Source organism: Streptomyces sp. ADI95-16 (assembly GCF_003721495.1).
Lineage (GTDB): Bacteria > Actinomycetota > Actinomycetes > Streptomycetales > Streptomycetaceae > Streptomyces > Streptomyces goshikiensis.
The window spans coordinates 6,148,749-6,379,434 of sequence record NZ_CP033581.1; the positions used below are offsets into that span (position 1 = coordinate 6,148,749).

Sequence of the window (230,686 nt, forward strand, 5' to 3'; positions counted from 1 at the left end):
ACGCCCCGCTGCCTTACCGCGCTTGGAGCCGTCGGCGACCTTCTCGAAGACGCCGCGAAGATTGTCCATCGAGCCGACCCCGGTGTCGATGCGCGGCAGCCCACCGCGTACGGGCGATCAGTAGCCCCAGCGCTGACCCACGCTGTCGTCGCGACGGCACTGGATGGCCCGCCCGTTGGCGTCGCGCCCGGACGTACCGATGTCGGCCTTCCGGCAGATCTGCCCGGCCTTGTAGCAGTTGCCCGCGTTGGACCGCGGATAACAGTCGGTGCTCGCCTTGGTGGGCTCGGCGGCAGGCGCCGGGGTGCGGCTGCGCGTGGGAGCCGGCGGAGCGGGCGCGGCCTTGGTGGCGGGCGCGACGCTCCGCGCCGGGACCGACGGCGTCGGCGTCGGCCTCGCCGTGGTGGGGCTGACGCCAGGTCTCGCACTGCTGGGCATCGCCGAAGGCCCGCTGCCAGCGCCAACCGCGGCACTGGCACTGGCACTCGGAGTGGCACTGGCACTGGTACTCGGACTGACACTGACACTGGCACTCGGACTGGCACTCGGAGTACCGGCGGGCGCGGCCGGATCACACGCGGCGAGCGCCAAGACGGCGGCGACGACGGTGAGGGCGCCCCGGTAGCCCCGTATCAGGGTCTTCGTCTGGCTGCCGAACGACACGGTCATCGGGAACTCCTGGGTGGTGAAGGCGCCTTGAACGGCGAAGATACCCAGAAGGTTGAAGCTCGTACCAGTATGCGGAAGGCCCGAAAACAAAACGGTGGGGCCGAGTCCCACCCGGCCCCACCGCCACCGCCGCTCCGGACTAGATGTCGCGAATCCATGCGTGATCCCTACGCCGGTCCACGCTCAGAACGAGTCATCACGCTCCAGGATGAGGCCGGCCGAAGCGCCCTTCAGGTCGACGCCGCCATTGAGGTGCATGTGGTGCCCGTCGCGCAGGCCCGGCTCGGAAAGGGCCACGAGCCGCTCCGCGAGGAGGCGAAGCCCCTCGGTATTGGCCCTGATCGAGATCTCACCCGGTGAGCTCTGCACCATGATCCGAGGTTCGTCCATGACCTCGCGCCAAACCGGACCCACTTGCCTGCCCGCACGCGTTCCGGAGGCCGCATACGAGCACTGCGTCTCACCTGGTTAGGGAGGACGTTGCGGACCCGCGGTCGGGCGCGAGCACGGAGGGCCGCCGACGGGGTCTGCCGCGGAGGCGGAGACACCGAAGACGGCCCGCAGGCGGCTCAAGAGGCGGGACGCACCCAGATGTCGCGGAACTTACACCGCAGCGCCGTGACCTCAGCTGACGAATCCTCAACCGCCCGGACCGGTCGGGAGTGGCCGGCGATGGTCGTCGCCGGCCACTCTGGGCCACCTCGGACGGCCCAGTGGCGGCGCGGGCGCACTCCGCCCGCTAGACGTTGTGAGCCCCCTACATCTGCTTTGTAAGCTCGCCTGGTTCGCCCAGAACCCCAAGATCTGAGGGTCAGCTCACGCCGAGGTCAGCCCACCACATCTGTGGAGAGCCTTCGACGCATGACGACGTTGCCGTCACCTGCTGCCGTCATGTTGGCTTGCGGCGAGCGGGCCCCGCTGCACCCGAATGCTTGTGTAGCGGCTGCAGCCATCGAGTGAAGGCGGAGTGGCGCCCACAACTTAGACGAAGTAGCCCCCCAACGGTCGAGCTCCAGATACGATCAAAGTTGGTTAGCACACCAGCCCGTAATGCGCTGCCAGGGGGTCGTATGAGTTCCACCGCCACGCGTTTGACGTCCTTCGCACTGATCGCGGCAATCGAACAAGATCTCAGGAATTCGATTCTGTCTGCTGTGGATGAGAGCGACGACGCCCTGGAATTGCTTAAGGCCGAAAGGTACGAAAAGACACAACAACGGCGGTCGCGAGACGTTCCGAGCTCCGCATCCCCCACAGTCTCCTCGCTAGTCACCTATCTAGACTTTGCAGATTCTTATGAAGTATTGAAGGGACTCAAGAGTCGCCTCCCCGACGAACTTCAGCGGTCGCTGACCCTGTTCGCTCCCTATCTGGGTAGGATCACCCAGATCCGCAATCGTGTGGCCCATACGCGTCCGATGGAAATTGACGACTTGGCCACGGTGCACGACGTCGCAAAAGACATCTGCGCGGAATCACGGGACGGCTGGCCGGTCGTCTGCGAAACCCTCCGACGTCTGGAGCAAGATCCGGCATACGTACTCGGCTTGACAATTAGTCTGGTATCAGATCCCGATGAGGCGCCGCTGCATAACCTCCCGGCTCCCGAGTTTGACGAAACCGGTTTCTTTGGACGCCGTAAAGAAGTAGATCGAATCAAGAAAGCGATCAAGGGGGCTTACCCAGTCGTTTCAATCCTTGGCGATGGCGGAATCGGCAAGACTTCAGTCGCCCTAAAGGCGGCCTACGAGCTACTAGACGACCCGAATAATAAATTCGATGCGTTGGTGTGGGTTACCGCCAAGGCCACCATTCTGACGGTCAATGAGATTCAGCGCATCAGTGGGGCGATTGAAAGCTCCTTGGGTCTCTTCGCCTCCGCCGCGGAGCAACTCGGAGGAGAGCGAGCAGGGAAGTCAGACGACCCGATCGACGAGGTCCTGTCTTATCTGGAACATTTTCGAGTTCTCTTGATCCTTGATAACTTGGAGACTGTCCTGGATCAGCGCCTGCGCGAGTTTCTGCTAGACCTCCCCATGGGTAGCAAGGTCATCATTACCAGCCGGATTGGCCTTGGAATTGAGAATCCAGTTTCACTGGACCCTTTGTCGGACGACGACTCCGCGCGACTGCTGCGAGCGGTAGCCCGTGTGCGTGATGTAAAGACGCTCCAAGGGCTTCCTGCGCCAGCTGTTCATCAGATGGTCAAGTCCATGAAAGGTCATCCGGCTTATATTCGATGGTTCGTCGCAGGTGTACAGGCCGGAAAGCGCCCCGAAGAGCTTCTGCATAACAACGACCTCGTTCTCGACTTTTGCATGTCGAACGTCTATGAGTACCTATCGGATGAGGCAAAATCTGTTCTACGCTCGATGCAGGTGTTGCCGGGCCGGCGCAGTCAAGCAGAATTGGCATTTTTCAACGACTACTCTGCCAATGCGATTCAGTCCAGCCTGCTTGAACTAATGACAACCAACTTCGTGCAGATGCAGGGCGCTTCTGCCGGTCACACTTCCGAGACGACGTATGAACTTACAGATTTCGGTAAGCAGTATCTCGATAAGCGACACACAGTAAAGTCTCTCGAGCGACAGCTGTTCGAGAATCGGAGCAAGCAACTAACGGCCTTGGGGGTCACACTTCAAGCTGAGAGTACCGCCTCTCCGTATGAGCCCAAGACGATTGATATCCGAGGGTCAGGAGATTTTAGCGTTGCCCGCCTGTTGCGTGAAGCCCTGCGCCATTACGAGCGCGGGCAGTTTGACTCAGCGTTGCTGAGTTGTCGAGAAGGTCAGCGATTGGCGCCCGGATACCATGAGTCCTGGCGGATCGAGGCGTTCATCCAAACTGCGCGAAGGGATACTCTATCTGCCCGTGCAGCGTATGAACGCGCCCATGAATTGGAGCCAAATTCGGCAACCCTAAATTACCTATACGGTTCGTTCCTTGTGGACGAGGGGATGGATCTCGACCTCGGGCTCAACTTGCTACAGAAGGCTGCGCACGCAGACCAAGTTCCTCCCGCCGTCATCATTCAAATCGTGTGGGCACATGTCCAACTGCAGGACTACGATTCTGCTATCGCCAGCGCGTCGCACGCTCTCACGCTCAGGCCGACCAATGCAGACGGTTCGGTGGCGCTAGTTATGGGCCTCCGGGCAGCATTTTATGCCGCTGAGAGAAGTTTGGGAAATGCTCAAGTTGGCAAGGCTGTTGAAAGTCTGGAAGCGGCCGTGGAGCTTGCGGAGAGCGGCAATGTCGAGATGCTTCTAGGTGAATCCTCAGACCGCCTTATGCAGCTTAGTGAGCTCAGCGCTGACCTCAGCGAAAAAATCGACGAAGAATACATGGCATCCAGCTGCGAAAACTTCACAGTCCGCTTAAAGGATCGAATCCGTTCGATTGATCCGAATTTGCTCAACAGGCGAGTTGGGACGCTCAAGACCTTGATCCAAGATCGGGCGTTCGGGTTTACCCACTCCTGGGGTAGGGACTATTTTTTCCATCTGTACGACTTGCAGAACGAGGAAGAGTGGGGCTATTTGGCTCCGGGGTGTTGCGTCGCTTTTACCCCCGATGAGATAAACCCGCGCGGCCCAAGGGCAGTTGACCTGCGCTGGCTGGGGTGAGTGACCCTATGGGTGAATGCATTTGAGACGCCTGTGGCGGTGCGCCTATGGACGTCCAAAAACAGAACGGTCGTAGTCACTCGGAGTCCGAAGGGCACGCAAGGCGGCTTGTGACTTGTGAAGCCCTGCCGAGTCAGACGGTCGTGGGCAGCCAAGGCTTGGCCAGGCACAGGGAGTGCCACCATGAAGCTCTGCTCGGACTAAAGCAAGAGGCGCTGACGATCTCGACCTCGGGCCACAGCCTTCGGGCCGTAGCGTACGCGCGGCGCTCCTCGTACGGCTTGCTGGCCAAGAGGACGGACTTAACATCGGCGCCCCACTCCTCCAGGTGTGCTTTGGTGAAGCCCACGTTCTCGCGGGTATTCGTCGCACGAGGCTCTATGAGGAGGGCGGCCGGAGGAACGCGGAGTTCGAGGGCGCGTTCGCGGTAGCGCACCGCCTCACTGCGGGGCATAAGGGTCTACGTCGTGCGACTGGTGTCGCCCGTGAAGACGATCAGGGGCGCTATATCGCGGCGGTATAGGTCGACGGTGGTGTCTGCGACGCCGCAGTTGTGGCTGCTCAGCCCCACGGCCACAGAGTATGGGCGGACTTCGTCATGCATCTGGTGGAAATCCCATGCCTCGGAAATGCTGTCCCGGGGTTCACCTCGCACCTGTACGCACCTCATGCCCAAGATCCAGGCGCGAGCACGAAGGGCCGTCGACGGGGTCTTCCGCGGGGGCGGAGACGCCGGCGACGGCCCAGAGGCGGCCCAGGAGGACGAGGAACCGTCCTGATCTGCGGCTTACTTAAATGTCGCGGAAGATTTCGATCTGGGCGCCTACCGAGTTGAGGCGTTCTGCCAGTTCCTCGTAGCCGCGGTTGATGACGTAGACGTTGCGCAGCACCGAGGTGCCCTCCGCCGCCATCATCGCGAGGAGGACGACCACCGCCGGGCGCAGGGCCGGGGGGCACATCATTTCCGCCGCGCGCCAGCGGGTCGGGCCCTCGACCAGGACGCGGTGCGGGTCCAGGAGCTGGAGGCGGCCGCCGAGGCGGTTGAGGTCCGTCAGGTAGATGGCGCGGTTGTCGTACACCCAGTCGTGGATCAGGGTCTGGCCCTGGGCCGTGGCCGCGATCGCCGCGAAGAAGGGGACGTTGTCGATGTTCAGCCCGGGGAACGGCATCGGGTGGATCTTGTCGATCGGGGCTTCGAGCTTCGACGGGCGGACCGTGAGGTCGACCAGGCGGGTGCGGCCGTTGTCGGCCACGTACTCCGCCGAGCGGTCGTGGTCGAGGCCCATCTCCTCCAGGACTGCGAGCTCGATCTCCATGAACTCGATCGGGACCCGGCGGATCGTGAGCTCCGACTCCGTGACGACCGCGGCGGCCACCAGGCTCATCGCCTCGACCGGGTCCTCGGAGGGGGAGTAGTCCACGTCCACGTCGATGTTCGGGATGCCGTGGACCGTCAGGGTGGTCGTGCCGATGCCGTCCACGCGCACGCCGAGCGCTTCGAGGAAGAAGCACAGGTCCTGGACCATGTAGTTGGAGGACGCGTTGCGGATGACGGTCGCGCCGTCGTGCCGGGCGGCGGCCAGCAGCGCGTTCTCGGTGACCGTGTCCCCGCGCTCGGTCAGCACGATCGGCCGGTCGGGGGAGACCCCGGTCAGGACCTTGGCGTGGTAGATGCCCTCGGTCGCGGTGATGTCCAGGCCGAAGCGGCGCAGGGCGATCATGTGAGGCTCGATGGTGCGGGTGCCGAGGTCGCAGCCGCCGGCGTACGGCAGGCGGAACTGGTCCATCCGGTGCAGCAGCGGGCCCAGGAACATGATGATGCTCCGGGTCCGGCGGGCCGCCTCGGCGTCCATGGCGTCCATGTCGAGGCTGGCCGGCGGGACGATCTCCAGGTCGACGCCGTCGTTGATCCAGCGGGTGCGGACGCCGATGGAGTTCAGGACTTCGAGGAGGCGGTAGACCTCCTCGATGCGGGCGACCCGGCGCAGGACCGTACGGCCCTTGTTCAGCAGGGACGCGCACAGCAGCGCCACACAGGCGTTCTTGCTCGTCTTGACGTCGATGGCGCCGGACAGGCGGCGGCCGCCGACGACCCGCAGGTGCATCGGTCCGGCGTAGCCCAGAGAGACGATCTCGCTGTCGAGCGCTTCGCCGATTCGGGCGATCATCTCAAGGCTGATGTTCTGGTTGCCGCGCTCGATCCGGTTCACCGCGCTCTGGCTGGTGCCGAGCGCGTCCGCGAGCTGACTCTGTGTCCAGCCCCGGTGCTGACGTGCGTCACGGATGAGCTTGCCGATGCGTACGAGGTAGTCGTCTGCCATGGGTGCACCGTATCTCAGATATGAGATGACGCCTGCGTCGGGTGTGGCAAATGGGTGTTACCGACCGTCAGGCGCCATCCCGGGCCGAGCCGCCGCGTCCGTCAGTGCTGCCGCGCGCACCCGCACGCGCGGTGCCGTCCGCCGTGCACCGCGCTGTACGAGGCCGGGCGCGGCCCCGCCGCCCCGCGGGCCACCCGGCCCGCGGCCGCCCGCCCCGCCGTCGAGTCCGCGTCGTGCACCACGCGGCCGCCGACCAGGGTCATCCGTACGCCCGTTCCGCTGATGTCGGCCACCGGACAGCGGGTCACATCCCGGTCCAGCAGCACCAGGTCGGCCGCCTTGCCCGCTTCCACCGTGCCCGTCAGGGCCTCCTGGCGCAGCTGCCACGCCGTCCCGGCCGTGTGCATCCTCAGCACCGAGTCCCGGCTCAGCCCCTCCAGCTCCCGGTACAGCTCGTCCGCGCCGAACGCGCCCTGCCGGTCGATCGCCGTCCGCAGCTGGTTCCACACCTGGAGCGCGTCCACCGGCCAGTCGGAGCCGCCCGTCAGCCGCGCGCCCGCCTTCTCCAGGCTGCGTGCGGGATACATCCACCGGTGCCGCTCCGGGCCGATGTACGGGAGCAGCGCCTCCATCGTCCAGGTGTCCCGCGCCGCCCACTGGAGCTGCATGCAGGCGGCGACGCCGAGCTGGGCGAAGCGCCGCAGGTCCGCCGGGTCCACGATCTGCAAGTGGGCGATGGCGTTGCGCGGGTCCCGCTGCCCGGTCACCCGCCGGGCGTACGCGTACCCGTCCAAAGCGGTCCGTACCGCCCGGTCTCCGAGTCCGTGCGCGTGCATCTGCCAGCCGGCCTTGTTGAACGCCGCGCTCAGCCTGCCGTAGTCGGCCGCCGAGGTGTACAGCTCGCCCCGGTTCGCGGTCGGTCTGCCGTTGCCGTCCAGGTACGGCTTCAGCAGCGCGGCCGTCTGGGCGGGGTACTCGATGACCCCGTCCAGGAACACCTTGACCATCCCGAACCGCAGGCCCCGCACGCCGTCGAACTCCCGCCGCAGCCCGCGCGCGTACGCCAGCGCGGCCGCCGGGTCGCGGGTCTGCTCCACATCGAGCCGGATCGCCGGGACGATCCGCTGCGGCAGCTTCCCCGCCGCCGACAGGTCCCGGTAGAGCTCCAGCTCGTGCCGTCCGACCAGGGCGTCCATCATCGTGGTGACCCCGGACGCGGCCGCCAGCTCCAGCACCTTCGCGCAGGCGGCGACGAGTTCGGCGCGCGAGGGCTCCGGAACGTGCCGCTTCAGCAGGTCCTGAGCGTCGTCCTTGAGCACGCCCGTCGGCTGCCCGGCCGCGTCCTTGACTATCTTGCCGCCGACCGGGTCGGGCGTGGCCGCCGTGATGCCCGCGATCTCCAGGGCCCGACGGTTCGCCCACAGGTTGTGCCCGTCGCCGCCGACCAGCGCGATCGGCCGACGCGTCGGCAGCGCGTCCAGCATCGTGTGGTGGGGCACCGTCCCGGTCGGCAGGAGGCCGACCGGATTCCAGTCCTCCACCACCAGCCAGCCGTCGGGCTCGGCGCCCGCGCCCCCGGTGTCGGCGAGGAACCCGGTGAGGATCTCCCGGAGTTCCGCCTGGGTGGTCTCCGCCCCTTCCAGCGAGGGCCGCAGCGACCGGTCCCCGGCGCCCAGCGGGTGCACGTGGCCGTCGTGGACACCGCTCATCACGGTGTTCCCGCGCGCGTCGACCACCTCGGTGTCCCGGCCGACGTACCGGCGCAGCGCCGCGTCGCTCCCGGTGGCCAGGATCTTTCCGTCGCGCCCGACCGCGACCGCCGTGACCGGGGCCCGGCCCGGGAGTCCGGTGAACACCCGGGCGCCCCGGAACACCAGCGCGGCCGAGCCGCGCCCGCCGCCGGTGCCGGTGCCGGTGCCGGGGGAGTCGGCGGGCGCCGCCGCCGCGGGGCCCGCCCCCAGCAGGCCCGCCGCACCGGCGGCCCCGGCCGCAGCGAGAAGTCCCCGCCGGGACAGGGAGAACGGAGAAGAAGAAGAGGTCATGGCCACTCCAAACGTCGGTGTGGCCAGGACACTGTGTGATTAACCCCTTAACCAGAACCCGCCGCCGACGACGGAATCCGTAGGATGTGCCGCGTGTCCGGACCGACGATCGCCGACATCGCACGCGCCGCGGAGGTGTCCACCGCGACGGTCTCGCACGCGCTCAACGGCACCGGCCGGCTCGCCGAGTCCACCCGCCGCCGGGTCCGGGAGGTCGCGACCGCCCTCGGGTACGGGTCGTACCGCACTCCCCGCACCCGCACCCGCACGCTGGGCCTGGCCGTCACCACCTTCGCCGGCTCCGCCTGGAACTTCGTGGCGGTCTCCTACTTCTCCCAGTGGCTCACCGCCGCCACCTCCGCCGCGCACGCCCGCGGCTACGCGCTGACCACCCTGCCGGCCGACCGCGGGGCCGGCACCCCCTGGCACACCCTCTCCGTCGACGGAATGCTGCTGCTCGACAGCCCGAAGGGCGATCCGGTGCTGCGCGCGCTGCGCGCCCGCGGCATCCCCGTCGTCTTCGACGGCCGGCCCGCCGACCCGCGCCCCGGGGACATCTGGGTGGACAACGACCACGCCGCGACCACCCGCGAGGTGCTCGACCACCTCGCCGGCTCCGGTGCCCGGCGCATCGCCCTGCACGGCGGCTTCGGGGACGAGCACTACACGTACGCCGTGACGCGGGCGTACGAGGAGTGGTGCGCCGAACGGGGCCGGCCGCCGCTGCTGATCCCCTTCGCACCGGACGACGCCCCCGGCCACGCCTTCGACCGGGCCTTCGGCGGGCGCGCCGCCGACGCCGTGTACTGCCTCTACGACCCGGGCGCCCGCCAGGCCCTCGCCGCCGCGGCGCGGCACGGCCTGCGGGTTCCGGAGGAACTGCTCCTGGTCTGCGCGAGCGAGGACCCGGCCTACGCCCTGGGCGATCCGGCGGTGAGCACGGTGACGCTGCGGCCCGCGGTGATCGGGGAGAGCGCCGTCGCAGCCCTGGTCGCCCTGCTGGAATCCCCGCGGGGCGCGCCGCCCGGCGAGCTCACCGTCCCGGCCGGACTGACGGTGCGGGCGTCCTCCGGCGGCCTCTTCGGGCGTCGCCCGTGACGCCGCTGTCCCCGGTCAGCGACGGGCGGCAGTGCGCCGGGGCGGCGTGATGCGTATCGCCTTCCCGGCGGGAGCGTTCTCTATGTCGTCCAGCTGGGCGGTGACGGTGTCGCGCAGCTCGTCGTAGTCGTCGAAGGAGTAGTCGTTGAACAGGGTGTAGCCCGTCCACATCAGGTTCGCGCACACCCGGGCCGGCACCCGGCCGGTCCGGGCGCCCATGCCGACCAGCGCCACCGACTCGATGCTGCCGGGCGCCTCGGCGTTCTGCCGGTGGACCGCCTGGAACGCGGCGGCGCACGCCAGCGCCACGTTCAGGGTCTCGCTCACGTTCTCCGAGGAGGTCTCCATCGTCGGCGTGGAGATCAGGAACTTCGGCCTCACCGCCCCGGACGGAACGCACACCGCGCTTCCCACCGGGAGCCGGCCCGCGAACCGGTCGCGTATCGCGCGCTGTACGCGCAGCTGGATGCCCGCCCCGAGGTACCGCTTGACGGCGGCGTCGACCCCGCCGTCCATCAGGCCCCGGGAGTTGGTCGGGCTGACCCAGGCGTCGACGTCCTCGTCGAGGATGGAGCCCTCGCGGATCTCGATCCCGGGGGTGTCGGCGAACGCCGCCCGCCAGGCCCGCACCACCTCGGTGTCGATGTCGGTCAGCACCACCGCGAGCGGCGCCCGCGCCTGGTTCACGCTCATGATCCACTCCACTCCAGAGACGACCCTGCCCATCCCTGACGACGCTACCGGGCCCCACTGACAACGCGGTTGGCGAGGAAGTCTCACCCAGGGGCACTGTCCTGACCCGGTGTTAGCCTCCGGTCCCTCGTCCCACCGACACCACGTGACCAAGGGGAGTTCCCGCACCATGAGCGATGCCACCACGCCGGCCGTACCCGACCCGCATGAGCCGCATGACCCGCTGGCCCTCGCCGACCTGTTCAAGGGCGGCGGCGAACCGTGGCTCCCGCTGCTGCGGCCGGTCATCGAGGCGCAGCCGGACGCCGCCGCGTACATAGGCCCCGGTCGCGGCCCCGAGGTCGTCCCCGTCCGCGAGCTGACCTTCCAGGCGCTCAAGCCCCACCCTCCGCACAAGTGGAAGGTCGTCGTCTTCGGCCAGAACCCCTACCCGCGGCCGGAGAGCGCCACGGGCATCGCCATGTTCGACAACACCTTCCACGACTGGAAGGACAGCCAGTTCGGCAGGGTCGTCAGCATCCGCTGCATCATCAAGGCGGCGGCGATGTGGAAGTACGGCATACCCAAGAAGACCCCGATAGCCGACATCCGCGCGCTCCTGAAGGACCGGGACGCCGTCCAGCCGCCGGAATGGTTCCAGGCGATGCTCACGCAGGGCGTGCTGCTGATGAACGCGGCCCTCACCGCCAGCAGCGTCGCGGCCCGGGGAGCCGAGGGGCACACCGCGTTCTGGCGGCCGGTCGCCGAGCGGATCGTCGAGGAGGTCCTCAAGGCCAAGCAGGACGCCGACGAGGAGGACCGCGGGGTCGTCTTCGCCTGGTGGGGGGCGCACGCGCGCGGCCTGAAGAAGGTCGTCCTCGACCTCCAGGAGAAGTACCCGGACGTCGAGGTCCGCCACCTCGAGCACCCGAACCCCGCCGCGCAGGGCGACGTCTTCTGCGACGGCGACCACTTCGCCGTGGTCAACGACGCGCTCGCCTCGCTGGGGGCCGACGGGATCGACTGGCTGCCGAGCAAGGGGTGGAACGAGCGCGCGGCGCGGGACGGCGCGGCGGACGGCGCCGTCGCCGCGCGCATGGGGGCGTTCATCGCGTCCACCATGGAGCTGCACCAGCTCTATCTGGAGCGCCTCGCGAGCGTCAAGGACGAGGGGCTCGTCCTCCCCGAGATCACCGGCGTGTTCGACACCCCGCTGATGGACTTCCGCGAGGCGGTCGCCCCGGTCGCGGCGCTGCTGCCCGGTCTCGACCGGCACGTCGCCCTGGCGCACGAGTTCGGTGCGCGGCGGGCGCGGGCCGACGGGGCCCCGGGCGGCCTCGGCGCCGACGCGATCGCCGCGCTCCACCTCTACACCTGCGAGTCCGGGTTCTACCGGGAGGTCAACGCGGTCCTGCGCTCCCCGGACCGGTCCAGGACCGTCCCGTACCTCCCCTACCTGCGGCTGCTCTTCTCGGCGGTGTCCGGACTGCCCGCCCGTACGGAGCCGCTGTGGCGCGGGGTGTCGCTGGACCTGCGCGCCCAGTACCCGCTCGGCCGGACCGTGACCTGGTGGGGCGTGTCCTCCTGCACCTCCGAGCCGGGCGTGGCGCGGGGCTTCCTCGGCGGCCGCGGCAAGCGGACGCTCTTCGAGGTGACCCCGCTCCGGGCCGTGGGCATCCGCCGCTTCTCGGCGTTCACGGACGAGGAGGAGTTCATCCTGCTGCCCGGCACTCAGCTCAAGGTGGCGGAGGTCACGACCGGGCGCGGCGGCCTGTGCACCGTGAAGCTGACCGAGGTGGAGGACCGCCCCCTCGTGTCCTGACGGGGGCACCCGGAATCCGCCCGTGGCCCTTGCGTCCGGCGCCCCCCGTGCGATCACCCGCGTGGCCGGGTTCACTGGGGTTCACGGGAGCAGGGCCATGCCGTGCATGACCCAGGCGCGGCCATGCACTAGAGTTATCTCGACATCGAGATATCTGCCGAAGGCGTACCGCAGCCGCCCCTGCTGGTAAGGATTGCCTAACTTAGCCTTACCTTAGCGGATTGGCCACAGGGCGTGGCGGCAGGATTGCGGTTATACGCGCGAATTTCATGCATGAAGGAGACTGTCGTGTCGGCGAACAGCTTCGACGCCCGCAGCACGCTGCAGGTGGGCGACGAGTCGTACGAGATCTTCCGGCTGGACAAGGTTGAGGGCGCTGCCCGCCTTCCCTACAGCCTGAAGGTGCTGCTGGAGAACCTGCTCCGTACCGAGGACGGCGCGAACATCACCGCCGACCACATCCGGTCGCTCGGGAACTGGGACTCGCAGGCCCAGCCCAGCGAGGAGATCCAGTTCACGCCGGCTCGCGTGATCATGCAGGACTTCACCGGCGTCCCCTGCGTCGTGGACCTCGCCACCATGCGCGAGGCCGTGAAGGCCCTCGGCGGCGACCCGGCGAAGATCAACCCGCTCTCGCCCGCCGAGATGGTCATCGACCACTCGGTCATCGCCGACAAGTTCGGCACGAAGGACGCCTTCGCGCAGAACGTCGAGCTGGAGTACGGCCGCAACAAGGAGCGCTACCAGTTCCTGCGCTGGGGCCAGACCGCCTTCGACGACTTCAAGGTCGTCCCCCCGGGCACCGGCATCGTCCACCAGGTCAACATCGAGCACCTGGCCCGCACGGTCATGGTCCGAAACGGCCAGGCGTACCCCGACACCCTCGTCGGCACCGACTCGCACACCACCATGGTCAACGGCCTCGGCGTGCTGGGCTGGGGCGTCGGCGGCATCGAGGCCGAGGCCGCGATGCTCGGCCAGCCGGTCTCCATGCTGATCCCGCGCGTCGTGGGCTTCAAGCTGACCGGCGAGCTGCCCACCGGCACCACCGCCACCGACCTCGTGCTGACGATCACCGAGATGCTGCGCAAGCACGGCGTCGTCGGCAAGTTCGTCGAGTTCTACGGTGAGGGCGTCGCCGCCACCTCCCTCGCGAACCGCGCCACCATCGGCAACATGTCGCCGGAGTTCGGCTCGACCGCCGCGATGTTCCCGATCGACGACGAGACCCTGAAGTACCTGCGCCTGACGGGCCGCGACGCCCAGCAGGTCGCGCTCGTCGAGGCGTACGCCAAGGAGCAGGGCCTGTGGCTGGACCCGGCCGCCGAGCCCGACTTCTCCGAGAAGCTGGAGCTCGACCTCTCCACGGTCGTCCCCTCCATCGCCGGCCCGAAGCGCCCGCAGGACCGCATCGTCCTCGCGAACGCCGCCGAGCAGTTCGCCGCGGACGTGCGCAACTACGTCAGCGATGACGAGGAGGCCGGCAAGGAGTCCTTCCCGGCGTCCGACGCCCCGGCGTCCTCCAACGGTGTGCCCACCAAGCCCACCCCGGTGACCCTGGCCGACGGCACCTCCTTCGAGATCGACCACGGCGCCGTCACCGTCGCCGCGATCACCTCCTGCACCAACACCTCGAACCCCTACGTCATGGTCGCCGCGGCGCTCGTGGCCAAGAAGGCGACCGAGAAGGGCCTGACCCGCAAGCCCTGGGTCAAGACCACCCTGGCCCCGGGCTCGAAGGTCGTCACCGACTACTTCGACAAGGCCGGCCTGACCCCGTACCTCGACAAGATGGGCTTCAACCTCGTCGGGTACGGCTGCACCACCTGCATCGGCAACTCCGGTCCGCTGGACGAGGAGATCTCGAAGGCGATCAACGAGGCCGACCTCGCGGTCACCTCGGTGCTCTCGGGCAACCGCAACTTCGAGGGCCGCATCAACCCCGACGTCAAGATGAACTACCTGGCCTCCCCGCCGCTGGTCGTCGCGTACGCCATCGCGGGCTCCATGAAGGTGGACATCACCAAGGACGCCATCGGCACCGACACCGAGGGCAAGCCGGTCTTCCTCGCGGACATCTGGCCCTCCGAGGCCGAGGTCAACGACGTCGTGGCGAACGCCATCGGCGAGGACATGTTCAGCAAGTCCTACCAGGACGTCTTCGCGGGCGACGCCCAGTGGCAGGCGCTCTCGATCCCGACCGGCAACACGTTCGAGTGGGACCCGCAGTCCACCTACGTGCGCAAGCCCCCTTACTTCGAGGGCATGACCATGGAGACCACCCCGGTCTCCGACATCGCCGGCGCCCGCGTGCTGGCGAAGCTGGGCGACTCGGTCACCACCGACCACATCTCCCCGGCCGGTGCGATCAAGGCCGACACCCCGGCCGGCAAGTACCTCACGGAGCACGGCGTCGAGCGCCGCGACTTCAACTCGTACGGTTCCCGCCGCGGCAACCACGAGGTCATGATCCGCGGTACGTTCGCCAACATCCGCCTGCGCAACCAGATCGCGCCGGGCACCGAGGGCGGCTTCACCCGCGACTTCACCGTCGCGGACGCGCCGGTCGCCTTCATCTACGACGCCTCGCAGAACTACCAGGCCGCCGGCATCCCGCTGGTCATCCTGGCGGGCAAGGAGTACGGCTCGGGCTCGTCCCGCGACTGGGCCGCCAAGGGCACCGCGCTGCTCGGCGTCAAGGCCGTCATCGCCGAGTCCTACGAGCGCATCCACCGCTCCAACCTGATCGGCATGGGCGTCCTGCCCCTGCAGTTCCCCGAGGGCGCCTCGGCCGCCTCGCTCGGCCTGACGGGCGAGGAGACCTTCGCCTTCACCGGTGTGGAGGAGCTGAACAACGGCACCACCCCCCGTACGGTCAAGGTCACCACCGACACCGGCGTGGAGTTCGACGCGGTCGTCCGCATCGACACCCCCGGTGAGGCGGACTACTACCGCAACGGCGGCATCATGCAGTACGTGCTCCGCAACCTCATCCGAGGCTAAGGGCGCGCCAGGCGGAGCCGAATCATTCGGCTCCGCCCCGCTTTTCGGCACCATAGGGCCGTACCCCCAACAAGGGGGTACGGCCCTTCCGCTTATCCGGACCAGTGCTTATCGGCCAGGCAGGTGACGGTGAGGTCTCAACTCGGAAAAGCCGGGGCAGATACTTGTGCACGATCTTGCTCACCCGAGCGGAAGTGGACTATACCTGTGGCCGTCCGGACCGCCGCGACACCAGCGGTCCCGGACCGGGGGACGGCGGGGACCTGCGGTGATGCCCGCATGCACGGCAACTGCCGGGTATGTCCTGCCTCCTTCACACTCCTGACGAAGGCGAGGACTTGAGCATGGGATCCACCTCCGCCCACGGCGAGACCGGCACCGGCACCGGCAGCGGTGACGGGCCCGGCCGCCGCGATCTGATCAAGCGCTCCGCGGCACTCGGCCTGATTTCCGTCCCGACCATGAGCTTCCTGACCGCGTGCGCCTCCGGCGGCGACGCTCCCAAGGCGGCCGGCGCCAAGGCGGCCGTCACCAAGGAGAACCCCTTCGGCCTGGCCAAGGGCACCAAGCTGGACGTCGTCGTCTTCAAAGGAGGCTTCGGCGACGACTACGCCAAGGCCTGGGAGGCCGCCTTCGACAAGAAGTGGGGCACCAGCAGCACCCACCTCGGCACCCCGGAGATCACCGGAAAGCTCCAGACGCGCTTCAACGGCGGCAACCCGCCGGACGTCGTCGACGACTCCGGCGCCCAGAAGATCAAGCTGGACGTGCTCGCCAGGAGCAGCCAGCTCGCCGACCTCACCCCGGTGCTCGACGCCCCCTCGCTCGACGACCCGAACAAGAAGGTCCGGGACCTGCTCATCCCCGGCACCGTCGAGCAGGGCATGCAGGGCGGCAAGTGCGTCTCGCTCAACTACGTCTACACCGTGTTCGGCTTCTGGTACTCCGGCAAGCTCTTCAAGGAGAAGGGCTGGACCCCGCCGAAGACCTGGGACGAGTTCCTCGACGTCTGTACGAAGGCCAAGGACGCCGGCATCGGCGGTCTCGCCCACCAGGGCAAGTTCCCGTACTACATCAACGTCGTCATCATGGACCTGATCGCCAAGAAGGGCGGTCTGGACGCCATGAAGGCCATCGACAACCTGGAGCCCAACGCCTTCGAGGGCAGCGCGGTCGCGCTCGCCGCCGTCGAGGCGCTCTACGAGGTCGTCGAGAAGGGCCTGCTGATGCCGGGCACCAACGGCCTGACCCACACCGAGTCCCAGACGGCCTGGAACCAGTACAAGGCGGCCTTCATCCCCTCCGGCTCCTGGCTGGAGAACGAGCAGATCAAGCAGACCCCGGACGACTTCGACATGCGGTTCCTGCCGATGCCGCTGCTCCCGGACAGCGCCCTGCCCTTCGAGGCCATCCGGGCCGGCGCCGGCGAGCCGTTCATCGTCCCGGAGCAGGCCGCCAACAAGCCTGGCGGCCTGGAGTTCATCCGTTCGATGCTGTCCCGCGAATGGTCGACCATCTTCGCCCAGCAGGCCAACTCGCTCACCGTGGTCAAGGACGGCGTCGACCCCGGGGTGAAGCTCCGGCCCGGCACCCAGTCGGCGGTGGCCGCCCTGAAGGAGGCCGGTGCGAACACCTTCAACTACCTGTACCCCGACTGGTACAGCGAGATGGACAGCGCCATCCAGGACGCGTCCAATGAGCTCATGGCCAAGCGGATCCAGCCCAAGGAGTGGATCAAGCGGGCCCAGGCCGCGGTGAACAAGGCGGCCCAGGACCCGAACGCCAAGAACAACCGTCGCAGCTGACGCCACCAGGGACGGACACCATGAGCCACGTAGCCCAGGGCAGGGGGCGGGGCGGCTTCATCGCCGGCTTCCTCTTCGCGCCCCTCGCGCTGTACCTGACCTTCGTCATCTGGCCGTACGTGCAGACGTTCGGTTACTCCTTCACCAACTGGACCGGCCAGTCACCGACCTTCGACTTCGTCGGACTGGACAACTACGCGGCCCTGATGAAGGACGAGGTCTTCCGCGGCGCCCTGTGGCACAACCTGCTGCTCCTGGTGTTCGTCCCGACCGTCACCATCCTGCTCGCCCTCTTCTTCGCCTTCATGGTGAACGCGGGCGGGCGGGGCGGCGCCGGCGGGGTGCGGGGCGTGCGCGGCTCGGCCTTCTACAAGATCGTCTACTTCTTCCCGCAGGTCCTCTCCCTCGCCATCCTCGCGGTCCTCTTCGGAGCCGTGTACCGCAGCGACGGGGGCGGCCTCCTCAACGGGATCCTCACCCGGGCGGGCCTGGTAGACCCGCGGGCACCCGTCGAATGGCTCAACGAGCCCAGGTTCGTGCTCTGGTGCCTGCTGCTGGTGGTCGTCTGGCACGGGGTCGGCTTCTACCTCGTCCTCTTCTCCGCCGCCATGCAGTCCATCCCCAAGGACATCTACGAGGCGGCCCTGCTCGACGGCGCGGGGCGCGCGCAGACCTTCTTCAAGGTCACGCTGCCGCTGCTGTGGGACTCCGTGCAGACCTCCGCGGTCTACCTGGGCATCGCCGCGATGGACATGTTCGTCCTGGTCTCGACGATGACCTCGGGCCAGTTCGGCGGCGGCCCCGACCACCACAGCGAGGTCATGGCGACGGTGCTGATGCGCAACTTCCTGTACTTCGGCAAGAGCGGCTACGCCTGCGCCATGGGCGTCGTCATGCTCGCCCTGACCATGATCCTTTCCCTCGTCACGCTGCGCGCCACCCGCCGCGAGCGCATCGAGTTCTGAGCGGGAGAACCCATGACCACAGTCATCAAGGCACCGGGCGAGGCGGCAGCCGAGCGCTCCGGTGCCGGCCGGCCGGAAGGCGGCGGCAAGCGCGGCTCCGACGGCATGGTCCTCAACGTCTTCTCCCACGGCTTCCTCGCCGTCTGGGCCGTACTCATCATCCTGCCCCTGGTCTGGCTGGCCCTCGGCTCCTTCAAGACCGACGCGCAGATCGGCGGCTCGGCGCTGAGCTGGCCCGGGAACTGGCACCTCGACGCGTTCGGCCGGGCCTGGGACAAGGGCATCGGCGACTACTTCGCCCACACGCTCATCGTGATGGTGTTCTCGGTCCCGCTGACCATGCTGCTCGGCTCGATGGCGGCGTACGTGCTGGCCCGCTACCCCTTCGCGGGCAACCGGTTCATCTACTACTTCTTCGTCAGCGGGGCGATGTTCCCCGTCTTCCTGGCGCTGGTCCCGCTGTTCTTCATGGTCAAGCGGTTCGACATGCTGAACACCTACCAGGGCCTGATCCTGGTGTACGTCGCCTACTCGATGCCGTTCACCGTCTTCTTCATGCACTCCTTCTTCCGGACGCTGCCGACCGCGGTCCACGAGGCGGCGGTGATCGACGGGGCCTCCCACACCCGGATCTTCTTCCAGGTGATGGTGCCGATGGCCAAGCCCGGCCTGATCAGCGTCGGGATATTCAACATCCTCGGCCAGTGGAACCAGTACATCCTGCCGTCGGTCCTGATGCAGCCGCAGACGGGCTCCGATCCGGAGCGCTACCTGCTCACCCAGGGCCTGATCCAGCTCCAGCAGCAGCAGGGCTACGCCACCGACCTGCCGGTCCTCTTCGCCGGCGTGACCATCGCGATGATCCCGATGCTGGTGGTGTACCTCTCCTTCCAGCGCCAGATCCAGGCCGGCCTCACCTCCGCCACCCTCAAGTAGCGCTCCGCGCCCGCCGCCGGGGGACGACCGTCCCCCGGCGGCGGGCGCGCTCACCGGCGCCGCGAGCTCACAGCCAGGTGCCGAAGCGGCGGATGTACCAGGTCTTCACGAACTGCGTGAGCGTGCAGTACGCGAGGAGTACGCCGATCAGCCAAGGGAAGTAGCTCGCCGGCAGGGCCACGAAGCCCAGCGAGGGAGCCAGCGGGGAGAACGGCAGGTACAGCCCGGTCAGCACCGCCAGGACCGTCATCACCATCACCGGCCAGGAGGCGCGGGACTGGATGAAGGGGATCTTCCGGGTACGGATCATGTGGACGATCAGGGTCTGCGAGAGCAGGCCCTCGATGAACCAGCCGGACTGGAAGAGCGACTGGCTCGCCTCGCTGTTCGCACCGAAGACGTTCCACATGATCAGGAACATCGAGATGTCGAAGACCGAGCTGACCGGGCCGATGGTGACCATGAACCGGCCGATGCCCTTGGCGTCCCAGTTACGGGGCCTGCGCAGGTACTCCTCGTCCATCCGGTCCCACGGCGTCGCCAGCTGGGAGATGTCGTACACCAGGTTCTGCACCAGCAGCATGATCGCGAGCATCGGCTGGAACGGGATGAACGCGCTCGCCACCAGCACCGAGAAGACGTTGCCGAAGTTCGACGACGCCGTCATCTTGATGTACTTGATCGTGTTGCCGAAGGTGGTCCGGCCCTGGACCACGCCCTGCTCCAGGACGGTCAGGTCCTTCTCCAGCAGGATGATGTCCGCCGACTCCTTCGCGATGTCCACGGCGGTGTCCACCGAGATGCCGACATCGGCGTCGCGCAGCGCGGCGGCGTCGTTGATGCCGTCGCCGAGGAAGCCGACGGTGTGCCCCTCCGCCTGGAGGACCCGGACGATCCGGGCCTTCTGGACCGGGTTGACCTTGGCGAAGACCGTCGTACGGGCGGCCAGCCGGCGCAGCGCCGGGTCGTCGAGGACGTCGATCTCGGTGCCGTTGACCACGTGGCCGACGTCGATGCCGACGTCCGCGCACACCCGGGCGGCGACCAGTTCATTGTCCCCGGTGACCACCTTCACCGCGATGCCCTTGTCGGCCAGGCCCCGCAGGGCCCGGGCGGCGTCGGCCTTCGGCGGGTCGAGGAAGGCGAGGAAGCCGACCAGGGTGAGCCCGCCCTCGTCCGCCACGGAGTAGGTGTCGCGCGGCGCGGTGACCGTCCGGGTGGCGACGGCCAGCACCCGCAGGCCCCGCCGGTTGTTGTCCTCGGCGATCCGGGTGACGTGCCACCGCAGCCGCTCGGTCAGCTCCACCCGCTCGCCGCGGTCCCTCATGTGGGTGCACAGGGCGAGGACTTCCTCCACCGCGCCCTTGGTGATCATGACGTGTTCGGGCCGGCCTCCCGCGCCTGCCGCGCTCCTGCGGTCCAGGACCACGGACATCCGGCGCCGGGCGAAGTCGAAGGGGATCTCGTCGACCATCGAGAACCGTGCGTCGACGACAACCTCCTCGGCCTCGTCCACGCGGTCGAGGACCGCCTGGTCCATCAGGTTCCGCAGACCGGTCTGGAAGTGCGCGTTCAGGTACCCGTACTCCAGGACCTCGCCGTCGTCGTCGCCGTGCACGTCGAGGTAGCGGTCCAGGACGATCCGGTCCTCGGTGAGGGTCCCGGTCTTGTCCGTGCAGAGCACGTCCATCGCGCCCAGGTTCTGGATCGCGTTGAGCCGCTTGACGACCACCTTGTGCCGGGACATGGCGATCGCGCCGCGCGCCAGGTTGGCGGAGACCACCATCGGCAGCATCTCGGGGGTCAGGCCCACGGCGACGGCGACGCCGAACAGGAAGGCCTCGTTCCAGTCGCCCTTGGTGAACCCGTTGATCATGAAGACGACGGGGACCATGACCAGCATGAAGCGGATCAGCAGGAAGCTGACCCGGCGCACGCCGGTGTCGAAGTTGGTCTGCGGGCGCTCACCGACGAGCGAGCCGGCCATCGAACCGAAGTAGGTGTCGGAGCCGGTGGCGACGACGACTCCGGTGGCGGTCCCGGAGGTCACCGAGGTGCCCATCAGGACCAGGTTGTCGGCCTCGACCGGGTCCGTGGTCCCGTGCTGGCCGAGGTCCTCCGTACGGGTGTCCGCCTTGGCGACCGGCAACGACTCGCCGGACAGCGCGGCCTGGCTGACCATCAGGTCCTTGGCGGTCAGGATCCGCAGGTCGGCGGGGATCAGGTCACCCGCGGCCAGTTTGACCAGGTCGCCCGGGACGACCCGGTCCATCGCGACCTCGACGGTGGCCGGAGCCGAGCCGCCGCCGGACCGGCGCCGCACCGAGCAGGTGGTGGTGACGAGCCGCTTCAGGGCGTCGGCCGCGCGGCCCGAGCGGAACTCCTGCCAGAAGCGCAGCAGCCCGCTGACCCCCACCATCACGGAGAGGATCACGACGCCGGGGTCGGAGGGGTCCTGCCACCACATGACGGCGGCGAGGAAGACCAGGACGGCGATGAAGGGGTTCCCGTACGCCTTCGCCAGCTGGGTCCACCAGCGCGGGGCGCGCTCGTGGGCGACGGTGTTCGCGCCGTGCCGCTCCAGGCGCAGCGTGGCCTCGGCGTGGCTCAGGCCGTCGGGGGTGACGGCCAGTTCCCGCAGGACCTCGGAGCCGGGTGCCGCGCTGTACCCGGCGAGCCGTTCGGCGGCGAGGCGGGTGCGGGACTCCAGCTCGGCGGCCTTGCGCTCGCGGCGGATCCGGCCCGGCGGTGCGAGTTTCGTCGGGGTGCGAGGGGTGAGCATGGTCATGACGAATACCTCCCTCCACGGTGTCCGGGCAGCACGGAGCCGCGCGGTCACGTGGAGTGGTCATGGGTCGGCGCGAAAGCGGGCACGCGGTGGCCGCGGGGTGCGCCGGTGGGCATGGGGACGCACGTCCCGTCACAAGGTGCGCGACATGCGGAAGGAGTGGAAAAATGCACGGAGACAGCGGTGATCCGCGGCCGTGCGTACAGAGGTCAGCCGGTCAGCGCGGAGTACGGGCGCGGATCAGTGAACGAGAGCGCTGCAAAGACTTCGATCGGGACTCATCCCGAACACCTCCTTGCGTAGCGCCGTCAGAACAGGGCGCGGTCCGGCCGGAAAGGCCGCAGAGGACCGGCGCCTCAGCGACCGTAGCACGATCCAGGAGGTCCTTCTCTCCTCCTATGACCGATAGAGGCCGATTAGTGCTGCGTCAGCCTCTTGACGTGTGGAGGCCCAACGGCTCGACTTAAGGTTCACAAGTTGGAGAGACGCCGGGGTCTCGGAGCACCAAGCCGCGACGGCCGGCCGGGGGGCGACGGTCAGCCGTCGCTAATGGGCAGGAGTGGATGAGTCGTGCAGACTCCCGGATCGCAGTCCTCGCTGCATCGTGCGAATCTCGAACGGGTCGTACGAGCCGTGCGGCTCGCCGGGTCGCTGACCCAGGCGGAGATCGCCCGCGCCACCGGACTGTCGGCGGCCACGGTCTCCAACATCGTCCGCGAGCTGAAGGAAGCCGGGACCGTCGAGGTCACCGACACCTCGGCCGGCGGGCGCCGGGCGCGCAGCGTCTCGCTCAGCGGGGACGCGGGCATCGTGATCGGCGTGGACTTCGGCCACACCCATCTGCGGGTGGCCGTCGGGAACCTCGCCCACCAGGTCCTCGCGGAGGAGTCCGAGCCGCTCGACGTGGACGCCTCCTGGGTGGACGGCTTCGACCGGGCGGAAGCCCTGGTCGGCCGGCTGATCCGGGGCATAGGGGTGGGCCGGGAGAAGGTCATCGGGGTCGGCCTCGGCGTCCCCGGCCCGATCGACGTCGAGTCCGGAACCCTGGGCTCGACCGCGATCCTGCCGGGCTGGGCCGGGATCAACCCCCGCCAGGAACTCTCGCAGCGCCTCGGCGTGCCCGTCTACGTCGACAACGACGCGAACCTCGGCGCGCTCGGCGAACTCGTCTGGGGGAGCGGCCGGGGGGTCAAGGACCTCGCGTACATCAAGGTGGCCAGCGGTGTCGGCGCGGGCCTGGTGATCAACGGCCAGATCTACCGGGGACCGGGCGGCACCGCCGGGGAGATCGGGCACATCACGCTGGACGAGTCGGGTCCGGTCTGCCGCTGCGGCAACCGCGGCTGCCTGGAGACCTTCGCCGCCGCGCGTTACGTCCTGCCGCTCCTCCAGGGCAGTCACGGGCCGGAGTTGACGATGGAGCGGGTGGTCGAGCTGGCCCGCGAGGGGGACCCCGGATGCCGCCGGGTCATCGCGGACGTGGGCCGTCACGTCGGCAGCGGAGTGGCCAGCCTCTGCAACCTCTTGAACCCGAGCCGGGTGGTGCTGGGCGGCTCGCTGGCGGAGGCCGGTGAACTCGTCCTGGCCCCCATCCGTGAATCCGTGGGGAGGTACGCGATCCCGAGCGCGGCCCGTCAGTTGTCGGTGCTGACGGGGTCTTTGGGCAGCCGCGCGGAGGTACTCGGAGCACTGGCCCTCGTACTCAGCGAAATGGGCGATTCGACGCTTTTGGCGGAAAATAGCAGTGGGGTGCGAGCTCCTGCCGTCATGTCTTCAGTTAGATAACGGATGGCACCGTTGTCATCTCGTTAAGGATTCACTCCTTGACGACAAACTTGCGGCCGGGGTTGACTCACATCCACCTCGGCCGCAACGTTGCGGCCTCGTCAGGGAGGTTCAAGTAATGAACACGCGTATGCGTAGAGCCGCCGTAGCCGTCGCCGCTGGTGCCATGGCCGTCTCGCTTGCCGCTTGTGGCAGTGCGAAGGAGTCCGGCAGCGGCTCCAAGGAGTCCGGTGCCGCCAAGGGTGACGCGATCAAGGTCGGCCTCCTTCTTCCGGAGAACCAGACCGCGCGGTACGAGAAGTTCGACAAGCCGCTGATCGAGAAGAAGGTCGCCGACCTCACCGGCGGCAAGGCAGAGGTGATCTACGCCAACGCCAAGCAGGACGCGACCACGCAGAACTCCCAGGTCGACACGATGATCACCAACAAGGTGAACGTCCTCATCGTGGACGCGGTCGACTCCAAGGCCATCGCGGGCGCGGTCAAGAGGGCCAAGGACGCCGGCATCCCGGTCGTGGCCTACGACCGCCTGGCCGAGGGCCCGATCGACGCCTACACCTCCTTCGACAACGAAGAGGTCGGCAAGGTCCAGGGCAAGGCGCTCGTGGAGGCGCTGGGCGAGAAGGCCAAGGACGGCCAGATCGTCATGATGAACGGCTCGGTCACCGACCCGAACGCCAAGCTCTTCAAGTCCGGTGCGCACTCCGTCCTCGACGGCAAGGTGAACGTCGGCAAGGAGTACGACACGGTCGAGTGGAAGCCGGAGAACGCCAACACCAACATGGCAGGTGCCCTCTCCGCGCTCGGCAAGGACAAGGTCATCGGCGTCTACTCCGCCAACGACGGCATGGCGGGCGGCATCATCACCGCCCTCAAGGCCGCCGGCGTGACCCCTCTGCCGCCGGTCACCGGCCAGGACGCCGAACTCGCCGGTGTGCAGCGCATCGTCGCGGGCGAGCAGTTCATGAGCGTCTACAAGCCGTACGCCCCGGAGGCCACCGCCGCGGCCGAGATGGCCGTCGCCCTCGCCAAGGGCGAGAAGATCGACGACATCATCAACCAGAAGGTCGACAGCCCGACCGCCAAGGGCGTTCCGTCCGTGCTGATCCCGGTCGTCTCCCTGACCAAGGCCAACATCAAGGACACCGTCGTCAAGGACGGCGTCTACAAGGTCGAAGAGATCTGCACCGACAAGTACGCGGCCGCCTGCGCCACCCTCGGCCTGAAGTAAGGCCCCCGAAGCAGGGCCCTCCCCTCGGTGAGGTGCCCCCGCGCCTGCCCGGCGCCCCGCCCTTTCTTCCCCGCCACCCGCGGGGCGCCGGGCAGAAACGATTCCCCTGCTTCTCCCGCTTGCTCCGTCAAGCCCCGCTCTTCCCCCCATTCGCCCCGCTCCTGCTCTTTTGCACGACATCCCCGCCGGTCAGGCGGCGAAGGAGATGGTTCATGTGTCCGCTGCGCCCGTGCTGGCGTTGCGAGGGGTCTCGAAGCGGTTCGGCGCCGTTCAGGCCCTGACCGACGTAGAACTCGAGGTCCACTCCGGTGAGGTGGTCGCCCTGGTCGGCGACAACGGCGCCGGCAAGTCCACGCTGGTCAAGACGATCGCCGGCGTGCACCCCATCGATGACGGCGTCATCGAGTGGCAGGGCCGCCCGGTCTCGATCACCAAGCCCCACGACGCCCAGAACCTGGGCATCGCGACGGTCTACCAGGACCTCGCGCTGTGCGACAACATCGACGTCGTCGGCAACCTCTTCCTCGGCCGCGAGCTCAAGCGCCGCGGTGTCCTCGACGAGGTGGAGATGGAGCGCCGCGCCCGCGAGCTCCTGACCACCCTGTCCATCCGGATCCCTAGCGTCCGGATCCCGATCGCCTCGCTCTCGGGCGGTCAGCGCCAGACCGTGGCGATCGCCCGCTCGATGCTCGGCGAGCCGCAGCTCGTCATCCTCGACGAGCCCACCGCCGCCCTCGGCGTCGAGCAGACCGCACAGGTGCTCGACCTCGTGGAGCGGCTGCGGGAGCGCGGCCACGCCGTCATCCTCATCAGCCACAACATGGCCGATGTGAAGGCCGTCGCCGACAAGGTGGCGGTCCTGCGGCTGGGCCGCAACAACGGCGTCTTCACCGTCGCCGACACCTCGCAGGAAGAGATCATCTCCGCCATCACCGGTGCCACGGAAAACGCCGTGACCCGCCGGGCGGCCCGTACCGGGGAGGCCCACAAGTGAGCACCCACATCGACCCGGTCAACCCGGCCGCCGCCCACGACGCGATCCCGGCCGTGGACCCGCGCCTGCTCGTGCGCGAGCAGGGTTTCTCCGGCTACCTGCACGAGTTCGGCCGCAAGATGAAGGCCGGTGACCTGGGCTCCATACCGGTCGTCATCGGTCTGGTCATCATCTGGAGCATCTTCCAGGGGCTGAACTCGAACTTCCTCTCCCCGGAGAACCTCACCAACATCGCGATCACGATGGTCGCCACCGGCATGATCGCCGTCGGCATCATCTTCGTGCTGCTGCTCGGCGAGATCGACCTCTCGGTCGGCTCGGTCAGCGGCGTCTCCGGCGCGATCGTCGCCGTCCTCGCCGTCACCCACGGCGTGAACGAGTGGCTGGCCATCCTCGCGGCCGTCGCGGGCGGCGCCCTGATCGGCGCCATCCACGGCTTCTTCTTCGCCCGGATCGGCGCCCCGGCCTTCGCCGTCACCCTGTCGGGCCTGCTGTTCTGGTCCGGCGCGATGCTGCAGATCCTCGGCAGCAACGGCACGATCAACATCGACTCCGACGGTGTGGTCGGCAAGCTCACCACGTACTACTTCTCGGACGTGGCGGCCGGCTACGGCCTCGCGGCCGTCGCGGTGGTGGCGTACTTCCTCGCCTCCTTCTACGACAGCAAGCGCCGCCAGTCGGCGGGCGTCCCCTCCCGCCCCCTCGGCGAGATCCTGCTGCGCACCGGCCTGCTCGCGCTGTTCACCTTCGGTCCCGCCGCGGTGTTCAACCAGTACAAGGGCCTGCCGCTCGCGGTCGTGCTGTTCGTGGTGGTGCTGGTCGGCACCGACTTCGTCCTGCGCCGTACGTCCTTCGGCCGGAACGTCTTCGCCCTCGGCGGCAGCGTCGAGGCCTCGCGCCGCGCCGGCATCAACGTCACCGGGATCCGGATCGCGGTCTTCTCGATCTCCGGCACCTTCGCCGCCATCGGCGGGCTCTTCTGGGCCTCCAAGATCGCGGCGGCCAACCAGAGCGCCGGCGCCGGCGACCTGCTGATGAACGTGATCGCGGCGGCCGTGATCGGCGGCACCAGCCTCTTCGGCGGCCGGGGCCGGACCTGGAACGCCCTCCTCGGCGTCATGGTCATCACCTCGATCCAGTACGGTCTGGCTCTGGAGGGAATCGCGACGCCGATCCAGTACATGATCACCGGTGCGGTGCTGCTGGCCACCGTGGTGATCGACTCGGTCACGCGCAAGACCCAGAAGACGGCCGGACGCGCCTGACGGCGCCCCGGCACGGTAAGACCGGTCACAGTGCCCGGCGCCACTTCGTGTGGCGCCGGGCACCTGTGCGTACATATGTGCGCACAGCTGTGCGGGTATACGCCCGTTTGTGATGTGTGACCACGCGGCGGCGTGTACATGTATGACAAAGGTGTGACCCGTCAGGGACCGCCCGATGACCGCCGCCGCAGGCGGAACATTAGACTCGACAGACCAGCAAGCAACTGCAAGGAGGCACGGGTGCTGCTGACCCGCATCAAGGGACCGCGCGATCTGGACCGGCTCAGCCAGGAGGAGCTCACTCAGCTCGCCGCCGAGATCAGGTCCTTCCTCGTCGACGCCGTCTCCAAGACCGGCGGGCACCTGGGCCCCAACCTCGGGGTGGTCGAGCTGACGATCGCCCTGCACCGGGTCTTCGACTCGCCGAAGGACAAGGTCCTCTTCGACACCGGCCACCAGGCCTACGTCCACAAGCTCCTCACCGGCCGTCAGGACTTCGGCGACCTGCGCTCCAAGGGCGGCCTCTCGGGCTACCCCTCGCGCGCCGAGTCCGAGCACGACGTGATCGAGAACTCCCACGCCTCCACCGTGCTGGGCTGGGCCGACGGCCTGGCCAAGGCCAACGAGGTACTGGGCCGCGAGGACCACCACGTCGCCGCCGTCATCGGCGACGGCGCGCTCACCGGCGGCATGGCCTGGGAGGCGCTGAACAACATCGCCGCCGCCAAGGACCGCCCCCTGGTGATCGTCGTCAACGACAACGAGCGCTCGTACGGCCCCACCATCGGCGGCCTCGCGAACCACCTGGCGACCCTGCGCACCACCGACGGCTACGAGCGGTTCCTGGCCCGGGGCAAGGAGATCCTGGAGCGCACCCCGGTCGTGGGCAAGCCGCTCTTCGAGACCCTGCACGGCGCCAAGAAGGGCCTCAAGGACTTCATCGCCCCGCAGGGCATGTTCGAGGACCTCGGCCTGAAGTACATCGGCCCCATCGACGGGCACGACATGGAGGCCCTGGAGTCCGCGCTCCAGCGCGCCAAGCGCTTCAGCGGCCCGGTCATCGTGCACTGCCTCACCCAGAAGGGCCGCGGCTACACGCACGCCGAGCAGGACGAGGCGGACCGCTTCCACGGCATCGGCCCGATCCACCCGGACACCGGCCTGCCGGTCAAGACCGCCGCCGCCAGCTGGACCTCCGTCTTCGCGGACGAGATGGTCAAGCTCGGCAACGAGCGCTCCGACATCGTCGGCATCACCGCGGCCATGCTCCAGCCCGTCGGCCTCAAGAAGTTCGCGGACGCCTTCCCGGACCGCATCTTCGACGTCGGCATCGCCGAGCAGCACGCCGCCACCTCGGCGGCCGGCCTGGCCACCGGCGGCGTCCACCCGGTCTTCGCCGTGTACGCGACCTTCCTCAACCGCGCGTTCGACCAGGTCCTGATGGACGTCGCCCTGCACAAGTGCGGGGTCACCTTCGTCCTGGACCGGGCCGGTGTCACCGGTGACGACGGCGCCTCGCACAACGGCATGTGGGACATGTCGATCATGCAGGTCGTCCCCGGCCTGCGGCTCGCCGCCCCGCGCGACGCCGAGCAGCTGCGCGCGCAGCTGCGCGAGGCCGTCCAGGTCAAGGACGCCCCCACCGTCGTGCGCTACTCCAAGGGCGTCGTCGGCCCGGCCGTGCCGGCCGTCGGCCGGATCGGCGGCATGGACGTACTGCGGGCCCCGGCCCCCGAGGTCACCCGTCCGGACGTACTGCTCGTCTCCGTCGGCGCGCTCGCCCCGATGTGCCTGGAGATCGCCGACCTGCTCGACAAGCAGGGCATCTCCACGACCGTGGTCGACCCCCGCTGGGTCAAGCCCGTGGACGAGGCCCTGGCCCCGCTCGCGGACCGCCACCGGGTCGTCGTCACCGTCGAGGACAACGGCCGTACCGGCGGCGTCGGCGCGGCCGTCTCGCAGGCCCTGCGCGACGCCGGGGTCGACGTACCGCTGCGCGACTTCGGCATTCCGCAGCGCTTCCTCGACCACGCCTCCCGCAAGGAGGTCATGGCCGAGATCGGCCTGACCGCGCCGGACATCGCCCGGCAGGTCACGGGCCTGGTCGCCAAGCTGGACGGCCGCTACGAGAGCGAGCCGGCCGCCACCGTCGACTAGGACGGCTCGCCGCAGGCCGCTCCGGCCGCACGGCGACCCTCCGTATAACGCCGCGCGGTTGCGGGTAACGGGCCGGGAGATCACTCTGGAGGAGTGGGCCTCCCGGCCCGTTCGTGTGCGTCGTCACCCGTCGGAGGTGCGTCGGTGAGCAAGGATATGAACAGTCCCTTCCGCACCAAGACGGTGGAGCAGTCCATCCGGGACACGGAGGAGCCGGAACACGCCCTCCGGAAGTCGCTCTCCGCCTGGGACCTGACGGTCTTCGGCGTCGGTGTCATCATCGGTACCGGCATCTTCGTCCTCACGGGCATCGCGGCGCGGAACAACGCCGGACCCGCCACCTCCCTGGCCTTCGTGGCGGCGGGCATCGTCTGCGCCCTTGCGGCGCTCTGCTACGCCGAGTTCGCGTCCACCGTCCCGGTGGCGGGCTCGGCGTACACCTTCGCGTACGCCTCGATCGGTGAGCTGCCCGCCTGGATCATCGGCTGGGACCTGGTGCTCGAATTCGCGCTCGGCACCGCCGTCGTCGCGGTCGGCTGGTCCGGGTACGTGCGCCACCTCATGCACACCAACCTGGGCTGGGACCTGCCCACCACCCTGGCCGGGCCCGATGCGGGAGGCACCTTCGACCTGCTGGCCTTCCTGCTGGTCCTGGTGCTGACGGCGATCCTGGTCGTGGGGACGAAGCTCTCGGCCCGGATCACCGCGATCGTGGTCGCCATCAAGGTCACCGTGGTGCTGCTGGTCATCATCGCCGGCCTGTTCTTCATCAAGGCCGACAACTACTCCCCGTTCATCCCGCCGGCCGAGCCGCAGACCACCGGGGGCGGCTGGAAGGCACCCCTGGTCCAGCTGATGTTCGGGTACGAGCCCACCAACTTCGGTGTCATGGGCATCTTCACCGCGGCCTCCCTCGTCTTCTTCGCCTTCATCGGCTTCGACGTCGTGGCCACCGCGGCCGAGGAGACCAAGAACCCCCAGCGGGACATGCCGCGCGGCATCCTCGGCTCGCTGATCGTCTGCACCGTGCTGTACGTCGCCGTGACGCTGGTGGTCACCGGCATGCAGAAGTACTCGGAGATGTCGGCCACCGCCCCGCTCGCCGAGGCATTCAAATCCGTGAACCAGCCGTTCTTCGCCGGTGCCATCAGCCTCGGGGCGTCCGTCGGCCTGATCACCGTGTGCATGATCCTGCTGCTCGGCCAGACCCGCGTGTTCTTCGCGATGAGCCGTGACGGACTGCTGCCGCGCGTCTTCTCCGTCACCCACCCCAAGTACCGCACGCCCTACCGGGCCACCCTGCTGCTCGGCGGGATCATCGCCGTCGTCGCGGGCTTCACCAGCCTGGAGAAGCTCGCGGAACTGGTGAACATCGGCACCCTGTTCGCCTTCGTGGTGGTCGCCCTCGGCGTGATGGTCCTGCGCAAGACCCGCCCCGACCTGCACCGGTCCTTCCGCACCCCGTGGGTGCCGGTGGTTCCGATCCTGTCGATCGCGGCCTCGTTCTGGCTGATGCTCAACCTGCCGGCCGAGACCTGGCTCCGGTTCGGCATCTGGATGGTCATCGGCTTCATCGTCTACTTCGCGTACGGGCGCCGCAGCAGCCGCCTCGGCAAGGCCGGCGCGGACGCCGAGTACTAGCGGCGCAGCGGACGCGGCCTCCCCCGTCAGCCGGTGGCGGGGGAGGTCTTCGCGCTCGCCGGGATCTTCTGGTCGGTGCGCAGCGCCTCCCACAACGCTCCCGCCTGGGGCTCCGCGACGATCACCCGGTTCGGGTCCACCTTGTCGTAGGCCACCGGCATCATGACGGTCTCCATCGTCGCCGGGTCCACGCCCTTCATGCTCCGCGCGAAGTCGGACAGCGCGGTGAGCGAGGCCAGGTCGGAGTCGGTGGTCAGCGACTTGGTGCCGGCGTCGGCGAGCTTGTACAGCCTCGCCGGGTTGCCGAGGGCGTCCTGCTTCTTCACCTCGGCCAGCATCGCCAGCATGAACCGCTGCTGGAGGCCTATCCGTCCGAGGTCGCTGCCGTCCCCGTAGCCGTAGCGCGTACGGACGAAGCGGAGCGAGTCGGTGCCGTTCAGCCGGTGGGTGCCCGCGTCCAGCTTGAGGCCGCCCTTCGCGCCGCTCATCGGCTTGTCCAGGGTGACGGTGACCCCGCCGAGCGCGTCCACCAGGCCCTTGAACCCGGCGAAGTCGACCTCGACGAAGTGGTCCACGCGGATCCCGGACAGCTGCTCCACGGTCTTGACCACGCAGGCGGGACCGGCCAGCGAGTACACGGAGTTGAACATGACCCGATTGGCGGTCGGCACCGTCTCGCCGTCCTCGTCCTTGCACTCGGGCCGGGTGATCAGGGTGTCGCGCGGGATGCTCACCGCGGTCGCCCTGGACCGGCCCTCGGGTATGTGCACGAGCATCGCCGTGTCGGAGCGGGCGCCGCTGACATCGCCGTGGTCGAGGTCCGCGTTGGCCCCGGCGCGCGAGTCCGAGCCGAGCACCAGGATGTTCTGGGCGTTGGCGACCACCTTCGGCGGCCGGTTGTCGACCCCGATCGCCTGGTCCAGGTCGACGCTGTCGATATTGCCGCTGAGGTGGCTGTACGCCCACCAGCCGGCCCCGCCGAACGCCAGGAGCAGGACCAGGGAGCCCAGCAGGATGCCGCGCCGTACGCGCTGCCCGCGGGTCCGGCGGCGCTCGGGCGCCGCCCCGGCGGGGCGGCCGGGGGCGGGGGGCTGGTCCGTCGTCGTGGCGTCCTGGCTCATCCTGCTGCGGGTCCTCACCTGTGGTGCCGACGGGGGGCGTTGCGTGGCGCTGACCGTGCACTATAGACAGTTGTTAATACTGGTGTACGACCCGAGGCCCACCTTTGTCAGCGAATTCTTCGAACTAGAATCCGCATGACGTGGTGGACAGGGCCGCGACGAGTGCGGGAGGACGAGCTGATGAGGATCAGGCCGGGGGGTGCGGCGCGGCGCGAGGCGGCCCGGGGCACCGGAGAAACCGCCGGTGACCAGGCAGGACCGGCCCCGCGCAGGGCGAAGTCCACGGTCGACGGGCGCTGGCTGATGCTCGGGCACGACGGCCGGCTGACGGCGTACGCCCGTACCCCGGACGGTCTGCTGCGCTGGACCGAGTCCAGCCCGGGCGGCCCGCGGTGGGAGGGGCCGGTGTTCTTCCCCGCGCCTTCGATCACGAGCCTGGCCGTCGGCCAAGGGGCTGACGGTTTCGCGCACTTCGTCGGCCGGCGCACCGTACGCAAGAACGGCGCCGACGTCGTCGACGTCGCGCACGCGATCCAGTACCAGAGCGGCAGGCCGCTGAGCGAGTGGCATTCGCTGGGCAACCCGCGCCGGGACCCGGCGACGGGCACGCGGGTCGGCACCCCGGTCGTCGCGGTCGCCCCGGGCGGCTCGACGTACGTGTTCATGGAGAACGCCTCCGGTTCCCTGGCCGTGCGCCGGGAGTCCGCGGCGGGCAAGTGGCAGCCCTGGCAGGGCATCAAGGGCGAGGGCGTCCGGGACGGCATCGCCCCCGTGGCGCTGGAGTCCGGTCTGGTCGAGGTGCTGTCCCCGGCCGAGGGCGCCGCGCTGTACTGCCACCAGCCGAAGGCGGACACCGACCTGGTGAGCGGGGAGGACGTTCCGGTGGCCCCTGCCGGGCACAGCCTGGCCGGACTGGAGACGGCGCCGGGCAGGGTCACGTACTACTGGACCGACGCGGCGACCCACGGCGTGCTCGCGCACCGCGCCGGCCGGGTGATCCCGCTCGGGGGCAGCGCCTCCGAGGGCCGGATCGCCGTCCTGCGGGCCGTGGTCGACGGGCTCGACCACACGGTGACGGCCCACCGGGCCACCGACGGCCAGGTCGTCGTGGGCATCTGCGTCACCGAGGACGAGAGCGCCGGCATGCACTGGTCCCCGACGGGCGAGCGCAGCACGGCCGCACCCGCCCTCGCCCTCGACCACCAGGGCCGGGTGGTCGTCGCCTTCCTCGACGCCGAGGGCGGCCTGCGCATCGCCCGCCAGACGGGCCGGGGCGGCTTCGCACTGGCCCCGGCCGTCCGGGTCTGACCCCGGGCGCTCCCACGGCCCCCGAAGGGCGGCGGGCGGGCAGCGGAAAGGCCCCGCACACCAGGTGTGCGGGGCCTTTCGCCGTCTTCTCCGGCCCCTGTGGGGCCGCTCCGGCGACTAGGCCGGGACGCTCGCCACGCCCGGGGCGAGGAACTTCTTGCCGTTCACGCGCTCCGAGACGCCCTCGCGGTCCAGGTACGGCGTGATGCCGCCCAGGTGGAAGGGCCAGCCGGCGCCGGTGATGAGGCAGAGGTCGATGTCCTGGGCCTCGGCCACGACACCCTCCTCCAGCATCAGGCCGATCTCCTGCGCCACCGCGTCCAGGACGCGGTCGCGGACCTGCTCCTCCGTCAGGACGGAGTCGCCCTGGACGAGGAGGGCGGCGACCTCGGGGTCCAGCTCCGGCTTGCCGGAATCGTAGACGTAGAAGCCGCGCTTGCCGGCCTTGACCACGGCGGCCAGGTTCGGCGAGACGGTGAAGCGCTCCGGGAAGGAGCGGTTCAGGGTCTCGGAGACGTGCAGACCGATCGCGGGTCCGACGAGCTCCAGGAGCACCAGCGGGGACATCGGCAGGCCGAGCGGCTCGATGGCCTTCTCCGCCGTGACGACCGGGGTGCCCTCGTCGATGACGTTCTGGATCTCGCCCATGAAGCGGGTCAGGATGCGGTTCACGACGAACGCCGGGGCGTCCTTGGTGAGGACCGCGGTCTTCTTCAGCTTCCTGGCGACACCGAAGGCCGTGGCCAGCGAGGCGTCGTCGGTCTGCTCACCGCGGACGATCTCCAGCAGGGGGAGGATCGCGACCGGGTTGAAGAAGTGGAAGCCGACCACGCGCTCCGGGTGCTGGAGCTTCGAGGCCATCTCCGACACCGACAGCGAGGAGGTGTTGGTGGCGAGGATCGCGTGCGCCGGGGCGACCGCCTCGACCTCCGCGAACACCTTCTGCTTGACGGACATCTCCTCGAACACGGCCTCGATGATGAAGTCCGCGTCCGCGAAGCCCTCGGCCTTGTCGAGCACACCCGTCACCAGGGCGGTCAGGCGGTTGGCCTTGTCCTGGTTGATGCGGCCCTTGCCGAGCAGCTTCTGGATCTCGGCGTGGACGTAGCCCACGCCCTTGTCCACGCGCTCCTGGTCGATGTCGGTGAGGACCACCGGCACCTCCAGGCGGCGCAGGAAGAGCAGCGCCAGCTGGGAGGCCATCAGGCCCGCGCCGACGACGCCGACCTTGGTGACCGGACGGGCCAGGGACTTGTCCGGGGCACCGGCCGGGCGCTTGGCGCGCTTCTGCACCAGGTTGAAGGCGTAGATGCCCGAGCGCAGTTCGCCGCCCATGATGAGGTCCGCGAGCGCGGTGTCCTCGGCGTCGAAGCCGGCCTGGAGGTCGCCGTCCTTGGCCGCGGCGATGATGTCCAGCGCGCGGTAGGCGGCCGGGGCGGCGCCGTGCACCTTGGAGTCCGCGATGGCGCGGCCCTTGGCGACGGCCGCGTCCCAGGCCTCGCCGCGCTCGACCTCGGCGCGGACGACCTCGGTGGTGCCGTTCAGGACGTTGGCGGTCCACAGGAGCGACTGCTCCAGGAAGTCCGCGCCCTCGAACAGCGCGTCGGCGATGCCGAGCTCGAAGACCTGCTTGCCCTTCAGCTGCCGGTTCTGGTTCAGCGAGTTCTCGATGATCACCGAGATCGCGCGCTCCGCGCCGATCAGGTTCGGCAGCAGGGCGCAGCCGCCCCAGCCCGGAACCAGGCCGAGGAAGACCTCGGGCAGCGAGAAGGCCGGGATGGCCTTCGAGACGGTGCGGTAGGTGCAGTGCAGACCGACCTCGACACCGCCGCCCATCGCCGCGCCGTTGTAGTACGCGAAGGTGGGGACGGACAGCGCGGCCAGGCGCTTGAAGACGTCGTGGCCGCCCTTGCCGATGGCGAGCGCCTCGTCGTGCTTCTTCAGCAGCTCGACGCCCTTGAGGTCGGCGCCGACCGCGAAGATGAACGGCTTGCCGGTGATGCCCGCGCCGACGATGGAGCCCGCGAGGGCCTCCTGCTCGACCTGGTCGATCGCCGCGTTCAGGTTGGCGAGGGACTGCGGGCCGAAGGTGGTCGGCTTGGTGTGGTCGAAGCCGTTGTCCAGCGTGACGAGCGCGAAGCGCCCGGCGCCGAAGGGCAGGTCCAGGTGGCGGACGTGCGCGGCGGTGACGACCTCGTCCGGGAACAGCTCGGCCGCGCCCTTCAGGAGCTCAGCGGTGGTGCTCACTTGGAGTCTCCCTCGGCGTTGAAGTTCGGGTTCTCCCAGATGACCGTGGCGCCCATGCCGAAGCCGACGCACATGGTGGTCAGGCCGTAGCGGACGTGCGGCTGCTCCTCGAACTGGCGGGCCAGCTGCGTCATCAGACGGACGCCGGAGGAGGCGAGCGGGTGGCCGAAGGCGATGGCGCCGCCGTACTGGTTCACCCGGGCGTCGTCATCGGCGATGCCGTAGTGCTCCAGGAAGGCGAGGACCTGGACCGCGAAGGCCTCGTTGATCTCGAACAGGCCGATGTCCTCGATGGACAGGCCGGCCTGGGCGAGGGCCTTCTCGGTGGCCGGGATCGGGCCGTAGCCCATGACCTCCGGCTCGACACCCGCGAAGGAGTACGAGACGAGGCGCATCTTGACCGGGAGGTTGTTCTCGCGGGCGAAGTCCTCGGAGGCGATGATCGCGGCGGTCGCACCGTCGTTGAGACCGGCGGCGTTGCCCGCGGTGACCTTGCCGTGGGTACGGAACGGGGTCTTCAGGCCGGCCAGGTTCTCCAGCGTGGTGCCCGGGCGCATCGGCTCGTCGGAGGTGACCAGGCCCCAGCCGGTCTCGCCGACGGCCTCGTTGGTGTTGCGCACCGAGATCGGGACCAGGTCCTGCTGGATCTTGCCGTCGGCGTACGCCTTGGCGGCCTTCTCCTGCGAGCGCACCGCGTACTCGTCGGTGCGGAGCTTGGTGATCGTCGGGTACCGGTCGTGCAGGTTCTCGGCGGTCATGCCCATGAACAGGGCGGACTCGTCGACCAGCTTCTCGGAGACGAAGCGCGGGTTCGGGTCGACGCCCTCGCCCATGGGGTGGCGGCCCATGTGCTCGACACCGCCGGCGAGGGCGACGTCGTACGCACCGAAGGCCACACCGCCCGCGACGGCGGTCACGGCGGTCAGCGCGCCGGCGCACATGCGGTCGATGGAGTAGCCGGGTACGGACTGCGGGAGGCCCGCGAGGATGCCGGCCGTGCGGCCCAGCGTGAGGCCCTGGTCGCCGATCTGCGTGGTCGCGGCGATGGCGACCTCGTCGATCTTCTTGGGGTCCAGGTCCGGGTTGCGGCGCAGCAGCTCCCGGATCGCCTTCACGACGAGGTCGTCGGCGCGGGTCTCGTGGTAGATGCCCTTCGGGCCCGCCTTGCCGAACGGGGTGCGGACGCCGTCGACGAAGACGACGTCCCTGACGGTACGAGGCACGTTGGCTCTCCTCCAGGTGCGGGTGTGCACTGCTGCGCGGGGGCGCGTTCGGCCGGTGTGGCTGAGCGCCCGCTCACCTGGCCCATGCTACTTGCGGGTAACCAATGTGCACACCCCCTCCCCGAGGAGCGGCGAACGTCACACCCCCGTGGGCGTACGCGGCGGCGCGGAGGTGAAGGATGCGGCCAGGGGGGCCGAGAGGTGGACGGTCTCCGCGATGAAGGCGCGGCGGTGGACGCCGAGGTGGCGCAGGGCCGGGCCGTGGTCGACGGCGACCAGGGCGGCCGCCCCGGCCAGCAGGATCCGCCACCCGCCCGCCACCGCGCGGCGCGCCGGGGCCGGGAGCCCCGCGAAGCCCTCGCGCAGCCGCCGGCAGTGGAACGGAACATGCCGTTCCTCGTCCGCCAGGATCCGCCCCGCCACCTCCGAGGCCAGCGGATCGGCGGCCCCGTCCCGCACCGCCCGGTAGTAGCGCAGGGCCACCACCTCCGCGACCATCAGCACCAGCAGCTCCATCCGCAGCCCCAGCAGCCTGCGCAGCCGCACGAACACCGCGTCGCTCCAGTGCCCCGACAAGGTCCCCGCGCCCCCGGCCGCCAGTAGCAGCGCCAGCGTCCGCGCGTGGTTCTGCTCCTCGGCGACGAAGAGCCGGACCGCCTCGGCGTACACCGGATCCCCGGCCCGCTCCGCCTTCCCGATCAGCGCGGAGCCGTCCCCGTCCTCACCCACCTGGAACTTCCGCAGGCTCCGGACGAGCGCCGGGTCCAGCGTCGCGCCCAGGCTCCAGAGGGGATCGCCCACGGCGGCGCGGCGCTCCCGCTCGGCCTCGAACTCCCGTACCCACGTCTCGTACCTCCAATTGATCATGTTCAAAAACTAACGAGGTTTGAGCATGTTCAAAAGGCGCTCGGGCGGGCTGTAGCGGAACCGGGACAGTCCCCGGCGAGGCGCGGACGCGAAGAGCCCCCGGCCGTGATCGGACGGGGGCTCTTCGGGCGGAAAGGGGTGCGTCAGGCGGTCACGGCCAGGGCCTCGACCAGCGCCGGGGTCACCTGCTCGATCTGCCACGGGCGGGCGCCGTAGCCCGCCAGGGCCTCGGTCACCGCGCCCGCGTCGAGCCGCTGCGGGGGCTCCCAGCACAGCCGGCGGACCGTGTCCGGGGTGATCAGGTTCTCCTGCGGCAGGTTCAGCCCCTCGGCCAGCGCGGAGACGGCCGTGCGGGCCGCCGCCAGCCGGGCCGCGGCCGCCGGGTCCTTGTCCGCCCAGGAACGCGGCGGCGGGGGACCGGCCGGGGTCGCCCCCGGCTGCGGCAGGGCGTTCTCGGGCAGGGCCTTCGCCCGCTCGACGGCCGCCATCCACTGCTCCAGCTGGCGCCGCCCCATCCGCTGCCCGTATCCGGGCAGGGCTGACAGGGCCTGCGCGTTCAGCGGCATCGCCAGTGCGGCCTCGACGATCGCGGCGTCACCCAGCACCTTGCCCGGTGATACGTCACGCCGCTGCGCGATCCGGTCCCGGGACTCCCACAGCTCCCGTACGACCGCCATCTGACGGCGCCGGCGCACCTTGTGCATGCCGGAGGTGCGGCGCCAGGGGTCCTTGCGCGGCGGGGCGGGCGGGGCGGCGGCGATGGCGTCGAACTCCTGGCGGGCCCATTCCAGCTTGCCCTGCCGGTCCAGCTCCTCCTCCAGCGCGTCGCGCAGGTCCACCAGGAGCTCCACGTCCAGGGCGGCGTAGCGCAGCCAGGGCTCGGGGAGCGGCCGGGTCGACCAGTCGACGGCGGAGTGGCCCTTCTCCAGTACGTAGCCCAGCACGCCCTCGACCATCGCGCCGAGGCCGACGCGGGGGAAGCCCGCGAGGCGGCCGGCGAGCTCGGTGTCGAACAGGGAGGTGGGCTCCATGCCTATTTCGCGCAGGCACGGCAGGTCCTGGGTGGCGGCGTGCAGGATCCACTCGGTGCCGGTCAGGGCTTCGCCCAGCGAGGAGAGGTCGGGGCAGCCCACCGGGTCGATGAGCGCGGAACCCGCGCCCTCGCGCCGGAGCTGCACCAGGTAGGCGCGCTGGCCGTAGCGGTATCCGGAGGCCCGTTCGGCGTCGACGGCGACGGGCCCGGTGCCCGCGGCGAAGGCCGCGACCACCTCGGCGAGCGCCTCGGCGTCGGCGACGACCGGGGGGATCCCCTCACGGGGTTCGAGCAGGGGAACGGGCAGCCCATCGGACGAAACCTTGTCGTCCGGGGGGCCGCCCCCGGTGGTGGTGCGCAGGTCTGCTGCGGTCTCTTGGGCGTCGGTCACCGGTCAAGGGTATCCGTGGATACGGGGCGCCCGTCGCCGGAACGTTCCGGCGACGGGCGCGAGATGGAAGTGCGGACGTTTCCCCGAGTTCCCCGGACGTTCTCCGAGGGGGCTCGGGCGGGGGTCAGTGGATGATCCCCGTCCGCAGGGCGACGGCGACCATTCCGGCCCGGTCGCCGGTGCCCAGCTTGCGGGCGATCCGGGCGAGGTGGGACTTGACGGTCAGGGCGGACAGGCCCATCGAGACGCCGATGGCCTTGTTGGACTGGCCCTCCGCGACGAGGCGCAGGACCTCGACCTCGCGGCCGGAGAGCTCCCGGTAGCCGCCCGGGTGGCTCGGGGCACCCGGGGGGCGGCGGTGCATACGGGCGGCGGCGGCGCCGATGGGGGCGGCGCCGGGCCGGGTGGGGAGCCCGATGTTGGTCCGCGTGCCGGTGACGACGTAGCCCTTCACTCCGCCCGCGAGGGCGTTGCGTACGGCGCCGATGTCATCGGCGGCGGAGAGGGCCAGGCCGTTCGGCCAGCCCGCCGCCCGGGTCTCGGAGAGCAGGGTGAGACCGGAACCGTCGGGCAGGTGCACGTCGGCCACGCAGATGTCGCGCGGGCTGCCGACGCGGGGGCGGGCCTCCGCGATGGACGACGCCTCGATCACGTCACGTACTCCGAGGGCCCACAGATGGCGGGTCACGGTGGAACGGACGCGCGGGTCGGCCACGACGACCATGGCCGTCGGCTTGTTCGGGCGGTAGGCGACCAGGCTTGCGGGCTGCTCGAGAAGAACGGACACCTAGGCCTCCTGGGGGAGTGGCGGGACGGCCGGCTGGGGGAAGGAAGCCGGTGCGAACCGTGCGGATGGTCACTGACTCCTTCGGCACGTCACCCGCCCGGCTTTAGGGAATGATCACGATTTGGTGAGTAACAATTCGGGCAATTCGGACGCACGATCGATCATCGGGTGATCAGAAGCCGCCCCGGAAGCCGCGATCTGACACCCGGATGGGGGCCGGATCGGTCGTGACGTGCACGAAGGCGCGCGGGGCACCGCCCGTACGGGTGGCTGTCCGCGGGTGTCGCCGCGGCCGCTCGTACGGGTGGCGGCCGCTCCCACCCCTCTTACGGGTGGTGCGGGCCGCGGCTCTTACGGGTGGTGCGGGCCGCGGCGCTGCGGCAGCGTGACCACGCCCGTGCCCGCGTCCGTCGGCCCCGCCGGCGGCAGTCCCGCGATCTGGCACAGCAGCTCGCACCACGCCGACAGGTGCGCGGAGGTGTCCGGGACCCCGCCCGCCCCCTCGCGCGGCGTCCACGAGGCCCTGATCTCGATCTGGGTGGCCGGCCGGCGCTCCGCCAGCCCGCCGAAGTAGTGCGAGCTCGCCATGGTCACGGTCCCGCTCGGTTCCCCGTACCCGAGCCCGCGCGCGTCCAGCGCCCCGGTCAGCCAGGACCAGCACACCTCGGGGAGCAGCGGGTCCGCGGCCATCTCCGGCTCCAGCTCCGCCCGTACGAGCGTCACCAGCCGGAAGGTGCCCTGCCAGGCGTCGTGCCCGGCCGGGTTGTGGAGCAGGATGAGCCGGCCGTCGGCGAGATCGTCCTCACCGTCCACGACCGTGGCCTCCAGGGCGTACGCGTGCGGGGCGAGTCTCTGGGGCGGTTTGGTGGCGTCGACCTCGATCCCCGGGCGCAGCCGCGCCTTCCTCAAGCCGTCGACCGCCCGCCGGAACGGGAGCGGGACGGAGCTCTCCTCCGCGCTGTCCATACCGTCAGCGCCATCTGAAAATCGTCCCTGAGCCGCAGCCATGCGGGGAAGACTAGGCGGTATGTGCGGCCGTACGGCGCAGGGACACCCGCGCCGGGCCGGGCACTTCTTCATACGTGCGAAGATTTGGCGCGTGAGCGCCAACGACCGCCCCCAGGGCACGCCGAGTCAGACGTACGATTCCGCCTTCCTGAAGGCGTGCCGCCGCGAGCCGGTCCCGCACACCCCGGTGTGGTTCATGCGGCAGGCCGGGCGCTCCCTCCCCGAGTACCGCAAGCTGCGCGAGGGCACGCAGATGCTGGAATCCTGCATGCGGCCCGACCTGGTCACGGAGATCACGCTGCAGCCCGTGCGCCGCCACGACGTGGACGCGGCGATCTTCTTCTCCGACATCGTGGTCCCGCTGAAGGCCATCGGCGTCGACCTGGACATCAAGCCGGGCATCGGCCCGGTCGTCGCCCAGCCGATCCGCAGCCGCGCGGACCTCGCACAGCTGCGCGACCTCACCCCGGAGGACGTCTCGTACGTCACCGAGGCGATCGGCATGCTCACGGGTGAACTGGGCGCCACGCCGTTGATCGGATTCGCGGGCGCGCCCTTCACCCTCGCGAGCTACCTGGTCGAGGGCGGCCCCTCGAAGAACCACGAGCACACCAAGGCCCTGATGTACGGGGACCCGGAGCTGTGGGCCGACCTCCTCGACCGCCTCGCGGAGATCACCTCCGCCTTCCTGAAGGTCCAGATCGAGGCCGGCGCCTCCGCCGTCCAGCTCTTCGACTCCTGGGTCGGCGCGCTCGCCCCGGCGGACTACCGCCGCTCGGTGATGCCCGCGTCCGCGAAGGTCCTGGAGTCCGTCGCCTCCTACGGCGTCCCGCGGATCCACTTCGGCGTGGGCACGGGCGAGCTGCTCGGCCTGATGGGCGAGGCCGGCGCGGACGTCATGGGCGTCGACTACCGGGTCTCGCTGGACGAGGCCGTCCGCCGCGTCGGCCCCGGCAAGGCGCTCCAGGGCAACCTCGACCCCGCCGTGCTCTTCTCCACCCCGGAGGCCGTCGAGGCCAAGACGGACGAGGTCCTCGCGGCCGCCGCCGGCCTGGAGGGCCACGTCTTCAACCTGGGCCACGGCGTGCTCCCCACCACGGACCCCGACGCCCTGACCCGCCTGGTGGACTACATCCACACCCGCACGGCCCGCTGAGCCCACGGGCCGCGCACCCGTTCGCCGGGTGCGCGGCCACCACGGCGCGGCCGGCCGGTCACTTCCGCCAGAACAAGTGGTGCGTCACCCCGCTCGGGCTGGGAACGACCTCCAGGTGGAACCGGTCGCGCAGCTCGTCGGGGGACTCCCACAGCCGTAGCCCGGAGCCGAGCTCCACCGGCGAGACCGCCACGTGCAGGGTGTCGACGAGGTCGGCGTCGAGGAACTGCCGGACGGTGCTCACCCCGCCGCCGAGCCGGACGTCCTTGCCCCGGGCCGCCTCCCGGGCCCGCGCGAGGACCGTGGCCGGGTCGGCGTCGACGAAGTGGAAGGTCGTGTCGGAGAGCGTGAAGGAAGGGCGTTCGTGGTGGGTCAGCACGAACACCGGGGTGTGGAACGGCGGCTCGTCACCCCACCAGCCCTGCCACTCGTGGTCCTTCCAGGGCCCGCGCTGGGGCCCGAACTTGTTGCGGCCCATGATCTCGGCGCCGATGTTGCGGGCGTAGTCCCGCGTGAGGTAGTCGTCCAGGCCCCGGCTGCCGCCGGGGGCGGTGCGCATGGGCCAGCTCGCCGTGGCGCCGGCCCAGGCGAACAGCCGCTCGGGCTCGACGTGACCGAAGGGCCGTTCGAGGGTCTGGTCCTCCCCGGCGCCGATGCCGTCACTGGAGACGTTGAAGTTCTGGACTCGCAGTAGCTGGGCCACGCCGTTCCTCCTGTGGTGGGTGACAACGGTGGTGAGACTCTCCCGGCCGCGGAAACTCATCGGAAGCTACCGCTCGCGGGGACCGGACGCGCGGCATGGGCGCAGGGCGCGGGGGGTGGCGCCCGGGGCCGGTCGCCGTTGCGGTTCTGCCGGGGGCGGCACAGCCTGGAGTCAGGCAGCGGCTACGGAAGGACGGACCGCAGGATGGACGGGAGCCGGAGCACGGGGACGCCGAAGGACCGGAGACCGGGCGCGTCGGGCATGTCGGGGACCTCGGGGAACCCCTTCGTGAGCCTGATCCCCTGGGTGGTGTTCGCCGTCGTCGACCACGCCGCGCCCTCGCCGCAGTGGGCGGCGCTGAGCGCCGCCGCCACCGCCGTGATCATCGCCTGGCCGTCGATCGCGGCCCGCTCCCCGCGCCTGCTGGACCTCGCGGCGATCGTGCTGTTCGTCGCCCTGGCGATCGCGGCGTTCCTGGTCGGGCCGGACGGGCGGTGATCGCCCAGTACGGCAGGACCATCGTGACCGGCGCGCTCGCGCTGATCGTGTTCGCGACCTTGCCCTTCAGACCGTTCACGGAGCAGTACGCCCGTCTCAGCGTGCCCCGCGAGATGTGGGACACCCCGCGCTTCAAGCACGTCAACCGTGTCCTGTCGGCCGGGTGGGGCGCGGTGTTCGCGCTCATGACCGTCTGCCACCTGATCGCGGCCAGTCAGCCGGACGACCGGCGGCTGTCGACCATCTTCAACTGGCTGCTGCCCATCGCCGCGATCCTCGTCATGATCAGGGTCACCGAACGCTTCCGGTCCGCCGCCCGCGAACGCGTCGCCGCCGCGCCCGCCGACGCGGGGGCGCCCCAGCGACCGCAGCGGTGAGGCGTGGCTACGCTCCCGCCGAGCGGACCGCGGTGACCGTCTTGCGGGCCGCCACCAGGACCGGGTCCCAGACCGGGGAGAAGGGCGGGGCGTAGCCGAGGTCCAGGGAGACGACCTGGTCCACCGTCATGCCGGCGGTGAGGGCGACCGCCGCGACGTCGACCCGCTTCGCGGAGCCCGCGCCGCCGACGATCTGGACGCCCAGCAGCCGGCCCGTGCGGCGCTCCGCCAGCATCTTGACCGTCATCTCCGTCGCGCCCGGGTAGTAGCCCGCCGTGTTGGTGGAGGTGATGGTGGCCGTCACGAAGCGCAGGCCCGCCGCCAGGGCGTCCCGCTCGCGCAGGCCCGTACGCGCGATCTCCAGGTCGCAGACCTTGCTCACCGCCGTCCCGACGACGCCCGGGAACGTCGCGTAGCCGCCGCCGACGCCCGCGCCGATGACCTGGCCGTGCTTGTTGGCGTGGGTGCCCAGCGGGATGTGCCGGGTGCGGCCGGAGACCAGGTCCATGACCTCCACGCAGTCGCCGCCCGACCAGATGTACTCGTGGCCCCGGACCCGCATCGACAGGTCGGTGAGGATGCCGCCGGACTCGCCGAGCGGCAGCCCCGCCGCGCGGGCGAGCGCCGTACGGGGCTCCACGCCGATGCCGAGGACGACGACGTCCGCCGGGTACTCCTCGCCCGAAGCCGTGGCCACCGCGACGGCGCGCCCCTCCTCGTCCGTGAGGACCTTCGTCACCTCGGCGCCCGCCACCGTACGGATGCCCATGCGGTTCATGGCGTCGTGCACCAGCGCGCCCATGTCCGGGTCCAGCGTGGCCATCGGCTGCGCGCCGCGGTGCAGCACGGTGACCTCGTAGCCCCGCGAGACGAGCGCCTCCGCCATCTCGACGCCGATGTAACCGGCGCCCACCACGACCGCGCGGCGGATCTCCCCGCGCTCCAGGGTGTCCATCAGGCGCCGCCCGTCGTCCAGGGTCTGTACGCCGTGCACCCCGTGCGCCCCGATCCCCGGCAGCCGGGGGCGGACCGGGCGGGCACCGGTGGCCAGCACGAGCCGGTCGTAGCCCGTCCAGGACTCGGCGCCCGAGCCGAGGTCCCGGGCGCGGACTCGCTGCCCGGCGACATCGAGTTCGACGACCTCCGTACGCGTGCGCAGGTCGATGCCCCGGGCCCGGTGTTCGTCCGGGGTGCGGGCGATCAGGGCGTCCGGCCCGGCCACCTGCCCGCCGATCCAGTACGGGATCCCGCACGCGGAGTACGAGGTGAAGTGCCCCCGCTCGAACGCGACGATCTCCAGCTCCGCCGGGCCCTTCATCCGCCGGGCCTGTGACGCGGCGGACATCCCCGCCGCGTCACCGCCCACCACCACCAGTCGTTCCGCCGCCATCGTCCGCCCCGTCCCGCGCCGCGCCGTCCCGCTTCGTCCGGGGAACACGCTACGGGGCTCCGGCCGTTCGGTCCCCCCGGGTCAGTTCTCCGTGTCCGGATCCGGGTTCGGCTTCGGGTCCGGGCCCGGGCCCGGCCTCGGGCCGGGGGCCGGCGCGTCCGGGGCCCGGCGCGCCGCCGGGACGGCCGGGACCCACTTCGGGACCAGGCCCGCCTTCGGCTTCGCCGGACGGTACCGCCGGTAGATCCGCACGCCCGCCACCACCAGCGCGGCCGTCACCGCGAACGGCAGCACCGCGGCCACCGCCAGGCCCAGCTTCCGCACCAGGTCCGCGAAGACGTTCCAGCCGCCGCGCAGGGCGTCCATGAACGTCGGCTCCTTCTCCTTCTCCGGCGCCGCCCGCTCCACCGGCGGCTCCGAGACCTCCACCGTGATCGTGCCCATCGAGGTCTGGTCCTTCAGCGCCGTCTGCTGCGCCAGCAGCGACTCCAGGTCCGACTGGCGCTTGCTCAGCTCGCTCTCCAGCATCACCACGTCGCCGAGCGCCGAGGCCTTGTCCATCATCTCCCGCACCCGGACCACACTGGCCTGCTGCGACTTGACCCGGCTGTCGACGTCCGCGACCTTCTCGGTGACGTCCTGCGCCTCGACCTTCCGGTTCAGCAGTTTCCCGCTGCCCTCCATCGCGCCGAGCACCGAATCGAAGCGCTCGCCGGGCACCCGCAGGGTCAGCGTCGAGGTCATCCGGCCGTCCGCGCCGCGTTTGGTGGACTCGTTGCCGACGTACCCGCCCGCGCCCTCGGTGGCCGTACGCGCCGCGGCCAGCGCCTTCTGCGCGTCCGGCGTCTCGATGCCCAGCGTCGCCGTCCGGATGACGTGCGGCCGGACCGCCGCCGGCTGCTGCCCGTCCTTGGGGGCCGCGGGCGCCGCCGCCCCGGCCCCGGCCTTGCCCTGGGCGGGGGCGGCCGCGCCCTCCTGCGGCTTCGCGACCGCCTCGCCCACCGCCGCCTTGTCGGCGGAGGAGCCGCTCCCGTCCGCCGAGCAGCCGGTGACCGCCAGCGCCCCGGCCAGGGAGAGGGCGGCCAGGGCCGCCGCCGAACGATGTCTGTACGCGCCGCGTCGCCGCTGCTGGATCACTGGAACCCCCCGGAGGATCGGCTGATGTCGCCGGTGTGACGTTCAGGGTCACGCCGCGGGTTTCGCTTCCGCGGTCCCGAGCCGGTCCCGATGCGGTCACGGTCCGGCCTCGGTGATCGGTCTGAGACGATGTGTCCATGCACGAAGCGGACACGCGTACGGACAGGCGTACGGACACGCCGGCCCGGCCGGCCCACCCCGGCCACGTCGTCGTGATCGGCGGCGGTATCGCCGGCCTCGCTGCGGCCCACCGGCTGCTCGCCGACGGCGCCCGGGTCACCCTGCTGGAGGCCGGCCCCCGGCTCGGCGGCAAACTGCGCTCCGGTGAACTCGCCGGTGCCCCCGTCGACCTCGGCGCCGAATCCGTGCTCGCCCGCCGCCCCGAAGCCGTGGCGCTCGCCCGGGCCGTCGGCCTCGGCGAGGCCCTCCAGCCGCCCGCCACCGCCACCGCCCACCTGTGGACCCGGGGCGCGCTGCGGCCCATGCCGCGCGGCCATGTCATGGGCGTCCCCGGCGACTTGGCGCCGCTCGCCGCCTCCGGGGTGCTCTCCGCCGAGGGCCTGGCCCGGATCGAGGCCGAGCGCGCGCTGCCGCCCGCCGAGATCGGCGAGGACATCGCCGTCGGCGCGTACGTCGCCGACCGGCTCGGCCGCGAGGTCGTCGACCGGCTCGTCGAACCGCTGCTCGGCGGCGTCTACGCGGGCAACGCCTACCGGATCTCCATGCGGGCCGCCGTGCCCCAGCTCTTCGAGGCCGCCCGCACCCACCCGCTGCTCGGCGACGGCGTACGGGACATCCAGCGCCGCGCCGCGGAGCAGCCCCGGGCGGCCGGCCCCGTGTTCGCCGGCATCGACGGCGGCATCGGACGCCTCCCGCTCGCCGTGGCGCGGGCCTGCCGCGAGGCCGGGGCGCGGATCAGCACCGGGACCCCGGTGCGCGAGGTCTTCCGTACCACCGCGGGCTGGCGGGTCGTCGCCGACGGCGGCGAGGTCATCGACGCCGACGCCGTGGTCCTCGCCACCCCGGCCGGGCCCGCCGCCCGGCTGCTGGACGCGCTCGCCCCGGCCGCCGCCGCCGAGCTGCGCACCGTCGAGTACGCCTCGATGGCCCTGGTCACGATGGCCTTCCGGCGCTCCGAGCTGCCCGCCGCGATCGCCGGGGGCGGGGCCAGCGGATTCCTCGTACCGCCCGTGGACGGCCGTACGATCAAGGCGTCCACCTTCTCCAGCAACAAGTGGGCCTGGGCGGGCGCCGACCCCGAGCTGTTCCTGCTGCGCACCTCGGTGGGCCGGCACGGCGACGAGGCGGACCTCGGCCGGGACGACGCCGATCTGGTGGAGGTCTCCCTGCGGGACCTCGGCGAGGCCGTCGGCCTGGCGGCCCGGCCGGTGGCCTCCACCGTCACCCGCTGGGACGGCGGGCTGCCCCAGTATCCGGTGGGCCACCTGGCCCGCGTGGACCGGATCCGGGCCGCCGTCGCGGCCCTGCCGGGCCTCGCCGTGTGCGGCGCCCTCTACGACGGCGTGGGCATCCCCGCCTGCGTGGCGAGTGCCACCCGGGCCGCCGACGTGGTGATGGCCACGTTGGGCGCCCCGTTGGGCACCCCTGGCGCCGACCACTGATCAGCACACGGGACAATGGACACATGACTGCACCAGAGAAGATTCCCAACGCGGGGAAGAAGGCGAAGGACCTCAACGAGGTCATCCGCTACACCCTGTGGTCCGTCTTCAAGCTGAAGGACGTCCTGCCGCAGGACCGCGCCGGTTTCGCCGACGAGGTCCAGGAGCTGTTCGACCAGCTGGCCGCCAAGGACATCACCGTCCGCGGCACCTATGACGTCTCCGGCCTGCGCGCCGACGCGGACATCATGATCTGGTGGCACGCCGAGACCTCGGACGAGCTGCAGACCGCCTACAACCTGTTCCGCCGCACCCGGCTCGGCCGCGCGCTGGAGCCGGTGTGGTCGAACATGGCCCTGCACCGCCCGGCCGAGTTCAACAAGTCGCACATCCCGGCCTTCCTGGCCGACGAGGTCGAGCGCGACTACGTCAGCGTCTACCCGTTCGTGCGCTCGTACGACTGGTACCTGCTGCCCGACGAGGACCGTCGCCGGATGCTCGCCGACCACGGCAAGATGGCCCGCGGCTACCCGGACGTGCGTGCCAACACCGTCGCGTCCTTCTCGCTGGGCGACTACGAGTGGATCCTGGCCTTCGAGGCCGACGAGCTGTACCGCATCGTCGACCTGATGCGTCACCTGCGTGCCTCCGAGGCCCGTATGCACGTCCGCGAAGAGGTGCCCTTCTACACCGGGCGCCGCAAGTCCGTCGCCGATCTGGTGGACGGGCTCGCCTGAGACCTCCCCTGGGGGGAAGGACCGGAAGACCGCTCTCGTGACTGAGGAGGGGCTTTCGGTGGATCGGGAGGCCTTGCCCCCGAAACGACGCAGCCGGAGATCCCGCCCGGAAGTTCAGACGACTGGCGGCAGCGGCACCCTGCGGGTGCCCGCTGCCCGGTCGTCCAGCGACACCGGTGCGGGCTCCGGATGCGGCGCACACGTGACACTCCCCTTCGGGGTGTCACCGGTCAGGATGTACCGCTCCACGTGCCGGTCCACGCAGTCGTTGCGTCCGCCGGCCACTCCGTGGGCGCCGGCACCGGCCTCCGTGACCAGCGCGGCCGCTCCGCCGAGCCGCCGCCTCAGCTCCAGCGCACCCGGGTACGGGGTCGCGCCGTCCCGTTCCGCCGCGACGATCAGCGTCGGCGGCAGGGGCGTCGCCCGCGGGCCCACGTCGACCGGGCGCTGCCGCAGCCGCTCCGCCACCGGCCAGTACGCGCACGGCAGGTTCAGGAAGGCGTTCGCCCAGGTCTCCAGGGGCGCCCGGCGGGCCAGTTCGGTGTGGTCGCGGTCCCAGGTCTCCCAGTCGGCGGGCCAGGGGGCGTCGTTGCACAGCACCGCCGTGTACAGCGCCGTCGCGTTCTCGGCCTCGGCCGCCGCGCGCGCCGCCGCCACCGGGTCCGGGTCGGGCCCGGCCAGGGCGGCCAGCGGGGCCGGATCGCCGTCCAGGAAGGCGCTCAGGGCCGCCGCCAGCTCCGGCCAGACCTCGTCGTAGTACGCGGCCCGGAGGGCGGCCGCCCGCAGCTCGCCGGTGCCGGCCACCCCGCCCGCCGGAGTGCGGGCCACCGCCGCCCGGACGCGCTCGTGACTGGCCCGCACGGCGGCCGGGGTGGCACCGAGGCGGTACGTGGCGTGGTGCCGGGCCGCCCAGGCGCGGAAGTCGTACCAGCGGCGCTCGAACCCCGCCGCCTGGGCGAGGTTGTCGCGGTACCAGACGTGCCGCGGGTCCGGGTCGACCGCCGAGTCGAAGACCATCCGGCGCACGTGGCCCGGGTAGAGCGTGGCGTACACCGCTCCGAGGTAGGTGCCGTAGGAGGCGCCCATGAAGGTCAGCTCCCGCTCGCCGAGCGCGGCGCGCAGCACGTGCAGGTCCCGGGCGTTGTTGAGGGTCGTGTAGTACGGGAGGGCCGCGCCGCCCCGTCGCGCGCAGCCGCGGGCGTAGGCCAGGGCGGCGGCGACGCGCTCCCTCTTGTACGCGGCCGAGGGGTCCGCCGGGACCTGGGTGGGGGCCTTGGGGCGGGCCGCCGGGTCCTGGCAGGACAGCGGGGCGGAGCGGCCGACGCCGCGCGGGGCGTAGCCGACGAGGTCGTAGGCGGCGGCGACGCGGCGCCAGGCGGGGCGGTCGGCGAGCAGCGGGAAGTACATGCCGGAGGCGCCCGGCCCGCCGGGGTTGAAGACGAGGGAGCCCTGGCGGGCGGCGCGGCCCTCGCGGGTGGCGGTGACCCGGCTGACGGCGAGGGAGATCTGCGGTCCGTCGGGCCGGGCGTAGTCGAGCGGGACGCGCAGGGCGGCGCACCGGACGGGGGCGGACAGCCCCTCGGCGGCGGGACAGGTCCGGAAGTCGAGCGCCCGGTGACCGGCCGCGACGCGGCGGGCGACGCGTTCGGCCCCGGCGTTCTCGGCCGCGACCGCGGTGGCGGGGGCGGTGGTGGCTGGCGGCTGGGCCGCCGGGGCCGCCGGGGCCGGGGAGGCCGGTGGGGCGAGGGTGAGGGTCAGGGCGAAGGCGAGGGCCGCCCCGGCGAAGGCGGGGCGTACGAGCGGCATCCGCATGGCGGCCCCTTCATCTCATCGGCTGGTCCGATGAGATTCCGGGGCCGCCTCCCGGCCAAGGAGCACCGCCGGGTGTCGTCCGTGATTGCCCCCGTTGCCGTAGCGCGGACGGGTCAGGAGCTGCTGGAGCAGCTGGAGCTGGACGATCCGCAGCTCGAACCGCCGCTGGAGCAGCTGCTGGAGGAGGACCCGCAGCCGGACGACCCCGAAGACCCGCAGCCGGAGCCCGACGAGCCACAGCCGGATCCGGAACTCCCGCCACAGCCGGAGCTCCCGCCGCAGCCGCTGGAGCCGCCGCCGGACCCGCCGTCGACGCTCGCGCACCACACGACCGGCAGCGCGTCGGCGGAGGACGACCCCCACGAGGAGTGGGAGTCGTGGGAACCGGCGGAGCGGGAGCGGTGCTGCCCGGCCTGGGCCGCCGCCAGCCGGGTGCCGCGAGCGGCCGGCACCAGCTGCTCGCGCAGGTACGGGTCACGCAGCCCCCGCAGCCCGAACAGGGCCGTCTGCACGTGCGGGGTCTGGTCCGTCAGATGGGTGGACCGCATCGCGCGCAGCGCCGTCCGCCCCGCCGGGGTGATCCGCCGCTTGGCCCGCGCGGCGGCGGCGACGCCCACGACGAGCCCGCCGATCAGCACGGGGAACACCTTGACGAGGAACGGCAGGTGGAACCCGGGCTCCAGCGCGAACCCGACGAAGGTCAGCACCAGCGAGACCGGCAGCAGGGCCCCGCACAGCGCGGCCTGGGCCAGACCCCAGCGCCGCCACCGCCGCGCGGCGCCGGGCGGGCTGATCAGCCCGCGCTCGGCGAGCGCGTCCCCGATCTCCTGGATCGCGGGGTCGGTCATGGCCGCGTACCGCACCTGGTAGAGCCAGCCGGACGGGGCGTTCGCGTACGCCTGGAGGACGGCGCGCTCGGCGACGTCCACGGCCCGCGCCCCGGGCCGTACCTGCACGATGCCCGGGCCGCCGACCACCATCCGCTGGTCGCCCAGCAGCGAGACGAGCGCGGCGTCGACGACGGCGCCGGGGCCGCCCGCCATGAAGGCGGCCTCGGACAGGTCGAGCGGTGGGTGCGCGGGGCCGCCCGGCGCGGGCCGGGAGCGGCGCAGGCCGCGCAGCAGCAGCACCGTGGAGGTGATGACGGCGATCCAGACCGCCCAGGCGAGGAGGTTCATGCCGCTCTCCCCACGAGGGCCCGGGCCCAGCGCACGATCCGGCGGGGCGGGCGCGTCCCGGCCCGCTCCTGCCACCAGGCGGTGAGCCGGCGCCGGTCGGCGGGGTCCGCCGGCAGCTCCCGGATCAGCAGGTGCTCGGCGAAGTCCAGCGCGTCGCGGCGGTATCCGCCGGTCATGGGGCGGTTGCGGGCGTACGCGAGGAACGCCTCGCGGTACGCCTTCTCGCCGCCCAGGATGCCGGGGAGCTCCGGCGCCACCTTGGCCACGACCCCGGCCCGCTTGGCGGCCAGCGACCGAGACTGCACCCGGATCCGCTGCCGGTCGAAGCCCTCGGGCACCGGCGTCCCCGCCACCAGCGCGGACAGCAGCGCGGCCTGCGCCAGCCCGACCCGGGTCCGCGCGGCGTCCGGCGCGGCGTCCGTCGAGGCGTCCGGCACGGGGTCCGCTGCGGAATCCCGGGAAGGGGCGCGGAGGGAGGCGGAGGGACGGGACCGCGCGGGGTCCAGCACGCCGCGGATCGCCTCCAGCTCCCCGGCGAGCTCGCCCTCCGGGGGGAAGTCGTCGTCCCGCTCCAGCAGCACGCCCGGCGGGTCCACCCGCCGCCGCAGCTGCGCGAGTACGTCCAGCACCACGCCCGGCACGGGGTGCGCGTGGGTGTCGTGCCACACGCCGTCCCGCTCGAACCCGCCCGCGACGTGCACGTACGCCAGCGCCTCCAGCGGGATCGCGTCCAGTACGGCGGCCGGGTCCTCGCCCCGGTTCACCCGGTTCGTGTGCAGGTTCGCCACGTCGATCAGCAGCCGCACCCCGGTGCGCTCGACCAGCTCCGACAGGAACTGGCCCTCCGTCATCTCCTCCCCGGGCCACGAGATCAGCGCGGCGATGTTCTCCAGCGCCAGCGGCACCGGCAGCGCGTCCTGCGCGATCCGCACGTTCTCGCACAGCACGTCCAGCGCGTCCCGGGTCCGCGGCACCGGCAGCAAGTGCCCCGCCTCCAAGGCCGGCGCGGGCGTCGTGGTCCGTACGAACGCGATGTGCTCGGTGACCAGCGGCGCCCCCAGCGCCACCGCCCGCTCGCCGAGCGCGGCCAGCTTCTCCGGGTCGGGCCGGTGCGCGCCGCCGAGACCCAGCGAGACGCCGTGCGGTACGACCCGGACACCGCGCTCGCGCAGCCGCAGCAGCGAAGCCGGCAGATGGCCCGGGCAGATGTTCTCGGCCACGACCTCGACCCAGTCCAGCCCCGGCAGCCGCTCCACGGCGTCCGCGATCTCCGGCCGCCAGCCGATGCCCACCCCCAGGTGTGCCATGGGCTTCATGTCCCCTCGCCCCCCTCATCGGTCCGTGTGCCCATGTCATCGCCACGGCCGGGGCGCGCCAACCACCGCGGCCGGACGTTCAGAGGAACATTTGAGGTTCCGGCGGTCCCGCCCTCACAGCCGGGCCCGCAGCGCCGGATGGTCCGAGACCACCGTGGCGCTGCCGGGCGCGATCTCCGTGAAACCGGCGTCCCGTACGACCGGCAGACCGCTCCCGCTCAGCCGCGCCCACCGCTCGCGCGGGGCCGTCCGTACGGCCAGCCGGAAACCGCAATCCCGCCAGGCGGTCCGCTCCGCGCCGGTCAGCTCCCACCACGCCAGCTGGGCCGCGTGCCCGGCCTGGGCCATCGCCTTGCCTGCGGACATCTCCAGATCCGGGTTCAGCCACAGCACCGCGATCCCGTCCGGCGCCGGAGCGACCGGCTCCGGGTCGTCGAGGTCGGTCCCCGAGACCTGGAGCTTGGCCAGTTCCTTCGGCCACCCGTCGAGCGGGACCGGGGGGAACACCCGTACCTCCGCCGCGTCACCGTGCACCGTGACACCCGGCAGGGTCTCGGCCTTGCGCCACTCCCCGCCGCGCGCCCGCCGGACCACCTTGCGGATCCGCGCGTCCTGCCAGTCGCGGACCGCCCCGGCCCATTCGCCCTCGCCGAGCGCCCGCTCGTCGCTCAGCAGCACCAGCACCGCGCGGGCCGCCGTCTCCAGCGCGTCGGTACGGGCCGGGGGTTCGGCCTTCTCGATCCGCACGACCAGGGGGAGCACGAACTGCGGTGCCTCGTCGCGGGCGATCCGCTCCGGCCGGAACGGACTGTCCGCGCCGACGGCGGGTACCGGGGTGCTGTCGTCGTCGTGATGCGTGTCCGGGCTGCTCATCGCGCTGTTCATCCCCTGCTCATGCCGCTGTTCATCCTCGCAAAGGATGCCAGCCTCCCCCTTCAGGATGATGCCGAGGGGGCTCGGGCCGGGCGAGGATCGAACCCATGAAGAGTGATCTTTTCGCGTCCGAGCACCTCGCCCAGCCGTCCGCCGCCCCGGGCATGACCCTGCAGAACGCCAAGTCCGTGAAGTACACCGTCAACGGTGAAATGCTGGCCCGTCAGGGCTCGATGGTCGCCTTCCGCGGCAACCTCCAGTTCGAGCGCAAGGGCCAGGGCATAGGCGGCATGCTCAAGCGCGCCGTCACCGGTGAGGGCCTGGCGCTGATGTCCGTACGCGGCCAGGGCGACGCGTGGTTCGCGCACCAGGCCGGCAACTGCTTCATCATCGACTTCGAGCCCGGCGACGCCCTGACCATCAACGGCCGCAACGTGCTCTGCTTCGACCCGACCCTGTCCTACGAGATAAAGATGGTGAAGGGCGCCGGCATGACCGGCGGGGGCCTCTTCAACAGCGTCTTCACCGGCACCGGCAAGCTCGCCGTGGTCTGCGACGGCCACCCGATCATCATCCCGGTCACCGCCCAGAACCCGGTCTACGTGGACACGGACGCGGTCGTCGGCTGGAGCGCCCAGCTGGAGACGGGCCTGCACCGCTCCCAGTCCGTCGGCTCGATGATCCGCGGCGGCTCGGGCGAGGCCGTCCAGCTGATGCTGCGCGGCGAGGGCTTCGTCATCGTCCGCCCGAGCGAGCTGACGGAAACCCCGGCCGCGCACTGAACCGGACCCCACCGAAGACGACGGCCGTGCGACGGGACGCCATGCGACTGGACGCCGTGGGACGCCGCTACGGCGTCCGGGGGCCCTGGGTGCTGCGCGGGGTCTCGCTGGAGCTGCCGCCCGGCGCGCTCATCCGCGTCGAAGGACGCAACGGCGGCGGCAAGTCCACGCTGCTGCGGCTCGTGGCCGGCATCGACACCCCGACCGAGGGAAGCATCACCGGCCGCCCGCGCCGCACCGCGTACGTGCCCGAGCGCTTCCCGGCCGTCCTGCCGCTCACCGCGGAGGCCTACCTCGGCCACCTGGGCCGGGTCCACGGGCTGGCGCGCGCCGAGGCCGCGCGCCGGGCGGCGCAGTGGCTGGAGCGGTTCGGCGCGGCCGGGCACGCCCGCACCCCGCTGGCCGAACTGTCCAAGGGGACCAGCCAGAAGGTGGCCGTCGCCCAGGCCCTGCTGGCCGGGCCGGGGCTGCTCGTCCTCGACGAGGCGTGGACCGGGCTCGACGTGCCCGCGCGCGCCGAGCTGGACCGGGCCGTGGCCGAGCGGACCGCCGCCGGGGGCACGGTGCTGTTCGTGGACCACGACCCGGCGCGGCTCGCCGGGGCGCCCGACCGGCACTACCGGGTCGAGGGGGGCGCGTTGGAACCCGTACGGCAGGACGCCGGGCCCGGGCCGCGCGTGCGGATCGAGGCCGCCGGACCGCCCGGCGCCGTCCCGCCTCCCGGCCTGGCGGCCGAGCCCCTGCCCGCCGGGGGGTTCCGGCTGACCGTGCCCGCCGGCCGGTCCGACGCGGTGCTGCGCGAACTGCTCACCGCACGCCCTTCCTGGCACATCCGGAACGTGAGTGACCTGCCGTGACCGCTCTGCTGCGCTATCACGGCGCGCTGTTGCTGCGCTCGCAGCGCTGGCTCGCGCCGGTGCTGCTGTACGCCGCCTTCCTGGCCGTCGGGTTCCGCCCCGGGGATCCCGTACCGGACTCGCTGGGCTACTCGGCCGCCGCGCTGGTCCCGGTGACGGCCTGGCTGGTGCGGATCTGCCTCTCGGTCGAACCCGACGCGGCGCGGGACTGCGCGGCCGCCGCGGCGGGCCCGGTACGGGTGCACGCGGCGGCCCTGCTCACCGGGCTGGGCTGGGGCGCCGGCGCGGGGGGCCTCGGCGCCGTCGCGGTGCTGCTGCTCGGCGGCCGCGAGGGGTCGCAGCTCCCGGCCGCCGCCCTGGCAGGGGCCGCGTCGGTGCTGGTGTGCGCGCTGACGGGCGCGGCCGTGGGCGCGCTGTGCGGGCGGCCGCTGCTGAAGGCCCCCGGGTACGCGGTCGCGGCGGCGGGCCTCGGCAGTCTGCTGGCCCTGGTCACGGCGGGCTCACCGGCCCGGGTGGCGGTCAGCGCACTGGTGGGCGGCTCGGTGGCGCTCCCGCTGGGAGCGCTGGCGGGCGCGGCGGCGCTGGCCTGCGCGGCGGGCGCGGCCGCCTGCCTGGTCGCCGCGCGGCGGGGGTGAGTACGCTCGGGGGCATGGACCAGGCCGAGCCGACCGAGTCGTACTGCCCCGCGCCGGCGGCGCCCGCCCGTGTCGTGGCGGGACCGCCGTACGCGGACTGCCTGGAGTGCGGCGAGCCCACCGAGTACGGGGTCCGGACCGCCGGCGTGGTGCTGTGCCCGGTCTGCGAGTGGCAGGATGCCCAGCGCACCGCCTGCTCCGGCTAGGGCCGAAAGGCCGGCCCTAGGTACCCATGAGCTCGGAGACCTTCACGAAGCGGTAGCCGCGCTTGCGCAGTTCCGGGACGATCGTGCGGATGGCCTCCTCGGTGACGGGCGCCGCGCTGCGGGTGCAGTGCATGACCACCAACGAGCCCGGCTTCACCCCGGCCAGGACCTGCTCGGCCACCGCGTCCGGGTCCTTCGCGAAGGCGTCCCCGCTGACCACGTCCCACTGCACCGCCGTGACCTTGGCCGTGGACAAGGCCCGCAGGGCCTGGTCGTCGTAGCAGCCGCCGGGGAAGCGGAAGTACGGGACGGTGTTGACCGCGCCCGCCTTGCGGAAGGCGTCGAAGGCCCGGTCCACGTCGGCTCGGGCGGCGGCGCCGTCGAGCGTGGGGAGCCCGTAGCAGGGGGACTTGAAGGCGTGGTGGCTGTACGAGTGGTTGGCGATCTCGAAGTTCGGGTCGGTGCCGATGGATTTGGCCTGGTCCGGGTACTCCTCGGCCCAGCGGCCCGTCATGAAGACCGTCGAGGGCACCTTGAGCGCCCGTAGCGTGTCGATCAGCCGGGGGTTGTCGAAGTGCTCCCCGCCCGCCGCGCGCGGTCCCTGATCGGAGGTCATGTCCGCGTCGAAGGTCAGGGCGACGGTCTTCTCGGTCTTCTGCCTGGCCCGCTCGAAGACGGGGGTCAGACCGCCCGGGCCGGGGGCCAGCGTCGGGGCCTTGCCGGGGGCGCCGGCCCGCGGGAGCGCGGAGGCCGGTCCGGCGGCGGGGGCGGGGGCGGAGGCCTGGGCCGACGCGGAGGCGGACGCGGAGGCCGAGGGGGTGGCGGACGCGCCGAGCCGGGCCTGGCCGGCGCCGCCGTTCGAGGGACCGGCGCCGCCCCCGCAGCCGGCGAGGACGGCGCCGAGGGCGCCACTGAGGACGGCCGCGGCCGCCGCTTTGCGCAGGGAAGAGGTCACCTACGCAAAATATATGACTATGTGGCAATCAGACGGGCACGGCACTCCTCCACGTCGAACCGGGCCTCCGGGTACCGCGGACCGATGAGCTCCAGATGCTCCCGCAGCAGGGTGGCGACGGCCCAGTCGCGGTACCACTTGCGGTCCGCGGGGACGACGAACCACGGCGCGGCGTCCGTGGAGCACCGCTCCAGCGCCAGTTCGTAGGCCTCCTGGTACGCGGGCCACAGCGCCCGCTCGTCGATGTCGGACGGGGCGAACTTCCAGTGCTTGGACGGGTCGTCCAGCCTTCGCAGGAGCCGCTCGCGCTGCTTCTCGTAGCTGATGTGGAGGAAGACCTTCACCACGGTCACCCCGTCCCGCGCGAGGGACTCCTCGAACCGGTTGATCTGCGCGTAGCGGTGGTTCACCTCGCTGCGGGACACCAGTTCGCGGACCCGGGCGATCAGCACGTCCTCGTAGTGCGAGCGGTCGAAGACGCCGATCTCGCCCGGCTTCGGGAGGGCGCGGGCGATCCGCCACAGGAAGGGGTGCGACCGCTCCTCGTCCGTGGGCGCCTTGAAGGCCCTGATCCGGCAGCCCGCGGGGTTGAGCGGGCCGGTCACGCGCTTGACCGTGCCGCCCTTGCCGCTGGTGTCCATGCCCTGGAGGACGAGGAGCACCCGGCGGCGGTCGCCCGCGGTGCTCGCGGCGAAGAGCCGCTCCTGGAGGGAGGCGAGGGGCTCCGCCATCCGGGCGATCGCTTCGAGCCCGGCCGCCTTGCGGGCGGGGCCGGCGGGGGTCCCGGCGGGGTCGAAGCGGCGCAGGTCCAGCCGCTCGCCCGCCGGTACGCGCAACAGCTCGCGCAGCGGCGGGTGCGGAGCCTTGTCACGGTGCTTCCCGCCGTGCTTCCCGCCGCGCCCCTTGCCGTGCTTCCCGCCGTGCTTCTCGCCCTCGTCCTTGGCCACCGCAGCCCCCATCCGGGTCGGTTCCCTCCGATCCTGCTACGGATCGGACGGCGCCGCGACGGGAGCTCAGTGCCAGGGACCGGTGACCGCGAAGGTGGTGCCGGGGGAGTAGGCGTTGACGTACATCGTCCGCCGGTCGGGGGAGAAGGTGACCCCCGCGAACTCGCCCCACGCGGGGGCCCCGGGCGCGCCGATGTCGTCGGCGTTGCGGGCGACCGGGTAGACCTCGCCGTCCCGGGTCACGCCGAACACGTACTGCGCCCCGCCGCCGTCCTCGCACACCATCAGGCCGCCGTCGGGGGCCAGGCAGATGTTGTCGGGGGAGTCCCCGGGCAGTTGGACGTCGGTGGCCGGGCCGAAGAGCACGTCCAGCCGGACCGTGCCGCGCCGCGGGTCGTGGAACCACACCTGCCCGTGGTGGTCGGCGCCCGCGCCCTCGCCGCCGCGGGCGTAACTGGAGACGAAGTGGACGCCGCCGTCGCCCCAGTAGCAGCCCTCCAGCTTCTGGGCGTGGGTGATCCCGCCCGGGCCGAAGTCCTGGAAGCGGATGGGGGTCCCGGCGGCCGAGGGGTCGGGTACGGGGACCCACTCCACCGGGAACTCCGCCCCGGGCTCGGCCACCACGGACAGGTCCGGCACCCCGGGGACGCGCAGGGCCTCCAGCGCGCCGCCGGCCCGGAGCGAGCCGGGACCGCCCAGCGGGCGGGCCGGGAGGAACCGGTAGAACAGGCCGAAGGGCTTGACGAAGGCGTCCTCGGTCTCGTAGACGACCCCGCGGTACGGATCGACGGCGACGGCCTCGTGAGCGAACCGGCCCATCGCGGTGAGGGGGACGGCGCCGCAGCGGTACGGGTCGGCGGGGTCCACCTCGAAGACGTACCCGTGGTCCTCGGCGTACCCGGCGTCGCCGCCCGCCCGGTCCTCGGTCTCCTCGCAGCTGAGCCAGGTGTTCCAGGGGGTGCGGCCCCCCGCGCAGTTGACGGCGGTCCCGGCGAGGGCGACGCGCTCGGCGGTGACCCGGCCGGTGGCGTCCAGTTCGAGGAGGGTGCAGCCGCCGAGGGCCCGGGGGTCGTACGTCAGCCCCTCGACGGCGGGTACCCGCAGGGGGGCGGTGACCCGGTTCTCGTGGTTGCGGACGAGGCGGACGCCGTGGCCGGGCGCGCGGAAGGCGGCCATGCCGTCGCAGTTGGCGGGGACGGCGCCCTCACCGGAGCGCAGCGGGGCGCCGGCCCGGGAGAGCACCCGGTACGAGAACCCCGCGGGCAGATCGAGCAGCCGGTCCGGGTCGGGCAGCAGCGGCCCGTACCCCCGGGTGACCGGCGTGGCGCCGGCCGTTCCGGTGAACAGCGCGCCGAGCGCCCCGCCGAACGTGATGCCGGCGGCGGCGAGCAGGCTGCGTCGGGTCACGGACATCGGCAACTCCCAGCACTGGCGCAGGACGTGTGACCGGGCCGTGGTACCACGTGTCCCCGCCCCCGCGCCCCCGACGCGGTCGCACCTGCCGCGCCGTCACCCCACCGGGTGGCGGCGGGGCCGTGATCCGCCCGGGCCCGGCCTGATCCGCCCGGGCCCGGCCCCGGGCCCACGGCCGGGACGGGAGCCCGGGCCGTGGCGGGGCCGGCGGCCGGCCGGGATCAGATCAGCTCGGCGGAGAGCGTGATCGTCGTACCCGTCAGGGCCTGGCTGACCGGGCAGTTCTTCTTGGCGTCCTCGGCGGCGGCGGCGAAGCCCTCGGCGTCCAGGCCGGGGACCTCGGCGCGCACCGTCAGGTGGATGCCGGTGATGCCCTCACCGGGCTGGAAGGTGACGTCGGCCTTGGTCTCCACCCGGGTGGGAGGGGTGCCGGCGCCGTCCAGGCCGTGCGAGAGGGCCATCGAGTAGCAGCTGGAGTGCGCGGCGGCGATCAGCTCTTCCGGGCTGGTCTTGCCGTTGGCGGCCTCGGCGCGCGAGGGCCAGGAGACGTCGAACGAGCCCTGGCCGGAGGAGTCGAGGGTGACGACGCCGGAGCCCTTGAGGAGGTTGCCCTCCCAGTTGGTGTGGGCGGTACGCGTGGTGGCCATGGTGGATCCCTTCGCAGAAGTGGCAACGGCCGGGCCGCCCGTACCGGAACCCTGCGGATCCGTACGGGCGATCGGCCCGGCGTCCCCAAACCTACTGGGACACCAGCGGCTTCGCGTCGCGTGCCAGCGCGGTGAGCCGCGATATGGCGCGGAAGTACTTCTTGCGGTAGCCGCCGTTCAGCATCTCTTCACTGAACAGCCGGTCGAAGGGGACCCCCGACGCCAGTACCGGCACCTCGCGGTCGTACAGCCGGTCCGCCAGGACGACCAGCCGCAGCGCCGTCGACTGGTCCGGGACGGGGCCGACGTCCGTCAGGCAGACGGCGGATATCCCGTCCGTCAGGGCCCCGTAGCGGCTCGGGTGCACCTGGGCCAGGTGCTCCAGCAGGCCGGGGAAGTCGTCCAGGCTCGCGCCCGGGGTCGCGTACGCGGCCTTGGCGACCTGCTCGTCCGAGAACGGGGCCGGGGCCTCGGGCAGGCCTCGGTGGCGGTAGTCCTGGCCGTCGATGCGCAGCGGCCGGAAGTGCGCCGACAGCCCCTGGATCTCGCGGAGGAAGTCGGCGGCGGCGAAGCGGCCCTCACCGAGCTTGCCGGGCAGCGTGTTGGAGGTCGCGGCGAGCGCCACGCCCTGCTCGACCAGCCGGCTCAGCAGCGAGGACACCAGCACGGTGTCGCCCGGGTCGTCCAGCTCGAACTCGTCGATGCACAGCAGCCGGTGCTCGCCCAGGGTCCGCACGGTCTGCTGGAAGCCGAGCGCGCCGACCAGGTTGGTCAGCTCCACGAAGGTGCCGAAGGCCTTCAGCGCGGGCTCCGCCGGGGTGGCGTGCCACAGGGAGGCCAGCAGGTGGGTCTTGCCGACGCCGTAGCCGCCGTCGAGGTACACCCCGCGCGGGCCGGCCGCCGGGGCCGCGGGCTTGCGGCCGAACCAGCGCCGCTTGCCGGAGCCGCTCGCGTGCGCCCCGCCCAGACCGGCCGCGAAGCCGCTCAGCACGGTGACGGCCTCGGCCTGGCTCGGCTGGGTGGGGTCCGGGTCGTACGTGTCGAAGCGCACCGAGTCGAAACGCGGCGGCGGCACCATCTCGGCGACCAGGCGCTCGGCGGGCACGTGCGGCGCGCGGGCGCACAGGGCGAGCGGGCCCGCTTCGGTTATCGGCGGCTGCCCACCGGCGGGACCAGAGGTCGAGAGAGAGGTTGACACAGCCCTTAACTCTACGGGGCGTGTCAGACTGCACCGATGCGACGCCTGTTCCCTGTGACCGATCAGACATCGGCGACCCAGCCCCCCGCGCCCCAGGGCGACCGGGAGTGGTCGCTGGACGAGCTCGCGGAGGCCTACGCGTACCCCCCGCTCGCCGAGGACGCCCACTGGCTGCGGGCGAACATGGTCTCCACCCTCGACGGGGCCGCCCAGCACGAGGGGCGCTCCCAGCCCATCTCCGGCGAGAGCGACATGCGCATCTTCGGAACCCTGCGGGCCCTGGCCGATGTGGTGGTCGTCGGTGCGGAAACGGTTCGCCAGGAGGGCTACCGCCCGGCCCGGGCCCGGGCGGACTTCGCGGCCCGCCGCGAGGCCGCCGGCCAGGGCCCCGCCCCCGCCATCGCGGTGATCACCGCCAGCATGGACCTGGACTTCTCGCTGCCGCTGTACACCAGCCCGCTCGTACCCACCCTGGTGCTCACCGGCTCCGCCGCCCCCTCCGACCGGGTGGCCGCCGCCACCGCGGCCGGGGCCGAGGTGGTCGTCGCCGGTGACGGGGCCGCCGTGGATCCCGCCCGGGCCGTACGGGAACTCGCGCTGCGGGGCATGCGGCGCCAGCTCACCGAGGGCGGGCCCCGGCTGCTGGGCCAGTTCGTGGCCGCCGACGCGCTCGACGAGCTGTGCCTGACGATCTCCCCGATGCTCACGGCGGGGGACGCCCAGCGCATCTCCGGGGGCCCCTCCGTCGCCGTTCCGCACCGGCTGGCGGCCGCCTCCGTACTGGAAGAGGCCGGGTTCCTCTTCACGAGCTACCGTCGGATCTGAGAAGCGGCGGAATTCACCGTTCCGCTTAGCTTCCACTGGGCACATATACCTGCGCGGCTCCGTGTGACAGCGGGGCAGGATGGTTTCCGCAGGGGCCGGCCGACCGGCCTCGGCCCATGAAGGAGAGGGCGTCCGTGTTCACGAGCGTATTGATGATCGAGCAGCCGCTCACCCCGGTCGACGTGGACTTCGTCACCACCCTCCACGGAGACGACCAGGTCTCCTTCGTCGTCCTCATGCGGCCCCGGGGCGACCAGGACCGACTGCTGCGCGCCATCGACGACGTGGCGCTCGGCGAACTGCCCGAGGCCCTCCACGAGCGCGACGAACCGGAGGGCGAGGCCGCCCGCGGCCCCGCTGAGCAGGCCCTGGAGCACTCCCTGGCCGCCCTGCGCAGGAAGGGCGCCACGGCCGTCGGGCAGATCATCGAGCAGCACCCCCTCGACAGACTCAAGACCGTCGTCGAGGAGACGGGCGCCGACGAAGTGATCGTTCTGACCGCCCCGCACTTCGTGGAGGAGTTCTTCCACCGGGACTGGGCCTCCCGGGCGCGGCACAAGGTCGGCGTTCCGGTGCTCAAGCTCTTCGCCCACAACGAATAGGCTGACGTCCGACACCCCCACCCGGGTGCCGAGCAAGACCGCGACACTTTTCCGACGTACCGACCCGCACCTGGGGGAGAACCCGTATGACGCCGCCCGGCCTGCCGACCGCCATGGAACGACCGCACTTCATCGGCATCGGCGGCGCCGGTATGTCCGGCATCGCGAAGATCCTCGCCCAGCGCGGCGCCGAGGTCGCCGGCAGTGACGCCCGTGACTCCGAGACCGCCCAGGCGCTGCGTGCCCACGGCGCCACGGTCCACATCGGCCACGCCGCCGCTCACCTCGCCGCCGACTCCACCTGCGTGGTCGTCTCCAGCGCCATCCGCTCCGACAACCCGGAGCTGGCCCGCGCCGCCGAGCTCGGCATCCCCGTGGTGCACCGCTCCGACGCCCTCGCGGGCCTGATGGACGGCCTGCGTCCGATCGCCGTCGCCGGTACGCACGGCAAGACCACCACCACCTCGATGCTGGCGGTGTCCCTCTCGGCCCTGGGCCTGGACCCCTCGTACGCCATCGGCGGCGACCTGGACGCCCCCGGCTCCAACGCCCACCACGGCGAGGGCGACATCTTCGTGGCCGAGGCGGACGAGAGCGACCGCAGCTTCCACAAGTACACCCCGCAGGTCGCGATCATCCTGAACGCGGAGCTCGACCACCACGCGAACTACGCGTCGATGGAGGAGATCTACGAGTCGTTCGAGACCTTCGTCGCCAAGGTCGTCCCCGGCGGCACCCTGGTCGTCGCCCACGGTCAGGCGGGCGCCGCCGAGATCGCCGCCCGGGTCGCCGGGAACGAGGGGCTGCGCGTCGTCACGTACGGCGAGGAAGAGGCCGCCGACGTCCGGATCACGAAGATCACCCCGCGCGGTCTCACCAGCGAGGTCACCGTGGTCATCGACGGCCGGATGCTCACCTTCACCGTCTCGGTCCCCGGCCGCCACTACGCGCACAACGCCGTCGCCGCCCTCGCGGCCGGTGTCGCGCTCGGCATCCCGGCGCACAACCTGGCCTCCGCCCTCGGCAAGTACACCGGGGTCAAGCGCCGCCTCCAGCTCAAGGGCGAGGCGGCCGGCGTACAGGTCATCGACTCCTACGCGCACCACCCGACCGAGATGAGCGCCGACCTGGAGGCCATCCGCGGCGCCGCCGGGGACTCCCGCATCCTGGTCGTCTTCCAGCCGCACCTGTTCTCCCGCACCCAGGAACTCGGCAAGGAGATGGGCCAGGCCCTCGCCCTCGCCGACTCGGCACTGGTCCTGGACATCTACCCGGCCCGCGAGGACCCGATCCCCGGGATCACCAGCGAGATCATCATCGCCTCGGCGCGCGCCGCCGGCGCCGACGTGACCGCCGAGCACGAGAAGGACGCCGTCGCCGACGTGATCGCGGGAATGGCGAAGCCGGGCGATCTCGTTCTCACCATGGGCGCGGGCGACGTCACGGACCTCGGTCCGCAGATCCTCGCCCGCCTGTCGAGCTGACGGCCAGAGGGAGCGGGAGAGTCATGTCGTACGAGGTTCAGAAGACGGACGAGCAGTGGCAGGCGGAGCTGACCCCGTCCGAGTACCAGGTGCTGCGCCTCGCGGGCACCGAGCCGGCCTTCCGCGGTGAGTACACGGACACCAAGCAGGAGGGCGTCTACTCCTGCCGCGGCTGCGGGTCCGAGCTGTTCCGCTCCACGGAGAAGTTCGAGTCGCACTGCGGCTGGCCGTCCTTCTTCGACCCGAAGGACACCGACGCGGTGGAGCTGATCGCGGACACCTCGCACGGCATGGTCCGTACCGAGGTCCGCTGCGCGAAGTGCGGCTCCCACCTCGGTCACGTGTTCGAGGGCGAGGGCTACCCGACCCCCACCGACCAGCGCTACTGCATCAACTCCATCTCGCTGCGGCTCACCCCCACCGAGGGCTGACCCGGCCGCCGTCCCGCCCGAGCCCGGCCCGGCCGGCCCGGGGGCCTCACCGAGGCCCCCGGCCCCGGATCAGGCCGAGCTCGGCGAACATCGCACGGCACCAGGACAGGGCCGTGTCGAGGTCGCCCCACTGGAGCTCCCCGGGATCCAGGTACGGGAACACGTACGGGTCCCTGACCTCGCCGGGCAGGTCCCCGGGCCGGCAGGTGTACGGGGGCCTGCCGTAGCTCGCCGCCTTGAACGCGGCGGCGGTCGCGGCGTCCTGCCCGTCCCACACGGCGAGCCACAGCCGGCGCAGCATCGCCGGATGGGCCACGGCGAAGATCAGCCGCCCCACGTCCAGCGGCTCGCCCGGTGTGATCACCCGGGCCACCCCCGAGTACACCGCGTCCTCCCCGGCCCGGGCCGTGAACCCGGACCAGATCTCCACCCCGTGCCCGGCCTCGATCAGCGCCGCGCACAGGGCGGCCAGCGCCAGGCCCCGGTTGCGGACCGAGCCGTGGGGCGTCTCGTGGGAGTACGCCGCCGGGATCAGGAACGTGACCACCTTGCCCCGCCGCGACACCCGCCGGGGCACCGAGTCCACCATGCACTCCGGCTCCCCGGCCAGGTAGGCGCCGATGTCCACCTCGCTGCCGGTGACGTCCCACACCGGCTCCAGCGACATCACCGGCGCCCCCAGCCCCGCCCGCTCGCGCAGCGCGCCGACCGTGATCCGCTGCTCCTGGAGCGGCAGGTGCCAGCCGTCGACGGCGAGGCGCAGCGCCTCCTCCCAGGTCGCCCCCGCCCACTCGGCCGTGCCGTGGCGCCCGTCGCCGTCCGGGATGCTCTCCGGGGCCCGGGCCGCATCGAGGAACTCCTGCCAGGACAGCATGGGCGCCAGCACCCGCTCCGTCATCCGAAGGACTCCGGCCGCGCGTCCTGCGGCTCCCGCTGCCGCTCCCGCCCCGGTGCGTCCAGCCCCAGCGCCGAGCGGTGGGCCGCCGACAGCCCGCGCGTCACCCGCCACTCCAGCACCTGCGCCACCGTCGCGCCCGCTTCGAGCAGCCGGGCGCCGTCGATGCCGGCCCGCGGCGAGAACGTCAGCGGCAGCCGCTTCTCGGCGGCCACCGCGCGCAGCCGCCGCACCTCCTTCAGCAGCGCCCGGGCCTCCTCCCGCCTGGAAGGGGCGCCCGCCAGCACCAGCCGGTACTCCAGCCGCTGGTCGATCGGCACGTCGATCACGACGAAGCGGTCCAGCGTGGCCGCGTCCAGCGCCTGCCGCCCCACGTACTGGTGGTCGCCGCCGTGACCGTAGGTGTTGCCCGTGGCGACCAGCCGGAAGTCCTCGTGCGCGGTCACCATCCCGTCGGCGAACGCGCAGGTGCGCAGTGCCAGCGCCTGGTTGAGCTCGCCGAGCAGCCCCGGATGGCCGTTGTCCAGCTCGTCCAGCAGCATCAGGCCACCGTGCTCGAACGCCCGCCGGAACGGGGTGTCGTGGTAGTGCCCGTGCGCGTCGAAGTACCCGAACACCTTGCTCATCGGGGTGGTCGGCCCCAGCGACAGGGCCTGGAGCTCCAGCCCCAGCGCGTCCGCCGCGTGCTTGGCCAGCATCGACTTGCCGGTGCCCGCCGGCCCGACGAGGAGCACGTGGCACCGCGCGTGCAGGGCGGTCAGCAGCTCCGGCAGCGCCCGGTGGGTCGCGGCCCGCACCCGGACCGCCCGCCGCCCCGGCAGCGACACCTCGATCACGGCCGGAGTGGCCTCGGCGTACGCCTTCGCCACCTCCTCGCGCACGGCCCGCAGCAGCTCCGGCCGGGCGGCCAGCAGCGCCTCCTGCGCCGCGTCCGAGGCGAGGGCGTGGACCAGGCCCTCGTGCTCCGCGAGCCGCGCGGCCAGCTCGGCGCCGACGGCCTCGGCCGCGGCCCGCTCCAGCCCGCGCCTCCGCGCCTCCTCCACGGCGGCCCGCGCCGCCCGCGCGGCCTGCCCGCCGGTGTGCTCCGCCACCTCCCGTACGAGCCGGGCCCGTTCCCCGTCGAGGGCGGCGGCCACCGCCCGCGAGAGCGCCGCCCGCTCCCAGCCGGCGAACACGTCCTGGGCCACCCGGCCCGCCAGCCTCTCCACCTCGGATCGCACCTTGGCCCGCATCGCGGACTCCCCCCTGAATCGCGGCGACGTCCGCCATTCATGCCCACGGAGCGGCCCCGTCACCCCCACCGTCACCCACCGGGGTCGCGCCGTCGAGGCGGCCCGTCAGCGCCCGGTGCGGTGTCCGGTGCGGCGACCGGCCCCGGAAGCGGGGAGAGTTCGGGCCACCTCGGCGGCGGGGGCTTCCGTTTTCCAGCTGTACGGCGCAGTGTCACGCGGGCAATGCCGACCGGTACCCCGCGACCGCTGTCCTTGGGTCGCCCCTCGACACCCCCTCACCCCGCAGAGGTCGACACCCATGGCAGAACTCAATCGCCGCAGGTTCCTGCAGATCGCGGGCGGCACCGCCGCCGTCGCGATGCTCAACGAGAGCATCGCGCGCGCGGCCGCCATTCCGGCGCAGGGCAGCACCGGGACGATCCAGGACATCGAGCACATCGTCGTCCTGATGCAGGAGAACCGTTCGTTCGACCAGTACTTCGGCGCGATGAAGGGCGTCCGGGGCTTCGGAGACCCGCGCCCGGTCCTCCAGGACAACGGCAAGTCCGTCTTCCACCAGTCCAACGGGACGAAGGACGTCCTCCCCTTCAATCCACAGGTCAACGACCTGGGCATGAAGTTCCTGGCGGGCCTGAACCACGACTGGGCCGGCGGCCACGCGGCCTACAACAACGGCAAGTACGACAAGTGGGTCCCGGCCAAGACGGCCACCACCATGGCGTACATGACGCGGAACGACATCCCGTTCCACTACGCGCTCGCCGACGCCTTCACGATCTGCGACGCCTACCACTGCTCCTTCATCGGAGCCACCGACCCGAACCGCTACTACATGTGGACGGGCCACACGGGCAACGACGGCACCGGCGGCGGCCCGGTCCTCGGCAACCAGGAGGCCGGCTACGGCTGGAAGACCTACCCGGAGCGCCTGGAGGCGGCCGGGGTCTCCTGGAAGATCTACCAGGACATCGGCGACGGCCTGGACGCGGCCGGCTCGTGGGGCTGGATCAGCGACGCCTTCCGCGGCAACTACGGCGACAACTCGCTGCTGTACTTCAACAACTACCGCAATGCCCAGCCGGGCAGCGCGCTGTACGAGAAGGCCCGGACGGGCACCAACGCCAAGGCGGGCGAGGGCTACTTCGACAAGCTCCGCGCGGACGTGGTGAACGGCACGCTGCCCCAGGTGTCGTGGATCGCGGCCCCCGAGGCGTTCAGCGAGCACCCGAACTGGCCGACGAACTTCGGCGCCTGGTACATATCGCAGGTCCTGGACGCGCTGACCGCGAACCCGGCGGTGTGGGCGAAGACGGCCTTCTTCATCACCTACGACGAGAACGACGGCTTCTTCGACCACGTGGTGCCGCCGTACCCGCCGGCGTCCGCCGCGTGGGGCCTGTCGACGGCCGACGTCACGAAGGACCTCTACGCCGGGGGCGGCGGCTACGCGGCCGGCCCGTACGGCCTCGGCCCGCGCGTCCCGATGATCGTGGTCTCCCCGTGGAGCAAGGGCGGCTACGTCTGCTCCGAGACGTTCGACCACACCTCGGTGATCCGCTTCATGGAGAAGCGCTTCGGCGTGCGGGAGCCCAACATCTCGCCGTGGCGCCGCGCGGTCTGCGGCGACCTGACCTCGGCGTTCGACTTCCAGCGGGCGGACGCGTCGCCCGCGGCCCTCCCGTCCACCGCGGGCTACGTCCCGCCGGACCACAACACCCACCCGTCCTACGTCCCGACCCCGCCGGCGACGGGCACCCTGCCCAGGCAGGAGGCGGGCTCCAAGCGGACGCGCGCGCTGGGCTACGCGCCGTACGCGGACGGCAAGGCCACGCCCTCCACCGGCCAGTTCACCCTGACCTTCTCCTCCGGCCCGGCCCTCGGCGCCCACTTCCACAGCACCTCGGGCAACCGTACGGACGGCCCCTGGCCCTACACGGTCGAGGCGGGCAAGACCCTCTCGGACACCTGGAGCACCAGCGCCTCCACCGGCAACCAGATCAACCTCACGGTGTGGGGCCCGAACGGCTTCCTGCGGACCTGGAAGGGCCCGGCGAAGAAGGCCGGCCCAGAGGTCACCGCCCGCCACGACGCGGCCACCGGCAACCTGACCCTGACGCTGACCAACTCCGGCTCGGCGGCGGTCAACCTGACGGTGTCCAACGCCTACGGCGGCGCCGCCAAGACCCTCCGCCTCGCGGCGGGCGGCACGGCCACGTACACGGCGGACCTGCGCGGGACGGGCCGCTGGTACGACGTCAAGGTCGTCTCCGACACGGACACCACCTTCCTCCGCCGCTTCGCGGGCCACGTGGAAACGGGCGCCCCGGGCATCTCCGACCCGGCGATCAAGACCGTCTGATCGCACTCCCAGGGGTGAAGAGCCCCGGGTTCCGCGCCCGCGAGGTTAACGCTTGCATTAACCTCGCGGGCGCGGCCCAATGGGAAGTGATCCTCGTCGCTGAGGTCGCGACGTGGTTCGAGACGCTGACCGAGTCGGACTGGGACAGCGCCGAACAGGTGGAAGACGCGGTGGAAGCCCTCGCGATGTTCGGGCCGACGCTCGGACGGCCGCTGGTGGACCGCATCAAGGGGTCGGACCAGCACCACATGAAGGAGCTGAGACCCGGCTCCTCGGGTGGCAGCGAGATCAGGATCCTGTTCGCGTTCGACCCGATCCGTCGTGCCGTGCTGCTCGTGGCGGGGGACAAGGCGGGAAACTGGCAGGGCTGGTACGAAGCGAACATCCCGCTCGCGGAGAAGCGCTACCAGGCCCATATCGCCGAGCTGGAGACCAGGGAGTACGAATGAGCGCCGTCGGCTGGGAGGAAGTCAAGCGCCAGGTGTATGAGCGCCGCGCGGCGGCCGGACTGCCGGTGCGGTCGGCCGCCGAGAAGCGGGCCGCCATGGACCGGCTGGTCGCCGAGGTCCGGGCGTACCGGCTCGCGGAGATCCGGCAGCAGCAGGCGCTGACGCAGAAGGACGTGGCCGAGACGATGGGCGTCTCCGCCCCTCGGGTGTCGGCGATCGAGAACGGTGAGACCGACCGCACCGAGGTGGCCACCCTGCGCTCGTACGTCGAGGCCCTCGGAGGGCGGCTCCGGGTCGTGGCGGACTTCGGCGACGCCGAGTACACGGTGGCCTGAAGGAGGCCGGGGCGGCCGGCCGGCACGGGCCGGTGTGACGTACGGCGTCGGTTCGCTCCGCTCCCGTCACGACGGGGCGGCGCCTGCGCCAACTGGGGCTCCGTGCCGCACTACTTGGACCCGCTGGAGTTCTCGTCCGCCTTCCTCGACGAGGCGTCGGTGGCCGTCGTCGCGGAGGCCGAGGCGCCCCTCGGGGGCGGGTACGAAAAAACCCCCGGGTCGCGAGGGGACCTCGCGACCCGGGGGATCAGGGTGAGTGACGGGACTTGAACCCGCGGCCACCTGGACCACAACCAGGTGCTCTACCAACTGAGCTACACCCACCACGAAGGGCGGCGTACCGCCCGTTCGATGTGCATGCACAGCATAGCTGATCAGAGGGGTGCTCCTGCCACGCGTTATCCGGCGGAGCGGCTCGCGGCCAGGGTGGCGGCGAGGCGTCCGGCGACCCCGTCCGCGCGGCGGGCGGCGTGCGCGACGGCAGCCGTCGCCAGCGCCTTGACCACCGGGTGCGGCCGGGTCCCGTCGCCCGCCAGCTCCGGCTGGAACAGCGTGGCCAGGAAGAACGGGTGCCCCGGCAGCTCCGCCATCCGGACCTGCCCGTCCTCGTCGTGCCCCGACAGCCGCAGCCCCCGCGCGGTGAGCGCGGGCAGGTGCCGGGGCGCCGGGCCGTAGTCGCAGTGGTAGCGCTCCATGGACCGTTCGGCGCCGAGCGCCGACTCGGCGAGCGATCCGGGCTCGGCCCGTACCAGCCCCTCGTGCCCGACGAGGGAACAGGCGAGCGGCGCGATCAGCGGGTCCTCCGCCCCGGGGTCGTTCTCCGCGTGCGCGGCCCCCGTCAGCCCGCACACGCCGCGGGCGTACTCCAGCAGGGCGTGCTGGAAGCCGCCGCAGGTGCCGAGGAAGGGGATGCCCTCCTCCCGCGCCACCCGGATCGCGGCGAGCGCCCCCGCCTCGCTGGCGTACGGGCTGCCGGGCAGCACCCACACCGCGTCGAACCCGGCCAGCGCGCCGGCGGCGGCCTCGGCCGTCGCCTGCGCGGTCGGGATCCAGTACGCGTCCAGGACCAGCCCGTCGCGGGAGGCGAGGGCGTCGAGGAGCAGCGGGATCCGGGTGTGGGACTTCACGTGCGGCGAGCGGTCGCCGACGAGGGCGATACGGGCGATACGCGAGGTAAGGGAGGTAAGGGAGGGTGTGGTGGTCATGTGGATCATCCTGGGGGCGGAGTCCACTTCAGCACCAACGATTGTTCCTGGATGATCCATAAGCAGATCTGATCGCGCCGCCCTCAGTGTTTCAGGGCGGCCTTCGTCGCCACGATGATCAGGCCGAGCACGAGGTTGACGACCCCCTCCGCCGCCAGCTGGCGGCGGGTGGCCCCGGCACGGGAAGCGCCCAGGCACGCCCACAGGACCTGCTGCGCCACCGCCACCCCCATCGCCAGCCACGCCGTCCCCGCGTAGTCCAGCCCCAGCAGCCCGCTACAGGCCACCGCCACCGCCGGCAGCAAGGCGGCCTCGAAGATCGGCCACTCGTGCAGCGCCACCCGCCGGATCTCCCGCCCGCTCCACGGCTGCCCGACCAGCCGTTCCCCCGCCAGTTGCGCGTAGACGTGCGTCGCCCAGAACACCACGCCCGTGACCAGCAGCAGCAGGATCAGCTGGAGCCTCGGATACGCGCCCACCGTACTGGCGGTGGCCACCACCGAGGTGGCGAGCAGGGAGCCGTACACGGCTCCGGCGGAGTCGGTCCTGACGCGGCGCCGGGGCGGGTCGCTGGGAGTGCTCACCGCTTCACGATAGGGACGCGGGCACCCGCCGGGGCCCCGGCGCGCCCGGGCTCGCGCCGGTGGCACGCTGACGCCATGGATCCGCACCTGCTCCGCACCTTCGTCACCGTCGCCCGCCTCTCCTCCTTCTCCGGCGCCGCCCGCGAGCTCGGCTACACCCAGTCCGCCGTCTCGCAGCACATCGCCGCGCTGGAGGGCGACCTGCGCACCGAGCTGCTCACCCGGCGGCCCGTGGAGCCGACCCCGGCCGGGGCGCGGCTGCTGGAGCACGCCGGGCCGCTGTTGCTGCGGCTCGACGCGGCCCGGGCCGACGTGCTGCGGCTGGCCGCCGCGCCGCCCGGGCGGATCACGCTCGCCGCGTCCCCGCTCGCCGTCGGCCCCGGGCTGCTCGCGGCGCTGCCCGCCACCGGCGTCACCCTGCGGGTGCTGCCGCCGGCCGAGGTGCCCGCCGCCGTCGCCACCGGGGACTGCGACCTCGGGCTCGTCGACGGCCCGGCCGCGCCGAGCGATCCGCTGCGGCTGCCCGACGTGGCCCCGCTGGTGGTGGCGGGCGTGGCGGAGGAGGAGCTGGCCGTACTGCTGCCCGCCGGGCATCCGCTGGCCGGGCGGGACGCCGTCCGGCTGGAGGACCTGGCCGACGCGCGCTGGCTCGACGCCCCCGGGGTGGCGCCGCTGCCGCACGCGGTCCGCACCGCGCCCGCCCTGCGCTACGAGGGCACCGACCTTCGGACCCTGTGCGCCCTCGCCGCCGCCGGCCACGGCCTGGCCCTGCTGCCGGGCCGGGTGGCGCGGACGGCGGGCGCGGGCGTCGCCGTACCCCTGCTCTCGCCGCGCCTGGTGCACCGTACGGAACTGCTCGCGCCCGCGACTTTGTCCGGCGCGGCCGCTGCGCTGGCCGTACGCCTCGGGGCAGGATCCCCGTATGGACCATGAACCCGCCCGGCCCGCCGCGCCCACAGGGACTTCCGAGCCCGAACCGTTCACCACCGCCGACTACGCCGCCCGGATGGCGGCCGCCGCCGAAGCCGCCGCCGACGCGGGGCTGGCGGGGCTGCTGATCGCCCCCGGGCCGGACCTCGCCCACCTCACCGGCTACCGCCCGACCGCCGAGACCGAGCGGCTCACCCTGCTCGTCCTGGCCGCCGGGCGGGACCCGGTGCTCGTGGTGCCGGCGCTGGAGGCCCCCGACGCCGCGAAGGCCCCGGGCGCCGGGGCGCTGGCCCTGCGCGACTGGACCGACGGAAAGAGCCCGTACGCGGTGACCGCCCCGCTGCTGGAGGCGGCCGGCCGCTTCGGGGTCAGCGACAACACCTGGTCACTGCACCTGCTCTCGCTCCAGCGGGAGTTGCCCACCACCTCGTACGTCCCGCTCACCGACGCCCTGCCGATGCTGCGCGCCGTCAAGGACGAGCGGGAGCTGGCCCGGCTCGCGGCGGCCGGAGCCGCCGCCGACGCGGCGTACGCGCAGATCCTGCACCTTCCGTTCGCCGACCGCCGGGAGAGCGACGTCGCCGCCGACCTGGCCGGGCTGCTGCGCGTACACGGCCATTCCCAGGTCGACTTCACGGTCGTCGGCTCCGGCCCCAACGGCGCCAACCCGCACCACGAGGCCGGGGACCGGGTCATCCGGCGCGGCGACATGGTGGTGCTCGACTTCGGCGGCCTGAAGGACGGCTACGGCTCCGACATCTCCCGCACCGTCCACGTCGGCGAACCCGACGCCGAGGAGCAGCGCGTCCACGACATCGTCCGCGAGGCCCAGCAGGCGGGGGTGGCGGCCGTCCGGCCGGGCGTCTCCTGCCAGGAGGTCGACCGGGCGGCCCGCGCGGTGATCACCGAGTTCGGCTACGGCGACCGCTTCATCCACCGCACCGGGCACGGCATCGGCGTCACCACCCACGAGCCGCCGTACATGGTGGAGGGCGAGGAGCGGCCGATGGTGCCCGGGATGTGCTTCTCCGTGGAGCCGGGCATCTACCTGCCCGGACGGTTCGGGGTCCGCATCGAGGACATCGTCACGGTGACCGCCGACGGCGGGCTGCGCCTGAACAACGCCCCGCGCGAACTGGCCCTCGTCGACTAGGGCCTGTCGGTTCGCGGGCTCAGGCGCCCGCGATGAGCAGGCGGTAGCCGTAGTCCACGCTCTCCTGCGCCAGCAGGCCGGCGTGGCGGCGCCGCCACTCGCCGGACTCCAGGTCGGCGCGGAGCCGGGCGATCCCCGGCTCCACGGCGGCCGGTCCGAGCGTCGCGAGGGTGGAGCTCGCGGCCCGGACGACCGGGTCGAGGCAGGACTCGGGGCGGCGCCAGTGGGCGACCTGGAAGCCGTCCGTCACCTGGGACGGCTCCACGGCCGTCACCTCCCGGTCGGCGGGCTCGTAGGAGCCCGCCCCGGCACCGACGTTGACGACGGTCCGGGCGTCCCCGAGGGCCCCGTCGATCAGCGCGGCCAGCCGGGGATCGGGGCACCGGACCTTCCGGTAGCCGATCCCGATGCGGTCGTAGACGGCCGGCGATCCGCCGGCGGCAGTGGATTGCACCGGCCCAGCCCATCAGCCGAGGAAGCCGGGGGCAAGACCGTTCGCCTCCGGCCGAGCGGCGCGGGGGTCAGGGCCCGAGGACCACCGCCGACTCGCCCGGTACGTGGATCCGCCCGTTCGGGCCGGGGTGTTCGAGGGGTTCCCAGGAGGCCAGGACCCGGACCCCGTTGCGGCCGAGCGCGATGGTTGCGGGCTCGGCGGACAGGTTGACCACGATACGAAGGTCCCCGCGCCGGAAGGTCAGCCAGCGGCGTGCCTCGTCGAAGGCCACCCGGACCGCCGCGAGGTCCGGGTCGCGCAGATCGGGGTGGGTGCGGCGGAGCGCGACGAGGGTGCGGTACCAGGCCAGCAGACGGGCGTGCGGCTCCTGCCCGGGCTCGTCCCAGTCCAGCCGGGAGCGGTCCCGGGTGGCGGGGTCCTGCGGGTCCGGGATCTCCTCCGCCTTCCAGCCGTGCGCGGCGAACTCCCTTCGCCGGCCGGTGCGCACCGCCTCGGCGAGCTCCGGATCGGGGTGGTCGGTGAAGTACTGCCACGGCGTGCCGGCGCCCCACTCCTCGCCCATGAACAGCATCGGCACGAACGGCCCGGTCAGCGCCACCGTGGCGGCGCAGGCCAGCAGCCCGGGGGAGAGCGAGGCGGAGAGCCGGTCGCCCAGCGCCCGGTTGCCGATCTGGTCGTGGGTCTGGGTGTAGCCGACGAAGCGGTGCGCGGGCGTCCGGCGGCGGTCGACGGGGCGGCCGTGACTGCGGCCCCGGAAGGAGGACCAGGTCCCGTCGTGGAAGAAGGCCCGGGTCAGGGTCTTGGTGAGGGCGGCGAGCGGGGCCTCGGCGAAGTCGGCGTAGTAGGCCTGGGACTCGCCGGTCAGCGCGCAGTGCAGGGCGTGGTGGAAGTCGTCGTTCCACTGCGCGTGCAGGCCCGGCCCGCCGGCGGCGCGCGGGGTGGTGGTGCGCGGGTCGCAGCGGTCCGACTCGGCGATCAGGAACAGCGGCCGGCCGGTCTCCGCCGCCAGCTCGTCCACGGCCGCCGCGAGCTCTTCCAGGAAGGTCAGCGCCCGCCCGTCGGCCAGCGCGTGTACGGCGTCCAGCCGGAGCCCGTCGATCCGGTAGTCCCGCAGCCAGGCCAGGGCGCTGTCCAGGAAGTACGCCCGCACCTCGTCGGAGCCGGGCGCGTCCAGGTTCACCGCCGCGCCCCAGGGGGTGTGGTGGGCATCGGTGAAGTAGGGGCCGAAGGCCGGGAGGTGGTTGCCGGAGGGGCCGAGGTGGTTGTGGACCACGTCCAGCACCACCCCCAGCCCGGCGGTGTGCGCCGCGTCCACGAACCGGGCCAGGCCCGCCGGGCCGCCGTACGGCTCGTGCACCGCCCAGGGCGCGATCCCGTCGTAGCCCCAGCCGTGCCGGCCGGGGAACGGGCAGACCGGCATCAGCTCCACGTGGGTGACGCCGAGCGCGGTCAGGTGCGGGAGGCGGGCGGCGGCCGCGTCGAAGGTGCCCTCGGGGGTGAAGGTGCCGATGTGGAGCTCGTACAGGACGGCGTCCTGGAGCGGGACCCGCGGCGGCTCGGCCGTCGGGCGGAGCGCGTCGAGGTCCACCACCGCGCTGAGTCCGTCGGGGCCGTCGGGCAGCCGCCGCCCGCGCGGGTCGGGCCGTACGGGGCCCGCGCCGGCGGGGGCGTCCCCGTCGCCCCGGGTTCCGAGGACGAATCCGTACCGGTCCCCGTCGGCGGCCGGGGCCTCCACGGTCCACCAGCCCTCGCGGCCTGGGCCCGCCGGGTCGGGCGCCATCTCGTACGCGGCGCCGTTCAGCCGCAGCGCGACCCGGTCTGTCAGCGGTGCCCACACCTCGAATTGCACGGACGGTCCCCTCGTCGGCGGCGGTGCCCAGCCTGTGTCTCGCGCCCATCATCGCGGGACCGGCGGGCCCGTTCTGGACACTCCGGCCCTGACGGGCCGACAATCACCCTGTGACGTCGAGTTTCGAGATTCCCGCCTTCCCCGCCCCGCGGCTGTCCGATGCGGAGCGCGACCGGGCGCTGAGCCAGCTCAGGGAGGGCGCGGCCCTCGGCAAACTGTCGCACGACACGTTCATGCGGCGCATGGAACTCGCGCTGGTCGCCCGCCGATATGAGGAACTCGCCGTGCTCACGGCCGACCTCGAAGCCCGGCGGGGTTCGGACAGCCCGTGGAGCCGGCGGCTCTTCGGCTGGGTCGGGCGGGCCTCCGCGGTGTCCGTCGGGGTCCGTCGGGCCTGGGCCGCCGAGCGGCTGCCCAAGCTGCTGTTCCCGCATCCGGGCGCCGGGCCGCTGCGGATCGGCCGCGACCCGGGCAACGGGCTGCGGCTCACGCACGAGACGGTCTCGCGGGTGCACGCGGAGCTGAGCCTGCGCGACGGCATGTGGGTGCTCAAGGACCTCGGCTCCACCAACGGCACCACCGTCAACGGGCGCCGGGTGACCGGCTCGGCCGTGGTCCGGGACGGGGACCAGATCGGCTTCGGGCGGGTCACGTACCTGCTGTCCGCCGGCTGAGGCCCGCCGGGTGCCCGGACGGCGGGCCTGCCCGAGCGCCGGTACGGGTGGGACGCGGCGGGCTCGCCGCGCTCGCGGGCCCAGCCGCCCTCGTGGGCTCAGCCGCCCTCAGGGGCCGGGCGTCACCGCCGCGAGCCGTTCGTACGCCGCCAGTACGGTCCGGGACTGGTGCTCCACCTGGGTGGCGACCGGCACCCAGCGGGCCTGGAAGCGGGCCGCGAACTCCTCGCACCAGCCGGTGACCAGGCGGTCCAGCGCGGGCGCCGCCGGATGGTGCCCGGCGCGCAGGACGCGGAGCAGCATCGCCGCGGCGCGCAGCGACAGGCGGCGCCCGAAGGCGTCGATGCTGCCGATGTGCGCGGTGGTGGCCTCGGCGGGGGCGCCGGGGCCCGTCCACTCGGCGGCGACCAGCGGGATCAGGGCCAGTGTCCAGTCCACGGCCCGCAGCAGCGGCGCGGCGGCCGCGCCGTCGTCCCGGAACGCGCCCGGGACCCCGCCCCGTACGGCGGCCACCCGCGCGGCGTCCTCGGTGAGGCGCGCGGCCAGCATCCGCAGGGCCCCGCGCGGGTCGGGGTGCGGGGCCGGGTCGTCCACCAGGTCGGAGGCCCACATGGGGACTTCGACGATCGCGGTGGTGCCGGCGTAGCGGTGCGCGTGGTACCAGGTGCTGAGCCGGGTGTCCTCGGGGTGGAGGGCTGCGGCGGTGTCGGTCACGGGCTCGGGCATGACGAAGATCCCCGGGCCGGGGGAGGGCCAGCCGGCCGCGTCGGACGCGGAGGTCTCCACCGGGATGCGCAGCTCGGCGGCGGATTTGCCGAAGGGCTCGGCGAGGCCCGGTATGTCACGGGTGAGCTGGACCCAGGAGCCGCCGAGGTCGGTGCCGTGGAGGGAGACCTGGAGGACGGGGCGCAGCTCGTCGATGACGGCGGTCAGGGCGCGGGTCTCGGGCGGCAGCCGGTCCGGGGGCAGTAAGGACGGGGCCCACTCGGGCTGTTCGGGGCCGGGCGGCCGGAAGAAGTTCCGGTGGTAGTCGAGCAGGGAGTACGGGAGGGGCGTGCGGTGCAGGGCGGCGCCGTCGGGGTCCGCGCAGAGCAGGAAGTGCCAGCCGCAGCCGGCGCGGGGCGCGGGGTCGCGGATGACGCGGCGGGCGAGGTCGAGGGCGGTGGCGCCGCCGACGGGCTCGTTGGCGTGGGCGCCGGCGACGACGAGCACGTGCCGGGACGCTCGCGCGGGCCGGACGGAGAGCAGCCAGAGCGGGGCCCCGCCCCGGGAGGTCCCGGCCTGCCGCAGCCGGACGAGACCGGGCTCGGCCTCGGCGAGGGCGCGGGCGGCGAGGGCCAGTTCGCGCGGGGTGGGGTAGCGCATGTCAGGGATGAGGGTCACAAGTGATGCCATGCCCGCCGCACATGTCCCCTACTGCTCCGCACGCCCCGCCATTTCCGAAGAAACCCCTGGCCAAAGCCTGTCCCGCCGGGGCCGAGTGGTGGCCGCCGGTCCCGGGTCGGCCCGGCCCGGGCGGGACGCGCCTGCGGCGGCGGGGCCCACGCCTGGCCGGGCTCCCCGGCAGGGGCTCAGCCTTTGCCGAGCCCCCCGCAAGGCCCGGCCGCGCCGGGCGGGGCCGGGGTGCCTTCGGGCCGGCCGGTGTCGAGGGCCCGGTCGGGCGCGTCGGCCGGGGGTGCGGCCGACGCGCCGCCGGGGGTGTCAGTCGGTGCGGAGGAGGGCCAGGGCCGGGGTGAGGTGGAGGAGGGCGGTGAGGGGGGCTTCGGTCTCGTACGTGGTTTTGCGGCCGAGGGGGGTCCAGCGGCCCGGCGGGAGGGGGAGCACCGTGTCGCGCCAGCCGCCCGCCACGGCGAGCCGGTGCGAGAGCCGGGTGGCCACCGCGACGAGCCCCGGCCCCCGGGCGAAGGCCACGCAGTGCTCCGCCGCCGGGCCGCGCGCCGCGAGCGGGGCGTAGCCGGTGAACAGTTCCGGCCGGTCCCGCCGCAGCCGCAGCAGCCCCGCGGTCAGCGCGAGCTTCTCCTCCGCCGGGCCCCGCGGCGCCGCTCCCGCGTCGAGGCGGGCCAGCGCCTCCCGGGGGAAGCGGGCCGGGCGCCGGTTGTCCGGGTCGACCAGGGCCCGGTACTCGGTTTCGGCGCCCTGGTAGACCTCCGGGACCCCCGGCATGGCCAGGTGCAGCAGCGTCATCCCGAGCAGGTTGGCCCGGGCGGCCGCCGCGAACTGCGCGGGCTCCGCCCCGGGGTGGCGGGTCAGCGCCTCGATGCCCGCCTCGTACGCCTCGTCCGGGTCGGTCCAGCTGGTCCGCAGCCCCGCCTCGCGGGCCGCCTTCAGCAGGGCGGCGGCCAGCCGGTCCGCCCGGTCCGGGGCCTCCCCGAGGCCCAGCGCGCTCTGCCGGGCCACCCAGGCGAGCTGCGGGTCCGCCCCGGCCGGCGCCGGTTCGTCCATCAGCCCGGGCAGCTGCGACAGCACCGCGATCCGGGCCCGGACGTCCGCGCTGCGCTTGGTGTCGTGCGTGGACAGCACCGTCCCGGAGGCGGGCCAGTCCCGCTCCAGCTCCGCGCAGTACGCGTGGAACTCCCGCGCCGGCACCGCCGGGTCCCCCGGCTCCCCGCCCACCTCCGTGGCCGACAGCAGCGGGGCGTACCGGTAGAACGCCCGGTCCTCCAGGGATTTCGCCCGCAGGGCCGCCGAGGTCTGGGCGAAGCGCGCCGCGAAGGCCCGGTCCCGCAGCAGGAGGTCCCGTACGTTCGCCACCGCTTCCGCGCCGGCCCGCCCGGCCGCCTCCGCCAGGGCCCGCGGCGCGGGTCCCGGCCCGCCCGGATACGGCCGGTAGACGGGATAGGCGATCAGCAACTCACGCACCGCGTCGCCGAGTTCCGGCCCGGCCAGCCGCTCCAGGGTCGCCAGCTCGGCGGCGAGAGCGACGGTCAGGACCTCCCGCGCGCTGGCCGCCGCCGTCTCCTCCCAGCCGGGCAGGCCGGTGCACTCCCCGTACCGGTCGGCGAGTGCGCGGACGCCCGCCGGGTCGGCGAACAGGCCGTCCACCCGGTGCAGCGCGTCGTAGCCGGTGGTGCCCGCCACGGCCCACCCGGAGGGCAGCCGCTCCGGGCGGGCCAGGATCTTCTCCACCACCACCCAGCAGCCGTCCCCGACGGCCGTCCGCAGCCGCCGCAGGTACTCCTCGGGATCCGCCAGCCCGTCCACGTGGTCGATCCGCAGTCCCTCGGCCACCCCGTCCCGGACCAGCTCCACCACCTTGGCGTGGGTGGCCGCGAACACCCCGGGGTCCTCCACCCGTACCCCGATCAGATCCGAAATGGTGAAGAAGCGGCGGTAGTTGAGTCCCGCCCGGGCCTCCCGCCACCCCGCCGGCCGGTACCACTGCGCGGCCAGCAGCTCCGGCATCGGCAGGCCGGCCGTCCCCGCCCGCAGCGGGAACTCGTGCTCGCCGTGGCGCAGCAGTTCCCCGTCGGCGGCGAACTCGCCGGGGCCGGGGGGACCGGCCAGCACCGGCAGCAGCAGCTGGCCGCCGTTCGCCTCCCAGTCGATGTCGAACCAGCGGGCGTACGGGGAGTGCGGCCCCTCGCGCAGCACCTCCCACAGCGGCCGGTTCAGGCGCAGCGGCCGCGGTACGGCCATGTGGTTCGGGACGATGTCGAGGACGAGGCCCAGCCCGTGTCCCCGGGCGGTCGTCGCCAGGGCCCGCAGCCCCGGCTCGCCGCCGAGCTCCACCCGAACCCGGGTGTGATCGGTGACGTCGTACCCATGGGTGGAGCCGGGCACCGCCTCCAGTACGGGCGAGAGGTGGAGGTGGGAGACGCCGAGCGAGGCGAGGTGGGGTACCGCCGCCTCGGCCGCCGAGAACGGGAACTCGGGGCACAGCTGGAGGCGGTACGTCGAGGTGGGTGACGCCGGGGTGACGGCTGCCGGAACAACGGATTCCGACCGGGGGCGCGCGTACGGCTGGCTCATGAGAACGTACGTACCCACCCAGCCGCATTCCGTGCCATCCCCCCATGCATCCGGGTGATCGCGCCCCCGGGGCAGCGGACCGCCGGCCCCGCTGACGGGGCCGGCGGCGGCGTCGCGGGGTCGCCTACGCCGGGCGCTGGAGCACCACCAGACACCGCCCCGTCAGTGGCACCCGGTCCCCGGCCGCGAACTGCGGCCCGGTGCCGGGCGGCAGTACCTCCCTGCGCGCCGTGTCCACCACCATCCGCCACTGCGCCCCGTGCCCGGCCGGGACCGTGAAGTCCTGCGGATCGGGCCCCGCGTTGAACATCAGCAGGAACGAGTCGTCGGTGATCCGCTCACCGCGGCTGCCCGGCTCGGAGATCGCCTCGCCGTTGAGGAACACCGCCAGCGCCCGCGCGTGCTGCGCCTGCCAGTCCCGGGCCCGCATCTCCTCGCCGTGCGGGGTGAACCAGGCGATGTCGGAGAGCTCGTCGTGCGTGCCCTCCACCGGCCGGCCGTGGAAGAACCGGCGCCGCCGGAACACCGGGTGGTCGCGCCGCAGCCACACCATCTGCCGGGTGAACTCCAGCAGTGCCGGAGCCGGTTTGCCCGGCTCCGGCCAGGTCACCCAGGACAGCTCGTTGTCCTGGCAGTAGGCGTTGTTGTTGCCGCCCTGCGTCCGGGCGAACTCGTCGCCGTGGCTGAGCATCGGCACGCCCTGCGACAGCATCAGCGTCGCCATGAAGTTGCGCATCTGGCGCTCGCGCAGCTCCACGACCTCCGGATCCTCCGTCGGCCCCTCGACCCCGCAGTTCCACGACCGGTTGTGGGTCTCGCCGTCCCGGTTGCCCTCGCGGTTGGCCTCGTTGTGCTTCTCGTCGTACGCGACCAGGTCGTGCAGGGTGAAACCGTCGTGGCAGGTCGTGAAGTTGATGGAGGCCAGCGGCCGCCGCCCGTCGTCCTGGTAGAGGTCCGAGGAGCCGGTCAGCCGTCCCGCGAACTCCGCGAGGGTGCGCGGCTGCCCGCGCCACAGGTCCCGCACGGTGTCCCGGTACTTGCCGTTCCACTCGGTCCACAGCGGCGGGAAGTTGCCCACCTGGTAGCCGCCCTCGCCCAGGTCCCAGGGCTCCGCGATCAGCTTCACCTGGCTGACCACCGGGTCCTGCTGCACCAGGTCGAAGAACGAGGACAGCCGGTCCACCTCGTGGAACTGCCGGGCGAGGGTCGCCGCGAGGTCGAAGCGGAAGCCGTCCACATGCATCTCGGTGACCCAGTACCGCAGCGAGTCCATGATCAGCTGGAGCACGTGCGGGGACCGCATCAGGAGCGAGTTCCCGGTCCCCGTGGTGTCCATGTAGTGCCGCGGATCCTCCGCCAGCCGGTAGTACGAGGCGTTGTCGAGCCCCCGGAAGGACAGCGTCGGCCCCAGGTGGTTGCCCTCGGCCGTGTGGTTGTAGACCACGTCCAGGATCACCTCGATCCCGGCCTCGTGCAGCGCCCGCACCGCCGATTTGAACTCCAGCACCTGCTGGCCCCGGTCGCCCGAGGCGTAGCCGTTGTGCGGGGCGAAGAAGCCGATGGTGTTGTAGCCCCAGTAGTTGCTCAGCCCGTCGTCCACGAGACGGTGGTCGTTGACCGACTGGTGCACCGGCATCAGCTCCAGCGCCGTCACCCCGAGCTTGGTGAGGTGCCCGATGACCGCCGGGTGCGCGAGCGCCCCGTACGTACCGCGCAGCTCCTCCGGCAGATCCGGATGGCGCATGGTCAGGCCCTTGACGTGGGCCTCGTACAGCACCGTGTGGTGGTACTCGTGGCGCGGCGGGCGGTCGTTGGCCCAGTCGAAGTACGGGTTCACGACCACCGAACTCATCGTGTGCGGCGCCGAGTCCAGGTCGTTGCGGGAGTCGGGCCGCCCGAAGTGGTACCCGTACACCTGCTCTCCCCAGTCGACACTGCCCGCGATGGCCCGCGCGTACGGGTCGAGCAGCAGTTTCGCCGCGTTGCACCGCAGCCCGCGCTCGGGCTCGTACGGTCCGTGCACGCGGAAACCGTAGCGCTGGCCCGGCATCACGCCGGGCAGATACGCGTGCCGGACGAAGGCGTCCGTCTCGCGCAGCTCGACGGCGGTCTCCGACCCGTCGTCGTGCAGAAGACACAGCTCAATGCGTCGGGCAGCCTCGGAGTAGACCGCGAAGTTTGTCCCGGCGCCGTCGTACGTGGCACCGAGTGGATACGCCTGTCCCGGCCAGACCTGCATGGATAACGACTCTTCCCCTCTGCGACGGGCTTGATCGGGCGTGGACCACGTCACTGCCAGATCTTCCCCGAAAGAGGGCCTCCAAGCGGGGACTTGGGATGCTCCCACCGGGTGACCCGGAGAGCTGATAGGCGGGTCAGCGGACTATGCGGGCATCGGATAATGGGTCAACGGGCAATCGGCGTAGGGTCCGTCGGGCTGCGTGGGGCCGCGCGCGCGGAGTACCCTTCCGTGATCACTGGAGACGGGCGTCCAGAAGCAGAAGGCGGTGCACGGGTGAGCTCGGGAGGTCTGGAGCTGCCCCCTGGTGACAGCGGTCACGAGGGCGGCCCGGCTGATGCCGCAGGCGGGGCGGCGGGCGGCGGGCCCGCCGGGGTGCCGGCCGGGGCGGTGTCACTGGCCCCCTCGGCCGCCGGGGACGTGCGCACCGGGGCCGAGCTGGACTGGGGCGCGGACGCGTGGAGCGAGGTCCGGACCAGGGCCCAGCGCGCGGGCCGCGCCTACATCTGGCTGAACCTCGTCGAGCAGCGGCTGCGGGCGGTCGTCGGCGCGGTGCTGCGTCCCGTCTACGCGCCGGCGCACGGCCAGGACGACTGGGTGGTCGCGGCCGCCGGGCCCGCCGGGCAGGAGTGGGTGCAGCGCGCCGTGGCGGTCCGCGAGGTCAGCCGGCGCAAGGGCTACCTGCTGGACCCCGCCGACGACAACGTGCTGAGCTTCCTCACGCTGCCGCAGCTGCGGGAGCTGATGGTCCAGCACTGGCCCTGCTTCGAGCCGTACTTCGACGACCGGCGCGAGATCGAGCTGGCCCTGGACGAGCTGGAGGTCACCCGGAACGTGGTCTCCCGCAACCGGGCCCTGTCGCGGGCGGTGCTGGAGCAGGCCGAGCGGGCCTCGGCGCGGCTGCTGGAGGTGCTCGGCGGCGGCGCGGGCGGCCCGGCGGCCGACCGGCTTCCGATCGACGCCGTGGAGGACCTGGTGGGCGACCGGTACGCGGACGTCGTCTCGGTCCACCCCGACCGGGTGCGGCTCCAGCGGCAGCTGCCCGCCGAGGACCTGTTCGGGGGCGCGCGGCGGCTGGACGCCATCGGCATAGGCCTCAACCTGCTGGTGCAGAACTTCTCGGGACGAAGACTCGTCCGGCTCACGGAGGCGGGCTGCCGGGTGCGGCTGCTGTTCCTGAACCCGGCGAGCAGCGCGGTCAAGCGGCGCGAGCGGGAGCTGGGGCTGCGCAAGGGCGAGCTGAGCCGCTCGGTGGAGATGAACATCCTGCACGTGCGCAGGGTGCGGGCGGGGCTGAAGGACCCCTCGCGGTTCGACATCCACGTCTTCGACGAGACCCCGCGGTTCACCGCCTACCTGGTGGAGGGGGAGTCCTCGGGCATCGCGGTGGTCCAGTCGTACCTGCGGCGGGCGCGGGGCATGGAGGCCCCGGTGCTGGTGCTGCGCGGGGGCGGCCGGGGCGCGGCGAAGGACGCGGACCACGGACTTTTCCCGACATACCGGGAGGAATTCGAATCCATGTGGGAGGACTCCCGCCCGGTGTCGTGACTGTCAGTGCCCCGTGTCAGGCTGAAAGTCGTTGACCGGATGGATGTACGGGGGAGGGGCGCGTCATGGCGGCGTGGCACGGGGGAGCACTGGTCGGATTCGACCTGGAGACGACCGGGACGGAGCCGGGGGAGTCGCGGATCGTGACGGCCGCGGTGGTCGAGGTGCGGGGCGGCGAGGTCCGCGAGCGGCGCGGCTGGCTCGCGGATCCGGGGATACCGATCCCGGAACAGGCCTCGGCGATCCACGGGATCAGCACGGCGCGGGCCGTCGCCGAGGGCCGCCCGGTGCGGGAGGTCGCGGAGGAGGTGGCGGCCGCCCTGGTGGAGCACTGGCGGCGGGGCGCGGTGGTCGTCGCCTACAACGCGGCCTTCGACCTGACGCTGCTGTCGGCGGAGCTGGCGCGGCACGGGCTGCCGTCGCTCTCCGACCGGCTGGGCGGAGCGCGGACGGGGCCGGTGGCGGACCCGCTGACCATCGACCGGGCGGTGGACCGCTACCGGCGCGGGAAGCGCACGCTGGAGGCGGTGTGCGGGGTGTACGGGGTCACCCTGGACGACGCGCACGACGCGGGGGCGGACGCGCTGGCCGCGGTCCAGGTGGCCCGGGCGATAGCCGACCGCCACCCCGAGGTGGCCGGCCTCACCCCGGCGGACCTCCACGACCGGCAGGGCACCTGGCACGCCCGCTGGGCCCGCGACTTCCAGTCCTACCTGCGCCGCCAGGGCAGCCCGGACGCGGTGATCGACACGGCCTGGCCCCTGCGCGGCCTCATACCCTCCCAGGCCCGGGCCGACGGGGCGTAGGGCCTGTCCTTCGGATCATGCCGGGCTCGCGGGGTCTGGCACGCACGCTCGCCGCGTTGTCGTCGGTCGCCAACGCTCCGCGTTGACTCCCTCCTCCGCCTTGCGATCGCACGCACCAGGCCCCGCTCCCTGATCCGGCCCGATCCGAAAGACAGGCCCTAGTGACCTGAGTCGGAGGTTTCTCGTTGGTTCGGTATGAGTCGTCCTGGTCCGAAGATTCCGCCGTTGTCGGTGACCGATGCCCAGCGTGTTGTGCTGGAGGGCTGGTTACGTCGTCGTTCGACGGCCCAGGCTCTGGCTCAGCGGTCGCGGATCGTGCTGGAGTGCTCAGACGGCCGCTCGATCATGGAGGTGTCCCGTCGGCTGCGGATCGCTCCGGATACGGTCCGCACCTGGCGGCGGCGTTTCCTGGAGCACGGCTTGGACGGTCTGTGCGACGAGCCCCGGCCGGGTGTACCGCGGAAGATCACCGATGCCGATGTGGAGCGAGTGATCGTCAAGACCCTCGAGGAAACGCCGAAGAACGCCACCCACTGGTCCACCCGCTCGATGGCCGCGGCGACGGGGATGTCACAGTCGAGCATTTCACGGATCTGGCGGGCCTTCGCGCTGGCCCCGCACCGGTCGCAGACGTTCAAGCTGTCCACGGACCCGCTGTTCATCGACAAGGTCCGCGATGTCATCGGTCTTTATCTCGACCCGCCTGAGAAGGCCCTGGTTCTCTGCGTGGACGAGAAGTCGCAGATCCAGGCCTTGGACCGGTCCCAGCCGGTCCTGCCGATGATGCCCGGTGTTCCAGAGCGCCGCAGCCACGACTACATCCGGGCCGGCACCACCACCCTCTTCGCAGCCCTCGAAGTCGCGACCGGCAAGGTGATCGGATCACTGCACCGACGGCACCGGGCCGTCGAGTTCAAGAAGTTTCTGGCCAAGCTCGACAAGGAAGTCCCGGCCGGTCTCCAGGTCCATCTGATCCTGGACAACTACGCGACCCACAAGACGCCGGACGTGAAGAAGTGGCTGCTGGCGCACCCGCGCTTTCACCTGCACTTCACGCCCACGAGCGCGTCCTGGCTGAACCTGGTCGAGCGGTGGTTCGCCGAGCTCACCCAGAAGAAACTCAAGCGTGGAGTCCACCGCTCCGTCCAGGCACTCGAACGCGACATCCGGGCCTGGCTGACCGACTGGAACGACCAACCCAAGCCCTTCGTCTGGACGAAGACCGCCGACGAGATCCTCGACAAAGTCGCCGCCTACTGCCAACGAATCTCTGACTCAGGTCACTAGGCCTGCGGTTGCAGGGTTCGGGGGTCGGCCGGGCGGGGCACGAAGACCGGGGAGTCCGACTGGTAGAAGAGGTCGATGTCGGCCTCCTCGCCGCCGACGATCAGGGTGTCCCAGGCGCCGCTCTCCCGCAGGGTGCGCAGGGTGGCCGGGGCGATCGCGGTGAGGTGGGCGCGGAGTTCCTCGTCCGAGGGCAGGCCCGGCAGCCGGGAGCCCAGCCGGTCGCGGATCTCCGTCATCCGGTCCAGCAGCACCTCCAGGTCGCTCCCGTCCGCGGCGTCGGCGCCCGCTTGCGCGCCGCGCGCGATGATGTCCTTGATGGCGCGGGTGGTGCCCTGGTCGTCGGTGGTCACCATGGCGTTCCAGGCCCGGCTCTTGTGCCGGTACTGGAGCATGGACATGGCCGCCTCGTGCCGGATGAAGTCGGCATCGCGCAGCGGCTTGCCCTGCCAGGCGCGGCTGAGCGAGCGGGCCAGTGAAGTGGCCGAGGCGAGGCCGCTGTTGAGTCCACGGCCCGGCCAGAAGTGGATGGCGTTGGCCGCGTCCCCCAGCAGGAAGCCGTAGGTGCCGGGGGTGGTCGCGGTCGGCCGGTGCAACTGCGCGGTGAACCGCGGGCGCTGCACCATGTCGAGGCGGAACGAGGTGATCGCCGACAGGTCGTCCTCGGCCACGCCGAAGAGGTTCAGGCCCTGCCGGATCTCCTTCCACAGCGGCGAACCGCGCAGCAGGGCGGGAAGGAAGAGAGTGCCGTGCGTGGGGCAGCGGAACTCGTTGTCCTCCTCCTGCCGGCTCATCAGGCAGGGCCGGGCGGCGATGCACTCCTCGAAGACGTGGCGGACCGGGTCGATGCCGATGACGTTCTTGGCCTCCTCCCGGGTGAGCCGCATGTTCAGGAAACCCTCGCCGCGCAGCGAGTTGAGGAGGAATCGGTTCTGCGACACGGTGAGCAGCACGCTCATCGGGTCCGGCAGCCTCGACTTGACCCGCAGGCCGAGCACGACGTCCTGAAGGTGCTCGCCGTCGAGGGAGTAGATCGAGGCGTCGGCCGCGCCGAAGCGGTCGGCGTAGTGCTCGCGGGTACGGGAGCGGCCGCCCTCGCAGACCACCAGGACGTGCTCCTGGGCGAGCCGGTCCCGCTGCTCCGTCACGTCGAACCGCTCGGGGACCAGGCGGATCGCCGGCCTGTGGTTCGCCAGGTCCAGCAGGCGGTCCTCGATGTGGGCGATCCGGATGTTGCGGGGCGGCCGGCCGTCGACCGAGTCGGGGCCGACGGGCCACATCTCGGAGTAGGCGGTGTCGTCGTCGAACAGCGCGCCGAGGACCTCCTCGGACAGGGCGAGGTACTGCCGGCTCTGAACGGTCACCACCTGCTGGCGGCGGAAGTTGCCCTGGGTCTCGTCCTTCCAGACGACCGCGGAGCCCTTCCTGGTCCAGCGTCCGTCGTAGAGGGTGACGGCCGTCCGGCCGGGCAGCATCTCGTCGAGGGCCAGCGCGAAGGCGAGGCCCACCGGGCCGCCGCCGGTGATGGTGACCCGCAGCGTGCCGGGGTCCGTGGTGCTCGCCCGGGGGACGGCCATGAGGGAGAGGTCCATGACCGTCTCCATGCAGTCCTGCGCCTCATAGAGAAACGTTTCGTCACCGATCCGGACGCAGTCGTTCGGACGCAGCACGTGCCGGGTGACGCGCTGGTCGTTGACGAACGTGCCGTTGCGGCTGTCCCGGTCGTAGAGGACGAACCCGGGGTCCTCCGTGACGATCTCGGCGTGCAGCCGGGAGGCGCTGGGGCTCACGATCACGACGCCGTTGTCGCTCTTGCGCCCGAAGCTGAGGGGCTCGCTGCCCAGGACCACGCTCTGTCCGGTGAACGGACCCGTGCGCCCGACGATGACCGATGGCACTGCACACCCCTTGAAAATGACGCCGCGATACCTCGTACGACTTCCTCGTACGACTGCAACACGTCATCGAGAAGGTGTTCGGTTCAACCATTTCTGAGAATCTTTCGAGTACCGCTGAACCCGGGGCCCGGTCCGTACGTGATGTTCTCGTCGGCCGGCGACAAGAGGAGACCGCCCCCATGCACAGCGAGGAAAACGAGACCGTGACGGAGACCGCGCTCGCGGCCACCAGCGAGGTAACCAGTGCGGTGACCAGTGCGGTGACCAGGGTGGATACCGCCACCACCGTGGCCGCGCCGGGCGGGGAGGGCGGGGAACGGCTCGTCGCGGGCCGCTACCGGCTGCTGTCGCGGCTCGGCGAAGGCGGGATGGGCACCGTGTGGCGGGCCCGCGACGAGACCCTGCACCGGGAGGTCGCCGTCAAGGAGGTACGGGCCCCGGCCGGACTGGGGGCCGGTGACATCGCGCGCATGTACAGCCGCCTGGAGCGGGAGGCGTGGGCGGCCGCCCGCATACCCGACCGCAATGTGGTCACCGTCCATGACGTGGTCACGGAGGACGAACGGCCCTGGATCGTGATGGAACTGGTCCGGGGGCGGTCACTGGCCGATCTGCTGCGGGCCGAAGGGCCGCTCACCCCGCGGCACGCCGCGCACATCGGCGCCGAAGTGCTGAGCGCGCTGCGCGCCGCGCACGCCGTCGGTGTGGAGCACCGGGACGTGAAGCCGGCGAACGTGCTGATCGCGCAGGACGGCCGGGTGGTGCTCAGCGACTTCGGGATCGCGATGGTCGAGGGCAGCACCGCCCTGACGATGACCGGCGAGGTGGTCGGTTCCCCCGAGTACCTGCCGCCGGAGCGGGCGCTGGGCCGCCCCTCGGGCCCCGAGTCCGACCTGTGGTCCCTCGGCGTGATGCTTTACGCGGCCGTGGAGGGGATCTCCCCGTTCCGGCAGGGCACCGCGCTGAGCACCCTGCGGGCCGTCGTGGACGAGGAACCGCCGGAGCCGACCCGGGCCGGCCCACTCGCGCCGGTCATCGCCGGGCTGCTCCGCAAGGAGCCGGCGCAGCGGACCCCGGCCGCCGAAGTGGCGGAGGCCCTGCGGGACATCGCGCACGAACCGGACGCCACGACGGCAGCCTCCCGTGTCCTCCCGACCCCCACCCCGCAGCCCGCTACGGCCACGGCCCCCGTCACTGTCCCCGTACCCGTCCCCGTCCCGGAGGAAGCGTCGACCACGGCAGCGGTCACCTCGGAAGCGGCGCCCGCAGCGGAGGCGCCCGCAGCGGAGGCGCCCACGGCAGCGGCCACCACGGCAGCAGCACCCACGGCAGCGGCGCCCGCCGTGCCCACGGCCGTCGCGCCCGCGGCCGCCGTCCCGGGCCGCAAGAGCCGTACGGCGGTCGTGGTCGCCGCCGGGGCGGCCGCCTGCGTACTGATCGCCGGCGGGCTCGCCTACGCACTCACCGGCAACGACGAGGACGCCTCGCCCGGTTCGGGCGTACGGGTGACGGTGGCGGGCACGAACACGACCTACACCGGGAGCTGCCCGACCCCCGAGGGCCGGGCGCCCGCGTTCACCGCGACCTTCACCGCGCCCGAGCCGACCCTGATCTCCTACCGCTGGGTGTCGGGAGACGGCTCCGTGGTGGATCCCCACTGGCGCACCTTGTCGATCGGGGACAAGACCAACCCCACGGGGCACGACACCGTGCGCCTGACGACCTACACGAAGGCGGGCACCCTGACCACCGGGATGGCCGTGGAACTCCAGAGCCCCACCCGCACCCTCTCCAACCCGGTCCCCTTCTCGATCACCTGCACCCGCTGAAGCCCCCCACCCGGCCGGTCACAGCCGGCCGGCGTCGGTGCGCAGGGACTCCACGGCCCGGGACAGGCTGGACGCGGCGTGCCCCGCACGGACCTGGTCGTCGAAGAGCCGGAGCAGCGGCGCCAGCAGGTCCGTCGGCAGCCCCTGCGCCTCCGTGGCGGCGAGGATGTTCCGCAGCCCCACCGCGTTGATCTCCAGGTTGGAGGTGGTGGTGCCGTATTCCCGGTCGTCGATCTCCCGCGCGAAGGCCGGGAGCGCGTCGGCGGCCGCCGTCAGCCACCGGACCAGCGGGCGGGTCAGCTCCGCCGCGCCGATCCCGGCCGTGCCGGCCAGCGCCACCGCCTGGAAGAACCCGGAGAACATCCCGTACATGCCGCTCAGCAGGGCGGTGTCGTACACGGAGGAGAGCTCGGCGGCCGGACCGACGAGGCTGCCCTCGCCGATCGCGTCGAGGACCGTGCGGTAGGTCCCGAACGCCGCTTCGTCGCCGCTGTACAGGACGAACGCGGCGGAGGTGCCGATGGTCTGCGGCACCGCGTAGACCGCGCCGTCGAGGTAGGCGGCCCGCTGATCGGCCACCCAGGCGCCGAGGGCGCGCGCGGCCGACGGCGTTCCGGTGGTCAGGTTGACGACCGTACGCCCCTTCAGTTCCCCGGCCGCCGGCAACAGCAGCTCGCGGACCGTGTCGTAGTCCAGTACCGCGACGACGACGAGTTCTCCCGCCGCCACGGCATCGGCGGGCGTGGCCGCGAGGGATGCCCCACGGGCCACGAGGCCGTCGGCCCTGCCCGCGGATCGGTTCCAGACCGTCGTGGGATGGCCCTCCTTCAGGAAGGTCTCGGCCAGCGCCCGGCCGAGGTTGCCCAGGCCGATGACGCTGACCGGAACCCTGTGCGTCGCGGTGGTTTCGCTCATGACTGATCTCTCCTCGCGTCGGTGGTGCCGTCGAACAGGCCCCACCCTGCGCGTCGGTGCTGCCGTTCGGCTGTCGCTCCACTGCCGGTCCGCTGCCGGTCGCCGGTCGGCTGCCCACGGGCCGCCGACCCAGGACCTAGGCTGATCGGCATGCGCGTGGGGGTTCTGGGGCCGCTGATGGTGTGGACGGGCGACGGCGAGCCGGTGACCGTGACCGGAGCGCGGGCGCGCAGGCTGCTCGCCCGGCTGCTCGTCGAACCGGGCCGCCCCGTCTCCGTCGACCGGCTGGTGGACGCGCTGTGGAGCGGACCCGACGCCGCGATGCCCCGCCACCCGTACGCGAGCCTCCAGGGGCAGGTCTCCCGGCTGCGCGCCGCTCTCCGCCGCGCCGCGCCGTCGGACGGCCGCGGGCCGCTGCTCCACGACGCGAGCGGATACCGCCTGGAGTTCGCGCCGGGGGAACTCGAACTCGACGCGCGGCGGTTCGCCGAGCTGGTCGCCCGGGCCCGTGAGCGGGAGGCGGGCCCGGCTCCCCGCGCCCGTGCCGAACTGCTGGGCGAGGCCCTTTCCCTGTGGCGCGGTGAGGCGTACGCGGGCCACACCGACGACCCGGCCGCCGGTGCCGCGGCCGCTCGACTGGAGGAAGAACGCCTCTCCGTGCGCGAGGAGTTGCTCGGCCTGCGGGTGTCCCTGGGCGAGCAGCACGCCGTCCTCGGCGAGATCGACCAGCTCGTCGCGGCCCATCCGCTGCGCGAGCGACTGCGCGCGGTCCAGCTGCGGGCGCTGTACCGGGCCGGCCGCCAGACGGAGGCGCTGGAGAGCTACGAGGTCCTGCGCGGCAGACTCGCCCGGGACCTCGGGCTGGACCCCGGACGGGAGCTGACGGAGCTGCGGCAGGCGATCCTGCGGCAGGACGCCGACCTTGAGCCCCCGGCTGAGCCCCCGGCCCGGCGGGCGGACCCCGATGGTGTGGCGGCGGCAACCGGGTCCGTCCCGCCGGCCTCGCCGGTCGATACCGAGGGCGGGGCGGGCGGACGGCTGCCCCAGCCGCTCACCCGCCTCGTCGGGCGCGGCGCGGACCTCGCCGCCGTCCGCGCCCTGTCGGCCCACTCCCGGCTGGTCACCCTCACCGGACCCGGCGGCGTGGGCAAGACCCGGCTGGCGCTCGAATGCGCCGGCCGGGCGTCCGCCCGCCACCGGGACGGAGCGTGGCTGGTCGAGCTCGCACCGCTCCCCGCGGGAGCTCCGGCCGATGCCGTGGCCGGGGCGGTACTGCGGACCCTGGGCGTGCGCAGGCCCGACGGTGAACAGCCCGACGCGGTACGGCTGCTCGTCGGCGCTCTCCGGGAGCGGAGCCTCCTGCTCCTGCTCGACAACTGCGAGCACCTGTCCGACGCCGTGGCCGAGGTGCTGGAAGCCGTACTTCCGCAGGCGCCCGGGCTGTCCGTGCTGGCCACCGGCCAGGAGCCGCTCGCCCTGGCGGGGGAGGCGGTGCACCCGCTGGCGCCCCTCGCGCCCGCCGATGCCGTCGCCCTGTTCACGGCCCGCGCCGCCCTCCCGCCGCACGACACGGCCACCGACGCGGACACGGCGGCGGTCCGGGCCCTGTGCGCCCGGCTCGACGGGCTCCCCCTCGCCCTGGAACTGGCCGCCGCCCGCGCGCGGGCCCTGGGCGTGCACGGCCTGCTCGCCGGACTCGACGACCGGTTCGCCCTCCTGTCGCGGGGGCTGCGCGGAGTGCCCCCGCGGCAGCGGACGTTGCGCGCGGTGATCGACTGGAGCTGGGCGCTGCTCGGCGGCGCGGAGGAGGCGGTACTGCGCCGGTTGTCCGTACACGGCGGTGACGCCTCCGTGGAGGCCGCGCGCGTCGTGTGCGCGGGCGGGGGCGCGGCCGCCGGTACGGCCGCGGGCGGGGGCGCGGCCGCCGAACTGAGCCCGGACGTGCCTGAACACCGCGTGCCGCTGCTGCTGGACCGCCTCGTGGAGCGCTCGCTCGTGGTCCTGGTCGACCGGCCGGAGGGTGGCCGCCGCTACCGGCTGCTGGAATCCGTCAAGGACTACGCCCGGGAGCGGCTGCGCGAGGCCGGTGAGGAGGCCGACACCCGCGCCCGGCACGGTACGTACTACCGGGAACTCGCGCTACGGGCCGAGCCGTTGCTGCGCGGCCCCCACCAACGGCTCTGGCTCGCCCGGCTCGACGCCGCCGAGGCGGAGCTGTACCCGGCGGCCGAGGAAGCGCTGGCGCACGGCCGGGTGGTACCGGCCCTGCGCGCGGCACGGGCCCTGGCCCGGTACTGGCTGCTGCGCGGCAGGCCCGCGGAGGGCGGCCGCCTGCTCGACGCCTGCCTCGCGGCGGAGCGCGACCGGCTCGCGCCTCCCGCCGGGCCGGGCGGTGATCCGTACGCGGGGGAGCGGGTCACCGCCGTGGCACTGGCGACGGCCTGGCGGGCCGGTCTGAGCGTGTGGGAAGGCGCACCGGCGGCCGCCGGGGGACCGCTGCGGAGCGCGGCCGCCGCCCTCGACGCGCGGGAGGTGGCGGACCACGACCCGCTGGGCCACGCCCACGCCCTGTGGTTCCTGGCCGCCGCGCAGATGGGCGCGGGAGACGTACCCACGGGCGAGGAACTCGCCGACCGGGCGCTGCTCGCGGCCGAGGGGCTCGGCGACGCCTGGGGGACCGCCGCCGCGCTGAGCGTGCGCGCCCGGCACGCCCTCGCCCACGGCGACCTGGCCGCGGTACGCCGCGACGCGGAGCGGGGCGCGCGGCTGTTCCGCCGACTCGGCGACCAGTGGGGCCTGTCGCAGACCTTCTTCCCCCGCGCCGCGCTGCACGAGATCGCGGGCGAGTATCGGGAGGCGGCCCGGCTGCACGAGGAGGGGCTGGCCATCGCCCAGGAGCTCGGGCTGCGGAGCGAGGCCGGGAAGCGGCTGTGCGCACTGGGCCGGCTGGCCTTCCTGGAGGGCGCGTACGAGGAGAGCCGGCAGCGGCATGCGGAAGCCCTGCGGCTCGCCGCGGAACAGGGCCACCGGGCCGGGGAGGCCGACGCCCGGATCGGACTCGGCATGGTCGCCCGGCGCACCGGTGACCTCGCCGCCGCCGAGGAGCACATGCGGGCGGTACTGACCTGGTTCCGGGACTCCGGCTACGCACCGGGTACGACGCTCGCCCTCGCCGAACTCGGCTTCACGGCCGAACTGCGGGGGGACGCGGACCGTGCCCGGGCCCTGCACGCCGAAGGACTGGCGGCCGCGCGGGCGCTGGGTGACGTACGTGCCGTGGCGCTGGCCCTGGAGGGGCTGGCGGGCGCCGCGGCGGCGGGCGGCGAACCCGAGCGGGCGGCCGGGCTGCTCGGCGCCGCCCGGACGGCCCGTGCTTCGGCCGGTGCCCCGCTGCCGCCCGCCGAACGGCACGACGTGGACCGCACCTGGTCGGCCTGCCGCTCCGCCCTGGGCCCCGCGGCGGCCGACGCCGCGTTCGCCCACGGCGCGACACACCCGACCGAGGCCGAACCGGCTCATGGGCCGGCGGTGAGTTGCGCCGCTTCCTGGTCGAAGTAGGCGTTCAGGTACCGGTCGGCGTCGAGGAGCAGGGCCCGGCCCGGGGTCCGGGCCGGGTTCATGGGTGACCTTGGTACTCCGCCGTCAGAAGGCGTGCCAGCGGATTTCCGGGTCGCCGTCGCGGAGGGAGGCCACCCGGCGGCGGAATTCGGTCAGGGCCTTCGGGTTCGTCGGGGCGTGCTGGGCGACCCAGGCGCAGCTGGCCGTCTCGCGGGCGCCGCGCAGGACCGCGCAGCCGTCCCAGCCGCGCACGTCCCAGCCGTACGCCCGGGTGAACGCCTCGTACGCCGCTGCGGGCAGCCCGTAGCGGTCGCGCGACAGGGCCATCACCACCAGGTCGTGCTCGCGCAGGTCGCACGAGACGGTCTCCAGGTCGACCAGGACCGGTCCGTCCGGGCCCACGTGGACGTTGCGGGGGAGGGCGTCGCCGTGGATCGCGCCCGGGGCGAGGTGCGGGGTGAGGCCGGCCACCTCGCCGGCGTAGGCGTCGCGCCGGGCCCGCAGGTAGGCGGCGTCCGCCGGGTCGACGGCATCGCCGGCCAGCCGCAGCCAGCGCTCGACCCCGCCCAGCAGGTCCCGCGCCGGGAGGGCGAACGGCGGGGCGGGCAGGGCGTGGAGGTGCCGCAGCAGCGCCGCCAGATCCTCCGGGCCCGCCGGGCGGACCGCGTCCGGGAGCCGGTGCCACACGGTCAGCGGGTGCCCGTCCACCAGCCGGGCCGCCGGCTCGGCGGCGCGGACGGCGGGAACCCCGGCGTCCGCGAGCCAGGCCGCCACCGCGAGTTCCCGCTCGGCGCGCTCCAGCAGCGCCGCTTCCCGGCCCACCTTGACCACCAGGTCGCCGGCCGCGAAGACGGCGTTCTCGCCGAGGGCCAGCAGCTCGGCCGGCTCCCCGCGTCCCAGACCCGCCGCCGTCAGTACGTCCCTGGCCCGCGCCTCGTCCATGCCGTGTCTCCGCCGCCCGTCCGGATCTTCGTGAATCCGTCAAGTCTCGCATCCCGGTGCGCCGCGGAATTGCATTGCACGAGACGTCTCGTCTCGTTAGCTTGGAGTCATGACCTCAGCCAAGCCCGCGCACATCGCCATGTTCTCCATCGCCGCCCACGGGCACGTGAACCCGAGCATCGAGGTGATCCGGGAACTCGTCGCCCGCGGCCACCGCGTCAGCTACGCCATCCCCGCCTCCTTCGCCGAGAAGATCGCGGAGACCGGGGCCACCCCGGTGATCTGGCACTCCACCCTCCCCACCGAGGAGGAGCCGGAGGCCTGGGGCACCGAGCTCATCGACAACATCGAGCCCTTCCTGAACGACGCCGTCCAGGCACTGCCCGGGCTCGCCGCCGCGTTCGAGGGCGACGAACCGGACCTGGTCCTCCACGACGTCACCTCCTATCCGGCGCGCGTCCTCGCCCACCGCTGGGGCGTCCCCGCCGTCTCCCTCTCCCCGAACCTCGTCGCCTGGACCGGTTACGAGGAGGAGGTCGCCGCGCCGATGACGGCCGGACTCCGAGCCAGCGAGCGCGGCCGCGCGTACTACGCCCGCTTCCGCGCCTGGCTCGACGAGAACGGCATCGCCGAGGACAGCGACCGGTTCGTCGGCCGGCCGCGCCGCGGCATCGTCCTCATCCCGCGCGCCCTCCAGCCGCACGCCGACCGGGTGGACCCCTGCGTGTACACGTTCGTCGGCGCCTGCCAGGGCGACCGCGCGGCCGAGGGCACCTGGCACCGCCCGGCCGCCGCCGAAGGGAAGAAGGTGCTGCTGGTCTCCCTAGGCTCCGCCTTCACCAAGCAGCCCGCCTTCTACCGCGCCTGCGCCGAGGCCTTCGGGGACCTGCCCGACTGGCACGTGGTCCTCCAGATCGGCGCGTTCACCGACGAGGCCGACCTCGGGTCGGTCCCCGCCAACGTCGAGGTCCACCGCTGGGTTCCGCAGCTGGACGTCCTGCGCCAGGCCGATGCCTTCATCACCCACGCCGGCGCCGGCGGCAGCCAGGAAGGCCTGGCCACCGCCACCCCGATGGTCGCCGTCCCGCAGGCCGTGGACCAGTTCGGCAACGCCGACGCGCTCCAGGCCCTGGGCGTCGCCCGGCACGTCCCGATGGAGGAGGCCCGCGCGTCCACCCTCCGGGAGGCCGTCCTCGCCCTGGTGGCCGATCCCGCCGTGGCCGCCCGCCTCGAAGACGTCCGGGCGGAGACGGCCGCCGAGGGCGGTACGCGCCGGGCCGCCGACCTCATCGAGGCCGAACTGGCGGCGTCGTCAGTGGTCCGTCCTATCGTTCGGTCATGACCACCAAGAAATTCGCCGCGCTGCTGCGGGGCATCAACGTCGGCGGGGCCAGGAAGGTCCCGATGGCCGAGCTGCGCCAGGTCCTGGAGGGCCTCGGGCACGGGGACGTCCAGACCTACCTGCAGAGCGGCAACGCCGTCTTCAGCACGGCGCGGACCGACCCCGACCCCACGGCCCTCGCCCGGGAGCTGGAGGCCGCCATCGAGGCCCACTTCGGGTTCACGGTGCCCTGCCTCGTCGTGGACGGCGCCTACCTGCGCGCGGTCGCCGACGCCTGTCCCTTCCCGGCGGCCGAGCTGGAGGGCAAGCAGCTCCACGCCACCTTCTTCTCCGAGCAGCCGGGGGCGGAGCGGTTCGCGGGGATCGACGGGCCCTCGTACCTCCCGGAGGAGTACCGGGTCGGCGACCGCGTCGTCTACCTCTACGCCCCGAACGGCCTGGGCCGCTCCAAACTGGGCGAGGTCCTGGCCCGGCCCGCCGTGGTCAGGGGCATCGACGTGACGAGCCGCAACTGGAACACGGTCGTCAAGCTCATCGAACTGACGGGCTGACGGGCTGACGGGCTGACGGGGCGGCGGGCCGGCGGCCGGCGGGGCGGCGGGCGGACGCGCCGGCTAGCGCCAGTTGATGTCGGCCAGGCCCTCCAGCGGAGCCCGGTCCTCCACGGCCTCCGGCACCACCAGCGTGTCCGCCTGGACCAGCGCCGCGGGGAACTTCAGGCCCGTCCGCTTCTGGACCTCGCCCACCTTCACCTGGAACACCCGGAACTCGTCCAGCTCCAGGATCTCGGCCAGCACCAGGTTCTGGGTCAGCAGGAACGCCTTCGCCTTCAGGGTGCCCTTCTCGGAGTAGACGAGCACCTTCCAGAACTCGCGCGGCAGCCGCGCACCCCGGAAGAGCCGGTCGTCCTCGTGGAACACCGGACCGCCGAACACGCTGATCCGCAGGCCCTCGACCTCGACCTCCTCGAAGAGGGCGTTCTCCAGCTCGCCCCAGATGCCGGCCTTCGCGCTCTGGTTGAAGTCGTCCATCTGCGGAGTGATGTTGGTGTAGAAGAACGAGTCCGTGTTGGCCCGGTCCGCCTCGGGCAGCGGGCCCCAGATCAGGTCGGCGCGGCGCGCGATGTGACCCCGGTCGAGCCGGTTGCCCTTGTACATCTCGTTGCCGACCTGGGCGTCCGCCGGCAGCCGCGGGTCCTTCTTGAACTCGATCCCGCTGCGGTCGATCTTCTTGATGGCGCCGCCGTCGATGTTCCAGGCCACCCAGAACGCGAACCGCCGCGTCCCGCTCAGGGCCAGCGAGAAGTGGGTGTACGGGATGACCTCCGTCCCGTCGAGCCGCACCGCGTCCGCCTTGAGCGACGGGCTCAGCCGCGGGGTCGCCACCGGCACCGCGAGGAAGCCCGGGTCGTACCCGGTCACCGCCTCCAGCGACTCGGGGGCCGGCGGCTGGAGGGTGATCTTCAGCTCCTCGAAGACCGCCCGGGGGAAGCAGGCCAGCGCCCGCTCCTCCGGGTCGACGTCGCTCTCGCCGCCGAAGTGCAGCCCGGCCAGCACCTCGCTCGGCCTGCCGCCCCGCGTCTTGAACAGCCACGCCGCCCCCGAGTCGCCGGGCGCGCTGATCTCCCCGTCGTCCGCCGGCTTGTTGGGATCCGGGCCTATCTCGAAGCACTCGATCTCCCGCGTTCCGACCGGCGGCCCGTAGTCGATGCTGACCCGGGCGAAGGGGCGGCTGACCACGCCGTGCGTGACACCCGTCGTACGGCCGCTCTTGACGACCTTGTCGTCGATCTGCGGCTCGCCCAGCTGCGTCGGCGTGACGCCGAGGTCGAGGACGGACGTGTCGAACTCGCGGTCCGTGATGCTGGAGACGGCGCAGTCCCCGGCCAGCCCGAGGTGGGAACGCTTCAGGGTGCCCAGCCGGTTCAGGGCGGTGCGGCTGTCGTCGGCCTTGCCGGGCTGTACGACGTCGTCGCCCAGCTCGCCCTTGCGGCCGTTCAGGACGTGCCAGTTGCTCAGCAGACAGCTCGAACCGTCGTTCTTGTCGAAGACGACGCAGCCGATCGTGCCGGCGGACACCTTGACGTTGCCGACGCTGACACCGGGACGGACCGGGTCCACCCGCTTCTGCCGGTCCGGCGTCTCCGCCTCGGCGACCAGCAGGAAATGCGGCTTGTAGCTGCGCTGGACCACATCGGTCGGCACCTTCACGCCGCCGCCTATGTCGATGAGCGCGGGGATGGGGGTGCTCATCAGTGCGTCCACGCCCTCCGGCCGGACCTTCTTGTCGACCGTGAACTGCAGGGCCAGTTCCTTGCCGCGCTTGCCCTTCGTCTCCTTGTAGCCGATGCCGATCGACGAGACGTTCGGGTCGGCGAGATAGCCCGACCCCTGGGCGCGGATGAACTGTTTGAGCGAGTCCATGAGCTTGTCCTGGCCGCCCGCGGAGGCGGCGGCCGGGGATGTGGCGGCCGGGGATGTGGCGGCACTGCGCTTCTTGGCAGCCATCGAAGGCTCCCTTCGGGCAAAAGAGGTTCTCGCGTGAGAAGCCCGCCCGTGGATGCCGCCCCCGCGGTCGCCCCGTCGACGCGAGCAGGCTGGGGCTCCCCGCTCCGTGCGTGTGTTTCCAGCCTACGAGCGAACCCGCGCCGCTGCCTCCGGGGCCGGGAGTGGTGGACGGCTGAACCATCCGGCCGCCGAACTCGCAATCCGCCATGACCCGACGGCGGCCCGGGGGCGCGGATGTGCCAGGCTCAGGCCATGCGTTACATCATCATCGGCGCCGGAGCGATCGGCGCGACCATCGGCGGGCGGCTCGCGGAATCGGGCCGGGAGGTCGTGCTCGTCGCGCGCGGCGCTCACGCGGAGGCCCTGCGCGCGGACGGGCTGCGGCTCACGACGGTGTCCGGGGAACGGGTGCACCGGCTGCCGGTCGTCACCGCCCCGGCCGAGCTGGGCGAACTGCGCCCGGACGACGTGCTGCTGCTGGCCGTGAAGACCCAGGACGCGATCGCCGCGCTCGACGCGTGGGGCGACACGGAGGTCGCGGGCGGCGGCACCGCCGCGCAGCGGCTGCCGGTGCTGTGCGCGCAGAACGGGGTGGAGAGCGAACGGCTCGCCCTGCGGCGCTTCGCGCGGGTGTACGGGGTGTGCGTCTGGCTGCCGTCCACGTTCCTGGAACCGGGCGTGGTCTCGGCGCTGTGCGCTCCGCTGACGGGGATCCTGCACCTGGGCCGGGCCGCCGGCGGCAGCGACGCGACCGCCCGGCGGATCGCCGCCGACCTGGAGGGGGCCGGGTTCGAGGCGCCGGTCGTCGAGGACGTGATGCGGTGGAAGTACGCGAAGCTGCTGGGCAACCTCGGCAACGCGATCCAGGCGACGACCGGCCCGGAACCGGACCCGGCGAAGGGCACGCTGCTGCTCCGCGCGGTCCGCGAGGCGAAGGCCGCCTTCGACGCCGCCGGCATCGGGTACGTCTCGGAGGCGGAAGCGGCCGCCGCGCGCGACGGCAAGGTCGAGCAGCCCGCCGGGGTCCGGGGCGGCTCGTCCTGGCAGTCGCTGCGGCGGGGCACGGGCTCGATCGAGGCGGACTACCTCAACGGTGAGATCGCCCTGCTGGGCCGGCTGCACGGGGTGGCGACCCCGGTGAACGACACGCTGCGCCACGCGGCGAACATCTTCGCCCGCGAGGGCCTCCCGCCGGGCGCGATGTCGGTCACGGACCTGACGGCCCTGGCCGACGAGGCCGCCGCCCGCGCGTAGCCGGCCCCGTCGCGGGGCCGGCCCCCGCGGGGAGCCGACGCCGCGACGGGGCCCCGGCGCGCAGCCGAACTCCGCGTGGAGCCGGCCCCCGCGTGGAGCCGGCCCCTGCGCGTAGCCGACGCCGCGCGCAGCCGGACCCCGCCTGGAGTCGGCCCCGCCTGGAGCCGGCCGGGGCGTGGTCGGCCCCCGTACGAACGGGCGGTGGCCCCGGGTGTCAGGCCGTCAGGGCCGGGGCGTGCGCCCGGGCGGCTGCGGCCGCGTCGAAGCGGCGCAGCAGCAGCCGGGCCAGCTCCGGGGCCGCGCCCAGGACATCGGCCACGACGTCCGCGCCGCCGGCCGCCGCGCCGTCCGCGATACGGTCCGGCAGCCGCCCCGGGGCGATGACGTACGGGGCCACGGCGATCCGGCGGACCCCCTGGGCGCGCAGCGCCCGTACGGCTTCCTCCGTACGGGGAAGGGCGGCGGAGGCGAACGCGGGCCGCACGGCGCACCAACCGGTGTGCCGCCACTCCCGCGCGATTTCAGCGATCACCGCGATCGCCTCCGGGTCGGTGGAACCGGCGGACGCGAGCACCACACCGGTGGTGGCGCGGTCCGACGGGCCGAGGCCGGCTTCGGACAGCCGGCGCTCCAGGGCCGAGACGAGCAGCGGGGACGGCCCGAGGACCTCCGCCACCCGCACCGCGAGGCCCGGGAGCCGGACGGTCGCCTCGGACAGCGCCGCCGGGACGTCGGCCTTCGCGTGGAAGGCCCGGGTCAGCAGCAGCGGCTGGGCGACGACCTCGCGGACCCCGTCGGCGTACAGGGCGGCCAGCACCCGGTCCACGCGCGGGGCGTTGAAGTCCAAGTACGCCGTCTCCACGCGCAGTCCGGGCCGCAGCGCCCGCACCCGCCGGGTGAGGGCGTGCACGGTCGCCGCGTGCCGCGGGTCGCGGCTGCCGTGGGCGATGACCAGCAGTGCGGGGGACACCCGGATCAGCTCTTCACCAGCAGGCCGCGGCTGCGCAGCACCCACCGCTCGACCGGGCTGAAGATCAGCAGGTCGATCGCGATGCCGACGACCAGGATCAGGATGATCGCGAGGAACACGCCCGGCAGGTCGATGTTGTTGCGGCCGTTCTCCAGCAGCTGGCCCAAGCCCAGTCCCAGGTCCGGCGAGGACGCGATGATCTCCGCCGCCATCAGGGAGCGCCAGGAGAAGGCCCAGCCCTGCTTCAGGCCGGCCAGGTACCCGGGCAGCGCGGCGGGCATCACCACGTGCCGGGCGCCGCGCAGCCCGGTGGCGCCCAGGGTGCGGCCGGCCCGCAGGAACAGCGGGGGCACCTGGTCGATGCCGGAGACGAGGCCGTTGGCGATCGACGGCACCGCGCCGAGCAGGATCACCGTGTACATCATGGCGTCGTTGAGGCCGAACCAGAGCACCGCCGGCGGCACCCAGGCGACCGAGGGGAGCGATTGCAGGCCCTGGAGGATCGGGCCGATGGCGGCGCGGACGAACTTCACCCGGGCGACGAGCAGTCCGAGCGGCGTGCCGATGGCCAGGGCGAGCAGGAAGCCGAGCAGACCGCGCGAGACGCTGGTCCAGATGACCTCCAGCAGGGTGCCCGCCAGCCACATGTCGGCGAGGCTGTCCCAGACCGCGGTCAGGGCGGGCAGCTTCGTCTCGTCGGTGACCTTCGCCGCGACGAGGACCTGCCACACCAGCAGCACCAGGCCGACGGCGAGGAACGGCGGGAGGACCTTCTTGACGAGGACCTCGCGGACCGGGGTGCGGTGGGTCTGGACCGCGTCGAGCGCGTCGAGGCCCGCCTCCAGGCCCGCCAGGTCGTCGCGCGTGGTCTCGACGGCCCCGGCCTTCGTGGTGGTGTCAGTGCTGGCCATGGCGGCGGATCTCCCCACGCAGGTGTTCGGTGATCTCAAGGGAAAGCTCCGCGACGTCCGCGTCCTCGATGCGGCGCGGCTGCGGGATGTCCACGGTCCACTCCTTCGCGACGCGGCCGGGCCGTGAGGAGAGCAGGACCACGCGCTGCGCGAGGCGCACGGCCTCGCGCACGTTGTGCGTGACGAACAGGACGGACAGCCCCGTCTCCGCCCAGATCCGGGTGAGTTCCCCGTGCAGGACGTCCCGGGTGATGGCGTCGAGGGCCGCGAACGGCTCGTCCATCAGCAGGAGCCGGCTGTCCTGGGCGAGTGCCCGGGCCAGGGCCACGCGCTGGCGCATGCCGCCGGACAGCTCGTGCACGCGCTTGCCGTACGCGCCGCCGAGCCGGACCAGCTCCAGCAGCCGCTCGGCCTCCGGCTTGCGGTCGGCCTTGGCCACCCCGCGCAGCCGCAGGGCGAGTTCGATGTTCTTGCCCGCGGTGAGCCACGGGAACAGGGCGTGCTCCTGGAACATCAGCGCCGGACGGCCGCCGGGGGTCTCGACGGACCCCGCGGACGGCTTGTCCAGACCCGCGACCAGGTTCAGCAGCGTGGACTTCCCACACCCCGAGGCGCCCAGGATGGTGACGAACTCGCCGGGAGCGACATCGAGGCTGATGTCGTCCAGGACGAGCTGCGATCCGGCCGGGCCGGAGAAGGACTTCGAGACGTGCCCGATGCGGGCGGCGTGCGTGCGCTCCGCGACGGAGCCCTCGGCAGCCTTGGCAAGCGTGGTGGCCATGGTCGTCACCTCCTGGGTCTGCGGGGTTGCGGGATTACTTGGCGCCGAGCCCGGCGTCGGAGACCTCGGGCTTGCCCGCGGCCTTGAGCACCTTGTTGAGGAGCTTCAGGTCGTAGATGCCGTCCAGTTCGGGCTGTGCGATGAGCTTGGCCTTGACCGCCCACTCGGACTCGGTCTTCAGCGTGGTGGCCAGCGGGTCGTCGGTGACGAGGATGGACTTCCACGCCGGGTCGATGATCTTGGCGTCGAGGGGCTTGCCGCTGTCGGCCGCCAGCTTGGCGTTGGCGGAGGCCTTCGCCTTGTCCGGGTTGGCGTTGATCCACTCGTTGGTCTTCACCGTGCCCGTCAGCACGGCCTCGACCACGTCCGGGTGCTCCTTCAGGAACTTCTGCGACACGATGACGTTCGTGATCACGAACTTCTTGTCGGGCCACAGGTCGGTCTCGTCGAGGAGGACGGAACCGCCCTCGGAGACGAGCTTGGAGGCCGTGGGCTCCGGCACCCAGGCGCCGTCGATCGAACCCTGCTTGAAGGCGTCCGGGGTGACCTTGTTGTCCGTACGGACGACGGAGACGTCACCCTTGCCGGACTCCGGGTCGACCGACCAGCCCTTCTCGGAGATCCAGTTGAGGAAGGCGACGTCCTGCGTGTTCCCCTTCTGCGGGGTGGCGATCTTCTTGCCCTTGAGGTCGTCCAGGGTCTTGATCTTGTCCGGGTTCACGACCAGCTTGACGCCGCCCGAGGCGGAGCCGGAGATGATGCGCAGGTTGGAACCCTTGGACTTCACGTAGCCGTTGATCGACGGCGAGGGGCCGATGAAGCCGATGTCGAGAGAGCCGCCGTTGAGGGCCTCGATCTCGGACGGGCCGGCGTTGAAGGACTGCGGCTTGATCTTGGTGCCGGCCAGTTCCTTCTCGATCAGGCCCTCCTGGAGGCCGACCAGGGCCGTCGCGTGCGTCAGGTTCGGGAAGTACCCGATCCGGACCTCGGTGGCGGAGAGCTTCTTGCCGTCGGCGGCCGGGGCGGCGGACGCCTTCGCGTCGTCCTTCTTCTCGGCGTCGGAACCGTAGCCGCAAGAGGCGAGCGCGCCGATCAGCAGGGGCAGGGCGGCCGCGGCGACCACGCTGCGGCGGAGGGTGTTACGGGTGGGACGGATGGCAGGCACGGGAGGACTTCCTCTCGGGGCGTGGTCTCACGACACACGTCTTCGTCTGTGGAGCGGGGGTGGGTACGGCTCGTGGAGGGTGAGGGCGCGCATGCGGTGCGCGTACGTCAGAGCGCACATCGGGCAACCCCGCCCTGGCCGCTGCCGAGGCAGCCGCTGCCCACGCGGCCGCCCTCCTTCGCGAAGGTGGAGTAGATGTCGGCGGGCATGGGTCAGAAGTCCCACCCTTCTTCGTCGGCCTGGACGGTCGTGCGGGCCTGGGAGGCGAAGGACTCGCCCGCCATGCCCGCCGCCAGGGTGGTGCCGTCGGCCGGGTCGATCAGCAGGAAGGACCCGGTGCGGCGCGAGTCGGCGTACGCGTCGAGCGCCAGCGGTTCGGCGGTACGGACGACCACGCGGCCGATGTCGTTGGCCACCAGCTGTCCCGGTTCCGGGTGCTGGGACAGGTCGTCGAGGGTCAGCCGCGAGGGGATCTCCTTGACGATCGCCTTGACCGTGCGCGTCGTGTGCTTGAGCAGCACCCGGGCGCCGACGGCCAGCGGCTGGTCCGCCACGTGGCAGACCGTCGCGACGACGTCCTGCGTGGTGGCCGGCGGGTTCGAGGACGGCGCGATCAGGTCACCGCGCGAGATGTCGATGTCGTCCGCCAGACGCAGCGTCACCGACTGCGGGGCCCAGGCGATGTCGACGCCCTCGCCGAGTGCGTCGATCCCCTCGATCACCGAGGTACGGCCCGAGGGCAGCACGGTCACGGCCTCGCCGACGCGCAGCACGCCGGAGGCGATCTGGCCCGCGTAGCCGCGGTAGTCGGGGTGCTCGGCGGTCTGCGGGCGGATCACGTACTGCACCGGGAAACGCGCCGGGCAGGCCGTCAGGTCGTGGCTGACCGGGACGGTCTCCAGGTGCTCCAGCACGGTCGGGCCGCCGTACCAGTCCATGTGCGCGGAGGGCTCCACCACGTTGTCCCCGGCCAGCGCCGAGATCGGGATCGCGGTGATCTCGGGGACGCCCAGGTCCGAGGCGTACGCCGTGAACTCCTCGGCGATCGCCGCGAAGACCTTCTCCTCGTAGCCCACCAGGTCCATCTTGTTGACGGCCAGGACCACGTGCGGCACCCGCAGCAGGGCGGCGACCGCCGCGTGCCGGCGGGTCTGCTCGATCACGCCGTTGCGGGCGTCGACCAGCACCACGGCCAGATCGGCGGTGGAGGCGCCGGTGACCATGTTCCGGGTGTACTGCACGTGCCCCGGGGTGTCCGCGAGGATGAACCGGCGGCGCGCGGTGGCGAAGTAGCGGTACGCGACGTCGATGGTGATGCCCTGCTCCCGCTCGGCCCGCAGGCCGTCGGTCAGCAGCGCGAGGTCGGGGGCGTCCTGGCCGCGCTGGGCGGAGACGGCCTCGACGGCCTCCAGCTGGTCGGTCAGGACCGACTTGGAGTCGTGCAGCAGGCGCCCCACCAGGGTGGACTTGCCGTCGTCGACGGAACCGGCGGTCGCGAAGCGCAGCAGTGTGGTCACTGAAGGGTCGACGAAGCCGGCGACCTGATCGGTGGTGGATGTCATGGCTAGAAGTACCCCTCGCGCTTGCGGTCTTCCATCGCGGCCTCGGACATCTTGTCGTCGGCGCGGGTCGCGCCCCGCTCGGTGAGCCGGGAGGCGGCGATCTCGGTGATCACGGCGTCCAGCGTGGTGGCGTCGGAGTCGACGGCGCCGGTGCAGGACATGTCACCGACGGTGCGGTAGCGGATGAGACGCGTCTGGGTCGCCTCGCCCTCCTTCGGGCCGCCCCACTCGCCGGCCGTCAGCCACATGCCGCTGCGCTGGAAGACCTCGCGCTCGTGGGCGAAGTAGATCTCCGGCAGTTCGATGCCCTCGCGGGCGATGTACTGCCACACGTCCAGCTCGGTCCAGTTGGAGAGCGGGAAGACGCGTACGTGCTCGCCGGGCGCGTGGCGGCCGTTGTAGAGCTGCCACAGCTCGGGGCGCTGGCGGCGCGGGTCCCACTGGGAGAACTCGTCGCGCAGGGAGAAGACGCGCTCCTTGGCGCGGGCCTTCTCCTCGTCGCGGCGGCCGCCGCCGAAGACGGCGTCGAACTTCAGTTCCTGGATCGCCTCGGTGAGCGGGACGGTCTGCAGCGGGTTGCGGACGCCGTCCGGACGCTCGCGGAGCTTTCCGGCGTCGATGTACTCCTGGACGGAGGCCACGTGCAGACGCAGGCCGTGCTTCGCGACGGCCCGGTCGCGGTAGTCGAGGACCTCGGGGAAGTTGTGCCCGGTGTCGACGTGCAGCAGCGCGAACGGCACCGGAGCCGGCGCGAACGCCTTCAGCGCCAGGTGCAGCATGACGATGGAGTCCTTGCCGCCCGAGAACAGGATCACCGGCTTCTCGAACTCGCCCGCCACCTCGCGGAAGATGTGCACGGCCTCCGATTCGAGGGCGTCGAGGTGCGACAGCGCGTACGGCGCGTCCGTCCCCTCGTGGACGTGTGCGACGGTGGCGGTCATGCCAGGCCCCTCTCGGTGAGCAGCGCGTGCAGGGCCGAAGCCGACTCCCGCACGGTCTGCGTGTGCGACTCGATCCGCAGGTCCGGGGAGCCCGGAGCCTCGTACGGGTCGTCGACGCCGGTCAGACCGGAGATCTCGCCGGCCGCCTGCTTCGCGTACAGGCCCTTCACATCGCGCTCCGAGCACACCTCGACCGGGGTGGCCACGTGGACCTCCAGGTACGCGGTGCCCACGGCGGCGTGCCGCCCCCGGACGGCCTCGCGGCTGTCCGCGAACGGCGCGATCACCGGCACCAGCGCCTTGACCCCGTTGCTCGCGAGGAGTTCGGCGACGAAACCGATCCGCTGCACGTTGGTGTGCCGGTCCTCCCGGCTGAAGCCCAGCCCGGCGGAGAGGAACTCGCGGATCTCGTCACCGTCGAGGACCTCCACGCGGTGGCCCTCGTCGCGCAGCCGCTCGGCCAGAGCGTAGGCGATGGTGGTCTTGCCCGCGCTCGGCAGCCCGGTCAGCCACACGGTGGCGCCCTGGTCGCTCACGCTCATCTGCTTCTTCTCCGTCGGTTCCGTGTGGTTGGTCATCAGCCGTGCAGTCCGCACTCGGTCTTGCCCAGCCCGGCCCAGCGGCCCGCCCGGGCGTCCTCGCCCCGCGCCACGCGGCGGGTGCAGGGAGCGCAGCCGACGGAGGCGTACCCGTCCATCAGCAGCGGGTTGGTGAGCACGCCGTGCTCGGCGACGTACGCGTCCACGTCGTCCTGGGTCCAGCGGGCGATCGGCGAGACCTTGACCTTCCGGCGCTTCTCGTCCCAGCCGACCACCGGGGTGTTCGCCCGGGTCGGGGACTCGTCGCGGCGCAGGCCCGTCGCCCACGCCCGGTACCCGGCCAGGCCCTCTTCGAGGGGCTTGACCTTGCGCAGCGCGCAGCACAGGTCGGGGTCGCGGTCGTGCAGCCTCGGGCCGTACTCGGCGTCCTGCTCGGCGACGCTCAGGCGCGGGGTGAGGGTGATGACGTTGACGTCCATCACGGCCTCGACCGCGTCCCGGGTGCCGATGGTCTCCTCGAAGTGGTAGCCGGTGTCGAGGAACACCACGTCCACGCCCGGGAAGACCCGGGACGCCAGGTGGGCGACCACCGCGTCCTCCATCGAGGAGGTCACGCAGAACTCCTTGCCGAAGGTCTCGGCCGCCCAGGTGAGGATCTCCGGCGCGGAGGCGTCCTCCAGGTCCCGGCCCGCCCGCTCGGCCAGTTCCCTCAGCCCCCGGGCCTCCTGAACCGTCGTCATATCTCTTCCCCTCCGGCGGCGGTGGGCCGAACGCCCCGGGACAGCAGCCCGAGGTACTTCAGCTGGAAGGCCCGGTTGCAGGCCCGGCACTCCCAGGCGCCGTGACCCGTCTCGTTCGGGAACAGGTCCTCGTCGCCGCAGTACGGGCAGTAGAACGGGGCCGCGCGCTCGCTCACGACAGGTCCTCGTCCTTCGCACGGGTCACCCACGCGGCGAAGCGCTCGCCGTCCTCGCGCTGCTCCTGGAAGCGCGTGACGACCCGCTCGACGTAGTCGGGCAGACCGGCCGAGGTGACCTTGAGGCCGCGGACCTTGCGGCCGAAACCGGCCTCCAGGCCGAGGGCGCCGCCCAGGTGGACCTGGTAGCCCTCCACCTGGTTGCCGTCGTCGTCCAGGACCAGCTGCCCCTTGAGACCGATGTCCGCCACCTGGATGCGGGCGCAGGCGTTCGGGCAGCCGTTGATGTTGATGGTGAGCGGCTCGGCGAACTCCGGCAGGCGGCGCTCCAGCTCGTCGATCAGCGAGGCGCCGCGCGCCTTCGTCTCGACGATCGCCAGCTTGCAGAACTCGATGCCGGTGCAGGCCATCGTGCCGCGGCGGAACGGGGACGGCTTGACCCGGAGGTCCAGCGCCTCCAGGGCCGCGACGACGGAGTCGACCCGGTCGGCCTCGATGTCGAGGACGATCATCTTCTGCTCGGCGGTGGTGCGCAGCCGGCCGGAGCCGTGCTGGGCGGCCACGTCCGCGATCTTGGTGAGGGTGGCGCCGTCGACGCGGCCGACGCGGGGTGCGAAGCCAACGTAGAAGCGGCCGTCCTGCTGCTGGTGGACGCCGACGTGGTCGCGCCACTGGCCGGAGGGCTGCGCGGGCGCGGGGCCGTCGGTCAGCTTCCGCTTCAGGTACTCGTCCTCCAGGACCCGGCGGAACTTGGCCGGGCCCCAGTCGGCGACGAGGAACTTCAGGCGGGCGCGGTTGCGCAGCCGGCGGTAGCCGTAGTCGCGGAAGATCGAGATGACGCCCTCGTAGACGTCCGGGACCTCGTCGAGCGAGACCCAAGTGCCCAGGCGCACGCCGAGCTTGGGGTTGGTGGAGAGGCCGCCGCCGACCCAGACGTCGAAGCCGGGGCCGTGCTCGGGGTGCTCCACGCCGACGAAGGCGATGTCGTTGATCTCGTGCGCCACGTCGAGCAGCGGCGAGCCGGAGACCGCGGACTTGAACTTGCGGGGCAGGTTGGAGAAGTCCTTGTTGCCGACGATGCGGCGGTAGATCTCGTCGATGGCGGGAGTGCCGTCGATGATCTCGTCCTGGGCGATGCCGGCGACCGGCGAGCCGAGGATGACGCGGGGCGTGTCACCGCAGGCCTCGGTCGTGGACAGGCCGACGGCCTCCAGGCGGCGCCAGATCTCGGGGACGTCCTCGATCCGGATCCAGTGGTACTGCACGTTCTGGCGGTCGGTGAGGTCCGCCGTGCCGCGCGCGAACTCCTCGGAGATCTCGCCGATGACGCGCAGCTGCTCGGTGGTCAGCCGGCCGCCGTCGATGCGGACGCGCAGCATGAAGTACTTGTCGTCCAGCTCCTCCGGCTCCAGGATCGCGGTCTTGCCGCCGTCGATCCCGGGCTTGCGCTGGGTGTAGAGGCCCCACCAGCGCATGCGGCCGCGCAGGTCGTTGGGGTCGATCGAGTCGAAGCCCGCCTTGGAGTAGATCGTCTCAATGCGTGTCCGCACGTTGAGACCGTCGTCGTCCCTCTTGAACTGCTCGTTGCCGTTGAGGGGGGTGTGGTGTCCGACGGCCCACTGACCCTCACCGCGGTGACGGCCGGTCTTGCGGCGCGCGGCAGCGGCTGCGGGCGCGGCTGCTGCGGGCGATTCGGGGGTGGCGGCCATGGCGGTACGTCCTTCTTCGGCGGCTCGGGGCGGGGCGGGGGGAGCGGCGGCGAGTGCCCCCGTGAGTGGTCCTGCCGCTGAGCAGGTGCGGCGGATCGCCACCCGATGCCGGTGTTTCCGGTGTTCAGGGCGGTCTTCGGCCTTCGGGGGACTTGCGGGTACTTCGGAGACCGGCGCGTCCGCGGCAGCGGGGACGACGGCGGATGTGCGGCGGTGGCTGGTTCCGTCAGCTCGCCGGACAGATGGCGCTGGACATGCGGCCGAGGTCGACGTGCCGCCGACTCACCAAGGCAATTCCAGCTCCAGTCATGGCGGAAGCGTGTCATGTGCCGATTGGAGGAGTCCACTACTGTCCATGATGCGGACGTACTCGTCTCGTATCGCGGGACAGCGTGACGGGGGTCACGTGGTGAAGCGGCACAATCCGGCCGCCCGGGGCCCGTTCACGCTACCCGGTGCGGCGTTGCGGGGCGGCGGAGGCGGGCGCGGAGGCGGTTCCGCTCCCCGGGCCGACCGGGCGGAACGGCGGCGAGCCGGTGATCCCCTCGGCCTGGGGGCCGTCCCTGCGCAGCCGCTCCAGTACGTCGTCCGGCGGGTGGGAGTCCTCGGGAGCTCCCGACGCGAGGGCGGGCGGACGGGTCTGGTCGACCCCCGGGATCACCCCGGTCGTGTATTCGAGCGGAAGCTTCGGCTCCGCCACCCGCACGACCGCCCGCCACGTGCCGTGCGGCCAGTCCAGCTCGGCCAGGGCCACCGGCCAGTCCGCCCGGTCCTTGCCCCGCAGGACCATCGCGAACAGCCGGGAGTCCCGGGCCAGCCCGCTGAACGTCCCCTCGAAGGTCACGGCGATTCCGGAGGGAGGGGAGGCGGGATCGGTGTCCTGCCGGGTGGACCGCGTGACCACCACGGCCCCGGAGCGCACGTCGGTCGGGGTGGGGGGACGCGGCTCGGTCTGCTGCGGCTGCGGGTCCCGCGAGATGAAGGCCACCACGATGCCCGCGACGGCCGCCACCAGGGCCGCGAGGAGGCCCTGCCAGCGGTACGAGCTCGACAGCCACCGGGTCACGCGGCGGGAGGAGGAGTCCGGGGTCCCGGGCGCCGGGCCGCCGGGCGGATCGCCCCGGCCGCCCGGATCGCCCCGGATCGCCCCGGCCGCCCGGGTCAGGGGTGCCGGCCGGGCCTGTGGGGGGTGTGGTGCTCATACGCCTCGCCTCGCTCGACGGACGTCCAGCATGCGGACTCCGGGCCCGCCCCGTCCCGCAGCCACGCCGCACGCGCACCACCGGCCGCACGCGCACCACCGGCCGTCGGCGCGGCCGGCCGTGCGCGCCGCCTCACGCCCCCGGCCAGGGGCCCGGGGTCGGGGCGTCCTCCTTCTGCTCCGTCTCCGTCCGGAAGACCTTGAAGCCGCGCCGCAGGTAGTTGTCCATCGCCGTCGGACCGTCCTGGCTGCACGTGTGGAGCCAGACCCGGCGGGTCGGCTCCAGCTCCGGCCAGCGGGACGCCAGGTCCCACGCCCGGGCGACCCCCGCCGTCAGCAGGTGGCCCCCGATGCGGCGGCCGCGGAAGTCGGGGAGGAGGCCGAAGTACATGATCTCCACCACGCCGTCCGGCTGCGGGTCGAGCTCCACGTAGCCCGCCGGGGTGCCTCGGTCGTAGGCGACCCACGTCTCCACGCCCGGCCGCCCCAGCGTCTCCACCCACTGCGCGCGGGTCAGCGCCAGCCGGTCCGTCCAGTGGATGTCCCCGCCCACCGAGGCGTACAGGAAGCGGCTGAACTCGGGCGAGGGGACCTCGGCCCGGGCGATGTGGATCTCCGGCCCCGGCACGGCGGCCGGGACCAGGCCCCGCGCGGAGGTCATTTCCAGGGACCAGGTGGTCAGGGTGATGGCGCTCATGCAGGTCAGGGAATCACGTCCGGTCCGGCCCGGCCCAGGCGGGCCCTGATCACCGCCGGTGCCGTGGAGTGCGGCAGCAGCCCGGCCGGATCCCGTGGGCGGATCACCTCCACCTCCACGTCCTCCGCGAAGCGGTACGGGCGGTGGGTCAGCACCCCGGCGAGGTGGCGCCGGACCCGGGACAGCTCCGCCCGGACCGTCACCGTACGGGTGGGGTCCCCGAACAGCTCCGCCGCCAGTTCCGCCGCCGAGCGCCCGCGCGGGGCCTCCGCCAGCAGGAACAGCAGCTCCGCGTGGCGCGGGCTCAGCTCCTGCGACCAGCTGCCCGCGGCCCCGTACACCGTCACCGCCCAGGACCGGGGCCGGCTGAAGTCCAGGACGACGCGGCCCGCCGGCGCGTCCGTACGGGACTCCGCGACCCGCAGCAGCCAGCCGCCGGGCAGCGCCTCCACCCCGCAGTCCCCGAGCTGCGGCACCCACGCCCGGCCCGGGCCGAACCGCTTCGGCAGCGGGTAGCGCTCCTGCGGCGCCAGCCCCGTCACCGCCGCCGTCCAGCCGAGCCCGTCCACCACCAGGGCCCGCCCCGGCAGCCGGGCCAGCAGCGGGGCCGCCACCGCCCGCAGCCGCTCCAGCGACTCCAGGTGCCGCACCCGCAGCTCCCGCTCCGCGAGCCGGGCCACCGAGCTCACCCACGCCAGCGTCGCCGGGTGCATCGTGGCCAGCGGCCCGCTGACGTCCACCACCCCCAGCAGCCGGCCGTCGCGCGGATCCCGCAACGGGGCCCCCGCGCAGGTCCAGTCGTGGTGGCTGGAGACGAAGTGCTCCGCCGAGAACACCTGCACCGGCCGCCGCGCCACCAGGGCGGTCCCCACCCCGTTGGTGCCGACCACCGCCTCGTTCCAGTCGGCGCCCACCCCGAAACCGAGCCGGTCCGCCTTGCGCAGGATCGAGGCGTGCCCCTCCCGCCACAGCAGCCGCCCGTCCGCGTCGGCGACGACCATGATGTGCAGCGCCCCGTCCAGCGCGGGCAGCAGCCCCTCGCGCAGCACCGGCAGTACCTCCCGCAGCGGCGAGACCCGTCGCCGCTCCTCCGTCTCGGCGGCGGACAGCATCCGCGAGCGCGCGTCCCGGTCCGGATGCACCCCGCCGGCCAGCATCCGGCGCCAGGATTCCGCGATCTCCGGGCGCGGCGCTGCCGGGGGGCGGTTCCCGGCCAGCGCGGCGGCCCGCACCCCCTTGAGCAGACGCGCGGCTTCCCGAGCGTCCATGGCCGAGATGCGCGCCACGTCGATCCCGCTGACCGCGGTGTCGCCCACCGGAGCCTCCCCGTGTGAAACGCTCCCCCGGCCCGCGCGGCGGGGGTCCCGACTCGAAGGGTTGCAACGGTACGCAACTCTCGCGGGCCCCCGCCCACCCGACCGACACTGTCCGGACGTCGTGAGCGGCGTGACGGCTCCTTCCTCGGGGCCGGGCGGATCAGGGGTGGTGCCGAGTCGGCGCGGCGCCGCCCCCGATCCCCGGTGAACGGGCCCGGATCCCGGCCGGAGCGGTTTGGGGACCACTCCTCGGCCCGCGATCCGCGCCCGTCAGCCCGCGCTCCGTGCGCGTCAGCCCGCGATCCGCGCCCGTTCCACCACCGCACCCAGGTCCAGGCTGTGCGGCAGCGTCCCGAACGCCGAACCCCAGTCGTGGCCCAGCCGGGACGCGCAGAACGCGTCCGCGACCTCCGGCGGCGCCCAGCGGACCAGCAGCGATCCCTGGAGCACGAGGGCGATGCGCTCCACCACCCGGCGGGCCCTGGCCTGAATCCCCTCCAGGTCGGCGAGATCCGTCAGCAGGTCCTTGATGGCCGAATCCAGCCGGTGGTCCGCCCCCCGCGCCAGCCCGACCTCCTGGAGGAACGCGTTCAGGGCCAGCGGCTCGCGCTGGAGCGCCCGCAGGACGTCCAGCGCCTGTACGTTGCCCGAGCCCTCCCAGATCGAGTTCAGCGGGGACTCCCGCAGGAGTCTGGGCATCCCCGACTCCTCGACGTAGCCGTTCCCGCCCAGACACTCCAGGGCCTCGGCGACCATCGGCGTACACCGTTTGGTCACCCAGTACTTCGCGGCGGGCACCGCGATGCGCAGGAAGGCCCGCTCCTGGTCCGTATCCGCGTCGTAGGCCGCCGCGAGCCGCAGCGTCAGCACCGTCGCCGCCTCCGACTCCAGCGCGAGGTCGGCCAGCACGTTGCGCATCAGCGGCTGCTCGATGAGCCGTGCTCCGAAAGCAGAGCGGTGCTCCGCGTGGTGGACGGCCTGCGTCAGCGCCTGCCGCATCTGCGCGGCCGATCCGATGGCACAGTCCAGCCGGGTCGCCGCGACCATCTCGATGATGGTCCTCACCCCCCGGCCCTCCTCACCCACCCGGCGCGCCCAGGTCCGGTCGAACTCCACCTCCGCCGACGCGTTCGACCGGTTGCCCAGCTTGTCCTTCAGCCGCTGGAGCGCGAACGCGTTGCGGGAGCCGTCCGGCAGCACCCGCGGCACCAGGAAGCAGGTCAGCCCGCCCGGGGCCTGCGCCAGCACCAGGAACCCGTCGCACATCGGCGCCGAACAGAACCACTTGTGCCCGGTCAGCAGGTACTCCCCGGCGGCGTCCAGCGCCGTCGCCGTCGTCGTGTTCGCCCGGACGTCGCTGCCGCCCTGCTTCTCCGTCATCCCCATGCCGAACAGCACGCCGGCCTTCGCGGCCGGCGGCCGCAGCTCCCGCTCGTACAGGGGAGAGGTCAGCAGCGGCTCCCAGACGGAGGCCAGCTCCGGATCCACCCGCAGCGCCGGCACCGCCGCGTGCGTCATCGAGACCGGGCAGCCGTGCCCCGCCTCGGCCTGGGACCAGACGAAGAACCCCGCCGCGCGGCGCAGATGCCCGGCGGGGCGCCCCCACGCGTTGGTGAGGCCCGCGCCGACGGCCTTGCCGAGGAGCCGGTGCCAGGCCGGGTGGAAGTCCACCTCGTCGATCCGGTTGCCGTAGCGGTCGTGGGTGACCAGTCTCGGCGGGTTCTCGTTCGCCTGCCGGGCCCATTCCTGGGCCTGCGCCGAACCCGCGGCGCGCCCGAGGACGGTGAGGTCGTCCCGCACCTCTTCGAGGAGTCCGGGGGGCGCGTCGGACAGGTGCCTCTCCAGGGCCTCGGTGAGGACCCGGTCGCCGCCGAAGACGTCGTACGCCACCAGGGGCGGAGCCTGGTTGCCGACTGTGTGGGTGGTGGCTGCCATGCGGATACCGTAAGGACGTGCAGCCAGCAAAAGAAACACCCGAGCGGATCCCAGGGCGGCTCCACCGGGCACGCGCCCTCTACCGCAACGTATCCAAGCGCAAAATGGCCTGGCTGCTGCTGAAAGACACCGTCAATTCGTGCATCGAATACCGGATCCTCGGGCTGGCGGCCGAGGCGGCGTTCTTCACGCTGCTGTCGCTGCCGCCGCTGTTCCTCGGCCTCCTCGGTCTGCTCGGGTACGTGGACGGCTGGACCGGTGGCACCTTCGTGGCCAGCATCGAGGAGAACATCCTGGGCGCGGTCGGCACCGTGCTCTCCGACCGGGGCGTCAACGACATCGCGAAACCGATGCTGGACGACGTCACCAGCCGCGGCCGCCCCGACCTGATCTCCCTCGGATTCGCCTTCGCCCTGTGGTCCGGCTCGCGCGCCGTCAACGTCTTCATCGACACCATCACCGTCATGTACGGGCTCGACGGGCAGCGCGGGATCGTCAAGACCCGGCTGCTGTCCTTCCTGCTGTACGTGATCGCTCTGGTCATCGGGGCGATCGTGCTGCCGCTGATGGTGGCCGGGCCGGACGCGGTGGTGCGGCTGGTGCCCTGGAGCACCGAGGTGATCGCGGTGCTGTACTGGCCGACCGTCACCCTGCTGTCCATCGCCTTCCTGACCACGCTCTACCACGTGTCCGTGCCCGTGCGTTCGCCGTGGATCGAGGACGTCCCGGGCGCGCTGGTCGCGCTCGCCATGTGGGTGCTGGGCTCGTTCCTGCTGCGCATCTACCTCACCAACACCGTGGAAGGGCCGACGATCTACGGATCGCTGGCCGCGCCGGTCGCCGTGCTGCTGTGGATCGGCATCTCGGCCTTCGCCGTGCTCGTCGGCGCCGCCGTCAACGCCGCGATCGACCGGGTCTGGCCCTCGCTGGCCACGGCCGCCGCGCGCGAGGCGAACGAGCGGGTCCGGGAGGCGGAGGCCGCCCAGCTGGTGGCCCGCGCCGCCGCCTGGCGGGCCCTCGCCGAGGGGGAGTCCGAGGACGACGAGGACGCCGGGATGCCCTCGGAGTTCCCCGAGCGGTGGTCGAAGTTCCTCCCTCCGGAGGACTACACCTCGCGCCTGCGCAAGCACTGAACCCGCCGTAGCCCGGCCGTGTGTACGAGGACCGGGCCGCCGGTCTTGAACGAATCGGACAGCGGACGGAAAAAAGAATTCGCGTGGGGTCAGGGGCGGTTGTTACGGTGGGGCCGTTCCCGCCGAGCGGCGCGGAACCGTCGTATGACTCGGAGGTGAGCTCGTTGATGACTGTCGTCGCGCAGGGCGCTGTTGCCCGCACTCAGAAGACCATCAATGTCACTTCCGTGGTCTCCGGCTGACCTCACACCTCTTCGCGCGCCGCCGAGCGCGCGCTGCCGGGGCCACCCTGTGAAGGGTTCCCCTTGTCTCTCTCTTCTCCGCTCTCCTCTCCTCTCTCCTCCCTGACCCTCCTGGGCTGGGACGCGGCGTGGGAGGCCGAGTTCGCCCCCCACGCCGAACAGGGCCTGGTTCCCGGTCGCGTGGTGCGGGTGGACCGCGGCCAGTGCGACGTCATGACCGCGGACGGCATCGTTCGCGCCGACACCGCCTTCGTCACCCCGCACGACCCGCTGCGCGTCATCTGCACCGGTGACTGGGCCGCTGTCGAGGCGGCCGGCAACCCCCGGTACGTGAAGACGTACCTGCCGCGCCGGACCGCGTTCGTGCGCTCCACGTCCTCGCAGCGGTCCGAGGGGCAGATCCTCGCCGCCAACGTCGACCACGCGATCATCGCGGTCTCCCTGGCCGTCGAGCTGGACCTCGGCCGCATCGAGCGCTTCCTGGCGCTCGCCTGGGAGTCGGGCGCGCAGCCGCTGGTCGTCCTGACCAAGGCGGACCTCGTACCGGACCCGGTGACGCTCGCGCACCTGGTCCAGGACGTGGAGACCACCGCCCCCGGCGTCGACGTCCTCACCGTCTCCTCCCACACCGGGGAGGGGACGGACGTCCTGGCGGCGGTCGTCGCCGGCGGTACGAGCGTGCTCCTCGGCATCTCCGGCGCGGGCAAGTCCACCCTGGCGAACGCGCTGCTCGGCGCGGACGTCATGGAGGTGCGGGCCACCCGCGACGTGGACGGCAAGGGCCGGCACACGACGACCACCCGCAACCTGCTCGCCCTGCCCGGCGGCGGCGTCCTGATCGACACCCCGGGGCTGCGCGGCGTCGGCCTCTGGGACGCCGAGTCCGGCGTCGGCCAGGTCTTCTCGGAGATCGAGGAGTACGCGGCGCGGTGCCGCTTCCACGACTGCGCCCACGAGGCGGAGCCGGGCTGCGCGGTGCTGGCGGCGGTCGGGTCCGGGGAACTGCCGGAACGCCGCCTGGAGAGCTACCGCAAGCTGATGCGGGAGAACCAGCGGATCGTCGCCAAGACGGACGCCCGCCTCCGCTCCGAGATCCGCCGCGACTGGCGCCTGAAGGCAGCGGTAGGCCGCGCCAACCACGCGGCCAAGCGCACCGGCCGAGCCTGACCCCCGGGGCGCCCCGAGCACCCCGCCCGGTCCCGCGCCCAGCGGGGCCGGGCGGTGTCGGGTCACGCGGCGGGAGCCGTCAGGCTTCGTCCAGGCCCCAGGCGAAGACCTTTTCCGGGTGGATCCGGATGACCTCCGGGCTGAAGTGCGGGCCCAGCGCGTGCGGGCCGACCTCCAGCGTGGCGCGACCGCGGATCTCGATGCCCCTGACCCGCCACGGCCGGGTGCTCACCAGGTCGTCCACCACCAGCGCCAGCCGCGGGTTCCCCCGCAGGTTGCGCCACTTCTTCGTCGTGCCCATCGCCAGCCCGCCGACGAGGACCGTCCCGTCCTCCTGCGGGAAGAACCCCACCGGGTTCGCCTGCGGTTGCCCGGCCGCGTCCACCGTCGCCAGCCGCCCCAGGTGCTGCGACGTGAGGTACGCCAGCTCTGCCTCGCTGAAACCCTTGAACTCCGTCATACGCCCCACCCTCGCAGCGGCGCGGGCCCCCCGCATCGGACCTTCGGCCGAGCCGGCCCTCGGCCCCCGGCACTACGCCGTCAGCCGGTCAGGACGGCGCCCAGCCAGGCCGCCACGACCAGGAGGCACGCGAACAGTTCCACCAGGACGCTCGTGCCGACCGCCCGCATCACCGCGCGGACCGAGGCCCGGGCCTCGCCGGAGGTGCCCAGGCGCAGGCGTTCGCACAGGTAGATGCCGCCCACGAACCCCGGTACCGCGCCCACCACCGGGAGCACCACGAAACCCACCAGCGCGCCCGCGCCCGCGTACACCGCCATCCGGGTGGTCACCCCCACCCCCCGCAGCCGTCGCGGCGGCAGCAGCCACTTCACCACCTGGACCACCAGCAGCAGCGCCGTCGCCGAGACCAGCAGCGTCCACGCAGGCGACGACCGCTCGTGCAACGCCCACCACAGCAGCCCCGCCCACACCAGCCACGTCCCCGGCACGCCCGGTACCAGCACACCCACCACGCCGAGCGCCAGCACCAGCCCCACCAGGAGCAGCTGAGGCAGATCCATCTGCTCAGCGTGACCGACCGGCGCCTATCGGGCCACCCAGCCCCGGTCGTACGCGTACCAGCCCAGCTGGAGCCGCGTCGTGACCCCCGCCAGCTCCATCAGCCCCTTCACCCGCCGCTGCACCGTCCGCAGGCCCAGCTCCAGGTGTTTCGCCACGCTCGCGTCCGTCATCCCCGCCAGGAGGAGCGACAGGACCTCCAGGTCCGTGGCGTCCGGGCCGCCGTCCGACTCCTCCGGCGCCCCGGCGGAGCCCAGCCGCAGCGGCAGCGACTCCCGCCACACCGCCTCGAACAGCCCCGTCAGCGAGTCCAGCAGCCCCGACGCGTGCACCACCAGCGCCGCCGGCTCCGCCCCGCGCGCCGTCAGCGGGACCATGGCCAGGCTGCGGTCCGCGATCACCAGCTTCGTCGGCACCTCGCCCGCCACCCGGATCCGCTCGCCCCGCGCCAGCGCCGTCGAGGCCTCGCGGATTCCGGCCGGCAGGGTCAGCACCTCCCGCTCGATCACCACCCGGTACTCGACACCGCGCACGGAGGCCCGTTCCTCCGCCTCGCTCTCCCTCCCCGTCACCGCCCGGGACCGGCCGCCGACCAGCGCGCACACCTCCTGCGCCGCGCCCAGCTGGAGCTGGTGGAAGCGGTGCGCCACCGCGCTCGCGCCCGTCACCACCTCCACCAGGTCGTGCACCGCCGCCTCGGCGGCCTCCACCCGGTACTCCCGGGCCAGCAGCGCGGCCGCCAGCTCCGCCTGCTCCAGCTCGTGCCGCTGCCGGGTCAGCAGCGCTGCCAGCGCCACCCCCGGCGGGGCCGCCACCCACCGCCCCGGCCGGGCCGAGGACCGCGCCGCCAGACCCTGCCGCTCCAGGTGCCGCAGCGCCCGCTCGGTCTGCGCCGCCGGCAGGGTCAGCCGGTGCGCGAGGTCCGGGACCTCCGCCGCGCCCAACGCCACCAGCGCCCGGTACGCCGACTCCTGGCCCTCGTCCAGACCTATCGCACCCAGCAACCCCAGCAACCCGCCCACCCCATTTCCGCACGGCGCCTGGCGGGAAGCGGCCACGGCGCGAACCCGCCCCGGACATCATCGCCGCACCCACCGCCACTCTGCCAAGGTGACGCCACCGCAGCACCAACCACCGCAGGTCAGAAGCCACTTACGCGGGGACATGGCCGTGCAACACAGGAGTTGGCCCGAATTCACCCGGGGCGAGCGATGCGCCCGATATCGCGCACGGCGGCGGCCCGGTGGACCCCTTTCGGGTATTCGGCGTTTTTCGAAGGCCCTTCGGGCCGAGAATGGGGTCATGAGTCAGCAGGGCGCGCAGGACTGGTGGCAGAAGCTGTACGAGGACCCCGAGGCGGGACCGGAGCCTGATCCCGGGGACACCCTGGACCACCGGTTCCGCTCGGCGGCGGTGGTCGTGACCGACCCGCCGCCCGCCCGTCCCCCGGAACCGGTCCCGCTCCCGGGGCAGCGCCAGTCGGCCCCGGCTCCGGCCGCCCCGGACCCGACCCTCCCGGACCTGACGGCCCCGGACCCGAAGATCCCGCCCACCCGCCGCCCGGCCGACCCGGGGGCGGGCCCCGACCGGGGTCCGGCGGCCGGCGCGGATCAGCGCGGCGGTGAGGGGTCCGCCGTACCGGCCCCGCCGAGTGACCCGCGGCGGGCCGGGCCGACCGGGTACGCGCTCGGGGACGTGACGGTGCCGCCCGAGCCGCCCGAGCCGCCGGCGTCACGGTGGGGGACGTCCCGCGCGCAGGATCCGCCGGCCGCGGAACGGGAGCCGGAGCCGCACCAGGAGCCGCGGCCGGAGCAGGCCGAGGAGCCGCAGGCCCCGCCCGCCGCCCCCGCCCCGGAGTCCGCTCCCGACGGGCGGCGGCCCGAGCTGCGCCACCTCGGCGACCGCGCCCCGACCTACGCCGCCGAGCCGGGTTCGCTGCCCGTCGCCGACCCCGCCGATCTCGACCGGCAGATCCCCGACACCGTCCTGGAGGGGGCCCGCCACGGCACGTACACCCTGCGCGCCGCCTCCGTACGCGGGGACTCCGCCCGCTACCGGGGCGAGGCCCGCCGGGACTTCCTGCTCACCGCCCGCTTCGGTACCGGCGACGACGCCCTCGTCCTCGTGGCCCTCGCGGGCGGCGACCGGGCCGCCCCCGGGGCCCGGGAGGCCGCCGCCGAGGTGTGCCACCGGGTGGCCTCCGCCATCGGCCGCAGCCAGGAGCGCCTCGCGGCGGACATCCGCTCCGGCCGCCGCGACGCCCTGCGCTCGGGGCTCCAGCGGCTCACCGACCGCGGGTACGGCCGGCTGCGGGCCCGCGCCGCCGAGCTGGGCCTCGCCGAGGAGGACTACACGGCCGGACTGCGGGGGCTGCTGCTCCCGGTGGATCCGGAGTGCAAGACCCGGGTCTGCTTCGGCACGGGCGCGGGCGGACTGTTCCGGCTCCGCGCCGGGCAGTGGCAGGACCTGGAGCCCGGGCCCGACGCCCGGGAGCCCGCCGCCGAGGACCCGGCCGACGGGGGCTTCCGCTTCCGCGCCTCCGTGGCCCGTCCGGGTGACACCCTGCTGCTGTGTTCCGGCGGCCTCGCGGACCCGATGCGGGAGGAGGCCCTGCTTCCGGCGGCGCTCGCCGCCCGCTGGGCCGAGCCGGAGCCGCCGGGCCTGGCGGCGTTCCTCGCGGACACCCAGCTCCGCCTCAAGGGCTACGCCGACGACCGGACGGCCGCCGCCGTCTGGGAGGCGTAGCCGGGCGGAACGTGCGTGGATGGAAGGCGCACCCGGCACAGCCGCACCGGAAGGGCGCCATTCCATGGGCAAGCAGAACGTGGCGGAGCAGTTCGTCGACATCCTCGTGCGCGCGGGCGTGCGGCGGATGTACGGAGTCGTCGGCGACAGCCTGAACCCCGTCGTGGACGCGATCCGCCGAACGGACGGAATCGACTGGATCCAGGTCCGGCACGAGGAGACCGCCGCCTTCGCGGCCGGCGCCGAGGCCCAGATCACCGGCACCCTCGCGGCCTGCGCCGGCTCCTGCGGCCCCGGCAACCTGCACCTCATCAACGGCCTGTACGACGCCCAGCGCTCCATGGCCCAGGTCCTCGCGCTGGCCTCGCACATCCCCTCGGGCGAGATCGGCCTCGGCTACTTCCAGGAGACCCACCCCGACCGGCTGTTCACCGAATGCAGCCACTACAGCGAACTGATCTCCAACCCGCAGCAGATGCCCCGGGTGCTCCAGAGCGCCATCCAGCACGCGATCGGGCGCGGCGGCGTCAGCGTGGTGTCCCTGCCCGGCGACATCGCCTCGCTGCCCGCGCCGGAGAAGTCCGTCGAGCACGCGCTCGTCACCGCGCGTCCGACGGTCCGGCCCGGCGACGGGGAGATCGAGAAGCTGGTCCGGCTGGTCGACGAGGCCGACCGGGTCACGCTGTTCTGCGGCAGCGGCACCGCCGGGGCGCACGCCGAGGTGATGGAGTTCGCCGGCCGGGTCAAGGCCCCCGTCGGGCACGCCCTGCGCGGCAAAGAATGGATCCAGTACGACAATCCCTACGACGTCGGCATGAGCGGGCTGCTCGGCTACGGGGCGGCCTACGAGGCCACCCACGAGTGCGACCTGCTGATCCTGCTGGGCACGGACTTCCCGTACAACGCCTTCCTGCCCGACGACGTGAAGATCGTCCAGGTGGACATCCGGCCCGAACGCCTGGGCCGCCGCTCCCAGTTGGACCTCGCCGTGTGGGGCGACGTCCGTGAGACCCTGCGGGCCCTGAACGCCCGGGTGAAGGCCAAGACGGACCGCCGCTTCCTCGACCGGATGCTGAAGAAGCACGCCGACGCGCTGGAGGGGGTGGTGAAGGCGTACACCCGCAAGGTGGAGAAGCACACGCCGATCCACCCCGAGTACGTGGCCTCGGTGCTCGACGAACTGGCCGATGAGGACGCCGTGTTCACCGTCGACACCGGCATGTGCAATGTGTGGGCCGCGCGCTATCTTTCGCCGAACGGCAAACGGCGCATCATCGGATCCTTCAGCCACGGCTCCATGGCCAACGCCCTTCCGCAGGCCATCGGGGCACAGTTCACCGACCGGGGCCGTCAAGTGGTCTCGATGTCGGGCGATGGCGGTTTCTCTATGCTGATGGGAGATTTCCTCACCCTGGTGCAGTACGACCTGCCCGTCAAAGTGGTCCTCTTCAACAACTCATCGCTGGGCATGGTCGAGTTGGAGATGCTGGTTTCCGGCCTGCCCTCGTACGGGACGACGAACAAGAACCCGGATTTCTCCGCGATCGCCCGCGCGGCGGGCGCCTACGGGGTCCGTGTGGAGAAGCCCAAGCAGCTCACAGGTGCTTTGAAGGACGCATTCCGGCACAAGGGGCCGGCGCTGGTGGACGTGGTCACCGACCCCAACGCACTGTCCATTCCCCCCAGGATCAGCGCCGAAATGGTGACCGGTTTCGCACTTTCCGCCAGCAAGATCGTGCTGGACGGCGGGGTGGGCCGCATGATCCAGATGGCTCGATCCAACCTCCGCAACGTACCCCGGCCCTGACTCCCGCAGGAGTGCGGATTTCCCCCGGGGGGCATGCTCACGTAGGCCTGTTCGAGAGGCTTTCGTTATCGGGGAGAGACGCGGGGGAGGGACATCGCCGTGCTGGTGGGGGCGAAGACCGGAAAGCTGTGGCGAAGGGGCAGGCCCGTACCGCGTGAGCCGTCGGGCGGGGACGGAGCCGGGAGGGACGGGGCGGACGGGCTGGAGATGACCCGCAGCCTGCCCCGGGCCGATCTGAAATCGGTGGGCGAAGTCCGCCGGGCGTTACGGGAGTTGATGCGCCACCGGTGCCGGCCGGACACCGCCGATGCGGCGGAGCTGCTGATCACCGAGCTCGTCACCAACGCCCTCGTCCACACCGAGCAGGGCGCGGAGGTGTCCGCCAGTCTCGCCGCCGACCGGCTGCGGGTGGAGGTCAGGGACTACGCCAACCGCCGGCCCCGGCCGTACGTACCGACCGCCGACGACGGTACGCACGGCCGGGGGCTGGTCCTCGTACAGGCGCTCGCCGATGCCTGGGGGGTGGACGCGCCCGCGCCGGGCGGCGGCAAGGTGGTGTGGTTCGAGCTGGCCGGAACGTTCGAAGCAGGGCCCGCCTGAGCACGCGCACGCGCTCGGGCGGACCCCGCTCGGGGTCCGGTCACGGAGTCCGGGGTTCCTGGAGGGCGGTTCGGCTCAGCCGAACTGCTGCTCCAGGTCCTTGAGTTTGCGTTCCAGCGAGTCGAGCCGCGGGATCGTCTGGGTGTCGTCCTCGGCGGTCAGGTCCACCGACCGGGGGCCGGACGGATCAAGGGAGTCGGCCGCGTTCACGGCCTGCAAGGAGGGCCGGCGTCGCAGGGGCAGCTGTTCCGCTTCCGGTATGGCCGGCTCCGCGCCGACCGGCGCGGAGCCCGGACCCGGGGTCAGCCCCGGCAGATCGACCTGGCGTCCGCGCGAACGCCCGAACGCCCGGTTCTGCCGGCCCAGCGCCTTGATGCGCGCCCGGTCCAGCCGGTTCTGGTCGCGCCTGCGGTGGCGGTCCTGCTCCTTCTCGCGCTTGTCCTCACGCACCTCGTCGACCGCCTCGTCCAGGGTGCGGACGCCCTCCAGGAGCATGAGCGACCACGCCCCGAAGGTCTCCCGGGGCGCCCGCAGCCAGCGGACCATCCGGATCTGCGGCAACGGACGCGGGATCAGGCCCTGTTCGCGCAGCGCGGCGCGGCGGGTCTGCTTCAGGGCCCGGTCGAAGAGCACGGCCGCCGAGAGCGACATGCCGGAGAAGAACTGCGGGGCCCCGTCGTGCCCGATGCCGCGCGGGGCGTGCACCCAGTTGAACCAGGCCGCCGCGCCCGCGAACAGCCAGACCAGCATGCGGGAGCCGAGGGCCGCGTCGCCGTGGCTGGCCTCGCGGACGGCGAGCACCGAACAGAACATGGCGGCGCCGTCGAGACCGAACGGCACCAGGTACTCCCAGCCCCCGGACAGGTTCAGGTTCTGCCGGCCGAAGCCGACCAGCCCGTGGAAGGAGAGCGCGGCGGCCACCGCCGCACAGCAGAAGAGCAGGACGTACGAGGCGGTCCCGTAGACGGCCTCCTTGCGCCGGCGGCGCTCCTCGCTGCGCTCCCAGCTGTCTTCGGCCGCGGCCTTCTCGCCTTCGCGCCTGCCCCGGGCCAGTACCGCAACTGCCGCAAGTACGCCCAGGATCAGCAGGCTGCCGGGCAGCAGCCAGTCCAGCGATATGTCGGTCAGTCTCATGAGGATGTCCCTTGCCTCGCGTATGCGGCGTTCCGGGCGCCATAGTGGCGCAGCCGGTCGGCGGTTCACGCGGTTTTCGGGCCAAGAGGACGCCAACGGGGGGCGGGGCCCGTCGGATAGGGTGTTGTGGATCGAACTACCGCTCGTGCGGGCGGTGTTGAGTTCGATTCGCGTTCATTCGAGCGAGTGGGTTCAGCGGGGGTCAGCCCGCGGCGGCCCGGGTGAGCCGGGCGACGCGGTCCGTGTCGCAGGTACGGGGGCAGGTGACGCAGGTGTCCTCGGGGCGGATCGTGTAGAAGAGGCAGCAGCCGGCCCGGTCCCGGGTGGGCAGCGCCTCGCCGTCCGGCCCGGTGAGGGTGCGGAACCCCGCGCCGCCGGTGTACGGGGCCGTCGAGCCGGGCAGCAGGGCCTCCAGCTCGGCCATGGCCCGCTCCTCCTCGCCGAGCAGGTGGCCGACGTACCAGAGGCTCTCGACGACCTCGTCGGTCACCATGCCCCACAGGGCGCGGCGGCCGCGCCGCATGCGCGGGCCGAAACCTTCCACCACGGCTCCGAGGTGCTCGGCCACCGCGGCCCGCACCTCCTCGCGCAGCGCTTCCTCTTCGGGCACGACACGGGCCCCGGGGAGGGCGGCCGCCGGGTCGTCCGGCAGGCAGGCGAAGGTCTCGACGCGGACGCTCATCCGGCCGAGGGTCCGGTGGAAGGCCACCTGCGCGGCGGGGAGGCGGGGGACCCGGCGGAGCAGGAACCACGGGATCGTGATCAGCAGGCAGGCGGGCCACGCGTACCGGTGCAGCCCGAAGCCGGCCACCACATCGGGCCGGGCCGGCCGGTCGTAGTCCCGCAGGACCTGGGCCTCGTCCCACGCCAGGAAGGCGTCCAGGGCCGCCCCGCCCGCCGCGAGCTCTTCCGCGCCGACCCAGCCCGCACCGCGGGGGGAGGGTTCGGCGGCGGACCGCTCGGTGACCTGGAGCCCGCCGTAGGCCTCGGTCAGGCGCGCGTACGCGGCGGTGACGGCGGGCAGGGTCGTCATGCGGGACCACCGAATCACGCGATCGTTAACAGGTAAGCCTTACCTTACCTGACGCTCGCGGGTGGTGGCGGAACCGGGTCACCTATTCTCTGAGCAGGTCAAGACCCCTGGAGGAGGACCGCATGCACGAGACGGCCCGCGCCAGGATCCCGGCGCAGAAGGTGCTGCGCCATTCGGTGCGCGGGCAGGTCCTGGACGCGTTGCGCGCGGCGCTGGTGGACGGGGACCTGGTGCCGGGGGAGATCTACTCCGGCCCGGCGCTGGGGGAGCGGTTCGGGGTGTCGGCGACGCCGGTTCGCGAGGCGATGCAGCAGCTGGCCCTCGAAGGGGCCGTGGAATGCCTGCCGAACCGGGGGTTCCGGGTCCTGACGCGGACGCCGAGGGCGATGGCGGAGCTGGCGGAGGTACGGGCGCTGCTGGAGGTGCCGGTGATGCTGAGGCTGGCGCGGACGGTTCCTGCGGAGGTGTGGGCCGCGCTGCGGCCTGCGGCCGCCGCGACGGTGGAGGCGGCCGAGGCCGGTGACCTCGCGGGGTACGCGGAGGCGGACCGGCGCTTCCACCGGGAGGTCCTCGCCCTGGCGGGCAACGCCCAGCTGCTCCAGGTCGCGGAGGAGCTCCACCGCCGGGCGCAGTGGCCGCTCCCGGGCGCGGCCCGCACCCCCCGCGCCGTGCTCGTCGCCGAGGCGGGGGAGCACACGGCCCTCCTGGAGGCCCTCGTCGCCGGCGACCTCGCCCTGTCCGATTCCCTGATCCACGCCCACGCCCACCCGTAGCGCCCGCGCCGTCCGCGGCGCCGTTGCCGGGGGCCAGCCCCCGGGCCCCAGCGCCTCGAACGCCGGCGGGGCTGAACGGTGCCGGCGGCGCCGCCCCGTGGTCGTGGCCGTCTGCGGCGCCGTTGCGGGGGCCAGCCCCCGGGCCCCCGCGCCTCAAACGCCGGCGAGGCTGGGTGGTGTCGGCGGGGCTGGGTGGTGCCGGCGGGGTCAGGTGGTGTCGGCGGGGTCAGGTGGCTGGGGCCGGGTGGAGTTGGTCGGCGAGCCAGGTGGGGATGCCGCCCAGGAGGTGGAACAGTCGGCGGGCCTCCGCGCGGAGCCGGGCCGCTTCCGGCTCCGGCTCGGCCTCGGCCAGCGCGGCCAGCGCGGGGGCCGTGCCGATCAGGAACCCCAGGTCCTCCCGGATGCGCAGCGACTCCGCGAAGCCCTGCCGGGCCTCCGCCACCTCACCGTCCCGCAGCGCCAGCGCGGCCAGGTGGCGCCACGTGAAGGACAGCAGCAGGGTGTCCCCGTGGGCCAGCGCCCCCGCGTGGGCCCGCCGGTACGCCGGGCGGGCCGACTGCGGGGCGTCCGCGAGGTGTTCCGCCACCAGGCCCCGGCGGAAGTCCAGCAGCGGGCGGGTCCGCGACCCGGGGGAGAGGAGCGCCGCCGCGCGGCCCAGGGCCGAGCGGGCCTCGTCCGCCCGGTCCCGTACGCCCAGAACGGTGGCCGCGTAGGCCAGTTGGCCGCGCTCGCACGCCGCCGCGCCCCGCTCGTCGTCGTCCCGCGCCACCGCCTCCGCGACCCGCAGCGCGTCCTCCGCCTCGGACCAGCCCTGCCCGGTGAACAGGCACCGCTCGACCAGCAGCGCGGTGCGCTGTACGGCAGCCCCCGCGTGGTGCGCGTGCGGCGTCAGCAGGGCCGCCGCGTCGGTCCAACAGCCGCGCGAGCGCAGCCGCCATATCGCCCGCTGGAGGGGGTCGTCTCCCCCGGCAGTTCCGGCACCGGACATGGCGGTGTCCGCCACATTGCCCTCCCCAAAGCAACCAAGCAGCGCGTCTTCGAGCCCTGGGGCGAAATGAGAGCACGGATCGGCTTGCTCGGCCAAGGGGTCGGGTGAACCTTTTCACAAAGTCCGGATACCGCGTCAGGTGCCCGGGGCCGGCCCGGCCCCGCGCCCGGCCGTATCGGCTCAGCTCATCCGCAGTGCGAGGAAGAAGTCGAGCTTGTCCTCCAGCCGCGAGAGATCACGCCCCGTCAACTGCTCGATTCGCCCGACCCGGTAGCGCAGCGTGTTGACGTGCAGGTGCAGCCGGGTCGCGCAGCGGGTCCAGGAGCCGTCGCAGTCCAGGAACGCCTCCAGCGTCGGGATGAGCTCCGCGCGGTGGCGGCGGTCGTAGTCCCGCAGCGGGTCGAGCAGCCGGGCCGTGAAGGCGCGCCGTACGTCGTCGGGCACGAACGGGAGCAGCAGGACGTGCGAGGCGAGCTCGTGGTGGCCCGCGGCGCAGACCCGGCCCGGCCGGGCCGCCGCGACCCGGCGGGCGTGCCGGGCCTCCTCCAGCGCCCCGCGCAGCCCCTCGGCGGAGTGCACGGCGGCGCTGACGCCGAGGGTGAGCCGGCCGTCGTCGGCCAGACCGGCGGCGAGGGGCTCCCGTACGGTGGCGAGCAGGACGTCGGCGTGCAGGGCGGCGTCCGGGCCCTTGTCCTCCCCGGCCTCGCCGGGCGGCGCGGGCAGCGGGACGAGGGCGATGGCCTCGTCACCGGCGTGCGCCACCGCGATCCGGTCGGAGGGCTCGGGGCCCGACGCGGACGGGTCGACCAGGATCTCCTCCAGCAGCGACTGGGCCACCGGGCCGCCGGGGATGTCCCCGCCGTCCCAGTCCACCCGGGCCACGACGACCTGCCAGTGCGGGGCGGCGCCCAGCCCGGGCAGCAGCACCGGGGCGGCCACCCGCAGGCGGGCGGCGATCTCGGCGGGCGGGGCGCCCGTCTGGACCAGCTCCAGCACCTCCTGCGCCAGCCGGCGGCGCACCGTACGGGCCGCGTCGCGGCGGTCCCGCTCGACGGCGATCAGCTGGGTGACGCCCTGGAGCAGGTCGAGCCGCTCGGCGGGCCAGTCGCCCGCGTCCGCCTCGACGGCCAGCAGCCAGTCCGAGAGGACGCTCTCGCGGACGTCGCGCGCGGCGGGGCCGGCGCCGACGCCGCGGCCGTGTCCCCTGATCGGGAACAGGGAGTAGGTAATACCCTGGACGGAGATCCGGTGCGGACCCCTGCGGCCCGTCCGGACCGCTGCGAGGTGCTCACTCGCGAGCGTCGCGCAGACGCCCGGCGCCAGCGGTTCGCCGGCTCCGGCGATCTGCCGGCCCGCGGGTGACAGCACCCAGGCCCGGAGGTCGAGGTCCGTGGTGAGCAGATCGAGCACCACATCGGGGCCACCGCCCGCTGGGCCCGATGTCATCAGACGGCGGTGCCGGTCCACGACGGCCGCGAGGTCCCCCGCGCGCTCTCCGGAAACCTGCCGCACGACGTGTTCCGTGATCGTGGCGAATGCAACGTCCTCGTTCACCGCGAACAGCGGCAGCCGGTTGCGCACACAGGCCGATACCAGATCGTCGGGGACGGCCCCGAGCTCCGCCTCACCGGCCGCGAGCCCCGCGACACCCGCGCTCGCGAGGATTCGTACGAATGGCTCGGAGTCGGCTGAATTTCTTCGCCAGGCCAGCCCTGTCAGGACGAGTTCGCCTCCGGTGAGGTACCGGCTGGGATCCCTCAGGTCGGTCGTCATGACCCCGCGGACCGTCCGGTCGAGTTCTTCCTCGCCGCCGAGCAGTCGCAGCCCCAGCGCCTCGGTTTCCAGCAGTGCGCGCAGCCGCATGATGTCGCCGCCGATCTGTCTCGATGTTGCCGTTGGAAATCGGGCAGGTCATCGCATCCTGCCTTTCATACGAATCTACAAGACGAGAGAGGCCGCCAGCCAACTCCTTCATGGTTTCGGTGACTGCACCCGGGGGACGCGCGGCTTGTGTACTGACTCCACACCGCATTAACAGCACGTGAACGACCAGTCGAGGGCCCGAAGGCCTCCTGGCTTGAAGTGAACGACACGATGAAGAAGAAGAGAGCCGCACATGGACTTCCTTCGCCCCGCCAGCTGGGAGGAGGCGCTCGCCGCTAAGGCCGAGTTCCCCACCGCTGTGCCGATTGCGGGTGGCACCGATGTGATGGTCGAGATCAACTTCGACCACCGCCGGCCGGAGTACCTCCTGGACCTGAACCGCATCGGTCTGCTGCGCGAGTGGGAGGTCGCCGAGGACGTGGTGCGCCTGGGCGCCTCCGTCCCGTACACGCAGATCATGGAGAACCTCCGCACGGAGCTCCCGGGTCTGGCGCTGGCCTCGCACACCGTCGCGTCCCCGCAGATCCGCAACCGCGGCGGCGTCGGCGGCAACCTCGGCTGCGCCTCCCCGGCCGGTGACTCGCACCCCGCGCTGCTCGCGGCGGGCGCCGAGGTCGAGGTGGAGTCCGTGCGCGGCTCCCGGCTGATCCCGATCGACGCGTTCTACACGGGCGTCAAGCGCAACGCGCTGGCCCCCGACGAGCTCATCAAGACCGTTCACGTGAAGAAGGCGGACGGCCCCCAGCAGTACTCCAAGGTCGGCTCCCGCAACGCGATGGTCATCGCGGTCTGCGCCTTCGGCCTGGCGCTGCACCCCGAGACCCGCACCGTCCGTACCGGCATCGGTTCGGCCGCGCCGACCCCGATCCGCGCGAAGGCCGCCGAGGAGTTCCTGAACGCCGCGCTCGAAGAGGGCGGTTTCTGGGAGTCCGGCAAGGTCGTCACCCCGTCGATCGCCAAGCAGTTCGGTGACCTCGCCTCCGGCGCGGCCAACCCGATCGACGACGTCCGCGGCACGGCGAAGTACCGCCGTCACGCGGTCGGCATCATGGCTCGCCGCCAGCTCGTCTGGACCTGGGAGCAGTACCGCGGTACCGGAAACGGCCGCTCGCTTGAAGGGGCTGCGTAAACATGCGCGTCAATTTCACTGTCAACGGCCGTCAGCAGGAAGCCGACGACGTGTGGGAGGGCGAGTCCCTCCTCTACGTCCTGCGCGAGCGCCTGGGCCTGCCGGGTTCGAAGAACGCCTGTGAGCAGGGCGAGTGCGGTTCCTGCACCGTCCGCCTCGACGGCGTGCCCGTCTGTTCCTGTCTGGTGGCCGCCGGGCAGGTCGAGGGCCGCGACGTCGTGACCGTCGAGGGCCTGGCCGACTTCGCCAGGCAGCGCGAGGAGCACGGCCACGGCGGAGCCTGCGGCAGCGGCGGTGGCTGCGGCGGCAAGGGCGGTGTCACCCTCGACGCGGCCAAGCGCTGGCAGGCCCGGCCGGGCGACTCGCAGACCGGCGAGGGCGTGGAGCTCTCCACCATCCAGCAGGCGTTCATCGACGCCGGCGCCGTGCAGTGCGGTTTCTGCACCCCGGGTCTGCTGGTCCAGGCCGACGCGCTGCTGGAGGAGAACTCCTCCCCGTCCGACCAGGACATCCGTGAGGCCCTGTCCGGCAACCTCTGCCGCTGCACGGGCTACGAGAAGATCCTCGACGCGGTCCGCCTCGCGGCCGCCCGGCAGTCAGAGGCGGTCTGACCATGGCTCAGAACACCCGTACGGTTCCCGCCGGCACGCCGACCAACGTCACCCAGAAGCACGCCAAGGGCGGCATCGGCGAGTCCACGCTCCGCCCGGACGGCACCCTCAAGGTCACCGGCGAGTTCGCGTACTCCTCCGACATGTGGCACGAGGACATGCTGTGGGGCCAGACCCTGCGCAGCACCGTGGCGCACGCCGAGATCGCCTCGATCGACATCTCCGAGGCCCTCGCGATGCCGGGCGTCTACTCGATCCTGACGTACGACGACCTGCCGGCCGAGATGAAGAACTACGGCCTGGAGATCCAGGACACCCCGGTGCTCGCCAACGGCCGGGTGCGCCACCACGGTGAGCCGGTCGCCCTCGTGGCCGCCGACCACCCGGAGACCGCCCGCCGTGCGGCCGCCAAGATCAAGATCGACTACCGTGAGCTGCCGCTCGTCACGGACGAGGCCTCCGCCCTCGCCGAGGGCGCGCCGCTGATCCACGAGGGCCGCGACGACCACCACATCGGTCACGTCCCGCACCCGAACATCGTGCACCGCCAGCCGATCGTCCGCGGCGACGTGGCCGAGGCCCGCAAGCGCGCCGACGTCATCGTCGAGGGCGAGTACGTCTTCGGCATGCAGGACCAGGCCTTCCTCGGCCCGGAGTCCGGTCTGGCCGTACCGTCCGAGGACGGCGGCGTCGACCTCTACGTCGCCACCCAGTGGCTGCACTCGGACCTCAAGCAGATCGCCCCCGTCCTCGGCCTGCCCGAGGAGAAGGTGCGCATGACGCTCTCGGGCGTCGGCGGCGCCTTCGGCGGCCGCGAGGACATCTCGATGCAGATCCACGCCTGCCTCCTGGCCCTCGCCACCAACAAGCCGGTCAAGATCGTCTACAACCGGTTCGAGTCCTTCTTCGGGCACGTGCACCGCCACCCGGCGAAGCTCCACTACGAGCACGGCGCCACCAAGGACGGCAAGCTCACGCACATGAAGTGCAAGATCGTCCTGGACGGCGGCGCGTACGCGTCCGCCTCCCCGGCGGTCGTGGGCAACGCCTCCTCCCTCTCGGTCGGCCCGTACGTCATCGAAGACGTCGACATCGAGGCGATCGCGCTCTACACGAACAACCCGCCCTGTGGCGCGATGCGCGGCTTCGGCGCCGTCCAGGCCTGCTTCGCCTACGAGGCCCAGATGGACAAGCTCGCGGCGAAGCTGGGCATGGACCCGGTCGAATTCCGCCAGCTGAACGCCATGGAGATGGGCACGATCATGCCCACCGGCCAGGTCGTGGACTCCCCGGCGCCCGTCGCCGAGCTGCTGCGCCGGGTCAAGGCCCGCCCGCTGCCGCCGGAGCGTCAGTGGGAGACCGCCGGCGAGGGCGCGGACGTCCGCGCGCTGCCCGGTGGCCTCTCCAACACCACCCACGGCGAGGGCGTCGTCCGCGGCGTCGGCTACGCGGTCGGCATCAAGAACGTCGGCTTCTCCGAGGGCTTCGACGACTACTCGACCGCCCGCGTGCGCCTTGAGGTCATCAACGGCGAGCCCGTAGCGATGGTCCACACGGCCATGGCGGAGGTCGGCCAGGGCGGTGTCACCGTCCACGCGCAGATCGCCCGTACGGAGCTGGGCGTCACCCAGGTGACCATCCACCCGGCCGACACGCAGGTCGGATCCGCCGGTTCCACGTCCGCCTCGCGGCAGACGTACATGACCGGTGGCGCCGTGAAGAACACCTGTGAGCACGTCCGCGAGGCCGTGCTGGAGATGGGCCGCCGCAAGAACGGCTCGTACCACCCGGCCTGGGCGCACGCCGAGCTGCTGCTGGAGGGCGGCAAGGTCGTCACCGACGGCGGTGAGGTCCTCGCGGACATCGCCGACGTCCTCGAAGGCGAGGCGATCGACCTGGAGCTGGAGTTCCGGCACCGGCCGACCGTCCCGTTCGACCTGGTCACCGGCCAGGGCGACGGCCACGTCCAGTACACCTTCGCCGCGCACCGCGCGGTGGTGGAGGTGGACACCGAGCTCGGCCTCGTCAAGGTCGTGGAGCTCGCCACCGCGCAGGACGTCGGCAAGGCCCTGAACATGCTCTCCGTGGTCGGACAGATCCAGGGCGGCACCATCCAGGGCCTGGGCGTCGCGATCATGGAAGAGATCATCGTGGACCCGAAGACCGCGAAGGTGCGCAACCCCTCCTTCACGGACTACCTGATCCCGACCATCCTCGACACCCCGACCATCCCGGTCGACGTCCTGGAGCTCGCCGACCCGAACGCGCCGTACGGCCTTCGCGGCATGGGCGAGGCCCCCACCCTGTCGTCCACCCCGGCCGTCCTCGCGGCGATCCGGCAGGCGACCGGTCTGGAGCTCAACAAGACGCCGATCCGTCCGGAAGCCCTCACCGGCACCCTCTAGGACGGCGCTCTCCGGGGGCCGCGAGGTCCCCGGACCGGGGGCCGAAAGGCCCCGGACCCCAAGCTCTCCGGGCGGTGTGACCAGGGAACGTCACACTTGCCGGCCACACCGCCCGGAGTACGAAAGTCCGGAGGACGAGAACGCCGCACCGCTCGCGGCCCGTCCACCGGCGCCACCCCCGCAGCAACCCGGTGGCACCACCACCCCGGTGCCCCCGCCAGTACCGCAGAACCCCCGCAGTACCCGCAGTACACGCATCGACATTCGCGTCGCCTCGGGCCGTCACCCCGGGTCGTGCAGCCAAACGGCGTTTCCCAAATCCCGCGTCTCCAGTCTCCAAGCGGGTGCCCCTTTGAACCTTGGGAGTTAGGCACCATGACCCAGTCTTCCGTAGAGCCCAAGACCAGTGCGGAGGATGCCGGCGACGGCTCTCTCACCCCCGCCGGGCGTTCTTGGCTCGACCGGTACTTTCACATCACGCACAGAGGCTCCAACGTCGGCAATGAGATTCGTGGCGGCGTCACGACCTTCATGGCGATGGCGTACATCCTCCTGCTCAATCCCCTGATCCTCTCCGGCAAGGACGTCGCCGGGGACACCATGAGCCAGAAGGCCCTGATCACGGCCACGGCCTTCGCCGCGGCCCTGACCACGCTCCTGATGGGCTTCGTGGGCAAGGTCCCGCTCGCCCTGGCCGCCGGACTGTCCGTCTCCGGCGTGCTGTCCTCGCAGGTCGCCCCGCAGATGACCTGGCCGCAGGCCATGGGCATGTGCGTCATGTACGGCGTCGTGATCTGTCTCCTGGTCGTCACCGGCCTCCGCGAGATGATCATGAACGCGATCCCCCTCGCGCTCAAGCACGCCATCACCATGGGCATCGGCCTGTTCGTCGCCCTCATCGGCCTGGTGAAGGCCGGTTTCGTGGGCAACGGCGGGGAACTCTCCTCCCCCGTGCTCCTCGGCTCCACCGGCGAGCTCGCCGGCTGGCCCGTCCTGATCTTCTGCGTGACCCTGATCGCCATCTTCATGCTCCAGGCGCGCAAGGTTCGCGGCGCGATCCTGATCGGAATAGTCGGCGGAACCGTCCTCGCGGCCGTCCTCAACGCCGTCGCGGACATCGACCCGAAGGCCTGGAAGAACGGCGCCCCGGAGCTCACCGGCTCCGCGGTCTCGATGCCGGACTTCTCGCTGTTCGGCCAGGTCTCCTTCGGCGGCTGGGGTGACGTCGGCGTGATGACGGTCGGCATGATCGTCTTCACCCTCGTCCTCGCCGGGTTCTTCGACGCGATGGCCACCATCATCGGCGTCGGCACCGAGGCCAAGCTCGCCGACGACAAGGGCCGGATGCCGGGCCTGTCCAAGGCGCTGTTCATCGACGGCGCCGGAGGGGCCATCGGCGGTATCGCGGGCGGCTCCGGCCAGACCGTGTTCGTCGAGTCCGCCACCGGCGTCGGCGAGGGAGCCCGTACCGGTCTCGCCTCCGTCGTCACCGGCCTGTTCTTCGCCGCCTGCCTCTTCTTCACCCCGATCACGCAGATAGTCCCGGGTGAGGTCGCCTCCGCGGCCCTGGTCGTCATCGGCGCGATGATGATGCAGAACGCCCGCCACGTGGACTGGGCCGACACCGCGACCGCCATCCCGGTCTTCCTGACCGTGGCCCTCATGCCCTTCACGTACTCGATCACCGCGGGCGTCGCGGCCGGCGTGATCTCCTACGTGGCCATCAAGGTCGCGCAGGGCAAGGCCCGCGAGATCGGCGCCTTCATGTGGGCACTGACCGTGATCTTCGTGGTCTTCTTCGCCCTCCACCCGATCGAGGGCTGGCTCGGAGTCAACTAGATCACCCCGATCACCCCGATCGCCCCGGTGACCAGCGGGTTCGTCCCTCTGGTCGGCGCCGCGCCCGCCACTCGTCCGATACTGGAAACGAACCCCTCCGAGGAGGCCGCAATGCTGGACATCGCCGAGGAACTGAACCGGTGGGTCGAGCAGGGACGTGACTTCGCGGTCGCCACCGTCGTGGCGATCAGCGGGAGCGCGCCCCGGCAGCCCGGTGCCGCGCTCGCCGTCGACGGCGACGGCACCGCGATCGGTTCGGTCTCCGGCGGATGCGTGGAGGGCGCGGTGTACGAGCTGTGCCGGCAGGCGCTGGAGGACGGCGAGACCGTCCTGGAGCGCTTCGGCTACAGCGACGACGACGCCTTCGCCGTGGGTCTGACCTGCGGCGGCGTCATCGACATCCTGGTGACCCCGGTCCCCGCGGGCTCCCCCGCGAGGGGGGTGTTCGCGGCCGCGCTGGCCGCCGCCGCCCGAGGGGAGGCGGCGGCGCTCGCCCGGATCGCCGAGGGCCCCGCGGAGCTGATGGGCCGCGCCCTGGTCGTCCGCGGCGACGGCTCGTACGAGGGCGGCCTCGGGGGCCACCCCGAGCTGGACCGCACCCTCGCCGAGGAGGCCCGCGCCATGCTCGACGCGGGCAGGACCGGCGTCGTGGAGATGGGCGCCGACGGCCGGCTCTGCGGAGAGCCGCTGAAGGTACTGGTCGAGGCCAGCGTGCCGCCGCCGCGGATGATCGTCTTCGGCGCCATCGACTTCGCCTCCGCCCTGGTGCGGATCGGCAAGTTCCTCGGCTACCACGTGACGCTCTGCGACGCCCGGCCCGTGTTCGCCACGCGCCAGCGCTTCCCCGAGGCGGACGAGATCGTGGTCGACTGGCCGCACCGCTACCTGGAGCGCGCGGACGTGGACGGCCGGACCGTACTGTGCGTGCTCACCCACGACGCCAAGTTCGACGTCCCGCTCCTCGAACTGGCCCTCAGGCTTCCCGTCGCCTACGTCGGCGCCATGGGCTCCCGCCGCACCCACGAGGACCGCAACAAGCGGCTCCGCGACGTCGGCGTGAGCGAGCTCGAACTGGCCCGGCTGCGCTCCCCGATCGGCCTGGACCTCGGCGCCCGCTCCCCGGAGGAGACCGCGCTGTCCATCGCCGCCGAGATAGTCGCCAACCGGCGCGGCGGCACCGGTGCCGCGCTGACCGGCGCACACGTACCCATCCACCACGACAGCTCGAAGACGGCGGTGGCCAGGATCGGGGTCGTCGCTTGAAGGGACGCCCCCCGAACCTGACGCTCCGGGCGCACCCCGCGCGGGTCGCGCCCGGATCGGCCACGTTCCGTGGGTCTCAGGCACCGCCGAGGGGTCAGATCACCGGCGGCCGGCCCAGCCGCGTCAGTCGCCAGACCGTCCGCCAGCGCATCGGGCGCCGGGGGCCGCCGGACGTCCGGATGCCCTCGGCGACCCCTCCTAGCCAGGCCCGCAGCCCCGCCACGGACCGGGTGCGAGCCACGGTCAGCGCCACCCACACGCCGAGGTAGACCGGCACCAACGGGGCGGGCAGGTGCCGCTTGGCCAGCCAGACCCGGTTGCGGGCCGTCATGCGGTAGTAGACCGCGTGCCGGGCCGGCGACGTCTTCGGATGCTGGAGCACCAGCCGCGGCTCGTACAGGACGTCCCAGCCGCGGTCGATCGCCCGCCAGGCCAGGTCGGTCTCCTCGTGTTTTCTGACCTCGAAGCCCTCAGCGTGCCGATTGACGTGAGGCAGCACGCTGCAGGCATGTGTGTGACGCGGTGAGGTGACCGCGTCGCGCGACGCTAGCATCGGCAGTCTGCCGACCACTGGAGTTCGCCACTATGTCGTTGCCGCGTATCGGAGTCGTCATCGTGACCATGGGCACTCGCCCGCAGGAGCTCGAGGCTCTGCTCGCTTCGGTGGAGAAGCAGGATGTGCCTGCGACGCGGGTAGCTCTGGTGGGCAACGCGACGCCCCTCACCGAGATCTCGACGGACGCGACCAAGATTCCGCTTGAGGAGAATCTGGGCTGTCCCGGCGGCCGCAACGTCGGTTTGAAGATGCTGCGCGACTCGGGCGAGGTCGACGTCGTCATCGAATTGGACGACGACGGCCTGCTCATCGCCCAAGACGTGTTCCGCAAAGTCCAGCAGCTCTTCGCTGAGGACCCGAAGCTGGGGATCATCGGGTTCAGGGTCGCCGACGAACACGGACATACGGAGCGACGCTGGGTGCCCCGGTTGTGTGCGGACGATCCAATGCGCCGCAGTCTGGTGACCGCCTTCCTCGGCGGTGGGCACGCCTTCTCGATGCCCATGCTCAGGCAGATCGATCTGTGGCCGGCGGAGTTTTTCTTTGGACATGAAGAGTCCGATTTGGCATGGCGCGCGCTGGATGCGGGGTGGAAGATCCTCTACGAACCCGAGCTCGTCCTCCAACATCCGAAGACGTCCCCCGCGCGGCACGCGGTCTACTACCGGTTCACCGCCCGAAACCGTGTCTGGCTGGCCCGCCGCCGACTCCCAATCCCCCTAATTCCGGTCTATCTCGGCGTATGGATCCTCCTCACCATGGCGCGGATGCGGTCCCTTGCGGGCGCGAAGGCATGGTGGGGCGGTTTCCTCGAGGGTGCGCGAACACCGTGCGGCCCGCGCAAGCCAATGAAGTGGCGCACGGTTTGGCGTATGACCCGGCTGGGGCGCCCGCCGATTCTCTGAATAGTCCTCGCCCCGTGTCCAGCCGTCAGGTCCGACACGGCTTCGCCCATCAAGACAAGGCCCAAAATCCTCCCGCATTCCCCGGGATCGTCACCCTCACCCAAGGACAAGATTGCCATCCACTCGCACCATGCCACGAATGCTCTGAGCGTCCTGGTGCAGTTCGCCGTCCTCACCACGCACGGGCTGTCGGACCATCTTTCGGTCTCTGGATACTTTCGCTGGTCCACCCGGATGAAGGCAGCCGGACGGGAAGAGCTACTCAAGGGCACACCCGCGGGAGCCTTGGTATCACGACGTGGAAAGCAGCGCCCGCGCCCTAACGAGCTCGTGGCGGGCCACACAGCCCCGAGTAGGGACTTGAGCACACACCGATTCGGCGGACGCTTTCGGCGGCGAGGTCGTCCGGTTGATGTTACTCATGCGGGCATGCTCAAAGGCTTGCCCATCGCCGTCGGAGACTCGATTGGCGGCTTGCCCTCTCTGGTGGCGAGGGACAAGCCGCGTTTCGCGCCCGATCGGAGGCAGGTGCACGGTTGCCTCGGAAGGGCCGGGACTCACTTCCGAGTGGCTGCGGAGATCCGTTCTGCGACCTGGCTAGCCTCGGACGTGGAGTCAGCGGAAGAGGAGATGTAGACGGCGATGGCCACTGGCCGCCCAGTCGAGGTTCGGGTGGCCGACAAGGCCCAGGCGGCCGAAGCGGAGGGTACCCACGTGCCGAACGAGTCCCCGAGCGCCGACCGCAACTGATCCGCAGTGCGCTGGGCGACGACACGCTGAGCAGGCATGGCTGTTTTCGAACCGGTGACGAGGTTGGGATGAACGCGGCTGCCACCGTTCACAAGTAGAGCCATCACCATGGCCATCTGTACCGGGGTGCTCTTCACCTCGAACAGGCCGTTGGCCATGAGGGCCAGCTGGGTGGGATTCTCGGGCTTGCGCGGCCAGGTGCTGTCGAAAGCACGCACCGGCGTATCCATCATGTCGTTGTTGAATCCGAACGTCTGGGCTGTCGATGCCAGCGCATCGGCGCCGAGGTCGGAAGCGATACGGGCGAAGACGTTCGCGCACGCATACCGCAGGGCTGCGCGGAGGGTGGCATCGGTGCAGTGCGCGGGATCACCGGAGAACTGGGTGGTGCTGTCCGGGGCGGCGTAGACCGCTGGGCTCCGAGTTGGCGCATCCACCGACGGCAGCAGGCCCTTCTCCAGGGCAGCGGCCGCGACAAGGACGTGGATAGCTGACCCTGGGTTGTCCACGTGGCGTAAGGCGCGGTTGGACAGGGGCTTGTCGTCGTCGTCCTTCAGCTGGACCCAGGCCCGTTGATCGGCCATGGAGTTCCCGCTGAATGTTCCGGGGTCGTACGACGGCGTGCTCACCTGTCCAAGGATGTCGCCTGTCTGCGCGTCGAGGACGATTGCGGCCCCACGCTGACCTCGTAGCCCGTCGTAGGCGGCACGTTGTACAGCCGGGTCGATGGTAGTCACCACATCCTTGCCTGCCTTGATGTCGTCCGCCAGGAGGGACTCCAGCTGGGTAGAGCCAAAGGGCAGGGACCAGTACCCGGTGACCGCCGCATACAACTCGCCCTCTGTGTATGTGCGTTTGAACGGCGCCCTGGCGATGCCTGACCGCTCCGATCCCGTGATGGGGCGCCCGGCAACCAGGATGTCGCCAGGGCTTCCGTCCTGCTTGGGAGGGCGCGGCTTTGCATCCGGAGTCTGTCCGGTCTTGCCCGTGGCCGTCGGGCTGGTTGTAGCTGCGGTTCCGTGTTCCACGGTGCAGCCCGACATGGAGGTGGCGAGCAGTGTGGCGAGGGCGGTGACCAGGACGCCAGAGGCGCGGAGCGAAATGGGCATGCAGGCATCTTATGAGCTCGAAATGATCTACGCCCGCGCGATGGATGCGCCAGACGGTCGCGCAAAAGCGATGGTGCTCCCACGCCTTGCAGTCGTTGCGGTTGCCGAGCAGCGGCCGGCCGACGGCGACGACGTGCCGGGTGTCGGCGTCGATGACGACCTGGTGGTTATGGAGTACTGGTCGTTCTTCGACTGCTCGGCCACCGTGTGGTCGCGGGTGGGAAACAGGGTGCCGTCCACGATCAGCAGGGCACCCTTGCGGAACCTCCTGCATGCGGTCGGCGGCTGACTTCGACACCCCGAACAGCGGCGCGAGCTTGGAAAACTTACGTGTGGTCGCGCAGAGGACGGAGCGGACGGAGGGACGCAGGCGGCTGCTGTTCGAGCAGAAGCGCCTGGAGTTCCGCGATCTTCCGGTCCTGGGAGCGGTTGTTGTCTCGGGCGGCGGCGAGCCGGTTCGTCAGCGTGTGGTGATCCGCGGCCAGGGTGCGGAGTTGCTGTTTGAGGGTGGTGTTCTCGGTGGTCAGCCGCTGGACGGCGTCGGCGGACAGGTCCCGCTCGAGGTCCCGGATCCGGCCCATGAGCTCGCCGATGTGCCGCCGCTGTGTCTGGATCTCCGTCACCGCCTGCCGCAACGCGTCCTCGGCGTTCAGCGCGCGCTCGCGCCAGGATGCCTCCACCGCCTCGACGGTCTCCTGCCTGCTGCGAGCCTGGCGGCCCTCGGCTTGAGCGACGGCTTCGGCGACCAGCTGCCGGGCGGTGGCGTTCTGATAGAGGAAGGCGCGCGAGACACCGGCACGTCGTTCGACGGCCCGGACGGTCACCGCAGCCCGCTCCTTGCGCATCGCCGCGAGCGCGTCCTGGACCCGGGCGAGGAGCTTCTCGGTGTGCTGCCGGCGGGCCTGGATGGCGTGGGCGGTCTGGGTCGAAGTGCTGCCGCTCATGCGACGTCCTCCTCGTCGTCAAAGTCGTCGAGATCGGCGAGTTCCTCGACGGGGAAGCCGGTGTTCCACATGTGGTTGAAGTAGTCCTGCGGGCGCCGCAGGTCCATGGCGAGTGCCTGGTCGAGTAGGCCGAGCCCGGCCAAGGCCTTCTCCAGGCCGTCGATCGCCCGTGCGGTGGGCTCGAAGACCTTGTGGAGGTAGTCGGCCGTGGCATCATCCGGGGCTCGTTCGGCGATGGAGTACCACTGCTCGCGCTTGCGCCTCCAGTAGAGGAGGTCCGCGCCGGTCATCACGAGCTTGTCGCAGCTGTCGCAGTCCAGGTTCCGGGGGCATTTCCCGCCGTCCACGACGACCTGGGCCGTGCAGAGGCCGCCCAAGGTCGGTGTGCATCGGCGGCCCACGTCCACAGCCATGGCCAGCGCCGTCTCCCGGCTGAGCGGGGTGGTGGCGGTGTCGAAGAGTGGCTCGCCAGGGTTGGCGGAACCGGGCCCGCCGACCCAGACGCGGGGTAGGAGATCGTCCAGTTCGGAGCCGGCGATGTCGACGTAGTGCTCGGCCATGCGCTCGGAGACCTGACCGAGGTACTTCTTGATGTGCGCGAGCGACGCCCCGGCACGAAGCAGCTTGGTGGCCAGCGTGTGGCGAGCCTGATGTGGGACTCCCCGTCCCAGGTCGAGCGTCGCCACCCACGCGCGGAACGAGCTGCTGAAGAAGCCATAGGAGATCGACTCGGTCTCCCGGGGGTTCTTCACGTGGGTGGGGAACAGGGCCATTTGCTCCTGCTCCAGCACGGTGGGCAGGCGCCCTTGCCGTCGTTCGAAGCGCTGAAGCGTGGTTTTGCGCCGGTCGTCGAGGCGCGTGAAGAGGTACTCGGGGATGCGGATTCCCTCCTCCAGGTTCCCGACCTTGGTCTGGTCGTGCCAGAGCATCGGGACTTCGTTGAGGTAGGAGATGCAGTTGAAGCGGAGTTTCAGGACCTCCGAGCAACGTCGGCCGGTGTAGACCAAGGTCTCCCAGGCGTCCCGCAGCCCACGGTCGTTGCCATCCCATGTCGCAGCGAATCGCTGCAGGTTGTCCTCGTCGGCCAGTGCCCGCCCGAGCCGGTCGTCGAACGGACGCCGCTTGCGGCCCTGGATCCTTCCGCCGCGCGGCAACGCGGCGATGAATGCCCGGTCCAAGCCGATCGCGTCGGCCCTCCCAGTCTCCAGAAGTTCGTAGACGACCTTGCGTACGTAGTTGAACGTGGTCCTGGCGCTGTCCTTGGTCACGGTCGCGGGGGAACCGTCGGTGAGGCGCAGTACCAGCGACGGGAGGTTGCGGGCAGCCCGGTGCCGGTGATCAGCGGCGGAGTTCTCCGCGTGCCTGCTCGTCAGCAGCCTCGGTTCGTGCCCGCCCCCTGGGGCCTCGACCTCCAAGAACGCCCCCAGTTCCGACAGCCCCCGTCGAGCCGAGTCCAGCGGGGCGCGGGACCGGGGGCAGTTCACGGACTGCAACAAACGGGCGAGATGGTCCCAGAGCACCTCACGCAGCCAGCGCTGCGGCACCGTGGACAAGTCGAAGCAGGTGTCTGTGCCCGGAAGCCGACGTCCGAAGTGCTCGGTCTCGAGGAACCCGGCATCCCGGCTGTCCTCCTTCGTGTAGTAGATCGGCCGCAGTCGGCTCAGGATCTCCCGGGCAATCTGCCGCGGTCTTGACTTGCCCCGGTCCAGATCGAGACCGGCGAGTGAGTCGACGTCGTACTCCCGGCACTCGTTGGTCAGCATCCGCAGGTCGGTGATGGACCACAGGGTGCGGCTGCCATCCCGGGTGTGGGCCTCCAGCCCCCACTGCAACTCGGCCTTGGCCAGCGGGCGCATGCCGGACATATTGATCTGCCCGATCTGGTAGACCGGCTGCTGCTTCTCGCACCACGCCTCGAATGTCGACGGATCCTCGGTGGAGACGGGAACAGACTCACCTGTCCGCTCGTAGTGCCGCTCCCACGACCGAGGCAGACTCGCCTTGCCCGGACGGCCAGCGGCGATGTAGCGCTCCCGGTGCTGAGCACACAGCCCTAGCGGTGTGTCGGCCAGACGGTCACACGTCGACGCGCGACAGGTCCCGTAGCCCTGCGGATACGGGGCCTGATCGCGTAGCCAGGAGGAATAGTCAGCAGAGGCCCCGGCCCGACGGGCGTGGTTGTTCCACTGCCGGTAGTGCATCATGCATATCCGCCTCGACCGCACGTAGGCGGGCCGGTCAGCGCAGATCACGCACGGCTCCGGCTCGCACCCCTCCTTGGGCTCCAAAGGCTCGGCGATAGAGAGAAACCCGGCCCGGGTCGCCTCCCGGCGATCCAGCGCCAGGTATTCGTTCCACTCCTTTTGGTGGGTGTGGCAGAAGTCGCCACTGCTGTTACGGGTTCGCAGGCACTCGGGGACCGCGCAGCCCCAGCCGTACTTCTCGTGGTCGGGAGGGATCTTCAATACATCGCCACGGAAGAGCGGATCGAATCTCGGCCCGTTGATCAGAGCCTCCAGCAACTCCAGACGATCCCGGCCAAGCTGCCCGTGACCACGGTCAGGCAGTGCGCGCAGTGGCGAACTCAACTCGGCTCACCCCACACGGTGTTCAGTGCGGTGACGAACGCGGGGTCGTGGACGTCGGTGTGCCCGTAGACTTCCTCGACGGTCTGCGCGGAGGCCCAGCCGCCGGCATCCCGCGCGATCACCGCGTTGCCGCCCGCGGCGTCGAGAACGTCGCTGCCGAACTGATGCCGGAACATGTGTGGCCTGACCAGGCCCAAGTCCAGTCGGTAGCCAGCCCGCCTCAGCAACTTGCGTGCCGAGTCGGTGCTCCAGGGCAGCCCAGCGGTAGGCCCAGACAGATTCACCAGAAACATGCCGTGCGTGACCTGGGACGGGTACTCGGTGGTCATGTAGTCGAAGTAGGTGTGCACCATCGCCGAACTCGCCCGCCGGATCGCGCCTCCCTGTACGACCCCGTCCTGTACGACCCAGTCCTGCTTCGTCTTCACCCGGGACCGGTTCGCGTTCGTCTCGCGGTGACAGATGTGCACATGGGCCGAGCGACACTCGCCGCAGCGGGCGTTCTCCCGAAGGTGCAGGTCGATCAGATGCATCCCCGTCAGCTCGCCGATACGGAAGCCGCCGTCGTCCAGCCACGTCACGACCATCCGGTCCCGCGCCGTCTTGAAGTCCGCCAGCAAGGACTCGCGGGTACCCTCCGGTGGCAGCTTCGGGTGGCGCCGTCGGACCACGCGCTTCGGCCGCAGCTTGTTGGCCGACATCTGCTTCAGAACATGACCGAGCAAGGCGCGATTCCGGTCGGACTTCGTCGGCAGCCGCGTCCTCCCCAGCGACGGTCTCGTTGATCCCCAGCTTCCCCTGGTGGACGTAGAACCCCTTCAGTGCCGCTGCGGCGGTCTCCAGCGTGCTCTGCTGGTAGGGCCTCTTCCCCTCTCGCCACGGCTGCCCGAACGGCCCGCCGAACTCGGCGCCGACCGCCCCCATGTACCGCTCGAGGTCGTAGAAGGTCACCGTCTCCGGCGACAAGCCCTCGTAACGCAGCCACCGCAGATGATCCACGAGCAGAAATGCGTACGTCCTCGCCGTACCGACGTCGCATGTGCGCAGGAAGCTGTCAGCCACGCGATGTACCAGACCGCCTGGTTCGACGATCGTGTACGCGACCCGGCCGTCCCGTCGGCGAATCTCCTGTACCCGCAGATCCCCAATGACTGTCCGTCGGCTCACTCGCCACCCTCGCCTCGTCTAGCCACACGTCACACACATCGTGTGCTCGACCGGTTAACGAGGCTGGGAGGCAGGAGGCAATGCCTCCCACACACATCAAGTACACATGGCAGACAGGCAAGTTAACTCGTGCGTGAAGAAGAAGGCGTCCGGCCAGGGGCCCGTCTCCTCCAGCATCGGCATCGACAGGGCATGTCCGCCACCCAGGAAGGTCGTTACCGGGCCCCGCCGCATCGGGTTCCCCGCCCGCAGGCGGGGCACGTGCCGCCGTTGCGTCTCACCGGTTTCGTCCGCGATCCGGAACGAGACGATGCCCAACCGGCGGTCCGCCGCGTACAGGTCGGCGATCCGCCGGAAGGCATCCGCCTCGGTCAACAGGCCGTCGTCGTCCAGGTCCACCAGGACGTCCACGTCCCCGAAGTCCCTCAGGCGGCGCCAGGCGACGTTCCGGCCGCCGGACACCCCCAGGTTCCGGCGGGGCCCACTGGTGTCGTGGCGACCGAAGAGGGGGCCCCGGGGGGGGGTCTCGTGCGGGACTTTCCGGCCAATATGGGGTGAGCGGTCCTCGATGACCGATTAGTCTCCGGATCATGGTGGACATCCGCGAGGTACCCGAGGCCGACATCGACCGCGCCCAGGAGCTCGCCTACCTGGTCTTCCACGACCGGCCCGACGAGGAGGGGCGCGCCCGTCACCGCACCCTGCTGAGCCACTGCGCCCGGCTCGGCGCCTACGACGGGGACGCGCTGGTCGGGTTCATGGCCGCGCACCGCTTCCGGCTCTCGGTCCCGGGGGCGGACCTGCCCTGCCCCGGGCTCACCTTCGTCGCCGTCGCCCCCACCCACCGCCGCCGGGGCGTGCTCACCGCGCTCATGGCCGAGCAGCTGCGCCGCACCGGGGCGGCGGGCGCCCCGGTCGCCGCCCTGTGGGCTTCCGAGGCCGCGATCTACGGCCGGTTCGGCTACGGATCCGCCACCCAGGGCGTCACGATCGAGATCGACTCCACCCGGCCCCTGGCCCTGCGCATCGCCCCGGACCGGCGGCCGCTGCGGATGATCGACCCGGCCGACGCCCCCGCCCTGATCGGCCCCGCCCACGAGGCCACCCGCGCCCTGCGGGCCGGCCGCCCGAGCCGCGGTCCCGAGCGGTGGCGCGAGGAGTGGCTGTGCGAACAGGACGAGGAGGACGAGGAGCTCAGCCCGCCCCGGATCATCGCCCTCGGGGATCCCGGCGAGCCGCTCGCCGGGTACGTGATCTACCGCACCAAGCCGGGGGACGACAGCGGGCCCGTCCACACTCCGGGCCTGGTCCGGGTCGACGAGCTGGAGGCGGACACCCCGGCCGTCGCCGCGGCCCTCTGGGAGTGCGTGGCCGGCCTCGACCTCACCGGCCGGGTCAGCGCCTGGGGCCGCCCGGCCGACGACCCGCTGCTGCACTTCGCCGCCGACCGGGACCAGGTCAAGGTCACCGCCGTGTTCCCGGCGCTCTGGCTGCGGCTGGTCGACGTACGGGCCGCGCTGACCGCGCGGTCGTGGGCCGCGCCCGTGGAACTGGTGCTGGAGCTGGCCGACGTACGGCTGCCCGCCAACGCCGGGCGGTTCCGGCTGAAGGCGGGGCCGGGCGGGGCGACGTACGAACGCGCCGGCCAGGCCCCGGACCTGGAGCTGGACGTCCGGGAGCTGGCCGCCTGCTACCTGGGCGGGACCCGGGCCGTCGAACTGGTCGCCGCCGGGCTGGTGCGCGAGCACACCCCGGGGGCGGCGGCGACGCTCGACGCCGCCCTGCGCACGGAGCTGCTGCCGCACACCGCCGACGAGTTCTAGGGCCTGTCTTTCGGATCAGGCCGGGCTCGCGGGGCCGTGGGGTTGGCCAGGCTAGTCCCGCGGCCGCGCGCCGGGCGGCTCGTGGTGGGCCAGGCGGGAGAGGACTTTGGCGTACACCGTTGTCGCCGCCGCGACGACGGTCACGACGGCCGCCAGTGCGAGGATGCCCAGCAGGGCGGGCCACTGGCGCAGCTCGTCGCGGCACAGGCCGCTCTCGGACGCCGGGCGGACCAGCGGGCCTCGGCACAGGGCTCTGTCCCCGGACTCGGGGCCGTAGTCGGCGAGCATCAGGAAGGCGAAGCATCCCCATACCAGCATGGCCAGGAGCATCCACGCGATGGACCACGCCTCGATGCGGTCCGCTTGCCGGCCTTCCTTTCCGGCGTCCGCCGCTGGGGCACCCGCGGGATCGGGCGTCCGCTGGGCCGGTGCTTCGGCAGTCATGTCTCCCCCTCGTGGCCAATGCTGAACGGACGTCAGTCCATCACACCGCGAGGGCCCGCTGCGAAGGCGAATGGCGATGGCCGCACTTGTGCGTTTCCGGAAGATCGACGCGGTGTTCGCGATGTCCGCGGAGGCCGGGCAGTGGCCGGAGCGGGGCATGAGCGTCAGCTGACGCGCACACCCCGGAGGGGGCCGGGCCGGCTCCCGCGGACATCGGGGCGGTCAGCGGGGCAGGGAGACGCGGGCCGCCGACATGCCGAAGGAGGAGCTCCAGACCCCGCTGGAGAGCAGGTCGGGCAGGCCGTGCAGGTCCTCCTCGCGGTAACGCCGGACCTTGCGGTGCCAGTTGAGGATGCCGGCCAGCCAGTCCTTGAGCTCGCCGACGTACGCGTCGAGCCCCGCGCGGGCCTCCGCGTCGAGCTTCCAGTCGTCGTACAGCAGCGGCAGCTGGTTCGCGACGATGTGCTCGAACTCCTCGGTGCGCCGCGTCATCAGGTCGTGGCAGATGCGCAGCGCCTCGGGGTAGCCGATGTCGAAGAAGTTCCGGGTGACGAGCACGAAGTTGTGGACCTCGCCCTCGACCTCCACCTCCTTCTGGTAGGAGAAGATGTCGTTGATCATGCAGGCGGTATCGGCGGCCGCGTTCTCCAGCGACCGGATCGTCCCGGAGGCGTAGATCTCCTCGGGGATGCCCCGGCCCTGCTGCCCCAGCCGGCACAGGTACATCGTCAGGTGCGAGCCGAACGTGCTGCGGCGCATCTCCGCGTAGTCCACCGGGTCCGGGATCCGGTTCTGGATCTGGTTGTCCACCTCCCACAGCCAGCTCTCCAGCATGGACACCAGGGTCGCCCGGAACTCGGCGCGGACCTGCGGGACCATCTGCGCCGAGGTGCGCACCCACAGGTCGCCCAGCGCCCGCTCCATCGCCGTCGCCGGCTCCGGCTGCTCGGCGTGGTCGACGGGGATCATCGCGATCAGCCGGGCCGTGGTCGCCTTCGCCGCCGGGAGGTTCTTGGCCTGGGCGAACACCACCGGGTAGTAGTCGTCGCCGTACGTGCCCCAGGTCAGCCAGCACGCGTTCAGCAGCAGCGCCTCGCGGGTGGCGTCCGGGTCGATGCCGGCCGAGCAGAGCGCGAAGTCGTAACCGCGCAGCTTGGGTTCGCTCCAGATCGCCGAACCGGGGTCACCGGGCTGCGGGTCCAGCAGCCCCATCTCCCGGGCCCAGGCCACCGATCCCTCGCGCGCGTGGGCGTGGTGCGGGCTCAGGGAGAGCACGAACGGCATGTGGATGTCCGGGATCACGGACGGCCCGGTGCGCTCGAACGGGACGTGGGAGAAGGAGCGGCGGCGCCGCTCCAGCGCGCGCGGCTCCAGGACCGACCGCAGGTCGAGGGCGGCTCCGCCGAGCCCGGTCGGCATGAAGGGCAGCGAGAGCGGCGCGGTGGGGCGGGCCTCCTTGTTCATGTAGCGGCTGGAGACCATGTGCCACTCGTGGCCGCCCGACTGCCAGTCCTGGAGCCCCTTCGCGTAGGCGAGGACGGCGGCGATCTCGGCCGGGTCCATCGCGTGGTCGGCGAAGAGCTGGGGGAGTTCGCCGAGCGCGGTCTGCTCGAACTGCTGGAGCCGTGAGGTCAGCAGGTCGTTGGAGGCCTCGGCGGCCTCCTGGGTGGAGCAGCCGAGGAAGGTCTCCAGCACCAGGACGGCGTTGGAGAGTTCGCCCTCGTCGGCCACCTCGCGCTCGTAGGAGAAGAGGTCGTTCCTGATGTGCACGGCGTCCGAGAAGGCGTCGCGCAGCACACCGAGCGGCCGGGTGTGCGCGACCCGCGCGGGGACCTCGGCGGAGACGTACTCGACCAGCCCGGCCGACCAGGGGGCGCCGCCCACCTTGCGGCGCATCTCGATGTACTCCAGCGGGTTCGCCACCCGCCCGATGTTGATGTTGGCGAGCTCCCACATCGACTCGTTGAGCAGGTTCCTGGTCGACTCGGCGAACCGTTCCCGCCAGTGCGGCGACATGGCGGGCACGGTCCGCTCCCACAGGTCCGCGAGGCCAGCCTCGACCGGGCCCGCGGGCTCGGGGAAGCCGTCGGCGAGGTCCATCGGCATGAACGCGGCGAGCCTGTCGAGGTACGCCTTCGCGCCGTCGCGGTCCTGGGAGCGCTTGTACATCTCCAGGAAGTGATCGTCGAAGAAGAACACCCACACGTACCAGTCGGTCACCAGCGACAGCGCCTCGCTGTCACAGTCGGGGTGGGTGTACGCGCACAGCAGGGCGTAGTCGTGCGAGTCGAGGTCGCTCTCCTCCCAGACGCCGGACCCCTCCAGCATCCCGAGGGTGCGCGCCCACCGCTTGGTGTGGACCCGCGCCTCCTCCAGATGGGGGTTCAGTCGCGCCGGATGGGGCACGTAGAAATCCGGCAGTTGGAACGGCTGCGTCACGGCGGGGTGAGCCTTTCGTCTGTCCGTATCGGGGCTGTCTCGGACGCGGGCGGACCCGGTTCCGGGCACCGCGCACGCCGAAGCGCGGGGGCCCGGTCGCCCGGGCCCCCGCATGAGACCAGCAGTGCTCTACCCCTGGTGCCCCTGGGATAAGGGGGAGTTCACCGCATCAGGTGACGGTGCTCCCTTTCTGTGGCGGCGGGGCCTGCCGGGGGATAGGGGTGCTCACCCCCCGCGGCTGTGCCCCGTGCTGCTCGGCGTACTGCTCCGCCTGCATCAGGAACATCGCCGCGTACCGCCCGTCCCGCGCCAACAGCTCCTCGTGGGAGCCCTGTTCGACGAGCCGGCCCTCGTGCAGGACGTAGATGACATCCGCGTGCCGCACCCCCGACATGCGGTGCGTGACGAGGACGACCGCCCGGTGCGGACCGGCCAGGCCGCGGATGCTGTCGAACGCGGCGATCTCCGCCGCCGGGTCCAGGGCCGAGGTGGGCTCGTCCACGACGATGACACGGGCGTCGCGGTAACGGGTGCGGGCCAGACCGAACTTCTGCCACTGCCCGCCGGAGAGCTCCGAGGCGCCCCGGAAGACCCGGGCGAGCAGCGTCTCGTAACCGTGCGGCAGCTTCGCGACGACCTCGTCGGCCCCCGTGTACCGGGCCGCGGCCACGACCTCCGCCGCCTGGTCGACCGAGCCGTCCGCCCCCGCGTCGCCGGGCCGCCCGATGGCGATGTTGGTACGGGCGGTCACCGGCCAGCGTTCGAAGTCCTGGGTCAGCAGCGCGACCCGGTCGAAGACCTGCGCCCGGTCGGCCTCCCGGACGTCCACCCCGTCCCAGGTCAGGGTGCCCGTGTCGGGCAGGTGCAGACCGGCGAGGAGTTTGACGAGGGTGCTCTTGCCGGAGCCGTTCTCCCCGACCAGGGCCACCACCTGGCCCGCCTCGATCGTCAGCGACACCCCGGCCAGGGCCGGCTCCTCCCGGTCGGGGTAGCCGAACCCCACCCCGGTGAGCCGGATCGTGCCCATCCGCTCGGGCAGCGGCCGCCCGCCGCGGGGGATGGCGCGGCGCCCCGCCTCGGCGACGAACCGCTCCAGGTCCCGGACGTACAGGGACTCCTCGTGCAGGGTGTTGGTGGTGGCGACGAGCGCCCCCAGGCTCGCGGAGCCGGCGCGCACCGCGATCACGGCGGTGCCGGCGACCGCCAGGTCCATCCGTCCGGCGGCGATCAGCGCGCCCATCGCCGCGTACGTGACGAGCGCGGCGAGCCCGGAGAGGGCGGCGGCGAGCAGTTCGGTGGCCGCCTTGTCCTTGGCGAGCCGGGTGGCCTCGCCCTCGGCGTGCTCGGCCATGTTGCGGTAGTGGCCCAGCAGGTAGCGGCCGACGCGGTGCACCCGGACCTCGGGAGCCGACGTACGGGCGATCAGCAGCTGCCCGATCAGCCGGGCGGCCCGGACGTGCTCCACCCAGGCCATCACCGACAGGTAGCGGCGCTGCGCCACCCGCATCGCGCCCCAGCCGCGCGGGGCGGCGATCAGCAGCAGCATCGGCAGCAGCAGCGGGTGCAGCACGGTGAGCACCCCGGCGGTCGCGACCAGGGAGATCAGCCCGCCCAGGGTGGCCACGCAGGCGCCGACGGTCCGGCGGGCCGACGGCGGCCCCCACTGGGCGCTGTCCAGCAGCCGCCGGAACTCCCCGTCCTCGATGGCCTCCAGCTCGACCTCGACGGCGGCGTGCAGGTACTGCTCCTGCGCGGCCCGCTCGACCTTGGGCTCCAGCCGCCCGGCGGCCGCCGTCGACCGGGAGGCCAGGACGGCTCCCAGTACGGCGACCAGTGCCCCGGCGGCGAGGGCGGGCAGGGCCTCGTGCAGCCGCTCGGCGGGGCTGCCCGCGCCGAACAGCGTACGGAGCACCGCGCTCAGGACGAGCAGCCCGACGGCGGAGGTGACGCCCTGGCCGGCCTCGGCGGCGGCGACGGTGAGCAGCGCGGGCCGGTCGGTGTCCCAGGCGAGCCGGAGGGTGCCGCGGACCATCCGGGGCATGGCGCGCAGGGTGCTGAGCAGCCCGCTCTCCAGCCGGGCGTACTCGTGGTTGGCCCAGCCGGCGTCGTAGCGCAGCGGGCCGCCGAAGAGCCGGCGCTCGCTCTCGGAAACGGCGGGTTCGGCGGGCACGGGCCGCTTGAGGAGCCTCATGCGCGGCCACCTCCGCCCCGCGCGGGGTCGAACACCACATGAACGTGCACGGATCGCAAGATTCCTCCCGGGGTACCGCGACGGGCGAACTGACGCCGGAAGAACGCGGCTGCTCAGAGCGCCGTCACGGGCCGTCGGGAGCGAATGCTCGTACACAGTTGCGACGGCTCCGCCGACCCCAAGGGGCGCCCGGCCCCCGGCCCGTGACACGGCGTTCGAATCACCCGGGGGTGTGCGGGGCCCCCTTCGAGGTATTGCGTCGATATCCGGCCGCTGATCACATTCCTGCCATGGACATGGCCAGACGAGGACCGCCCCCGCGCCGTGCGGGCGCGGGGGCGGTCTCGGGAGCCTCCGGGAGTCTCCGGGAGCCTTCGGGCGGTTACTCCGCCTCGGCCTCCAGGTTGCCCTCGGTGTCCAGGTACACCTGGCGCAGGGACTCCAGGATCTGCGGGTCCGGCTTCTCCCACATGCCGCGCGACTCCGCCTCCAGCAGGCGCTCCGCGATGCCGTGCAGGGCCCAGGGGTTGGCCTCCTCCAGGAAGGCGCGGTTGGCCGGATCCAGGACGTACGTCTCCGTCAGCTTGTCGTACATCCAGTCCGCGACCACGCCCGTCGTGGCGTCGTAGCCGAAGAGGTAGTCCACGGTCGCCGCCAGCTCGAAGGCGCCCTTGTAGCCGTGGCGGCGCATCGCCTCGATCCACTTGGGGTTCACGACGCGGGCGCGGAAGACGCGCGAGGTCTCCTCCACCAGGGTGCGGGTCTTGACCGTCTCCGGGCGGGTGGAGTCGCCGATGTACGCCTCCGGGGCCGTGCCGCGCAGCGCGCGGACGGTGGCCACCATGCCGCCGTGGTACTGGAAGTAGTCGTCCGAGTCGGCGATGTCGTGCTCGCGGGTGTCCGTGTTCTTCGCGGCCACCGTGATCCGCTTGTAGGCGCTCTCCATCTCCTCGCGCGCCGCCCGGCCCTCCAGGCCGCGGCCGTAGGCGTAACCGCCCCACACCGTGTAGACCTCGGCGAGGTCGGCGTCCGTACGCCAGTCGCGCGAGTCGATCAGCTGGAGGATGCCCGCGCCGTACGTGCCCGGGCGCGAGCCGAAGATACGGGTCGTCGCGCGCCGCTCGTCGCCGTGCTCGGCGAGGTCCGCCTGGGCGTGGGCCCGCACGTAGTTCTGCTCCGCGGGCTCCTCCAGCCCCGCCGCCAGCCGTACCGCGTCGTCCAGCAGCCCGATGACGTGCGGGAACGCGTCCCGGAAGAAGCCCGAGATGCGCAGCGTCACATCGATGCGGGGGCGGCCCAGCTCGTCGAGCGGGATCGGCTCCAGACCCGTGACGCGGCGCGAGGCCTCGTCCCAGACCGGGCGGACGCCCAGCAGGGCGAGGGCTTCCGCCACGTCGTCGCCGGAGGTGCGCATCGCGCTCGTGCCCCACAGGGACAGGCCGACGGAGGCGGGCCACTCGCCGTTGTCCGTGCGGTACCGGTTCAGCAGCGAGTCCGCCAGCGCCTGCCCGGTCTCCCACGCGAGGCGGGAGGGGACGGCCTTCGGGTCCACCGAGTAGAAGTTCCGGCCGGTCGGCAGGACGTTCACCAGCCCGCGCAGCGGCGAGCCGGACGGGCCCGCCGGGACGAAGGCGCCGTCCAGCGCGCTGACCACGTGCGCGATCTCGTCGGTGGTGCCGGCCAGGCGCGGGACGACCTCGCGGGCCGCGAAGTCCAGTACGGCCGCCACGTCCGCCGAGTGCCCGGCGGCGACCGAAGCCACCGCCTCCGGTGCCCAGTGCGCGTCCTCCATCGCCTGGACCAGCGCGCGGGCCGCCTCCTCCGCCTGGTCGGCGGTGGTGCGGGTGGCCGCCGACTCGTCGAGGCCCAGCGCCTCGCGCAGGCCCGGCAGGGCCGTCGTACCGCCCCAGATCTGCCGGGCGCGCAGGATCGCCAGGACCAGGTTGACCCGGGCCTCGCCGGTCGGGGCGCCGCCCAGGACGTGCAGACCGTCGCGGATCTGGGCGTCCTTGACCTCGCACAGCCAGCCGTCGACGTGCAGCAGGAAGTCGTCGAAGCCCTCGTCGTCCGGGCGCTCTTCGAGGCCCAGGTCGTGGTGGAGCTTCGCGGCCTGGATCAGGGTCCAGATCTGGGCGCGGATGGCCGGCAGCTTCGCCGGGTCCATCGCCGAGATCTGCGCGTACTCGTCCAGGTGCTGTTCCAGGCGGGCGATGTCGCCGTACGACTCCGCGCGCGCCATCGGCGGCACCAGGTGGTCGACCAGGGTGGCGTGCACCCGGCGCTTGGCCTGGGTGCCCTCACCCGGGTCGTTGACCAGGAACGGGTAGATGAGCGGCAGGTCGCCGAGGGCTGCGTCGGGCGCGCAGGCTGCCGACAGGCCGGCGTTCTTGCCCGGCAGCCACTCCAGGTTGCCGTGCTTGCCCAGGTGGATCATCGCGTCGGCGCCGAAGCCGCCGTCCTCGGCGCGCGCCTGGATCCAGCGGTACGCGGCCAGGTAGTGGTGCGAGGGCGGCAGGTCCGGGTCGTGGTAGATCGCGATCGGGTTCTCGCCGAAGCCGCGCGGCGGCTGGATCAGGATCAGCAGGTTGCCGCGCCGCAGGGCCGCGAGGACGATGTCGCCGTCCGGGTTCGCGGAGCGGTCGACGAACATGTTGCCCGGGGCCTCGCCCCAGTGCTCGGTGACGCTGTCGCGCAGCTCGGCCGGGAGCTCGGCGAACCAGCGCTTGTAGTCGGCGGCCGGGATCCGGACCGGGTTGCGGGCGAGCTGCTCCTCGGTCAGCCAGTCCTGGTCGTGGCCGCCGGCCTCGATCAGGGCGCGGATCAGCTCGTCGCCGTCGCCGGAGACCAGACCCGGGACGTCCTCGACGGGGCCGAAGTCGTAGCCGCCCGCGATGAGGGTGCGCAGCAGCTCCACGGCGCTGGCCGGGGTGTCGAGACCGACCGCGTTGCCGATGCGGGAGTGCTTGGTGGGGTACGCGGACAGGACGAGCGCGACCTTCTTGTCGCGGCGCTCGATGTGCCGCAGCCGGGCGTGCCGGACGGCGATCCCCGCGACCCGGGCGGCCCGCTCGGGGTCGGCCACGTAGGCGGGCAGGCCGTCCTCGTCGAGCTCCTTGAAGGAGAACGGGACGGTGATCAGACGGCCGTCGAACTCGGGCACGGCGACCTGCGTCGCGGCGTCGAGCGGGGAGAGGCCCTCGTCGTTCTCCTCCCAGGCGCTGCGCGAGCCGGTCAGGCACAGGGCCTGGAGGATCGGCACGCCCAGACCCGCGAGCGCGCCGGCGTCCCAGGACTCGTCGTCGCCGCCCGCCGAGGCGGTGGCGGGCTTGGTGCCGCCCGCCGCGAGGACGGTGGTGACGACCGCGTCGGCCGATTCCAGCGCGGCGATCAGCTCCGGCTCGGGGGCGCGCAGGGAGGACACGTAGAGGGGGAGCGCCTGGGCGTCCTTGGCCTCGATCGCGTCGCACAGGGCGTGCACGAAGGAGGTGTTCCCGCTCATCTGGTGGGCGCGGTAGTACAGCACGGCGATCCGGGGACCCGTGGTGGTCCCGGGGGTGCGCTCCAGCGGGCCCCAGGTGGGCGAGGCGGCCGGCGGCTCGAAGCCGTGGCCGGTGAGCAGGACGGTGTCCGAGAGGAAGCGCGCCAGCTGGTCCAGGTTGGCGGGGCCGCCGTGCGCGAGGTAGCCGTGGGCCTCGGCGGCGATGCCGATGGGGACGGTGGAGGCCTCCATCAGCTGGGCGTCCGGGGCCTGTTCGCCGGTCAGCACGACCACCGGGCGGGTCTGGCCGGGGGCCAGCAGCAGGTCGAGGCCCTCCTGCCAGGCGCGGAGGCCGCCGAGGAGGCGTACGACGACCAGGTCGACACCGTCGAGGAGGCCGGGGAGGTCGTCGAGGGGAAGGCGGGAGGGGTTCGCGAACCGGTACGGGACGGGGCCGTCCGCGGCGGCGCGGGCGCTGAGCAGATCGGTGTCGGACGTCGACAGCAGCAAGATCATGCGGCGGCAGGCCTTCCTCGGGGTTTCCGCGCCCCGGGCAGTGAGGACGACGGGAGTTCCTGACTCACCCGGCCGATCGCTCCGCAGGGTTCACAGTGGCGGGACCGCGCCGGATTCGCACCGGGCTTCCTCCCATGTCGCCGTCCTCGGCGATGGCGGACCGAGCGGTCCGCCGCAGGTCATCTTAGGTGCCCGGATCCCCGACCGGGAGTCCGGGCCGCCCTGCGGTACCACCGGGGCCCCGGTGAGGCCGGATCCCGCCATGAGGGCCGGAAACATGCGGTGAAGCGGCGGTGAAGCGGTGGGGGTGCGGGCGGGGGCGCGGGCGGGGGGCCTGCGGTGACGGGTGGTGGCAGGGTGGTGACGGACACAGGCCGGGCAGGGGGAATCCTGGGTATGCTCGCCGCCATGCCCCAGTCCCCCTCCGCCACATCGCGGGACGAACCCGTCATACGGGACCGCGGTGACGCATGCCCCGGCGCGCTCCGGCTGCACGCGGCGGACGACGGGTTCCTCGCGCGGGTCCGGCTTCCGGGCGGGCTGCTCACCGCCGCGCAGGCCGCCGCGCTCGCGGACGCCGCCGACCGGTTCGCGGACGGGCACCTCGAACTCACCTCGCGCGGAAACGTCCAGCTCCGCGGCCTCGCCGACGGCTGCGGCGGGGCTCTCGCCGAACTCCTGGACGCCGTCGGCCTGCTGCCCGCGCCCTCGCACGAACGGGTCCGCAACATCGTCGCGAGCCCCCTCGGGGACCCCGCTCCGGTGCGCGCCCTGGACCGGCTGCTCTGCGCCGACCCCGGGGCCGCCGCGCTCTCCGGCCGGTTCCTGTTCGCCGTCGACGACGGGCGCGGGGACGTCGTCGCCCTCGACCCCGACGTGACCCTGCTCGCGCGCCCCGGCGGCCGGGCGCTGATCCGGCTCGGCGCGGCGCCCGACGCCGCCGAGGTGGCCGCCGCCGACGGCCCCGAGGCGGCGCTGGAGGCCGCCCGCCACTTCCTCGACGCCGCGGCCGGCGCCGGCACCCGGGCCTGGCGCGTCGCCGAGCTGCCCGCCGAACACGCCCTGGAAGCGGGGGAGTTCACCGCCCGGCTGGCCGCCCGCGGCATCCCCGCCCGGTACGTCGCGGACGCGCCCCGCCCGTACGCGGGGCCGCCCGCCCCCGGCGTGCACGGGGACGCGCTCTGCGTCCTGATCCCGCTCGGCCGGCTCCGCACCGCCCAGTGGCGGGAGCTGCCCGGCGCGCTGCGGACCACCCCCTGGCGCAGCGTCATCGTGAGCGACACCACCGCCCGCCCCGCCGGGCTGGTGACCGCGCCCGGCAGCGCCTGGGAGTCCGTGACCGCCTGCACCGGACGGCCCGGCTGCGCGAAAGCCCTCGCGGACGTACGCGCCGACGCGCGCGCCGTCGCGGAACGGGCCCGCGGACCGCTGTCCGTCCACTGGTCCGGCTGCGAGCGCCGCTGCGGGCATCCGCGCGGCACCGACTGGGTCGACGCCGTCGCCACCGCGACCGGCTACCGGCTGACCGGTCCCGGCGTACCCGGCGTACCCGGCGGTCCCGCGCCGCGGCACGTCCCCGCCACCGCCCCCGAACTTGGCGCGGCCCTCCGGGACGCGCGCAACACCCCCCGAGTGTCCGAAGAGCAGTGAAGAAATGAGCGAGTACACCGTGTTCGAGTACGAGAAGGACGGCGCCGCGATCTACCGCCAGTCCTTTGCCACGATCCGCGCCGAGGCGGACCTCTCCGGGCTGCCCGCCTCCGTCGCCCAGGTCGCGGTGCGCATGATTCACGCCTGCGGGATGACGGACCTGCCCAAGGACCTCGGCTACACCCCGGACGTCGTGCTGCGGGCGCGCGCCGCCCTGACCGCCGGCGCCCCGATCCTGTGCGACGTGCAGATGGTCGCCAGCGGGGTCACCCGCAAGCGGCTCCCCGCCGACAACGAGGTGATCTGCACCCTCTCCGACCCGGCCGTACCGGAGCTCGCCGCGAAGATGGGCACCACGCGCAGCGCCGCCGCCCTCGAAGTGTGGCGCGACCGGGGCCTGTTGGAGGGCTCGGTGATCGCCGTCGGCAACGCGCCGACCGCGCTGTTCCGGCTGCTGGAGATGATCGAGGAGGGCGCCCCGCGCCCCGCCGCCGTCATCGGCGTCCCCGTCGGCTTCATCGGCGCCGCCGAGTCCAAGGACGCCCTCGCCGCGCACCCCTCGGGCCTCGACCACCTGATCGTGCGCGGCCGGCGCGGCGGCAGCGCCATCGCCGCCGCCGCCGTCAACGCGATCGCGAGCGTGGCCGAATGAGCGCCGGACGCCTGTACGGGGTCGGGCTCGGCCCCGGCGACCCGTCCCTGATGACGCTGCGGGCCGTCGAGGTCATCGCCGAGGCGGACGTCATCGCGTACCACAGCGCCCGCCACGGCCGCTCCATCGCCCGCTCCATCGCGGCGAAGCACCTGCGCGCCGACCACGTCGAGGAACCGCTGGTCTACCCGGTCACCACCGAGACCACCGACCACCCCGGCGGCTACCAGGGGGCGATGGAGGAGTTCTACGAGGACTGCGCCGCCCGCCTCGCCGCGCACCTGGACGCCGGCCGGACCGTCGCCGTGCTCGCGGAGGGCGACCCGCTCTTCTACGGCTCGTACATGCACATGCACAAGCGGCTCGCCGACCGGTACGAGGCCGAGGTCATCCCCGGCGTCACCTCGGTCAGCGCCGCCGCCGCCCGCCTCGGGACCCCGCTGGTGGAGGGCGAGGAGGTGCTGACCATCCTGCCCGGCACCCTGCCGGAGGAGGAGCTCACCGCCCGCCTCGCCGCCACCGACTCGGCCGTCGTGATGAAGCTCGGCCGCACCTTCCCCGCCGTGCGGCGCGCCATGGAGGCCAGCGGCCGCCTCGCCGAGGCCCGCTACGTGGAGCGCGCGACGATGGCGGGCGAGCGGACCGGGATCCTCGCCGACACCGACGCCGAGACCGTCCCGTACTTCGCCGTCGCCGTCGTCCCCAGCCGGATCGGGAACCCCGGCAGCGTGCCCTCCGGGCCCGGCGGGGTCGTGGTCGTCGGCACCGGCCCGGCCGGACCGCTGTGGCTGACCCCCGAGACCCGGCGGGCGCTCGCCGACGCCGAGGTGCTCGTCGGGTACACGACCTACCTGGACCGGGTGCCCGTGAAGCCGGGCCAGATCCGGCACGGCTCCGACAACAAGGTGGAGTCCGAGCGCGCCGAGTTCGCCCTGGACCTCGCCCGGCGCGGCAAGCGCGTCGCCGTGGTCTCCGGCGGTGACCCCGGCGTCTTCGCCATGGCGACCGCCGTCCTGGAGGTCGCGGGGCAGCCGGAGTACAAGGACGTCCCGGTACGGGTCCTGCCGGGGGTGACCGCCGCCAACGCGGCCGCCGCCGCGGCCGGAGCCCCGCTCGGCCACGACTACGCCACCGTCTCCCTGTCCGACCGGCTCAAGCCCTGGGAGGTCATCGCGGAGCGGCTGCGCGCGGCCGCCGCGGCCGACCTGGTGCTCGCCCTGTACAACCCGGGCTCCCGCAGCCGGACCTGGCAGGTCGCCCAGGCCAAGGAGCTCCTGCTGGAGCTGCGTTCCCCGCAGACCCCGGTGGTCGTCGCCCGTGACGTGGGCGGCCCCACCCAGACGGTGCGCGTCGTCACGCTCGCCGAACTGGAGCCGGCCGAGGTGGACATGCGCACGATCCTGCTGATCGGCTCCTCGCAGACCCAGGTCACGGACCGCCCCGACGGCACCCGTGTCACCTGGACCCCGCGCCGCTACTCGTGACGGCCCGGGCGCGCTGAACACCGAAGGCCCGGGGCGCCGCCGCCCCGGGCCTTCCGCGTCGCACCGGTGCGGTCAGGCGCCGGCCAGCCAGGCCAGGACCTCCGGGACCGCGGAGGTCTCCGGGACGCCCGCGGGCACCGGGGGGCGGCGGACGACGAGCACCGGGATGCCGGCCTCGCGGGCCGCGGTGAGCTTGGGGGCGGTGGCCGAGCCGCCGCTGTCCTTCGTCACCACCACGTCGATGCGGTGCCGGGCCAGCAGCTCCCGTTCGTCGTCGAGGCCGAACGGGCCCCGGGCCAGGAGGACTTCCAGCTGCGCGGGCCGCGGCCCCTGCGGCGGGTCCACCGAACGCACCAGGAACCAGGTGCCGTCGAGCGCGGCGAAGCTGTGCAGGCCCATCCGGCCGGTGGTCAGGAAGGCCCGCGCGCCGAGTCCCGGCAGCAGGGCGGCCGCCTCGGCGAGCGAGCCGGCGAAGGTCCAGGCGTCGCCGGGCCCCGGGGTCCACCCCGGGCGGCGCAGCGCCAGCAGCGGGATCCCCGAAAGGGCCGCCGCCCCGGCCGCGTTGAAGCTCATGCGCTCCGCGAACGGGTGGGTGGCGTCCACCAGGTGCGTGACCTGGTGGGCGCGGATCCAGTCGGCCAGGCCCGCCGGCCCGCCGAAGCCCCCGACGCGGGTCTCGCCCGGCGGCAGCACCGGGCGGGCGACCCGGCCGGCGAGCGAGGTGGTCACGCGGTACGGGGCGGGCTCCAGGGCCTCCGCGAGGAGCCGGGCCTCCGTCGTGCCGCCCAGGACCAGGACGTGCCCGGGGCCGGGCGGCCCGGGGAGCCCGGACTGCCCGGGCCGCCCGGTGGGGTCAGGCCGCCCCGTGGGGCCGGGCCGCCCGGTGGGGACGCCCGGTTCAGCAGGCATGCCGGTCGCGCTCGGGGGAGTACAGGTGGCTGTCCCGGAACTGTTCGGCGCCCAGCGTGCGGCCCACCACGATCACCGCGGTCCGCACCAGCCCGGCCTCCTCCACCTGGCCCGCGATGTCGGCGAGGGTGCCGCGCAGGATCAGCTCGTCGGGGCGGCTCGCCATCGCCACCACCGCCACCGGGCAGTCGGCCCCGTAGTGCGGCAGCAGCTCGTCCGCCACCCGCCGCGCGTACCGCGTCGCCAGGTGCAGCACCAGCAGCGCCCCGCTGCGGCCCAGTGTGGCGAGGTCCTCGCCGGGCGGCATCGGCGTGGCCTGCTGGGCGATCCGGGTCAGGATGACGGTCTGGCCGACGGTGGGCACGGTCAGCTCCCGCTTCAGCGCGGCGGCCGCGGCGGCGAACGCCGGTACGCCCGGGACCACCTCGTACGGGATGCCCGCCGCGTCCAGGCGCCGCATCTGCTCCGCGACGGCGCTGAAGACGGACGGGTCGCCGGAGTGCAGCCGCGCCACGTCGTGACCCGCCGCGTGGGCCCGTACGAACTCGGCCGTGATCTCGTCCAGGTCGAGCCCCGAGGTGTCGACCAGCCGGGCGTCCGCCGGGCACTCGGCCAGCATCTCGCGCGGGACCAGGCTGCCCGCGTACAGGCAGACGGGGGCGGCGGCCAGGGTCCGCGCGCCGCGCACCGTGATCAGGTCGGCGGCGCCGGGGCCCGCTCCGATGAAGTACACGGTCATGACTGGGTCTTCCTGTCGCTGGGGGAGGGCTTCGTTACGGACCACTGGGTCACCGGCATCGCCTGCCGCCAGCCGGTGAAACCGCCGACCGGCACCGCGTGCGCCACGGCCAGCTTCACCAGCTCGCCGCCGTACCGCTTGTGGCGCTCGGAGAGCACCGCCTCCGACTCCAGCGTGACGGTGTTCACCACCAGCCGGCCGCCGGGTGCCAGAGCCTCCCAGGCCGCGTCCAGCAGCCCCGGAGCGGTCAGGCCGCCGCCGATGAACACCGCGTCGGGAGCCGGGAGCCCGGCCAGCGCGGCCGGGGCCGCCCCCGTCACCACGCGCAGCCCGGGCACGCCGAGCGCCGTCGCGTTGCGGGTGATCCGCGCGGCCCGCTCCGGGACCCGCTCCACGGTCACCGCCCGGCAGGAGGGGTGCGTCCGCATCCACTCGATGCCGATGGAACCGGAGCCGCCGCCGATGTCCCACAGCAGCTCGCCGGGGGCCGGGGCCAGCGCGCACAGGGTCGCGGCCCGCACGTGCCGCTTGGTGAGCTGGCCGTCGTGCTCGTATGCGGTGTCCGGCAGCCCCGGGGTCGCGCCGAGCCGCGGGGCGGCGGCGTCCGGATCCCGGCGGCAGTCGACGGCCACCACGTTCAGGGGGTCGCCGGGCGCGTGGTCCCAGCCGTCGGCCCGGCCCTCGTACGTGTCCTCGCGCTCGGAGCCGAGCTGTTCCAGCACCCGCATCCGGCTCGGCCCGAAGCCCCGCTCGCGCAGCAGCGCCGCGATCTCGCCCGGGGACGCCGCCCCGGCGCTCAGCACCAGCACCCGCCGCCCCTCGTACAGCCCGGCCGCGAGCCGGGCCACCGGGCGCCCGACCACCGTGACGACCTCGGTGTCCTCCACCGGCCAGCCCAGCCGGGCGCAGGCGTAGGAGACGGACGAGGGGTGCGGGTGGACCCGCAGCGCCTCCGCGCCCAGCTCCTCGGACAGGGCGCGGCCGATCCCGTAGAACATGGGGTCCCCGCTGGCCAGCACCGCGATCCGGCGCCCCGCGTGCCCGGCCGCCAGCTTCGGCACCGCCGGCCGCAGCGGGCTGGGCCAGGACACCCGCAGGCCCGGACAGGCGTCCGGCGGCAGCAGGTCCAGCTGCCGGGGCCCGCCGATCAGTACCTCGGCGGAGGCCAGCGCGGCCCGCGCGCCGGCGGTGAGCCCGGCCCAGCCGTCGGCGCCGAGGCCGACGACGGCCACCGGCAGGGGCGTGGGGAGTGCTGCGGAGCTCACTGCGCGCTACCTCGGACGGAAGACGGAGAGGGGTGGACCCGCAGCCTACTGGTGCGCAGCCCCGGCTCCAGGACCAGGGTGACCACCACCGACGCCGCCGCCAGCGCCGTCATCGCGACCGCCGCCGAGGTGTACTGGGCGAGGGCCCCGGCGAGGGCCGCGCAGACGCCCTGCAGGGTCAGCATCCCGGCCGAGTGCAGGCCCAGCGCCTGGCCCTGGGTGCCCTCCGGGAGCAGTGCGACCAGCCGCTCCTGCATCAGCAGCCCCGCCGAGTAGCCGACGGAGGCCAGGGCCACGGTGACCGTCGCGACGACCGGTCCGGGCTCCAGCGCGAACGCCAGGTACGGCGCGGCGAGCAGCAGTCGCAGCGGGGCCGCCAGCCGGGCCCGCAGCCGCGCGGGCAGGTACCGCCCGGCGACGGTGTCCCCGGCGAGCATCCCGGCGGCGGCGCCGGCGAAGAGCAGCCCGGCGTGGGCCGCGTCGTAGGGGACGAACAGGGACTCGCAGCCGACGATCAGCCCGTTCGGCACCCACAGGGCGAGGTAGAGGGTGCGCCGGGCCGGGTCGGAGAGCAGGGTGGCGTTGCCGCGCCAGGTCTCGGCCACCGAGGGCCGCCCGCTCGCGCGCGGCTCCCGCCGCCGCAGCCCGAACCGTACGGTGACCACGGCGGCGGCCGAGAGCCCGGCGGCGGCCAGCAGCGCCCCGCGCGGGGAGAGCGCGGCGACGAGCAGCCCGCCGAGGGCGTACCCGGCGATCTGGGTCACCCCGGCGCAGACGGCGAGCAGCGACCGGCCCGGCAGGTAGTCCCCGGGCGGCAGGATCTCGGTGAGCAGCCCGTACCGGACCCCGCCGGCGAGCGAGTCGGCGAGCCCCTGGCCGAGGAGCACCGCGAACACCGCCCACAGCGGCAGCCCCGGGACGCACAGCAGCAGGGTGGCGAGCGCGCCGGCGGCCGAGAGCCCGCCGAGGGCCGCGCGCGGGGGCAGCCGGTCGGCGGCGGAGAGCAGCAGCGTCGCACCGAGCAGCTGCGCGAAGGACGGGCCGAACATGCCGAGCGCGGAGAGGAGCGGGCTGCCGGTGCGGTCGTAGACGAGGACGGCGAGCGCGAGCCCGCTCACGGTGGAGGCGCCGACGCGCAGGGCGGCCGCGGCGAAGAAGGGGGTGAACTCGGGTGTGCGGGCGAGGGAGCGGTAGGTCCGGGGCATGCGGGGAGTGTCCGGGGAGCGCCGCCGGGACCCTTAATGTTTCGCCTGCACGCGAAAGACCGAGGGCGGCCGGCCGGGGGTCGGGGGTCGGGGGCCGGCGGCTGGGAGCCGGAGGCCTGGGCCGGGTGCGGGACACGGGGCGGGGGCGGGAGATGGGCTGGTGGCGGATCGACACCGACGCGCTGGCGGGCAGCCGGTTCGTGGTGTCGGCGCTGGCCGAGACCACGGCCGCGCTGATGGCGCTGCGGTGGCGCAGCGCCGGCCACCCCGGCGAGCGGGACTGGCTCGCGGCCCGGCTGCCCGCGTTCCAGGAGTACCTGGCCGCCGAACCGGTCACCGCCGCGGTGCTGCGGGCGGCCCTCGGGCGGCAGTGGATCGCCGACTACCTGACCCCGCCGCCGGACGGCCGCCCCTTCGAGGAGGAGCTGGAGTCGATCCGCGCGACCCCGGACGCGGTGGTGCGGACGAACCTGCGCGCCGCCTCGCGCCCGCCCGGGGCGGCCCTGCGCGCCCGGGGGCTGGGGCCGCGCACCGCCGAGCTGCTGGAGTGGGTCTGGGCCGAGGCCGTGCGACCCGACTGGGAGCGCCGTCGCCGGGTCGCCGAGGCCGATGTCCTGGTCCGCACCCGGCAGTTGAGCCTCGGCGGGTGGTCGGCGGCCCTGTCGGGGATGCGGCCGGGGATGGCCTGGCTCGGGGAGGGGCGGCTGCGGATCAACCTCCAGCAGCGCCCGCCGCGCGGGCTGTCGGGGGAAGCCGGGCTGGTCTTCGTCCCCGTGACGCCCCGGCACGGGTGGGTGGCCTGGCGGGGGGCCCACCGGCACGCCCTGGTGTATCCGTGCGAGGGCCAGCTCACCCAGCCGGCCACGGCACCGGCCCCGCAGGCGCTGGTCGCCCTGCTCGGGCCGGTGCGGGCGCGGGTGCTGGTGCTGCTGGAGAGCCCGAAGTCCACGACCCAGCTGGTCGCGCTGACCGGGCTGAGCCTGGGCGCGGTGGCCGGCCAGCTGAAGGTGCTGCTGGCGGCCGGCCTGATCCTGCGCCGCCGCACGGGCCGCACGGTGCTGTACGCGCGGGTGGCGGCCGGCGACGTCCTGGTCTCGGCGACCACCGCGCGCTGAACGGCCCGGGGCCGCCGGAGGGGCGGCGGAGGGTCGGCGGGCGCCCCGGGTGTGAGCCTTTCCGCCCCCGGGATGCCTCAGGGCGCCCCGGCCGGGGCGGCCTGTTCCGCGGCCGTCCCGCGAGACTCGCCGGTATGGACAACGAGACGGACAACCACCCGGCAGGTTCTCCCACGAGCCGTCCGAACGACCCCGGTTGCCAACCCGGTGACGACCTCGGCAACGACCCCGCCGCGGAGGACCACGCGGAGGACCACGCGGTGGTGCTCGGCGCGGGCCTGGCCGGGCTGCTCGCCGCCCGGGCGCTCGCCACGAAGTTCGCCCGCGTCACCCTCGTCGAGCGGGACGAACTGCCCGAGGCCGGGCCGGCGTTCCGGCCCGGCGTTCCGCAGTCCCGGCACGTGCACGTGCTGTGGTCGCGCGGCCTGGAGCTGATGGAACAGATGCTTCCGGGGATCACCGGAAAGCTGGTGGCGGCCGGGGCCGCGGTGCTGGAATCGCCCCGGGACTTCCTCTGGCTGAGCCCCGCCGGCTGGTTCGGCGCCGTCCCCGGCGCCGAAGTCCTCCTCGCCGGCCGGGAGGTCATCGACTGGACGGTGCGCCAGGAGGTGCTGCGGGACGGGCGCATCCGGGTGCGGGCCGGCTCCGCGGCCACCGGGCTCGTCGCCGGCGCCGACGGCCGCTCGGTGACCGGCGTGCGACTGCGCGAGGGCGAGCCGCTGACCGCGCGCCTCGTGGTCGACGCCACCGGCCGCACCTCCAAGGCCTCCGACTGGTTGGCAGCCCTGGGGTACGAGGTGCCCGAAGCCTCCCGCTGCGACTCCCGTCTCGCCTACTCCAGCCGCTCCTTCGCGGCCCCGAAGGACCCCGGGCGGCGCTGGCGCGGCGTGTATGTCCAGGGCCGGCCGGACAGCCCGCGCGGGGGCGTGCTGGTCCCGCTGGACGGTGACCGCTGGCTGGTGACCCTGCTCGGCTACGGCAGCGGGCACGCCCCGCCCACCAAGGACGAGGAGTTCCTCGACTTCGCCCGTACGCTGCGCAGCCCCGCCCTCTACGACGCCATCCGCGACGCGAAACCCCTCTCCCCGGCGACCGGGTTCCGGGGGACGGCGAACGAGTGGCGCCACTACGAGCGGATGGAGCGCTGGCCGGCCGGGTTCATCGTCCTCGGCGACGCCGCGTGCCGGTTCAACCCCGTGTACGGGCACGGGATGACGGTGGCCGCGCTCGCGGCGGACGCCCTCGCCGCCGCGATCGGTGACCTGGGGCCGGCGGAGATCCCGGGCGCGGCCCGCCGGCTCCAGCGGCGGACGGCCGCCGCGGCGGAGGTGGCCTGGCAGATCGCCACCAGCGAGGACCAGCGCTACCCGGGGACCGAGGGGCCGCCGCCGGACCGGGCCACCCGGATCCTGCAGAAGTACATGTCCCGGGTGATGGCGGGGGCCACCGCCGATCCGGGGATCTCCGCGCCCTTCTTCGGCGTCCTGTCCCTGTCCGCCCCGCCGAACACCCTGCTCAGCCCCGGCACGGTGGTGCGCGTCCTGTCCAAGTGGCGCCTCCCCACGGCCCCGGAGACCACCGCCTACCCCTCCCACCACGGCCCGCCGGGGGCGTAGCGGCCCTCAGCAGCCGGTCACCCCGTCCGCGCGGTGCCCCGCGAGCACCCGAGATCGGCAGGTCATCTGACCCCGATCTGACATTCGGCTCCCGTAAGGTGGGCCGTGCAGCTGGTTCGCCCCCGTCCGCCAGGCGGGAAGCGTCGTAAGAGGGAACCCGGTGGGAATCCGGGACTGCCCCGCAGCGGTGAGCGAGAACGACCGCCGTCATACGCACTGGGCCCGGACGGGCCTGGGAAGCGACGGCCAGTAGGTGTCCGTCCCCGACCGACAGGTCGGGGCAGGCGTGCTCGCGAGTCCGAAGACCTGCCCGTTGCCCGCCGTGCGGACCCACGTCCGCGCGCGGAGATTCCGGTGACCTCTCGGGCGGGTCGGCGTGCACCTCTGCCATCCCTTCGCGTTCGCGTGCCCGTGTCCCGTCGCCGGGATCCGTCCTCAGACACGCTCGCGAAGGAGAGTTCTGTGACCACCGCATCCGCCACACCCGCCACACCCGCGCCCGCCGTACGGGCGACCGTGCACGGCTACCCCCGACAAGGCCCCCAGCGGGAGCTGAAGAAGGCCGTCGAGGGGTACTGGAAGGGCCGCGTCCAGGCCGCCGAGCTGCACGACACCGCCGCCCGGCTGCGCCGCGAGGCCTGGCTGGAGCTGGCCGCCGCCGGCCTGACCGAGGTACCGACCGGCCAGTTCTCGTACTACGACCACGTGCTCGACACCAGCGTCATGCTGGGCGCCGTCCCCGACCGCCACCGCGCCGCCCATGAGGCCGATCCGCTCGACGGCTACTTCGCGATGGCCCGCGGCACCCAGGACGTGGCGCCGCTGGAGATGACCAAGTGGTTCGACACCAACTACCACTACCTGGTCCCCGAACTGGGCCCCGGCACCGCCTTCACGGCCGACCCCGGCGCGCAGCTCGCCCAGTACCGGGAGGCGGCCGCCCTCGGCCTCGCCGCCCGGCCCGTACTCGTCGGGCCGATCACCTACCTGCTGCTCGCCAAGCCCGCCCCCGGCGTCGCCCCCGGCTTCGAGCCGCTCACCCTGCTCGACCGGCTGCTGCCCGCCTACGCCCGCGTCCTCGCCGAACTGAAGGCCGCCGGCGCCGAATGGGTCCAGCTCGACGAGCCCGCCCTGGTCCAGGACCGCACCCCCGCCGAACTCAACGCGGCCGCCCGCGCCTACCGAGAGCTGGGCGCCCTCACCGACCGGCCCCAGCTGCTCGTCGCCTCGTACTTCGACCGGCTCGGCGAGGCCCTGCCCGTGCTCGCCGCCGCCCCCGTCGAAGGCCTCGCCCTCGACTTCACCGGGCGCGCCGCCCGCAACCTCGAAGACCTCGCCGCCGCCGGCGGCATCCCCGGCAAGCGGCTCGTCGCCGGTGTGGTCGACGGGTGCAACGTCTGGGTCAACGACCTCAAGCGGTCCCTGACCACCCTCGGCACCCTGCTCGGCCTCGCCGGACAGGTGGACGTGGCCCCCTCCTGCTCCCTGCTGCACGTCCCGCTCGACGTCGCCGCCGAACGGGACCTCGACCCGCAGGTGGCGCGCTGGCTGGCCTTCGCCCGGCAGAAGACCGCCGAGACCGCCACCCTCGCCCGGGGCCTGGCCGGAGGCACCGGGGTCATCGCCGCCGAACTGGCCGCGAACCGGGCCGCGCTGGCGAGCCGCGCCGGGTCCGCGCTCACCCGCGACCCGGCCGTCCGCGCCCGGGCCGCCGCCGTCACCGGCGCCGACACCCGCCGCGCCCTCCCGTACGCGGAGCGCTCCATTGCCCAGCGGGCCCGCCTGGGCCTGCCGCCGCTGCCGACCACCACCATCGGCTCGTTCCCGCAGACCGGCGAACTCCGCGCCGCCCGCGCCGACCTGCGGGCCGGGCGGACCGACGCCGCCGGGTACGAGGAGCGCATCGCCGCCGAGATCCGCGAGGTCATCGGCTTCCAGGAGAAGACCGGCATCGACGTCCTCGTGCACGGCGAGCCCGAACGCAACGACATGGTGCAGTACTTCGCCGAGCAGCTCAGCGGCTATCTCGCCACCCAGCACGGCTGGGTCCAGTCGTACGGCACCCGGTACGTGCGGCCGCCGATCCTGGCCGGGGACATCTCCCGCCCGCAGCCGATGACCGTGCGCTGGACCTCGTACGCCCAGTCCCTGACGGGGCTGCCCGTCAAGGGCATGCTGACCGGCCCCGTGACCATGCTGGCGTGGTCCTTCGTACGGGACGACCAGCCGCTCGGCGACACGGCCTGGCAGGTCGCGCTCGCCCTGCGCGACGAGGTCGCGGACCTGGAGGCGGCCGGGACCTCCGTCATCCAGGTGGACGAGCCGGCCCTGCGCGAGACGCTGCCGCTGCGGGCCGCCGACCACGCCGCCTACCTGGAGTGGGCCACCGAGTCCTTCCGGCTGACCACCGCCGGGGTCCGGCCGGACACCCAGATCCACACGCACATGTGCTACGCGGAGTTCGGGGACGTCCTGCGGGCCATCGAGGACCTGGACGCGGACGTCATCAGCCTGGAGGCGGCCCGCTCGCACATGCAGGTGGCCCGGGAACTCGCGGGCGCCGGCTACCCGCGCGAGGTCGGCCCCGGCGTCTACGACATCCACTCGCCGAGGGTGCCGAGCACCGAGGAGGCGGTGGCCCTGCTGCGCGAGGGCCTGCGGGCGATCCCGGCGGAGCGGCTGTGGGTGAACCCGGACTGCGGCCTCAAGACGCGCGGCTGGGCGGAGACCCGGACCTCACTGGAGCACCTGGTGGCGGCGGCCCGCACGGTCCGCGCGGAGCTCGCGGGCGGCTGAGCCGGCGGGCCCGGCACGCCTCGCGGGCGCGGCCCGCAACTCCTGCGGTCCGCGCCCGCGAGGGCGGTCAGCGCCGTGTCAGCGCGCCGGGGGCTCGAACTCCTACGACGAACCGTCCGGCTCCTCCATCGGAGGCCGGACGAAGGGCAGCTCGTCCTCCGGGCCCTCCTGCGGGTAGGTGTCCGGGGCGGGCTTCGGAGCGGGCTTCGCGGAAGGCTTCTGACCGGGCTTCGCCGGCGGCCTCTGGCCGGGCTTCCGGCCCGGCTTCTGCTGCTGTCCCGTGCCGGGCTGCGCCTGCTGCTGGTCGGGCCTGGCCGGGGGCCGCTGCCCGCCGACGGGCTGCGCGGCGCCACCGGGCTGCTGGGCTCCTCCGGGCTGCTGGCCGCCACCGGGCTGCTGGGCGCCGCCCGGCTGCTGCTCGGCGGCCGGCGGCCGCTGCTGGTGGTCCGGCCAGGTCGGCCCGCCGGGGTTCTGCTGCTGGCCGCCGCCGGGAGGCGTGACCGCGCCCGGCTGGGTCGGCCGCTCCGGCTGCTGGTCGCTGCCGGGCCGCTGCTCGGAGCCCTCGATCGCGAAGGCCTCGGCCCTCGCCGTCGGGGTCTCGTCGGCTCCCGGGACGCCGCCCAGGGCGTACACGCAGTCGCTCTTGCGGGACTTGGGGCACGGCGCGGCCGCCGCGGCGAGGGCCCGGCGCGCGGTCGGCATCGGGGGCAGCGTCACCCACGCGTTGGTGACGGGGCTGTACGCGTCGAGCGCGGCCAGGTTGTCCGTGCCGTTGGTACCGCCCACGGCGTACACGCAGCCGTCGGTCATGCCGTCGGGGCAGGGCGCGGTGGCCGCGGCCGTCAGACCGCGCTCGGTCGGCATGTCGGGCAGCGGCTGCCACCCGTCGAGTTCGGGGCTGTACACCTCGGCGGTGCCGAGGGCGGCGTCGCCGGTGTTGCCGCCGCCGACGGCGTAGACACAGGTCCCGCGCAGGCCCAGGTCACCGGGGCAGGGCGCGCCGGTGGCGCCGAGGCCGGAACGGGCGGTCTGCAGGGAGGAGACGGTGGCCCAGGTGTTGGTGGCCGGGCTGTACGCCTCCACCCGCGTCAGGATCGGGTCGGCACCGGTGAGGGTCGTCCCGCCGAGGGCGTAGACGCAGGTACCGCGGAGTCCGCCGACCCCGGTCGGGCACGGCGCCGTGGCCGCGCCCAGGGAGGCGCGGGGGCCGCCCGGCAGCGAGGGCAGGGACAGCCAGGCGTTGGTCTCGGTGCTGTAGGCCTCCACGGTGGCCACGGCGGTGGTGCCGCCGACCAGCCCCCCGATGGCGTAGACGCAGTCGCCCCGGACCCCGCCGGGACAGGGAGCCGTCGCGGACGCGAGGTTCGAGCGCGGGGTCTTCAGCGGCGGCAGGGTGGCCCAGGTGCCGACCGCGGGGCTGTACGCCTCCAGCTTGGCGTCGGCCCCGACGGCGTACACACAGGTGCCGTGGAGCCCTTCCGGGCACTTCGCCGCCGCGCCCGCGAGGTAGGCGCGCGCGGTCGGCATCTGGGGGAGGGTCAGCCACACGCCCTGGGCGCTCGCCGCGGTGGACGGCAGGGCCAGCAGCGGAGCGACGGCGAGGACGGCCAGCCGCCGCCAGCCTCGGTATCTGGTCCGGCCCGGCGGGGATTCGTCCTGGTCGCTGTGCCGCATGCGCCTCATCGGGACCTCTTTCCTGGTTGCCGTGCGGCGCGGTCCGCCGCCGACGGAAGGGGAGCACGATGAAATTACATACGGTGATGCGACTGTCGCTCACCGTGGCGACTGAACGGCTCAACCGACGCCCGCCCGGTCACCCCCGCGGCGGGCCGATCCAGGGCCTGTCCTTCGGATCATGCCGGGCTCGCCCGTTCGGCCACCCGGGGTTGCCGGACCGTTTCCCCACGCGCCCGGCGTCGTTGAGCCCGCAGAGGGCGAGGGGACGGGGCCGGACGGTCCCCGGGGGGCACCGGCCCGTTTTGTCGGCCACCGACCGCAGGACGAAGAGATGCTCCTCCATTCCGCCCTCCCGCCCGCCGTTGCACCCGCCCTTGCGCCCGCCGTAGCGCCCGCGCGGGACCGTGACCGTGACCGGCACGACGCCGCGCTCGCCGTCTGGCAGTCCCTCGCGCGGACGCTGTGCGCGATCGCCGCCGCCCCCGAAGCGGAGACCGGCCCGCCGGCCGCCCGGGCGGCGGCCCTCTACGACCTCTCCTCCGTGCTCCTCCTCGACGGCGGCCCCGCGTTCCGCGAGCCCGTCCCCGGCGCCCTGCGCGCCGCCCTCGCCGGCCATCCGGCCGCCCCCGCGCTCGACCCGCTCCTGCGCGCCGTGAAGGACCACGTCCGGGTGCGGGTGGCCGTGCTCCGGCCGACGGCCCCCGGTCGCGGCCGCCCCGAGGCGGACCTCCCCGCCGAGCCGCGGCCGGTGTCCCCGGCCCGGCTGGCCCGGCTGCTGCGCCGCTGCGCCGACGGCCTCGGAGCCGGGGTCCCCGCCCCGCTCCCGCCCGGCTGCCCCGACCGGTTCGCGGGCCTCGGCCGGGACGCGTTCGCCCGGCTGGCCGCAGCGCTCGCCCCGTACGACGAGGAACCGCCGGCCCCGCCGGGAACCCCGGCATGAGCCGGACCGCAGACGGCGTCAAGACCGTGCCGCTCCCGATCGCCGACGGGCCGGAGGACGCCGGCGTGGCTCCCACGTGCCAACTCCCGCCCCGCCGGGGTCTGGTGCATGATCGGAAACATGACAAGACGCCGCCACATCGAGTTCGAGCGCCTCCACAACTTCCGCGACCTGGGCGGATATCGCACCGCCGACGGTCGCACGGTCGCCTGGGGGGCGCTCTACCGGGCCGACTCCCTGGGCAAGCTGAGCGGCGCCGACTGGGAGCGGTTCCTCGCGCTGGACATCCGTACCGTCATCGACCTGCGCTACCCCTGGGAGATCGAGGCCAAGGGCCGGATCCCGCAGGCGCACCGCTTCACCTACGCCAACCTCAGCATCGAGCACCGGCCCTACGACCAGGCCGAGATAGACCCCGCCGTCGACCCCTGGCGGTACCTGGCCGACCGGTTCGCCGAGGTCACCGAGGACGGGGCCGCGGAGATCCGCCAGGCCATAGAGCTCATCGCCACCGGGCCGGGACCGGCCGTGTTCCACTGCACCTCGGGCAAGGACCGCACCGGGATCATCGCCGCGCTCGTGCTGACCCTGCTGGAGGTGCCGCAGGAGGAGATCCTGGCCGACTTCGCGCTCACCGAGCTGGCCACCGCCCGCCTCACCGCCGACTGGCACGCCGCGAACCCGGGCCGCACCCTGCGCTGGCCCTCGTACGGGCGGGCCCCGGCGGCCCTGCTGTCCCTCGTCCTCGCCGACCTGACGACGCGCTACGGCTCCCCGGCCGGATACCTCGCCGACCGCGTCGGCATCACCGCCGGGACGGCGGCCCGGCTGCGGGACCGCCTGCTGACGGCCTGACGGCCTGACGGCTCGACGGCCCCGGGCCGTAACGCGGGAGGAGCGGTCACGGTGCCGCGCCGGGCACCGTGACCGCTCCTCCGCTCGCCCGGCCGGTCAGGCCCCGGGCACCCGCGACGGCCGCCCCGAGCCCCGCGTCAGCGCGTACCCGCCGATGCCGGCCAGGGCCGCGAGCAGGCCGCCGGCCGCCGTCCAGATCCACCGGTCGGACCACCGGCCCCCGGACCAGCCGCCCTCCGGCTCCGCGGCGACGGCCGGCTTCGGCACGGTCAGCGGCGCGGCGAGCGCCCCGTCCACCGCGACGGCGCCGCCGAGTTCCCGCACATCGGCCCGCACCTCGGCCCGTACCGGCAGACCGAGGTCCTCCTGCGCCACGTCGGTCACGGTCAGCCGGACGTAGTAGCTCCCCGGCAGCGGGTCGTTGGCCCAGGGCTCGGCCCCGGGCCGGACCGCGCGCAGGGTGCAGGACAGCTCGACCGACGCGGCCTCCTTGGCCGCCCCGGCGCTCTGGACGCCGTACATGCAGGCCTGCCGGCGGCGCAGCCCGTCGTACACGTCGAGGCGCCAGGTCGAGGCGCCGTGCCGGGACGCCGAGCCGGGCAGCTTCACCGTCGCCTTGACGGTGGCCCGCTGGCCCGCGTCCAGCGGCGTCACCCAGTACAGGTAGTCACCGGTGGAGGCCTCGGCCGTGCCCAGCAGGCCCGGCTGGAGCGTCGTGGCGGTACGGAAGGTGGTGCCGGCCTCGGTCGGCGCGCCCCCCTTGCCGCTCGCGCTCGCGCTCGGGCTGGGGGAGGGGCCGGCCGCGGCGGCCGCGCCCGCCCCGGCGGTCAGACCGGCGCAGGCCAGGGCGACGGCGGCGGTCAGCATGCGTACGGTACGCATCAGTTGGTCCTCCAGACGGAGACGCGCCAGCGGGAGATCCAGCCCCACACCAGGCCCGCGAGGAACCCGGCGAGCACGAGGACGGCGAGCAGCCACCAGCCCCGGCCGAGACCGAAGGCGGCCACGTCGGAGGCGTCGTCCGGCGCGTCGACCAGGTCGACGGTCAGCTCGACGGGCAGGCCCGGGGTGGTCTTGACCGACGGGCCCGCGGCGAAGGAGTTGCTGACCTGGAGGCAGACGGTCTCCGCGACCGGCTTCCCGTCCGCGTCGGTGTCCTCGTCGCCGGTCTCCGCCTTCGGGTAGCGCAGGCCGGTCGAGATCGCGTCGGTGCGTCCGTCACCCGCCTCCGAACCCCGGACGATCTCCCGCCCGTGCGTGGTCGACGCGCGCAGCAGCACGCCGTAGTCGTTGTTGACCGCGCGGTCGGCGGAGACGCTCACCGAGGCGCGCAGCTCCTGGCCGGGCCGGACGTCCACCCGGTACCAGCGGTGCTCGCCGAAGGTCTCGCGGTCGCTGTAGAGGCCGGCGCCCAGCTTCGGGGCGCCCTCGCAGCTCTTGGCCCCCTCGGTCGCGACGGGCTTGACCACCGGGGTCGCGGCCCGGTCCACCAACTGCTTCACACGGCCCGAGAGTTCGTCGGTGTGCTGGACCGAGGTGTACGTACCGCCGGTGGCCTCGGCGATGCACAGCAGCTGGTTGCGCGTCTTGGCGTCCGGGACGAGCCCGAGCGTGTCGATGACCAGGTGGATCCCCTGGGCCGCGATGTCGCGGGCCACCTCGCAGGGGTCGAGCGGGGCGCAGGTGTCCTCGCCGTCGGTGATGAGCACGATCCGCCGGGTCGCGTCACCGCCCTTCAGGTCGTCGGCGGCGCCCAGCAGGGCCGGACCGATGGGCGTCCAGCCGGTGGGGGCCAGCGTGGCCACCGCCGTCTTCGCCTCGGTCCGGTCGAGCCGGCCGACGGGGTACAGCTGCTTGGTGTCCTTGCAGCCGACCTGCCGGTCGTCACCGGGATAGTTGGCCCCGAGCGTGCGTATGCCCAGCTGTACCTCGTCGGGGACGGCGTCCAGCACCTCGTTGAAGGCCTGCTTCGCCGCCGCCATCCGGGACTTGCCGTCGATGTCGGTCGCCCGCATCGACCCGCTGACGTCCAGTACCAGTTCGACCTTGGGGGATTCCTTCGCCGCGGGTTCCCCGGCGGCGGCGTTCGCCGGGAACAGCCCGACGGCCAGCACGGCCAGCAGCCCGCCCGCCCCGGCCGCCAACCATCTTCTTGTGATCATCGCCGGATCGTATTGAGGATGAGCGGTCCGGGCCAAACCGCGGCCCGGGCGCGGGCCCGGCTTCGGGTACGGGCGAGCCCGCGAGGGTTACGCGCGCAGCAGCAGCCAGTCGGCGGCGCGCCGCAGTTCCTCCGGGGTGCCGGGGGCCAGCGCCAGCAGCCGTTCGGGGCGGCGCAGCAGCGCGCGGTGGCCGGGGGAGCCGCCGGCCACCGCGAGGAGCCGATCGCTCAGGCCGTGCGGGTCGATCCCGCCGGTCGCGCCCGTCCCGTCGGCGGTGCTCCCGGCCCCGCCCCCGCCGAGTACGGGCCGGTACCGGGAGGACGGCGGCGGGACGGCGCCCGCCCGGAACGCCGTGGTCAGGGCGGCCCGTTCGGCCTCGCCGCAGCGCAGGTTCCGCAGCCGCCACTCCACCCGGTGGGCGAGGGCGGCGGCCCGCGCCCGCGCGGCGACACCGGGGGCGACGGGCTCGCGGAGCCAGGCGTCCAGGGTGGCCGCCAGCCCGTGCAGGAGACGGATGCCGGGGCCGGTGGGTTTCGCCCGCGTCAGCAGGGTCCGTACGACGAGCCGGGTCTGGAGGCGGCGCAGGGCGAACTGGAAGGCCGCGAGTTCGGGGTCCGCGGCCCCGTCGGCCATCCGGTCCCGCCAGAACCCGGTCACGCCGGTGAAGGCGTACGCGCCTTGCAGCAGCCCGGAGGCATGGCGCGGGTCGGAGCGCCAGGGGGCGTAGTGGACCTCGGCGCCGTCGTCGTCGAGGAGCGGGAACAGGTGGAGCAGCGCGCCGAGCTTGCTGTGCTGGAACTCGTGCACCATCGCCTCGGCGAGCGCCAGCCCGTCCCCGGGCCGGGAGACGACCATCGACCCGAAGGCGTCCGCCGTGGTCGCGCTCAACGGCGACCCGCTTCCCGGCGGTTCCCGGTCCGGGGACGGGCCGGAACTCGCCGGGGCGCCGGTCCAGGGGACGATCCGGCGCACCTCCTCGACGCGCAGCCGGCCGGGCCCGGTGGTGGAGGGCCGGCTCAGGATGGTGGCGGCCTCCCCGAACAGGCGCTGCCAGTACGCCGACTCCGCGTCCGGGAGGGGCCGCGGGGCGACCGGTTCGTCGAGGTCGCGGTACGGATCGAGGTCGTCCAGCCAGATCGGCGTACCGGCGAAGGTGCGCGCGGGCGTCCAGTGCCCGTCCGGCGCCCCGTCCAGCGGGCGGACGACCACCTCCCCGCCGGATCCGGCGCCGCTCAGACGGAGTTCCCCGCCCCGCAGCCGAGCCCGCGCGGTGGCGAACCCGCCCGCCCCGGGCCCGGTGACGGTGACCAGGCCCAGCGTGGGCAGGGTGAGCGCGCCGTCGCGCAGGGGGACGACGACATCGGCGTCCAGGCCCGCGCGGAGGCGGGCGACCAGGCAGACCGCGAAGAGGTGCCCGGCGTCCGCCCACAGGGGCGGACCGTCCGCCGTGCCGTGCAGCCGCCGCAGCATGTGGGTGATCCAGCAGCCGACCTGAGGGCTCATCAGCAGCGCCTCGGCCGCCTCGGGTCGGACCTCCGCGGCCTCCGCGATCAGCCGCCACGCCGTCCCCGCGGAGCCCACCACGACCGGGTGTTCGTCGAGGCGGTCCAGCAGCTCACCCAGCAGCATCAGGCGCCGCGTGCGTTCCACCCGTACCAGGAACGCGACCGCTTCCGCCGAACCGCCGCCCGAGGCGAGCTCGTCGAAAAGGCGTCCGGGCATCGTCAAGCGGCCGTCGTCCCGCGGCGAGTCCATCTATGCGGCCTCGTGGCCCCGCGGCGGATTGCCGCCGCCCATGGCGTTGCTGCGCGGGCGCCGCGCCTGGGTCAGCAGCCGCGCGTTGCGCAACGGCGACGGAACGCCGCGCACGGCGGCGAGGCTCACTCCGGTCAGATCCACCAGATCGGATTCGACGTGACCCGGACGGTCCGCGTCAGCCGGCTCATGCAACGTGATTCCCCCTTCAAGTGCCCCGCTCACGCGCCCTTTTCAGCTGTGCCGCTCGCGATACCGGAGTTCCTCCATGATGACGAACGGGAGCGGTCTGTGAAAGCCCATGTGATCAAGCCAGTCGATTACCCGGCGCCCCGCGGCCGTGCGCCGGCGTATGCGACAACAGCCTCCTCCAGGGCCTGCGCGCGCCCCGGGTCGTCGTCGAGCAGGGTGACCGCGTCGTAGAGCAGCCAGACCTCGCCGGGCTGTTCACTCAGGGCACGGATGATGCCGATGAGGTCGGTCCGGGCCTTGCCGTGCCGCTGCATGCGCGCGGTGCGGCCGGTGGGGAGCGACGAGACCATCAGCTGGCGCTCGGCCGGGTCGTGCGTCATGGGGTACGAGAGCAGGGCGTCGACCAGCCGCGGCAACGGCGGCTGGGACGGCTGGGACGGCCGGGGCGAAGGGGACGGACCCGGACCGGCCGGTGGCTCGATTTCCTCCCTCCACTCCGGGCCGATGATGCGCAGCGCCGGCACCTGCTCGGTGCGGCGCCCGGCCCTGAGCGCCGCCACCCGCTCCCGGACGTCCCGGAAGACGGCTTCCGGATCGGGCCACGGCTGCCCGGCCGGTGACCCCTCCAGCACGTCGAGGACGCACTCGGAGAACAGCCCCGTACCGCGCCCCGGGTCGTTGGCGGCCCGCTGGCCCCGGGTCGCGGCGAGCAGCAGCGTCTGGTGGTGGCCGCGGACGCGGCGGCCCGTGGGGAGGCCCTCGTCGGGCAGGCTGGTGCGGAAGCCGTACTCCTCCTCGAAGGTCTGGCAGGCGTCGACGATCCAGACCTGCCGGCCGAAGCCGGGCAGCAGGTCGCTCGCCAGGGTGGTGCGCATCGACTCCAGGTCGAGGTTGCGCTTGTCGGCGGTGCCGGCGTCCGCGCACAGCAGCCGCAGCCGCTCCGCCCGGTCGAGCACCCCGTGGCCGCCCCACCACACCCAGAGCATCTCGCCCTCCAGGGCGGGGAGCCGGGACAGCAGCAGCCCGCGCAGCGTGCCGTGGTCGGCCGGGTGGTGCGGGACGCCGCGGTCGGCCAGCGGGTCGAGGCAGAGCAGGATGTTCCGCTCCGGTACGCCGGACCGCAGCAGCCAGGAGCGGAAGCGGAGCGCGTCGTTCGCCGGTCCGGGCAGGTCCCACGAGGGCCCGGCGGCGTAGCGCTCGATGCCCACGATGAGCGCGAAGGTCCGCGCCGGGGACGGCGCCGGGGACGGGGGCGGGGGAGTGGTCGCGGCGGTCACGGCAGTCGCGCGGCGATGGCCCGGTAGACGGCCGGGTTGGTCCAGTAGGCGCTGTGCGCGGCCGGGAACGGCTGCCGGTTGTCGACCTCGACGTCGGTGACGCGGCCGGGGAACAGCGGGGCCCCCACGTACCCGAGCAGGTCCCGGCGGTCGTACACGTTGAGCCAGTCGGGCAGGTGCTCCGGCAGCGGCTCGGGGTGGACGAGCCCGGGCAGCGCGCCGCTCTCGTAGAGGAAGGGCGCCTGGGAGCCCACCGTGACCAGCAGGGCGACCCGCGGCGACGGGGAGGCGATCAGGGCGTCGAGGGCGATGATCCCGCCGAGGCTGTGGCCGATGACCACGACGGGCGGTTCGAGCTCCTCGACCGCCTCGCGCAGGCGCCTGCGCAGGGGCTCGCCGTGGGCCAGGTACAGCATGACGTCGGCGGCGGCGGGGTGGGCGGCCTCGGTCAGCGCGCGCCTGCGGCGGACCACCTGGTGGGAGGCGATCCGCAGCACCGGGCGGGCCAGTGCGGCGCCCAGGCCCCGCTCCGAGCCCTCCGGGCGGGCGCCCATGCGGGCGGCGAGCGCGGCGACGGCCGCGTCCCGGGCGGCGCCGTCGGGAACGACCGGGGCGTCCGCGTCGAGGAGGGCGGCGAGGGCGGCGGCGACCAGGGCGCGGGCGAGCAGCCGCGCGAGCTCCTCGTCATCGGGCACGGCCGCGCCGGCGCCGCTCAGCACCGCACTGGCGGCGAGTTCGGTGACGGCGGCCGCGAGGTACGGGGCCGGGAGGCCGGCGCCGCGCGCGATGTCGCCGACGTGCCCGTCGAGGGCGGCGAGCAGCGCGCGGGGGCGTTCCGCGGGGAGCGCGGCGCCCAGGGGCAGCTCCGCGCGCCCGCCGGGCCCGGAATCCGCGCCGCTGCCGGCGGCCGCGGCCAGCTCCGCCAGCGGGTCGCGGTAGAGGTCCGCCCAGAGCTCAGTCCCGTCGGCCGGTCCGTCGGCCGTCCCGATCGCCTCGGCCGCCCCGTCGGGACCGCCGCGGCTGCGGCCGCCGGTGTGCGGGACGGAGAGGCCGCCGGCGCCCAGACGCGCGCCGAGCTCCCCGCCCCAGTAGCACGAGGCCGTCCGGACATCCGGGGCGAACTCCCGCAAACCAGCTGTGAAACGCCCGTACAGATCGGAGAATCCGGGCTCCCGCACACCCGTCCCGTGAATGAACAGCGCTGTGGTCACGCGCCCCCGCCCCCGCCCCTCGCCCCCGCGTCACGACGACGTGATCGTGGCACATAACACCCCGTCAACTTGGCAGTATGCTGAAAAAGTGCCCCTGACCCGGGTGCGCAATCGCTCTGGCGCTAGGTCGTGCACCCGCCGCGGCAGCCGGCCCCGGCAACGGACTCCACAGGGGGACCGCATGAGTTCTGATGCGATGATCACTCATCTCGTCGGTGCCACCGCGCTCATTTTGATCGTCGCCCATACGGCGGGCCGGCTCTCCCGGCTGCTGGGCCAGCCGACGATCATCGGACAGCTCATCGCCGGCATCGCCCTCGGGCCGACGATGCTCGCGGAGATCTCCCCGCGACTGGCCGGCACCCTGTTCCCCCCGGCCCTCACCCCCGTCCTGACCGGGCTGGCCCAGATCGCCCTCGTCCTCTTCCTCTTCGCCGTCGGCTACGAGCTCGACCTGCGGGTGCTCAAGGGGCGCGCCCGCTCGGTCGTGACGGTCTCCCTCGCCGCCTTCCTGCTGCCCATGGCGGCCGGCTGCGGCGCCGCGCTGCTCTTCCACGAACAGCTCGCCGAACTGGGCGCGCCCGAGCGGATGACGGGCTCCTCGGTGCTGTTCTTCGGCGTCGCGCTGTCCATCACCGCGGTGCCGGTGCTCACCGCCATCGTCCGGGAGAAGGGACTCGCCGGGACGGTGCCCGGGATCGTCGCCGTCTCCGCCGCCGGGCTCATCGACGTGATGGGCTGGACGGTCCTGGCCGGCACCCTGATGGAGTCCGACGGGGCCGGCGGCCTCGGCTGGCCGGTCCGCCTGCTGCTCCTCCTCGCGTTCCTGGTGGCGATGCTGTTCGGCGCCCGCCCGGTGCTGCGGGCGCTGCTCTGGCGGGCGGGGGTCGACCCTTCGATGCGGCTGGCCGTCCTGGTGGGCTTCGCCTTCGCCTCGGCGTGGGTGACCAACGCCCTCGGGCTGCACGTCATCTTCGGCGCGCTGCTCGCCGGCGTGGTGACGCCCCGGGAGCGGGGCGGCACGCTGGACCCGGATCTGGTGCGGCCGCTGCACGACATCGGCCTGCTCCTGCTCCCGTTCTTCTTCGTGGTCTCCGGCAGGAGCGTGGAGATCGGGGCGCTCGACGCCGACGGCGTGGCCGCGCTGGCGCTGATCACGGTGCTCGCCGTGTCGATAAAGCTGGTCAGCGGGACCGTCGCGGCCCGGCTGTCGGGCCTGGACCGCCATGACGCGCGGACGGTCGGCGTCCTGCTGAACACCCGGGGGCTCACCGAGCTGATCGCCTTGAACGTCGGCCTTCAGGCGGGTCTGGTGAGCGGCCGGCTCTACACGGCGCTGGTCCTGATGGCGCTGGTGACGACCGTGCTCACCCAACCGCTGCTGGTCGTGGTCCGCCGGCTGCGGGAGCGGGAGGAGCGCGCGGCCACCGCCGCCGCCGACCCGCCGGGAGCGCGGCTGCCCGTGGGCGACGCCCCGCCGCTCTAGGCCCTGTCGTCAAAGTGGCGCCTGGCCCGCGACGCCCGGCACCGCACCTCCGCGTTGTCGGGACGCCCGAGTACGTCCAGTACACGGGCGTCCCTCCGCCTTGCGATGCACGGCGCCGGACGCCGCGGGCCTGACCGGCGCCACTTTGACGACAGGACCTAGGCCCTGTCCGTAGGACACCGCTGCGGGGCACGGGGTGAGACCCGGGCCCCGCAGCGGTGTTGTCGTACGTACCGCGGGCCGCGCGCCGCTACAGCGGCATCGGGGCGATGTCGCACTCGATCCGCTGGTGCAGCCGGGCCGCCACCAGCCACGGGTGGTCCGGGCCGAGGACCCTCGCGAAGCCCTGGACGGCCTCCGAGTTGAGCTGGTCGGCCTCCTGGATCCGGCCGAGCCCGCGCAGGTCCAGCGCCAGGTTCGCACGGCAGGACAGCGTCAGCGGGTGGTCGGAGCCGCAGCTGCGGACCAGCTTCGGCAGGGTGTCGTCGTCGAGGCTCCGGGCCGCGTCGAAGTCCAGCCGGGCGTAGTGGTTGTTCGCCAGGCCCAGCACGGAGGTCAGGGTGAACGGGTGCAGGTCGCCCAGCACCTCCCGGAACAGGTCCGTCGCCTCCGTGTCGAGGGCCTCGGAGGCGTCGATGTCCCCCATGGCGCGCAGGGTGGCCGCCAGGTTGGTCATCGTGACCAGGCTGTACGCGTGCCGGTGCCCGAGCATCGAACGGTAGTGCCGCAGCGTCCGCTCGCCCAGCTCGCGCGAGGCCGCGAAGTCCCCGCGCAGCCGCCGGTCGACGGTCGCGTTCACCGCGCAGGCCAGGGTGTCCGGGTACTCCTCCCCGTACCGCAGCGTGAACCGCTCCAGGGTCTCCTCGGTGAGCTCGGACGCCTCGTGCAGCGCGGCGTCCCGGCGCCGGCACACGGCGAGGTTGCGGGCGGCGCGCACCGTCGCCGCGTTGTCCTCGCCGAAGACCGTCCGGTAGAGCCGGTACGTCTCCTCCTGGAGGACGCGGGCGGCCGGGTAGTCGCCGGACTCACGGATGTCGATCGCGAGACCGTTCATCGTGTTGAGGGTGAGACCGTTGCTCGGCCCGTACAGGGTGTCCCACTGCCGGACCGTCTCCTCGTCCAGCGCGCGGGCCGTCGCGAACTCGCCGCACGCCCGCAGCGTCACGCCGTAGCCGTGGGCGGCCAGCAGGGTCGCCGGGTCCTCGGGACCGAACAGGTCGCGGGCGCGGCTGTCGGCCTCCTCGTCCAGCTCGCGGGCCGCGTAGAAGTCGCCCTTGTAGCGCAGGGCGCCGGCCATCTGCGTCATGGAGCCGATGAGTTCCTCCTCCGAGACGGCTTCCCGCCGGGAGATTTCGAGGACGGTCCGGTTCAGTTCCAGGGCCTGGGCGACCTCACCGGTCTGGAGCAGCAGGAAGGCCAGGTGCTTGCCCATCTGGAGCACCTGGGCGTTCTCCTCGCCCGACTCGGCCCGCCAGGCGTCCCACGCCTCCCGGGCCACCTCGGCGCCCGCGGTGTGCGCGCCCCAGTAGTAGAGGTACAGCACCATGGACACGATGAGCTCGCGACCCCAGGGGTCGGAGGTACGGACGGCCCCGCTGCTCATCACGTGCGGCAGCAGCGCCTGGTAGGCGGCCCACTGGTCGGGCGCGGCCGGGGCACCGGGCTTGGCGGCCGCCAGCAGGACGTGGGCGGCGCGGCGCATCTCCCGGCTCCGCTCCTCGTCCAGACCGGCCGCGAGCACGGCCTGCATCAGACGGTGGATGTGCAGGGTGCCGCTCTTGTGGTCGAGCTTGATCAGCGACAGCTTGCTGAGGTCGCGGGTGGCCCGGGCGAGCAGGACCGGGTCCCGCAGGACCGGGTCGAGCTCCGGGGTGATGTCCACGTTGCGGCTGCCGCGCAGGATGCCCAGCGGGATCGGCTCGGGGGCCATGCAGGCGCAGATCTCCAGCAGTTGCCGGGCGGCCGGGTTGCTGGCGGCGAGCTGGTCCAGGGAGATGTTCCACGCGGCGGCGACCGAGATCGGGTAGTCCGGGGCGGGGTCGAGCTCCAGGATGCCGGGCCTGCGCTCGGCCAGCAGCTGGAGGTACTCGCTGACGGGCATGCCGGTGGCGGCGTGCCAGGCGCCGCCCTGCTCGATCGCGAGCGGCAGGTCGCCGAGGGCCTCGGCCAGCCGGTCGGCGTCCTCGGTGCTGAGGTCCCGGGCCCGGCGCTGGAGCAGGGCGATGCTCTCGTCGCGCTCGAAGACGTTGACGGTGAGCGGCGCGGCGACCCGCTCCCAGTCGCGGTTGCGGGAGGTGACGATGATCTTGCCGGGGCCGCCGGTGGGGAAGTAGCGGCGGACGGTCTCGATGTCCTCCGCGTTGTCGAAGACCAGCAGCCAGTTCTCGTACGGCCGTCCGGTGCGCAGCGCCTCGCGGACGGCGGGCACCGCCGTGTTGGCCTGCGGGCCGACGTCCAGGTCCAGGGCGCGGGCGAGGTCGACGAGGGCGCCGAGGATCAGGTTCTCCCGCTCGGCGGGGATCCACCAGATGACGTTGTACTCGTGGCTGTGCCGGTAGATGTACTCGATGGCCAGCTGGGACTTGCCGACACCGCCCATGCCGTGCAGGGCGTGCGGGAGGACCGCCGCGGTCTCGTCCGAACGCAGTTGTTCCTCGACCGCCGCCAGGAGGTTCTCCCGGCCGGTGAAATTGGGGTTCTTCGGCGGGACGTTCCCCATCACCCTCGGCTGGCCGGTACGGACGAAGAGGGTGGTCGGGGAAGCTTTGGGCTCCATGGGCGGATCAGCCTTCGGGTCGGAGGGGTTGTCGGTGGTCGTCGGCACACGTGCTCCAGGCGGTTCGTCGTCGTTCGGGAGAACCCAGGTCGGCGGAGTCTGTGCAGGGGATATGCCCCGCTTTGACGACCTCTGCCCCTTGTTGGAGCCGGAGCCGCCTGGTGTGGTGACGTCAGGGATGGCGACGTCGGGTGTGGTGCCGCCGCGGGTGGTGGGGCCGGCGCCCAGGACCGGGAACGCGGCCCCGTACCCCGAGCCGCCGGTGCCGGGGCCCGCGCCCGCGCCCGCCGCGACCGCCACCCGGGCGGCCCGGCGGGCGTACGGCCCGGTGAGCGCCTTCAGCACCGCCAGTTCGACGCGCACCCAGGGCGCGTTGGCCGGTGTCGTCTCCGGCAGCGCCGCGCCCTCGGGGTCCTGGAGCGCGGCCCGCAGCCGCACGCCCCGGTCGCGCGCGCTGGGCAGGTCGGCGAAGAGGTTCACCGTTCTGGCGAGCTGGCTGCGGGTCCCGGTGGCCAGGAGCGCCTCGCGGACGCCCTCGGCGAAGTCGGGCGGGCGGTCGCCGTCCGGGCCGCCCCAGTCGATGAGCCCACCCATCAGGAGCTCGGCGACATGCCCCTGGTCCGCCTCGGGGAGCGCCCGGCCCCGCAGCTCCTCGATGAGCTCGAACTCGAAGGGCACGGCGGCCAGATGGGTGGTCAGCCGGCGTGCGGTCGGGGTGGCCAGCGAGAAGAAGCGGCGCACGGCCGCATCGGCGGAGCCGGGGCCGGCCGTCCGGGGCGTGCGCAGCCCGGGAGTGGGCTGGCCCTCGGCGAGGGTGCCCGCGAGGACGAACGGCAGGGTCCGGCGCAGCCCGGGCTCTCCCGTCACCAGATCGGCCCAGGCGGCGAACGACTCGGGCTTCAGGCTCAGCACCGGTACGGGGACGCCCCGCCCGGCGCCAGGCTTGACGGGCGACTCCGCCCAGGGCTCGTCCTGCGGGGGGCTGTGCCCGATCCGGGTGTTCGGCGCGCCGAAACCGCCCGATTCCAGCTCGGCCCGGTAGGGCGGGGCCGAGGAGCGGTGCCACAGGTAGGTGGGCAGCAGGTGCACCAGCGCGGTGGGGCCGCCGCGCGCGAGCCGCGTCAGCAGGTCGTCCGCTGCGGGGCCCGCCCAGCCGTGCGCCAGCGCGTCGGTCACGAGGAGGTGGATCCGCGTTCCCCGGGCGTCGAGCACCTCCGCGGGATCGCCGGTGCGCCCCCCGGGCCAGCGCAGCCGGGCCGTGCCGTACCGGGGTAACTCCAGCCGGACGGTGCGTACGTCGCGGAAGGCGCCGCTGCGGGCGGCCTCCACGGCGATCGCGGCGACCCGGTCCTCCCAGATCCGCATGGTGGGCGCGGAGTCGACGAGCAGGACGAGGTCGAAGGCCTTCTCGGCGGCGGGCCGCAGGTACGGGATCCAGAGGCCGTCGGCGATGCCGTGCCGGGCGGTGCGCTCCTCGTCGAGTTCCAGGCGGTCGCGGGCGGGGACGCTGCGGCTCAGCCGGTGCAGCGCCTTGGCGAGCCGCAGCGGCGGCGGCCGCCGTACGCGCCTGCGCCCGAGGGGGACGACGGCCCCGGCCGGGTCCCGTACGACGGTGCCGGCGGCGGTGGCGTCCTCGCCGGCGTCCTCGTCCGCGCCGGACGGGGGCATGGCGGCGAGAGCGTGCGCGGGGTCCGGACCGAGGGACGGTGGCGACGCCCCCTCGGCGGACGGCCCGTCACCGGAGGCACCGGCCGGGGTCGCTCCGGAGCCGTCCGCTCCCTGCGGGGCGCCGGCCGGCTCCTCGTCCCGGGGCCGCCGCTCCCGCGGTGCGCGGGGTTCCTCGCCGACCGGCGGATCCGGGGGCGAGGCGGGTGTCGCCGCCGCGCGGACGGCCGCGAGCCATACGGCGTCGGCGATCTCCTGCCAGGCGGGACCGTCGGTGAAGGGACCGTCGGTGAAGGGGGCGCCGGTGAGAGGAACGTCGGCGAAAGGACCGTCCGCCACCGCGCGGGCGTCGGGTGCGCGCTCCCTGGGAGAGCCGTCCATCAGCGGCCTTTCGCGAGGTCGCGCAGCAGCAGTTCAATGAGCTTACGCCCGTCGGTGTCCGCCTGAAAACCACCCGCTGTGGTCAAGTGCACCGCATTCAGCAACTGGTCGACCGACTGGGTGCCCCCCTCGCGGACCCGCTTCTCGAACTCGTCGATGAGCGTGTCCACCCCTTCCGGCCTGCTCCGGAGGTGGCTGATCACGATGGAGACGAGCTGCTCCCGGCTGGGCGGGCGCATCTCCAGCGGCAGACAGCGGCGCCGGAACGCGGCCGGAAACTCCCGTTCGCCGTTGCTGGTGATCACCACGACGGGGAACTCGCGGCACTCGACGCGGCCCCCGACGACCTCGGCACGGCCCCCGGGGTCGTCGGTGAACACGCTGACGGCCGGCAGTGCGCCACGGACCAGCTCGGGTACCTCGTAGCTGCCGTTCTCCAGGGCGTGCAGCAGGTCGTTGGGCAGGTCGATGTCGCTCTTGTCGAGTTCGTCGATCAGCAGGACGCGGGGCCGCTCGTAGGCGAGCAGGGCGGTGCCGACGGGGCCGAGGGTGATGAAGTCACCCAGCTGCGGAGGCTGTTCGCGCCCGGCGGGGTCGGCCCCGGTCCCCGCGGCGACCCCGGTCCCCGCGGCGGCCTCGATTCCGGCGGTGACCCCGGCCCGCCAGGTGGCGATGGCCTGGGCGCGGCCGATGGAGTCGTACGCGTACAGCCCCTCGCGCAGGGTCGTCCGGCTGACGACGCTCCACTGCAGGACGCGGCCGAGGCCCAGCTCGCGGGCGATGAGATACGCCAGGGTCGACTTGCCCACCCCGGGCGGCCCGGTGACCAGCAGCGGGCGGCGCAGCAGCAGCGCGGCGTTGACGGTGTCGATCTCGTCGTCCCGCAGGCTGGGCCGGGGGTCCTCGGCGCCGAGGCGGCGGCGCTCCGCACGGTCGTCGTCGGCGGGCGCGGGCTGGAGCGGCTGCCCCGAGAACTCGCGCCAGGGCGGGGCGGGCGGGATGGCCGGTGGAGCCCCGGCGGGCGCCGCTCCCGTGGCGTGGAAGACGCGCCAGGCGGCGGCGTCGGAGCCGGCTGCGTCGACCGCGGGGGCGTCCTGCTCCTGCTCGTACTCGGTCATGCCGGTACCTCCTCGCAGTCGATGAGCCTGAAGGGGTCATCGTAGAAGAACGCGACGTGCCGGCCCGGCAGTTGGAACCCTCCGGCTTCGACTTCCGCCCTCATCCGCAGGCGGTGGATGGTGACGGGCAACTGCGCCGTGGGGTAGCCGATCAGCATGTTCAGCGGCACGCCGAGCTGCTCCCGCGACGGCTCCCTGCGGTCCCAGAGGGCCACCCCGATGCCCTCGGCGATCGCCGCCTTCAGGGGCTCCAGCGCCTGCCCCTCCAGGGCGGGCGCGGCGAGGGTCACGGCGGTCAGCTGCTGGTCCGCGACCAGCTGGTTGCGCCAGATCCGCAGCCCGGTCGCGGGGTCGGAGCCCGTCCAGGAGTGCGGCCGGGCGGCGGCGGCCGACCGGAGCGTCTGCCAGCGCAGCCGCCAGCGGCGCAGCTGCGCCGGGTCGCGGGTGCGCATCCGCTCCAGGCTGCGCAGGTGGACGTAGTAGCGCAGCCCGATGGGAACCGGGTCCCCGGAGTCGTCCGCGCTCCGGCCGAGCCCGGCCACGTCGTGGTTGAGCATGGTGTACGGCAGGACGAACTCCACGTGGATCGGGCTCGTGTCCTCGCCGGAGCCGTCGGCCTCCGCCCAGGACTCCTCGCCGCGGCGGATCGCCCGCTCGACGGCGGTGCCGAGCGTCTCCAGGGTGGCCCGTTCCATGCTCCCCGAAACGGGCGCCCAGTAGCCGGCGCTCCGGTTGACCCAGTGCCGTACGAAGATGTCGGGCGAGCCGTCCACCGCGGGATCCACCATGACGATCAGGCAGCGCGGCATGTCCCGGTCGGGCGGGGCGGCGGCCTGGATCTGCGTGCGCCGGCGGGCCAGCGCGTCCCGCGCCCCGGCGCTCGCCGACCAGGCGTCGGACCAGTCGCGCAGCCGGCGCCGGTCGCTCTCGCGGGGGGCGAGCGCGGCGACCGACTCCAGCATCACCACGGCCGGCGGCAGCCCGTCGGCCTGCGCGTTCATGTCCAGCAGGTGGTCGAAGAGCTGCGCGGGAGTGAGATCGCGCGGCAGCTCCAGCCGCAGCTCGTACGCCAGCCGGTCGAGCAGCCTGCCCCGGTCGATCCCGCTCTGCCCGGCGAGCAGCGCGCGGGCGGCGCCCGCGTCCTCGTCCTCGAACGCCCCGTGCAGGGGCAGTAAGGGACTCGCCTCGGGTGCCCATGCGCTCAGCACCCGCTCGCGGACCCTTCCGGCGGTGTCGCTGCCCTCGTGCAGCCCGACGGCGTAGAGCAGGGCGTCGAGGCCGGTCTCCACCTCGTGCTGTTCCCGCAGCACCGCGTGGACGAGGGCGACCGCGTCGTTGCGCGCGTCCTTGCCCGGCATGTCCACGGGCCGTTCGAGGTATTCACCGACGCTGTGCCCGAAGAGCACCCGCTGCCCGGGATCGCGCAGGCAGTCCAGCGCGCTGAGCTCCTCCACGAGCACCAGACGCAGATGTACCTTCTTCGGCGGCAGCCGAGGCACGCTCATCTCCACCGACCATCCCCCAGGAGTCGGCACGGTTTCCCTTGTCGGTCCGCGAAGTTATCACGCCCCCCTCATTGCCGCCAGATGAGGTGATCAATCGTCAATTCGGGAAACCGAATGCGGAGCGTCCCGGGCGGTGGATCGAATGTTTACGGCCAATCCCGTTTCCTGAAAGCGGCGTTGGGAGCGGGTGCGCCCGGTGTGGCCGTACGGTGCGGCGGTGCGCCGCAGCGTACCTGGAGCGGGAGGCTCCGGCGCCACCTATCGCACCCGGGCGACTATCGGGCAAGGCGGCGCGTTGTCCTTTCGAGCATCCGCCATCGGGTTCTCCCGTCGGGATTCACGTCAAATTCCGGCCGGGCGTGGGATTTTCCGGTACGAAGACGCATCGTTGGTGGCGAGTAAGCCGCTCCGTCGCCCCGGTTCCCCACCGGCTCCGATTCCCGGTCGAGCACCACGCCGACGCGATGAGCGGCGCCCCGCAGCTCAACGCCGCGCCGCGTACCCGGCAGCATGCGAGGGCATCGCATAATCGGGCGGGCGGACCTCGCGCAGCCACCTCTTCGAAGCCGTCCGCGACGGCGGCTCCGTCTACAAGCACCGGTACGGCAAGGAATTCCGGGACGGTGTCTCGGATGATCCGGATCTCGGCGCCACCTTCCACGACCTGAGGGCCCACGGCCAAAAGCGCATATTCGGCGAGGCGGCGGAACATCACGGCTGGACCGCGGTGTGCGGCACACCCTCGACGGGACCGGCGCCGACGGCGATCCGATCACCGCCGTGCCGGCCAAGGAGCCCGGGAGCAGCGCCACCTGCTGGAACTCCCCGACCCGGCGGCCCGGGCGCGGGCGCCTTCCCAGCCGGAGCCGGGTTTCACGAGCGGCGATCCGCAGCTGACGGCGTACGTCGGCGGGCATGAACGAACGTACGGCCAGTGGAGGCAACTCGCTATTGCCGCGGGCATGAGGATCGAATCGGTGTCCAACGCCCTCGATTGCGCCGCACATGTGCTCACCCTCGTGAAACCAGCCGCCTGATCCGGTCGGCCTTTTCGGTTCTCCCGTGAATTCTAAGGAAAGCCCGACGCCTTGGCCGAATGTGATCGGGTACTTCGCCGGGAGTTTGACGTGGCAAGGCTCGGGTGGCACGGTCCGGGCGTCTTCAAGATCGGTACTCGAAACATTGGGGAGTCACTCTGTGACAGCACCTCTCGGCCGCACCCCCATGGCTATCGGGGAACTCACCGACGAGCAGTACGGACAGGTCATCGGACCCGGTGATGCCGAGTACGAAGCAGCGCGCACCGTGTACGCGGGCGACATCGACCGCAGGCCGCCGTCACCCTGCGCCCCGGCAACGCCGAGCAGGTGGCGCGCGTCGTGGCACTGGCCCGGGAGACCGGACTCCGGCTGGCCGTCCGCAGCGGTGGACACAGCCCGGCCGGGCACGGCGTCTGCGAAGGCGGCATCGTCCTCGACCTGGCCGGCATGAAGGCGCTGGAGATCGACGTCGAAGCCCGTACGGCGTGGGCCGAAACCGGCATCACCGCCGGCGAGTACACCGGGGCCGCCGCGCGGCACGGTGCCCGAGTACGTACCTGAGGCCCTGGTCTCCTCTCACGGCCGCATCTGAGATCCCGTACCCAAGGAGGTCGCCTGCGCCCGGGCACGGTCCAGCCCCGCCCGTCCCGGAACCGGGTCTGCGCGAAGAGCAGGAAGATCTTCGGGAGCTCTCCGGTACGAAACCAGGGGATCATGTCGCCAGGAAAGCCTCCGCGGGCGCAGGCGGCAGTCCACATCAGGTCGCGGATCCGCTCACCGTGACCGTCCAGCACCCGGTCCACGACGAACGCGTGCCCACGGGCGAGAAACATGGCGACGAGGTCTTCCTCTCCCACCTCGAACTCGTCGAAGAGGGGTCGAGCCTCGCGGATTCGGGCTTCGGCGTCCGTCCGGGGCACTCCGAGAGCCAGACACACAGCCAGCGCGGAGGCGCCCCAGTTGCTGGTGTGTGCGGCCAGTTCGGCGAAGACCTCCTCCTCGTCCCGTCCGGTGGCCAGCATTTCGCGGGCCTCCAGGACCAGCGCGTCCTCGCCTTCCCAATGGCTCATGGCCGGAGGCTACAGCGATGCTCGAAATGCGGTAGGCCGGTGTGGGGGAGTTGGGTGAACGTCCGCGACGACGGCGCTGGGTTCAGCGGCAGAGCTCCATGATGGTGTCGTCGAAGTCGGGGAACTCCTGGGCCGCCAGCTCGATCACGGCTGCCGCCGACCGGCGCTGGTGCGGTGCGAATCCTTCGGCGATGGCTGTCAGCTCCGGATTGGGGTGCGCCTTCCAGTCGGGCTCGTACGAGGTGGCGGCTTCCCAGGGGCCGAAGCCGTCGGCCAGTAGCCACAGGAAGTCGCCCAGGTCGCGGGCGACGACACCGGTCTCTCCCTCGGAGCCGAGGAAGACGACGGGCTGCTCGGCCAGTGGCCGGCTCGGGCGGATGAGCCAGATCGCCGCGTACCCGCCGGTGCCGTCCTGTCCGAACACGCGGAAGTCGCTGCCGTCCAGATCGCTGTTCCCGGTCCATGCCTGGAACCAGTCGGTGGTCTCGGCGGTGGACAGGAAGGCCGGGAAGGGCTCGAAGTCGACCCCGGTCTTGCCGTCGGCGTAGTCGAATTGAACGGCCATCGCAGTGGCCAGCGCGGCGGGGAACTGTCGGTCATCGGTGGGCGTCACGGGGCCAGGCTAGCCAGGGGGTCAGACAGTGGTGGTCTGCAGCCAAGATCCGGGTCGTTGGACAACTGCTGGCTTGCAGACGTCCGGCGAGATAGGACAGATCTGGTCGCGACGAACGGGTGGCACAGCAGACGCTGTGCCACCCCTCGGCCGTTCAGGCCGGGTTCAGCAGTCGTAGCGGTGGGTGTACGGGGTGTCCGGGCAGGTGCTGCAGACGAAGAAGTACATTCCGCCGAGGTCGCCCAGGCCCATGTGGTGTCCGAATGTGTCGAGGACGGCGGGATCCGCCTCGGCGAGCCAGGAGGGGGTCGTGGTCTGGTCCTGGCTGGGGTTCCGCTCGTCCAGGGGGAGCCAACGGCCGATGCCCGCCTCGGTCGCTGTGATGCTGAGCAGGTGCTCCATGCGCGTGCCGCAGCCCGTGCAGTCAGGCCAGTTCGGCGGCTGGGTCCAGCTCGGATAGCCGCCGACCTTGCTCTGTTGGGTGGTGGCCACCTCGAAGTAGTCGAAGCCGCGTTCCTCCTGCAGGGCCTCGAAGCGTTCGCCGAGCTGCTCGCTGAGTTCGTCGGGCAGGTCCCAGTTCGGGTATTCCACGGCTGGTGTGGGGGAGACAGTGCAGGGGCGGGGCAGGTAGTCCTCCTCCGCGGTGTGCGGGTGGGGCGGTTTGCCGGCAGAGGCGTCGGCGGCTGTCAGCGCCGTGTTGCGCCAGTGGAGGCGAGGGTTGGCAGCGTATTGGTCGTCCTCGTGCACGAGCGGGCACCACAGGACCTGCAACAGGTCGGTGCCGGTGGGGAAGACGAGGCTGGGCACGTCCCGTGCGTACAGCTGGACCACCGGGACCATGGCGACCGGCTCGGGTCCGACGGGCGCGGCGAGTGGCTTGTAGTGGTCCGGTTCGGTGCACATCGGCCAGGGTTCGCCGGCCGGCCACAGCAGGGGCCCGCCGATGGAGCTGTCGCCGAGGCCCGGTTGTCCGGCCCGGGGGTAGAGGAGGGTGACCTCGCGGGCCGTACCGGCCAGCTCCGGAAAGACCGACTCGACCTCGAAGGGGATCGGCGCCAGCAGCCGTGGCCCGGTCGTTCGAGCCTCCTCGGTGTCCTGCTGTATGTCCTCTGACGGCATGGAGTCTCCTGCTGCTGGTGGTCGTACGCCGCCGACCCTAGCCTCCGCCTCCGACAGCGGTACCGCCCGTGGCTCGCGCACTGTGTCTGGTCAGTGGGTGACGGGTTGCGTGCACGCCCTTGAGAGGGCGACGCGATTCGTACGGCGGACATGTCGCTCCTGGCGTCACAGCCGGTCGTTGCCTGATTGCCGACTAGTTACCCTCCGCAGGCGCGCGCTGCCGAGGGCGGTCGGTGGCGCCAGAGGGTCGGCGCCAGGGTGTGGGGGAGTGCCCTGCCGCATTGCCGGGCCCACTCTCCCCAGATTCTCCCCAGGGGCCCGGCGGGCTAATTTTTGACGTTCGCGAGACCTAAGTTGATCAACCGTGGCGATGTACCGGCTAGAGCCAGTCGCGCTTCTTGAAGATGACGTAGAGGCTGACGCAGACCACTGCCATCAGGAGGATTGCGAAGGGGTAGCCGCCTGCCCACTTCAACTCCGGCATGTCTTCGAAGTTCATGCCGTAGATGGTTCCCACCAGGGTGGGGGCGAAGAGGATGGCGGCCCAGGCGGAGATCTTCTTGATCTCTTCGTTCTGTTCGAAGCCGGCTTCGGCCAGGGCGCGCATTTCGGCGTTTTGTTGTTGGGAGACCAGGGTGGCGTTGACCGTCAGGATTTCCGTCAGGGCCTGGCGGAAGCCGTCGACGCGTTCGCTGGTGTGGGTGACGTGGTCGGCGACGTCGCGGAGGTAGCGCTGGAGTTCCTCCTCCGTGCCGTACTTGGCGAACCCCGCCATCAGGTTGTGGAGCATGCCGACCAGGGGGCGGGTGGCGCGCTGGAACTCGACCATTTCGCGGGAGAGTTCGTAGATGCGGCGCGATACCTCCGGGTCGCCGCGGAAGACCTCCGTCTCGATCTCGTCCATGTCGTTCTGGACGCCTTCGACCACCGGGACGTAGCCGTCGACCACCGCGTCGAGGATCGCGTACAGGGCGGCTTCCGGGCCGAGGGAGAGGAGTTCCGGGGCCGCCTCCATGCGGCGGCGGACGGCGGAGAGGTCGGGGGCGGCGCCGTGGCGGACGGTGATGAGGAAATCCGGGCCGACGAAGATGTGGAGCTCCCCGAAATCGACCTCCTCCGGGGCGTCGAGGTAGCGGGCGGCGCGCAGGACGACGAAGAGGGTGTCTCCGTAGCGTTCCAGCTTGGGGCGCTGGTGGGCCTCCAGGGCGTCTTCGACCGAGAGCGGGTGGAGGTTGAACTCGTCGGCGAGGGAGTGGAGTTCCGTCTCGGTCGGGCGGTGCAGGCCGATCCAGGCCATGCCGTCGGGCTCTTCGCGCAGCCGGCGGAAGGTCTCGGCGAGGGTGGCGGGGGAGGCGACCCGGTGGCCGTCGCGGTAGACGGCGGAGTCGATCACGCTGCGGTGGTCCGGGGGAGTGGGCGCCGGGGCCGCCGCCGGCCGCGCGGCCGGGGGCGGGGGAGTGGCGGGCGTGCCGGACGGGGAGGCGGGGCGGCGCCAGCCGGGGCGCTTCCCGGACGGGGAGGGGCGGCGGTCTGGGCGCTCCGGCATCGCAGGTCAGCTCCCGGTCGGTGGGTTGGTGGGGTGGTCGGTGGGGCGGTCGGTTGGGTGTTTTGCGGGCCAGGGGAAGGATATATCGGGAGAAAGGGGTGGGTGGGGGAGGGTGAGGAGGGGGGTGTGGTGGGCGTTAGGTTGCGGGCATGGTTTCCAGGACGACGCACCCCGTCATCGGCACCCGTTCGCTGAACCGCGCCACGCTAGCCCGGCAGCTCCTGCTGGGCCGCGCCGGGATGTCCGCCCGGGACGCCGTCGGGCACCTCCTCGGGCTGCAGGCGCAGAACGTGAAGCCGCCCTACTACCAGCTGCACGCCCGCCTCGCCGGGTTCCGGCCCGCCGAGCTGGCCGGGCTGATGGAGTCCCGCGAGGTGGTCCGGATGGTCACCATGCGCTCCACCATCCACACGCACACCGCGCACGACGCGCTCACCCTGCGGCCGCTCGTCCAGCCCGCCCGCGACCGCGAGGTCGGCCACTTCCGCAAGGGGCTCGTCGGGGTCGACCTGGAGCGCCTGACGGCGCGCGCCCGGGCCTTCGTCGAGGCCGGGCCGCCGCGCACCATGGGGGAGATCCGCGAGGAGCTGCTCACGCAGTGGCCCGGCGCCGATCCGCAGTCCCTGGCCGTCGCCGCGCGCTGCCGGCTGCCGCTCGTACAGGTGACCCCGCGCGGGGTGTGGGGGCGCAGCGGGCAGGTACGGCTGACGACGCTGGAGAACTGGCTCGGGAGCGAGCGGGCCGCTGCCGCCGGGGAGGCGTCCGTCGACGACGTCGTGCTGCGCTACCTCGGCGCCTTCGGGCCGGCCTCCGTCAAGGACATGCAGACCTGGGCCGGCCTGACCCGGCTGCGCGGGGCCTTCGAGCGGCTGCGGCCCGGGCTCATGGTGTTCCGCGACGAGAACGGCGCCGAGCTCTTCGACCTGCCCGACGCGCCCAGGCCGGACCCCGATACCCCCGCCCCGCCGCGCTTCCTCCCCGAGTTCGACAACCTGCTGCTCTCGCACGCCGACCGCACCCGCGTGATCACCCCCGAGGCCAAGGGCCGCAGCTGGGCCGGGAACCAGGCCTACCGCACACTCCTCCTCGACGGATTCCTCGCCGGGCTGTGGAAGGCCGACGCGGGGGTGCTCACCGTAGAACTGTTCGCCCCGGAGTCGAAGGCGGCCAAGGAGGCCAAGGAGGAGATCGTCGCCGAGGGGGAGCTGCTCCTCGCCGCCATGGAAGAGGACCCGCAGACCCCCGCCGGGCGGTGGCCCGTGCGCTTCGGGTCAATCCACGGCTGACGTCGCTCTGGTGATCCGCGCACCCCACCCGGCACGATGCCTTCCATGACCGAGAACAGCGCCACCGAACAGTTCCTGGCCGCACGGGACTTCCTGCTGGAACGCCGCGGAGACCACGAGGCCGCCCGCGCCGGATTCACCTGGCCCCGCCCCGAGCGCTTCAACTGGGCACTCGACTGGTTCGACCGCATCGCCGAGGGGAACGCGGCCGACGCGCTGCGCATCGTCGAGGAGGACGGCACCAGCCGGGGCGTCTCCTTCGGAGAGATGAGCGTACGGTCGGCGGCCGCCGCCAACTGGCTGCGCGCCCAGGGCGTCGAGGCCGGTGACCGGATCCTGGTCATGCTCGGCAACCAGCGCGAACTGTGGGAGGTCATGCTCGGCGCGATGAAGCTGCGCGCCGTCGTCATCCCCGCCACCCCGCTGCTCGGCCCGGCCGACCTGCGCGACCGCGTCGAGCGCGGGCACGTCCGGCACGTCATCGCCCGCGCCGAGGACACCGGGAAGTTCGACGAGGTGCCCGGCGGCTACACCCGGATCGCCGCCGGCCCCCGGCCGCCCACCGGCTGGCGGCGGCTGGAGGACATGTACGGCGCCGACGGGACGTTCCGCCCGGACGGCGAGACCCTCGCCACCGACCCCCTGATGCTGTACTTCACGTCGGGCACCACCGACCGGCCCAAGCTGGTCGAGCACACCCACGCCTCGTACCCGATCGGGCACCTGTCCACCATGTACTGGCTCGGGCTGCGCCCCGGCGACGTCCACCTCAACATCGCCTCGCCCGGCTGGGCCAAGCACGCCTGGTCCAACCTCTTCGCCCCGTGGAACGCGGGCGCCACCGTCTTCGTCCACAACTACACCCGCTTCGACGCCCAGCGCCTGATGGCCGAGATGGACCGGGGCGGCGTCACCACCTTCTGCGCGCCGCCCACCGTGTGGCGGATGCTGATCCAGTCCGACCTCACCGCGCTGCGCACCCCGCCGCGCGAGGCCGTCGCCGCCGGGGAGCCGCTCAACCCGGAGGTCATCGAGAAGGTCCGGCAGGCCTGGGGGATCACCATCCGCGACGGCTTCGGCCAGACCGAGACCACCCTGCAGATCGGCAACTTCCCCGGAGTCCCCGTCAAGCCCGGCTCGATGGGCCGTCCCGCGCCCGGGTACGAGATCGTCCTGCTCGACCCGGTCACCGGCAAGGAGTCCCCGGACGAGGGCGAGCTCTGCGTGGACCTGCGCACCCGGCCCGCCGGGGTGATGACGGGCTACCGCGACGACCCCGCGCGCACGGCCGAGGCCATGGCGGACGGGCTGTACCGCACCGGGGACATCGCCTCGCGCGACGCCGACGGCTACTTCACCTACATCGGGCGCTCCGACGACGTCTTCAAGGCCTCCGACTACAAGATCTCCCCGTTCGAGCTGGAGAGCGCCCTGCTGGAGCACGAGGCCGTCGCCGAGGCGGCCGTCGTCCCCGCGCCGGACGCGCTGCGGCTCGCCGTACCGAAGGCGTACGTCACCCTCGCCGCCGGCTGGGAGCCCGGACGGGAGACCGCGCGAGCGCTGTTCGAGCACTCCCGCGCGGTCCTCTCCCCGTACAAGAGGATCCGGCGCATCGAGTTCGGCGAGCTGCCGAAGACGGTGTCCGGCAAGATCCGCCGGGTGGAGCTGCGGGAACTCACCGCGGCCGGCTCCGCGGCGGAGTACGACGAGGCCGACCTGGGCTGAGCCGCGGGGCCGGGCTCCGGGGCCGGGCTCCGGGGCCGGGACCGCTGCGGATCCCGGGCCCCGCGCCCGTACCGTGTTACGCCTGCAGCTGCGCCTCGATCGCGGCGATGAGCTCGGGGGACTCGGGCTCGGTGCGCGGGCGGAACCGGCCGACGACCTCGCCGGTGGGCGAGATCAGGAACTTCTCGAAGTTCCACTGGATGTCCCCGGCCTCGCCGTCGGCGTCCGCGGTCTTCACCAGCTCCTGGTAGAGCGGGTGCCGGTGCTCGCCGTTGACCTCGGTCTTCTCCAGCATCGGGAAGGTGACGCCGAAACCGGTCGCGCAGAACGTCTGGATGTCGTCCGCGGTGCCCGGCTCCTGGCCGCCGAACTGGTTGCAGGGCACGCCGAGGACGGTGAAGCCCTTCTCCTCGTACGCGGACTGCAGCCGGGCGAGCCCCGAGTACTGCGGGGTGAGCCCGCACTGCGAGGCGGTGTTGACCACCAGGACCGCCTTGCCCTTGTACGGGGCGAGGCTGGTGGGCTCGTCGGACAGCGTGGTCAGCGGAATGTCGTACAGGCTCAAGAGGCTCTCCTCGGCAGGGACGGACTGATCGCGGGCCGCACCGAAACGCCGAACAGGCGGCCGACGACGGATCCCGCGACGGATGACACCTCCGAGCCTAGGCCCCCGTCCCGAGCAGCTCGTCCGCCGGGTCGTTGACCGGCTGCGGCATGCCGGTCAGGTCCATGACGAACAGCGGTATCCCCAGGTCATCGGCGCGGATCCGGGCCTCGTCGGTGTATCCGGCGAGCGCGAAGTACACGCTGGTCGCGCAGGACGTCAGTCCGTTCAGCCAGACGCACTCCACCGCCCGCAGCCCGGCCGGCGCGGTGGTCGGATCGACCTGCGCCACCAGTCCGGGCGCCCGCAGGTCCACCGCAGCCGAGGGGACCGGCCGCCCGTCGGGCTGGCGTACGTCCTGGAAGCCGAGCCAGCGCAGGTACAGCGCGGCCGTGGTCACCGCGTCGCGGGCGGTACGGATGGTCAGCGGCCGGAACGCCGGTCGCCTGGCCGGCGGGGACGCGTGATCCGGGCCTGCCCCGGCCCCGCCGACGACCGCCCCCCGCCCCTGACTCCGCCCCTGACCGGGGCCGGGCCCGGAGGCGTCGGGGGTGGGGTGCGCCGGGGTCGGGCGGGGCCGGTGTGGCGGGTGGCCGGGGGATCCGGCGCCGGGTTCCGGGGTCAGGGGGTGCACCGGAATCCGTACCACCGTCCCGCACGAGGCGCATCCCGCCTCGGGGTGCGGCCACTCGCCCTCCCGCCCGCAGGCCCCGCACCGCACCGCCACCCACGTCTCCGACCAGGTGCGGCGGGTCAGCGGCAGCGGCTCCGCCGCCAGGTCCAGCGGTGGCACGACCGGGCTCCCGCAGGCGCACGGGAAGACCGGAACGGTGTAGCCGTTCTCGCGCAGGCACGCCGGGCAGCGCACCGGTACCGCTTCCGCCATGAGCCCTGGACCCCCTCCGTCGCTGTGCGTGGGTCCATGCTCCACCACCGGCGACCGCCCCGGGCGCGGACGGCCCCGATTCTCCCCCGGGTGCCTGGTCATTCGTACAAGTCACCGAACGAGACGCGGCTTTTGGTGGGTTCCGGGGTCTCGAACCGCCTTGACGTGCGTGAAGCCGCCCTTTAGCTTGTTCCGTATAGCAGAACAATACTTCCGCATTACGGAAAAGCCTGACCGTCGGACCCGCAGGAGAACTCGATGCCCCGTATGACAGCCGCCGCCGCTGCAGTGGAGATCCTCAAGATCGAGGGCGTTTCGCAAGCCTTCGGCGTGCCCGGCGCGGCGATCAACCCGTTCTACCGAGAGCTCAAGAACGTCGGCGGCATCAGTCACACGCTGGCCCGCCACGTCGAGGGCGCCTCCCACATGGCCGAGGGCTACACGCGTGCCAAGGCGGGCAACATCGGCGTCTGCATCGGCACCTCCGGCCCCGCCGGCACCGACATGATCACCGGCCTGTACTCGGCGATCGCGGACTCGATCCCGATCCTGTGCATCACCGGTCAGGCCCCGGTCTCGAAGCTCCACAAGGAGGACTTCCAGGCCGTCGACATCGCCTCGATCGCGGGGCCGGTCACCAAGAAGGCCACGACCGTCCTGGAGGCCGCCCAGGTTCCCGGCGTGTTCCAGGAGGCCTTCCACCTGATGCGTTCCGGCCGCCCGGGCCCGGTCCTCATCGACCTCCCGATCGACGTCCAGCTGACCGAGATCGAGTTCGACCCGGAGACCTACGCTCCGCTGCCGGTCTACAAGCCGCAGGCCACCCGCGCCCAGGCCGCCAAGGCCCTGGGGTTCCTGCTGGAGTCCCAGCGCCCGCTGATCGTCGCCGGCGGCGGCATCATCAACGCCGACGCCTGCGACCTGCTGGTCGAGTTCGCCGAGCTGGTGGGCGTCCCCGTCATCTCCACCCTCATGGGCTGGGGCACCATCCCGGACGACCACGAGCTCGCCGCCGGCATGGTCGGTGTGCAGACCGCCCACCGCTACGGCAACGCGACGTTCCTGGAGTCGGACTTCGTCTTCGGCATCGGCAACCGCTGGGCCAACCGTCACACCGGTTACAACCTCGACGCCTACACCAAGGGCCGTACGTTCGTCCACGTCGACATCGAGCCCACGCAGCTCGGCAAGATCTTCGCCCCCGACTTCGGCATCGCCTCCGACGCCAAGGCCGCGCTGGAGCTCTTCATCGAGATCGCCAAGGAGCTGAAGGCCGAAGGCAAGCTGCCCGACTTCAGCGCCTGGACCGCCTCCGCCCAGGAGCGCAAGGGCAGCCTGCAGCGCCGTACGCACTTCGACGACATCCCCCTGAAGCCGCAGCGCGTCTACGAGGAGATGAACAAGGCGTTCGGCCCGGAGACCCGCTACGTCACCACCATCGGCCTCTCCCAGATCGCGGCCGCGCAGTTCCTGCACGTCTACCGGCCGCGCAACTGGATCAACTGCGGCCAGGCCGGCCCGCTCGGCTGGACCATCCCGGCCGCGATCGGCGCCGCCACCGCGGAGCCGGAGACCCCGATCGTCGCGCTGTCCGGCGACTACGACTTCCAGTTCATGATCGAGGAGCTGGCGGTCGCCGCCCAGCACAAGGTCCCCTACGTCCACGTCCTCGTGAACAACGCCTACCTCGGCCTGATCCGTCAGGCGCAGGGCGGCCTCGGCATCAACTTCGAGGTCAACCTGGAGTTCGAGAACATCAACACCCCCGAGCTGGGCGTCTACGGTGTCGACCACGTCAAGGTCGCCGAGGGCCTGGGCGTCAAGGCCATCCGCGTCACCGACCCGGACAAGCTGGGCGAGGCCTTCGAGGAGGCCAAGAAGCTGGCCCAGGAGTTCCAGGTCCCGGTCGTGGTCGAGGCGATCCTGGAGCGCATCACCAACATCGCCATGAGCAAGACGGTCGACATGAGCGACGTCACCGAGTTCGAGGAGCTGGCGACCGAGCCGGGTCACGCGCCGACCGCGATCCGCCCGCTGACCGTCTGACCGGTCTGACCGTCTGACCGGTCGTAGTGCGGCGGTACGCGACGGCCCCCGGCCCTCCCCGAGAGGGCCGGGGGCCGTCGTGCGTGGTGAGTCGATCAGGACACCGGGGTTGAGGATGCCGTGGGGGTCGAGCGCGCCCTTCGCCGCGCGCAGGGCCAGGGCGAAGGGGTCCGGGCGCTGGCGGTCGTAGCCGGGGCGGTGGTCGCGGCCGACGGCGTGGTGGTGGGTGATCGTGGCGCGGTGGCGGTGCAGCACCTCGCCCGCGACCTCCTTGAGGTGGTCCCACACCGCGACCTCGTCGCCCGGGCGGCCCGCCGCGAGGACGGTGAAGTACGGGGCGGCGCCGTCCGGGTAGACGTGCGTGAGGCGGCAGTTGACGGTCGCCGGGTGGCCCGTGGCCTTGAGCGCGGCCGCGCCGACCTCGGTGCGTACGGCGTCTATCAGCGCCGGGACGCGGTCCCAGGTGGCGGCCGTCTCGAAGGTCTCGGCGATGGCGCCCATCCGGGCCAGGCCGTCGCGCAGGTACGGCATGCGCAGGAACGCCGAACGCCAGGCGTCCACCGCGCCCGGGCCGCCGCCCGGCCCGCCGTCGTTACCCGGCCCGCCGTCGTTACCCGGCCCGCCACCGTTGCCCGGCCCGCCGTCGCGGGATCCGCCCTCACGCCCGCCGTGGGCGCGGGCCAGGTCGACGGCCTGGGCCAGGCGCGCCTCCACCGGGGAGTCGGACGACTCGAAGCCGAGGACCAGTACCGCCGAGCCGTCCCGGGAGGCACCGGCGAGCGCGGCCTCCCCGGCGTCCAGGAGGCGGCAGTTCGCGGGGGCGAGGTCGGATCCGGCGATCGCGCGCACCGCCTCCAGCGCGGCCCCGAAGGAGGTGAAGGAGACCGCGGCGGAGGCCTTGTGGCGGGGCCGTTCCCGTACGCGCATCCACGCCTCGGTGATGACCCCGAGGGCGCCCTCGGAGCCGAGGAAGAGGCGGTCGGGGGAGGGGCCCGCGCCGGAGGCGGGCAGCCGCCAGGAGGTGCCGGTGCCGGCCGGGGTGACCACCCGCAGGGACTGGACGAAGTCGTCGATGTGGGTGCGGCCCGTGGCGTAGTGGCCGCCGGCGCGGGTCGCCAGCCAGCCGCCCAGGGTGGAGAACTCGAAGCTCTGCGGGAAGTGCCGCAGCGTCAGGCCGTGCGGCCGCAGCTGGTTCTCCAGGGCCGGGCCGAGGGCTCCTGCCTGGATCCGGGCGGCCCGGCCCGCCGCGTCGACCTCCAGGACCCGGTCCATCGCCGTCAGGTCCAGGGACAGCACGGCCCGGTGCGCGTCGCCGCGGTACTCCACGCCGCCCGAGACGGACGAGCCGCCGCCGAACGGCACCACCGCGACCCCGTGTTCGCCGGCCCACTCCAGCAGGTCGGCGACCTCCCGGTCGTCGGCGGGGTGGGCGACCAGGTCCGGGATCCGGCCGGGCCGGCCGCGCAGGGCGCGGACCACGTCGCGGTAGGCCTTGCCCATCGCGTGCGCGGCGCGGACCGCCGGGTCGTCGGTGACCGTACGGGCCAGGCTGCGCGGGGCCTCCACGGCGGGGCGGCCGATGCGCAGGTCGGCCGTCCGGGGCACCGGCAGCGGCCGGGCGAGGGTGCCGGGCAGCAGCGCGCCCAGGGCCACGCACTCGGCGTCGTCGGGGTGGGCGTCGGACCAGCCCCAGCCCCACCAGGAGCGGGTGCGGGCGGGGCGGGGCGTCGTCGTTCGAGTGGCGCCGGTCATGGGGCACTCCATCGTCGAGAGAACTTACCTAGAGGTAAATTACCTACTGATAATATCGGCGCATGGCAACCCCACCCTCCAGAGCGGGCACCAAGGGCGTCCCGCGGGCCCGCCGCGAGGAGCAGATCCTCGCCGCCGCCACCGAGGAGTTCGGCAGCCGCGGGTACGCCGCCGCGTCGCTGCCCGCCGTCGCCGCGCGCGTCGGCGTGACCAAGACGCTGCTGCACCAGTACTTCGGAGCCAAGCAGGACCTCTACCTCGCCTGCCTCACCCCCGTCGGCGACCGGCTCGTGGCCGTCATCCGCGCGGCCGTCGCCGAGGGCGCCGCAGTTGGCCCGTCCGAAGCCGGCCCGTCTGCCGCCGGCCCCTCCGCCGCCGGCCCGTCTGCCGCCGGTCCGTCCGCCGCCACCGGTACGCCGCTGCTGGTGCTGCGCGCGATCTTCACCGCCCTCGAAGGCCGGCGCGAGGCCTGGTTCCTGGTGTACGAGACCTCCCTGCCGCCCGACAGTGAGGCGGCCCGGCGGGCCGCCGGGTACCGGGCGGCCGTGAACCGGCTGGCCGCCGACGGCACCGCAGGCCTGCTGGCCGCCGCCGGACACGCCGACCCGCTCGACGCCGACGCGCTCAACCACGTCTGGCAGGGCCTGGTCGCGACCCTCGTCCGCTGGTGGATCAAGCACCCCGACCAGTCCCCGGACGCCATGGCCCGGCGCTGCGCCCGCCTCTTCGCGGTCGCCGCCGCACTCGCCCCCGCCGCCGCCCAGGGGGACGCGCCGGGCGTCGTGACCCGGTGAACCTCCCCGGCCACAGCACTAGGCGGCGTCCGGCCCGAGTTCGGCGTCGATCGCGCCCGCCAGCAGCGCGCGGGCCCGGTCCAGGGTCAGCGAACCGCTCAGCCAGCGCTCGCTGAGGCCCTCCACCAGGGCGGTGAGCCGGTCCGCGGCGTCCAGCGGCGAGACGCGCGGGTCGGCCCGGCCGGCCGCCTGGGCGTCCGCGATGGCCTCGGCGGTGTCCCGGGTCCAGTTGCGGGTGGACTCGGCCAGCGGCTCCCGCAGATCGGGGTCGAAGATGGCGGTGGCCCGCAACTCGCCCCAGGCGATGCTGTTCTCGCGGACCCGCTCGGTGTCCTGGAGCTCGCCCGTCAGCAGCTGGAGCAGGGTGGCCCGGGCGTGGTCGGTGTCCGCGAGCGCCGCGTCGGTGTAGTCGGTGGCGCGGTCGCTGATGAAGGCCAGGGTGCGCCGGATCAGGCCCGCCCGGTCCTTGAAGTGGTAGTAGATCAGCGCGGTGGAGACGCCCGCCTCGGCCGCCAGTTCCTCGACCCGCAGGCCTCTGACACCGGTGCGGGCGATGACGCGGACGGCTGCTTCCAGGATCAACGCTTGGCGATCGGCCACTCTCGCTCGCACCTTTCCGTCGGACACCCCTTGACTGAGCTTTCAGTCAGGTCCCACGATAGCTGCACCCCGGCATCCTGACTGGAAATTCAGTCAGTCTCCCTGCGCGGGGTGCCGACCTGCACCGATCGCATCAAGGAGCCGCCCCATGAACCCGCGCATGCCCGCCGAGTGGGCCGAACACGACGCCTGCCTGATGGCCTGGCCCACCCGCCCCGCCCTCTGGGGCCCCGCCTTCGAAGCGGCCAAACAGGAGTACGCGGCGGTGGCCCGCGCCATCGCCGGCTTCGAGCCCGTCCTCATGATCGCCGCGCCCGGACTGGCCGAGGAAGCCCGCGCCGCCTGCGGCACCGGCACCGGCATCGAGGTCATCGAGCTGCCCATCGACGACTCCTGGCTGCGCGACTCCGGCCCGATCTTCGCCCACGACGAGCACGGCGCCCGCGTCGGCATCGACTTCCGCTTCAACGCCTGGGGCGAGAAGCACTACCCCTGGACCGCCGACGACAAGCTCGCCTCGCTCCTCCTGGACCGGCTCGGCACCCCGCGCGTGCACTCCTCGATGATCCTCGAAGGCGGCGCCATCACCGTCGACGGCGAGGGCACCCTCATCACCACCGAACAGTGCCTCCTGCACCCCAACCGCAACCCGCGCATGAGCCGCGCCGAGATCGAGGACGAACTCGGGCGCCGCCTCGGCGTCGAGAAGGTCATCTGGCTCCCGTACGGCGGCCTGGAGGACACCGAGACCGACGGCCACGTCGACGGGGTCGCCGCCTACATCGGCCCCGCGAAGGTCGCCGTCTCCCTCCCCGAGGACCCCGCGCACCTCGACCACGCCCGGATGCGCGCCAACCTCGCCGTCCTGGAGGCCTCCACCGACGCCCGCGGCCGCGCCCTGGAGGTCGTCCCCGTCCCCCAGACCACGTACGGCGAGATCGCGGGCACCCGAGTCGAGGTCGGATACCTCAACTTCTACCTGGCCAACGGCGGTTGTGTGGTCCCCGTCGGCGGCACCCCGCAGGACGACGCGGCCCTCGCCGTGCTCGCCGCCGCCCTGCCCGGCCGCACGGTGGTCGGCGTACCGACCCCGGTCCTCGCGTACGGCGGTGGCGGCGTCCACTGCATCACCCAGCAACTCCCCAAAGAGACCCGGGCGTGAGCGCGTACCAGCTCTGCACCTCCTGCGGCTCCCCGCCCGGCTCCCCGGCCCGCGCTCAGCCCGCCGAGCGCGACCCGCTGCGCCGGCGCGGAGGCGCGGAAGCGCGCCGCGTCAGCCCGGGAACCTCGGCACCACCAGGCCGGACTCGTACGCGATCACCACCGCGTGGGTCCGGTTCTGGGCGCCGAGCTTGGTGAGCACGTTCCCGACGTGGGTCTTCACCGTCTCCAGGGTCACCGAGAGGGACCCCGCGATCTCCGGGTTCGACAGGCCCGTGGCCATCAGCCGCAGCACCTCCTCCTCACGCCCCGTCAGCGCCGCCCTCGGCAGCGCGGCGGTGGAGGCCAGCGGGCGGGCGGTGACCATCCGGCGCAGCGTCGTGGGGAAGAGGATCGCCTCCCCGGCCGCCACCACCCGCACCGCCTCCGCGATCTGCGGGACGGGGCGCCGCTTGAGCACGAAGCCGCTGGCCCCGGCGCTGAGCGCGGCGGTGACGTAGTCGTCGTTCTCGAAGGTGGTGATCACCACGACCTTCGGCGGCCGGTCCGACTCCGCGAGCAACTGCCGGGTGGCCTCGATCCCGTTGCGGCGCGGCATCCGTACGTCCATCAGGATCACGTCCGGCCGCAGCAGCCGGGCCTGCTCCACCGCCTCGACGCCGTCGGCGGCCTCCCCGACGACCGCGATCCCCGGCTGCGCCGCGAGCAGCAGGCGCAGACCGCTGCGGGTGACCTCGTCGTCGTCCGCGATCAGCAGGGTGACGGGGGCGGATTCGGGGTCGGGGGAGGCGGTGCGGTGCTCGACGCCCGCGCCGGAGCCGCTCATGCCGACAGCCGTACCGGCAGGCGGGCCGTCAGCCGCCACTGCCGCGGCCCGTCCGGGCCGGCCTCGATCTCGCCGTGCAGCAGCCGTACGCGCTCGGCCAGCCCGGGCAGGCCGTGCCCGGACGTGGGGAAGGCGCCCGGCCCCGTGGGCGCGCCCGCGCCGGCGTCCGTCCCCGTCCTCGTCCGGTTGGCCACGCCGAGCTCCAGTCCGTCCGGGCCGACCGCCACCCGGACCTCGATCGGGCCGCCCGCCCCGTGTCGCAACGCGTTCGTCAACCCCTCCTGGAGGATCCGGTACGCCGCCCGGGAGGGCGTCCCCCGCACCTGCGCCCAGTCGCCCGACAGCTCCGGCTCCACCACCGCGCCCGCGTGCCGCAACCGGTCGAGCAGCTCGGGCAGGTCGGCCAGGGTCCGGGCCGGCGCCGTCCCGGCCTTCTCCTCGCGCAGCGCGCCCAGTACGTAGTCCAGGTCCTCCAGCGCGGCCCGGGACGACTCCTCTATGCTGCGCAGCGCGGCCCGCGCCGCGCCCGGGTCGGCGGACAGCACCTCGCCCGCCACCGCCGCCTGGATCGTGGTCGCCGTCAGCGTGTGGCCGATGGAGTCGTGCAACTCGTGCGCCAGCCGGTTGCGTTCGGCCAGCTTCCGCTCCCGCTCGGCCGCCAGCGCGAGCCGCTCGGCCGACGACGGCCCCAGCAGCCTGGGCGCCAGCCACCGCAGGGCGCCCGCCACCAGGGCGCACCCGATCGCCGCCAGCAGCAGGCAGCCGAGCGCCACCACCCAGCTCTGCCAGCCATCCGCCGCGCGCACCGACCGGCCGGACAGGCTCAGCTCCGCCTCGCCGCCGAGCCAACCCCCGGGCAGGACCAGGGCGATGAGGAACAGCACCCCGCTGACCAGCGCCCCCGCCCACCCCAGCGCCACGTGCAGCAGCAGCCAGAGCGGGGTCCGCCACCGGTCGGCGCCGGCTGCCGACGCGGGATCCGGCAACGGCAGCCCCAGCAGTCGGCGGGCACCGGCGATCAGCGCCCGCCGCGTACCGCGCGCCAGCCCGGTCACGCCGATCAGAGCGGCCCAGAGGAGCAGGACCACGGCGATCCGCACGCCCTCGGGAGCGGACTGCCACGCCAGCGCCGGCAGCATCGCGAAGGGCAGCAGCGGAAGGCTCAGCAGCGCGCCGCCATAGGCGAACAGCGCGCCCGCATACGTGGAGCCGCGTAGCAGCGGCCGGATTCCGGTGATCATCATTCGCCAGTATGGCCGGGCGGCCCGGCGAGGGGCCTCCCCCGATCGGGGGAGGTTCTTTTCCCGCTTTCCCGCGATGCGCACCCGAGCGCTCCGGAGCCAAGATCGCACTGTTCCTTCCAGGCGGTCCCGACGATTCCAACGGAGTTGACTCATGCGTGCACAGACCCGGCAATGGCCTCGGTCCCTCGGCCGGCAGCGGTGCGGCCGGCGCGGAGCCGCAGCCACGGCGGCCGCGGTGGCGGTCGCCGCCCTCACCATGGGCGCCCTGGCGCCGCCCGCGGCGCTCGCCGCGCCCCAGCCGGACGCCGTCCAGCAGGGTCTGGACGCGCTGGTGCGCGCCGACGGCCTGCCCGCCGCCCTGGCGAGCGTCAAGGACCGTGAGGGCCGTACCCGTACCTACACCGCGGGGGTCGGCGATGTGGCCACCGGCGCGAAGGTGCCGCAGGACGGCCAGGTGCGGATCGGCAGCACCACCAAGACGTTCACCGCAGTGGTCGTGCTGCAACTGGTCGGCGAGGGAAAGGTCGACCTCGACGCCACGGTCGACACGTATCTGCCCGGCCTCGTGCGCGGGGAGGGGATCGACGGGCGCCGCATCAAGGTCCGTCAGCTCCTCCAGCACACCAGCGGACTTCCCGACTACGAAGCCCGCCTCGACGACGACACCCTCCGGCGGCGGTACTTCGAACCCCGCGACCTCCTGGACCTGGCCTTCGAGCACAAGGCGGACTTCGACCCGGGCGAGAAGTGGGCGTACAGCAACACGAACTACATAGTGGCGGGCCTGATCGTCCAGAAGGTCACGGGCCGGCCCCTCGCCGAGGAGATGGGCGAGCGCGTCATCAAGCGCGCCGGACTGCGCCACACCTACTTCCCGGCCGCCGGGGACCGGACCGTCCGCGAGCCCCACCCGAAGAGCTACAGCCGGGAATCGGAGGGCGCGCCGCTGCGCGACTTCACGGAAATGGACCCCTCCGCGGCCTGGGCGGCAGGTCAGCTGATCTCCACCAACTCCGATGTCAACCGCTTCTTCACCGCGCTCCTGGGCGGCCGGCTGCTTCCGGCGGCCCAGCTCGCCCAGATGCGCGCCACCGTTCCCATCGGGGACACCGGCGCCGGTTACGGGCTGGGGATCATGAGCAGACCGCTGTCGTGCGGCGGCGTGTACTGGGGCCACGGCGGTGACCTCGCGGGTTACGAGACCCGCGGCGGCGTCACCGACGACGGCCGCGCCGCCAATATCGCGGTGACGAGCATCCCGGCCGACGTGGCGGCGACGCGGCGTCTGGAGGGTGTCGTGGAGGCGGCCCTGTGCCGCTGAACCGCCCCTCCCGCATCGGACGTGGCAAAGCGCCGAGTCGCGGGACCGTCCGTGACTCGGCGCTTTGGGTGGTGACCGCCCGACGGAGCGAGGCTGGCGCGACAGGACGTTCGCACCGCCGGGCGGAGTGGTGGGCGCCGGGGAAACCCGGCGAGGCTGGGACCGCGACGGGCGGTGACGAGAACCTCGGCGCCGTCTCCCTCAGGTCAAGAGACGGGCCTTGGAACCCATTACCACCGCACTGGCTCACACGCCCGTCACGGTCCTCGTCCTGCCCTCACCGCGTACCACCCCTCATCCGGGTCCGCGGTTCGGGCTCGGCACCCGGGGCTTGACCTCCCGTCAGGCCCCCGGTGCAGCTTGTGCGGCTCAGGCGTCGCGCAGGGCGCGGACGGCCTCCTCGACGCGCTTGCCGTAGTCGGCGTCGGCGGCGTGGAAGTGAGCCAGGTTCTTCTCGATGACGTCTTCCAGGGTGACCTGGGACAGACCGCCGGCGATGTTCGCCACCAGACGCTGCTTCTCGGCCTCCGACATCAGGCGGTAGAGCTCACCGGCCTGGAAGAAGTCGTCGTCCTTGGTGTGGGCCGGGGCCTCGTGGGTGCCCGTGTAGCCGGAGACGGCCTTCGGGGCGCCGAGCGCGAGACCGGTCTCGGCCGGACCCTGGTACGAGTTGGGCTCGTAGTTCTTGTCGTGGCGCGAGCCGTTGCGCAGCGCCATGACGCCGTCGCGCCCGTAGTTCTCGGCCTTCGTCGCCTTCGGGGCGTTGACCGGCAGCAGGGTGTGGTTCACACCGAGGCGGTAGCGCTGGGCGTCGGCGTACGCGAAGAGGCGGCCCTGGAGCATCTTGTCCGGCGAGGCGGTGATGCCCGGGACGAAGTTGTTCGGGGAGAACGCCGACTGCTCGACCTCGGCGAACACGTTGTCCGGGTTGCGGTCGAGGACCAGCCGGCCCACGCGCTGGAGCGGGTAGTCGCCGTGCGGCCACACCTTGGTGAGGTCGAACGGGTTGAAGCGGTAGTCCGCGGCCTCGGCGGCCGGCATGACCTGGACGTAGAGGGTCCAGCTCGGGTTCACACCGCGCTCGATCGCCTGGAGCAGGTCGGTCTGGTGCGAGTTGCCGTCCTTGCCGACGATCTCGGCGGCCTGGTCCGACGACAGGGAGCGGACGCCCTGGTTCGTCTTGAAGTGGTACTTGACGAAGAAGGCCTCGCCCTGCTCGTTCGTCCACTGGTACGTGTGGGAGCCGTAACCGTTCATGTGACGGTAGGAGGCGGGGATGCCCCGGTCACCCATCAGCCAGGTGATCTGGTGCGTCGCCTCGGGGGCGTGCGCCCAGAAGTCCCAGACGTTGTCCGGCTCCTGCTTGCCCGTGAAGGGGTCGCGCTTCTGGGAGTGGATGAAGTCGGGGAACTTGATGGGGTCCTTGATGAAGAACACCGGGGTGTTGTTGCCGACGAGGTCGTAATTGCCCTCTTCGGTGTAGAACTTCAGCGCGAAGCCGCGCGGGTCGCGGACCGCGTCCGCGCCGCCGAGGGAGTCGGCGACGGTGGAGAACCGCAGGAAGGTCTCGGTCTTCTTGCCGACCGTGTTGAGGAACGCGGCGCTGGTGTACGCCGTGACGTCGTCGGTCACCTCGAAGTAGCCGTACGCGGCCGAGCCGCGGGCGTGCACCACGCGCTCCGGGATGCGCTCACGGTTGAAGCGGGCGAGCTTCTCAAGGAGCTGCTGGTCCTGGACCAGGAGCGGGCCACCGACGCCGGCGGTGGCGGAGTTCTGGTTGTCGGCGACCGGGGCGCCGGACTCGGTCGTCAGCGTGCGCTTCGACATGGTGACCTTCCGTACGGGAACCTGCTGACGAAAAGCGTCTTCCGTCATGCGGAACAGCCTAATTTCAGGCCGAACGTAGCGTCAACAGTTTGTTGAACAAAGATGGGGAGAGGTGATCCGGACGGCGCCGGCGCTTGGGCGCGACAGGACAGGTGTCAGCACCGGCACCATCCGGAGACTCAGGCCCCCGTCAGGGGGAGGCGGCCCGGCGTGAGCGGGCCGCGGGGTGGAGCCGGGGCTCAGACCTGGGCGCCGGAGAGACGCTCGACGGCGCGGAGCAGGGCCGAGTGGTCCAGGCCGCCGTCACCCTGGGCGCGCAGCGAGGCGACCAGCTGGGCGACGACCGCGCCGACCGGGAGGGCCGCACCGACGTTGCGGGCGGCGTCGGTGACGATGCCCATGTCCTTGTGGTGCAGGTCGATCCGGAACCCGGGCTTGAAGTCGCGGTTCAGGAAGTTGTCCTTCTTGCGGGCCAGGACCGTGGAGCCGGCCAGTCCGCCGCCCAGGACGTCCAGGGCGGCGGCGAGGTTCACGCCCGACTTCTCAAGGAAGACGACGGCCTCGGCGCACGCCTGGATGTTCACCGCCACGATGAGCTGGTTGGCGGCCTTGACCGTCTGGCCGGAGCCGTGCGGACCGCACAGGACGATGGTCTTGCCGAGGGCCTCAAGGATCGGCAGGGCGTCGTCGAAGTCGGCCTGCTCCCCACCCACCATGATCGACAGGACGGCCTCGATGGCGCCGGCCTCGCCGCCGGACACCGGGGCGTCGATGACGCGGATGCCCTTCTCGGCGGCGTTCGACGCGAGGTCGATCGAGGTCTGCGGGGTGATCGACGACATGTCGATGATCAGCGCGCCGGACCTCGCGTTCTCCAGGATGCCGTTCTCGCCGTAGGAGATGGCCTCGACCTGCGGGGAGGCGGGCACCATCGTGATGATGACGTCGGCGTCCTTGACGGCCTCGGCGATCGAGCCGGCCGCGGTGCCGCCGGCGGCGGCGAGGCGCTCCAGCTTGTCCTGCTCCAGCGTGAAGCCGGTGACCGGGTAGCCGGCCTTCAGGAGGTTCTCGGCCATGGGGGAGCCCATGATTCCGAGGCCGATCCAGGCGATCTTGGGGAGGGTGCTCATGGTGAGGGTCCTTCTCTTCATGCTTCGTACGAAAAGTGCGGTCGGTGCCTGGCGAATCGCCCGGACTTTGTCCGCCTATCGGGCGGCGCGGGCCCCGGCCGGCAGCCACGCGAAGGAGGCGGCGGCGTCGGCCGCCTTGTACTCCAGGCCCACGTAGCCCTGGTATCCGGCCTTCCTCAGCTGGTCGAGCAGCTCTTCGAGGGGCAGTTCGCCGGTGCCGGGGGCGCCGCGTCCCGGCTTGTCCGCGATCTGGACGTGTCCGGTTTTGGCGGCGTACTTTTCGATGACCTCGCAGAGGTCCTCATCGTTCATCGCCAGGTGGTAAAGGTCGAGCAGGAACTTGGCGTTCCCGAGGCCGGTGGCCTCGTTCACCTTGTCCACGACCTCGATGCCGGCCGGGGCGCTCACCAGCGGGTAGAGCGGCGACTCGGGCTGGTTGAGGGTTTCGATCAGGAGGATCGCGCCGACGCGGTCCGCGGCCCGGGCCGCCACGACCAGGTTCTCCAGGGCGAGCTCGTCCTGAACGGCCGGGTCCACCCCCTCGACGCGGTTGCCGTAGAGGGCGTTCAGCGCCTTGCACCCGACCGAGGCGGCGAAGTCCGCGGCCACGTTGACGTTGGCGTTGAAGCGGTCCGACTCCTCACCGGGAACCGATACCGCGCCGCGGTCCGGGCCCGGCAGCCGGCCGGCGTAGAAGTTCAGTCCCACCAGCTGGGTGCCGGCGTCCTCAAGAGCCTTCTTGAGGGCGTCGAGCTCCTCCTGTGCGGGGGTGGGGGTCTCGATCCAGGGCCACCACAGCTCGACCGCCGTGAAACCGGCCGCGGCGGCAGCCGCAGGACGTTCCACGAGCGGGAGTTCCGTGAAGAGGATCGAAAGGTTCACATCGAAGCGCTGGTCCGTGTATCCCATGAGGGGTGTGCGCTCCTTCCGTATTGCGGAAGTTAGTTTCTGCTTGATGGAAGACTGCATGGGGCTTGTCGTGGATGTCAAGTGCGAACTGCCGGAAAATCGAGACCGCGGGGTAGCTTGACCTGCGTGCGATTGAGAGTGGAGTTCACGACCGAGCCCTTCGATCTCGAAGAGGCCCCCGCCCATGCCGTGGCCGCTCGCGAGGTCATCCAGAGGGCGCAGCTGGACGCGGTGGACGTCGGCCCGTTCGGCAATACCGCCGAGGGTGAGGCCGACCGGGTGCTGACCGCCGTGGCCGCGCTGCTGCGCGATTCGCTGGAGTCCGGGGCCACCCGCGTGTCGCTCCAGGTCAACGTGATCGGGGAGGACACCCCGTGACCGAGCCCCGCGACCACCCGTTCGTCGCCGCGGTCAAGCCGCTGGTCGACGCGATGGGCGGCGAGCTGATGGATCCGGCCCAGGCCCTGCCCGACGACGTCGTCCTGTCGTGGGAGGGGGAGGAGCTGCTGGCCGTACGCCTGCCCCAGCTGTCCGATTCGCTGGACCGCATCCTCGCCGCGCTGGAGCGCCGGCACGGCGTACCGTTGTCTCAGCTCGACCGGAAGTCCAAGCAGGACGTCGTACGGATGCTGGAGGCGCGCGGCGCCTTCTCCGTCCGGCACGGCGTGGAGACGGTCGCGGGCGCGCTGGGCGTAAGCCGCTTCACTGTCTACAACTACCTGAACAGGGAAAATCCCAACAAGAACAACCAAGCGTGAAGCGTTTTTGACCCGCTGTGACGAGCCGCCGCCCCAATCCACCCGGGCGGCGGCTTTTGTGTACGGGAAGTTTCAACAAAGTGTTGACGCCGTGTTGCCGAGGGCGTTAGCTATGCGCAGCCCGTCAATGCAACAAGGCCACGGAGGCCCACCGTGACTTCGAGTCCGACACCGGGTCTCACCCGGTTCAACGCCTTGGACGACAGCGAGGCCACGGCCGAGCTGCACGAGGTGTGCGCCAGTTCGGCATGGGGCGGCAAACTGCTCGCCCAGCGCCCCTTCGCCACCGCGGACTCCCTCTTCGCCGCCAACGAGACCGCCATGGCGGAGCTCACGGCGGCCGATCTGGGCGAGGCGATGGCAGGTCACGCGCCGATCGGCCGGCCGAAGCCCGGAGACCCGACCTCCGCCCGCGAGCAGCGCGGCATGGCCGGCGCCTCGGAGGAGCTGAGGAGCGAACTCCTCGAACTGAACCTGGCCTACCAGGAGAAGTTCGGCCACGTCTTCCTCATCTGCGCCACCGGCGCGACCGGTGAGTTCATGCGGGACGCGGTCAGGGTGCGGATCGACAACCCGCCGGAGCGGGAGCGCGAGATCGCCCGCGGCGAGCTCGTCAAGATCAACCGTATCCGTCTGACCCGACTCGTCGAGGAAGAGAGCCCCGCATGAGCACCGAGACCACGGCGTCGGTGTCCACTCACATCCTGGACACCAGCATCGGCAAGCCCGCCGAGGGCGTATCCGTCTCCTTGGCGGCCCGCACCGGCCTCCACGGCGAGTGGGCGGCCCTGGGCGGCTCCGCCACCGATGCGGACGGCCGCTGCAAGGACCTGCCGGCGCTGCCGGAGGGCACCACACACGTGCGTCTCGATTTCGAGACCGAGACGTACTTCTCGAACAAGCAAGGCGAAGACAAGCAAGCCGAGGCGCAGCAGGACGCCCCCCGCGTAAGGGACAGCGGTGCGTTCTTCCCCGAGGTCACCATCACCTTCGCGGTGAACCCGGGCGAGCACTATCACGTACCGCTGCTGCTCAACCCGTTCGGCTACTCCGTTTACCGAGGGAGCTAGCATGGCCACGATTCTGGGCCAGAACCAGTACGGCAAAGCAGAGAACCGCGTCGTCAAGATCACGCGGGACGGCGACACCCACCACATCAAGGACCTGAACGTCTCGGTCGCCCTCTCCGGCGACATGGACGACGTCCACTACTCCGGCTCGAACGCCAACGTCCTGCCGACGGACACCACCAAGAACACGGTGTACGCGTTCGCCAAGGAGCACGGCATCGAGTCCGCCGAGCAGTTCGGCATCCACCTGGCCCGCTGGTTCGTGAACAGCCAGGAGCCGATCCAGCGCGCGCGCATCCGGATCGAGGAGTACGCCTGGGACCGGATCGCCACCTCGGACGCCAACTCCAAGTTCATCGGCTCCGACGAGGTGAACCACTCCTTCGTCCGCCAGGGCGTGGAGACCCGCGTCACCCAGATCACGTACGACGGCGCGAACTGGGAGGTCATCTCCGGCCTCAAGGACCTCGTCGTCATGAACTCCACGAACTCCGAGTTCTGGGGTTACGTGAAGGACAAGTACACGACGCTGAAGGAGGCCCACGACCGGATCCTGGCCACCCAGGTGTCGGCCCGCTGGCGCTTCAACTGGTCGGACGACGAGCAGCGGATGCCCAACTGGGAGAAGTCCTACGCCGAGACCAGGAAGCACATGCTCCAGGCCTTCGCGGAGACCTACTCCCTCTCGCTCCAGCAGACCCTGTACCAGATGGGTTCGCGCATCATCAACCACCGTTCGGAGATCGACGAGGTCCGCTTCTCGCTCCCGAACAAGCACCACTTCCTCGTCGACCTGGAGCCGTTCGGCCTCAAGAACGACAACGAGGTCTACTTCGCCGCGGACCGCCCGTACGGTCTGATCGAGGCGACGGTCCTGCGCGACGGCGTTGACGCCCGCATCCCCGTGGACATGACCAACCTCTGACGCGGCAGGCGCGTCCCGGGGCTCCGCAGTGGCCCCGGGACGGCGCCGTACCTCGCGGTTCCCCCACCGCGACACGCTCCAACCCACCGAATCGGCACCCGGACGCACCACAGGGGACGGCAGTACTGTCAGCTGCCAAGGTCCCCGGCTCCGGCACTCAAATCCCCTGGGTTCTGCCGTGCCCGCACCGCCACTGAAAGCACGAGGAAGCCCCATGGCAGCATCGGCAGCCCATGACAGCGCCGTCCCGCGCATCGTCATCGAGAACTGTGCGATCGCGACCGTAGACGCGAACGACACCGAGTACGCCTCGGGCCACGTCGTCGTCGCCGGCAACAGGATCGAGTCGATCGGCGCGGGCAGAGCCCCCGAGAACCTCGACCACGTGGTCCGCCGCATCGACGGCACGGGTCACCTCGTCACCCCGGGTCTGGTCAACACCCACCACCACTTCTACCAGTGGATCACCCGCGGTCTGGCCACCGACCACAACCTCTTCAACTGGCTCGTCGCGCTGTACCCGACGTGGGCGCGCATCGACGAGCAGATGGCGTACACGGCCGCCCAGGGCTCCCTGGCGATGATGGCCCGCGGCGGTGTCACCACCGCGATGGACCACCACTACGTCTACCCCAAGGGTTCCGGCGACCTCTCCGGCGCGATCATCCGCGCCGCCTCCGAGATGGGCGTCCGCTTCACCCTCGCCCGCGGTTCCATGGACCGCAGCGAGAAGGACGGCGGCCTGCCGCCGGACTTCGCGGTCGAGACCACCGAGGGCGCGCTCATCGCGACCGAGGAGACCGTCAAGAAGCACCACGACCACTCCTTCGACGCGATGACCCAGATCGCCGTCGCGCCGTGCTCCCCCTTCTCCATCTCCACCGAGCTGCTGAGGCAGGGCGCCGAGCTCGGCCGCCGCCTCGGCGTGCGCATGCACACGCACGGCTCGGAGACCGTCGAGGAGGAGCAGTTCTGCAAGGAACTGTTCGGCATGGGCCCGACCGACTACTTCGAGTCGACCGGCTTCCTCGGCGAGGACGTGTGGATGGCGCACAGCGTCCACATGAACGACTCCGACATCGCCGCGTTCGCCCGCACCAAGACCGGTGTCGCGCACTGCCCGTCCTCCAACGCCCGGCTGGCCGCGGGCATCGCCCGCGTCCCGGACATGCTCGCCGCCGGTGTCCCGGTCGGCCTCGGCGTGGACGGCACCGCCTCCAACGAGTCCGGTGAGCTGCACACCGAGCTGCGCAACGCCCTGCTGATCAACCGGCTGAACCCGGTGCACCGCGAGCGCGCTCTGAACGCCCGCCAGGCGCTGCGCCTCGGTACGTACGGTGGCGCCCAGGTACTCGGCCGCGCCGACAGCATCGGCTCGCTGGAGGTCGGCAAGTGCGCCGACCTGGTGATGTGGAACCTGAGCACGCTGGCTCACTCCTCCATCGCCGATCCGGTCATCGCGCTGGTCTTCGGCGCGGCCGCCCCGGTCACCCTCTCGCTGGTCAACGGCAAGCAGATCGTCGAGAACAACCGACTGCTCTTCGCCGACGAGGACGCGATCGCCGTGTCCACCCGGGAAGAGGCCCAGCGCCTCGCGCGGATCACCGCGCAGGCCTGATCTCACGGCGTCCGGTCGAGGGGGACGGCCCTCGACCGGCCGGCCGTGGACCCGAGCGGGGTCCGCGGCAGCCGTTCCCGGGAAGCGCCGGAGGATTCCCGAAGGCGCCCCCGGGGGCGGTGACTCGTGCCACTTCGCACAGCAGGACCATTCACTGCGCCAACGCCACGCCGCCGTGCGGCGGGGAACGACTCGGGCGAATCGTTTCCCCACCTTCCGTACCCCCATCCCCCCATCCCCTCACCCCTCCACAACTGAACACAGGCTCGACTCGCACCGCTTTCGCACCACCTCCATGACATCCACGTCCCTGCCGACGTGTCTAACCGACCGGAGGAAGCCGTGGCAGAAACGCCCAGGTTTCGCAAAGACGCAGTCGCAGTAGTGCGGGAGAGGCACCCGGTCGACGAGACCCTGCCCCCGCTGAAGATGTTCACGAGCGGTCTCCAGCACGTGGCCGCCATGTACGCCGGCGTGGTCGCCCCACCCATGATCGTCGGCCCCGCCGTCGGTCTCTCCGCGACCGAGACCGCCTTCCTGATGGGCGCCTCGCTCTTCACCGCAGGCCTCGCGACCCTCCTCCAGACCCTCGGGTTCTGGCGGATCGGCGCCAAACTCCCCTTCGTCAACGGCGTCTCGTTCGCCGGAGTGACCCCGATGATCGCCATCGGCAAGGGGGAGGGGGCCGACGCGATACCCGTCATATTCGGCGCGATCATCGTCGCCGGCCTGCTCGGCTTCCTCGCCGCCCCCTACTTCGGGAAACTCGTCCGCTTCTTCCCGCCCGTGGTCACCGGCACGGTCATCACCCTGATCGGCGTCTCGCTGCTCCCCGTCGCCTTCAACTGGTCACAGGGCGGCAACCGCACGGCCGTCGACTACGGCTCGATGAAGAACATCGGCATGGCCGCCCTCACCCTGGCGATCGTGCTGGTCATGCGCAAGTTCCTGCGCGGCTTCCTCCAGCAGATCTCCATCCTGCTCGGCCTCGTCGCGGGCACCCTCATCGCGCTCCCGCTGCACATGACGAACTTCGACGCCGTCCGGGGCGCGGACCTGGTCGGCTTCCCGGCCCCGTTCCACTTCGGCGCCCCGCAGTTCCAGGTCGCCGCGATCATCTCGATGTGCATCGTCATGCTGGTCTGCATGACCGAGTCCACCGCCGACATCCTCGCCCTCGGCAGGATCGTCGGCCGCCCCGCCGACGAGAAGACCATCGAGGGCGGCCTGCGCGCCGACGCCCTCGGCAGCGCGCTCAGCCCGCTGTTCAACGGGTTCATGTGCAGCGCCTTCGCCCAGAACATCGGGCTCGTGGCGATGACCAAGGTGCGCAGCCGGTTCGTCGTCGCGGCCGGCGGCGGCATCCTGATCCTGCTGGGCTTGTGCCCGGTGGCCGCCTCCGTCATCGGCGTGGTCCCGCTGCCGGTCCTCGGCGGCGCCGGCATCGTGCTCTTCGGCTCGGTCGCGGCCAGCGGCATCCAGACCCTGGCGGGCGCGGCCATGGAGAAGGGCGAGAACGCCCTGATCGTCGCCGCCTCGGTCGGCATCGGCCTGATCCCGATCGCGGCCCCGGAGTTCTACCACGCGTTCCCGAAGGACCTGCTGGTCGTCCTCGACTCCGGCATCAGCACCGGCTGTGTCGTCGCCATCGGGCTGAACCTGGCCTTCAACCACCTCGGTGCCAGGAAGAGCCCGGCCCCGGCGGCCGTGGACCCGGTGCCGGCACACTGAGCCGCCACCGGCCGCCACCGGCCGCGGCGCGGCCGGTGCGCCGACGGGCGCGCGGCGGTGCGTACGCCACCCACTGCGGGTGTGGCGTACGCACCGCCGCCGACCGCGTTCCGGGGCCCCTACGCCGGGAGTTCGGGCCCGGCCGGCTCCCACAGCATCAGGTTGCTCATCAGCTCGGCCTGCTCGATCGCGTCGTCCAGCGCGTGGTGCGTGTGCGGGCGGTCCGACAACAGCCCGCCCGGCATCCGGCCCTTGACGGCGGCGCGCAGCGGAACCCGCGCCTTCGCCGCGTACAGGGTCTTCATGTCCAGGCAGCCCGAGTGGCCGAACGGGCTGTCACCGCCGAACTCGATCAAGTACCAGTACAGGAACATCCAGTCGAAGGAGGCCGGGTAGGCGCACATCACCGGCTGCGCCCCGGCGCAGACCTCGCGGACCCAGGTGCGGAACTCGGCCATGGCCACGGCGGGTTCGGCGCCCTCCCGCAGCAGCCGGTCCCGGTCCAGGCCGCTCACGGCGAGCGCGGCGTCCACGTACCGCTCGCTGATCGGGCGCAACTCCCGGTAGAAAGTGTCCCGTTCCGGATCCGCGGCCGTGTACACGGCGCCGTCCTGGCGGCCGGCGACCGAGGCGCCGAAGCTGATCATCGAGTACGGCCCCGGGATGGGCCCGTCGGCTTCGATGTCGACGGAGATGTAGATGCCGGGACGTGCGGTGCGGGCTGCCATGCGCCGAGCATGCCAGCCGCACCGCACGCGATCACCCGGATTTCGCCGGGGCGCGGCGCCGCGCCGGTCGCGCCGTCGCGCCGCCGCTCAGGAGACGGGGGAGAGGTACATCCCGCTCTGGTCGGACCCGGCGGTGTTCTTGCACCCGACGTTCGCGGTGGCCGGCTGGGCGACGGCCAGGGCGAGGCAGCGTCCGGCGGCCAGCTGCCCGAAGTAGTTCGGGTGCATCGACTCCTGGATCAGGCCCTGCGTCTCGCTGCTGTCGATCCAGCGCGCCCACTCGCTGGTCTTGGCCGACGCGGGCGTCGAGGTGCTCACCAGCTTGCTGGCCTTGGCGCACACCTCACGGCCCTGGAGCATGTCCCGCAGGTCCAGGAACTGCACGCCCTTGGCGGCGGCGACCCCCTTGATCCGGTTCGCGATCTGCGGCACGAGCGAGTCGCGCGCCCAGTCGGAGTCCCGGTTCCAGAAGGGGCAGCCGCCGGTGTTGAGGCGGCTCCAGTCGCTCTGGGTGTACCGGTTCTCGGCGCCGCGCGGGATCGGCGAGGGGTAGGACTGGAGCACGATCCGGTAGGAGGAGTCGGTGTAGCCGGCGCCGCGCATGACGGCCCGGATCTCGTCGACGGACTTGCCGACGCCCGCCATGACCCCGTCGATCTTCCGGTCGACACCCTCCTGCTGGTCGTCGTAGCAGTAGGAGTTCCACAGGGCGAAGTCGAGGGCGCAGTCCGTGATGATGTCGGCGAAGCCGAGGTCGTTCCCGCCGATGGACAGCGCGATGACCTTGACGTTGTTGCTCGCGGCGACGGCGGCCAGCTGATCGGCCTGCGGGGCCTCGCCCTTGTAGGAGACGCCCCCGTTCGAGGCGCGGAAGACGTTCTGGGAAACGGCCCCGGAGCAGGCCAGGTTCACCGCGACGTCGGCGATCGCGCCGGCGCTCTTGACCTCGGCGGAGTCGGAGCGGTGACAGCCGCCGGCGGTGGTTCCGTATACCTTCGCGGGGTCGTAGCTGCTGCCGGAGACCCACGCGCGGTCGGTCCCGGTGCGGTTCGCGCTGTTGGTCAGGCTGTTGCCCTTCCAGCGGCCGCCCTCGCCGGAGATGTAGCTGTCTCCCATGGAGACCACGGCGGTGGGCCCGGTGCCGGGGCCGGCCACCGCGGTCCCGGCGCCTCCTGCCAGTAGTGCGCCGACGGCGAGCGGCAGAACCATCCCTGCTCCGGCCAGTCGTCGCGCGCGACTGCGGGCCCGGTCCTTGCTGACGTTGCGGAATCCGATCACTGCGGAACTCCTGCGGTCGGCCATGGCGAAGTCGCGACAACTCCGTTGCATGGCTGGGGAAGTGGGGGTGACCGCCGGCCGGTGGCAAGCAGAAAGGTGACACGCCGCACGTTGTTACCGCCAGGTAGCGGGAGATTACGATGGCGTAACGACCGACCGGTCGTTCGGCTGTCGGACGGTGCGGCCGCTGGCCGAATCCCGTGTACGTCCGGGGGATCCGCATCTACAGTCGCGGGACGGGGTGCGGGAGTCTCAGGGGGGATGGACCGGTGGTGCGACGGCGGTACGACCAGCGCGTGCTGACCCTGGTCGAAGTGCGCGGCGAGGCCCGGGACTTCGAGCAGGCCAAGGCGGAATTCGCGCTTCAGGGCTGGCCGGTGGTGGAGGAGTTCGGCCGCGGCGAGGGGCCGTCGGCCGGCGTGCTCACCCCGGATCCCCGGTCACGGCTCTACTGGGTCGAGATCCGCTTCTTCGGGGCGCGGGGCGGGCGCACCGAACGCGCCGCCGGCTGGCGCGTTCGAGGGCTTGCCAAAGCGGCCGTCCTGGAGATGTACGTACGGCGGACACGGCTCGTCGACCCGGACCGGGAACTGCTGGAGGAGTACCGCTCCCACACCACGGCCCACCGCCGCGACCCCCGGCGCGCCACCGGCCGCCGGGCCCGGGCGCTGGAGGGCTGGGGCCACTACGACACCGGATCCGTCGCCCTGGGCACCCCCTCGGAGGCCCGGCGGCTGGCCCGGATGGCCACGCCCGGCGGCGGCGTCCCGGCGGGCGCGGACCTGGACGTACGGATGTCCCCCCGGCGGGGGCTGCGCCAGATCGAACTGCCGCGCGAGGAGGAGCTGACGCGCCGGCTGGCGGTCCTCATCGGCTGGTCGCTCGGGATGGCCTTCGCCGTCGTGTTCCTCAAGGAAGCCGGCGGACCGGCGCGCTGGCTGTGGATCGCCGTCGGCTGCGCCTGCCTCGCCCGCGCCCTGCTCGCCGCCACCAGGTTCTACGAGACGGGCGGGCGCCTCTTCGGGTTCTCCTGCGGGTGCCTCACGGCCCTGCTGTTCCTGGCTCTGGCGTACTGGGCGCCCGGCTGGACCCCCGCTCAGTTGCTGCTGTGCGCCGGGATGGCCGTGACCCCGGTCGGCATCTGGCTGCTGGTGCGGCAGTGGACGACCTGGTCGGAGTGGCTGACCGCCACGGTCCCGCTCGCGGTGACGCTGGTGACGGGGCTGGTCGTCGCCTCCGGTTCGGTCCTGCACGGTCTGTACGGGGACGGGCTGGACCTCACCCAGGAGGAGCTGGACGTACCCGGGCTGTGGCAGGTGGCGGCCGGACTCAAGCTGATCACCTATCTCGCGCTGGGCCTACTGGGGCCCGCGCTCTGGGGGATCGCGAAGCACCTCCACCTCGCGTTCACCCGGCCCGGCGAGTACCTGAACGTGATCATCTACGTCCTCCTCTACGTGCTGGTCCTCGCCTCGCTGGCGGGCCTGGCCGCGGACAACGCGGCGCGGGCCGTGGCGCGCACCAAGGCCGCCGCCGAGCAGCGCCGCGAGGCACCCCCGTACTTCGGGGTGCGGCCGGAGTGGGTGTGCGTGCGCCCGACGGTGCCGACGGCCGAACTCAACGCCGAGGGGGGCCTGGTGGACCCCCGCCGGCCGTACCTGTCCTTCGGGACGGCCGGGGACACCGCGCTGCTCTGGAACACCGACACCGGCGCCCCGCTCAAGCAGCGCTCCGACCAGGTGCGTCTGGAACCGGCGAAGGATCCGGCGCGGCCCTGCCCGTGACGCCCCGGGGGAACGGAAAGGGGAACGGAAAGGCCCCGCCCCCCGGGCCGGTGGGGCCAAGGGGGCGGGGCGGGGCGGGGCCGGGGTTCGGCCGCTGTGCGTTTCGGCCGGATCCGTCGCGCCGGGTTCCGGTCAGCCGACCAGCTGGTCGTAGGCGGGGAGCGTCAGGAAGTCCGCGTAGTCGGCGTCGAGCGAGACCTTGAGCAGGAGGTCGTGGGCCTGCTGCCACTTACCGGCCGCGAAGGCCTCCTCGCCGGCCTCGGCGCGGATGGCGGCCAGGTCCTCGGCGGCGATCGCGCGGGTCAGCTCGGCGGTCGCCCGCACCTGCTCGCCGTCGTGCTCGAAGACGACACCGGCGTTGATCCACTGCCAGATCTGCGACCGCGAGATCTCGGCGGTGGCCGCGTCCTCCATCAGGCCGAAGATGGCGACGGCGCCCAGGCCGCGCAGCCACGCCTCGATGTAACGGATGCCGACCTGGACCGCGTTGCACAGGCCCTCGTACGTCGGCTTCGCGTCCAGGGAGTCGATCGCGATGAGGTCACCGGGGGCCACCGAGACGTCCTCGCGCAGGCGGTCCTTCTGGTTCGGCTTCTCGCCGAGCACCGCGTCGAAGGAGGCCATCGCGATCGGGACCAGGTCGGGGTGGGCCACCCAGGAGCCGTCGAAGCCGTCGCCCGCCTCGCGGTCCTTGTCGGCCTTGACCTTCTCGAACGCGACCTTGTTGACCTCCGCGTCCTTGCGGGACGGGATGAAGGCCGCCATGCCGCCGATCGCGTGCGCGCCGCGCTTGTGGCAGGTGCGGACGAGCAGTTCGGTGTACGCCCGCATGAACGGGGCCGTCATCGTCACCGCGTTGCGGTCCGGGAGGACGAACTTCTCGCCGCCGTCGCGGAAGTTCTTGACGATGGAGAACAGGTAGTCCCAGCGCCCGGCGTTCAGGCCCGACGCGTGGTCGCGCAGCTCGTAGAGGATCTCCTCCATCTCGTACGCGGCCGTGATGGTCTCGATCAGGACGGTCGCGCGGACGGTGCCCTGCGGGATCCCGACGTAGTCCTGGGCGAAGACGAAGATCTCGTTCCAGAGGCGCGCCTCCAGGTGGGACTCCGTCTTCGGCAGGTAGAAGTACGGGCCCTTGCCGAGATCGATCAGGCGCCGCGCGTTGTGGAAGAAGTACAGGCCGAAGTCCACGAGCGAACCGGAGGCGGGGCTGCCGTCGATCAGCAGGTGGCGCTCCTCCAGGTGCCAGCCGCGGGGCCGCATGACCACGGTCGCGAGCCGGTCCGCGGGCTTCAGGGCGTACGCCTTGCCCGTGCGCGCGTCGGTGAAGTCGATGCGGCGCTCGTAGGCGTCGATCAGGTTGAGCTGGCCGAGGACGACGTTCTCCCAGGTGGGAGCCGAGGCGTCCTCGAAGTCGGCGAGCCAGACCTTGGCGCCCGAGTTCAGGGCGTTGATGGTCATCTTGCGGTCCGTGGGGCCGGTGATCTCCACTCGGCGGTCCAGCAGCGCGGCCGGCGCCGGGGCGACCTTCCACTCGCCCTCGCGGACCTGTGCGGTGTCCGGGAGGAAGTCGAGGTGGGAGGTGCGGGCGATCTCGGCGCGCCGCTCGGAGCGGCGGGCGAGGAGCTCGGCCCGGCGGGGGCCGAAGCGTCGCTGGAGTTCCGTCACGAAGGCGAGTGCCGCTTCGGTGAGGACCTCGTCCTGCCGGGGCAGGGGCTCGGCGTCGACGATGGCCAGCGGGGACGGCGCTGGTGCGGACATAACTGTCACTCCTTCAGCGGCGGTGCCTGGCGGCCGCGGGGGAATGCTCGCGCGAGACGGCACTCAGTGCCGTCGGGTGTGGAGAGCTCCGCAATACGGTCGCGGGCGCCGTTGGTGGTTCAGGGCGCTTCTGACCAGTGGATAGTAATTTCCTCATGGTGGAAGTTCAATGGTTTGTTGATGTCGAGATTCTCCCGGTCAACAGATTCCGACACCCGGTGGCCCTCGGTGCCACGACGGTCACACACCGCTCGGACCCGCGAGGACCCCGCTCCTACCCCGCTGGACCCGCCCGTACCCCGCTCGGCCCGCGCTCGGACCGCGCTCGTACCCCGTTCGGACCGCGCTCAGACGAGACGTGCCAGGTCGGGAGGGGTGTCGATGTCGAAGGCGGCCGCGATGTCCCCGCACTCCACCAGAGTGAGCTCACCGGCGTGGCGCGCCAGGTGCACCCGCGCGCCCTTGTCCCCGGTCGCCGTCGCCGCGATGTCCGCCCAGCGGTCCGCCCCGAACAGCACCGGATGCCCGCGCTCCCCGTCGTACGAGGCCGCCGCCAGACTGGCGGGCGAGCGGTAGGCCTCCCGGACCCGGGCCACCGCCGCCGCCCCGATGCCCGGCTGGTCCACCAGGGAGACCAGGACCGCGCCCGCTCCCGTACCGGCCAGCGAGGCGAGGCCGACGCGCAGCGAGGAGCCCATGCCCTCGGCCCAGTGCGGGTTGTCGACGACCACGCAGCCCGTGAGGTCGGCGCGCTCGCGGACCTCCGCCGCCGAGGCGCCGAGCACCACGTGCAGCGGGCCGAGGCCGGCCTCGCGCAGCACCCGTACGGCGTTCTCGACCAGCGGGCGGCCCCGGTACGGGAGCAGGGCCTTGGGGCGTCCGCCGAGCCGGCGGCCGCCGCCCGCGGCGAGGAGGAGGCCCGCGATCACCGGGGGAGCGGGGCGGGGAGCGGAGGATGCGTCGGCTGCTGGCATGTCACCGATTCTCGCGCGTCGGCGGGAGCGGCCACCGGGCGGCGGACCGGGGGCCGGAACGGACGCAGGGCCGCCAGGGCGCGCCGTACGGCGGCCGTCGCCGCCGCTGCCGCCGCCCCGAACCGCAGCGGCTCGCAGATCCGGTTCTCGGCGGCGGCCAGCAGCGCGCGTTCCTCGCGGTCGGTCAACATGTCGGCGTCTCCTTGCCAATCGGGGGCCAATGCCGCCAGTCTGGAGTTCGATTGGCCTGGCAGGCAGAGCCAATCGGGGGAGGTTGGCATGGCGAACGGGCGAGTGGTCCAGACGGCGGACAGGACGATCGGCAGCCGCCAGCTCGCGGCCCTGCTGCCCGCCGAGGTGCTGGCCCGCCCCGGCTACCGGGCGCTCGCCGACGCCGTCCGCACCCTGATCCTCGACGGCCGGATCGCCCTGCACGTACGCCTGCCCGCCGAGCGCGAACTCGCCGAGGCGGTCGGCGCCAGCCGGGCCACCGTCACCGGCGCGTACGACCTGCTGCGCGAGAGCGGCTACGTCCGCAGCCGGCGCGGCTCCGGCACCTGGACCGAGCTCCCCGAGGGCCACGCCCCGGTCGGCACCCACATGCTGGTCGGCGCCGGCGGCTACAGCGCCGACGGCGAACCGGGGATCGACCTCGCCATCGCCGCCATGGGCGCCCCCGACGGCAGCCTCACCGACGCCCTGGCCTGGGCCGCGCCCCGGCTGCCCGGGCTCGCCCGCAACCCCGGGTACCTGCCCTTCGGGCTGCCGGACCTGCGGACCGCGATCGCCGACCGGTTCACCCGGCGCGGGCTCGCGACCCGGCCCGAACAGATCCTCGTCACCGCGGGAGCCCAGCAGGCGTTCGCCCTGGTCGTGAGCCTGCTGTGCCGGGCGGGGGACCGGGTGGTCACCGAGAACCCCACCTACGCCAACGCCCTGGACGCGCTGCGGCACGCCCGGCTGCGCACCGGCTCCATCGCGGTCTCGGACGCGGGCTGGGACATGGAGATAGCCGAGTCCACCCTGCGCCAGACGGTGCCGAGGCTGGCGTACGTGATCCCCGACTTCCACAACCCCACCGGCTCGCTGATGCCGCGGGAGCAGCGGCTGCGGCTGCTGGCGGCGACCCGGCGGACCGGCACCTGGCTGGTGGTCGACGAGACCGTCGCGGACATCGCGCTGGACGTGCCCCCGCCCGCGCCACTGGCCTCACTGGCCCCGCGGGGCGGCGCCGACCACGTGGTGACCATCGGCTCGCTGAGCAAGACCCACTGGGGCGGGCTCCGCGTGGGCTGGGTCCGGGCCACCGCCAAGATGATCACCGAGCTGACCTCGGTCCGGGTCGCGGCCGACATGACCGGCTCGGTCCTGGACCAGCTGGTCGCCCTCCCGCTGCTCGCGGACCTGGACCGCTCGCTCCCGGCGCGCCTGGAACAACTGCGCGGCCGCCGGGAGGCACTGGTGGCCGCACTCCAGCGGCACACTCCCGAGTGGTCCTGGCGGCTCCCCCCGGGCGGCCTCTCGCTCTGGGTGGACCTCGGCGAACCGGTCAGCTCCGCCCTGGCGGAACGCGCGGCGGCGGCCGGCGTCAACATCGGCCGCGGCGCCCGCTTCGGCGTCGACCCGGGCACCTTCGAACACCGCCTCCGCATCCCGTACACCCTCCCCCCGGACCGCCTCGAAGAAGCCGTCCGCCTCCTGGCAACCGCCTTCCACGACGGCGTCCCCCTGACCCCCTCGGTGGAACGCCCCCACTGGGTGGCGTAGCGGCCGCAGGACCTACGGCGTGCGGATCAGGCGGCGGGTGGCGGCCGTGGCTACCGCCGAGGTGCGGGAGTCGACGCCGAGTTTGGCGTAGATGTGCACCAGGTGGGACTTGACCGTGGCCTGGCTGAGGAAGAGTTGCTTCGAGATCTGCTGGTTCGACAGGCCGTCCGCGACCAGTTGGAGGACCTCCAGTTCCCGCTTCGTCAGCGCCTCCGCCGGGGTGCGCATCCGGTCCATCAGGCGCAGGGCCACCGCCGGGGCCAGGGCCGACTGGCCGGCCGCCGCCGTGCGGACCGCCGCCGCCAGTTCCTCCGGCGGCGCGTCCTTGAGCAGGTAGCCCGAGGCGCCCGCCTCCACCGCCGCCAGGATGTCCGCGTCCGTGTCGTACGTGGTCAGGACCAGCACCCGGGGCGCCCCCGGCCGGGCCGTGATCAGCCGGGTCGCCGCCGAGCCGTGCATGCCGGAGCCGAACTGGAGGTCCATCAGCACCACGTCCACCGGCTCCGACGCCGCCAGCTCCACCGCCCGCTCGGCCGTCGCCGCCTCCGCGACCACCGCGAAGTCCGGTTCGGTGTCCAGCACCGCGCGCAGCCCCGCCCGCACCACCGGGTGGTCGTCGGCCAGCAGCAGCCGGATCGTCATCAGGGGGCCTCCACGGGCAACGGCAGGGTGACGGCCACGGCGGTGCCCTGGCCCGGGGCGGATTCGACGGTGAACAGCCCGCCCAGCGACTCGGCGCGCGAGCGCATCGCCGGGAGGCCGAAGCCGCCCTCGCCGCCCGCCCGCGCGGCGCCGGGGTCGAAGCCCGTCCCGTCGTCCACGATGTCCAGCGTGACCGAGGCGTCCATGAAGGTCAGCGTGATCTCGGCCCGCTCCGCCGCCGCGTGCCGCCCCACATTGGCCAGCGCCGACTGCGCGATCCGCAGCAGGGCCACCTCGTAGGGCGTCGGCAGCACCCGCGCCGTACCGCTCAGGGAGAACCGGACCCGCGGCCCCCGCACCGCCGAGCACAGCCGCTCCAGCGCCGCCGGGAGCGAGCCGTGCTCCAGGTCCGGCGGCGTGAGGGCCCGTACGAAACGCCGCGCCTCGGCCAGGTTCTCCTGCGCCGCCAGGCGCGCCCGGGCGATGTGGGGGAGGGCCGGCGCCTCCTGCGGGAGCGTCCGCTCCGCGGCCCTCAGCAGCAGCTGGATCGACGACAGCCCCTGGGCCAGGGTGTCGTGGATCTCCCGCGCCAGCCGCTCCCGCTCGGCCAGGATCCCGGCGTCGCGCTCGGCCGCCGCGAGCTCGGCCCGGGTGGTGATGAGCTCCTCGATCAGCTCCCGGCGCCGCTCGCTCTCCCGGTACAGCGCCTCGTACCCCAGTACGGTCGCCACCGCCACGGCCCCGCCCAGCAGCGGGCCCAGGAACGGGCCCGGGGTCACGGCGCCGCCGCTGTGCCCCAGGAACCCGCCGATGGCGGCGGCCGCGGTCACCGCGACCGCGGGGATCGCCCAGCGCAGCCGCAGCAGGTGCAGCTCCAGGAAGTACAGCGGGAACGCGAGCCACAGCCCGTCGGGGGAGAGCACCAGCAGCGCCGCCCAGGCCGCGCCCAGCCCCGCCAGCCAGAGGGCGCCGGCGCGGGGCGAGTTCCGCACGGCGGGGGCCAGCGCCCCGGCCAGGTACCCGGCGGCCAGCAGCGCGCACACCGCGACGGTCCACCCGGCGTGCGGCTCCGGGCCGGTGACGGCCCGGCCGGCGGCCAGCGCGAGCAGCCCGAGGAACAGCGCGTGCAGGCACAGGCGCAGCACGCGGGAGACGGGGGTCAGGGAGCGGCGGGATTCCGGGGCAGCAGGCATGGCCCGACCAGCGTAAGTCGATACCGGCGGGCCCCGGTCAACCAAAAGTTTGATGTCCGGATGCGTCCTTCGATACCAGGATCTCTCCTGCGGTGCGATGCCCGGTGCCCGCGCGGACGACCAAGGTGGGGACATGTTCGTCGCATGGAGAGATCTACGGTTCGCCAAAGGGCGGTTCGCCCTCATGGGCTCGGTCGTCCTGCTGATCACGCTGCTGGTCGGTCTGCTGTCCGGGCTCACCTCCGGACTGGCCCGGGAGAACATCTCGGCCATCACCGGACTGCCCGCCACGCACCTGGCCTTCGCCGCGCCCGCCGGGGACCAGAAGGTGTCCTTCACCAGCTCCCAGGTGCCCGAGAGCGCCTGGCGGGCCTGGCGCGAGCGGCCCGGGGTGACGTCGGCGGAGCCGCTCGGCATCCGCACCACCAACGCCGTCGCCGGTGAGCGCACCGCCGCCGTCTCCGTGTTCGGCGTCGAGCCGGCCGGGCGGCTCGCGCCCAAGGGACCCACCCCGGGCGCCCCGGGCGCCCCGGGCCTGACCCAGGGCCGGGTGGTCCTCACCGAGAAGGCGGCCGAGGAGCTCGGCGGGCTCGCGGCCGGCGGCAAGGTGAGGATCGGATCCCTAGAACTGACGGTGGCCGCCGTCTCCGGCACCGCCGCCTACAGCCACACCCCGGTCGTCTGGACGGACCTGGGCGACTGGCAGCGCATCGGCAACCCCGGTACCTCCCTCGACACCCTCGCCACCGTCATCGCGCTCGACACGACCGGCGCCGCCGACCTCGCCGCCGGGGACGAGGCCGCCGCCACCAAGGCCCTGACCGTCGACGAGGCCCTCGGCGCCATAGGCTCCTACCAGGCCGAGAACGGCTCGCTCCAGCTGATGCGCGGGTTCCTCTTCGCCATCTCCGCGCTGGTCATAGGAGCCTTCTTCACCGTCTGGACGATCCAGCGCAGCGGCGACATCGCCGTCCTGAAGGCACTGGGTGCCTCCACCCCGTACCTGCTGCGGGACGCCCTCGGCCAGGCCGTGGTGATGCTGGCCGTCGGGACCGGGCTCGGCACCGCGCTCGCCGCCGGCTTCGGCGCCCTGATCAGCGGCGGCGCCGTGCCCTTCGTACTCGACGCCGCGACCGTGCTCCTCCCCGCCGCGATCATGATCGTGCTCGGCGCGCTGGGAGCGGCCCTGTCCATCCGGCGGATCACCGCCGTCGATCCCCTGACCGCCCTCGGGAGCGCCCGATGACCCTGCTCGTGCACGACGTCACGCTCACCTACCCGGACGGCGACGACCGGCTCACCGCCCTCGACGCGGTCGGCCTGGAGGTGCCCGCGGGCACGCTGACGGCGGTGATCGGGCCCTCCGGATCCGGCAAGTCCAGCCTGCTCGCCGTCGCCGCCACCCTCGTCACCCCGGACTCCGGGCGGGTGGTGGTGGCGGGCCGGGACACCGGCCGGCTCAGCGCCGCCGAGAAGTCGGCCCTGCGCCGCGAGGAGATCGGCATCGTCTTCCAGCAGCCCAATCTGCTGGCCTCGCTGACCGCCGCCGAACAGCTCCAGGTCATGGCCCACCTCCGTGGCCGCCCCTCCCGGCAGCTGCGCCGCCGCGCGCTGGAGCTGCTGGACGCGGTGGGCCTGGCCGACAAGGCCGACAAGCGCCCGCACCAGCTCTCGGGCGGCCAGCGCCAGCGCGTGAACATCGCCCGCGCCCTGATGAACGAGCCCGCCGTGCTGCTCGTCGACGAGCCCACCAGCGCCCTCGACCACGACCGGGGGGCCGCGGTACTCGACCTCCTGGTCACCCTGACCCGCGAGCGCGCCACCGCCACCGTGCTGGTCACCCACGACCACGCCCACCTGGAGCGGATGGACCGTACGGTGACCATGGCGGACGGCCGCCTGACGGAGCCGGTCGCCGCCTCCTGACCCGCCCGGCTCCAGGGGCCCGAGGGCCCGGGGACGTACGAAGGCCCCGGCCCGCCCCTTTTCCGGGGGACGGCCGGGGCCTTCGTACGAGGTCGGCTACGCCGGGCTCTGGCTCTGCAGGGCCACCGACAGCTCGGCCGCGACGCCCTGCAGGATCGGCACGAAGGACTCGGCCACCGCCTCCGTCACCCGGCCCGCCGGGCCGGAGATGGAGATCGCGGCGGCGGTCGGCGAGTTCGGCACCGACACGGCGAGGCAGCGGACTCCTATCTCCTGCTCGTTGTCGTCGACCGCGTAGCCCGACTTGCGGACCTGCTCCAGCGCCTCCAGGAAGCCCTCGGGCGTGGTGATGGTCTTCTCGGTCGCGGCCGGCATCCCGGTGCGCGCCAGGAGGGCCCGTACCTCGTCGGCGGGGGTGTGCGCGAGCAGCGCCTTGCCGACGCCGGTGGAGTGCGGCAGCACCCGGCGGCCGACC

Annotated in this window: 183 protein-coding genes, 1 tRNA gene, 5 pseudogenes and 2 riboswitches (1 of these 191 running past the window's edge); of the genes and pseudogenes, 82 read left to right on the forward strand and 107 right to left on the reverse strand. The window is 72.6% G+C overall.

The window, feature by feature from the left end:
• Nucleotides 1-117: 117 nt before the first annotated feature.
• On the reverse strand, nt 118-438 hold the full coding sequence (locus EES41_RS41610; protein ID WP_164495955.1) for a hypothetical protein: 321 nt from the start codon (nt 436-438) through the stop codon (nt 118-120).
• Between the two features lie 414 nt (nt 439-852).
• The gene (locus EES41_RS27545; protein WP_164495956.1) at nt 853-1,041 is read right to left on the reverse strand and encodes a hypothetical protein; all 189 of its coding nucleotides are present in this window, start codon (nt 1,039-1,041) and stop codon (nt 853-855) included.
• 698 nt (nt 1,042-1,739) lie between these two features.
• Between EES41_RS27545 and EES41_RS27550 the strand changes: the two genes are divergently transcribed.
• On the forward strand, nt 1,740-4,298 hold the full coding sequence (locus EES41_RS27550) for an NB-ARC domain-containing protein (RefSeq protein WP_123080750.1): 2,559 nt from the start codon (nt 1,740-1,742) through the stop codon (nt 4,296-4,298).
• Between the two features lie 113 nt (nt 4,299-4,411).
• On the opposite strand, the pseudogene EES41_RS27555 reads toward EES41_RS27550, so the two are convergent.
• The 3 genes and pseudogenes from EES41_RS27555 to EES41_RS27565 form a co-directional block, all read right to left on the reverse strand.
• Nucleotides 4,412-4,968, reverse strand: a pseudogene (locus EES41_RS27555) (YdcF family protein); the annotation flags it as partial.
• Between the two features lie 121 nt (nt 4,969-5,089).
• Nucleotides 5,090-6,619: a UDP-N-acetylglucosamine 1-carboxyvinyltransferase gene (locus EES41_RS27560; protein ID WP_123080751.1), complete on the reverse strand. Its 1,530-nt coding sequence runs from the start codon at nt 6,617-6,619 to the stop codon at nt 5,090-5,092.
• Nucleotides 6,620-6,720: 101 nt separating this feature from the next.
• Entirely contained in the window at nt 6,721-8,661 is a 1,941-nt protein-coding gene (locus tag EES41_RS27565) for an amidohydrolase (protein ID WP_254211582.1), read from the reverse strand.
• Between the two features lie 84 nt (nt 8,662-8,745).
• Here EES41_RS27565 and EES41_RS27570 point away from each other — a divergent pair, with 84 nt between their 5' ends.
• Complete coding sequence (locus tag EES41_RS27570; RefSeq protein ID WP_123080752.1) at nt 8,746-9,759, forward strand: LacI family DNA-binding transcriptional regulator; 1,014 nt, start codon at nt 8,746-8,748, stop codon at nt 9,757-9,759.
• A gap of 15 nt (nt 9,760-9,774) precedes the next feature.
• Here the strand turns inward: EES41_RS27570 and EES41_RS27575 are convergent, their stop codons facing one another.
• Complete coding sequence (locus EES41_RS27575; RefSeq protein ID WP_123082728.1) at nt 9,775-10,452, reverse strand: macro domain-containing protein; 678 nt, start codon at nt 10,450-10,452, stop codon at nt 9,775-9,777.
• Between the two features lie 169 nt (nt 10,453-10,621).
• Here EES41_RS27575 and EES41_RS27580 point away from each other — a divergent pair, with 169 nt between their 5' ends.
• The 5 genes from EES41_RS27580 (at nt 10,622) to EES41_RS27600 (ending at nt 18,962) form a co-directional block, all read left to right on the forward strand.
• On the forward strand, nt 10,622-12,253 hold the full coding sequence (locus EES41_RS27580; protein ID WP_123080753.1) for an ADP-ribosyltransferase domain-containing protein: 1,632 nt from the start codon (nt 10,622-10,624) through the stop codon (nt 12,251-12,253).
• A gap of 288 nt (nt 12,254-12,541) precedes the next feature.
• Nucleotides 12,542-15,256, forward strand: coding sequence for an aconitate hydratase AcnA (gene acnA / locus EES41_RS27585; RefSeq protein ID WP_123080754.1), 2,715 nt, complete (start codon nt 12,542-12,544; stop codon nt 15,254-15,256).
• A 344-nt stretch (nt 15,257-15,600) separates the two neighbouring features.
• The gene (gene ngcE, locus EES41_RS27590) at nt 15,601-17,061 is read left to right on the forward strand and encodes an N-acetylglucosamine/diacetylchitobiose ABC transporter substrate-binding protein (RefSeq protein ID WP_123080755.1); all 1,461 of its coding nucleotides are present in this window, start codon (nt 15,601-15,603) and stop codon (nt 17,059-17,061) included.
• Between the two features lie 20 nt (nt 17,062-17,081).
• The gene (locus EES41_RS27595; protein WP_123080756.1) at nt 17,082-18,026 is read left to right on the forward strand and encodes a carbohydrate ABC transporter permease; all 945 of its coding nucleotides are present in this window, start codon (nt 17,082-17,084) and stop codon (nt 18,024-18,026) included.
• Nucleotides 18,027-18,038: 12 nt separating this feature from the next.
• A complete protein-coding gene (locus EES41_RS27600) occupies nt 18,039-18,962 on the forward strand; it encodes a carbohydrate ABC transporter permease (RefSeq protein WP_123080757.1) in 924 nt (307 codons plus the stop codon).
• A 67-nt stretch (nt 18,963-19,029) separates the two neighbouring features.
• Here the strand turns inward: EES41_RS27600 and mgtA are convergent, their stop codons facing one another.
• Nucleotides 19,030-21,750 (reverse strand): magnesium-translocating P-type ATPase, encoded by a 2,721-nt coding sequence (gene mgtA, locus EES41_RS27605; protein ID WP_123080758.1) that lies wholly within the window; start codon nt 21,748-21,750, stop codon nt 19,030-19,032.
• Between the two features lie 570 nt (nt 21,751-22,320).
• On the opposite strand from mgtA, the gene EES41_RS27610 reads away from it, so the two are divergent.
• The 6 genes from EES41_RS27610 to EES41_RS27635 all read left to right on the forward strand — a co-directional run bounded on the left by EES41_RS27610 (nt 22,321) and on the right by EES41_RS27635 (nt 30,823).
• Complete coding sequence (locus EES41_RS27610; protein WP_123080759.1) at nt 22,321-23,535, forward strand: ROK family transcriptional regulator; 1,215 nt, start codon at nt 22,321-22,323, stop codon at nt 23,533-23,535.
• 118 nt (nt 23,536-23,653) lie between these two features.
• Nucleotides 23,654-24,766 carry a sugar ABC transporter substrate-binding protein gene (locus EES41_RS27615; RefSeq protein WP_174261754.1) on the forward strand — a complete coding sequence of 371 codons (1,113 nt, stop codon included), beginning with the start codon at nt 23,654-23,656 and terminating at the stop codon, nt 24,764-24,766.
• A gap of 205 nt (nt 24,767-24,971) precedes the next feature.
• Nucleotides 24,972-25,760 (forward strand): ATP-binding cassette domain-containing protein, encoded by a 789-nt coding sequence (locus tag EES41_RS27620; protein ID WP_037794522.1) that lies wholly within the window; start codon nt 24,972-24,974, stop codon nt 25,758-25,760.
• On the forward strand, nt 25,757-27,025 hold the full coding sequence (locus EES41_RS27625; protein ID WP_123080761.1) for a sugar ABC transporter permease: 1,269 nt from the start codon (nt 25,757-25,759) through the stop codon (nt 27,023-27,025). Before EES41_RS27620 ends, EES41_RS27625 begins: the two co-directional genes overlap by 4 nt.
• A gap of 240 nt (nt 27,026-27,265) precedes the next feature.
• Nucleotides 27,266-29,182, forward strand: coding sequence for a 1-deoxy-D-xylulose-5-phosphate synthase (gene dxs, locus EES41_RS27630; RefSeq protein ID WP_123080762.1), 1,917 nt, complete (start codon nt 27,266-27,268; stop codon nt 29,180-29,182).
• 156 nt (nt 29,183-29,338) lie between these two features.
• Nucleotides 29,339-30,823 (forward strand): amino acid permease, encoded by a 1,485-nt coding sequence (locus EES41_RS27635; protein ID WP_123080763.1) that lies wholly within the window; start codon nt 29,339-29,341, stop codon nt 30,821-30,823.
• A gap of 26 nt (nt 30,824-30,849) precedes the next feature.
• Here the strand turns inward: EES41_RS27635 and EES41_RS27640 are convergent, their stop codons facing one another.
• On the reverse strand, nt 30,850-31,944 hold the full coding sequence (locus EES41_RS27640; RefSeq protein WP_123080764.1) for an LCP family protein: 1,095 nt from the start codon (nt 31,942-31,944) through the stop codon (nt 30,850-30,852).
• 180 nt (nt 31,945-32,124) lie between these two features.
• Between EES41_RS27640 and EES41_RS27645 the strand changes: the two genes are divergently transcribed.
• Complete coding sequence (locus EES41_RS27645) at nt 32,125-33,252, forward strand: hypothetical protein (protein WP_254211583.1); 1,128 nt, start codon at nt 32,125-32,127, stop codon at nt 33,250-33,252.
• Nucleotides 33,253-33,369: 117 nt separating this feature from the next.
• Here EES41_RS27645 and EES41_RS27650 read toward each other — a convergent pair whose 3' ends face one another.
• From EES41_RS27650 to EES41_RS27675, 6 genes are all read right to left on the reverse strand, one after another.
• Complete coding sequence (locus EES41_RS27650) at nt 33,370-35,499, reverse strand: 3-hydroxyacyl-CoA dehydrogenase NAD-binding domain-containing protein (RefSeq protein ID WP_123080766.1); 2,130 nt, start codon at nt 35,497-35,499, stop codon at nt 33,370-33,372.
• The gene (locus EES41_RS27655; RefSeq protein ID WP_008742914.1) at nt 35,496-36,722 is read right to left on the reverse strand and encodes an acetyl-CoA C-acyltransferase; all 1,227 of its coding nucleotides are present in this window, start codon (nt 36,720-36,722) and stop codon (nt 35,496-35,498) included. Before EES41_RS27655 ends, EES41_RS27650 begins: the two co-directional genes overlap by 4 nt.
• Before the next feature lie 138 nt (nt 36,723-36,860).
• Nucleotides 36,861-37,589 (reverse strand): ferritin-like domain-containing protein, encoded by a 729-nt coding sequence (locus tag EES41_RS27660; protein WP_123080767.1) that lies wholly within the window; start codon nt 37,587-37,589, stop codon nt 36,861-36,863.
• Between the two features lie 143 nt (nt 37,590-37,732).
• On the reverse strand, nt 37,733-39,013 hold the full coding sequence (locus EES41_RS27665; RefSeq protein ID WP_123080768.1) for a ribonuclease D: 1,281 nt from the start codon (nt 39,011-39,013) through the stop codon (nt 37,733-37,735).
• Nucleotides 39,014-39,137: 124 nt separating this feature from the next.
• Entirely contained in the window at nt 39,138-39,800 is a 663-nt protein-coding gene (locus EES41_RS27670) for a response regulator transcription factor (RefSeq protein ID WP_007267191.1), read from the reverse strand.
• A 351-nt stretch (nt 39,801-40,151) separates the two neighbouring features.
• Nucleotides 40,152-40,808 (reverse strand): DUF3000 domain-containing protein, encoded by a 657-nt coding sequence (locus tag EES41_RS27675; protein ID WP_073777864.1) that lies wholly within the window; start codon nt 40,806-40,808, stop codon nt 40,152-40,154.
• 91 nt (nt 40,809-40,899) lie between these two features.
• Between EES41_RS27675 and hemE the strand changes: the two genes are divergently transcribed.
• Complete coding sequence (gene hemE, locus EES41_RS27680) at nt 40,900-41,964, forward strand: uroporphyrinogen decarboxylase (RefSeq protein ID WP_123082729.1); 1,065 nt, start codon at nt 40,900-40,902, stop codon at nt 41,962-41,964.
• Between the two features lie 58 nt (nt 41,965-42,022).
• On the opposite strand, the gene EES41_RS27685 is transcribed toward hemE, so the two are convergent.
• Nucleotides 42,023-42,667, reverse strand: coding sequence for a dihydrofolate reductase family protein (locus EES41_RS27685; protein WP_123080769.1), 645 nt, complete (start codon nt 42,665-42,667; stop codon nt 42,023-42,025).
• Between the two features lie 288 nt (nt 42,668-42,955).
• On the opposite strand from EES41_RS27685, the gene EES41_RS27690 reads away from it, so the two are divergent.
• Together EES41_RS27690 and EES41_RS27695 are read left to right on the forward strand one after the other, a co-directional pair.
• Complete coding sequence (locus EES41_RS27690) at nt 42,956-43,165, forward strand: hypothetical protein (protein ID WP_164495957.1); 210 nt, start codon at nt 42,956-42,958, stop codon at nt 43,163-43,165.
• Nucleotides 43,162-43,542, forward strand: coding sequence for a hypothetical protein (locus EES41_RS27695; RefSeq protein ID WP_123080771.1), 381 nt, complete (start codon nt 43,162-43,164; stop codon nt 43,540-43,542). Before EES41_RS27690 ends, EES41_RS27695 begins: the two co-directional genes overlap by 4 nt.
• 7 nt (nt 43,543-43,549) lie before the next feature.
• Here the strand turns inward: EES41_RS27695 and EES41_RS27700 are convergent, their stop codons facing one another.
• Nucleotides 43,550-44,932, reverse strand: a complete 1,383-nt coding sequence (locus EES41_RS27700; RefSeq protein WP_123080772.1) for an FAD-dependent oxidoreductase — start codon at nt 44,930-44,932, stop codon at nt 43,550-43,552.
• An 81-nt stretch (nt 44,933-45,013) separates the two neighbouring features.
• Nucleotides 45,014-46,069, reverse strand: a complete 1,056-nt coding sequence (locus EES41_RS27705; protein ID WP_123080773.1) for a DUF4349 domain-containing protein — start codon at nt 46,067-46,069, stop codon at nt 45,014-45,016.
• Nucleotides 46,070-46,206: 137 nt separating this feature from the next.
• On the opposite strand from EES41_RS27705, the gene hemG reads away from it, so the two are divergent.
• Both hemG and hemQ read left to right on the forward strand, forming a co-directional pair.
• Nucleotides 46,207-47,691 carry a protoporphyrinogen oxidase gene (gene hemG, locus EES41_RS27710; protein WP_123080774.1) on the forward strand — a complete coding sequence of 495 codons (1,485 nt, stop codon included), beginning with the start codon at nt 46,207-46,209 and terminating at the stop codon, nt 47,689-47,691.
• Nucleotides 47,692-47,714: 23 nt separating this feature from the next.
• Nucleotides 47,715-48,428, forward strand: coding sequence for a hydrogen peroxide-dependent heme synthase (gene hemQ / locus EES41_RS27715; protein ID WP_037798306.1), 714 nt, complete (start codon nt 47,715-47,717; stop codon nt 48,426-48,428).
• A 114-nt stretch (nt 48,429-48,542) separates the two neighbouring features.
• Here hemQ and EES41_RS27720 read toward each other — a convergent pair whose 3' ends face one another.
• The 4 genes from EES41_RS27720 to EES41_RS27735 all read right to left on the reverse strand — a co-directional run bounded on the left by EES41_RS27720 (nt 48,543) and on the right by EES41_RS27735 (nt 53,607).
• Complete coding sequence (locus EES41_RS27720) at nt 48,543-50,234, reverse strand: alpha/beta fold hydrolase (RefSeq protein ID WP_123082730.1); 1,692 nt, start codon at nt 50,232-50,234, stop codon at nt 48,543-48,545.
• Nucleotides 50,235-50,353: 119 nt separating this feature from the next.
• Complete coding sequence (locus EES41_RS27725) at nt 50,354-51,418, reverse strand: TIGR04222 domain-containing membrane protein (RefSeq protein WP_123080775.1); 1,065 nt, start codon at nt 51,416-51,418, stop codon at nt 50,354-50,356.
• Nucleotides 51,415-52,725 carry a DUF692 domain-containing protein gene (locus EES41_RS27730; RefSeq protein ID WP_123082731.1) on the reverse strand — a complete coding sequence of 437 codons (1,311 nt, stop codon included), beginning with the start codon at nt 52,723-52,725 and terminating at the stop codon, nt 51,415-51,417. Before EES41_RS27730 ends, EES41_RS27725 begins: the two co-directional genes overlap by 4 nt.
• Nucleotides 52,726-52,848: 123 nt before the next feature.
• Nucleotides 52,849-53,607, reverse strand: coding sequence for an aminoacyl-tRNA hydrolase (locus tag EES41_RS27735; protein ID WP_123082732.1), 759 nt, complete (start codon nt 53,605-53,607; stop codon nt 52,849-52,851).
• A gap of 107 nt (nt 53,608-53,714) precedes the next feature.
• Between EES41_RS27735 and EES41_RS27740 the strand changes: the two genes are divergently transcribed.
• Genes EES41_RS27740 through EES41_RS27755 form a run of 4 tightly spaced genes read left to right on the forward strand, consistent with a single transcriptional unit; the run spans nt 53,715 to nt 56,087 of the window.
• Nucleotides 53,715-54,389, forward strand: a complete 675-nt coding sequence (locus EES41_RS27740) for an AIM24 family protein (RefSeq protein ID WP_123080776.1) — start codon at nt 53,715-53,717, stop codon at nt 54,387-54,389.
• Nucleotides 54,390-54,430: 41 nt separating this feature from the next.
• A complete protein-coding gene (locus tag EES41_RS27745; protein ID WP_123080777.1) occupies nt 54,431-55,246 on the forward strand; it encodes an ATP-binding cassette domain-containing protein in 816 nt (271 codons plus the stop codon).
• Nucleotides 55,243-55,881 (forward strand): ABC transporter, encoded by a 639-nt coding sequence (locus EES41_RS27750; protein ID WP_123080778.1) that lies wholly within the window; start codon nt 55,243-55,245, stop codon nt 55,879-55,881. The genes EES41_RS27745 and EES41_RS27750 overlap by 4 nt, the downstream gene beginning before the upstream one ends.
• A 14-nt stretch (nt 55,882-55,895) precedes the next feature.
• Nucleotides 55,896-56,087 carry a hypothetical protein gene (locus EES41_RS27755; RefSeq protein ID WP_123080779.1) on the forward strand — a complete coding sequence of 64 codons (192 nt, stop codon included), beginning with the start codon at nt 55,896-55,898 and terminating at the stop codon, nt 56,085-56,087.
• Between the two features lie 16 nt (nt 56,088-56,103).
• Here the strand turns inward: EES41_RS27755 and EES41_RS27760 are convergent, their stop codons facing one another.
• The 5 genes from EES41_RS27760 to zapE all read right to left on the reverse strand — a co-directional run bounded on the left by EES41_RS27760 (nt 56,104) and on the right by zapE (nt 61,247).
• Nucleotides 56,104-57,042 (reverse strand): polysaccharide deacetylase family protein, encoded by a 939-nt coding sequence (locus EES41_RS27760; protein WP_254211584.1) that lies wholly within the window; start codon nt 57,040-57,042, stop codon nt 56,104-56,106.
• A gap of 17 nt (nt 57,043-57,059) precedes the next feature.
• Entirely contained in the window at nt 57,060-58,001 is a 942-nt protein-coding gene (locus EES41_RS27765) for a PPK2 family polyphosphate kinase (protein WP_123080780.1), read from the reverse strand.
• Between the two features lie 54 nt (nt 58,002-58,055).
• Entirely contained in the window at nt 58,056-59,402 is a 1,347-nt protein-coding gene (locus EES41_RS27770) for an alkaline phosphatase PhoX (protein ID WP_123080781.1), read from the reverse strand.
• Between the two features lie 221 nt (nt 59,403-59,623).
• Entirely contained in the window at nt 59,624-60,049 is a 426-nt protein-coding gene (locus EES41_RS27775) for an OsmC family protein (protein WP_123080782.1), read from the reverse strand.
• 91 nt (nt 60,050-60,140) lie between these two features.
• A complete protein-coding gene (gene zapE / locus EES41_RS27780; RefSeq protein WP_123080783.1) occupies nt 60,141-61,247 on the reverse strand; it encodes a cell division protein ZapE in 1,107 nt (368 codons plus the stop codon).
• A 36-nt stretch (nt 61,248-61,283) separates the two neighbouring features.
• Between zapE and EES41_RS27785 the strand changes: the two genes are divergently transcribed.
• The 4 genes from EES41_RS27785 (at nt 61,284) to msrB (ending at nt 64,589) form a co-directional block, all read left to right on the forward strand.
• Entirely contained in the window at nt 61,284-62,072 is a 789-nt protein-coding gene (locus EES41_RS27785) for a pyrimidine reductase family protein (protein ID WP_123080784.1), read from the forward strand.
• A 134-nt stretch (nt 62,073-62,206) separates the two neighbouring features.
• Complete coding sequence (locus EES41_RS27790) at nt 62,207-62,674, forward strand: indole-3-glycerol phosphate synthase (protein WP_123080785.1); 468 nt, start codon at nt 62,207-62,209, stop codon at nt 62,672-62,674.
• 86 nt (nt 62,675-62,760) lie between these two features.
• Entirely contained in the window at nt 62,761-64,158 is a 1,398-nt protein-coding gene (gene murC / locus EES41_RS27795; protein WP_123080786.1) for a UDP-N-acetylmuramate--L-alanine ligase, read from the forward strand.
• Between the two features lie 23 nt (nt 64,159-64,181).
• Nucleotides 64,182-64,589, forward strand: a complete 408-nt coding sequence (gene msrB, locus EES41_RS27800; protein WP_123080787.1) for a peptide-methionine (R)-S-oxide reductase MsrB — start codon at nt 64,182-64,184, stop codon at nt 64,587-64,589.
• A gap of 46 nt (nt 64,590-64,635) precedes the next feature.
• Here the strand turns inward: msrB and EES41_RS27805 are convergent, their stop codons facing one another.
• Together EES41_RS27805 and EES41_RS27810 are read right to left on the reverse strand one after the other, a co-directional pair.
• Complete coding sequence (locus EES41_RS27805; RefSeq protein ID WP_164495958.1) at nt 64,636-65,487, reverse strand: hypothetical protein; 852 nt, start codon at nt 65,485-65,487, stop codon at nt 64,636-64,638.
• Entirely contained in the window at nt 65,484-66,716 is a 1,233-nt protein-coding gene (locus tag EES41_RS27810) for an AAA family ATPase (protein WP_123080789.1), read from the reverse strand. The genes EES41_RS27805 and EES41_RS27810 overlap by 4 nt, the downstream gene beginning before the upstream one ends.
• A gap of 298 nt (nt 66,717-67,014) precedes the next feature.
• Here EES41_RS27810 and EES41_RS27815 point away from each other — a divergent pair, with 298 nt between their 5' ends.
• The 3 genes from EES41_RS27815 (at nt 67,015) to EES41_RS27825 (ending at nt 69,859) form a co-directional block, all read left to right on the forward strand.
• Nucleotides 67,015-69,075, forward strand: a complete 2,061-nt coding sequence (locus tag EES41_RS27815; protein WP_123080790.1) for a phosphocholine-specific phospholipase C — start codon at nt 67,015-67,017, stop codon at nt 69,073-69,075.
• Nucleotides 69,076-69,161: 86 nt separating this feature from the next.
• Nucleotides 69,162-69,524, forward strand: a complete 363-nt coding sequence (locus EES41_RS27820; RefSeq protein WP_123080791.1) for a type II toxin-antitoxin system RelE/ParE family toxin — start codon at nt 69,162-69,164, stop codon at nt 69,522-69,524.
• Nucleotides 69,521-69,859 (forward strand): XRE family transcriptional regulator, encoded by a 339-nt coding sequence (locus tag EES41_RS27825; protein ID WP_123080792.1) that lies wholly within the window; start codon nt 69,521-69,523, stop codon nt 69,857-69,859. Before EES41_RS27820 ends, EES41_RS27825 begins: the two co-directional genes overlap by 4 nt.
• 251 nt (nt 69,860-70,110) lie before the next feature.
• Here the strand turns inward: EES41_RS27825 and EES41_RS27830 are convergent.
• From EES41_RS27830 to EES41_RS27840, 3 genes are all read right to left on the reverse strand, one after another.
• Nucleotides 70,111-70,183 (reverse strand) — tRNA-His (locus EES41_RS27830).
• 74 nt (nt 70,184-70,257) lie between these two features.
• Nucleotides 70,258-71,064: a hypothetical protein gene (locus tag EES41_RS27835; protein ID WP_123082734.1), complete on the reverse strand. Its 807-nt coding sequence runs from the start codon at nt 71,062-71,064 to the stop codon at nt 70,258-70,260.
• Nucleotides 71,065-71,147: 83 nt separating this feature from the next.
• Nucleotides 71,148-71,648: a hypothetical protein gene (locus EES41_RS27840; RefSeq protein ID WP_123080793.1), complete on the reverse strand. Its 501-nt coding sequence runs from the start codon at nt 71,646-71,648 to the stop codon at nt 71,148-71,150.
• A gap of 75 nt (nt 71,649-71,723) precedes the next feature.
• Between EES41_RS27840 and EES41_RS27845 the strand changes: the two genes are divergently transcribed.
• Nucleotides 71,724-72,581, forward strand: a complete 858-nt coding sequence (locus EES41_RS27845) for a LysR family transcriptional regulator (protein WP_123080794.1) — start codon at nt 71,724-71,726, stop codon at nt 72,579-72,581.
• Nucleotides 72,571-73,731: an aminopeptidase P family protein gene (locus tag EES41_RS27850; protein WP_123080795.1), complete on the forward strand. Its 1,161-nt coding sequence runs from the start codon at nt 72,571-72,573 to the stop codon at nt 73,729-73,731. The genes EES41_RS27845 and EES41_RS27850 overlap by 11 nt, the downstream gene beginning before the upstream one ends.
• Nucleotides 73,732-73,750: 19 nt before the next feature.
• Here the strand turns inward: EES41_RS27850 and EES41_RS27855 are convergent, their stop codons facing one another.
• On the reverse strand, nt 73,751-74,185 hold the full coding sequence (locus EES41_RS27855; RefSeq protein WP_123080796.1) for a hypothetical protein: 435 nt from the start codon (nt 74,183-74,185) through the stop codon (nt 73,751-73,753).
• A 67-nt stretch (nt 74,186-74,252) separates the two neighbouring features.
• Nucleotides 74,253-76,034, reverse strand: coding sequence for a malto-oligosyltrehalose trehalohydrolase (gene treZ / locus EES41_RS27860; RefSeq protein WP_123080797.1), 1,782 nt, complete (start codon nt 76,032-76,034; stop codon nt 74,253-74,255).
• A gap of 110 nt (nt 76,035-76,144) precedes the next feature.
• Here treZ and EES41_RS27865 point away from each other — a divergent pair, with 110 nt between their 5' ends.
• Nucleotides 76,145-76,708: a DUF1707 and FHA domain-containing protein gene (locus EES41_RS27865; protein WP_037798337.1), complete on the forward strand. Its 564-nt coding sequence runs from the start codon at nt 76,145-76,147 to the stop codon at nt 76,706-76,708.
• A gap of 108 nt (nt 76,709-76,816) precedes the next feature.
• Here EES41_RS27865 and EES41_RS27870 read toward each other — a convergent pair whose 3' ends face one another.
• From EES41_RS27870 to glgX, 3 genes are all read right to left on the reverse strand, one after another.
• Entirely contained in the window at nt 76,817-78,091 is a 1,275-nt protein-coding gene (locus EES41_RS27870; RefSeq protein WP_123080798.1) for a M14 family zinc carboxypeptidase, read from the reverse strand.
• A 318-nt stretch (nt 78,092-78,409) separates the two neighbouring features.
• Nucleotides 78,410-80,677 carry a malto-oligosyltrehalose synthase gene (gene treY / locus EES41_RS27875; RefSeq protein ID WP_123080799.1) on the reverse strand — a complete coding sequence of 756 codons (2,268 nt, stop codon included), beginning with the start codon at nt 80,675-80,677 and terminating at the stop codon, nt 78,410-78,412.
• Nucleotides 80,678-80,801: 124 nt separating this feature from the next.
• A complete protein-coding gene (glgX, locus tag EES41_RS27880; protein ID WP_123080800.1) occupies nt 80,802-82,916 on the reverse strand; it encodes a glycogen debranching protein GlgX in 2,115 nt (704 codons plus the stop codon).
• A 276-nt stretch (nt 82,917-83,192) separates the two neighbouring features.
• Between glgX and EES41_RS27885 the strand changes: the two genes are divergently transcribed.
• The 3 genes from EES41_RS27885 to EES41_RS27900 all read left to right on the forward strand — a co-directional run bounded on the left by EES41_RS27885 (nt 83,193) and on the right by EES41_RS27900 (nt 86,557).
• Nucleotides 83,193-84,464, forward strand: a complete 1,272-nt coding sequence (locus EES41_RS27885) for an SAV2148 family HEPN domain-containing protein (protein ID WP_123080801.1) — start codon at nt 83,193-83,195, stop codon at nt 84,462-84,464.
• 65 nt (nt 84,465-84,529) lie between these two features.
• On the forward strand, nt 84,530-85,270 hold the full coding sequence (locus EES41_RS27890; RefSeq protein WP_123080802.1) for a 3'-5' exonuclease: 741 nt from the start codon (nt 84,530-84,532) through the stop codon (nt 85,268-85,270).
• Nucleotides 85,271-85,465: 195 nt separating this feature from the next.
• Nucleotides 85,466-86,557: an IS630 family transposase gene (locus EES41_RS27900; RefSeq protein WP_123079884.1), complete on the forward strand. Its 1,092-nt coding sequence runs from the start codon at nt 85,466-85,468 to the stop codon at nt 86,555-86,557.
• On the opposite strand, the gene EES41_RS27905 is transcribed toward EES41_RS27900, so the two are convergent.
• Complete coding sequence (locus EES41_RS27905; RefSeq protein ID WP_123080803.1) at nt 86,554-88,452, reverse strand: FHA domain-containing protein; 1,899 nt, start codon at nt 88,450-88,452, stop codon at nt 86,554-86,556. The genes EES41_RS27900 and EES41_RS27905 overlap by 4 nt on opposite strands.
• Before the next feature lie 368 nt (nt 88,453-88,820).
• On the opposite strand from EES41_RS27905, the gene EES41_RS27910 reads away from it, so the two are divergent.
• The gene (locus EES41_RS27910; RefSeq protein ID WP_254211797.1) at nt 88,821-90,281 is read left to right on the forward strand and encodes a serine/threonine-protein kinase; all 1,461 of its coding nucleotides are present in this window, start codon (nt 88,821-88,823) and stop codon (nt 90,279-90,281) included.
• An 18-nt stretch (nt 90,282-90,299) separates the two neighbouring features.
• Here the strand turns inward: EES41_RS27910 and EES41_RS27915 are convergent, their stop codons facing one another.
• Complete coding sequence (locus tag EES41_RS27915) at nt 90,300-91,196, reverse strand: NAD(P)-dependent oxidoreductase (protein WP_123080805.1); 897 nt, start codon at nt 91,194-91,196, stop codon at nt 90,300-90,302.
• A 150-nt stretch (nt 91,197-91,346) separates the two neighbouring features.
• Between EES41_RS27915 and EES41_RS27920 the strand changes: the two genes are divergently transcribed.
• On the forward strand, nt 91,347-94,754 hold the full coding sequence (locus tag EES41_RS27920; protein WP_123080806.1) for a BTAD domain-containing putative transcriptional regulator: 3,408 nt from the start codon (nt 91,347-91,349) through the stop codon (nt 94,752-94,754).
• Nucleotides 94,755-94,838: 84 nt separating this feature from the next.
• Here the strand turns inward: EES41_RS27920 and EES41_RS27925 are convergent, their stop codons facing one another.
• Nucleotides 94,839-95,696, reverse strand: a complete 858-nt coding sequence (locus tag EES41_RS27925; RefSeq protein WP_123080807.1) for a phosphotransferase enzyme family protein — start codon at nt 95,694-95,696, stop codon at nt 94,839-94,841.
• Nucleotides 95,697-95,805: 109 nt separating this feature from the next.
• Here EES41_RS27925 and mgt point away from each other — a divergent pair, with 109 nt between their 5' ends.
• On the forward strand, nt 95,806-97,038 hold the full coding sequence (mgt, locus tag EES41_RS27930; protein ID WP_123080808.1) for a macrolide-inactivating glycosyltransferase: 1,233 nt from the start codon (nt 95,806-95,808) through the stop codon (nt 97,036-97,038).
• Nucleotides 97,035-97,589: a DUF1697 domain-containing protein gene (locus EES41_RS27935; protein ID WP_123080809.1), complete on the forward strand. Its 555-nt coding sequence runs from the start codon at nt 97,035-97,037 to the stop codon at nt 97,587-97,589. Before mgt ends, EES41_RS27935 begins: the two co-directional genes overlap by 4 nt.
• A 63-nt stretch (nt 97,590-97,652) precedes the next feature.
• On the opposite strand, the gene EES41_RS27940 is transcribed toward EES41_RS27935, so the two are convergent.
• On the reverse strand, nt 97,653-99,545 hold the full coding sequence (locus EES41_RS27940; protein WP_123080810.1) for a DNA/RNA non-specific endonuclease: 1,893 nt from the start codon (nt 99,543-99,545) through the stop codon (nt 97,653-97,655).
• Nucleotides 99,546-99,797: 252 nt separating this feature from the next.
• On the opposite strand from EES41_RS27940, the gene EES41_RS27945 reads away from it, so the two are divergent.
• Nucleotides 99,798-100,799 carry a ketopantoate reductase family protein gene (locus EES41_RS27945; protein ID WP_123080811.1) on the forward strand — a complete coding sequence of 334 codons (1,002 nt, stop codon included), beginning with the start codon at nt 99,798-99,800 and terminating at the stop codon, nt 100,797-100,799.
• Nucleotides 100,800-101,013: 214 nt separating this feature from the next.
• On the opposite strand, the gene EES41_RS27950 is transcribed toward EES41_RS27945, so the two are convergent.
• The 15 genes from EES41_RS27950 to EES41_RS28020 form a co-directional block, all read right to left on the reverse strand.
• Complete coding sequence (locus tag EES41_RS27950; protein WP_174261847.1) at nt 101,014-101,775, reverse strand: sirohydrochlorin chelatase; 762 nt, start codon at nt 101,773-101,775, stop codon at nt 101,014-101,016.
• Nucleotides 101,775-102,680: an ABC transporter permease gene (locus EES41_RS27955; RefSeq protein ID WP_123080812.1), complete on the reverse strand. Its 906-nt coding sequence runs from the start codon at nt 102,678-102,680 to the stop codon at nt 101,775-101,777. The genes EES41_RS27950 and EES41_RS27955 overlap by 1 nt, the downstream gene beginning before the upstream one ends.
• Nucleotides 102,667-103,461 carry an ABC transporter ATP-binding protein gene (locus EES41_RS27960; RefSeq protein WP_037795176.1) on the reverse strand — a complete coding sequence of 265 codons (795 nt, stop codon included), beginning with the start codon at nt 103,459-103,461 and terminating at the stop codon, nt 102,667-102,669. Before EES41_RS27960 ends, EES41_RS27955 begins: the two co-directional genes overlap by 14 nt.
• A 34-nt stretch (nt 103,462-103,495) precedes the next feature.
• On the reverse strand, nt 103,496-104,626 hold the full coding sequence (locus EES41_RS27965; RefSeq protein WP_123080813.1) for an ABC transporter substrate-binding protein: 1,131 nt from the start codon (nt 104,624-104,626) through the stop codon (nt 103,496-103,498).
• A 212-nt stretch (nt 104,627-104,838) separates the two neighbouring features.
• The gene (locus EES41_RS27975; protein ID WP_123080815.1) at nt 104,839-106,188 is read right to left on the reverse strand and encodes a sulfate adenylyltransferase subunit 1; all 1,350 of its coding nucleotides are present in this window, start codon (nt 106,186-106,188) and stop codon (nt 104,839-104,841) included.
• Nucleotides 106,189-106,190: 2 nt separating this feature from the next.
• The gene (gene cysD, locus EES41_RS27980; protein ID WP_123080816.1) at nt 106,191-107,129 is read right to left on the reverse strand and encodes a sulfate adenylyltransferase subunit CysD; all 939 of its coding nucleotides are present in this window, start codon (nt 107,127-107,129) and stop codon (nt 106,191-106,193) included.
• On the reverse strand, nt 107,126-107,671 hold the full coding sequence (cysC, locus tag EES41_RS27985) for an adenylyl-sulfate kinase (protein WP_123082736.1): 546 nt from the start codon (nt 107,669-107,671) through the stop codon (nt 107,126-107,128). Before cysC ends, cysD begins: the two co-directional genes overlap by 4 nt.
• Before the next feature lie 35 nt (nt 107,672-107,706).
• On the reverse strand, nt 107,707-108,408 hold the full coding sequence (locus EES41_RS27990; RefSeq protein WP_123080817.1) for a phosphoadenylyl-sulfate reductase: 702 nt from the start codon (nt 108,406-108,408) through the stop codon (nt 107,707-107,709).
• A complete protein-coding gene (locus tag EES41_RS27995) occupies nt 108,405-108,584 on the reverse strand; it encodes a hypothetical protein (protein ID WP_008743582.1) in 180 nt (59 codons plus the stop codon). The genes EES41_RS27990 and EES41_RS27995 overlap by 4 nt, the downstream gene beginning before the upstream one ends.
• Nucleotides 108,581-110,293, reverse strand: coding sequence for a nitrite/sulfite reductase (locus tag EES41_RS28000; protein WP_123080818.1), 1,713 nt, complete (start codon nt 110,291-110,293; stop codon nt 108,581-108,583). Before EES41_RS28000 ends, EES41_RS27995 begins: the two co-directional genes overlap by 4 nt.
• 226 nt (nt 110,294-110,519) lie before the next feature.
• A complete protein-coding gene (locus tag EES41_RS44255) occupies nt 110,520-110,603 on the reverse strand; it encodes a putative leader peptide (protein ID WP_322871838.1) in 84 nt (27 codons plus the stop codon).
• A gap of 138 nt (nt 110,604-110,741) precedes the next feature.
• On the reverse strand, nt 110,742-111,359 hold the full coding sequence (locus EES41_RS28005) for a hypothetical protein (protein WP_123080819.1): 618 nt from the start codon (nt 111,357-111,359) through the stop codon (nt 110,742-110,744).
• A 268-nt stretch (nt 111,360-111,627) separates the two neighbouring features.
• Nucleotides 111,628-112,191 carry a GNAT family N-acetyltransferase gene (locus EES41_RS28010; RefSeq protein ID WP_123080820.1) on the reverse strand — a complete coding sequence of 188 codons (564 nt, stop codon included), beginning with the start codon at nt 112,189-112,191 and terminating at the stop codon, nt 111,628-111,630.
• A 5-nt stretch (nt 112,192-112,196) separates the two neighbouring features.
• A complete protein-coding gene (locus EES41_RS28015; RefSeq protein WP_123082737.1) occupies nt 112,197-113,459 on the reverse strand; it encodes a GAF domain-containing protein in 1,263 nt (420 codons plus the stop codon).
• Nucleotides 113,460-113,798: 339 nt separating this feature from the next.
• Nucleotides 113,799-115,442: an acyl-CoA dehydrogenase family protein gene (locus tag EES41_RS28020; protein ID WP_123080821.1), complete on the reverse strand. Its 1,644-nt coding sequence runs from the start codon at nt 115,440-115,442 to the stop codon at nt 113,799-113,801.
• Between the two features lie 17 nt (nt 115,443-115,459).
• Between EES41_RS28020 and EES41_RS28025 the strand changes: the two genes are divergently transcribed.
• A complete protein-coding gene (locus tag EES41_RS28025) occupies nt 115,460-116,575 on the forward strand; it encodes a YihY/virulence factor BrkB family protein (protein ID WP_073775854.1) in 1,116 nt (371 codons plus the stop codon).
• Nucleotides 116,576-116,880: 305 nt separating this feature from the next.
• On the forward strand, nt 116,881-117,984 hold the full coding sequence (gene rsgA / locus EES41_RS28030) for a ribosome small subunit-dependent GTPase A (protein WP_123080822.1): 1,104 nt from the start codon (nt 116,881-116,883) through the stop codon (nt 117,982-117,984).
• 79 nt (nt 117,985-118,063) lie between these two features.
• On the opposite strand, the gene EES41_RS28035 is transcribed toward rsgA, so the two are convergent.
• The 3 genes from EES41_RS28035 to EES41_RS28045 form a co-directional block, all read right to left on the reverse strand.
• On the reverse strand, nt 118,064-118,444 hold the full coding sequence (locus tag EES41_RS28035; RefSeq protein ID WP_078899748.1) for a PPOX class F420-dependent oxidoreductase: 381 nt from the start codon (nt 118,442-118,444) through the stop codon (nt 118,064-118,066).
• A gap of 80 nt (nt 118,445-118,524) precedes the next feature.
• A complete protein-coding gene (locus EES41_RS28040) occupies nt 118,525-119,007 on the reverse strand; it encodes a DUF456 domain-containing protein (protein ID WP_123080823.1) in 483 nt (160 codons plus the stop codon).
• Nucleotides 119,008-119,031: 24 nt separating this feature from the next.
• The gene (locus tag EES41_RS28045) at nt 119,032-120,009 is read right to left on the reverse strand and encodes a helix-turn-helix domain-containing protein (protein ID WP_123080824.1); all 978 of its coding nucleotides are present in this window, start codon (nt 120,007-120,009) and stop codon (nt 119,032-119,034) included.
• Between the two features lie 298 nt (nt 120,010-120,307).
• Between EES41_RS28045 and EES41_RS28050 the strand changes: the two genes are divergently transcribed.
• The 3 genes from EES41_RS28050 to EES41_RS28060 all read left to right on the forward strand — a co-directional run bounded on the left by EES41_RS28050 (nt 120,308) and on the right by EES41_RS28060 (nt 124,157).
• Nucleotides 120,308-121,750, forward strand: a complete 1,443-nt coding sequence (locus EES41_RS28050; RefSeq protein ID WP_123080825.1) for a protein phosphatase 2C domain-containing protein — start codon at nt 120,308-120,310, stop codon at nt 121,748-121,750.
• A 64-nt stretch (nt 121,751-121,814) separates the two neighbouring features.
• A complete protein-coding gene (locus tag EES41_RS28055) occupies nt 121,815-123,557 on the forward strand; it encodes a pyruvate dehydrogenase (RefSeq protein WP_123080826.1) in 1,743 nt (580 codons plus the stop codon).
• A 207-nt stretch (nt 123,558-123,764) separates the two neighbouring features.
• Entirely contained in the window at nt 123,765-124,157 is a 393-nt protein-coding gene (locus EES41_RS28060) for an ATP-binding protein (RefSeq protein WP_073775842.1), read from the forward strand.
• A gap of 75 nt (nt 124,158-124,232) precedes the next feature.
• Here the strand turns inward: EES41_RS28060 and EES41_RS28065 are convergent, their stop codons facing one another.
• A complete protein-coding gene (locus EES41_RS28065) occupies nt 124,233-125,291 on the reverse strand; it encodes a DUF2637 domain-containing protein (RefSeq protein WP_123080827.1) in 1,059 nt (352 codons plus the stop codon).
• A 202-nt stretch (nt 125,292-125,493) separates the two neighbouring features.
• Entirely contained in the window at nt 125,494-126,324 is an 831-nt protein-coding gene (locus EES41_RS28070) for a (2Fe-2S)-binding protein (RefSeq protein ID WP_123080828.1), read from the reverse strand.
• A 122-nt stretch (nt 126,325-126,446) separates the two neighbouring features.
• Here EES41_RS28070 and EES41_RS28075 point away from each other — a divergent pair, with 122 nt between their 5' ends.
• On the forward strand, nt 126,447-127,097 hold the full coding sequence (locus tag EES41_RS28075; RefSeq protein WP_250570193.1) for a GntR family transcriptional regulator: 651 nt from the start codon (nt 126,447-126,449) through the stop codon (nt 127,095-127,097).
• Between the two features lie 226 nt (nt 127,098-127,323).
• On the opposite strand, the gene EES41_RS28080 is transcribed toward EES41_RS28075, so the two are convergent.
• Together EES41_RS28080 and EES41_RS28085 are read right to left on the reverse strand one after the other, a co-directional pair.
• A complete protein-coding gene (locus EES41_RS28080; protein ID WP_174261849.1) occupies nt 127,324-128,085 on the reverse strand; it encodes a hypothetical protein in 762 nt (253 codons plus the stop codon).
• Between the two features lie 180 nt (nt 128,086-128,265).
• Entirely contained in the window at nt 128,266-129,948 is a 1,683-nt protein-coding gene (locus tag EES41_RS28085) for a PucR family transcriptional regulator ligand-binding domain-containing protein (protein WP_123080831.1), read from the reverse strand.
• Between the two features lie 253 nt (nt 129,949-130,201).
• On the opposite strand from EES41_RS28085, the gene EES41_RS28090 reads away from it, so the two are divergent.
• The 5 genes from EES41_RS28090 (at nt 130,202) to EES41_RS28110 (ending at nt 137,216) form a co-directional block, all read left to right on the forward strand.
• A complete protein-coding gene (locus EES41_RS28090) occupies nt 130,202-131,098 on the forward strand; it encodes a xanthine dehydrogenase family protein subunit M (RefSeq protein WP_008743393.1) in 897 nt (298 codons plus the stop codon).
• 2 nt (nt 131,099-131,100) lie between these two features.
• A complete protein-coding gene (locus EES41_RS28095; RefSeq protein ID WP_123080832.1) occupies nt 131,101-131,709 on the forward strand; it encodes a (2Fe-2S)-binding protein in 609 nt (202 codons plus the stop codon).
• Nucleotides 131,710-131,711: 2 nt separating this feature from the next.
• Nucleotides 131,712-134,114, forward strand: coding sequence for a xanthine dehydrogenase family protein molybdopterin-binding subunit (locus tag EES41_RS28100; protein ID WP_123080833.1), 2,403 nt, complete (start codon nt 131,712-131,714; stop codon nt 134,112-134,114).
• Nucleotides 134,115-134,489: 375 nt separating this feature from the next.
• Nucleotides 134,490-135,953 carry an NCS2 family permease gene (locus EES41_RS28105; protein ID WP_123080834.1) on the forward strand — a complete coding sequence of 488 codons (1,464 nt, stop codon included), beginning with the start codon at nt 134,490-134,492 and terminating at the stop codon, nt 135,951-135,953.
• A 111-nt stretch (nt 135,954-136,064) separates the two neighbouring features.
• Nucleotides 136,065-137,216, forward strand: coding sequence for an XdhC/CoxI family protein (locus EES41_RS28110; protein ID WP_123080835.1), 1,152 nt, complete (start codon nt 136,065-136,067; stop codon nt 137,214-137,216).
• 94 nt (nt 137,217-137,310) lie between these two features.
• On the opposite strand, the pseudogene EES41_RS28115 reads toward EES41_RS28110, so the two are convergent.
• Nucleotides 137,311-137,667, reverse strand: a pseudogene (locus EES41_RS28115) (glycosyltransferase family 2 protein); the annotation flags it as partial.
• A 134-nt stretch (nt 137,668-137,801) separates the two neighbouring features.
• On the opposite strand from EES41_RS28115, the gene EES41_RS28120 reads away from it, so the two are divergent.
• Complete coding sequence (locus EES41_RS28120) at nt 137,802-138,677, forward strand: glycosyltransferase family 2 protein (RefSeq protein ID WP_123080836.1); 876 nt, start codon at nt 137,802-137,804, stop codon at nt 138,675-138,677.
• A gap of 557 nt (nt 138,678-139,234) precedes the next feature.
• Here EES41_RS28120 and EES41_RS28125 read toward each other — a convergent pair.
• The 6 genes and pseudogenes from EES41_RS28125 to EES41_RS28150 form a co-directional block, all read right to left on the reverse strand.
• Complete coding sequence (locus EES41_RS28125; protein ID WP_123080837.1) at nt 139,235-140,536, reverse strand: penicillin-binding transpeptidase domain-containing protein; 1,302 nt, start codon at nt 140,534-140,536, stop codon at nt 139,235-139,237.
• A 76-nt stretch (nt 140,537-140,612) separates the two neighbouring features.
• Nucleotides 140,613-140,855, reverse strand: a pseudogene (locus EES41_RS28130) (IS5/IS1182 family transposase); the annotation flags it as partial.
• 7 nt (nt 140,856-140,862) lie between these two features.
• Nucleotides 140,863-141,480 (reverse strand): DUF6262 family protein, encoded by a 618-nt coding sequence (locus EES41_RS28135; protein ID WP_123080838.1) that lies wholly within the window; start codon nt 141,478-141,480, stop codon nt 140,863-140,865.
• Nucleotides 141,477-144,002: a site-specific integrase gene (locus EES41_RS28140; protein WP_254211585.1), complete on the reverse strand. Its 2,526-nt coding sequence runs from the start codon at nt 144,000-144,002 to the stop codon at nt 141,477-141,479. The genes EES41_RS28135 and EES41_RS28140 overlap by 4 nt, the downstream gene beginning before the upstream one ends.
• A 62-nt stretch (nt 144,003-144,064) precedes the next feature.
• Nucleotides 144,065-144,769: a tyrosine-type recombinase/integrase gene (locus tag EES41_RS43185; protein WP_254211586.1), complete on the reverse strand. Its 705-nt coding sequence runs from the start codon at nt 144,767-144,769 to the stop codon at nt 144,065-144,067.
• A gap of 577 nt (nt 144,770-145,346) precedes the next feature.
• Nucleotides 145,347-145,706 (reverse strand): annotated as a pseudogene (locus tag EES41_RS28150) (glycosyltransferase family 2 protein); the annotation flags it as partial.
• Nucleotides 145,707-145,825: 119 nt separating this feature from the next.
• Here EES41_RS28150 and EES41_RS28155 point away from each other — a divergent pair.
• Nucleotides 145,826-147,058, forward strand: coding sequence for a GNAT family N-acetyltransferase (locus tag EES41_RS28155; protein WP_123080839.1), 1,233 nt, complete (start codon nt 145,826-145,828; stop codon nt 147,056-147,058).
• Nucleotides 147,059-147,109: 51 nt separating this feature from the next.
• Here EES41_RS28155 and EES41_RS28160 read toward each other — a convergent pair whose 3' ends face one another.
• The 4 genes from EES41_RS28160 to cobN all read right to left on the reverse strand — a co-directional run bounded on the left by EES41_RS28160 (nt 147,110) and on the right by cobN (nt 156,126).
• Nucleotides 147,110-147,502, reverse strand: a complete 393-nt coding sequence (locus EES41_RS28160) for a hypothetical protein (RefSeq protein WP_123080840.1) — start codon at nt 147,500-147,502, stop codon at nt 147,110-147,112.
• A 222-nt stretch (nt 147,503-147,724) separates the two neighbouring features.
• Nucleotides 147,725-149,941: a germacradienol/geosmin synthase gene (locus EES41_RS28165; protein WP_123080841.1), complete on the reverse strand. Its 2,217-nt coding sequence runs from the start codon at nt 149,939-149,941 to the stop codon at nt 147,725-147,727.
• 169 nt (nt 149,942-150,110) lie between these two features.
• Nucleotides 150,111-152,132: an ABC transporter ATP-binding protein gene (locus EES41_RS28170; protein ID WP_123080842.1), complete on the reverse strand. Its 2,022-nt coding sequence runs from the start codon at nt 152,130-152,132 to the stop codon at nt 150,111-150,113.
• 382 nt (nt 152,133-152,514) lie between these two features.
• Nucleotides 152,515-156,126 (reverse strand): cobaltochelatase subunit CobN, encoded by a 3,612-nt coding sequence (gene cobN, locus EES41_RS28175; protein ID WP_123080843.1) that lies wholly within the window; start codon nt 156,124-156,126, stop codon nt 152,515-152,517.
• Nucleotides 156,127-156,158: 32 nt separating this feature from the next.
• A riboswitch (cobalamin riboswitch) is annotated at nt 156,159-156,316 on the reverse strand.
• A gap of 218 nt (nt 156,317-156,534) precedes the next feature.
• Here cobN and EES41_RS28180 point away from each other — a divergent pair.
• The 3 genes from EES41_RS28180 to EES41_RS28190 are packed head-to-tail and all read left to right on the forward strand — an operon-like array spanning nt 156,535 to nt 159,912.
• Nucleotides 156,535-157,776 (forward strand): cobalamin biosynthesis protein CobG, encoded by a 1,242-nt coding sequence (locus EES41_RS28180; protein ID WP_254211587.1) that lies wholly within the window; start codon nt 156,535-156,537, stop codon nt 157,774-157,776.
• A gap of 4 nt (nt 157,777-157,780) precedes the next feature.
• Nucleotides 157,781-158,428, forward strand: a complete 648-nt coding sequence (locus EES41_RS28185; protein WP_123080845.1) for a precorrin-8X methylmutase — start codon at nt 157,781-157,783, stop codon at nt 158,426-158,428.
• Entirely contained in the window at nt 158,425-159,912 is a 1,488-nt protein-coding gene (locus EES41_RS28190) for a precorrin-2 C(20)-methyltransferase (protein ID WP_123080846.1), read from the forward strand. Before EES41_RS28185 ends, EES41_RS28190 begins: the two co-directional genes overlap by 4 nt.
• A 72-nt stretch (nt 159,913-159,984) precedes the next feature.
• On the opposite strand, the gene EES41_RS28195 is transcribed toward EES41_RS28190, so the two are convergent.
• Genes EES41_RS28195 through EES41_RS28210 form a run of 4 tightly spaced genes read right to left on the reverse strand, consistent with a single transcriptional unit; the run spans nt 159,985 to nt 164,030 of the window.
• Nucleotides 159,985-160,821 (reverse strand): cobalt-precorrin-6A reductase, encoded by an 837-nt coding sequence (locus tag EES41_RS28195; RefSeq protein WP_123080847.1) that lies wholly within the window; start codon nt 160,819-160,821, stop codon nt 159,985-159,987.
• Complete coding sequence (cobM, locus tag EES41_RS28200) at nt 160,811-161,560, reverse strand: precorrin-4 C(11)-methyltransferase (protein ID WP_123080848.1); 750 nt, start codon at nt 161,558-161,560, stop codon at nt 160,811-160,813. Before cobM ends, EES41_RS28195 begins: the two co-directional genes overlap by 11 nt.
• Nucleotides 161,557-162,825 (reverse strand): precorrin-6y C5,15-methyltransferase (decarboxylating) subunit CbiE, encoded by a 1,269-nt coding sequence (gene cbiE, locus EES41_RS28205; protein WP_123080849.1) that lies wholly within the window; start codon nt 162,823-162,825, stop codon nt 161,557-161,559. Before cbiE ends, cobM begins: the two co-directional genes overlap by 4 nt.
• Nucleotides 162,822-164,030 (reverse strand): MFS transporter, encoded by a 1,209-nt coding sequence (locus EES41_RS28210; protein ID WP_123080850.1) that lies wholly within the window; start codon nt 164,028-164,030, stop codon nt 162,822-162,824. Before EES41_RS28210 ends, cbiE begins: the two co-directional genes overlap by 4 nt.
• A gap of 125 nt (nt 164,031-164,155) precedes the next feature.
• Here EES41_RS28210 and EES41_RS28215 point away from each other — a divergent pair, with 125 nt between their 5' ends.
• The 3 genes from EES41_RS28215 (at nt 164,156) to metE (ending at nt 169,557) form a co-directional block, all read left to right on the forward strand.
• Complete coding sequence (locus EES41_RS28215) at nt 164,156-165,145, forward strand: transcriptional regulator (protein WP_367995787.1); 990 nt, start codon at nt 164,156-164,158, stop codon at nt 165,143-165,145.
• Nucleotides 165,146-165,279: 134 nt separating this feature from the next.
• A complete protein-coding gene (locus EES41_RS28220) occupies nt 165,280-166,761 on the forward strand; it encodes an NAD(P)/FAD-dependent oxidoreductase (RefSeq protein WP_164495960.1) in 1,482 nt (493 codons plus the stop codon).
• A 146-nt stretch (nt 166,762-166,907) separates the two neighbouring features.
• A riboswitch (cobalamin riboswitch) is annotated at nt 166,908-167,069 on the forward strand.
• 154 nt (nt 167,070-167,223) lie between these two features.
• Nucleotides 167,224-169,557, forward strand: a complete 2,334-nt coding sequence (gene metE, locus EES41_RS28225) for a 5-methyltetrahydropteroyltriglutamate--homocysteine S-methyltransferase (RefSeq protein WP_123080852.1) — start codon at nt 167,224-167,226, stop codon at nt 169,555-169,557.
• 102 nt (nt 169,558-169,659) lie between these two features.
• Here metE and EES41_RS28230 read toward each other — a convergent pair whose 3' ends face one another.
• Entirely contained in the window at nt 169,660-171,240 is a 1,581-nt protein-coding gene (locus EES41_RS28230) for a kelch repeat-containing protein (protein ID WP_123080853.1), read from the reverse strand.
• A 325-nt stretch (nt 171,241-171,565) separates the two neighbouring features.
• Between EES41_RS28230 and EES41_RS28235 the strand changes: the two genes are divergently transcribed.
• Nucleotides 171,566-172,174, forward strand: coding sequence for a hypothetical protein (locus EES41_RS28235; protein WP_123080854.1), 609 nt, complete (start codon nt 171,566-171,568; stop codon nt 172,172-172,174).
• 120 nt (nt 172,175-172,294) lie between these two features.
• A complete protein-coding gene (locus EES41_RS28240; protein WP_123080855.1) occupies nt 172,295-173,029 on the forward strand; it encodes a tyrosine-protein phosphatase in 735 nt (244 codons plus the stop codon).
• A gap of 96 nt (nt 173,030-173,125) precedes the next feature.
• On the opposite strand, the gene EES41_RS28245 is transcribed toward EES41_RS28240, so the two are convergent.
• The 6 genes from EES41_RS28245 to EES41_RS28270 all read right to left on the reverse strand — a co-directional run bounded on the left by EES41_RS28245 (nt 173,126) and on the right by EES41_RS28270 (nt 179,626).
• Nucleotides 173,126-173,911 carry a hypothetical protein gene (locus EES41_RS28245; RefSeq protein ID WP_174261755.1) on the reverse strand — a complete coding sequence of 262 codons (786 nt, stop codon included), beginning with the start codon at nt 173,909-173,911 and terminating at the stop codon, nt 173,126-173,128.
• On the reverse strand, nt 173,911-175,191 hold the full coding sequence (locus EES41_RS28250; protein ID WP_123080856.1) for a VWA domain-containing protein: 1,281 nt from the start codon (nt 175,189-175,191) through the stop codon (nt 173,911-173,913). The genes EES41_RS28245 and EES41_RS28250 overlap by 1 nt, the downstream gene beginning before the upstream one ends.
• 87 nt (nt 175,192-175,278) lie before the next feature.
• Nucleotides 175,279-176,913: an HEXXH motif domain-containing protein gene (locus EES41_RS28255; RefSeq protein ID WP_254211588.1), complete on the reverse strand. Its 1,635-nt coding sequence runs from the start codon at nt 176,911-176,913 to the stop codon at nt 175,279-175,281.
• 33 nt (nt 176,914-176,946) lie between these two features.
• Nucleotides 176,947-177,141, reverse strand: a complete 195-nt coding sequence (locus EES41_RS28260) for an aldo/keto reductase (protein WP_123080858.1) — start codon at nt 177,139-177,141, stop codon at nt 176,947-176,949.
• A gap of 125 nt (nt 177,142-177,266) precedes the next feature.
• On the reverse strand, nt 177,267-178,415 hold the full coding sequence (locus EES41_RS28265) for a caspase family protein (protein WP_123080859.1): 1,149 nt from the start codon (nt 178,413-178,415) through the stop codon (nt 177,267-177,269).
• Nucleotides 178,412-179,626, reverse strand: coding sequence for an alpha/beta fold hydrolase (locus EES41_RS28270; protein WP_123080860.1), 1,215 nt, complete (start codon nt 179,624-179,626; stop codon nt 178,412-178,414). The genes EES41_RS28265 and EES41_RS28270 overlap by 4 nt, the downstream gene beginning before the upstream one ends.
• A gap of 181 nt (nt 179,627-179,807) precedes the next feature.
• On the opposite strand from EES41_RS28270, the gene EES41_RS28275 reads away from it, so the two are divergent.
• Nucleotides 179,808-181,112, forward strand: coding sequence for a cation:proton antiporter (locus EES41_RS28275; RefSeq protein WP_123080861.1), 1,305 nt, complete (start codon nt 179,808-179,810; stop codon nt 181,110-181,112).
• Nucleotides 181,113-181,362: 250 nt separating this feature from the next.
• Here the strand turns inward: EES41_RS28275 and fxsT are convergent, their stop codons facing one another.
• From fxsT to EES41_RS28290, 3 genes are read right to left on the reverse strand one after another with little or no spacing between them, the layout of a single operon-like run.
• Nucleotides 181,363-185,934, reverse strand: coding sequence for an FxSxx-COOH system tetratricopeptide repeat protein (fxsT, locus tag EES41_RS28280; RefSeq protein ID WP_123080862.1), 4,572 nt, complete (start codon nt 185,932-185,934; stop codon nt 181,363-181,365).
• Complete coding sequence (locus tag EES41_RS28285; protein ID WP_123080863.1) at nt 185,934-187,052, reverse strand: MoxR family ATPase; 1,119 nt, start codon at nt 187,050-187,052, stop codon at nt 185,934-185,936. Before EES41_RS28285 ends, fxsT begins: the two co-directional genes overlap by 1 nt.
• Nucleotides 187,049-188,557: a hypothetical protein gene (locus EES41_RS28290; RefSeq protein ID WP_164495961.1), complete on the reverse strand. Its 1,509-nt coding sequence runs from the start codon at nt 188,555-188,557 to the stop codon at nt 187,049-187,051. The genes EES41_RS28285 and EES41_RS28290 overlap by 4 nt, the downstream gene beginning before the upstream one ends.
• Before the next feature lie 1,379 nt (nt 188,558-189,936).
• Here EES41_RS28290 and EES41_RS42380 point away from each other — a divergent pair.
• Nucleotides 189,937-190,158, forward strand: coding sequence for an FAD-binding protein (locus EES41_RS42380; RefSeq protein WP_254211589.1), 222 nt, complete (start codon nt 189,937-189,939; stop codon nt 190,156-190,158).
• Nucleotides 190,159-190,376: 218 nt separating this feature from the next.
• On the forward strand, nt 190,377-190,769 hold the full coding sequence (locus tag EES41_RS28300; protein WP_123080865.1) for a hypothetical protein: 393 nt from the start codon (nt 190,377-190,379) through the stop codon (nt 190,767-190,769).
• Here the strand turns inward: EES41_RS28300 and EES41_RS28305 are convergent.
• From EES41_RS28305 to EES41_RS28315, 3 genes are all read right to left on the reverse strand, one after another.
• The gene (locus EES41_RS28305) at nt 190,750-191,280 is read right to left on the reverse strand and encodes an SMI1/KNR4 family protein (protein WP_174261756.1); all 531 of its coding nucleotides are present in this window, start codon (nt 191,278-191,280) and stop codon (nt 190,750-190,752) included. The genes EES41_RS28300 and EES41_RS28305 overlap by 20 nt on opposite strands.
• A gap of 165 nt (nt 191,281-191,445) precedes the next feature.
• Nucleotides 191,446-192,399: a DUF1963 domain-containing protein gene (locus tag EES41_RS28310; RefSeq protein ID WP_123080867.1), complete on the reverse strand. Its 954-nt coding sequence runs from the start codon at nt 192,397-192,399 to the stop codon at nt 191,446-191,448.
• 379 nt (nt 192,400-192,778) lie between these two features.
• Nucleotides 192,779-193,945 (reverse strand): magnesium and cobalt transport protein CorA, encoded by a 1,167-nt coding sequence (locus tag EES41_RS28315; RefSeq protein WP_123080868.1) that lies wholly within the window; start codon nt 193,943-193,945, stop codon nt 192,779-192,781.
• A gap of 149 nt (nt 193,946-194,094) precedes the next feature.
• Here EES41_RS28315 and EES41_RS28320 point away from each other — a divergent pair, with 149 nt between their 5' ends.
• Together EES41_RS28320 and EES41_RS28325 are read left to right on the forward strand one after the other, a co-directional pair.
• Nucleotides 194,095-195,231, forward strand: coding sequence for a winged helix DNA-binding domain-containing protein (locus EES41_RS28320; protein WP_123080869.1), 1,137 nt, complete (start codon nt 194,095-194,097; stop codon nt 195,229-195,231).
• A gap of 45 nt (nt 195,232-195,276) precedes the next feature.
• Nucleotides 195,277-196,956, forward strand: coding sequence for an AMP-binding protein (locus tag EES41_RS28325; protein ID WP_123080870.1), 1,680 nt, complete (start codon nt 195,277-195,279; stop codon nt 196,954-196,956).
• Between the two features lie 76 nt (nt 196,957-197,032).
• On the opposite strand, the gene EES41_RS28330 is transcribed toward EES41_RS28325, so the two are convergent.
• Both EES41_RS28330 and EES41_RS28335 read right to left on the reverse strand, forming a co-directional pair.
• Complete coding sequence (locus EES41_RS28330; RefSeq protein ID WP_123080871.1) at nt 197,033-197,521, reverse strand: glutathione peroxidase; 489 nt, start codon at nt 197,519-197,521, stop codon at nt 197,033-197,035.
• Between the two features lie 97 nt (nt 197,522-197,618).
• Complete coding sequence (locus EES41_RS28335) at nt 197,619-198,446, reverse strand: hypothetical protein (protein ID WP_164495962.1); 828 nt, start codon at nt 198,444-198,446, stop codon at nt 197,619-197,621.
• Between the two features lie 258 nt (nt 198,447-198,704).
• Here EES41_RS28335 and gcl point away from each other — a divergent pair, with 258 nt between their 5' ends.
• Nucleotides 198,705-200,492 (forward strand): glyoxylate carboligase, encoded by a 1,788-nt coding sequence (gene gcl / locus EES41_RS28340; RefSeq protein WP_123080872.1) that lies wholly within the window; start codon nt 198,705-198,707, stop codon nt 200,490-200,492.
• Nucleotides 200,493-200,582: 90 nt separating this feature from the next.
• Here gcl and EES41_RS28345 read toward each other — a convergent pair.
• Nucleotides 200,583-202,244, reverse strand: a pseudogene (locus EES41_RS28345) (FAD-binding oxidoreductase); the annotation flags it as partial.
• 62 nt (nt 202,245-202,306) lie between these two features.
• Here EES41_RS28345 and EES41_RS28350 point away from each other — a divergent pair.
• Nucleotides 202,307-203,038, forward strand: coding sequence for a TetR/AcrR family transcriptional regulator (locus EES41_RS28350; RefSeq protein WP_123080873.1), 732 nt, complete (start codon nt 202,307-202,309; stop codon nt 203,036-203,038).
• 18 nt (nt 203,039-203,056) lie between these two features.
• Here the strand turns inward: EES41_RS28350 and EES41_RS28355 are convergent, their stop codons facing one another.
• Complete coding sequence (locus tag EES41_RS28355; RefSeq protein WP_123080874.1) at nt 203,057-203,638, reverse strand: TetR/AcrR family transcriptional regulator; 582 nt, start codon at nt 203,636-203,638, stop codon at nt 203,057-203,059.
• 148 nt (nt 203,639-203,786) lie between these two features.
• Between EES41_RS28355 and EES41_RS28360 the strand changes: the two genes are divergently transcribed.
• Entirely contained in the window at nt 203,787-204,800 is a 1,014-nt protein-coding gene (locus tag EES41_RS28360; RefSeq protein WP_123080875.1) for an agmatine/peptidylarginine deiminase, read from the forward strand.
• A 111-nt stretch (nt 204,801-204,911) separates the two neighbouring features.
• On the opposite strand, the gene EES41_RS28365 is transcribed toward EES41_RS28360, so the two are convergent.
• Nucleotides 204,912-205,625 carry a response regulator transcription factor gene (locus tag EES41_RS28365; RefSeq protein ID WP_254211590.1) on the reverse strand — a complete coding sequence of 238 codons (714 nt, stop codon included), beginning with the start codon at nt 205,623-205,625 and terminating at the stop codon, nt 204,912-204,914.
• Nucleotides 205,622-206,866, reverse strand: a complete 1,245-nt coding sequence (locus EES41_RS28370) for a histidine kinase (RefSeq protein WP_123082742.1) — start codon at nt 206,864-206,866, stop codon at nt 205,622-205,624. The genes EES41_RS28365 and EES41_RS28370 overlap by 4 nt, the downstream gene beginning before the upstream one ends.
• A gap of 154 nt (nt 206,867-207,020) precedes the next feature.
• On the opposite strand from EES41_RS28370, the gene EES41_RS28375 reads away from it, so the two are divergent.
• The gene (locus EES41_RS28375; RefSeq protein ID WP_164495963.1) at nt 207,021-208,190 is read left to right on the forward strand and encodes a serine hydrolase; all 1,170 of its coding nucleotides are present in this window, start codon (nt 207,021-207,023) and stop codon (nt 208,188-208,190) included.
• A gap of 369 nt (nt 208,191-208,559) precedes the next feature.
• Here the strand turns inward: EES41_RS28375 and EES41_RS28380 are convergent, their stop codons facing one another.
• The 3 genes from EES41_RS28380 to EES41_RS28390 form a co-directional block, all read right to left on the reverse strand.
• On the reverse strand, nt 208,560-210,017 hold the full coding sequence (locus EES41_RS28380; protein ID WP_008738060.1) for a catalase: 1,458 nt from the start codon (nt 210,015-210,017) through the stop codon (nt 208,560-208,562).
• Between the two features lie 239 nt (nt 210,018-210,256).
• The gene (locus EES41_RS28385; RefSeq protein WP_123080876.1) at nt 210,257-211,147 is read right to left on the reverse strand and encodes a 2-hydroxy-3-oxopropionate reductase; all 891 of its coding nucleotides are present in this window, start codon (nt 211,145-211,147) and stop codon (nt 210,257-210,259) included.
• A gap of 75 nt (nt 211,148-211,222) precedes the next feature.
• Nucleotides 211,223-212,056 carry a TIM barrel protein gene (locus tag EES41_RS28390; RefSeq protein ID WP_123080877.1) on the reverse strand — a complete coding sequence of 278 codons (834 nt, stop codon included), beginning with the start codon at nt 212,054-212,056 and terminating at the stop codon, nt 211,223-211,225.
• A gap of 126 nt (nt 212,057-212,182) precedes the next feature.
• Between EES41_RS28390 and EES41_RS28395 the strand changes: the two genes are divergently transcribed.
• From EES41_RS28395 to EES41_RS28425, 7 genes are all read left to right on the forward strand, one after another.
• Nucleotides 212,183-212,434, forward strand: coding sequence for a thiamine-binding protein (locus EES41_RS28395; protein ID WP_008738054.1), 252 nt, complete (start codon nt 212,183-212,185; stop codon nt 212,432-212,434).
• Nucleotides 212,431-212,814, forward strand: a complete 384-nt coding sequence (locus tag EES41_RS28400) for a helix-turn-helix domain-containing protein (RefSeq protein WP_123080878.1) — start codon at nt 212,431-212,433, stop codon at nt 212,812-212,814. The genes EES41_RS28395 and EES41_RS28400 overlap by 4 nt, the downstream gene beginning before the upstream one ends.
• A 153-nt stretch (nt 212,815-212,967) precedes the next feature.
• Nucleotides 212,968-213,483, forward strand: a complete 516-nt coding sequence (gene uraD, locus EES41_RS28405) for a 2-oxo-4-hydroxy-4-carboxy-5-ureidoimidazoline decarboxylase (RefSeq protein ID WP_123080879.1) — start codon at nt 212,968-212,970, stop codon at nt 213,481-213,483.
• Entirely contained in the window at nt 213,480-213,884 is a 405-nt protein-coding gene (uraH, locus tag EES41_RS28410; protein ID WP_073775670.1) for a hydroxyisourate hydrolase, read from the forward strand. Before uraD ends, uraH begins: the two co-directional genes overlap by 4 nt.
• A 1-nt stretch (nt 213,885) precedes the next feature.
• Nucleotides 213,886-214,809: a factor-independent urate hydroxylase gene (gene pucL / locus EES41_RS28415; RefSeq protein WP_123080880.1), complete on the forward strand. Its 924-nt coding sequence runs from the start codon at nt 213,886-213,888 to the stop codon at nt 214,807-214,809.
• 214 nt (nt 214,810-215,023) lie between these two features.
• Nucleotides 215,024-216,427, forward strand: coding sequence for an 8-oxoguanine deaminase (locus EES41_RS28420; protein WP_123080881.1), 1,404 nt, complete (start codon nt 215,024-215,026; stop codon nt 216,425-216,427).
• A 429-nt stretch (nt 216,428-216,856) separates the two neighbouring features.
• Nucleotides 216,857-218,158, forward strand: coding sequence for a nucleobase:cation symporter-2 family protein (locus EES41_RS28425; RefSeq protein ID WP_250569580.1), 1,302 nt, complete (start codon nt 216,857-216,859; stop codon nt 218,156-218,158).
• Between the two features lie 119 nt (nt 218,159-218,277).
• Here the strand turns inward: EES41_RS28425 and EES41_RS28430 are convergent, their stop codons facing one another.
• Together EES41_RS28430 and EES41_RS28435 are read right to left on the reverse strand one after the other, a co-directional pair.
• On the reverse strand, nt 218,278-218,886 hold the full coding sequence (locus EES41_RS28430) for an exonuclease (protein WP_123080883.1): 609 nt from the start codon (nt 218,884-218,886) through the stop codon (nt 218,278-218,280).
• Between the two features lie 87 nt (nt 218,887-218,973).
• Nucleotides 218,974-220,215, reverse strand: coding sequence for a GDSL-type esterase/lipase family protein (locus EES41_RS28435; RefSeq protein ID WP_123080884.1), 1,242 nt, complete (start codon nt 220,213-220,215; stop codon nt 218,974-218,976).
• A 218-nt stretch (nt 220,216-220,433) separates the two neighbouring features.
• Here EES41_RS28435 and EES41_RS28440 point away from each other — a divergent pair, with 218 nt between their 5' ends.
• Complete coding sequence (locus tag EES41_RS28440; RefSeq protein WP_123080885.1) at nt 220,434-221,948, forward strand: NnrS multi-domain protein; 1,515 nt, start codon at nt 220,434-220,436, stop codon at nt 221,946-221,948.
• Between the two features lie 132 nt (nt 221,949-222,080).
• Here the strand turns inward: EES41_RS28440 and aceB are convergent, their stop codons facing one another.
• The 3 genes from aceB to EES41_RS28455 form a co-directional block, all read right to left on the reverse strand.
• Nucleotides 222,081-223,709 carry a malate synthase A gene (gene aceB / locus EES41_RS28445; RefSeq protein WP_123080886.1) on the reverse strand — a complete coding sequence of 543 codons (1,629 nt, stop codon included), beginning with the start codon at nt 223,707-223,709 and terminating at the stop codon, nt 222,081-222,083.
• 347 nt (nt 223,710-224,056) lie between these two features.
• Nucleotides 224,057-224,683, reverse strand: a complete 627-nt coding sequence (locus EES41_RS28450) for an NTP transferase domain-containing protein (RefSeq protein ID WP_123080887.1) — start codon at nt 224,681-224,683, stop codon at nt 224,057-224,059.
• Nucleotides 224,635-224,874 (reverse strand): hypothetical protein, encoded by a 240-nt coding sequence (locus EES41_RS28455; protein WP_123080888.1) that lies wholly within the window; start codon nt 224,872-224,874, stop codon nt 224,635-224,637. The genes EES41_RS28450 and EES41_RS28455 overlap by 49 nt, the downstream gene beginning before the upstream one ends.
• A gap of 88 nt (nt 224,875-224,962) precedes the next feature.
• On the opposite strand from EES41_RS28455, the gene EES41_RS28460 reads away from it, so the two are divergent.
• The gene (locus EES41_RS28460; protein WP_123080889.1) at nt 224,963-226,450 is read left to right on the forward strand and encodes a PLP-dependent aminotransferase family protein; all 1,488 of its coding nucleotides are present in this window, start codon (nt 224,963-224,965) and stop codon (nt 226,448-226,450) included.
• A 12-nt stretch (nt 226,451-226,462) separates the two neighbouring features.
• Here the strand turns inward: EES41_RS28460 and EES41_RS28465 are convergent, their stop codons facing one another.
• Both EES41_RS28465 and EES41_RS28470 read right to left on the reverse strand, forming a co-directional pair.
• Complete coding sequence (locus EES41_RS28465) at nt 226,463-227,092, reverse strand: response regulator transcription factor (RefSeq protein WP_123080890.1); 630 nt, start codon at nt 227,090-227,092, stop codon at nt 226,463-226,465.
• Nucleotides 227,092-228,285 (reverse strand): sensor histidine kinase, encoded by a 1,194-nt coding sequence (locus tag EES41_RS28470; RefSeq protein WP_123080891.1) that lies wholly within the window; start codon nt 228,283-228,285, stop codon nt 227,092-227,094. Before EES41_RS28470 ends, EES41_RS28465 begins: the two co-directional genes overlap by 1 nt.
• Nucleotides 228,286-228,418: 133 nt before the next feature.
• On the opposite strand from EES41_RS28470, the gene EES41_RS28475 reads away from it, so the two are divergent.
• Nucleotides 228,419-229,531, forward strand: a complete 1,113-nt coding sequence (locus tag EES41_RS28475) for an ABC transporter permease (RefSeq protein ID WP_123080892.1) — start codon at nt 228,419-228,421, stop codon at nt 229,529-229,531.
• Nucleotides 229,528-230,211: an ABC transporter ATP-binding protein gene (locus EES41_RS28480; RefSeq protein ID WP_123080893.1), complete on the forward strand. Its 684-nt coding sequence runs from the start codon at nt 229,528-229,530 to the stop codon at nt 230,209-230,211. The genes EES41_RS28475 and EES41_RS28480 overlap by 4 nt, the downstream gene beginning before the upstream one ends.
• 96 nt (nt 230,212-230,307) lie before the next feature.
• On the opposite strand, the gene EES41_RS28485 is transcribed toward EES41_RS28480, so the two are convergent.
• On the reverse strand, nt 230,308-230,686 hold the 3' end of the coding sequence (locus tag EES41_RS28485) for an IclR family transcriptional regulator (RefSeq protein ID WP_008738030.1). It continues 425 nt past the right edge of the window; 379 of the gene's 804 nt are visible here — the last part of the coding sequence; its start codon lies beyond the right edge, outside the window; its stop codon occupies nt 230,308-230,310.

Bases quoted from the DNA above. Each gene is read 5' to 3' on its own strand.
- EES41_RS41610 (WP_164495955.1), bottom strand. From the start codon at position 438: ATGCCCAGCAGTGCGAGACCTGGCGTCAGCCCCACCACGGCGAGGCCG.
- EES41_RS27545 (WP_164495956.1), bottom strand. From the start codon at position 1,041: ATGGTGCAGAGCTCACCGGGTGAGATCTCGATCAGGGCCAATACCGAG.
- EES41_RS27550 (WP_123080750.1), top strand. From the start codon at position 1,740: ATGAGTTCCACCGCCACGCGTTTGACGTCCTTCGCACTGATCGCGGCA.
- EES41_RS27560 (WP_123080751.1), bottom strand. From the start codon at position 6,619: ATGGCAGACGACTACCTCGTACGCATCGGCAAGCTCATCCGTGACGCA.
- EES41_RS27565 (WP_254211582.1), bottom strand. From the start codon at position 8,661: ATGACCTCTTCTTCTTCTCCGTTCTCCCTGTCCCGGCGGGGACTTCTC.
- EES41_RS27570 (WP_123080752.1), top strand. From the start codon at position 8,746: ATGTGCCGCGTGTCCGGACCGACGATCGCCGACATCGCACGCGCCGCG.
- EES41_RS27575 (WP_123082728.1), bottom strand. From the start codon at position 10,452: ATGAGCGTGAACCAGGCGCGGGCGCCGCTCGCGGTGGTGCTGACCGAC.
- EES41_RS27580 (WP_123080753.1), top strand. From the start codon at position 10,622: ATGAGCGATGCCACCACGCCGGCCGTACCCGACCCGCATGAGCCGCAT.
- ngcE (WP_123080755.1), top strand. From the start codon at position 15,601: ATGGGATCCACCTCCGCCCACGGCGAGACCGGCACCGGCACCGGCAGC.
- EES41_RS27595 (WP_123080756.1), top strand. From the start codon at position 17,082: ATGAGCCACGTAGCCCAGGGCAGGGGGCGGGGCGGCTTCATCGCCGGC.
- EES41_RS27600 (WP_123080757.1), top strand. From the start codon at position 18,039: ATGACCACAGTCATCAAGGCACCGGGCGAGGCGGCAGCCGAGCGCTCC.
- mgtA (WP_123080758.1), bottom strand. From the start codon at position 21,750: ATGACCATGCTCACCCCTCGCACCCCGACGAAACTCGCACCGCCGGGC.
- EES41_RS27615 (WP_174261754.1), top strand. From the start codon at position 23,654: ATGAACACGCGTATGCGTAGAGCCGCCGTAGCCGTCGCCGCTGGTGCC.
- EES41_RS27620 (WP_037794522.1), top strand. From the start codon at position 24,972: ATGGTTCATGTGTCCGCTGCGCCCGTGCTGGCGTTGCGAGGGGTCTCG.
- EES41_RS27635 (WP_123080763.1), top strand. From the start codon at position 29,339: ATGAACAGTCCCTTCCGCACCAAGACGGTGGAGCAGTCCATCCGGGAC.
- EES41_RS27640 (WP_123080764.1), bottom strand. From the start codon at position 31,944: ATGAGCCAGGACGCCACGACGACGGACCAGCCCCCCGCCCCCGGCCGC.
- EES41_RS27645 (WP_254211583.1), top strand. From the start codon at position 32,125: ATGAGGATCAGGCCGGGGGGTGCGGCGCGGCGCGAGGCGGCCCGGGGC.
- EES41_RS27660 (WP_123080767.1), bottom strand. From the start codon at position 37,589: ATGATCAATTGGAGGTACGAGACGTGGGTACGGGAGTTCGAGGCCGAG.
- EES41_RS27675 (WP_073777864.1), bottom strand. From the start codon at position 40,808: ATGGCTGCGGCTCAGGGACGATTTTCAGATGGCGCTGACGGTATGGAC.
- EES41_RS27700 (WP_123080772.1), bottom strand. From the start codon at position 44,932: ATGGCGGCGGAACGACTGGTGGTGGTGGGCGGTGACGCGGCGGGGATG.
- hemG (WP_123080774.1), top strand. From the start codon at position 46,207: ATGCACGAAGCGGACACGCGTACGGACAGGCGTACGGACACGCCGGCC.
- hemQ (WP_037798306.1), top strand. From the start codon at position 47,715: ATGACTGCACCAGAGAAGATTCCCAACGCGGGGAAGAAGGCGAAGGAC.
- EES41_RS27720 (WP_123082730.1), bottom strand. From the start codon at position 50,234: ATGCCGCTCGTACGCCCCGCCTTCGCCGGGGCGGCCCTCGCCTTCGCC.
- EES41_RS27725 (WP_123080775.1), bottom strand. From the start codon at position 51,418: ATGAACCTCCTCGCCTGGGCGGTCTGGATCGCCGTCATCACCTCCACG.
- EES41_RS27730 (WP_123082731.1), bottom strand. From the start codon at position 52,725: ATGGCACACCTGGGGGTGGGCATCGGCTGGCGGCCGGAGATCGCGGAC.
- EES41_RS27735 (WP_123082732.1), bottom strand. From the start codon at position 53,607: ATGAGCAGCCCGGACACGCATCACGACGACGACAGCACCCCGGTACCC.
- EES41_RS27740 (WP_123080776.1), top strand. From the start codon at position 53,715: ATGAAGAGTGATCTTTTCGCGTCCGAGCACCTCGCCCAGCCGTCCGCC.
- EES41_RS27745 (WP_123080777.1), top strand. From the start codon at position 54,431: ATGCGACTGGACGCCGTGGGACGCCGCTACGGCGTCCGGGGGCCCTGG.
- EES41_RS27755 (WP_123080779.1), top strand. From the start codon at position 55,896: ATGGACCAGGCCGAGCCGACCGAGTCGTACTGCCCCGCGCCGGCGGCG.
- EES41_RS27765 (WP_123080780.1), bottom strand. From the start codon at position 58,001: ATGGGGGCTGCGGTGGCCAAGGACGAGGGCGAGAAGCACGGCGGGAAG.
- EES41_RS27770 (WP_123080781.1), bottom strand. From the start codon at position 59,402: ATGTCCGTGACCCGACGCAGCCTGCTCGCCGCCGCCGGCATCACGTTC.
- EES41_RS27775 (WP_123080782.1), bottom strand. From the start codon at position 60,049: ATGGCCACCACGCGTACCGCCCACACCAACTGGGAGGGCAACCTCCTC.
- EES41_RS27785 (WP_123080784.1), top strand. From the start codon at position 61,284: ATGCGACGCCTGTTCCCTGTGACCGATCAGACATCGGCGACCCAGCCC.
- murC (WP_123080786.1), top strand. From the start codon at position 62,761: ATGACGCCGCCCGGCCTGCCGACCGCCATGGAACGACCGCACTTCATC.
- msrB (WP_123080787.1), top strand. From the start codon at position 64,182: ATGTCGTACGAGGTTCAGAAGACGGACGAGCAGTGGCAGGCGGAGCTG.
- EES41_RS27805 (WP_164495958.1), bottom strand. From the start codon at position 65,487: ATGACGGAGCGGGTGCTGGCGCCCATGCTGTCCTGGCAGGAGTTCCTC.
- EES41_RS27810 (WP_123080789.1), bottom strand. From the start codon at position 66,716: ATGCGGGCCAAGGTGCGATCCGAGGTGGAGAGGCTGGCGGGCCGGGTG.
- EES41_RS27815 (WP_123080790.1), top strand. From the start codon at position 67,015: ATGGCAGAACTCAATCGCCGCAGGTTCCTGCAGATCGCGGGCGGCACC.
- EES41_RS27825 (WP_123080792.1), top strand. From the start codon at position 69,521: ATGAGCGCCGTCGGCTGGGAGGAAGTCAAGCGCCAGGTGTATGAGCGC.
- EES41_RS27835 (WP_123082734.1), bottom strand. From the start codon at position 71,064: ATGACCACCACACCCTCCCTTACCTCCCTTACCTCGCGTATCGCCCGT.
- EES41_RS27845 (WP_123080794.1), top strand. From the start codon at position 71,724: ATGGATCCGCACCTGCTCCGCACCTTCGTCACCGTCGCCCGCCTCTCC.
- EES41_RS27850 (WP_123080795.1), top strand. From the start codon at position 72,571: ATGGACCATGAACCCGCCCGGCCCGCCGCGCCCACAGGGACTTCCGAG.
- treY (WP_123080799.1), bottom strand. From the start codon at position 80,677: ATGAGCCAGCCGTACGCGCGCCCCCGGTCGGAATCCGTTGTTCCGGCA.
- glgX (WP_123080800.1), bottom strand. From the start codon at position 82,916: ATGCAGGTCTGGCCGGGACAGGCGTATCCACTCGGTGCCACGTACGAC.
- EES41_RS27890 (WP_123080802.1), top strand. From the start codon at position 84,530: ATGGCGGCGTGGCACGGGGGAGCACTGGTCGGATTCGACCTGGAGACG.
- EES41_RS27900 (WP_123079884.1), top strand. From the start codon at position 85,466: ATGAGTCGTCCTGGTCCGAAGATTCCGCCGTTGTCGGTGACCGATGCC.
- EES41_RS27910 (WP_254211797.1), top strand. From the start codon at position 88,821: ATGGGCACCGTGTGGCGGGCCCGCGACGAGACCCTGCACCGGGAGGTC.
- EES41_RS27915 (WP_123080805.1), bottom strand. From the start codon at position 91,196: ATGAGCGAAACCACCGCGACGCACAGGGTTCCGGTCAGCGTCATCGGC.
- EES41_RS27920 (WP_123080806.1), top strand. From the start codon at position 91,347: ATGCGCGTGGGGGTTCTGGGGCCGCTGATGGTGTGGACGGGCGACGGC.
- EES41_RS27925 (WP_123080807.1), bottom strand. From the start codon at position 95,696: ATGGACGAGGCGCGGGCCAGGGACGTACTGACGGCGGCGGGTCTGGGA.
- mgt (WP_123080808.1), top strand. From the start codon at position 95,806: ATGACCTCAGCCAAGCCCGCGCACATCGCCATGTTCTCCATCGCCGCC.
- EES41_RS27935 (WP_123080809.1), top strand. From the start codon at position 97,035: ATGACCACCAAGAAATTCGCCGCGCTGCTGCGGGGCATCAACGTCGGC.
- EES41_RS27940 (WP_123080810.1), bottom strand. From the start codon at position 99,545: ATGGCTGCCAAGAAGCGCAGTGCCGCCACATCCCCGGCCGCCACATCC.
- EES41_RS27945 (WP_123080811.1), top strand. From the start codon at position 99,798: ATGCGTTACATCATCATCGGCGCCGGAGCGATCGGCGCGACCATCGGC.
- EES41_RS27955 (WP_123080812.1), bottom strand. From the start codon at position 102,680: ATGGCCAGCACTGACACCACCACGAAGGCCGGGGCCGTCGAGACCACG.
- EES41_RS27960 (WP_037795176.1), bottom strand. From the start codon at position 103,461: ATGGCCACCACGCTTGCCAAGGCTGCCGAGGGCTCCGTCGCGGAGCGC.
- EES41_RS27975 (WP_123080815.1), bottom strand. From the start codon at position 106,188: ATGACATCCACCACCGATCAGGTCGCCGGCTTCGTCGACCCTTCAGTG.
- cysD (WP_123080816.1), bottom strand. From the start codon at position 107,129: ATGACCGCCACCGTCGCACACGTCCACGAGGGGACGGACGCGCCGTAC.
- cysC (WP_123082736.1), bottom strand. From the start codon at position 107,671: ATGAGCGTGAGCGACCAGGGCGCCACCGTGTGGCTGACCGGGCTGCCG.
- EES41_RS27990 (WP_123080817.1), bottom strand. From the start codon at position 108,408: ATGACGACGGTTCAGGAGGCCCGGGGGCTGAGGGAACTGGCCGAGCGG.
- EES41_RS28000 (WP_123080818.1), bottom strand. From the start codon at position 110,293: ATGGCCGCCACCCCCGAATCGCCCGCAGCAGCCGCGCCCGCAGCCGCT.
- EES41_RS44255 (WP_322871838.1), bottom strand. From the start codon at position 110,603: ATGACTGGAGCTGGAATTGCCTTGGTGAGTCGGCGGCACGTCGACCTC.
- EES41_RS28010 (WP_123080820.1), bottom strand. From the start codon at position 112,191: ATGAGCGCCATCACCCTGACCACCTGGTCCCTGGAAATGACCTCCGCG.
- EES41_RS28015 (WP_123082737.1), bottom strand. From the start codon at position 113,459: ATGGACGCTCGGGAAGCCGCGCGTCTGCTCAAGGGGGTGCGGGCCGCC.
- EES41_RS28020 (WP_123080821.1), bottom strand. From the start codon at position 115,442: ATGGCAGCCACCACCCACACAGTCGGCAACCAGGCTCCGCCCCTGGTG.
- EES41_RS28035 (WP_078899748.1), bottom strand. From the start codon at position 118,444: ATGACGGAGTTCAAGGGTTTCAGCGAGGCAGAGCTGGCGTACCTCACG.
- EES41_RS28040 (WP_123080823.1), bottom strand. From the start codon at position 119,007: ATGGATCTGCCTCAGCTGCTCCTGGTGGGGCTGGTGCTGGCGCTCGGC.
- EES41_RS28050 (WP_123080825.1), top strand. From the start codon at position 120,308: ATGAGTCAGCAGGGCGCGCAGGACTGGTGGCAGAAGCTGTACGAGGAC.
- EES41_RS28055 (WP_123080826.1), top strand. From the start codon at position 121,815: ATGGGCAAGCAGAACGTGGCGGAGCAGTTCGTCGACATCCTCGTGCGC.
- EES41_RS28060 (WP_073775842.1), top strand. From the start codon at position 123,765: ATGACCCGCAGCCTGCCCCGGGCCGATCTGAAATCGGTGGGCGAAGTC.
- EES41_RS28065 (WP_123080827.1), bottom strand. From the start codon at position 125,291: ATGAGACTGACCGACATATCGCTGGACTGGCTGCTGCCCGGCAGCCTG.
- EES41_RS28070 (WP_123080828.1), bottom strand. From the start codon at position 126,324: ATGACGACCCTGCCCGCCGTCACCGCCGCGTACGCGCGCCTGACCGAG.
- EES41_RS28075 (WP_250570193.1), top strand. From the start codon at position 126,447: ATGCACGAGACGGCCCGCGCCAGGATCCCGGCGCAGAAGGTGCTGCGC.
- EES41_RS28080 (WP_174261849.1), bottom strand. From the start codon at position 128,085: ATGTCCGGTGCCGGAACTGCCGGGGGAGACGACCCCCTCCAGCGGGCG.
- EES41_RS28085 (WP_123080831.1), bottom strand. From the start codon at position 129,948: ATGCGGCTGCGCGCACTGCTGGAAACCGAGGCGCTGGGGCTGCGACTG.
- EES41_RS28090 (WP_008743393.1), top strand. From the start codon at position 130,202: ATGGACTTCCTTCGCCCCGCCAGCTGGGAGGAGGCGCTCGCCGCTAAG.
- EES41_RS28095 (WP_123080832.1), top strand. From the start codon at position 131,101: ATGCGCGTCAATTTCACTGTCAACGGCCGTCAGCAGGAAGCCGACGAC.
- EES41_RS28100 (WP_123080833.1), top strand. From the start codon at position 131,712: ATGGCTCAGAACACCCGTACGGTTCCCGCCGGCACGCCGACCAACGTC.
- EES41_RS28105 (WP_123080834.1), top strand. From the start codon at position 134,490: ATGACCCAGTCTTCCGTAGAGCCCAAGACCAGTGCGGAGGATGCCGGC.
- EES41_RS28110 (WP_123080835.1), top strand. From the start codon at position 136,065: ATGCTGGACATCGCCGAGGAACTGAACCGGTGGGTCGAGCAGGGACGT.
- EES41_RS28120 (WP_123080836.1), top strand. From the start codon at position 137,802: ATGTCGTTGCCGCGTATCGGAGTCGTCATCGTGACCATGGGCACTCGC.
- EES41_RS28125 (WP_123080837.1), bottom strand. From the start codon at position 140,536: ATGCCCATTTCGCTCCGCGCCTCTGGCGTCCTGGTCACCGCCCTCGCC.
- EES41_RS28135 (WP_123080838.1), bottom strand. From the start codon at position 141,480: ATGAGCGGCAGCACTTCGACCCAGACCGCCCACGCCATCCAGGCCCGC.
- EES41_RS43185 (WP_254211586.1), bottom strand. From the start codon at position 144,769: ATGTCGGCCAACAAGCTGCGGCCGAAGCGCGTGGTCCGACGGCGCCAC.
- EES41_RS28155 (WP_123080839.1), top strand. From the start codon at position 145,826: ATGGTGGACATCCGCGAGGTACCCGAGGCCGACATCGACCGCGCCCAG.
- EES41_RS28160 (WP_123080840.1), bottom strand. From the start codon at position 147,502: ATGACTGCCGAAGCACCGGCCCAGCGGACGCCCGATCCCGCGGGTGCC.
- EES41_RS28170 (WP_123080842.1), bottom strand. From the start codon at position 152,132: ATGAGGCTCCTCAAGCGGCCCGTGCCCGCCGAACCCGCCGTTTCCGAG.
- cobN (WP_123080843.1), bottom strand. From the start codon at position 156,126: ATGATCTTGCTGCTGTCGACGTCCGACACCGATCTGCTCAGCGCCCGC.
- EES41_RS28180 (WP_254211587.1), top strand. From the start codon at position 156,535: ATGCCCCAGTCCCCCTCCGCCACATCGCGGGACGAACCCGTCATACGG.
- EES41_RS28185 (WP_123080845.1), top strand. From the start codon at position 157,781: ATGAGCGAGTACACCGTGTTCGAGTACGAGAAGGACGGCGCCGCGATC.
- EES41_RS28190 (WP_123080846.1), top strand. From the start codon at position 158,425: ATGAGCGCCGGACGCCTGTACGGGGTCGGGCTCGGCCCCGGCGACCCG.
- EES41_RS28195 (WP_123080847.1), bottom strand. From the start codon at position 160,821: ATGCCTGCTGAACCGGGCGTCCCCACCGGGCGGCCCGGCCCCACGGGG.
- cobM (WP_123080848.1), bottom strand. From the start codon at position 161,560: ATGACCGTGTACTTCATCGGAGCGGGCCCCGGCGCCGCCGACCTGATC.
- EES41_RS28210 (WP_123080850.1), bottom strand. From the start codon at position 164,030: ATGCCCCGGACCTACCGCTCCCTCGCCCGCACACCCGAGTTCACCCCC.
- EES41_RS28220 (WP_164495960.1), top strand. From the start codon at position 165,280: ATGGACAACGAGACGGACAACCACCCGGCAGGTTCTCCCACGAGCCGT.
- EES41_RS28230 (WP_123080853.1), bottom strand. From the start codon at position 171,240: ATGAGGCGCATGCGGCACAGCGACCAGGACGAATCCCCGCCGGGCCGG.
- EES41_RS28235 (WP_123080854.1), top strand. From the start codon at position 171,566: ATGCTCCTCCATTCCGCCCTCCCGCCCGCCGTTGCACCCGCCCTTGCG.
- EES41_RS28240 (WP_123080855.1), top strand. From the start codon at position 172,295: ATGACAAGACGCCGCCACATCGAGTTCGAGCGCCTCCACAACTTCCGC.
- EES41_RS28245 (WP_174261755.1), bottom strand. From the start codon at position 173,911: ATGCGTACCGTACGCATGCTGACCGCCGCCGTCGCCCTGGCCTGCGCC.
- EES41_RS28250 (WP_123080856.1), bottom strand. From the start codon at position 175,191: ATGATCACAAGAAGATGGTTGGCGGCCGGGGCGGGCGGGCTGCTGGCC.
- EES41_RS28255 (WP_254211588.1), bottom strand. From the start codon at position 176,913: ATGCCCGGACGCCTTTTCGACGAGCTCGCCTCGGGCGGCGGTTCGGCG.
- EES41_RS28275 (WP_123080861.1), top strand. From the start codon at position 179,808: ATGAGTTCTGATGCGATGATCACTCATCTCGTCGGTGCCACCGCGCTC.
- fxsT (WP_123080862.1), bottom strand. From the start codon at position 185,934: ATGGACGGCTCTCCCAGGGAGCGCGCACCCGACGCCCGCGCGGTGGCG.
- EES41_RS28285 (WP_123080863.1), bottom strand. From the start codon at position 187,052: ATGACCGAGTACGAGCAGGAGCAGGACGCCCCCGCGGTCGACGCAGCC.
- EES41_RS28290 (WP_164495961.1), bottom strand. From the start codon at position 188,557: ATGAGCGTGCCTCGGCTGCCGCCGAAGAAGGTACATCTGCGTCTGGTG.
- EES41_RS28310 (WP_123080867.1), bottom strand. From the start codon at position 192,399: ATGCCGTCAGAGGACATACAGCAGGACACCGAGGAGGCTCGAACGACC.
- EES41_RS28315 (WP_123080868.1), bottom strand. From the start codon at position 193,945: ATGCCGGAGCGCCCAGACCGCCGCCCCTCCCCGTCCGGGAAGCGCCCC.
- EES41_RS28320 (WP_123080869.1), top strand. From the start codon at position 194,095: ATGGTTTCCAGGACGACGCACCCCGTCATCGGCACCCGTTCGCTGAAC.
- EES41_RS28325 (WP_123080870.1), top strand. From the start codon at position 195,277: ATGACCGAGAACAGCGCCACCGAACAGTTCCTGGCCGCACGGGACTTC.
- EES41_RS28335 (WP_164495962.1), bottom strand. From the start codon at position 198,446: ATGGCGGAAGCGGTACCGGTGCGCTGCCCGGCGTGCCTGCGCGAGAAC.
- gcl (WP_123080872.1), top strand. From the start codon at position 198,705: ATGCCCCGTATGACAGCCGCCGCCGCTGCAGTGGAGATCCTCAAGATC.
- EES41_RS28350 (WP_123080873.1), top strand. From the start codon at position 202,307: ATGGCAACCCCACCCTCCAGAGCGGGCACCAAGGGCGTCCCGCGGGCC.
- EES41_RS28360 (WP_123080875.1), top strand. From the start codon at position 203,787: ATGAACCCGCGCATGCCCGCCGAGTGGGCCGAACACGACGCCTGCCTG.
- EES41_RS28365 (WP_254211590.1), bottom strand. From the start codon at position 205,625: ATGAGCGGCTCCGGCGCGGGCGTCGAGCACCGCACCGCCTCCCCCGAC.
- EES41_RS28370 (WP_123082742.1), bottom strand. From the start codon at position 206,866: ATGATCACCGGAATCCGGCCGCTGCTACGCGGCTCCACGTATGCGGGC.
- EES41_RS28375 (WP_164495963.1), top strand. From the start codon at position 207,021: ATGCGTGCACAGACCCGGCAATGGCCTCGGTCCCTCGGCCGGCAGCGG.
- EES41_RS28380 (WP_008738060.1), bottom strand. From the start codon at position 210,017: ATGTCGAAGCGCACGCTGACGACCGAGTCCGGCGCCCCGGTCGCCGAC.
- EES41_RS28385 (WP_123080876.1), bottom strand. From the start codon at position 211,147: ATGAGCACCCTCCCCAAGATCGCCTGGATCGGCCTCGGAATCATGGGC.
- EES41_RS28390 (WP_123080877.1), bottom strand. From the start codon at position 212,056: ATGGGATACACGGACCAGCGCTTCGATGTGAACCTTTCGATCCTCTTC.
- uraH (WP_073775670.1), top strand. From the start codon at position 213,480: ATGAGCACCGAGACCACGGCGTCGGTGTCCACTCACATCCTGGACACC.
- pucL (WP_123080880.1), top strand. From the start codon at position 213,886: ATGGCCACGATTCTGGGCCAGAACCAGTACGGCAAAGCAGAGAACCGC.
- EES41_RS28420 (WP_123080881.1), top strand. From the start codon at position 215,024: ATGGCAGCATCGGCAGCCCATGACAGCGCCGTCCCGCGCATCGTCATC.
- EES41_RS28425 (WP_250569580.1), top strand. From the start codon at position 216,857: ATGTTCACGAGCGGTCTCCAGCACGTGGCCGCCATGTACGCCGGCGTG.
- EES41_RS28430 (WP_123080883.1), bottom strand. From the start codon at position 218,886: ATGGCAGCCCGCACCGCACGTCCCGGCATCTACATCTCCGTCGACATC.
- EES41_RS28435 (WP_123080884.1), bottom strand. From the start codon at position 220,215: ATGCAACGGAGTTGTCGCGACTTCGCCATGGCCGACCGCAGGAGTTCC.
- aceB (WP_123080886.1), bottom strand. From the start codon at position 223,709: ATGTCCGCACCAGCGCCGTCCCCGCTGGCCATCGTCGACGCCGAGCCC.
- EES41_RS28450 (WP_123080887.1), bottom strand. From the start codon at position 224,683: ATGCCAGCAGCCGACGCATCCTCCGCTCCCCGCCCCGCTCCCCCGGTG.
- EES41_RS28455 (WP_123080888.1), bottom strand. From the start codon at position 224,874: ATGTTGACCGACCGCGAGGAACGCGCGCTGCTGGCCGCCGCCGAGAAC.
- EES41_RS28460 (WP_123080889.1), top strand. From the start codon at position 224,963: ATGGCGAACGGGCGAGTGGTCCAGACGGCGGACAGGACGATCGGCAGC.
- EES41_RS28465 (WP_123080890.1), bottom strand. From the start codon at position 227,092: ATGACGATCCGGCTGCTGCTGGCCGACGACCACCCGGTGGTGCGGGCG.
- EES41_RS28470 (WP_123080891.1), bottom strand. From the start codon at position 228,285: ATGCCTGCTGCCCCGGAATCCCGCCGCTCCCTGACCCCCGTCTCCCGC.
- EES41_RS28475 (WP_123080892.1), top strand. From the start codon at position 228,419: ATGTTCGTCGCATGGAGAGATCTACGGTTCGCCAAAGGGCGGTTCGCC.
- EES41_RS28480 (WP_123080893.1), top strand. From the start codon at position 229,528: ATGACCCTGCTCGTGCACGACGTCACGCTCACCTACCCGGACGGCGAC.